Source organism: Gordonia oryzae (genome assembly GCF_003797185.1).
Classification (GTDB): Bacteria; Actinomycetota; Actinomycetes; order Mycobacteriales; family Mycobacteriaceae; genus Gordonia; species Gordonia oryzae.
In genome coordinates this window covers 115,344-277,461 of sequence record NZ_RKMH01000008.1, presented here as the reverse complement: position 1 = coordinate 277,461, position 162,118 = coordinate 115,344, and the positions used below count along the sequence as shown (strand labels likewise).

At 66.6% G+C, this 162,118-nt stretch carries 151 protein-coding genes and 3 pseudogenes (1 of these 154 running past the window's edge); 87 read left to right on the top strand and 67 right to left on the bottom strand.

Annotation, left to right across the window (positions count from 1 at the left end):
• Positions 1-105 precede the first annotated feature (105 nt).
• A complete protein-coding gene (disA, locus tag EF294_RS12570; RefSeq protein WP_123930382.1) occupies positions 106-1,221 on the bottom strand; it encodes a DNA integrity scanning diadenylate cyclase DisA in 1,116 nt (371 codons plus the stop codon).
• A 74-nt stretch (positions 1,222-1,295) separates the two neighbouring features.
• Between disA and EF294_RS12565 the strand changes: the two genes are divergently transcribed.
• Positions 1,296-1,868, top strand: a complete 573-nt coding sequence (locus tag EF294_RS12565) for a PaaI family thioesterase (RefSeq protein ID WP_123930319.1) — start codon at positions 1,296-1,298, stop codon at positions 1,866-1,868.
• A 527-nt stretch (positions 1,869-2,395) separates the two neighbouring features.
• Here EF294_RS12565 and radA read toward each other — a convergent pair.
• Entirely contained in the window at positions 2,396-3,781 is a 1,386-nt protein-coding gene (gene radA, locus EF294_RS12560; RefSeq protein ID WP_123930316.1) for a DNA repair protein RadA, read from the bottom strand.
• Between the two features lie 167 nt (positions 3,782-3,948).
• On the opposite strand from radA, the gene EF294_RS12555 reads away from it, so the two are divergent.
• The 5 genes and pseudogenes from EF294_RS12555 (at position 3,949) to EF294_RS12535 (ending at position 8,941) form a co-directional block, all read left to right on the top strand.
• A complete protein-coding gene (locus EF294_RS12555; RefSeq protein ID WP_123930313.1) occupies positions 3,949-4,347 on the top strand; it encodes a RidA family protein in 399 nt (132 codons plus the stop codon).
• Between the two features lie 8 nt (positions 4,348-4,355).
• A complete protein-coding gene (locus tag EF294_RS12550; protein WP_123930310.1) occupies positions 4,356-5,564 on the top strand; it encodes a winged helix DNA-binding domain-containing protein in 1,209 nt (402 codons plus the stop codon).
• Positions 5,565-5,684: 120 nt separating this feature from the next.
• Positions 5,685-6,348 (top strand): annotated as a pseudogene (locus EF294_RS12545) (DUF899 family protein).
• A 324-nt stretch (positions 6,349-6,672) separates the two neighbouring features.
• Complete coding sequence (locus EF294_RS12540; RefSeq protein WP_425459424.1) at positions 6,673-7,377, top strand: response regulator transcription factor; 705 nt, start codon at positions 6,673-6,675, stop codon at positions 7,375-7,377.
• Between the two features lie 64 nt (positions 7,378-7,441).
• Positions 7,442-8,941, top strand: a complete 1,500-nt coding sequence (locus EF294_RS12535; protein WP_123930304.1) for a HAMP domain-containing sensor histidine kinase — start codon at positions 7,442-7,444, stop codon at positions 8,939-8,941.
• A gap of 344 nt (positions 8,942-9,285) precedes the next feature.
• Here EF294_RS12535 and EF294_RS12530 read toward each other — a convergent pair whose 3' ends face one another.
• Positions 9,286-10,125 carry a hypothetical protein gene (locus tag EF294_RS12530; protein ID WP_123930301.1) on the bottom strand — a complete coding sequence of 280 codons (840 nt, stop codon included), beginning with the start codon at positions 10,123-10,125 and terminating at the stop codon, positions 9,286-9,288.
• A 16-nt stretch (positions 10,126-10,141) separates the two neighbouring features.
• Entirely contained in the window at positions 10,142-11,239 is a 1,098-nt protein-coding gene (locus EF294_RS12525; protein ID WP_425459427.1) for a DNA adenine methylase, read from the bottom strand.
• 123 nt (positions 11,240-11,362) lie between these two features.
• On the opposite strand from EF294_RS12525, the gene EF294_RS12520 reads away from it, so the two are divergent.
• On the top strand, positions 11,363-11,788 hold the full coding sequence (locus EF294_RS12520; RefSeq protein ID WP_123930299.1) for an HIT family protein: 426 nt from the start codon (positions 11,363-11,365) through the stop codon (positions 11,786-11,788).
• 25 nt (positions 11,789-11,813) lie between these two features.
• Here the strand turns inward: EF294_RS12520 and EF294_RS12515 are convergent, their stop codons facing one another.
• On the bottom strand, positions 11,814-11,999 hold the full coding sequence (locus EF294_RS12515; RefSeq protein WP_123930296.1) for a hypothetical protein: 186 nt from the start codon (positions 11,997-11,999) through the stop codon (positions 11,814-11,816).
• A 159-nt stretch (positions 12,000-12,158) separates the two neighbouring features.
• Positions 12,159-14,273: a RecQ family ATP-dependent DNA helicase gene (locus tag EF294_RS12510; protein ID WP_123930293.1), complete on the bottom strand. Its 2,115-nt coding sequence runs from the start codon at positions 14,271-14,273 to the stop codon at positions 12,159-12,161.
• A 146-nt stretch (positions 14,274-14,419) separates the two neighbouring features.
• Between EF294_RS12510 and EF294_RS12505 the strand changes: the two genes are divergently transcribed.
• The 4 genes from EF294_RS12505 to purD all read left to right on the top strand — a co-directional run bounded on the left by EF294_RS12505 (position 14,420) and on the right by purD (position 20,522).
• On the top strand, positions 14,420-15,694 hold the full coding sequence (locus EF294_RS12505; protein ID WP_185091053.1) for a bifunctional glycosyltransferase family 2/GtrA family protein: 1,275 nt from the start codon (positions 14,420-14,422) through the stop codon (positions 15,692-15,694).
• Between the two features lie 67 nt (positions 15,695-15,761).
• On the top strand, positions 15,762-17,909 hold the full coding sequence (locus EF294_RS12500; protein WP_246007818.1) for an ArnT family glycosyltransferase: 2,148 nt from the start codon (positions 15,762-15,764) through the stop codon (positions 17,907-17,909).
• Positions 17,910-17,926: 17 nt separating this feature from the next.
• On the top strand, positions 17,927-19,207 hold the full coding sequence (locus EF294_RS12495) for a low temperature requirement protein A (RefSeq protein ID WP_123930284.1): 1,281 nt from the start codon (positions 17,927-17,929) through the stop codon (positions 19,205-19,207).
• A 61-nt stretch (positions 19,208-19,268) separates the two neighbouring features.
• Positions 19,269-20,522, top strand: coding sequence for a phosphoribosylamine--glycine ligase (gene purD, locus EF294_RS12490; protein ID WP_185091052.1), 1,254 nt, complete (start codon positions 19,269-19,271; stop codon positions 20,520-20,522).
• A 416-nt stretch (positions 20,523-20,938) separates the two neighbouring features.
• On the opposite strand, the gene EF294_RS12485 is transcribed toward purD, so the two are convergent.
• From EF294_RS12485 to EF294_RS12465, 5 genes are all read right to left on the bottom strand, one after another.
• Positions 20,939-21,577 carry a mycothiol-dependent nitroreductase Rv2466c family protein gene (locus EF294_RS12485; RefSeq protein WP_123930277.1) on the bottom strand — a complete coding sequence of 213 codons (639 nt, stop codon included), beginning with the start codon at positions 21,575-21,577 and terminating at the stop codon, positions 20,939-20,941.
• Positions 21,574-21,987, bottom strand: coding sequence for a DUF302 domain-containing protein (locus EF294_RS12480; RefSeq protein WP_123930274.1), 414 nt, complete (start codon positions 21,985-21,987; stop codon positions 21,574-21,576). The genes EF294_RS12485 and EF294_RS12480 overlap by 4 nt, the downstream gene beginning before the upstream one ends.
• Positions 21,988-22,035: 48 nt before the next feature.
• Positions 22,036-22,302 (bottom strand): metal-sensitive transcriptional regulator, encoded by a 267-nt coding sequence (locus EF294_RS12475; protein ID WP_123930271.1) that lies wholly within the window; start codon positions 22,300-22,302, stop codon positions 22,036-22,038.
• A 68-nt stretch (positions 22,303-22,370) separates the two neighbouring features.
• Positions 22,371-24,461 (bottom strand): MMPL family transporter, encoded by a 2,091-nt coding sequence (locus EF294_RS12470; RefSeq protein ID WP_246007823.1) that lies wholly within the window; start codon positions 24,459-24,461, stop codon positions 22,371-22,373.
• Between the two features lie 170 nt (positions 24,462-24,631).
• Positions 24,632-25,393 (bottom strand): DUF6882 domain-containing protein, encoded by a 762-nt coding sequence (locus EF294_RS12465; RefSeq protein ID WP_123930265.1) that lies wholly within the window; start codon positions 25,391-25,393, stop codon positions 24,632-24,634.
• Positions 25,394-25,513: 120 nt separating this feature from the next.
• On the opposite strand from EF294_RS12465, the gene EF294_RS12460 reads away from it, so the two are divergent.
• From EF294_RS12460 to EF294_RS12445, 4 genes are read left to right on the top strand one after another with little or no spacing between them, the layout of a single operon-like run.
• Positions 25,514-26,116: a TetR/AcrR family transcriptional regulator gene (locus tag EF294_RS12460; protein WP_123930262.1), complete on the top strand. Its 603-nt coding sequence runs from the start codon at positions 25,514-25,516 to the stop codon at positions 26,114-26,116.
• Between the two features lie 44 nt (positions 26,117-26,160).
• Positions 26,161-26,571: a hypothetical protein gene (locus tag EF294_RS12455; protein ID WP_185091051.1), complete on the top strand. Its 411-nt coding sequence runs from the start codon at positions 26,161-26,163 to the stop codon at positions 26,569-26,571.
• Between the two features lie 33 nt (positions 26,572-26,604).
• Positions 26,605-28,032 (top strand): adenylosuccinate lyase, encoded by a 1,428-nt coding sequence (purB, locus tag EF294_RS12450; protein ID WP_123930259.1) that lies wholly within the window; start codon positions 26,605-26,607, stop codon positions 28,030-28,032.
• 41 nt (positions 28,033-28,073) lie between these two features.
• Entirely contained in the window at positions 28,074-28,511 is a 438-nt protein-coding gene (locus tag EF294_RS12445) for a VOC family protein (protein ID WP_123930256.1), read from the top strand.
• A 28-nt stretch (positions 28,512-28,539) separates the two neighbouring features.
• On the opposite strand, the gene EF294_RS12440 is transcribed toward EF294_RS12445, so the two are convergent.
• Positions 28,540-28,839 carry an Rdx family protein gene (locus EF294_RS12440; protein ID WP_123930253.1) on the bottom strand — a complete coding sequence of 100 codons (300 nt, stop codon included), beginning with the start codon at positions 28,837-28,839 and terminating at the stop codon, positions 28,540-28,542.
• 98 nt (positions 28,840-28,937) lie between these two features.
• On the opposite strand from EF294_RS12440, the gene EF294_RS12435 reads away from it, so the two are divergent.
• Together EF294_RS12435 and EF294_RS12430 are read left to right on the top strand one after the other, a co-directional pair.
• Positions 28,938-29,825, top strand: a complete 888-nt coding sequence (locus EF294_RS12435) for a phosphoribosylaminoimidazolesuccinocarboxamide synthase (protein ID WP_123930250.1) — start codon at positions 28,938-28,940, stop codon at positions 29,823-29,825.
• Positions 29,826-29,892: 67 nt separating this feature from the next.
• Positions 29,893-32,037 (top strand): S9 family peptidase, encoded by a 2,145-nt coding sequence (locus EF294_RS12430; RefSeq protein WP_185091058.1) that lies wholly within the window; start codon positions 29,893-29,895, stop codon positions 32,035-32,037.
• Positions 32,038-32,139: 102 nt separating this feature from the next.
• Here EF294_RS12430 and EF294_RS12425 read toward each other — a convergent pair whose 3' ends face one another.
• The gene (locus tag EF294_RS12425; RefSeq protein ID WP_123930244.1) at positions 32,140-33,723 is read right to left on the bottom strand and encodes a DHA2 family efflux MFS transporter permease subunit; all 1,584 of its coding nucleotides are present in this window, start codon (positions 33,721-33,723) and stop codon (positions 32,140-32,142) included.
• Positions 33,720-34,223, bottom strand: coding sequence for a MarR family winged helix-turn-helix transcriptional regulator (locus EF294_RS12420; RefSeq protein ID WP_123930241.1), 504 nt, complete (start codon positions 34,221-34,223; stop codon positions 33,720-33,722). The genes EF294_RS12425 and EF294_RS12420 overlap by 4 nt, the downstream gene beginning before the upstream one ends.
• Positions 34,224-34,341: 118 nt before the next feature.
• On the opposite strand from EF294_RS12420, the gene EF294_RS12415 reads away from it, so the two are divergent.
• The 4 genes from EF294_RS12415 to EF294_RS12400 all read left to right on the top strand — a co-directional run bounded on the left by EF294_RS12415 (position 34,342) and on the right by EF294_RS12400 (position 37,138).
• Positions 34,342-34,833, top strand: a complete 492-nt coding sequence (locus tag EF294_RS12415; protein ID WP_123930238.1) for a glutathione peroxidase — start codon at positions 34,342-34,344, stop codon at positions 34,831-34,833.
• A 70-nt stretch (positions 34,834-34,903) separates the two neighbouring features.
• On the top strand, positions 34,904-35,143 hold the full coding sequence (gene purS / locus EF294_RS12410; protein WP_123930235.1) for a phosphoribosylformylglycinamidine synthase subunit PurS: 240 nt from the start codon (positions 34,904-34,906) through the stop codon (positions 35,141-35,143).
• Positions 35,144-35,158: 15 nt separating this feature from the next.
• Entirely contained in the window at positions 35,159-35,842 is a 684-nt protein-coding gene (gene purQ, locus EF294_RS12405; protein WP_123930231.1) for a phosphoribosylformylglycinamidine synthase subunit PurQ, read from the top strand.
• 18 nt (positions 35,843-35,860) lie between these two features.
• The gene (locus EF294_RS12400; protein WP_123930228.1) at positions 35,861-37,138 is read left to right on the top strand and encodes a M18 family aminopeptidase; all 1,278 of its coding nucleotides are present in this window, start codon (positions 35,861-35,863) and stop codon (positions 37,136-37,138) included.
• A gap of 319 nt (positions 37,139-37,457) precedes the next feature.
• Here EF294_RS12400 and EF294_RS12390 read toward each other — a convergent pair whose 3' ends face one another.
• Both EF294_RS12390 and EF294_RS12385 read right to left on the bottom strand, forming a co-directional pair.
• Positions 37,458-38,765, bottom strand: coding sequence for a hypothetical protein (locus EF294_RS12390; RefSeq protein WP_123930225.1), 1,308 nt, complete (start codon positions 38,763-38,765; stop codon positions 37,458-37,460).
• Between the two features lie 49 nt (positions 38,766-38,814).
• The gene (locus tag EF294_RS12385; protein WP_123930222.1) at positions 38,815-39,684 is read right to left on the bottom strand and encodes an NmrA family NAD(P)-binding protein; all 870 of its coding nucleotides are present in this window, start codon (positions 39,682-39,684) and stop codon (positions 38,815-38,817) included.
• 137 nt (positions 39,685-39,821) lie between these two features.
• On the opposite strand from EF294_RS12385, the gene EF294_RS12380 reads away from it, so the two are divergent.
• Positions 39,822-40,244 (top strand): winged helix-turn-helix transcriptional regulator, encoded by a 423-nt coding sequence (locus EF294_RS12380; RefSeq protein WP_123930219.1) that lies wholly within the window; start codon positions 39,822-39,824, stop codon positions 40,242-40,244.
• On the opposite strand, the gene EF294_RS12375 is transcribed toward EF294_RS12380, so the two are convergent.
• The 3 genes from EF294_RS12375 to EF294_RS12365 all read right to left on the bottom strand — a co-directional run bounded on the left by EF294_RS12375 (position 40,232) and on the right by EF294_RS12365 (position 42,791).
• Positions 40,232-41,599: a VOC family protein gene (locus EF294_RS12375; protein WP_123930216.1), complete on the bottom strand. Its 1,368-nt coding sequence runs from the start codon at positions 41,597-41,599 to the stop codon at positions 40,232-40,234. The two genes, EF294_RS12380 and EF294_RS12375, sit on opposite strands and share 13 nt — an antisense overlap.
• Positions 41,596-42,123, bottom strand: a complete 528-nt coding sequence (locus tag EF294_RS12370; protein ID WP_123930213.1) for an RNA polymerase sigma factor — start codon at positions 42,121-42,123, stop codon at positions 41,596-41,598. Before EF294_RS12370 ends, EF294_RS12375 begins: the two co-directional genes overlap by 4 nt.
• 107 nt (positions 42,124-42,230) lie before the next feature.
• Positions 42,231-42,791 carry an LppP/LprE family lipoprotein gene (locus EF294_RS12365; RefSeq protein ID WP_123930211.1) on the bottom strand — a complete coding sequence of 187 codons (561 nt, stop codon included), beginning with the start codon at positions 42,789-42,791 and terminating at the stop codon, positions 42,231-42,233.
• Between the two features lie 453 nt (positions 42,792-43,244).
• On the opposite strand from EF294_RS12365, the gene EF294_RS12360 reads away from it, so the two are divergent.
• The 3 genes from EF294_RS12360 to EF294_RS12350 all read left to right on the top strand — a co-directional run bounded on the left by EF294_RS12360 (position 43,245) and on the right by EF294_RS12350 (position 47,895).
• Entirely contained in the window at positions 43,245-45,788 is a 2,544-nt protein-coding gene (locus EF294_RS12360; RefSeq protein WP_123930208.1) for an ATP-dependent Clp protease ATP-binding subunit, read from the top strand.
• A 191-nt stretch (positions 45,789-45,979) separates the two neighbouring features.
• The gene (locus EF294_RS12355) at positions 45,980-46,846 is read left to right on the top strand and encodes an enoyl-CoA hydratase-related protein (protein ID WP_123930204.1); all 867 of its coding nucleotides are present in this window, start codon (positions 45,980-45,982) and stop codon (positions 46,844-46,846) included.
• A gap of 95 nt (positions 46,847-46,941) precedes the next feature.
• The gene (locus EF294_RS12350) at positions 46,942-47,895 is read left to right on the top strand and encodes an SGNH/GDSL hydrolase family protein (protein ID WP_123930201.1); all 954 of its coding nucleotides are present in this window, start codon (positions 46,942-46,944) and stop codon (positions 47,893-47,895) included.
• Positions 47,896-47,962: 67 nt separating this feature from the next.
• On the opposite strand, the gene EF294_RS12345 is transcribed toward EF294_RS12350, so the two are convergent.
• On the bottom strand, positions 47,963-49,354 hold the full coding sequence (locus EF294_RS12345) for an acyltransferase (protein WP_123930198.1): 1,392 nt from the start codon (positions 49,352-49,354) through the stop codon (positions 47,963-47,965).
• Positions 49,355-49,676: 322 nt separating this feature from the next.
• On the opposite strand from EF294_RS12345, the gene EF294_RS12340 reads away from it, so the two are divergent.
• Positions 49,677-50,639, top strand: coding sequence for a hypothetical protein (locus tag EF294_RS12340; RefSeq protein ID WP_123930195.1), 963 nt, complete (start codon positions 49,677-49,679; stop codon positions 50,637-50,639).
• On the opposite strand, the gene EF294_RS12335 is transcribed toward EF294_RS12340, so the two are convergent.
• Positions 50,613-51,863: an MFS transporter gene (locus tag EF294_RS12335; RefSeq protein WP_123930192.1), complete on the bottom strand. Its 1,251-nt coding sequence runs from the start codon at positions 51,861-51,863 to the stop codon at positions 50,613-50,615. The two genes, EF294_RS12340 and EF294_RS12335, sit on opposite strands and share 27 nt — an antisense overlap.
• A gap of 93 nt (positions 51,864-51,956) precedes the next feature.
• Here EF294_RS12335 and EF294_RS12330 point away from each other — a divergent pair, with 93 nt between their 5' ends.
• The gene (locus EF294_RS12330; protein ID WP_123930189.1) at positions 51,957-52,637 is read left to right on the top strand and encodes a GntR family transcriptional regulator; all 681 of its coding nucleotides are present in this window, start codon (positions 51,957-51,959) and stop codon (positions 52,635-52,637) included.
• On the opposite strand, the gene EF294_RS12325 is transcribed toward EF294_RS12330, so the two are convergent.
• The 6 genes and pseudogenes from EF294_RS12325 to EF294_RS12300 all read right to left on the bottom strand — a co-directional run bounded on the left by EF294_RS12325 (position 52,629) and on the right by EF294_RS12300 (position 57,997).
• Positions 52,629-53,492, bottom strand: coding sequence for an HpcH/HpaI aldolase/citrate lyase family protein (locus tag EF294_RS12325; RefSeq protein WP_123930186.1), 864 nt, complete (start codon positions 53,490-53,492; stop codon positions 52,629-52,631). The genes EF294_RS12330 and EF294_RS12325 overlap by 9 nt on opposite strands.
• Complete coding sequence (locus EF294_RS12320; protein WP_123930184.1) at positions 53,489-54,355, bottom strand: HTD2 family dehydratase; 867 nt, start codon at positions 54,353-54,355, stop codon at positions 53,489-53,491. The genes EF294_RS12325 and EF294_RS12320 overlap by 4 nt, the downstream gene beginning before the upstream one ends.
• A 242-nt stretch (positions 54,356-54,597) precedes the next feature.
• Positions 54,598-54,898 (bottom strand): annotated as a pseudogene (locus tag EF294_RS12315) (hotdog fold thioesterase).
• A gap of 44 nt (positions 54,899-54,942) precedes the next feature.
• On the bottom strand, positions 54,943-55,257 hold the full coding sequence (locus EF294_RS12310; protein WP_123930180.1) for an EthD family reductase: 315 nt from the start codon (positions 55,255-55,257) through the stop codon (positions 54,943-54,945).
• A 5-nt stretch (positions 55,258-55,262) separates the two neighbouring features.
• The gene (paaZ, locus tag EF294_RS12305; protein ID WP_123930178.1) at positions 55,263-57,302 is read right to left on the bottom strand and encodes a phenylacetic acid degradation bifunctional protein PaaZ; all 2,040 of its coding nucleotides are present in this window, start codon (positions 57,300-57,302) and stop codon (positions 55,263-55,265) included.
• Positions 57,303-57,382: 80 nt separating this feature from the next.
• Positions 57,383-57,997 carry a TetR/AcrR family transcriptional regulator gene (locus tag EF294_RS12300; RefSeq protein WP_123930176.1) on the bottom strand — a complete coding sequence of 205 codons (615 nt, stop codon included), beginning with the start codon at positions 57,995-57,997 and terminating at the stop codon, positions 57,383-57,385.
• Positions 57,998-58,112: 115 nt separating this feature from the next.
• On the opposite strand from EF294_RS12300, the gene EF294_RS12295 reads away from it, so the two are divergent.
• The 12 genes and pseudogenes from EF294_RS12295 to EF294_RS12235 all read left to right on the top strand — a co-directional run bounded on the left by EF294_RS12295 (position 58,113) and on the right by EF294_RS12235 (position 68,673).
• A complete protein-coding gene (locus EF294_RS12295) occupies positions 58,113-58,874 on the top strand; it encodes an enoyl-CoA hydratase/isomerase family protein (protein WP_123930173.1) in 762 nt (253 codons plus the stop codon).
• On the top strand, positions 58,871-59,743 hold the full coding sequence (locus tag EF294_RS12290; RefSeq protein WP_123930170.1) for a 3-hydroxyacyl-CoA dehydrogenase family protein: 873 nt from the start codon (positions 58,871-58,873) through the stop codon (positions 59,741-59,743). Before EF294_RS12295 ends, EF294_RS12290 begins: the two co-directional genes overlap by 4 nt.
• Before the next feature lie 3 nt (positions 59,744-59,746).
• A complete protein-coding gene (locus EF294_RS12285; protein WP_123930167.1) occupies positions 59,747-60,526 on the top strand; it encodes an enoyl-CoA hydratase/isomerase family protein in 780 nt (259 codons plus the stop codon).
• Positions 60,527-60,539: 13 nt separating this feature from the next.
• On the top strand, positions 60,540-61,493 hold the full coding sequence (gene paaA, locus EF294_RS12280) for a 1,2-phenylacetyl-CoA epoxidase subunit PaaA (protein ID WP_123930164.1): 954 nt from the start codon (positions 60,540-60,542) through the stop codon (positions 61,491-61,493).
• A complete protein-coding gene (paaB, locus tag EF294_RS12275; RefSeq protein ID WP_006369755.1) occupies positions 61,490-61,783 on the top strand; it encodes a 1,2-phenylacetyl-CoA epoxidase subunit PaaB in 294 nt (97 codons plus the stop codon). The genes paaA and paaB overlap by 4 nt, the downstream gene beginning before the upstream one ends.
• A 12-nt stretch (positions 61,784-61,795) precedes the next feature.
• Positions 61,796-62,713 (top strand): 1,2-phenylacetyl-CoA epoxidase subunit PaaC, encoded by a 918-nt coding sequence (paaC, locus tag EF294_RS12270; protein ID WP_123930161.1) that lies wholly within the window; start codon positions 61,796-61,798, stop codon positions 62,711-62,713.
• Between the two features lies 1 nt (position 62,714).
• Positions 62,715-63,224 carry a 1,2-phenylacetyl-CoA epoxidase subunit PaaD gene (paaD, locus tag EF294_RS12265; RefSeq protein WP_123930158.1) on the top strand — a complete coding sequence of 170 codons (510 nt, stop codon included), beginning with the start codon at positions 62,715-62,717 and terminating at the stop codon, positions 63,222-63,224.
• A gap of 2 nt (positions 63,225-63,226) precedes the next feature.
• Positions 63,227-64,333: a 1,2-phenylacetyl-CoA epoxidase subunit PaaE gene (gene paaE / locus EF294_RS12260; protein ID WP_123930155.1), complete on the top strand. Its 1,107-nt coding sequence runs from the start codon at positions 63,227-63,229 to the stop codon at positions 64,331-64,333.
• Between the two features lie 32 nt (positions 64,334-64,365).
• A complete protein-coding gene (paaK, locus tag EF294_RS12255) occupies positions 64,366-65,682 on the top strand; it encodes a phenylacetate--CoA ligase PaaK (protein ID WP_123930153.1) in 1,317 nt (438 codons plus the stop codon).
• Between the two features lie 4 nt (positions 65,683-65,686).
• Positions 65,687-66,649 carry an AraC-like ligand-binding domain-containing protein gene (locus EF294_RS12250; protein ID WP_123930150.1) on the top strand — a complete coding sequence of 321 codons (963 nt, stop codon included), beginning with the start codon at positions 65,687-65,689 and terminating at the stop codon, positions 66,647-66,649.
• Between the two features lie 291 nt (positions 66,650-66,940).
• Positions 66,941-67,915: pseudogene (locus tag EF294_RS12245) on the top strand (DUF222 domain-containing protein); the annotation flags it as partial.
• 137 nt (positions 67,916-68,052) lie between these two features.
• Positions 68,053-68,673: a hypothetical protein gene (locus tag EF294_RS12235; protein WP_246007824.1), complete on the top strand. Its 621-nt coding sequence runs from the start codon at positions 68,053-68,055 to the stop codon at positions 68,671-68,673.
• A gap of 85 nt (positions 68,674-68,758) precedes the next feature.
• Here EF294_RS12235 and EF294_RS12230 read toward each other — a convergent pair whose 3' ends face one another.
• Together EF294_RS12230 and styD are read right to left on the bottom strand one after the other, a co-directional pair.
• On the bottom strand, positions 68,759-69,871 hold the full coding sequence (locus tag EF294_RS12230; RefSeq protein ID WP_123930138.1) for an NDMA-dependent alcohol dehydrogenase: 1,113 nt from the start codon (positions 69,869-69,871) through the stop codon (positions 68,759-68,761).
• A gap of 71 nt (positions 69,872-69,942) precedes the next feature.
• Positions 69,943-71,430 (bottom strand): phenylacetaldehyde dehydrogenase StyD, encoded by a 1,488-nt coding sequence (gene styD / locus EF294_RS12225; RefSeq protein WP_123930135.1) that lies wholly within the window; start codon positions 71,428-71,430, stop codon positions 69,943-69,945.
• Between the two features lie 200 nt (positions 71,431-71,630).
• Here styD and EF294_RS12220 point away from each other — a divergent pair, with 200 nt between their 5' ends.
• Positions 71,631-72,746 carry an alpha/beta hydrolase gene (locus EF294_RS12220; RefSeq protein ID WP_123930132.1) on the top strand — a complete coding sequence of 372 codons (1,116 nt, stop codon included), beginning with the start codon at positions 71,631-71,633 and terminating at the stop codon, positions 72,744-72,746.
• Positions 72,747-72,758: 12 nt separating this feature from the next.
• Here EF294_RS12220 and EF294_RS12215 read toward each other — a convergent pair whose 3' ends face one another.
• Positions 72,759-72,905, bottom strand: a complete 147-nt coding sequence (locus EF294_RS12215) for a YuzB family protein (RefSeq protein ID WP_006369769.1) — start codon at positions 72,903-72,905, stop codon at positions 72,759-72,761.
• Positions 72,902-73,540, bottom strand: a complete 639-nt coding sequence (kstR, locus tag EF294_RS12210; RefSeq protein ID WP_123930129.1) for a cholesterol catabolism transcriptional regulator KstR — start codon at positions 73,538-73,540, stop codon at positions 72,902-72,904. The genes EF294_RS12215 and kstR overlap by 4 nt, the downstream gene beginning before the upstream one ends.
• A gap of 136 nt (positions 73,541-73,676) precedes the next feature.
• On the opposite strand from kstR, the gene EF294_RS12205 reads away from it, so the two are divergent.
• The 7 genes from EF294_RS12205 to EF294_RS12175 are packed head-to-tail and all read left to right on the top strand — an operon-like array spanning position 73,677 to position 82,419.
• Entirely contained in the window at positions 73,677-75,830 is a 2,154-nt protein-coding gene (locus EF294_RS12205; protein ID WP_123930123.1) for an acyl-CoA dehydrogenase family protein, read from the top strand.
• Positions 75,831-75,878: 48 nt separating this feature from the next.
• Positions 75,879-76,949 carry an acyl-CoA dehydrogenase family protein gene (locus tag EF294_RS12200; protein ID WP_123930119.1) on the top strand — a complete coding sequence of 357 codons (1,071 nt, stop codon included), beginning with the start codon at positions 75,879-75,881 and terminating at the stop codon, positions 76,947-76,949.
• Positions 76,939-78,102, top strand: a complete 1,164-nt coding sequence (locus EF294_RS12195; protein ID WP_123930116.1) for an acyl-CoA dehydrogenase family protein — start codon at positions 76,939-76,941, stop codon at positions 78,100-78,102. The genes EF294_RS12200 and EF294_RS12195 overlap by 11 nt, the downstream gene beginning before the upstream one ends.
• Complete coding sequence (locus EF294_RS12190) at positions 78,099-79,109, top strand: bifunctional MaoC family dehydratase N-terminal/OB-fold nucleic acid binding domain-containing protein (protein WP_123930113.1); 1,011 nt, start codon at positions 78,099-78,101, stop codon at positions 79,107-79,109. Before EF294_RS12195 ends, EF294_RS12190 begins: the two co-directional genes overlap by 4 nt.
• Entirely contained in the window at positions 79,106-79,522 is a 417-nt protein-coding gene (locus tag EF294_RS12185) for a MaoC family dehydratase (protein ID WP_123930110.1), read from the top strand. The genes EF294_RS12190 and EF294_RS12185 overlap by 4 nt, the downstream gene beginning before the upstream one ends.
• Positions 79,523-79,535: 13 nt before the next feature.
• Positions 79,536-80,711, top strand: a complete 1,176-nt coding sequence (locus EF294_RS12180; protein WP_123930107.1) for a lipid-transfer protein — start codon at positions 79,536-79,538, stop codon at positions 80,709-80,711.
• A 28-nt stretch (positions 80,712-80,739) separates the two neighbouring features.
• Positions 80,740-82,419, top strand: coding sequence for an AMP-binding protein (locus tag EF294_RS12175; protein ID WP_123930104.1), 1,680 nt, complete (start codon positions 80,740-80,742; stop codon positions 82,417-82,419).
• 7 nt (positions 82,420-82,426) lie between these two features.
• Here the strand turns inward: EF294_RS12175 and EF294_RS12170 are convergent, their stop codons facing one another.
• The gene (locus EF294_RS12170; protein WP_123930101.1) at positions 82,427-83,698 is read right to left on the bottom strand and encodes an SLC13 family permease; all 1,272 of its coding nucleotides are present in this window, start codon (positions 83,696-83,698) and stop codon (positions 82,427-82,429) included.
• Complete coding sequence (locus EF294_RS12165; protein ID WP_123930098.1) at positions 83,699-85,210, bottom strand: MFS transporter; 1,512 nt, start codon at positions 85,208-85,210, stop codon at positions 83,699-83,701.
• Between the two features lie 102 nt (positions 85,211-85,312).
• Between EF294_RS12165 and EF294_RS12160 the strand changes: the two genes are divergently transcribed.
• Positions 85,313-85,528: a hypothetical protein gene (locus EF294_RS12160; protein WP_123930095.1), complete on the top strand. Its 216-nt coding sequence runs from the start codon at positions 85,313-85,315 to the stop codon at positions 85,526-85,528.
• A 52-nt stretch (positions 85,529-85,580) separates the two neighbouring features.
• On the opposite strand, the gene EF294_RS12155 is transcribed toward EF294_RS12160, so the two are convergent.
• From EF294_RS12155 to EF294_RS12135, 5 genes are all read right to left on the bottom strand, one after another.
• On the bottom strand, positions 85,581-86,009 hold the full coding sequence (locus tag EF294_RS12155) for a DUF6918 family protein (RefSeq protein WP_123930092.1): 429 nt from the start codon (positions 86,007-86,009) through the stop codon (positions 85,581-85,583).
• A gap of 78 nt (positions 86,010-86,087) precedes the next feature.
• Complete coding sequence (locus EF294_RS12150) at positions 86,088-87,056, bottom strand: vWA domain-containing protein (RefSeq protein WP_123930089.1); 969 nt, start codon at positions 87,054-87,056, stop codon at positions 86,088-86,090.
• 24 nt (positions 87,057-87,080) lie between these two features.
• A complete protein-coding gene (locus EF294_RS12145; RefSeq protein ID WP_123930087.1) occupies positions 87,081-88,049 on the bottom strand; it encodes an AAA family ATPase in 969 nt (322 codons plus the stop codon).
• Positions 88,046-88,903 carry a mycofactocin-coupled SDR family oxidoreductase gene (locus EF294_RS12140; RefSeq protein WP_123930084.1) on the bottom strand — a complete coding sequence of 286 codons (858 nt, stop codon included), beginning with the start codon at positions 88,901-88,903 and terminating at the stop codon, positions 88,046-88,048. Before EF294_RS12140 ends, EF294_RS12145 begins: the two co-directional genes overlap by 4 nt.
• 67 nt (positions 88,904-88,970) lie before the next feature.
• Positions 88,971-89,798: a mycofactocin-coupled SDR family oxidoreductase gene (locus EF294_RS12135; protein ID WP_123930081.1), complete on the bottom strand. Its 828-nt coding sequence runs from the start codon at positions 89,796-89,798 to the stop codon at positions 88,971-88,973.
• A 128-nt stretch (positions 89,799-89,926) separates the two neighbouring features.
• On the opposite strand from EF294_RS12135, the gene EF294_RS12130 reads away from it, so the two are divergent.
• Positions 89,927-90,547 carry an acyl-CoA-like ligand-binding transcription factor gene (locus EF294_RS12130; RefSeq protein ID WP_123930078.1) on the top strand — a complete coding sequence of 207 codons (621 nt, stop codon included), beginning with the start codon at positions 89,927-89,929 and terminating at the stop codon, positions 90,545-90,547.
• Between the two features lie 24 nt (positions 90,548-90,571).
• On the opposite strand, the gene EF294_RS12125 is transcribed toward EF294_RS12130, so the two are convergent.
• From EF294_RS12125 to EF294_RS12110, 4 genes are read right to left on the bottom strand one after another with little or no spacing between them, the layout of a single operon-like run.
• Positions 90,572-91,432, bottom strand: coding sequence for a MaoC/PaaZ C-terminal domain-containing protein (locus EF294_RS12125; protein ID WP_123930075.1), 861 nt, complete (start codon positions 91,430-91,432; stop codon positions 90,572-90,574).
• A gap of 2 nt (positions 91,433-91,434) precedes the next feature.
• Positions 91,435-93,216, bottom strand: coding sequence for a 3-oxosteroid 1-dehydrogenase (gene kstD / locus EF294_RS12120; protein ID WP_123930072.1), 1,782 nt, complete (start codon positions 93,214-93,216; stop codon positions 91,435-91,437).
• A gap of 59 nt (positions 93,217-93,275) precedes the next feature.
• On the bottom strand, positions 93,276-94,346 hold the full coding sequence (locus EF294_RS12115; protein WP_123930069.1) for an acyl-CoA dehydrogenase family protein: 1,071 nt from the start codon (positions 94,344-94,346) through the stop codon (positions 93,276-93,278).
• Complete coding sequence (locus EF294_RS12110) at positions 94,343-95,479, bottom strand: acyl-CoA dehydrogenase family protein (protein WP_123930066.1); 1,137 nt, start codon at positions 95,477-95,479, stop codon at positions 94,343-94,345. Before EF294_RS12110 ends, EF294_RS12115 begins: the two co-directional genes overlap by 4 nt.
• 98 nt (positions 95,480-95,577) lie before the next feature.
• Here EF294_RS12110 and EF294_RS12105 point away from each other — a divergent pair, with 98 nt between their 5' ends.
• From EF294_RS12105 to EF294_RS21435, 4 genes are all read left to right on the top strand, one after another.
• Positions 95,578-96,366: a 2-keto-4-pentenoate hydratase gene (locus EF294_RS12105; protein WP_123930062.1), complete on the top strand. Its 789-nt coding sequence runs from the start codon at positions 95,578-95,580 to the stop codon at positions 96,364-96,366.
• A 40-nt stretch (positions 96,367-96,406) separates the two neighbouring features.
• Positions 96,407-97,312, top strand: coding sequence for an acetaldehyde dehydrogenase (acetylating) (locus tag EF294_RS12100; protein ID WP_123930058.1), 906 nt, complete (start codon positions 96,407-96,409; stop codon positions 97,310-97,312).
• Positions 97,309-98,376: a 4-hydroxy-2-oxovalerate aldolase gene (gene dmpG / locus EF294_RS12095; protein WP_123930055.1), complete on the top strand. Its 1,068-nt coding sequence runs from the start codon at positions 97,309-97,311 to the stop codon at positions 98,374-98,376. The genes EF294_RS12100 and dmpG overlap by 4 nt, the downstream gene beginning before the upstream one ends.
• An 84-nt stretch (positions 98,377-98,460) precedes the next feature.
• Positions 98,461-98,757, top strand: coding sequence for a hypothetical protein (locus tag EF294_RS21435; protein ID WP_185091050.1), 297 nt, complete (start codon positions 98,461-98,463; stop codon positions 98,755-98,757).
• 140 nt (positions 98,758-98,897) lie between these two features.
• Here the strand turns inward: EF294_RS21435 and EF294_RS12090 are convergent, their stop codons facing one another.
• Positions 98,898-99,701, bottom strand: a complete 804-nt coding sequence (locus tag EF294_RS12090) for a VOC family protein (RefSeq protein ID WP_123930052.1) — start codon at positions 99,699-99,701, stop codon at positions 98,898-98,900.
• 78 nt (positions 99,702-99,779) lie between these two features.
• Complete coding sequence (locus tag EF294_RS12085) at positions 99,780-100,700, bottom strand: LysR family transcriptional regulator (RefSeq protein ID WP_123930373.1); 921 nt, start codon at positions 100,698-100,700, stop codon at positions 99,780-99,782.
• 99 nt (positions 100,701-100,799) lie between these two features.
• On the opposite strand from EF294_RS12085, the gene EF294_RS12080 reads away from it, so the two are divergent.
• Positions 100,800-101,939: an SLAC1 family transporter gene (locus EF294_RS12080; RefSeq protein WP_123930049.1), complete on the top strand. Its 1,140-nt coding sequence runs from the start codon at positions 100,800-100,802 to the stop codon at positions 101,937-101,939.
• Entirely contained in the window at positions 101,936-102,472 is a 537-nt protein-coding gene (locus tag EF294_RS12075) for a hypothetical protein (RefSeq protein WP_123930046.1), read from the top strand. The genes EF294_RS12080 and EF294_RS12075 overlap by 4 nt, the downstream gene beginning before the upstream one ends.
• On the opposite strand, the gene EF294_RS12070 is transcribed toward EF294_RS12075, so the two are convergent.
• Positions 102,426-102,788, bottom strand: coding sequence for a hypothetical protein (locus tag EF294_RS12070; protein ID WP_123930043.1), 363 nt, complete (start codon positions 102,786-102,788; stop codon positions 102,426-102,428). The genes EF294_RS12075 and EF294_RS12070 overlap by 47 nt on opposite strands.
• A 4-nt stretch (positions 102,789-102,792) precedes the next feature.
• On the bottom strand, positions 102,793-104,007 hold the full coding sequence (locus tag EF294_RS12065; RefSeq protein ID WP_123930040.1) for a 3-ketosteroid-9-alpha-monooxygenase, oxygenase component: 1,215 nt from the start codon (positions 104,005-104,007) through the stop codon (positions 102,793-102,795).
• Positions 104,008-104,244: 237 nt separating this feature from the next.
• On the opposite strand from EF294_RS12065, the gene hsaA reads away from it, so the two are divergent.
• From hsaA to EF294_RS21430, 7 genes are all read left to right on the top strand, one after another.
• Positions 104,245-105,456: a 3-hydroxy-9,10-secoandrosta-1,3,5(10)-triene-9,17-dione monooxygenase oxygenase subunit gene (hsaA, locus tag EF294_RS12060; protein WP_123930037.1), complete on the top strand. Its 1,212-nt coding sequence runs from the start codon at positions 104,245-104,247 to the stop codon at positions 105,454-105,456.
• Positions 105,457-105,506: 50 nt separating this feature from the next.
• Positions 105,507-106,415 carry an iron-dependent extradiol dioxygenase HsaC gene (gene hsaC / locus EF294_RS12055; RefSeq protein WP_123930034.1) on the top strand — a complete coding sequence of 303 codons (909 nt, stop codon included), beginning with the start codon at positions 105,507-105,509 and terminating at the stop codon, positions 106,413-106,415.
• 17 nt (positions 106,416-106,432) lie between these two features.
• On the top strand, positions 106,433-107,008 hold the full coding sequence (hsaB, locus tag EF294_RS12050; RefSeq protein ID WP_123930031.1) for a 3-hydroxy-9,10-secoandrosta-1,3,5(10)-triene-9,17-dione monooxygenase reductase subunit: 576 nt from the start codon (positions 106,433-106,435) through the stop codon (positions 107,006-107,008).
• Complete coding sequence (locus EF294_RS12045) at positions 107,005-108,204, top strand: hypothetical protein (RefSeq protein ID WP_123930028.1); 1,200 nt, start codon at positions 107,005-107,007, stop codon at positions 108,202-108,204. Before hsaB ends, EF294_RS12045 begins: the two co-directional genes overlap by 4 nt.
• Positions 108,201-108,977, top strand: a complete 777-nt coding sequence (locus EF294_RS12040) for an SDR family oxidoreductase (protein WP_123930025.1) — start codon at positions 108,201-108,203, stop codon at positions 108,975-108,977. Before EF294_RS12045 ends, EF294_RS12040 begins: the two co-directional genes overlap by 4 nt.
• Entirely contained in the window at positions 108,970-110,112 is a 1,143-nt protein-coding gene (locus tag EF294_RS12035) for a sulfotransferase family protein (RefSeq protein WP_123930022.1), read from the top strand. The genes EF294_RS12040 and EF294_RS12035 overlap by 8 nt, the downstream gene beginning before the upstream one ends.
• 512 nt (positions 110,113-110,624) lie before the next feature.
• On the top strand, positions 110,625-110,780 hold the full coding sequence (locus tag EF294_RS21430; protein ID WP_185091049.1) for a hypothetical protein: 156 nt from the start codon (positions 110,625-110,627) through the stop codon (positions 110,778-110,780).
• A 16-nt stretch (positions 110,781-110,796) separates the two neighbouring features.
• Here the strand turns inward: EF294_RS21430 and EF294_RS12030 are convergent, their stop codons facing one another.
• The 5 genes from EF294_RS12030 to EF294_RS12010 form a co-directional block, all read right to left on the bottom strand.
• Entirely contained in the window at positions 110,797-111,930 is a 1,134-nt protein-coding gene (locus EF294_RS12030) for an acyl-CoA dehydrogenase family protein (RefSeq protein WP_123930019.1), read from the bottom strand.
• A complete protein-coding gene (locus tag EF294_RS12025) occupies positions 111,927-112,898 on the bottom strand; it encodes an acyl-CoA dehydrogenase family protein (protein WP_123930016.1) in 972 nt (323 codons plus the stop codon). The genes EF294_RS12030 and EF294_RS12025 overlap by 4 nt, the downstream gene beginning before the upstream one ends.
• Position 112,899: 1 nt before the next feature.
• Positions 112,900-114,066, bottom strand: coding sequence for an acyl-CoA dehydrogenase family protein (locus tag EF294_RS12020; protein WP_123930013.1), 1,167 nt, complete (start codon positions 114,064-114,066; stop codon positions 112,900-112,902).
• A gap of 1 nt (position 114,067) precedes the next feature.
• A complete protein-coding gene (locus tag EF294_RS12015) occupies positions 114,068-114,979 on the bottom strand; it encodes an enoyl-CoA hydratase (RefSeq protein ID WP_123930009.1) in 912 nt (303 codons plus the stop codon).
• Positions 114,980-115,055: 76 nt separating this feature from the next.
• Complete coding sequence (locus EF294_RS12010; RefSeq protein WP_246007817.1) at positions 115,056-115,925, bottom strand: IclR family transcriptional regulator; 870 nt, start codon at positions 115,923-115,925, stop codon at positions 115,056-115,058.
• A gap of 87 nt (positions 115,926-116,012) precedes the next feature.
• On the opposite strand from EF294_RS12010, the gene cysD reads away from it, so the two are divergent.
• The 3 genes from cysD (at position 116,013) to EF294_RS11995 (ending at position 119,702) form a co-directional block, all read left to right on the top strand.
• Positions 116,013-116,969 (top strand): sulfate adenylyltransferase subunit CysD, encoded by a 957-nt coding sequence (gene cysD / locus EF294_RS12005; RefSeq protein ID WP_185091048.1) that lies wholly within the window; start codon positions 116,013-116,015, stop codon positions 116,967-116,969.
• Positions 116,970-117,028: 59 nt separating this feature from the next.
• A complete protein-coding gene (gene cysC / locus EF294_RS12000) occupies positions 117,029-118,876 on the top strand; it encodes an adenylyl-sulfate kinase (protein ID WP_123930003.1) in 1,848 nt (615 codons plus the stop codon).
• A 64-nt stretch (positions 118,877-118,940) separates the two neighbouring features.
• Complete coding sequence (locus tag EF294_RS11995) at positions 118,941-119,702, top strand: 3'(2'),5'-bisphosphate nucleotidase CysQ (RefSeq protein ID WP_123930000.1); 762 nt, start codon at positions 118,941-118,943, stop codon at positions 119,700-119,702.
• Between the two features lie 27 nt (positions 119,703-119,729).
• Here the strand turns inward: EF294_RS11995 and EF294_RS11990 are convergent, their stop codons facing one another.
• Positions 119,730-120,179 carry a hypothetical protein gene (locus tag EF294_RS11990; RefSeq protein ID WP_123929997.1) on the bottom strand — a complete coding sequence of 150 codons (450 nt, stop codon included), beginning with the start codon at positions 120,177-120,179 and terminating at the stop codon, positions 119,730-119,732.
• A 31-nt stretch (positions 120,180-120,210) separates the two neighbouring features.
• Entirely contained in the window at positions 120,211-122,004 is a 1,794-nt protein-coding gene (gene eccA / locus EF294_RS11985) for a type VII secretion AAA-ATPase EccA (protein WP_123929994.1), read from the bottom strand.
• 141 nt (positions 122,005-122,145) lie between these two features.
• Between eccA and purL the strand changes: the two genes are divergently transcribed.
• Positions 122,146-124,437 (top strand): phosphoribosylformylglycinamidine synthase subunit PurL, encoded by a 2,292-nt coding sequence (gene purL, locus EF294_RS11980; RefSeq protein ID WP_246007816.1) that lies wholly within the window; start codon positions 122,146-122,148, stop codon positions 124,435-124,437.
• A gap of 99 nt (positions 124,438-124,536) precedes the next feature.
• The gene (locus EF294_RS22460; RefSeq protein WP_281276001.1) at positions 124,537-125,385 is read left to right on the top strand and encodes a DUF7937 domain-containing protein; all 849 of its coding nucleotides are present in this window, start codon (positions 124,537-124,539) and stop codon (positions 125,383-125,385) included.
• Here EF294_RS22460 and EF294_RS11970 read toward each other — a convergent pair.
• Positions 125,372-126,244 carry a glycerophosphodiester phosphodiesterase gene (locus tag EF294_RS11970; protein WP_123929990.1) on the bottom strand — a complete coding sequence of 291 codons (873 nt, stop codon included), beginning with the start codon at positions 126,242-126,244 and terminating at the stop codon, positions 125,372-125,374. The two genes, EF294_RS22460 and EF294_RS11970, sit on opposite strands and share 14 nt — an antisense overlap.
• 73 nt (positions 126,245-126,317) lie before the next feature.
• On the opposite strand from EF294_RS11970, the gene EF294_RS11965 reads away from it, so the two are divergent.
• From EF294_RS11965 to EF294_RS11955, 3 genes are all read left to right on the top strand, one after another.
• Positions 126,318-127,415, top strand: coding sequence for an NAD(P)H-dependent amine dehydrogenase family protein (locus EF294_RS11965; RefSeq protein ID WP_123929987.1), 1,098 nt, complete (start codon positions 126,318-126,320; stop codon positions 127,413-127,415).
• Between the two features lie 99 nt (positions 127,416-127,514).
• Positions 127,515-128,855, top strand: coding sequence for a PepSY-associated TM helix domain-containing protein (locus tag EF294_RS11960; protein WP_246007815.1), 1,341 nt, complete (start codon positions 127,515-127,517; stop codon positions 128,853-128,855).
• The gene (locus EF294_RS11955) at positions 128,852-129,229 is read left to right on the top strand and encodes a hypothetical protein (protein ID WP_123929985.1); all 378 of its coding nucleotides are present in this window, start codon (positions 128,852-128,854) and stop codon (positions 129,227-129,229) included. The genes EF294_RS11960 and EF294_RS11955 overlap by 4 nt, the downstream gene beginning before the upstream one ends.
• A gap of 373 nt (positions 129,230-129,602) precedes the next feature.
• Here the strand turns inward: EF294_RS11955 and EF294_RS11950 are convergent, their stop codons facing one another.
• Together EF294_RS11950 and EF294_RS11945 are read right to left on the bottom strand one after the other, a co-directional pair.
• Complete coding sequence (locus EF294_RS11950) at positions 129,603-131,111, bottom strand: glutamate-cysteine ligase family protein (RefSeq protein WP_123929982.1); 1,509 nt, start codon at positions 131,109-131,111, stop codon at positions 129,603-129,605.
• A gap of 44 nt (positions 131,112-131,155) precedes the next feature.
• A complete protein-coding gene (locus EF294_RS11945; protein WP_123930358.1) occupies positions 131,156-132,058 on the bottom strand; it encodes an SGNH/GDSL hydrolase family protein in 903 nt (300 codons plus the stop codon).
• 169 nt (positions 132,059-132,227) lie between these two features.
• On the opposite strand from EF294_RS11945, the gene EF294_RS11940 reads away from it, so the two are divergent.
• The 3 genes from EF294_RS11940 (at position 132,228) to purM (ending at position 135,594) form a co-directional block, all read left to right on the top strand.
• Positions 132,228-132,638: a sterol carrier family protein gene (locus tag EF294_RS11940; RefSeq protein WP_123929978.1), complete on the top strand. Its 411-nt coding sequence runs from the start codon at positions 132,228-132,230 to the stop codon at positions 132,636-132,638.
• A 227-nt stretch (positions 132,639-132,865) separates the two neighbouring features.
• Positions 132,866-134,449 carry an amidophosphoribosyltransferase gene (gene purF / locus EF294_RS11935; RefSeq protein WP_123929975.1) on the top strand — a complete coding sequence of 528 codons (1,584 nt, stop codon included), beginning with the start codon at positions 132,866-132,868 and terminating at the stop codon, positions 134,447-134,449.
• A 23-nt stretch (positions 134,450-134,472) separates the two neighbouring features.
• Complete coding sequence (purM, locus tag EF294_RS11930; RefSeq protein WP_123929972.1) at positions 134,473-135,594, top strand: phosphoribosylformylglycinamidine cyclo-ligase; 1,122 nt, start codon at positions 134,473-134,475, stop codon at positions 135,592-135,594.
• A gap of 179 nt (positions 135,595-135,773) precedes the next feature.
• Here the strand turns inward: purM and EF294_RS11925 are convergent, their stop codons facing one another.
• From EF294_RS11925 to ygfZ, 3 genes are all read right to left on the bottom strand, one after another.
• Positions 135,774-135,950: a DUF3073 domain-containing protein gene (locus EF294_RS11925; RefSeq protein ID WP_123929970.1), complete on the bottom strand. Its 177-nt coding sequence runs from the start codon at positions 135,948-135,950 to the stop codon at positions 135,774-135,776.
• A 190-nt stretch (positions 135,951-136,140) separates the two neighbouring features.
• Positions 136,141-136,839 (bottom strand): MOSC domain-containing protein, encoded by a 699-nt coding sequence (locus EF294_RS11920; RefSeq protein ID WP_425459423.1) that lies wholly within the window; start codon positions 136,837-136,839, stop codon positions 136,141-136,143.
• On the bottom strand, positions 136,836-138,047 hold the full coding sequence (gene ygfZ / locus EF294_RS11915; RefSeq protein WP_123929967.1) for a CAF17-like 4Fe-4S cluster assembly/insertion protein YgfZ: 1,212 nt from the start codon (positions 138,045-138,047) through the stop codon (positions 136,836-136,838). Before ygfZ ends, EF294_RS11920 begins: the two co-directional genes overlap by 4 nt.
• Positions 138,048-138,144: 97 nt before the next feature.
• Here ygfZ and EF294_RS11910 point away from each other — a divergent pair, with 97 nt between their 5' ends.
• The 5 genes from EF294_RS11910 (at position 138,145) to cydC (ending at position 145,354) form a co-directional block, all read left to right on the top strand.
• Positions 138,145-139,035, top strand: coding sequence for an aminodeoxychorismate lyase (locus EF294_RS11910; RefSeq protein WP_123930352.1), 891 nt, complete (start codon positions 138,145-138,147; stop codon positions 139,033-139,035).
• 198 nt (positions 139,036-139,233) lie between these two features.
• Complete coding sequence (locus tag EF294_RS11905; protein WP_123929964.1) at positions 139,234-140,799, top strand: cytochrome ubiquinol oxidase subunit I; 1,566 nt, start codon at positions 139,234-139,236, stop codon at positions 140,797-140,799.
• A gap of 13 nt (positions 140,800-140,812) precedes the next feature.
• The gene (cydB, locus tag EF294_RS11900; protein WP_123929962.1) at positions 140,813-141,889 is read left to right on the top strand and encodes a cytochrome d ubiquinol oxidase subunit II; all 1,077 of its coding nucleotides are present in this window, start codon (positions 140,813-140,815) and stop codon (positions 141,887-141,889) included.
• Positions 141,880-143,592, top strand: a complete 1,713-nt coding sequence (cydD, locus tag EF294_RS11895; RefSeq protein WP_185091047.1) for a thiol reductant ABC exporter subunit CydD — start codon at positions 141,880-141,882, stop codon at positions 143,590-143,592. Before cydB ends, cydD begins: the two co-directional genes overlap by 10 nt.
• Positions 143,593-143,644: 52 nt before the next feature.
• Positions 143,645-145,354 (top strand): thiol reductant ABC exporter subunit CydC, encoded by a 1,710-nt coding sequence (cydC, locus tag EF294_RS11890; RefSeq protein ID WP_123930346.1) that lies wholly within the window; start codon positions 143,645-143,647, stop codon positions 145,352-145,354.
• Here cydC and EF294_RS11885 read toward each other — a convergent pair.
• On the bottom strand, positions 145,335-145,802 hold the full coding sequence (locus EF294_RS11885; protein WP_123929959.1) for a MarR family winged helix-turn-helix transcriptional regulator: 468 nt from the start codon (positions 145,800-145,802) through the stop codon (positions 145,335-145,337). The genes cydC and EF294_RS11885 overlap by 20 nt on opposite strands.
• Before the next feature lie 97 nt (positions 145,803-145,899).
• Between EF294_RS11885 and EF294_RS11880 the strand changes: the two genes are divergently transcribed.
• The 3 genes from EF294_RS11880 to EF294_RS11870 all read left to right on the top strand — a co-directional run bounded on the left by EF294_RS11880 (position 145,900) and on the right by EF294_RS11870 (position 148,499).
• Positions 145,900-146,826, top strand: coding sequence for an extracellular catalytic domain type 1 short-chain-length polyhydroxyalkanoate depolymerase (locus tag EF294_RS11880; protein WP_123929956.1), 927 nt, complete (start codon positions 145,900-145,902; stop codon positions 146,824-146,826).
• A gap of 368 nt (positions 146,827-147,194) precedes the next feature.
• On the top strand, positions 147,195-147,398 hold the full coding sequence (locus EF294_RS22085; RefSeq protein WP_246007814.1) for a hypothetical protein: 204 nt from the start codon (positions 147,195-147,197) through the stop codon (positions 147,396-147,398).
• A 381-nt stretch (positions 147,399-147,779) separates the two neighbouring features.
• Positions 147,780-148,499 (top strand): hypothetical protein, encoded by a 720-nt coding sequence (locus EF294_RS11870; protein ID WP_123929953.1) that lies wholly within the window; start codon positions 147,780-147,782, stop codon positions 148,497-148,499.
• A 57-nt stretch (positions 148,500-148,556) separates the two neighbouring features.
• Here EF294_RS11870 and EF294_RS11865 read toward each other — a convergent pair whose 3' ends face one another.
• From EF294_RS11865 to EF294_RS11850, 4 genes are all read right to left on the bottom strand, one after another.
• On the bottom strand, positions 148,557-149,228 hold the full coding sequence (locus tag EF294_RS11865) for a heme-binding beta-barrel domain-containing protein (RefSeq protein WP_123929950.1): 672 nt from the start codon (positions 149,226-149,228) through the stop codon (positions 148,557-148,559).
• Positions 149,229-149,473: 245 nt separating this feature from the next.
• Entirely contained in the window at positions 149,474-149,779 is a 306-nt protein-coding gene (locus EF294_RS11860) for a DUF1416 domain-containing protein (protein ID WP_123929947.1), read from the bottom strand.
• 2 nt (positions 149,780-149,781) lie between these two features.
• Positions 149,782-150,621: a sulfurtransferase gene (locus EF294_RS11855; protein WP_123929944.1), complete on the bottom strand. Its 840-nt coding sequence runs from the start codon at positions 150,619-150,621 to the stop codon at positions 149,782-149,784.
• 396 nt (positions 150,622-151,017) lie between these two features.
• Positions 151,018-151,986 carry an LmeA family phospholipid-binding protein gene (locus tag EF294_RS11850; protein ID WP_185091046.1) on the bottom strand — a complete coding sequence of 323 codons (969 nt, stop codon included), beginning with the start codon at positions 151,984-151,986 and terminating at the stop codon, positions 151,018-151,020.
• Positions 151,987-152,169: 183 nt separating this feature from the next.
• Here EF294_RS11850 and EF294_RS11845 point away from each other — a divergent pair, with 183 nt between their 5' ends.
• From EF294_RS11845 to pstB, 6 genes are all read left to right on the top strand, one after another.
• Positions 152,170-152,970: a winged helix-turn-helix transcriptional regulator gene (locus EF294_RS11845; protein WP_123929939.1), complete on the top strand. Its 801-nt coding sequence runs from the start codon at positions 152,170-152,172 to the stop codon at positions 152,968-152,970.
• Entirely contained in the window at positions 152,960-153,892 is a 933-nt protein-coding gene (gene mshD / locus EF294_RS11840; protein WP_123929936.1) for a mycothiol synthase, read from the top strand. The genes EF294_RS11845 and mshD overlap by 11 nt, the downstream gene beginning before the upstream one ends.
• Positions 153,893-154,923: 1,031 nt before the next feature.
• A complete protein-coding gene (gene pstS / locus EF294_RS11835) occupies positions 154,924-156,048 on the top strand; it encodes a phosphate ABC transporter substrate-binding protein PstS (protein ID WP_185091045.1) in 1,125 nt (374 codons plus the stop codon).
• Positions 156,049-156,107: 59 nt separating this feature from the next.
• The gene (pstC, locus tag EF294_RS11830) at positions 156,108-157,196 is read left to right on the top strand and encodes a phosphate ABC transporter permease subunit PstC (protein ID WP_123929930.1); all 1,089 of its coding nucleotides are present in this window, start codon (positions 156,108-156,110) and stop codon (positions 157,194-157,196) included.
• Complete coding sequence (gene pstA / locus EF294_RS11825; RefSeq protein WP_123929926.1) at positions 157,193-158,122, top strand: phosphate ABC transporter permease PstA; 930 nt, start codon at positions 157,193-157,195, stop codon at positions 158,120-158,122. The genes pstC and pstA overlap by 4 nt, the downstream gene beginning before the upstream one ends.
• A gap of 70 nt (positions 158,123-158,192) precedes the next feature.
• Complete coding sequence (pstB, locus tag EF294_RS11820; RefSeq protein ID WP_123929923.1) at positions 158,193-158,969, top strand: phosphate ABC transporter ATP-binding protein PstB; 777 nt, start codon at positions 158,193-158,195, stop codon at positions 158,967-158,969.
• 108 nt (positions 158,970-159,077) lie between these two features.
• On the opposite strand, the gene EF294_RS21425 is transcribed toward pstB, so the two are convergent.
• From EF294_RS21425 to EF294_RS11810, 3 genes are all read right to left on the bottom strand, one after another.
• A complete protein-coding gene (locus EF294_RS21425; protein WP_185091044.1) occupies positions 159,078-159,230 on the bottom strand; it encodes a hypothetical protein in 153 nt (50 codons plus the stop codon).
• A 133-nt stretch (positions 159,231-159,363) separates the two neighbouring features.
• A complete protein-coding gene (phoU, locus tag EF294_RS11815) occupies positions 159,364-160,020 on the bottom strand; it encodes a phosphate signaling complex protein PhoU (RefSeq protein WP_123929919.1) in 657 nt (218 codons plus the stop codon).
• Positions 160,021-160,137: 117 nt separating this feature from the next.
• Positions 160,138-162,118, bottom strand: the 3' portion of a protein-coding gene (locus EF294_RS11810) for an LCP family protein (protein WP_123929916.1). The gene runs 344 nt beyond the window's last position; the window shows 1,981 of its 2,325 coding nt (coding positions 345-2,325); its start codon lies off the right edge, out of view; the stop codon is at positions 160,138-160,140.

Sequence of the window (162,118 nt, the reverse complement as noted above, 5' to 3'; positions counted from 1 at the left end):
CCGCCATCCGCACCAAATCCGCACGCTGAGAATCACTCACCGGCAAAGCCGCCGCTGTCATAACAGGCATACTACAAAATACCAGACTATTTCACAGACAGACCACTAGTCGTAGCGTTCGATGCTCGACTCGGCCAGTCGCGATAGCCCCTCGCGGATGTGGCGGGCCCAGATGCTGCCGATGCCCTCGACGGCCTGTAGGTCGGCGGCCGAGGAGGCCAGCAACGATTGCAGGGTGCCGAAGCTGCGAACCAGCCGATCGACGTGGGCGAACTGCAGCCGTGAGATCCGGGCCAGCATGCGGTAACCGCGTGGGCTCATCGCGGTGTCCTGGGCCTCGATGGTGGTCGGGTAGCCGAAGGCGCCGGCCAGCAGTGTGAGATCCAGGAGGTCGGCGTCGGAGAGCGCCTCGACCGTCTCCAGCGTGTGGTGCACCTCGTCGGTGGTCGCCGGCTCGGGGCTGGCGTAGTAGTCGCGGACCAGCAACTCGCGGACGGTGTCGTTCTCGGAGGTCAACTCCTCGAGTTGCAGACTTACCTGTCGTCCGTTGGTGCCCAGCTCCGAGACGTACTCATCGATCTCGACACCCACGCGGCGGACCATCTCCATACGCTGCGCCGTCGACATCGCATCGCGCAGCAGGACGTAGTCTTCGATCTCGGCGCGGCCGAGCGCTGAGATCACCTCGTCGAGGCGAGCCTTGTAGCGCTCGAGTGTCGACAGCGCCACGTTGGCGCGCGAGAGGATCGGGTCGGGGCTCTCGACGACGCGTCGCACCCCTTCGGCGTAGACGCTGACGATCGACATCGATGCGCTCACCGATATCACCGGGTATCCGGTCTGGATGGCGGTCCGCTCGGCGGCGCGGTGACGTGTTCCGGACTCCTCGGTCGGAATCGACGGATCGGGTACCAGCTGTACGTTCGCGCGGACGATGCGTTTGCCGTCGGTGGAGAGCACCACCGCGCCGTCCATCTTGGCGAGTTCTCGCAGACGCGTCGGCGCGAACTCGACGTCGAGATGGAAGCCGCCGTCACAGATCTTTTCGACGTCGGAATCGTGGCCGAGCACGATCAACGCACCGGTACCGCCGCGCAGGATGCGTTCGAGACCGTCGCGCAGGCCGGTGCCGGGTGCCACGCGGGCCAGCGTTTCCTTGATCAGCTCCGAGCGGCCGGCGTCGGTGCGCCCGTACTGGTCGGTTCTGGCTCCCTCGACCATCATTGTCCCTTCCTGCGTCATCGCGTCCGGTCACCTGACACGTGCGGGAATCGGCATGACTAGGGTAACGGGACGTGAGTACCCCTTCTCGTCCCGATCGGCCCGGTGGCTTCGCGGTGCCCGCCGACATCGAGGCCATGACGCGTCATCCGAAGGCCGCCGGACCGGGTGAGCCCATCCGCATGCACAACCCGATGTGCCTGGGATGCGGCGAGGATGCGCCCCGCGGGCTTCATCTGGTGGTCCGGGCGGGCGAAGGTTTCACCGTGGAGACCGAGATGGACGTCGAACCGTGGATGGAAGGTGGTCCCGGCGTGATCCACGGCGGTGTGCTCTCGACCGCCTTTGACGAGGTGATGGGCACCGCACCGCTGCTCGTCGGACCGTCGTCGGTGACCGTGCACCTCGAGGTGGACTTCCTCGCGCCTGTCCCGATCGGCTCGCGGCTGCAGCTCAGTGCCCGGTTGCTCGGCCGTCAACGCCGCAAGATCTACGTCGAGGCCCTCGGTCATGTCGGCGATCCGGACCAGCCGGTCGCCGTTGGCCGTTCGATCTTTGTCACGATCAACGCGCGCGAGCACTTCGCCGACCACGTCGAGCACAGTCAGATGGCCGACGAACACAAACAGCGGCTCTCGAGGCCGTGACGGGGCCTCGCCCGGGCGTTCTCGAAACCAGCCCGCGTTGTTGATGTTCCACATTGCCTGCTGCCACTAGGGTGTGTCTCCCAATTCTTCTACGTGGGACTGGCGCAATCGGGCCGCCAAGACCCGCAAAGGGAATTGGGAGACACACCCTGGCCGGATGATCCAAGTTGCAGTCAGTGATCGCCGCGTTGATGAAACCGCGGACCCGCGAGCCGGGCGGTCGCGACGCCGATGCGGGGACGTGCCCGCGAGCAGGGCGCAGACGGTGAGCAGGGTGCAGACGGTGAGTGGGGCGGTCAGCAGAACCGATGCGATTTGTCCCTTGAGGACATCGACCACTCACGCCGACGACGAAGGACGATGGAGCGACACGGAATCACCGGTGTGACGATTCGGCAGGCGACCTGCGCGGTAATGATCTTGTCAGCCGTCCATGCCCGGAAAAGTGCCCACGCACACAATCTGGCGGTCAGGCATTGCCAGCGTCAATTCTCACCCAACCGGCACCGTGCATTTCGATGCATGTGTCAAAAAGGCGCGTCGACGGCCCGCAGCGTTGCCGTGAATGCCGCCGCCGACGCCTCGGCGAGTGTGGCAACGCGGGTGACCTTGATTCCGCCGGGGATCTTCTCCGTGGTACCCCTGGGGATCAGCACGTGCGTGAATCCCAGTCTCTTGGCCTCCCCAACGCGGCGCGCCACCGCCGAGACGCGTCGCACCTCACCGGCCAGCCCGACCTCGCCGATGACGGCGGTGGTCCGGGGGATCGGTCGCTTGGTCATCGATGAGAACACCGCCAGAGCGATCGCGAGGTCGGCGGCGGGTTCGGTCACGCGCATGCCGCCGACGGTCGCCGCGTACACCTCGCGCTCGTGGACGGGCACCTCGAGTGTGCTCTGCAGGACGGCGAGGATCATCGCCACGCGTGCAGAGTCGAGCCCGGACACCGCGCGGCGTGGGGTGGCCATGTTCGTCGTCGTGGTCAGCGCCTGGATCTCGCCCGCGAGCGCTCGCTTGCCGTCCATGGTGACCAGGGTCGCCGACCCGTTGACATCCGAATCATGGTGGTGGACAAAGATTCCTGAGGGGTCACTGACCTGATGGATGCCGTCGTCGCGTTGTTCGAAGCATCCGACCTCGTCGGCGGCGCCGAAGCGGTTCTTGATGCCTCGCACCATCCGTAGCGACGAGTGGCGGTCGCCCTCGAATGCCAGGACCACGTCGACGAGGTGCTCGAGTGACCGAGGGCCCGCGACGGCGCCGTCCTTGGTGACGTGTCCGACCAGGATGATCGCCACACCGCGATTCTTGGCCAGTGACACCAGGGCCGTGGTGACCGCGCGGATCTGGGTGACACCGCCGGTGACGCCGTCGGTGCCGGTGGCCACCACGGTCTGCACCGAGTCGACGATGACCAGGGACGGGGCAACATCGTCGACGTGGCCGAGGATGGTGGCGAGGTCGGATTCGGCGGCAAGGTAGATGTTCTCGTGCACCGCGTCGGTCCGCTCGGCGCGCATGCGCACCTGCCCGGCGGATTCCTCGCCGGTGATGTAGAGCGCGCGCCGGCCACTGGCCGCCCAGTGTTTGACGGTCTCGAGCAGCAGCGTGGATTTGCCGACACCCGGCTCACCGGCGAGCAGGATCACCGAGCCGGGCACCACCCCGCGCCCGAGGACGCGATCGAACTCATCGATTCCGGTGGGGATCGCCGTTGACGTGGCGGCATCGACTGCGGTGATGGGGACGGCCGGGCTGGTCGGGGTCACCGTCGTGGTGGCCCCACCGGGTGCACTGATGGTGGTGACCTCGTCGAAGGTGCCCCAGGCGTTGCATTCGGCGCAGCGTCCGACCCATTTGGGGACCTGATGACCGCACTCGCTGCAGCGGAAGCTCGACTTCGGTTTTGCCACGGAGGTCAGCCTACGGCCGGGATCCGACAGAACCAGCGTCTGACCGAATCGGCGTGCCTCGCGGTCGCGACGGACCTGTTGCGCGGGATGCGTAGTCCACCACGATCGGGTGGGTGGCGTGCGGCGAACATGCGAGACGCCGGCTTCTGCGACGGTACGATCTGCGCATGTCGAGAGTGCGCCTCCATGGTTCTACGGCCCTGCACGACGGTGGATTTCCGTACAGTTCGACGGTGTCGCCGGGCCCGTTGCTCTTCACGGCCGGGATCAGCCCGCTGGATGAGAACGGTGTGGTGATCGCGCCCGGTGATGTTCTCACGCAGGCGCGCGCGTGCCTGGGGAACCTGGCAGCGGTGCTGGGTGAGCAGGGGGCCGCGCTCAGTGACGTGGCCAAGCTGACAGTCTATGTGGCAGAACACCTTCAGTCGGATCTGTATGTCGCGTGGGAAGCGGTGAGCGCCGAGTTCGATGCGGTACCGCCGACGATGATGATGGGTGTGTCGGTCCTGCCGTATGACGGGCAGGTCGTCGAGGTCGACGCGGTGGCCGCACCGCCGCAGTTGTGAACCGGCAGATGGCCACGAGTGTTGCGCGGCCAACGATTACCGATGTCCAGCGCCGAAACCGGTTGCTGCGCAGACACTGTCTCGCAGAAGGGCACCACGCTGCGTCGGTGGTCGACGCTGCCGCGGCCGTCGTCGGACTGCACGCGACGACGCCGTCGACGGTGTATCTCTCGGCGTGGGCCCGGATTGACGGATTCCCCACTGACAGCATGGACGCGGCGCTCTATGGTGACCGCACGCTGATCAAGCAACTGGCCATGCGCCGAACGCTTTTCGTGTTTCCCGATCGTATACTTGCCGACGCGGTCGGAGCGATCGGTGGGCGGGTCGCGGCCTCCGAGCGAACCAACATGCTGCGTGATCTTCGCCGCGCCGAGGACGTCGCCGATCCCGAAGGGTGGATCGATGACGCACGTGCAGCGGTGCTTTCCGCGCTCGCCGACGGCACTACGATGACGTCGGCGGAACTACGTGCTCGCGTGCCGGAGTTCGATCGGCAGGTCATCGTCAGCCCAGGCAAGTCATACGGTGGTCCGAGTCCGTTGATTCCTCGAGTGCTCAACATGTGCAGTGCTGCAGGAGAAGTCGTACGCGGTCCCAACAACGGGGGCTGGCACGTGTCGAGACCGTCGTGGTCGGCGATGGACCGCTGGCTCGGCCGGCCGCTCGACGTCCCCGATCCTGCCACCGCACACGCCGCACTCATCCGGCGGTGGCTCGCGCGATTCGGTCCGGGTACCGAGACTGACCTCGTCTGGTGGCTGGGATCGACCAAACGCGATGTGCGACAAGCGCTGGCATCGCTCGACGTCGTCGAGGTCGATCTCGACGACGGCTCCGTCGGCTACGTCCTCGCCGACGACCTTCCTGGCGGCCCCGACGACGATCCGCTGCCGCCCGAAGCCCTCCTGTTGCCCGAGCTCGACCCGACGACCATGGGTCACAAGATGCGCGAGTTCTACCTCGGCCCGCACGTCGACGCCATCTTCGATCGCAACGGGAACGGCGGTCAGACGGTGTGGTGGGACGGGCGGATCGTCGGCGGTTGGTATCGAGAGGCCGGCACGCGGGTAGAGGTCCACCTCTTCGAGAAGTTGCCCGCGGCCGCACGTCGAGCCGTCGTCGCCCGCGCCGACGCCCTGTCCGAGTGGCTCGGTGAGGTATCCTTCCGGCCCGGCTACCCACCGCCCTACCTGCGCGAACTGCGGGCGCGATGAGTTCGGGGCCGTCGCCGGTCAGTCTCTGCGGGTCCGCGCACAACCACAGTGCGCGCACCCCACCCCGGAGGCTCCGATGATCGCACCCCCCAACCCGCCGCTGACCGAGGTCTAGCGCCCATCACCGATAAGGCGACGTGGCGGGCCGCTCTTGCCGACCTGCGCCGCCGCGAGAAGGCTCACGACCCGTGAGCTCGACGCCATCGCCGCGCAACGTCGCCGACTTCCGATGGTCGAGGTCGCCGACCACACGCTCACCGGCGCCGATGGCCCGACATCACTGTCGGAGATCTTCGCCGGCCGGTCTCAATTGATCACCTACCACCACATGTGGAACGACGGTGGGGAGTACCAATGTCCCGGATGCACCGGATTCACCGCGCAATTCACCCGACTGGGATTCCTCGAGAACTCGGACGCGCGCTTCGTGATCGCACCAATGGTCCGATCGACGAGGCGTTGGCCTACAAGTGGCGAGTCGGCAACGAGATGGAGTGGCTCTCCGCCGCGGGCACCGACTTCGGTGCCGAGATGGACGCCGCACTCGGAGCCGCCTTCGCGGTCAACGTGTTCCTGCGTGACGGGGCCGTGTCTACTGCACCTGGCACACCAACGGCCGGGGCACCGAGCAGCTGAGCCACACTGTCGCAGTGATCGAGCTGCTCCCTTGGGGACGACAGGAGGTGTGGCAGGACTGCCCAGAGGGCTGGCCGCAACGCCCACCTACTCCGGATGGGCAGACAGTGAGCAGATCGCTCACAGTTATGGCGAGGGCTCGCGATGAGCCCCAACCGCACCCGGCCCGACACCAGGAGACCGAACCGACGGACTGGGTGTGCGACGGCTGCCGGGCTGCGCAACGACTCCGGCGACCACGAACCCGGCGGCTGATCCCGGTGCAGCTCACCAATAGGTGGACGAACACGCCGGCGGCCTGCCGCCCTTGGGCCGCGGCCTTCTCGAGCAGTCCCTGGCCAGTCTCGATGCCGCGCTCTGCCGGACCCGAGCGGTCGCCCGCAGTGTGCCCCGTCGCCGCTGGTCAGTCCTCACAGAAACCTCCCAGCCGGATGTCAGTCGCATGGCAGACTGGGGGCGGAAGGTGATACACGTGAGCGAAACGGGTCAGGGAGCGAAGGTCCTCGTCGTCGACGACGAGGCGAATATTCGTGAATTGCTATCGGTGTCATTAAAGTTCCAGGGCTACGAGGTCCAGGCCGCCGCGGGCGGTCCCGAGGCCATCGACCGATGCCGCAACGTCAAACCCGACGTCCTCATCCTCGATGTGATGATGCCGGGGATGGACGGCTTCGGCCTGTTGCGGCGCTTACGCGCCGACGGGATCTCGGCGCCCGCGCTGTTCCTGTCGGCCAAGGATTCGGTCGAGGACAAGGTCAATGGACTCACCGTCGGCGGCGACGACTACGTGACCAAACCGTTCAGCCTCGAAGAGGTGGTGGCGCGGCTGCAGGTCCTGCTGCGGCGCAGCGGTTTCGACGAACAGGCCAAGGGGGTCTCGCGGGTCACCTTCGCCGACCTCGAACTCGATGACGAGACCCACGAGGTGTGGAAGGCGGGCAAGCTGATCTCGTTGTCGCCGACCGAGTTCACCCTCCTGCGCTACTTCATGGTCAACGCGGGCACCGTACTGTCCAAGCCGCGCATCCTCGACCACGTCTGGAACTACGACTTCGGGGGCGAGGTCAACGTCGTCGAATCCTATGTCTCCTACCTGCGCCGCAAACTCGATGACGGTGTCACACCGCTGATCCACACCTTGCGTGGCGTCGGATACGTCATGCGGGAGCCGCGGTGAGCCCGAACCCAGATGACCCGAACCCGCATGAGGCTGAGAGGACCGATTGCGGCACGGTATCCGCATGAGCGTTCGCACCCGATCGGCGCCGCCGGCCGACTCACCGGCAGGTGCCCCGGCAGCCCCGCCCGCGACCAAGGCGGCACAGACCCGCACACGTGGTGTTCCACTGCGTATTTCGCTGGTCGTGCTCACCATGGTGCTGGTGGCGTTCGGGTTGCTGGTGTCAGGAATCGCGGTGACCTCGGCGATGCGCTCGGATTTGCTCTCGCGCACCGATCAGGGTCTGGTGTCGGCGGTCGGGACCTGGGCCAAACCTCGCGACCCGGACCTGGATCAGACGCAAGGGCCGCCCATCGGACCGCGCCGGCCACCGTCCTCGTACTTTGTGATGACCACCCTCAACTCCGGACTGGTCATCTCCAACGCAAACGATTTCACCCACATCCCTGACCTCAGCGGGCTGCCCGATGGCGACGTCTCGCCGACGACGGTCGGGTCGCGCGACGGTGATGGCCCGCAGTGGCGTGTCATCAAACACAGTGACTCCGAGGGTGTTTCCGTGGTGGCCGTGCCGCTTTCCGATGTGGACAAGACCCTGTCACGACTGATGTGGCTGCAGTTCGGCATCGGCGCGGCCGTGGTCGTGGTCCTCGGCGTGCTCAGCTATTTGGTGGTCCGGTCGAGCCTGCGGCCACTGCGCCGAGTCGAGGAGACCGCCCACGCGATCGCCGCGGGCAACCTCAACATGCGGGTGGCGCCGGGCCCGCCCAACACCGAGGTCGGTAGCCTCTCTGCCTCGCTCAACACGATGCTCGGCCAGATTCAGCATGCCTTCGCCACGACGGCCGCCTCCGAACAGCAGGCTCGGCACTCCGAAGAGAAGATGCGGCGCTTTGTCGCCGACGCCAGCCACGAACTCCGCACCCCGCTGACCTCGATCAAGGGGTTCGCCGAGCTCTATCGGCAGGGCGCGGTCGCCGACCCAGGCGATGCGATGCGCCGGATCGACGACGAGGCCGCCCGCATGAAACTCCTCGTCGAGGATCTGCTGATGCTCGCGCGGCTCGACGCCCACCGACCCCTCAATTCCGAGCCCGTCGACATGTTGATGCTGGCCGCCGACACCGTGCAGGCCTCGCGTGCCGCTGCCCCCGACCGGGAGATCCGGCTGCAGGTGTCCCCGTCGGACGAACCGCCCGTCGTGCGCGGCGACGCGGCGCGGTTGGTGCAGGTCATCCGTAACCTCGTCAACAATGCCGTCGTTCACACCCCGCCGGAGGCGACGATCACCGTCGGCGTCGGCGTGCTCGATGGTGTCGGCGACGTGCTGGTTACCGTCACCGACACCGGTCAGGGTCTTACCCCCGACGAGCGCTCCCACGTCTTCGAACGCTTCTATCGCGGCGACAGTTCGCGATCGCGGGGCGAGGGCGGCGGCAGCGGACTGGGCTTGTCGATCGTGGCCGCACTGGTCGACGCGCAAGGTGGCCGCGTCGGAGTCGACTCGACGCTGGGCGAGGGCGCCTGCTTCTGGGTGCGGCTGCCGCGACTCGCGGACTGACTGGCACCCCAGGATCTGTTGAACCGTCTGCGGCGTATCGATCTGCCGGCACCTCCCCTCGTCTGAGTTGATGCGCGCCGGCCATCGGTGCTTTCACGGGAGCGCTGCTCACCCCGCTGATCTGCGGCAACCGGTCGGGTACGGGTCGCCGGACCTCCCCCCAGGACAGCCAGCTCACCACCGAGTGCACCTCGATGGACTCACCGGTGCGGGTCGACGGCCGGTCACCGGCATGGTCCGTACCGCCCGGTCGCCGCCGCTGTTGGCGACTGTCCGCGGCCGGGCGTTGGACACCCAGGAGTTGACGCGCTGACCGGATGCGCCGACGAGCCGGTCAGGTGCGCTCAGATCAGTCGTCGCAACCGCGCGAACTCGGTGACGTCGGCGCGGAAACGGTCGAGGGTGACCAAGGTGTACATGCCGTCGATCTGCCGGTCCACCCACAGCTGGTGGATGCGCCGCAGATCGGCCTGGCGGGACTTCCAGCCGATCCCGTCGATCACCGCGAGAACCAGCTGCCGGGGTAGCCGCACCTCGGCCATCTCCTCGATCTCCCGGACCGCGTCGGTGAGTTTGGAGCCGGTCGAGTCGAAACCCTTTGCCGCGACCACGATGTCGGGTGCGTTCGGATCACCGACGATCAGATCGGCCGGCGCGGTGCGTCCGTTGCGGCCGGAGAACCGGGAGCGGGTCACGTAGTCGAGGCCCAGATCGCGCGCGATGTCCTCGATGTGGTCCTCGATGCGGCGGCCCGACGCACCCGCGCGTGTTGCGGTCAGTCGGGTGCCGGCGCGGGCGACGAGGATGTCGGCGAAGGTGTAGGTGCGGTCCATCTGGGCGGTGAGCATGCGCACCAGGTCGAACTCCTCGTCGAGCCACGTGATCAACTCGACGGGCCGCTGCCGCGCCAGACCGTGCCACCCGGAGGTGTCGAACCGATCGCGAAGAACGTTTTTCAGCTTCTCCTGCGACAGCCCGATGGCCAGACCCAACACCGGGACATCACCGGGATTCTCCCGTACCCAAGCCGCGAGACCGGCGACGTCGGTGGCCATCAGCTCACCGAGCCCGGCGGTGGCGGCCGCAATGTGCTCGGCCTCGGGTGTCGCCGCAGTTGGGTCGACGTGAGAGGTCAAGCGTCCCAGCGCCTTCAGGTACTCGTCGAAGTCGGGCGCGTCGGCCATCGGCTCGGGGTTCCGCTCAGTCCCGACCGATGAACAAGAACTCGCTGACGTCACGCCGCGCCGCCGCGGCATGGGTGCCGAAGCTGTACTTGTGGTCGATCGCGATGACCTCGACATGTGGCTTGACCTTGCCGAGCAGATCGACGATGCGATCGGGGCCGGGTAGCGCGTTGGACGAATACGACAGCACAATCGCGCCGGCGTCGGTGAAGTGGTCGAAGGTCCGCACCAACGCGTCGTCGATGGAGTGTTTGTAGGCGAACGGGGTGTACCGCTTGGGGAGTTTCTTGGTCTTGGTGTTCTCCATGATGGTCATGCCCTGCCAGTAGGCCGACAGCCCCTCGAGGAAGTGGTAGCGCTTGATGTAGTCGTTGTCGTCGGACGGCGGGGCGTACGGCGGATCGAGGTATACCAGGTCCGGCGCACCCCCGAGTACTCCGGTGGCGTCGAGATCGAAGACGTCGCCGCAGGAACTGTGATGCCGTGAGCCGTTGCTGAACACGGTCGCGTTGTAGTCGGCCGCGGCCCGCAGCCGGAAGTGGTCGCGCAACGACATCTGTAGATCACGGCGTCCGTCGGCATATCGGCTGGAATCGGTGAAGGTGAACACTCCGCGCGGTTGCTTGCGCGCCGCGGACAACACCAGCGCAGAGATCGCCAGATCCCGCCGATAACCGCGTAGCCGGTCGATGTGCGACCACGCCGAATCCAGGAACGCGCGATCGGCCGCGTCGAAGTACAGCCCGTCGAAGGTCGAGGAGATGAAATCACGGTCGTCGGCGGGCGGACCGCAGATCTCCTCGATGAGGTCGGCCTCGAGCCGCACCGACGAATTGACCACGGTGGCGCGGCTGATGAGGTGCGGGAAGTTGAGGAAATCGTTGGCGGCCACCGTGAATCCCTGCGCCTTGAGCAGGTAGGACACGACGCCCGACCCGGAGAACGCGTCGACGGCGGTGCTGCCGCCGATGTCGGCGAAGGTGCGCTCGAGATGTGGCAGCAGACGGTACTTGGAGCCCATGTATCGCAACCGCGGGAAGCGCTGCGCGGCGGCGACGATGTCGGTGGAGGCGACACGTCGAGACGATGCGGTGGGGAACTCGGCGCGACTCACAGCAGCAAGGATGTCATGGGCCCCCGACAGTGTGTCGCCAACACGGCGGGCGGCCGACACGGCGGTGAACATCGTGGCTGCGCCCGGGCCCCCGCGACCGGGCCGCACCCTAGACTGAGGTGCATGTCGTCGGTTTTCACGAAGATCATCAACGGAGAGCTACCCGGTCGATTCGTCTGGCAGGACGGACAAGCCGTGGCGTTCCTGACCATCGAGCCGGTCACCCCCGGACACGTGCTGGTGGTACCCCGCAAAGAGGTCGATCACTGGGAGCAGGTGGACACCGCCACCTTCACCCATCTCACCGACGTCGCACAGAAGGTCGGCCGCGCGGTCAAGGAGGCGTTCGACGCTCCGCGGATGGGGTTGCTGATCGCCGGACTCGAGGTGCCGCATGTGCACATCCACGTCTTCCCGGCGCTGAGCATGCAGACCTTCGACCTGACCAACGCCCGTAAGGACATCACCTCCGCAGAACTCGACGCCGATGCCGAGAAGATCCGGGACGCGCTGCGTTCGACGGGCTACAGCGAGTACGTCGACGACTGAGGTGCGTGCCCGGACCTGTCCGGGGTTACCGGGTCCCGGCATCGGCGCCGGATTCGGCGGTCGAACTCTGTTGGGTGGCCATCTTGTAGATCATGTACGCCGCGCCTGCCAACCACGCGCCGATGATGAGAACTGCTGCTGCTCCGATGGTGTTCTCCTTGTCGGTCGGCCCACCTCCGGTGGGCCGATGGATGTCCTGGAGTGGACACACTCACCATCGCCGGACGGCGCCCGCGGCGAACGCGTAGCGCACTACCCGACTTGCCGGACTCCATCGATCAGTTGACAGGTAATCGGCTACCCCGGCGTCGATCAGTATGACGTTTCGCCCGGATTCCGGAGGAAACGTCATACTGATCGCGTCGCCCCCTCACACCGTCCGATGGATCAGCAGAGGTAGCACCGCGGTCGCGCCCGCACCGCGTAAAGCGCTCGCGGCCAATGTGATCGGCCAGCCCGACCGGGATTCGTCGACGACCAGCAACACCGCCCGGCCCGCCACCTCGGCGGGTGGCTCGCCGAGCCGGGCCTGCCAGAACGCGGCCTCGGCGGCACCGGGAGCGTCCCGGGGTGGCCCGTCTCCCATCTGCACCGGCATCGCAACGCCCGCACGCTTCCCGACCGCACGCAGGTGCGCGGCGAGATCGGTGGCCAGGGTGGTGCCGGTCAGGCGCAGCGTACAGATGAGATCCGGCCGGATACCGGACTCACGGCCCCACGCCGTGAGCGTCGCCACCGCCGCATCACCGAGGTCGGCGAGCGCCTGAGTATCGTGATCGCGTGCGGCGGCAAGCAACTCCGACCATTCCGGGGCGTCGGCGTGCGCGAGTACCCGACCCGGCTCGGCCAGACGTGCGGCGGGAATCCGACCACGCCCGACCTCACCGCCCGGCCACATCTTGCGGGGCTCGAGGACCTGCGCGGCCCGCCGCAACCACATCGTCACCGAGCGCACCACCGCCGGGTCGACGGAGTCGTCGAGTGGCTCGGTGAGATGGCGCAGGCACACCGAACACCGACCGCACGTCCCGGCATCCGGGTCGTCGAGCGACTCGGTGAGCAGTTGCATCAGGCAGCGGCGCGAGGAGATGTAGTCGCGCATGATGTCGGCCTCGCGGCGGCGCACCGCGAGCACACCGTCGTAATGTGCGGCGTCGAAGGACCACGGTCGGCCGGTCGCCGACCAGCCGTCGGAGCCCCGTTCGGTGGCGCCGTCGACGGCGAGTTGCTTGAGTATCAACTCGATTCGACCCCGCCGCACGCCGGTCTGCGCCTCGAGTGCGACAACGCTCATCGGCTCGTCGGCCTCGCCGAGCGCCTCGAGGACCACCTGCATGCGTGTGGGGTCGGGGATGGTCGCGGTGGCGAAATGCTCCCAGATCGCGTCGTCGGTGGCCGAGGCGAGCAGCATCACCACGGCCTCGTCAAGCGCACGACCGGCGCGACCGACCTGTTGGTAGTAGGAAACCGGCGACGGCGGTGACCCGACGTGCACCACAAAACCGAGGTCGGGTTTGTCATACCCCATGCCCAGCGCCGAGGTGGCCACCAGTGCCTTGACGTCGTTGCGCAGCAACGCATCCTCGAGCTGGTGGCGTCGATCGGCATCGAGCTGCCCGGTATAGGCGGCGACCGGGTAGCCCTCACCGTGGACCGCTCGGATCGCGCCGACAAGCCGGTCTGCGTCGGCGACGGTGAGGACATAGATGATCCCCGACCCCGGCAACTCCGGGAGATGTTGCGCCACCCACGCGTACCGCTGGATGGGGGAGAGGCCGTCGATCACATTCAGGTGCAGCGACTTTCGAGCCAGCGATCCGCGCAACACCAGGGTCTGTGTGCCGGCGCCACCACCCGTGCTCAACTGTGCCGCGACGTCGGCGGTGACCCGTTCGTTGGCGGTGGCGGTGGTGGCCAGCACGGGCGTGTCCGGATTGAGTGTGCGCAGGACATCGGCGACGCGCCGATAGTCCGGCCGGAAATCGTGCCCCCAGTCAGAGATGGCATGCGCCTCGTCGATGACCAGCAGACCGAGCCGCCCGGCCATCGCGTCGAGCACGCGACGTCCGAACCCCGGATTTGCCAGCCGCTCCGGCGACACCAGCAGCACATCGAGATCGCCGGCTCTCAATGACGACTCGATCTCGCTCCACTCGGAGACATTCGACGAGTTCAGCGTCGCTGCGCGCAGGCCGGCCCGCTCGGCCGCCGACACCTGGTCGCGCATCAACGACAACAGCGGCGAGATGATCAGCGTCGCGCCGTGCCGACGGTGTCGCAGGATGGCCGTCGCGGCCCAATACACCGCGGACTTTCCCCATCCGGTGGCCTGCACGACCAGCACGCGCGCCGCGGCCACCGTGGTCAGCCCCGCGATCGCCTCGAGCTGATCATCGCGTAGTGCGGCGCCCGGTCCGGCGAGGCTGGTGATCACCGCTTGCGCGGCCGCGAGATCCGGCGGTGTCAGCGTCTGGGTACCCGACATGAGCCCAATCTATCGTCCTGCGCCGACAACGCCCTGACCTGTGCAGATCTGGCATCGCGGGCGCAGTGCGCATAGGGTGTCGGCTCACAGGTAACTGGCAGGTCGGGTGCAGAGTGGGGTCAGCCGGAGCCGCGAAGCTAATGGGCATGACGACAGAAGCGATCCCGCAGGCCGCTGCCCCGATCATGGTGGTCGCCGACAGCTCCGCCGCTGCCCCCGTCCTCGACATCGTCGTTCCCGTGTACAACGAGGAGAACGACATCGCCCAATGCCTGCAGCGGCTGCACGAACACCTCCGTACGAACGTCCCGTTCTCGGCGCGAATCACCGTTGCCGACAACGCGAGCACTGACTCCACGGTCGCCATCGCCACGGGAATCGCCGACGAGCTCGACGGCATCCGCGTCGCCCATCTCGATGAGAAGGGACGCGGCCGCGCGCTCAAGGCCGTGTGGTCCCGCAGCGATGCCCAGATCGTCGCCTACTGCGACGTCGATCTGTCCACCGATCTCAACGCGCTGATGCCGCTGATCGCCCCGCTGATCTCGGGCCACTCCGACCTCGCCATCGGCACCCGCCTGGCGAAGGACTCGAGGGTGGTGCGTGGGCCGAAGCGCGAGTTCATCTCCCGCTCGTACAACCTGATCCTGCGAACCACGATGCGCGCCAAGTTCTCCGACGCCCAGTGCGGATTCAAGGCGATGCGCACCGATATCGGCCGCCAGCTGCTGCCCTACATCGAGGACACCGGCTGGTTCTTCGACACCGAGCTGCTCGTCATCGCCGAACGCATCGGGTTGCGGATCGCCGAGGTACCGGTCGACTGGGTCGACGACCCCAACAGCACCGTCGACATCGTCTCCACCGCCGTCGAGGACCTCAAGGGCTGCGCGCGGGTCGGCTATGCGCTCACCTCCGGCAAGCTGCCGATCGCCGACCTGCGCACCACCGTTGGCCGCGAACGCGCGCCCGGCCCGGCGATCGCGGGTGTGCCGCACGGCATGGTCGGCCAACTGGTGCGGTTCTGCGTCGTCGGCGTCATCTGCACGATCGCCTACGCCGTCCTGTACCTGGTGTTGCACTCCTTCCTGGGTGCGCAGGTGTCCAACTTCGTGGCGCTGGCGGTGACCGCCGTCCTCAACACCGCGGCCAACCGCCGTTTCAGCTTCGGTGTGCAGGGGCGCGAGGACGCGGTCAAGCATCAGTTCTTCGGGTTCGGGGTGTTCCTGTTCGGCTGGGCGGTGACCGCGCTGTCGCTGTTCGGTCTCGATCACTTCGCCCCCGGCGCCGGTAAGCACGTCGAGTTGCTGGTGCTCGTGATCGCCAACCTGGTCGCCACCGCCACCCGATTCGTCGGACTACGGTGGGTATTCCGCTCGCATCTGCAGCGTCGCCCGGCCACCGGAACCGCGCAGCCCTGACTCCGGCGAGCAACCGACAGAACCGCACATCACAACTCCCCCGCGCAGCGGGCCGGTGAAAGAGACCATGAGCGAACCCGACAATTCCTCGATCCCCGAGAATTCGCCCCCGACCAGCACCACCCCAGTTACGGCCCCGGATGAGAACTCCCGGGGCCGTAGCCCTGTCTCGGTACCCGCCGATCCGCCGGCAGTGTGGAAATGGTCGACGCTGGCCGCGCTGATCGTGGTGACCGCGATCATCGACCTCTGGCACCTGTCGCTCAACGGGTGGGCCAACTCCTTCTACTCGGCGGCCATCCAGGCCGGTTCGCAATCGTGGAAGGCATGGTTCTTCGGTTCGTCGGACATGGCGAACTCCATCACCGTCGACAAACCGCCTGCCTCGCTGTGGATTCCGGCGATCTCGGTGCGTATCTTCGGGCTCAATTCGTGGGCGATCCTGGTGCCCAACGCGTTGATGGGTGTGGCGTCGGTGGCGCTGCTGTACTGGATCACCCGTCGATATCTCGGGCACTGGGCGGGCATCCTCGCCGGCGGCGTGCTGGCGTTGACGCCGGTCGCGGCGATGATGTTCCGCTTCAACAATCCCGAGGCGCTGCTCATCCTGCTGATGATCGCGGCGGTCTGGGCATGTTTGCGGGCGGTCGAGGATGGTCGGCTGCGGTGGATGATCCTGGTCGGGGTCTTCGTCGGATTCGGCTTTCTCACCAAGCAACTCCAGGTGATGCTGATCGTGCCGCCGCTGGCCCTGACCTACTTGGCATTCGGGCCTGACGGATGGGTCAAACGCCTCGTCCATTTGGTGGCTGCGCTGGGGGCACTCGTGGTCAGCGCGGGCTGGTGGATTCTTACCGTCGAGCTGTGGCCGGCGTCCTCGCGTCCCTGGATCGGCGGTTCGCAGAACAATTCGATCCTCGAACTCACGCTGGGCTACAACGGTTTCGGACGGCTCTCCGGCGATGAGGCCGGCAGCGTCATGCCCGGCGGTGGAGGTGGCAGCGAGCGCGGCGCCTTTGCTGGCATGGGCTTTCCCGGCGACTTCGGCGGACCTGGCGGACCGGGTGGTCGCGGCGGCATGTGGGGGGAAACCGGGATCTGGCGGATGTTCCAACCCGCCCAGGGCGGCCAGATCGCCTGGCTCATCCCGAGCGCGCTGATCCTGGGTGTCGGTGCGCTGGTGATCCTCGGCCGCTACCGCAGCGCCGCGCGCACCGACCTGCGTCGCGCCTACCTCTCGGTATGGGGGCTGTGGCTGGTCATCACGATGGCCGTCTTCAGCTTCATGGCGGGCATCTTCCACAGTTACTACACCGCAGCGCTCGCACCCGCGGTGGCGGCGGTTCTCGCCGGCGGTGCGGCCGTGGCCTGGCGGGCGCGCGAGCGGCTGTGGGTGCGCATGCTGCTCGCCGTCACGGTGTGGTCCGGCGCGATCTGGGCGTTCGTGTTACTGGGGCGCTCAACGGATTTCGTGCCGTGGCTGCGCTGGATCGTTGTGTTCCTCGGAGTGGTCGGCGGTGCGATGATGGTCCTCGCGCACCGTGTCTACCTGTCGGCGCTGGCCCTGGTGTTGTCCCTCGTCGCGGGCCTGGCCGGTCCGCTGGCGTACACGATCGACACCATCACCACCGCCAAGCAGGGATCGATCATCAGCGCCGGACCGCGCGTCGAGGGTGACGGACCCGGCGGATTCGGCGGTCCCGGACGCGGCAACCGGCGCCCGCAGATGCCCGGCGGTATGGGTCAGATGCCCGGCGGCATGGGACGGTTCCCCGGCATGGGTCCTATGCCCGGCGGATTCGGCGGGCGTACCGGCGCCTACATCGGTATGGGTGGCATGGGCTCTCCGGCCGGCGGGTTGCTGATGGGCTCGACGCCCAGTGCCGAAATGGTTGCGACGCTGCGCCGCAACGCCGACGACTTCACCTGGGTCGCCGCATCCATCGGGTCCAACACGGCGTCGGGATACCAACTCGAATCGGGCTACTCGGTGATGCCTATCGGCGGCTTCAACGGCACCGACCCGTCGCCGACGCTCGCGCAGTTCCAGAAACTGGTGGAGCAGAAGAAGATCCACTACTTCATCGGTGGCGGCATGATGATGGGCGGGCGGTCGGACGGCCCGTCGGCACAGATTGTCGAGTGGGTGGAAGACCACTTCACCACGTTGACGATCGACAATGTCACCTTGTATGACCTGACGTCACCGACCTGATCCGTTAGGGTGCCCTGGTGACTTTACGGATCGGCCATCGGCTCGCACGGATGACCGGCCGCGATCCGCACCAACAGGGGCGGGTCGCGACCAGTCTGGAATTGTTCTACGACCTCGTCTTCGTGGTGGTGTTTTCTGTCGCGGGCACTCAGATGGCGCATTATCTGGCCGAAGGTCATTACCGGACAGCGGTGTTCGGCTACGTGCTGTGCACCTTCGCCGCGATCTGGGCGTGGATCAACTTCAGCTGGTTTGCCTCTGCCTTCGATACCGACGATTGGTTCTTCCGTGGTGTCGTGCTGGTCCAGATGATCGGTGTGGCCATCCTGGCGCTAGGTGTTGCACCGGTGTTCAGCTCGATCGAACACCACGAACACGTCGATATCCGGGTCCTCGTCACCGGCTTCGTGGTGATGCGCGTCGGGCTGCTGACGCAATGGATCCGGGCGGGTCTGCAGAGTGCGGAGTACCGCAAGACCTGCTTCACCTACGCCGCAGTGATCCCCGTGGCGCAGGTGGCGTGGGTGATCGTCGCGATCATCGACCTCGCCCTGTGGCCCACCATCATCGCGATCGCGGTCTGCTCATTCATCGAACTCCTCGGTCCGATCGTGGCTGAGAACTTCGTCAAACCCACTCCCTGGCATCCGCACCACATCGCCGAGCGGTACTCGCTGTTGACCATCATCACCCTCGGTGAGGGCGTGGTCGGCACCGTTGCGGTGATGCAGGCGGCCGTGCAAGCACAAGGGTGGTCGGTCCAGACCGCGGTCTTCGGGATCGCCGCGATCGTCGTCACCTTCGCGATGTGGTGGATCTACTTCGTCATCCCCGTTGGCGACCGACTGCATGTGCGCCCCGACAAGTGCTTCCCGTGGGGCTACGGGCACATCGTCATCTTCATGGCTGCCGCGGCCACCGGCGCGGGCCTGGAGGTCGCCGCGCTGTGGACCGAACACGAGGCCACGGTCGGCCCGGGCGTTGTCGTCGCGAGCGTGGCAGTGCCACTGGGTCTCTACTGTCTGGCCATGCTGACCATGTACGACTACCTGTTGCCGTTCGATCCGGTGACATTGCTCTGCGGAGCCGGCACGATCGCCTTCCTCGGCGGCGGGGTCTGGGCCGCCCAAGCTGGGCTGCCACTGTCGGCGGCAGTGGTCTTGGTGGCGTGCGCGCCGCTGTTCATCGTGGTGGTCGACGAGATTTTCGGGACGACGCGGCGCGCCAACACCCTCGGCATCCCCGAGGCGGCACCGACGCGGCGTTCAGACCGCCCGGTCGATCCCGCCGACCGGTGACGGCCCCTCGCCGAGAATCCCGCGCGGACCGGCCGGGTGTCGACGAATTAGAGTCATGCACGTGCGCGTACTCGTGATCGGCTCGGGCGGCCGCGAACATGCCCTGCTCCTCGGACTCGCCGGCGACCCGTCGGTCACCGAACTCCACGTCGCGCCCGGCAACGCCGGTACCGAGGCGATCGCCACCAACCACGGCGTCGACGTCGTCTCGGCCGACGAGGTGGTCGCCCTGGCGCGGACCGTCGCCGCCGACCTGGTCGTCATCGGCCCGGAGGTGCCGCTGGTGCTCGGGGTGGCGGACGCTTTGCGCGCGGCCGGTTTTGCCACATTCGGCCCCAGTGCCGACGCCGCCCGCATCGAGGGGTCCAAGGCATTCGCCAAGGACGTGATGGCCTCGGCCGGGGTGCGCACTGCGCACGCCGAAGTCGTCGACAACCCGGCGAACCTCGACGCCGCGCTCGATCGCTTCGGGCCGACCTGGGTGGTCAAGGACGACGGACTGGCTGCCGGCAAGGGTGTCGTGGTGACCTCCGACCGGGCCACGGCGCGCGACCACGCCGCCGAATGCCTGGAGAGCGGTCACCCGGTGCTGCTGGAGAGTTTCCTGGACGGCCCCGAGGTTTCGCTGTTCTGCCTGGTCGACGGTGAGACCGTGGTTCCACTGATCCCCGCCCAGGACCACAAGCGCGTCGGCGACGGCGACGCCGGGCCCAACACCGGCGGCATGGGCGCCTATACGCCGTTGCCGTGGTTACCCGACGAGGTCACCGCCCGGATCGTCACCGAGGTCGTCGAGCCCGTCGCCGCCGAGATGGTGCGGCGGGGTTGCCCGTTCAGCGGGCTGCTGTACGCGGGGCTCGCGATCGGCGAGCAGGGGCCCGCGGTGGTCGAATTCAACTGCCGCTTCGGTGACCCGGAGACCCAGGCCGTGCTCGCCCTGCTGAAATCCCCTCTGGGACAAGCGCTCAACGCGACAGCGACTGGTGCTCTGGCCGACCTACCGCCGCTCGAATGGGCCGACGGTGCCGCCGTGGTGGTGGTGATCGCCGCCGAGAACTATCCGGCGAGCCCGCGAACCGGTGACGTGATCACCGGCGCTGAGGGACCCGGTGTGCTACACGCGGGGACCACACGCGACGCCGACGGCGACATCGTCTCCGCGGGTGGACGAGTCCTCGGAATCGTCGGCGTGGGTGAGGATCTCGAGGCGGCACGCGCGCAGGCCTATGAGCGGGTCGCCAGTGTCACACTCCCCGGTTCGCATCATCGCGCCGACATCGGCCTGGCAGCGCTGGAAGGCCGGATCTCGGTGTAGTCGTCAGGCCGCGGGGGATGGCGGGGGTCACTTTGCTGAGACACGTTTACTCCTTTCGCCACGGTCGTTCCGGCGTGATCACGCGATCATCAGCTGGTGGCGTGGATTGCTGAAGGTCAGTTCCTCGCCTCAAGCGATGGACCACACATCGTGGTGGAAGCGAGCCGCAATGCGGACGGCGTTACCCGGTGAGCGCACCGAGGGCGACCCGCGGTCCGTCGCTGTTGCCGGAACGGGGCCGTGGGCGTGTGCGCCGGTCCGGGATCAGCGTCGGCCGAACAACTTCCGGCGTGGGGCGTCGGGATGACCGGGGCACCATTGCGCCGCGGGCACCGAGGCCTTCACCTGCGCGACATGCCGGCCGCATCCCGACCAGGTGGTCTTGCCGCAGTCGCGGCATCGGACGGCGTGACACATCAGGCGACCTCCGCCAGATTGGGTGGTCCGGACCGCGGGCGCTCGACCTGCGCAAACGCCTCCGTTCCGGCGAGGGTGGTGAGCGCCTCGAACAGCCGGTCGGCCTCGTCGCGGCCGGGAATCCCGGTGAGCACCGGACCGAAGTAGGCGCGTCCGTCGAAGACGGTGATCGGACTGCCGCCGGTGCCGCCGAGCGCCTCCTGACTGACCCGGTGAGCGCGGCGCACCACATCGTCCAAGGAGGAATCATCCATCGCGGCAACGAGATCGGCGGGCAGTGCGCACTCCTGGAGTGCCTCGCCCACCAGGCTCGCCGACAGTGCGCGTCCTTCGCTGTGGAGTCGACGACCGAGCGCGAAGTACAACTCGCGCATCGCCTCGTCTCCGGCGGCGGCGAGCAGCCGACCCGTCCGGCGCGAGACGGTCATCCGCTCGGCGTGGGCGTCGCCGACCTCGCTGTCCTCGTTGAGGACGGCCAGACTCATCGGACGCCAGGTGGCGGGTACGACCCGACGCTCGGCCGCGCCGGCCAACCACCGGGACGCGGCCCAGGCGAACGGGCATGCGGGATCGACGTAGATCTCGACGACACCGATACCGGCATCGGGAACGGGAATGGTTGTGGGCGAGGGGGTCACGAGCGCACCGTGTTGCTCAGTGCGTCGATGGCCGCGCGGAGTTTCGTGGTGGCGGTCGCGGCGACGTCGGGGAGCCCGGGGGCGTCCGCGACGGCGACCATCAGGTCGGGATTCATCGCCTCGACGATGATCGAACCCGTGCGCGAGGTGTCCTCGCGGACCACCACATTGCACGGCAGCAGCAGACCGATTTGCCGGTCGACGCCGAGTGCGGCGTGCGCGAGCGGCGGATTGCAGGCGCCGAGAATCAGGTAACGTTCCATGTCCTCTCCGAGTTTGGCCTTCAATGTCGCGGTCACGTCGATCTCGGTGAGCACACCGAATCCTTGTTCCGACAGTGCTTCTCGGGTGCGCGTCACCGCCTCGTCGAAGCTCGTGTCGGGCAGTGTGGTGGCGATGGCCAGATCCATCGGGATTCCTTTCTCTCGTCCTCGTGACTCGTGTGATCCGACTCGTGGTCAGGCGAGTGCGAGGAACAGCTTTTCCAGTTGATCGGTGGTCATGGGTTCGCCGGTGGGTTCGTCGCCGGCGATGCATTCACGCAGACCGGTAGCGACGATCTTGAAACCCGCCCGGTCGAGTGCCTTGGACACCGCGGCCAGCTGTGTGACCACGTCCTTGCAGTCGCGGCCCGCTTCGATCATCGCGATGACACCGGCGAGTTGGCCGTGCGCCCTGCGGAGTCGGTTGAGTACGACCGCGATTGCTTCTTCGTCGCCGACCATGTGAGTTCCCTTCGCTGTCGATGTGCCGACCCCCATGATACCCCTCGGGGTATACCTCGGAGGAGGTGTCAATGGCCGAACGAGATCGCCGGCAGCAGCCGATCGAGCCATCGGGGCGTCCACCAGGCCACGTGGCCGGTAATCCGCAGGAGCACCGGAAGCAGCACGAGGCGGATCAGTGTGGCATCGAGCAGGACGGCGACGCCCAGGATGATGCCCATCTCCTTGGGCGGAAGTGGTTGGGCCAGCGCAAAGGTGAAGAATACCGCCACCATCACCGCGGCGGCCGCGAAGATGATGCGACCGGAGTAGGCCAGTCCGTCGACCTGTGCGGTCCGCGGATCACCCGTGCGCTCGTAGTGCTCCTTGGCGGTTGCCAGCAGGAAGACGGTGTAGTCCATGGCGATTGCGAAGATCATCGCGAAGAAGAACACCGGACCCCAGCCGTCGAGGAAGCCCTGCGGGGTGAAGCCGAGCAGACCCGAACCGTGCCCGTCCTGGAAGATCAGCGTGGCGACACCGAAGGCCGCGCCCGTCGACAGCAAGCTGACCAGGGTTCCCAGCAACGCGATCACCGGGGCTCGCAATGCGACCAGCAGAAGCAGGAAGCCCAGCGACAGGATGACGGCGACGATCACCGGGAACCACGTGTTCAGCGCGTCCTGTAGATCGAGGTTCTCCGCCGCGGCGCCACCGACGAGGGCGCCCGCAGGAACCCGGTCACGTAGATCGGTGAGTATGCCGTCCATTTCCGGCGCGGACGGATCGACCGACGGAATCGCCTGCAGTATGGAGTATCCCGAGTTGTCCGGTGCGGCCTGGGCCGGCGTGACCATGGCGATGCCGGGAGTCTGTGTGGCCGCGGTGGCCGTTGCCGGAGCGTCCAGGGTGGCAACGATGATCTGCAGTGCTCCGGGGGCGCCGGGACCCATGTCGTCGGCGACGATCTGATAGCCCTGGCGGACCGGCGCGTCGTCGGGAACGACCGTGATCGACGGCATCGCGACCTTCAATCCCAGCACCGGCAGCGCCAACAAGACCAGGATGGCGAGCGAGACGACGGCGAACGGCCACGGGTGACGATGCAGCAGCTCTCCCCAGCGCCCGAAACGGTGCGATCGGTGTTCCTGCTTCTTCGCCCACGGCAGCGAGCCGGCATTGACCTTGGTGCCGAGGGCTGACAACACCGACGGCAGCAGGGTCATGGTGGCCGCGAGGACGAAGACGACGGCAAGCATGATCCCGACGGCCATCGTTCGCACCGCGGGCGCCGGAACCATCAGCACCGCGGACAAACTCACCAGCACCGTCAGACCCGAGAGCAGCACTGCCTTGCCCGCGGTCTCCATGGTCTCGGCGACCGCGTGTTCGGGTGTCTCGCGTCGCGCGATCGCCGCACGAAAGCGCGACACCATGAACAGGGCGTAGTCGATACCGAGCGCGAGGGCGAACATCATCGCGAAGTTCATGGCCCACACCGAGATCGGGGTGAGGGTGTTCAGCAGCACCAGCCCACCGGCCGAGGCGACGAGTCCGGCGATGGTCAGCAGCAAGGGGAGTCCTGCGGCCACGAGAGAGCCGAAGGCGATCACCATGATCGCCAGCGTGATCGGCCAGGAGAACATCTCGGCCTTGATCATCGCCTCGTGATTGGCCTTGTTGAAATCGCTCCACAGCGCCGAGGCCCCCGTCGGATACACCTGAATCCCGTTGCCGGACAAGCTGGTCAACACGGCCTTGTGATCATCGACCGCCTTGACCATCGCGTCGGTGTCGGCAGCGGCGCCGATGATGACGATCGCGGTGTGGCCGTCGCGGCTGACGGTCATTCCCGGTGTCGGGGCAATGACCGGACCGAAGCGCGGGTCGCTGCGCGCGATCCCGGTGATCTCGGCGATCACGTGCCCGACCGCCGGGTCGGTGATCTGTTTGTCGTCGGAGTGGATCACCACCTGGACCGCAGCCGACGAGTTGCCGCCGAAGTGTTGTTGTGCGAGCTCGCGGACCTGGACCGACTCCGATCCGTTGGCCTGCCATCCGGCGCCGGCCAGGGAACCGAACACACTCGGCGCCGCGGCACCGAGGCCGATGACGAGCAGGAACCAGATGCCGAACACCCACCGGCGGTGCGTGGCGGTCCAGACCCCTAGGCGTCCCATCGGGCCGGGCCGGGTGTCGTCTGCCGCCGCGGGCGCGGGGTCGTCGGCAACGGTGGTGGAGTGGTCGGTCGAGTCCACGGAGAGTTCTCCCTCGCATCGTCAGATACCCCAGGGGGTATTGGTCGGTGACGACGAATATACCCATGGGGGTATCTGGCCGCAAGGGAGGTTCAGGCGGGTAGGGCGCGCTGACGCGGGCGGCCGTTCACGTCGAACGACAACGCCAGGCTAGATCTCTGGTCGGTGAGCACGCACTGCGAGATGTCGGAGGCCGCATTGGCCGGGGTCGCGATCTCGCTGGGGCGTTGCCACATCACGTGCCAACCGAGCCGGACCGCCAAGCCGTGCAGGGCCACGCGATGATCACCGACGGCCACCTCGCCGAGAAGTGTGGGCAGCGTCGCGACGAGGTCGGTGAAGGTCGGTTCGGCAAGCGGCAGGCCGGTCACCTGGACGATCTCGAAGCCGCCGTCGGCGTCGTCGATACGCACGACCGGTCCGGCGCCGCTCAGTTGAGCGGCAACGGCACCGAGGGTCGCGGCGATCCAATCCGCGCGCTCCGAATCCGGGCAGCTGGTGTCGGGCACGCCCAGTTCCGGAGAGATCAGCGCGGCAACGCCGAGGCATTCGCCCGAGCGGCGCAGCTCGGCGAGACGGAGATCGGTCGGCAGGTCAGGGGAGGTGCCGGCCCAGGCCCACCGGATCACCCAACCCGACGCTCCGGCGCGGCGTACGGAGGCCACCGGTGATCGGTGGGCGCAGATCCGCCGGCGCGGATCGGTGGTCGCAGCGAAGACCACCGCCGTGGTGCCCTCGGCGGCAGATGTGTAGTTGCCGAGGTGCTGGGTGAGGTATTGATCCAGCGCGACGCGACGCAGTCCGGCATACCAGGCGCCGCAATTGGCGACAGCGCGCAAACCGTCGAGATCCATGCGAGTCACGCTAGTGCCGGAATCGGCGCTGTTGCCCCATCTGTCAGGTGATCGAACGACCGGTCCGCTCGGTGGCTGATCCGCCGAAAAAGGGTCGGCGAACCAGGTCACCCTGGCAGCATGGTCGCCATGACATCGGCCGCCACCCCGAAGGGAACGAGGCGGCGGACTCGACTCATCGAGGCCGCCGGTGCGCTCCTGCTCGAGGGGGGTTTCGACGCCGTCCGGCATCGTGCGGTCGCCGACCGGGCCAACCTGCCACTTGCCTCGACGACCTATTACTTCGCCTCGCTGGAAGACCTGATGGCCGAGGCCGCCATGTATGTCACCCGTAGTGCCGACGAGGCGATCGCGGCCCGAGGAGCTGCGTTGACCCGGCGACGGCGCGGTGTCGGGGCGACCGCGGAAGCGCTGTCGGAGGTCTTCGTCGGGGCGCAGACACCCATCGAGGATCTCGCCGCGCGCTACGAACTGATCGCGCTCGCGCCCCGGTATCCGCTACTGCGCGACGTCGTCGAGGAGCGCAGACACCACGTCTCGGCGATGCACGCAGAGGTTCTCGAGAAATCCGGCCGTCGCTCCGACCCGCATCACGTCGGCTGGTTGATCGCGGTCGAGGATGGTGCCATCGTCGGCACCCTGGGCTGTGCTGAGACCTCGCCGTTCGAAGCCACGCGCGCGGCGCTGAACGGTGTCGTCGATATCCTGGCGCCGCAAATGTGAAGACCTGCAACCACAATCAGGGGTCGGGGAGAGAAAGGGGAGTCATGGGGGAGCGTAGGGGTGCGATACACCGGTGGGCTGCATCGCTGGTGACGGGTGCGGCGGTGGTCGCCGGGCTAGTGGGCGGTTCCGGGCTGGCGTCGGCGGCGCCGGCCGGACCGGTCGACCCGGGGGTGCCGTTCTCGTCGGTGGTGTACGGCACCGGCTGCACCTACAACCTGACGGTGCCGGTCAACTCGGTGGGCATGGTCTCCTTCTACGAGCAGCGCAAGGGATTCGCCCCGATCTTCATCGGCAGGGCGCCCGCGTATCAACTGATCGCGACGGTCAACTGGACGCCGCGCCGACTCGGCGACCGGATGCTCTATGCGGTGCAGAACGGCGTCACGTCGCCGATCACCATCGCCCGGGTGCACCAGGGGTATGGCTCCGGGGGCCTGTGCTTCGCCCTGTAAAGACGCCCGCGACACGCAAACTACACTGTTGACGTGTCGAAACCTGCCATCAGCAACGTCCTCGCGAGCCGCTATGCGTCGACCGATCTGGTCGAGATCTGGTCGGCGACCAACAAGATCGCCGCCGAACGCCGACTCTGGATCGCGGTCCTGCGGGTCCAACGCGACCTCGGGATCGACGTGCCCGACAACGCGATCGACGACTATGAGCGGGTCGTCGACGACATCGATCTCGGGTCCATCGCCGAGCGTGAACGCATCACCCGTCACGACGTCAAGGCGCGAATCGAGGAGTTCAACGCGCTCGCCGGTCACGAGCAGATCCACAAGGGGATGACCAGCCGCGACCTCACCGAGAATGTCGAGCAGCTGCAGATCCTGCAGTCGCTTCGCCACGTCCACGCCCATGGCGTCGCTGTGCTCGCGCGGCTCGTCGAACGCGCCGCGCAGTATTCGTCGCTGGTGATGGCCGGACGCAGCCACAACGTGGCCGCGCAGGCGACGACGCTGGGCAAGCGATTCGCGTCGGCCGCCGACGAGTTGATGATCGCGCTGACCCGACTCACCGAACTCCTCGACCGCTATCCGCTGCGCGGCATCAAGGGGCCGATGGGTACCAGCCAGGACATGCTCGACCTGCTCGGCGGTGACGCCGGCAAGCTCGCCGACCTCGAGTCGCGGGTCGCCGGGCATCTCGGCTTCTCCCGGTCGTTCACCTCGGTCGGGCAGATCTACCCGCGCTCCCTCGACCACGACGTCGTCTCCGCACTCGTCCAGGTGGCCGCGGCACCGTCGTCGCTGGCCCACACGATCCGGCTGATGGCCGGACATGAGCTGGTCACCGAGGGTTTCCAGCCCGGCCAGGTCGGGTCGTCGGCGATGCCGCACAAGATGAACACCCGCTCCTGCGAGCGGGTCAACGGCCTGGCGGTGGTGCTGCGCGGCTACGCGTCGATGACCGCCGAGCTCGCCGGCGCGCAGTGGAACGAGGGCGACGTCTTCTGCTCGGTGGTCCGTCGCGTGGCGCTGCCCGACGCCTTCTTCGCCATCGACGGCCTGATGGAGACGTTCTTGACCGTGCTCGCCGAATTCGGCGCCTATCCGGCCGTGATCGCCAACGAGCTCGACCGCTACCTGCCGTTCCTGGCCACCACCAAGGTGTTGATGGCGTCGGTGCGCGCGGGCGTCGGGCGTGAGACCGCGCACGAGGCGATCAAGGAGAACGCCGTCGCCGTGGCACTGGCCATGCGCGAGGAGGGGCGCGAACCCGATTTGCTCGACCGGCTCGCCGCCGACGACCGCATCCCGCTCGACCGGGCACAGCTCGATGCATTGCTCGACGACAAGGAAGCCTTCGTCGGCGCGGCGGGTCGCCAGGTCGCCGACGTCATTGCCGCCGCCGAGAAGATCATCGCCGAGAACCCTCAGGCAGCGGCCTATATCCCGGCGCCGATTCTGTAACGAGGACGCTGGCTGTCCGTAATGTGGGGAACCATGTCGGCATGAGTATCGACTTCCAGGTGACCTTCGACTGTGCGGACCCGGCAGCGCTGTCCGCGTTCTGGGCCGAGGTCCTCGGCTATCGGATCGCGCCCCCGCCGCCGGGTTTCGACACGTGGGACGACGCGCTCTCGGCGATGGGTATCGCCGAGGATCGGCGCAATGACGCCTCGGCGCTGGTCGATCCGGCAGGTGCGGGGCCGCGGGTCTTCTTCCAGCGGGTGCCCGAGGGTAAGACCGTCAAGAATCGCGTTCACCTGTGTGTTCGGGCCGCCCCCGGTTTGTCGGGTGAGGAGCGGATGGCGGCGCTGGAGCGTCGTGGTGCCGAACTGATCGGCCTGGGTGCCCGGCGGCTCGCCCGGCACGAACCGGCGCCTCCGCTGGCGGGCGGTCACCTCGTCATGGCCGATCCGGAGGGCAACGAGTTCTGTCTCGACTGACTCGCCGGTCCGGGTGAGCAGCCCGTGGCTAGCCCGCGTCGGGATCGGCGGGCGTACGGTCGGCGTGTCCCAACGACCAATCGGGCAGCACCGAATCGCGGACGCGGCGTTTGAGTTCGGCGGCGTCGGGAAAACCGCCGTCGCGCGTGCGTTCCCAGATCTGCTCGCCGTCGGCCTCGATGACGAAGATGCCGCCGGTGCCCGGGCGCAGGATGACCGAGCCGAGGTCGGTGCCGAAGGTCGACAGCAGTTCCGCCGCCATCCAGTTGGCCCGCAGCAGCCAATTGCATTGCGTGCAGTAGGTGATGGTGATCTGCGGTGCGCCCATGACGACCCAGACTGCCAGATCGCCCCGATCCGGAACCCCCCGAGCCGCCGGCCACCCAGACTGCCCCCCGCCGACCTGCGCACACTATGGTCGAGGGCATGCGTCCGGCTCTCGACTCGTACACTTTTCTCGCCTCCGGCAAGGTCCGCGAGATCTATCAGATCGACGACGACACCCTGCTGATGGTGGCCAGCGATCGCATCTCGGCCTACGACCACATCCTGAGCCCGGCGATACCGGACAAGGGGGCCATCCTGACCGCCATGAGCTTCTACTGGTTCGATGCGCTGGGCGTGCCGAACCACCTGGCGGGCGGACCGACCGACGAGCGCATCCCCGACGGGTGTGTGGGCCGATCGATGGTGGTGCGCAAGCTGCCGATGGTGCCGGTGGAATGCGTGGCTCGTGGCTACCTCACCGGCTCCGGGCTGATCGACTATCGAGCCACCGGCGTGGTGTGCGGGGTGGTGTTGCCCGACGGCCTCGATGAAGCCGACCGGCTGCCCGAGCCGATCTTCACCCCGGCCACCAAGGCCGAACAAGGTGACCACGACGAGAACATCAGCGTCGAGGCGGTGGCCGCGCAGGTCGGGGCCGAGTTGGCCGACGATCTTCGCCGCACGACCCTCGACATCTACCGGCGCGGCGCCGAACTCGCCGCACAACGCGGAATCATCTTGGCCGACACCAAGTTCGAGTTCGGGCGCGACTCCGACGGATCACTTGTCCTCGCCGACGAGGTGCTCACGCCGGACTCCTCGCGCTACTGGGAGGCCGCCGGCTATACCCCGGGTCGGGTGCAGCCGAGCTTCGACAAGCAGATCGTCCGCAACTGGCTGACCTCATCGGAATCCGGCTGGGATCGCGCCTCCGATGCGACCCCACCCGCCCTGCCCGCCGACGTGGTGACACGCACCCGGCAACGATACATCGAGGCCTACGAATGGATTTCGCAGAAATCCTTCGCCGACTGGCCGCAAGGATAGGAGTCACGTGACCGACGCAGCAGACACCGACACCGATGCCGCAGGTACCGCCGACGCGGTGGCCGCCATGATCGCCGCGCCGGTGGCGAAGAAGGTTCCCCTCGAGCGAAACCATCACGGCGACACCGTCATCGACAACTACGAGTGGCTGCGCGACAAGGACGACCCCGAGGTGATCGCCTACCTCGAGGCGCAGAACGACTACACCGAGGCCCACACCGCCGCGCTGACGGATCTGCGGGCGACGATCTTCGACGAAATCCGCTCGCGCACCAAGGAAACCGACATGTCGGTGCCGTCGCGGCGCGGTGCGTACTGGTACTACGCGCGCACCCTTGAGGGCAAACAGTATGCGATGCAATGCCGTTGCCCCATCGTCGATCCCGACGACTGGACACCGCCGACGGTGTCCGAGGACGCGCCTCTGCCGGGTGAGGAAGTGCTCTTCGACGCCAACGACGAGGCCGAGGGTCACGACTTCTTCAGCGTCGGTGCGCTCACGGTCAGTCACGACGGCAACTGGCTGGCCTACAGCACCGACGTGGTCGGCGACGAGCGGTACACGTTGCGATTCAAGGATCTTCGAACCGGAGAGCTGTTGCCCGACGTCATCGCCGACACCGCCGGCGGGGCCGTGTGGTCGACCGACACCAGACACGTCTTCTATCAAACCGTCGACGCCGCGTGGCGCCCGGATACGGTGTGGCGCCACGATATCGGTGCCGACACTCCTGACGTCAAGGTCTTCTACGAGCCCGACGAACGTTACTGGGTCGGTATGGGGTCGACCCGCAGTGACAAGTACCTGGTGATCGCCGTCGGCTCCAAGATCACCTCCGAGTGCTTCGTCCTGTCCGCCGATGACCCCACTGGTGAGTTCCGCAGCGTCGCACCCCGGGTCGACGGAGTGGAATACAACGTCGAACACGCCGAGATCGCCGGTACCGACTATTTCCTGATCGTGCACAACGATGTTCGTGACGGTGAAAAGGCCGAGGACTTCGCTGTCGACATCGTCCCCGTCGACGATCCGGCCGCCCGAACCGAGTTCATCGGGCATCGGCGCGGCTTCCGCATCGAGGACGTCGATGCCTTCCGCGACTATCTCGTGCTCAGCTACCGCGCCGATGCCCTGCCGCGGGTGGCCATCGCCGACCTCCGGCGGATCGACGGCATCCCGGTCGCCGAAGACTTCATCGAGGTCGCCGTCGCGCAGGAGCTGTTCTCCCTGGGCCTTGGTGGCAATCGTGAATGGGCCACGCCACGACTACGATTCGGGTACGGCAGTTTCATCGAACCGTCGGAACTCTTCGAGCTTGACGTGGCGACCGGCGAGCGTGTCCTGCTCAAACGTCAGCCCGTCCTCGGCGACTTCCGTCCCGAGGACTACCTACAGTCGCGCGAATGGGCCACCGCCGCCGACGGTACCGTGATCCCGTTGTCGATCGTTCGCCACAAGTCGGTGGCGGCACCCGGCGACGAGGGTGCGGCGCCGGCCCCGTTGCTGCTCTACGGATACGGCTCCTACGAGGCGAGTTTCGACCCGTCGTTCTCGGTGTCACGACTGTCGATGCTCGATCGCGGTGTGGTCTTCGTCCTCGCCCATGTGCGCGGCGGCGGCGAGATGGGCCGGCACTGGTACGAGACCGGCAAGACGCTGACCAAGAAGAACACTTTCACCGACTTCGTGGACTCGGGTCGCCATCTCGTCGAACGCGGTTGGACGACGTCGGAACAGATGGTCGCCGAGGGTGGTTCGGCCGGTGGACTGCTCATGGGTGCGGTGGCCAACATGGCGCCGGAGCTCTTCCACGGAATCCTGGCCTCGGTGCCGTTCGTCGACGCCCTCAACTCGATCCTTGACCCGTCGCTGCCGTTGACGGTCATCGAATGGGACGAATGGGGTGACCCGCTGCACGATCCGGCGGTCTACGAGTACATGAAGTCATACTCGCCTTACGAGAACGTCGAGGCGCTCCCGTATCCCGCGATACTCGCCCAGACCTCGCTCAACGACACCCGTGTGCTGTTCACCGAGGCGGCGAAATGGGTTGCTCGCCTGCAGGAGTTGAGTACCTCGGATAATCCGATCCTGCTGAAGACCGAGATGTCGGCGGGCCACGGCGGTGTCTCCGGGCGCTACAAGCAGTGGGAAGAGGTCGCCTTCGAGATCGCGTGGATTCTCCAGCAGACCGGAGCCGTCACCCCCTGATCGTCTCCCGCATAACGAATTCGCTCCCGCGTAACGAACCTGTTGCGCGGGAGCGAAATCGACTGGCGAGAGCGTGAACGCTCAATAGTGGAGCGCGGACGCTCAGTGCATCAGCGTCGGTGTGCGATCCATGTCTTCCTCGACGAGCGGGGAGGCGATCTTTGTGCGGGGCAGGAAGAACGCGGGGATCACGGTCACCGCGACCAATACCGTCGCCACGATGAACGTGGTACCGAAGGCCTCGGCCGCCCAGGAGAACCACTGATCGGGCGGGTTGGCCGGAAGTGCGGCGGGGGTGTTGGCGCTTGACTGCACGGCCTGTGCGTACTTCTCCGGTGCAGCGTTCGAGCTGATCGCCAGCAGCGACTCCGGATGCGACTTGAACATGTTGGCCAGGACCACCGAGATCACGGCGGTACCGATTGATGATGCGGTCTGCTGCACCACGTTCATCAACGTCGAACCGTCCGGGACCTGCTTGTTGTTCAGGGTCGCCAGCGCCGCGGACATGATCGGCATCATCGTCATACCCATGCCCAGACCCTGGACGAACAACGCCAGGCACACCGCCCAGTAGGGGGTGTTGGCGCCGAGGAAGACGAAGTAACCCATGCCGCAGAAGATCAGCACGATACCGCCCAGGACGAACTTGCCCGGACCCATCTTGTCGGTCAGGCGCCCGGCGATGGGCATGGTGAGCATCGCGCCGATTCCCTGCGGGGCGAGCAGCAGACCGGCCATCAAGGTGGACTCGCCGCGAACTCCGATGAAGTACTGCGGATAGAGCAGTGCCGCACCGAAGAACGCGATCATGAAGGTGGTCATCGTGACCACCGCGATGGCCAGCGTCTTGTTCTTGAACAGGCGCAGATCCAGCAGCGGATTCTTCGCTCGCAGCGCATGGATGATGAACGCGATGATCAGCACGGCGCCGATGATCGTGGTGACGAGCACTTTCGTGTCCATGAAGGTGCCCGCGTCGGTGGACGAGGAGACGCCGTAGAGGAACAGCGCCAGGCCCGTTGAGAGCATCAGTAGACCGACGAAATCGATTGTCGGGCGCTGTTTCTCTTCGTCGTCACGCAGCACGAGCCAGGCGTAGACCAGGGCGACGAGACCGATCGGGACGTTGATCAGGAACACCCAATGCCAGCTGGCCTTCTCGATGAGCAGACCGCCGAGGATGGGTCCGGCGATGGGGCCCAACAGCATCGGGATACCGAGGACGGCCATCACCGAACCGACGCGTTCAGGACCGGCGGCCTTGGTGAGAATCATCATGCCGATCGGCATCAGCAGACCACCGCCGAGTCCCTGGACGACGCGGAAGGCCACCAGCGAACCGATGTTCCAGGCGACCGCGCACAGCGCGGAACCGACGAGGAACAGCACCAGTGAGGTCATGTAGACCTTCTTGGTGCCGAATCGTGCCGCGGCCCAGCTCGAGAGCGGGATGACCGCGGCCAGCGCCAGCGTGTAGCCGGTCATCGTCCACGCGGCGCCCGCGGCATTGGTGTTGAAGGTTTCCTGGAATGTGTTCTGTGCCACCGACACTACGGTCACGTCGAGGATCGACATGATGGCGCCGAGCACGACGACGCCGGCAACCTTCAGCACATGCCGGTCGAGTGTGGTGTCCGGTGGGCCGGCGTGGGCCGTTCCGCCGGTGGAGGTGGAACTCGTCATGAGTGCACTTTCTGGTCGTGGGTCGGATGGGTGTGGTCAGTGGGGTGAGTCAACTCGAAGTAGTCGGTGTCGGCGTCGACGATGGGTCGCAGCGCGTCGGTTAACGCGTCACGGTGTTCGGTGGGTAGGCCGGCGACGAAGTCGCTGATGATCTCCTCGCGCACACTCAGCTGTCCGTCAACGAGGTGCCGACCCTCCGCAGTGAGGCTGACGCGTTTGACGCGCCGGTCGGCGGGATCCTCGCGGCGATCGACGAATCCGAGCCGCATGAGACGGTCGACGGTCCGGCCGGTTGCGGCCAGCGACAAGCCGATGGCATCGGCGATCTCGTGGACCGACATCGGTGCCTGAGCCTCGCCGGCGACGAACAACACCCGGATTTGGGAGAAGGTGAGGTCGGTGGTGGCGAGGTCGTCGACGGCGGCGGCCTTGCTCAGGCAGATCAGTCGATCGAGAAACTCGTGCAATGCGCGGCACGCGGAATCGATCGAAGTGGGCACCCGAAAATGCTAACGGGTACGCAACTATCGTGCGAACACAATTATCGGTGATATGCGTCATAGCGCACAAAAATCGGTGATCTGCACCATCGCGCCGGTGCGATTAGGGTCGGGGGTTATGAGCAATGTCAAGGACATCCCTGTGGCCGCACTCGACGGATCGGCGCTGTCGCTGTCCGACTTCACCGGACCGTTGCTGGTCGTCAACGTCGCCAGCAAATGCGGCCTCACGCCCCAATACACCGGACTGGAAGAACTTGCCAAGACCTACGGCGAGCGAGGACTGACCGTCGTAGGTGTGCCGTGCAACCAGTTCATGGGCCAGGAGCCGGGCAGCGCAGAGGAGATCGCGACCTTCTGTTCCACCAATTACGGCGTCACGTTCCCGCTGCTGGAGAAGACCGATGTCAACGGTGACCGACGGCATCCCCTCTATGCCGAGCTGACGAAGCTCGCCGACGCCGACGGCGAGGCCGGTGACATCCAGTGGAACTTCGAGAAGTTCCTCGTCGGCGCCGACGGCGAGCCCGTCGCCCGCTTCCGTCCGCGTACCGAGCCGACCGCACCCGAGGTCGTCGCGGCGATCGAGGCGGCGCTGCCGGTAAGGTAACCGGTGTTCAACCAACCTCCTCCGGTCGTCTTCCGAAGGCCAGGAGATATTCGATAGGGAGCTATTGCCGATGGCACGAGTGGTGGTCGACGTGATGCCCAAGGCCGAGATCCTCGATCCGCAGGGTCAGGCGATCGTCGGCGCACTGGGCCGTCTGGGATTCTCCGGCATCGCCGATGTCCGCCAGGGCAAGCGTTTCGAACTCGAGGTCGACGACTCCGTCGACGACGTCACGTTGGAGCGGATCGCCGAAGAGTTGTTGACCAACACGGTGATCGAGAATTTCACCGTCTCCCGGGTTGCCGAGTAGGCAGCGGAGACGACTGTGAGCAACGCACGCATCGGGGTCATCACCTTTCCCGGCACCCTCGACGACGTCGACGCCGCCCGCGCGGTCCGTCTCGCCGGGGCCGAGGCCGTCGAGTTGTGGCACGGCGACGCCGATCTCCGGGGCGTCGACGCCATCGTCGTGCCCGGCGGGTTCTCCTACGGCGACTATCTGCGTGCCGGGGCGATCGCCAAGTTCGCCCCCGTCATGGGTTCGGTCATCGAGGCCGCGGGCAAGGGTATGCCGATTCTGGGTATCTGCAACGGTTTTCAGGTCCTGTGTGAGGCCGGACTGCTGCCCGGCGCGCTGACCCGCAACGAGGGCCTGCACTTCATCTGCCGCGATCAGTGGCTGCGGGTCGAGTCGACAACGACGGCCTGGACCACCCGGTTCGAGCGGGGTGCGGAGATCCTCATCCCCCTCAAGTCGGGGGAGGGTCGCTACGTCGCCCCGCAACGCAAACTCGAGGAACTCGAGGGCGAGGGGCTGATCGTGTTCACCTATGCCGGCGGCAATCCCAACGGTTCGGCGCTCGACATCGCCGGTATCAGCAGTCCTGACGGCCGGATCGTCGGACTGATGCCGCATCCCGAACACGCCACCGAGGCCCTGACCGGTCCGAGTGACGACGGCCTCGGCCTGTTCTACTCGGCGATCGACGCCGTCCTGGCCAACGCGTGACGATGTGGCGGTGACGGCATGAGTGCTCCTCGTCTGACCACCACGGCCACCGCGAGCGGGCTCGGTGCCTTCATCGACGACTCACCCTCACCGTTCCACGTGTGCGCGACGGTGGCGGCGGAGTTGGAGGAGGCCGGATTCCGGCGCCTGTTCGAGGAGCGCGAGTGGTCACTGGATGCGCGCCGCTTCTACGTCATCCGCGGCGGTTCGATCATCGCGTGGGATCTCGGTGACGGCCATGCCTTTCGGATCGTCGGCGGCCACACCGACAGTCCCAACCTGCGTCTCAAGCAACGCCCGGATCGCGTCAGTGCCGGTATCCGCACGATAGCGCTCGAACCCTACGGTGGCGCCTGGCTGAATTCCTGGCTCGACCGCGATCTCGGGTTGTCCGGCCGACTCGCCTATCGCTCCGGCAACGCCGTCGATCACGTGCTGGTGCATGTGACCGAGCCGGTGGTTCGGGTGCCGCAGTTGGCGATTCACCTCTCCGCCGACCGCAAGGGCGTCACCCTGGACCCGCAACGACACCTCGACGGGGTGTGGGGGATCGGTGCTGGCGTGCCCGACGTTCTGGACTGGGTCGCCGAATATGCCGGTATTGCACCAGATTCGGTGCTTGGCTGGGAGTTGATGACCCACGACGTGGCACCGTCGCGGCTGATCGGAACCGACGAAAGCCTGCTTAGCGCGCCACGACTGGACAACCAGGGCACCTGTTATGCCGGGCTGCGGGCATTGCTCGACGGCTCACCCGCGATCGCGACCCGGGTACTTGCGCTGTTCGATCACGAAGAGGTCGGCAGCGGTTCCGAGCGGGGCGCGGCGTCGGACTTCCTGTCCACCGTCCTCGAACGAATCGTGTTGTCCCGCGGGGGAAGCCGGGCCGACTACCTGCAGGCGATGGCGTCGAGCATGTGCGCATCGGGGGACATGGCCCACGCCACCCACCCGAACTACCCCGAGCGGCACGAACCTACCCACCAGATCGCCATCGACGGTGGCCCGGTACTCAAGGTTAATCAGAATCTCCGTTACGCCTCGGATGCGATCGGGGAGGCCGTCTTCGCGTTGGCCTGCGATACCGCGGGGGTTCCGATGCAGCGCTACATCCACCGAGCTGATCTGCCCTGCGGGTCGACGATCGGGCCGATCACCGCCGCGCGTACCGGTCTGCTGACCATCGACGTCGGCGCACCCCAGCTCGCGATGCACAGTGCCCGCGAGCTGATGGGTACCGCCGACGTACCGATGTATTCTGCTGCGCTACAGGCGTTCCTGAGTAGTGAAGCCTGAGTTTTCCGGCGCGATCGTGCCCGAGAGCGGTCATCGTGCAGCCGATGCGGTCGTCGATCACGATGGCAGGACGACCGCCGCCGTCGGTGGCTCGCGGTGCAGCCTGCGCTGCATTGGCAGGGCGAGCGCAAGCAGGAGCCCGAGGAGGACGATCAGGATGCGCAGGCTCAGCCCGGCGTCGCACAGTGAGCGTTCGGTGGCCAGCGCGGCGTCGTAGATGTTCTGCGGGTTGGCGATGCGGTCGCCGGTGCCGGGTGACTCGCTGTGGCCGGTTCGGGTGTGGCCGCGGAGAGTTCGCCGAGTGTGTCTGGCCGGCGGATCAGCGTGGCGCGAACACCCGGATACTGCTGCCCTCGAAGGCGACGAGGAACCCGTCGACGTCCTTCACCTGGCCGTTCACGTCGACCGTCCACGCAAAACCGCCGGCTGACGGGTCGAGGGCACTGATCCTGCTGGTACTGGCGAGTATCAGGAGATCTCCACTCGACCCGATGCAGGTGAGGTTGTCGAGGTTCGCATCGGGGTCGTCGAAGCCCGGCGCGGGCAACGAGCCGAGGTGCTTGGCGTCGGTGAGGGAGTAGATCGACCGCGACCGGTTCTTCAATGCGAACGCCACCGCGGTACCGCACGGTCGGGTGTTCGCCTTGGACAGCTCGACGTCGGAGATCTGCCACAGCGCTCCCGGCTTGGCAGGGTCGACGACGACGTAGGTGCCCTGCATGGCCTCCATTTGTGCGGTCCCGGTCTGGGTCAGCACCGGTAAGGTGGACGGGCCGGGCAGCACCCGCATCCGGGCGGCATGCGCGATGCGACGGGGATCGAGTACGCCATCGGTCACGGCGTAGGTCTCGAGCAGGCGGTGGTCGGGGTCGGTGTACTCGACGGTGATGCCGGTCGGGAAAGCGGTGATCGTGCAGTCGGTGCAATGAAGGCGGTCGGCGCCGGTGCGCGGATCGACGATGAACCGGCCCGCATCGCTGGTGGTGATCTGCAGCAGCCCGTCGGTGAGCACCTCGGCGCTCGCAGCGCGGGCGAAGGTGCGCGACCACAGTTCGTGGCCGTCGGGGGTGGCCATCGACACCCGGTAGCCGGAGGTGGAGATACGGACGAAGTCCGATCCGGCGCCGAGAACCGATGCCGTGTCATCGAGGGCGGTCGGGCCGGACGGGGTGCCGTCCTCGTCGACGAGGTAGAAGCCTTGTGTGAGATCGCTGCTGGCGTTGACCGCGCAGCCGACCACGCCGTCGTCGGTCATCCCGCAGCTCCCGGTGCCCGCGCGCAGCGGATGTTTCCACAACAGATGTCCGTCGCTGCGATCGACCATCACATAGGCGCGACCGATACCCGACGGGTAGCTCAGCAGCCAGCGGTCGGCGCGGGTGGCGACCACCTTGATCTGGTCGCGGGAGCTGTAATCGGGCAGGGTCTGGCTCGATGCCGTCCACGCGAGGGCGGGCTGGTCGGGGTAAGTACGGAGCTGGCCGTAGGTGTAGCCGGTCGCCGGGCGATCGGGTGTGCCGATGGCCAGCACTGCCCCCACACACACGACCATCGCGGCGGCGAGTACGACCACGACGGTGCCGATACCGAACGGAAGTCGACGGCCCGCCTTGCTCCCCACACGCATGGCGACAGTCAATCACTCCTGCCGTGCGTGGGGGAGACCGACATGCAGATCAGGCGGTTACCGACCCCAAGCCCGCACGTAACACCTCGGCCAGAGGTGTGGACGACCGGCCGGTGAGCGTCGCGAGGTCGGTCGAGTCGGAGTCGAGCGCACCCTGGGCGACTCCGGCGTCCGAGTCGGCGAGGATCGCAGCCATCGGTGCCGGAATACCGGCCTCGGTGAGTGCCGCCGCGTAGTCGGACTCGGGGATATCGGTGTAGTGCACCGGTTTTCCGCTGACCTCGGCAAGTGTTGCGGCGATCTGTGCGTAGGTCGGGTGCTCGTCGCCGGCGAGCTCGTAGACCTCACCACCTGAGGCCTCGACGAGGGCGGTTGCCGCCGCGGCGGCGTAGTCCCGGCGCGACGCCGCCGCGACGGACCCGTTCCCGGCGCTCCCGTACAGGACTCCGGTCTCGATGGCCTGCGGTGCCGCGGCCAGGTAGTTCTCCCAGTACCAGCCGTTGCGCAGCAGCACCGTGGGGATGCCGGACTCGGCGAGTACGCGCTCGGTGGCGACGTGTTCGGTCGCCAGAGCCAGTGGCGAGGTGTCGGCGCGCAGGATGCTGGTGTAGGCGATCAGGGTGACACCGACTTCTGCTGCGGCATCGATCACGTTGCGGTGCTGCGAGACTCGCTGCCCGACCTCGGAGCCCGAGACCAGCAGCACACGGTCGACGCCGGTCAGGGCGGCGCGCAACGCGGTCGGGTCGCCGTAGTCGGCGACCCGGACGTCGACGCCTGCAGACCGCAGTGCGTCGGCCTTCTCCGGGTTGCGGACGACGGCGACCACGTCGCCTGCCGCGACGCCCCGGTCGAGCAACGCCTCGACGGCGGCACTACCGAGTCCTCCGGTTGCTCCGGTGACGGCGTAGGTGGTCATGGTTCCTCCTGGGTAGGTGACGGGAAGTGCAAGCTTCCCACTCATGATGCACTTACTATTATTACTGTGCAATATCTGTCACCGTGCACATGTGTGACGATTAGCACCATCGTCCCGATGCGCCTAGAATGGCTCCCATGACCCCCGCCGCCCCCGGCTCCGCAGCCTCCGACCCGGTCGCTGTCGATCCGACTCTGGAGGCCGACGTCTTCGCCCGCGATTGCAGTTCGCGTGATGTGCTGCAGAACGTGACCAGTCGATGGGGTGTGCTGGCGCTCGCGGCGCTGGCCGAGGGGGACCTGCGGTTCAGCGCGTTACGGCGCCGCGTCGACGGGGTCAGCGAGCGGATGCTCTCGCAGACGCTGCACAACCTCGAACGCGATGGTTTCGTCACACGTACTGTGCTGCAATCGATCCCACCGAAGGTCGAGTACTCGCTCACTGACCTGGGTGGCGACGCCGCGACCCAATTGCGCGCCCTGATCCACCTCGTCCAAGGCAATCTCGCAGCGGTCGAGCGGGCACGCGAGGCCTACGACGCCACCCGTCAGAACAACTGACCGAGGTAGAACCGCGCGCCCTGGTCGTCGGTGCATCGCGCCACCGCGCCGTAGGCCTGACGGTTGGGCTCCTCGATCACGGCTCCGCCGGCAGCGCGCACCCTATCGACGGCCTCGTCGATATCGGCCACGTTCCACATCGGTTCGGCCAGGGACCGATCCGCGCCCCCGGAGATCCCGATCTGCGGATGCACCCCGTCGACCTCCCAGCCGTCGTCGATACGACCGGGTGTGAACCGCCAATTCATCACGGCGCCATAGAAATCGCGGTACCGGGCCGAGTCCGGGGTGTGCACGGTGAGATACGACATCGCGCCGAGGGTGCGAGGGTGCTGTTCCCCGCGGGTCTCGCCGGGGTCGGGTACGTGGACCGAGAAGGCGACACCCTGATCGTCCACGGCGTCCATCACGAGGTATCCGTCGCGCGCGACGGTGCTGATCTCGCCGGCTCGACCGCCGGCGGCGAGGATGGCTGCGCGCGCCCGATCGAAGTCCTCCACGGCGTACACGCAGTAGAGGGTCCCGGCCGTTCCGTCGCCGTCGCCGTCGCCGTCGCCGTTGCCGTCGAAGATCCCGAGACGATGGCCGATGTTGGTGACCTGCCGGGTTTCCGGGTTGAACTCCCAGCCGAGAACCGCGCCGTAGAAGCGGGCGGCCCGCTCACGGTCGGGCGTCTGCAGCGACAGGTAGACGATGTCGCCGACCCGGACATGTTCGGCAGTCAGTGCGGTCCGTGCGGGGCCGGTCAGCATCCACCGATGTCCGAAGGGATCGATGATGGTCGCCGAGCGCGTGCCGTGGGCGTCGTAGGGTTCGCGGGTGACGGCGGCGCCACCGCGCTGTGCGTGGGCCAGGGCCTCGTCGGTGTCGGCGACGGGCAGCATGAGGCTCACCGAGACGTGCCCGGGTTGCGGAGCGCGCAGACCCATGTCGGCGAACTCGTCGGCGAGGTAGAGCACGCCGTCGCCGATCTCGAGTTCGGCGTGCCCGATTCGGTTGTCGTCCATGACAATCGGTTCACCCCGTAGACGCGCGCCCAGGTTGTCGCGGTACCAGTCGATCGCTTGCCGCGCTCCGCGGACCGTGAGATAAGGCAGGGCGCCGGGGCGTTCGACGGCAGACGCGGCGGGTGCCGAGATGGCAGCTTCGCTCTCGGTGATGGCGGTGTTGGACATGAGGATTCCCTTCGGAAGGGTGACGCCGCGCTCGAGTCGGTCACGGAGACGGGCGGCGAAGGCGGGATCGGGTGCCACCGGTGCGTCCCACCCGGGGGTGTCCGAGGCGCGCAACACGGCGAACGGGTCGCCGATGGACGAGTTTGGGGCCGAATGGAATTCGGCGTCGTCGTGGTTCATGCGCGTCCTCCTTTCCGGGTGGATCGGGCCGGTTGGCCGGGGTAGGCCGCGCGGAAGGCGCGCTTGGCCCGGGTCAACAGCGCCTCGGTGGCACCGACGGTGCGGCCCATGATCTCGGCGCATTCGGCGACCGGAAGGTCGTCGACGTAGCGCAGCGTGAGCACCGAGCGGTGGATGGGCGTGAGCTGCGCCAGGGTGTGGTGGGCGATCATCCGGTCCAGATGGACCTCGGCGAGATCCTCGCCCGGCGGATCGGGCACGTCCGGCATGGGCTCGGGCGTCCGTTGCGCCCGTCGCCAGTGGTCGGCGAGCTTGTGCCGGGCGACCCCGAGCAGCCAGGGCACCGTCGGGGTCAGGTCGGCGTCGCGACGAACCGAATCCATCGCGGCGAGAAAGGTCTCCGATGTGACGTCCTCGGCGACCCGTCGGTCCGGGCACCGTCGCACGACGAACCCGTATACCGCAGGTAGAGCCGTGCCGTAGACCTCGAGGAGGGCCTCGGGGCCGGTGTCTTCACCACTCACACCCTCATCGTCGTCGCCCGGACCGCAAACCCGACGCCGGTTGGGCAGAAAAGGTGTGTCGCCGGCCGTGCCCGTACGGCACGACCGGCGACACTCGCGCCCACCGATCAGGCCGGCGGGAAGAATCCCAGACGAATCACCCTGCCGCCCAACTGGAATGCGGTGACGTAGGTGGGTCCGCCACTCGCGCAGCAGAACGGGTCGTCGGCGCGCAGCCAGCGATACTTCACGGTGACGTGGTCACGCGTCCAATCGGCGATGGAGGTGTAGGAGTACGGCCTCGGATCGACGGTGCCGAGGAAACGGCCGTGGTGGAAGAGCAGGACGCGCGACTGGTAGGTGGCGTCGCCGACCCCATTGCCGTTGACCAGCATCCAGTCGAGGTTGCAGCCGCGGGAGAGGGGATTGGTGCTCGCGCTGTGAGGTTCCCAACTCCCGCCGTTGACGTCTCGGCCGATCTTGGTGAGCGAGTCACGGGCGAGGGCCGAGTTGAGGTCGAAACACAGCCCGTGCCCACTGCCGGGCGGGGCGGCCGCGGCGTCGCCGGCCCCGAGGGCGGTGGCCGAGAGTGAGCCGGCGAGCACGCCGGCCACCGCGAGGCACAGGACGAGGAGTCGCCGGAGTCCGGTCGGCGGTCGGGTGGACGGAGAGCGTCGAGCAGAGGTCATGATGTGGCCTTCCTGGTGGTGGTGTCAGGTCCCGACCTCGAGAGCGATGTCCCGTAGTGGCCTGTTCGCGAATTTCGCCGGTCTCGTTAGCCAGGCGTAGCCGTTGTCATTCGGGTGCGGTACCCCGGCGGCTCGCCGCGCGCTCGACCGAACACCGACAGGGGCGGCCCCCGGCGTCGTTCGCTCTCGGCGTAGCGCGGCGCCGCGCATCGTGGAACATGCTGATGTGCAGGGCAGTTGTACCGCGCAGACCCCCGTCGACGTGTGCATGACGTTGACTTCTGGTGGGCGTTAACTGCAGGTGCACACCGCACGACCTCTAGAGTGGAAGCAAGCTGGTCGTCGTGTACCCCGACACCATCGCAGTTGTCGCCTCGCATCGGTCACCGCCCGCGGTTTCCGATCACCGGGACAACCACGACGGCCGGGGCGAAAGCGAAATGAGGGAGAACAATGTTCGAACGGTTCACCGACCGCGCTCGGCGGGTTGTCGTGCTCGCCCAAGAAGAGGCGCGGATGCTCAACCACAACTACATCGGCACCGAGCACATTCTGCTCGGCCTGATCCACGAGGGCGAAGGCGTCGCCGCCAAGGCCCTCGAATCGCTCGGCATCTCCCTGGAAGGTGTCCGTAGTCAGGTCGAGGAGATCATCGGTCAGGGCCAGCAGGCGCCGTCGGGGCACATCCCGTTCACCCCGCGCGCCAAGAAGGTCCTCGAGCTCTCGCTACGTGAGGCGCTGCAGCTCGGCCACAATTACATCGGCACCGAGCACATCCTCCTCGGCCTCATCCGCGAGGGTGAGGGCGTCGCCGCACAGGTGCTCGTCAAGCTGGGCGCCGACCTCAACCGGGTGCGCCAGCAGGTCATCCAGCTGCTGTCTGGTTACCAGGGCAAGGAGCCGCAGGAGGCCGGCACGGGTGGCCGGTCAAGCGAGTCCGGCACCCCGTCGACGTCGCTGGTTCTCGACCAGTTCGGCAGGAATCTGACCGCCGCTGCCAGCGAGGGCAAACTCGACCCCGTCATCGGCCGCGAAAAGGAGATCGAGCGGGTCATGCAGGTGCTGTCCCGCCGCACTAAGAACAACCCGGTGCTGATCGGCGAGCCCGGCGTCGGCAAGACCGCGGTCGTGGAGGGCCTCGCGCAGGCGATCGTCAACGGCAAGGTGCCCGAGACGCTCAAGGACAAGCAGCTCTACACCCTCGACCTCGGATCCTTGGTGGCGGGCAGCCGCTATCGCGGCGACTTCGAGGAACGACTCAAGAAGGTCCTCAAGGAGATCAACACCCGCGGCGACATCATCCTGTTCATCGACGAGCTGCATACGCTCGTCGGTGCCGGTGCGGCCGAGGGTGCGATCGACGCCGCCAGCATCCTCAAGCCGAAGCTGGCTCGCGGCGAGCTGCAGACCATCGGCGCCACGACCCTCGACGAGTACCGCAAGTACATCGAGAAGGACGCCGCCCTCGAGCGCCGGTTCCAGCCGGTGCAGGTCGGTGAGCCGTCGGTGGAGCACACCATCGAGATCCTCAAGGGTCTGCGTGACCGCTACGAGAGCCACCACCGCGTGTCCATCACCGACGGTGCGCTCGTCGCCGCGGCCACTTTGGCCGACCGCTACATCAACGACCGGTTCCTGCCGGACAAGGCGATCGACCTGATCGACGAGGCCGGCGCGCGGATGCGCATCCGCCGGATGACCGCACCGCCGGACCTGCGCGAGTTCGACGAGCGCATCGCCGACGCCCGCAAGGAGAAGGAAAGTGCGATCGACGCGCAGGACTTCGAGAAGGCCGCCGGCCTGCGCGACAAGGAGAAGCAACTCGTCGCCGAGCGCGCCGAACGTGAAAAGCAGTGGCGTAGTGGTGATCTGGATGTCGTGGCGGAGGTTGACGACGAGCAGATCGCCGAGGTGCTGGGCAACTGGACCGGTATCCCGGTGTTCAAGCTCACCGAGGAGGAGACCACGCGTCTGCTCCGCATGGAGGACGAGCTGCACAAGCGGATCATCGGCCAGGAGGATGCGGTCAAGGCCGTCTCCAAGGCGATCCGTCGTACCCGCGCGGGTCTGAAGGACCCCAAGCGCCCGTCCGGTTCGTTCATCTTCGCCGGCCCGTCCGGTGTGGGTAAGACCGAGCTGTCCAAGGCGCTCGCGAACTTCCTGTTCGGCGAGGACGACGCCCTGATTCAGATCGACATGGGCGAATTCCACGACCGCTTCACCGCGTCGCGCCTGTTCGGTGCCCCTCCCGGCTACGTCGGCTACGAAGAGGGCGGCCAGCTCACCGAGAAGGTGCGCCGCAAGCCGTTCTCGGTGGTCCTGTTCGACGAGATCGAGAAGGCTCACTCGGAGATCTACAACACCCTGTTGCAGGTTCTCGAGGACGGTCGACTGACCGATGGTCAGGGTCGCACGGTCGACTTCAAAAATACGGTGCTGATCTTCACCTCGAACCTCGGCACCTCCGACATCTCGAAGGCCGTGGGACTGGGCTTCAGCAAGGGTGCCGACTCGAAGTCGAACTACGAGCGGATGAAGCTCAAGGTCAACGACGAGCTGAAGAAGCACTTCCGCCCGGAGTTCCTGAACCGTATCGACGACGTCATCGTCTTCCACCAGCTGACGAAGGACGAGATCATCGAGATGGTCGATCTGATGATCAACCGCGTCGAGACGCAGCTCAAGAACAAGGACATGGCGATCGAGCTCACCGATCGGGCCAAGTCGTTGCTGGCCAAGCGCGGCTTCGACCCGGTGCTCGGCGCCCGTCCCCTGCGCCGCACGATCCAGCGCGAGATCGAGGATCAATTGAGCGAGAAGATCCTGTTCAACGAACTGGCGCCGGGACAGATCGTGCTGGTCGACGTCGACAACTGGGACGGCGAAGGCGAGGGCGAGGATGCCACCTTCACCTTCACCGGCTCGCAGAAGCCGCGCGAGGTGCCCGACGCCCCGGTCGAGCTGAGCAAGGCAGGTGACGCCGGCAGCGAGAGTTGATCGGCCCGCCTGCCAACACCTACGACGCCCGTCGACTCCTTCTGTGGAGCGGCGGGCGTCGGCATCACCGCCGAGGGCTGTGGGTGCGGGGGCCGAACCCGGAGTGTGGTCATCATGAGGACACCGCCACAATGGTGATCGGCGCAACATCAGGTGCGTCGTCGTATATCACCGAGCGGAGGCGTCACACCGTGAGCACCGAAACAGCAACGCAGGGTCACACCGAAGCGGCCCCCGAACCGGTCATCACGGTCACCCGGCACGACGAGATCGCCGTCATCACCCTGAACCGCCCGGATCGGCTCAATGCGTTCACCTTCGAGATGGGTGAGCAGATCCAGGCGGCCTTCGACGAGACCGACGCCGACGACTCGGTGCGTGCGGTGGTCATCACCGGCGCCGGCCGGGCGTTCTGTGCCGGCGCCGACCTCGCCGCTGGCGCAACCACATTCGTGCTCGAGGAGAAGGACCCCGGTGAGGTACCGCCGGATTCTGGGGGCCGCCTGACGCTGCGGATCTTCGCCTCGCTCAAGCCTGTGGTGATGGCGATCAATGGCCCGTCCGCGGGCGTCGGCGTCACCATGACCCTGCCCGCCGACGCCCGCATCGCCTCGGAGAACGCCCGCTTCGGATTCGTGTTCACCAAGCGTGGACTGGTGCCGGAGGCGGCGTCCACTTGGTTCCTACCGCGCCTGGTAGGACTGCCGACCGCGCTGCGCTGGACGTTGGGGGCGCAGATGGTCGGCGCCGGCGAGGCGCTTGAGGCCGGTCTGGTGCAGCAGGTTGTTGCTCCCGATGAGGTTCTCGACGCGGCGATCGCCGCCGCCAGGGAGATGACGGCGGGCACCGCACCGGTATCGGTCGCGCTGACCCGGCAGTTGCTGTGGCGCATGGCGGGGGCGCCGAGCCCGCTCGACGCCCATCACGCGGACTCCGCGGCGATCTACGCGCGGGGTCGGATGCCCGACGTCGCCGAGGGGGTGACGTCGTTTCTGGAGAAGCGTGATCCGACCTTCATCGATTCGGTGGCGACCGAGCTGCCGGAGATATTCTCCTGAAATCGCCCGAACGCGGCTTTTGTCCACGCCACGTGGGCAATTCAACACGGGGCGTTGACGCTTCCTGTCATCGCGGTGTGTGAAAATGTTCCTTGATGTCTCGAGCACGTTTCGGCCGTGTCGCCACGGCGGTTGCCGCATTGGTCGCCGCCGCCGTCGTCGTACTCTCCGGGAGTGCGAGCGTGCCGTCGGCGGCTGAGTCGACGATGGTGCAGACCGCCGCGCAGCGCCAGCCCGAGACCGCCGCGCAGCGCCAGCCCGAGACCGCCGTCTCGCCTGCCGCCGCACCGCAGAAGTATGTGGCGTTGGGGAGTTCCTATGCCGCAGGCCCGGGCGGGCTGGACTCGGTCGGCAACCGGTGCCTGCGCACCGTGGACAACTATCCGCACCAGGTTGCTCAAGCGCTGAACATGAGCCTGGTCGACGCGACGTGTTCGGGGGCGACGACCGAGAACATCCTGGACCGTCGACAGCGGTTCGTGTCGCAACCCCAGATCGACGCCGTCACCCCCGGTACGGCGTTGGTGACGATCACCACCGGCGGCAACGACATCGGTTACGTGCAGCGCCTGATTGCCATGGGCTGCAAGAACTCTGTCGCCGACCCGGTGAAGGAGATCGCCGAGCGGGTGTGCGGACATGGCCGCCCCATCTCTCCCGAACCCGGATTCGAACAGTATGCCGCCGTCGAGCAGAAGATGATCGAGACGGTGTTCGCCGTTCGGATGCGCGCCCCCGCGGCGCGGATAGTCCTCGTCGACTATCCACCGGTGGTGGTTGCCGGTGGCCCGATCTGTCCCAAACTCGCACTCACGCCGGAGGAGATCGAGTCGACCATCCGGGTGTACGACGCGCTCGCCCAGGTGACCGCCGAAGCCGCGCAGATCTCCGGTGCCGAGCTCGTCACCACCGGTCCGCTCGGCGCCGAGCACACCGTGTGCTCACCCGACCCGTGGCTGCGCGGATTCGAGCTGCCCGTGCCGTACCACCCGGACGCCTCCGGCAAGGCCGGCGTCGCCCGCCTCATCGTCGACGCGTTGCGTCGGTGATGGGCTGACGCGTTGCGTCGGTGATGGGCTGGCGCGTTGCGTCGGTGATGGGCTGACGCGCGCTGCGTCACACCGCTTCTTCGACGTACTCCGCGTCGCGGTGGCGGACCTGGTGCCAATAGACGATCGCCATCGAGAACACCAGAAAGGCGCCGGTTGCGGCGATCAGATTGCCCGCCCACCAGCCGAAGCCGAGGCGGACGATCAGGCCGACGACGATGCCGGCGAGTCCGACGAGCGCGGACCGTCCGGCGTTCTGGTAGCGCCAGTCGATGCGATTGCGTCCGGTGGTGATGAGACTGATCGGGCTGCGTCGCAACGTCTCCACCACGAATACCGTCAACACGACCGTGGCGAGGTACGCCAGGATGACGCGCGGCAGGGCGGGGATGGCTTCGTCGGCGATCTGTGGGAGCAGGGCATAGATCGCCAGGACGTGTGCGAGATAGATGGCGAAGGAGCGATCGGCGGCGGTCTTCATGAACCGGTCGGGGATTGAGCCGGGGTGACGGCGTTCCTGCCAGAGCGTGCCGAGGCCGTACAGGATCACGATGATCGCGATGAACGCCCACATGTTGTGGAGCATGAAGACGTTGGTCGCCCGGAACAGGTCCTCGCCACGGTCGACGATGTAGAGGTAGTAGAGCCAGGTCGCGACGATCACCACGATGCCGACACCGATGAGCTGCCAACGCCACCGTGTGATGAAGGCACCGAAGGCCTCATAGTGCATGGCCGACACGCAGCCCGCGAGGATGAAGAATTGGTAGGGGAAGATCGTCACCACCAGGTGGCTCCAGACCTCGCCCTGGATACCCCACGTGAAGAAGGAGAGGGGTGAGCGCACCATCGCGTACATCATCACCATCTGGAAGATGAAGCTCGCGGCGAGTAGGTAGCGGTGAAAACCCCAGGTGCGCCGAAGAATCCACAGCATCAGCGGGAACACCAGATAGATCTGCATGCTCACCGACAGGAAGTACAGGTGGTAGGCGGCGTTTCCGGTGATGAGGTCGTAGACGATCGATTTCACCGAACGCTCTGCGGCGTCGAGACTGTTCCACGCGTTGACGATCGCGTTGACGCCACCGAAGTGATAGCGGATGTAGAACCAGTAGAACAGGCTCCACATGAGAAAGGGCAGGCCGATCAGCTTGTAACGTCGTTTCCAGAACGGAATCGCCTTGAGCTCGCGGTTGCGGTACTGGTATCCGAGGACGAAGCCGGTCAGGGCGAAGAAGCTGTAGCGGGTGTAGCGGAGGAAGACCTCGACGGCGCCTGCGGCGACACTGGTCGGGGCGGTGACGCTGAGCATCACGTGGTCGAGGATCACCGCACCGAAGGTCACCAGTCGGACGAAGTCGATCTGGTAGAGGTGCTTGTCGCGTGTGGCGGGTTTGGCAGCCGGCTCGGTGCCGGAATCCGTCGGGGAGACGTCGCTTGCGACGGGGACGGTCACCGGATCGGCGTCCGAACGTTTCGCAGACGCCGGGGAACCGGTCGATGGCTGTTCGGTAACGATCGGAAAAACCTCCGTCCAATTCTTCGCACGTCGCAGTGGGTGAGGCTACTCCTGTTGCTGAAAGTTCCGAAGTCGGCCCCGTGCGGCCGTCGGAGCCGTTCACACCGACCGCTCGGAGCGCTGCGGATGCCGCGTGGTGGCCGATGTCACGTGCTTGGATGTCATCGTGACACCAAAACCGCAGGAAGGCGGGGACCTTCACGCGGGAGTTCCCTCCGGAAGTGAGGCCGCGGGTCGAGCGCCGTCACCCTCCGGCAGCATGACATATCCCACTGTCGCCGCGGGACGCAGTCGCAACCGGTCGGTCGGTGCGGCGCTGTTGACCGTGGTGTCGGTGGTGATGGTGTTGTCGACGCTGCTTGCCGGATATCTGCGGTCCGAGTTGCTCGACGCCGACGGCTACGTGGCAATGGTGGCGCCACTGGCATCCGACCCGGTGATCCGGACCGAGGTCACTGATGCTCTCGTGGCGGTTATCGACGATCACGTCGATATCGCGGCACTGAGCACCGAGGCGCTCTCGGCGTTGGCGCCCGGCAGCGGTACTCGACCGGCGCAGGTGCTCTCACCGCTGATCGCGGCGCAACTCGAGTCCTACCTTCACGACACGGTCGAGCGCTTCGTGTCCTCGTCGGCGTTCGCCACCGCGTGGACGACCGCCAATCGTGCCGCGCACACCACCCTCGATCGGCTTCTCGCCGGCGACACCGGAATCGTTGCAATCGATCTGGCTCCGATGGTTGCCCGGATTCGACAGCGATTGATCGACGACGGATTCACCGCCGCCGAGCAGATTCCGGCGATTCATCATCAGCTCGTCCTGTGGCAGTCGGACGCACTGCGCCGCGCTCAACGTGCGGTGTCCGCAGTGGACGCCGCGGCGCTGGTCCTGCCCTGGCTGACCGCGCTGGCGATCGTCGCGACGATCGGTGTCGCTGCTCCGACCCGCCGGTGGCGAGCGGTGATGGGGCTGGGCCTGGGCGTCACCACGGTGATGCTGCTGCTCGCCGTCGCAGTGGTGGTGGCCCGCGGCCGGTATCTCGATGCCGTTCCCGCCGACGTCATCACGCCGGACGTGGCCCGCGCGGTATTCGACACCGTGGTGGCACCACTGCGTACGCGCATCTGGGTGGTCGCCGTCGTCGGTGCCGCGCCCGCGGTGCTCGCCTTCGTCGCCGAGCGTCGCGGGTGGCCGTCAGGTCGTCGATTCCATCCGCGGTAGGTGCGGCGCACGACGGCGATGGATGGCCAGGCCGATGGCCGCGGCGACGAAACACGAGGCAGCGCCGACTGCGAGGCCGGCCCGCGGCCCGGACGCCTCGCTGATCCACCCGATCAGCGGTCCGCCGATCGGCGTCGACCCCAGGAACGCCACCGACCACAACGACATCACCCGGCCACGCATCTGGGGATCCGAATTCAGTTGCAGCGTCGCGTTTCCGGTTGACATGAACGACACGCTGAGCCAGCCGACGAAGAACAGGGCGACGATCGCCATCCACAGGTGCGGGACCGCAGCGGTTACCGCGATGGTGATGCCAAACCCGATGGCGGCCAGGATCAACGTGCGCAAACCGGTGGTGCCGCGCGCGGCCACCAGCAGACCGCCGACGACCGCGCCCACCCCCATCGCCGCCGTCATGAAGCCGAAGGCCTGGGGGCCGCCGTGAAAGGCGTCCTTGGCGGCGGCAGGCAGCGACACCCCGAACTCGTAGGCGAGGGTGCCGACCAATGCCATCATCGTCAGCGGAACCCACAGCACGGGGCGTCCGGCGACGTAGCGGAGCCCTTCGCGCAGTTGGCCTTTGCCGCGTTTGACCGGTGTCTCCTCGGCGATCTCGGCGGTTCGCATCATCAGCAGTGACACCACCACCGCGACGAAGCTGGCCGCGTTGATCGCGAAACACCACCCCGCGCCGACCGTGGCGAGGACCAACCCGGCCACGGCCGGGCCGACCGCCCGCGCCGCGTTGACCATCACCGAGTTCAAGGTGACCGCATTGCGGATCCGGGATTCGCCGACGATCTGGTGGATGAACGCCTGGCGGGAGGGGTTCTCGAACGCGTTGTTCAGTCCGAGCAGCACGGCGAGGACCCCGACCTGCCACACCTGCACCCAACCGCCGAAGGTGAGGATCGCCAGGGCCGCCGCCAGCAGCCCCATCACCGACTGCAGGATGATCATCACCTTGCGACGATCCACGCGATCGGCGATCACCCCCGCGTACGGGCCGAGGACCAGGATCGGTACGGCCTGCAGCGCGACGATCACGCCGAGCACGGTCGGCGAATCGCTGAGGGTCAGGACCACCCAGGCTTGAGCGGTGGCCTGCATCCAGGTGCCGACCAGCGAGAGCGCCTGCCCGCCGAAGAACAGGCGATAGTTACGGATGTGCAGCGAGGCGAACATGCCCTCGCGCTCCCGCGCGGTGCCACCCGCAGTCATTTCATCCACTGTAGGACCCGGCGCCGGCCGCTTCCTGGGAGGGCAATCCGGGAGATCGGCACAGGACCAGGTCGTGACTGTATTCTATATTCTATGGTTGATTCTGCGGCTCCCGCTCCGGCGGCGCGACGCCGACGTCGTCCCCGGTTGTCCGACGAGGTCTCGGAGTACGTCCGTGAGCTCATCGTCTCCGGAGCGCTGCAACCCGGCGAGTTCATCCGCCCGGAGACCGTTGCCGATGAACTGGGGGTCTCGGCCACGCCGGCACGGGAGGGACTACTGTCCTTGCAGAGCGAGGGACTACTGCGGGTCGAACCGCGGCGCGGATTCGTCGTCGCACCCTTGAGTAGCACCGACATCGAGGACGTCTTTGCCGGACAGGCGCTGTTGGCCGGCGAACTCGCCGCCCGCGCCGCCGCTCGTCTCGACGATGCGGACCTGGCCACCCTCGACCGTCTGCAGGCCGCACTCGAGGTGGCCGCCAACGCGAAGGACAACGACGAGGTCGAGCGGCTCAATCACGAATTCCACCGACTGATCTATTCCGCGGCGGGATCGCCCAAGCTGTTGTGGATGATCAAGTCGTCGCTCAATTATGCTCCCCGACGGTTCTTTTCGTCGGTCGACGGCTGGCCGCAAGCATCGGCCGACGATCATCGCGACATCATCGACGCCCTGCGCCGACGCAATGCGGCCGGCGCACGGGCCGCGATGTCGGCGCACATTGGCAAGGCCGGGCGTCTGCTCGCCGAGCATCGGCACGAGTCACGCTGAGTTCTGGCGCCCTGGGGTGCCCGTCCCTTCGGGGTCGAGTGCTGACGCTAGAATCCGTTGTGCGCGTGCGACAACCGGCGGGTCCACCATGTGTCCGCCGACCGCTACCGCCGAGGATTTGGTACCGGCCACCGACACAATCGAACGGGCCCAAGCGATCTCGGCGTCCGACGGTGCCAGGCACGCGTGGACCGTAGCCACCTGGGCGGGATGGATGCAGAGCTTGCCGGTCATGCCGATCCGCGCGGCGTAACTGACGTCGGCGACGAGCTTTTCGGCGTCGCGCAGCGCCGTGGTCACTCCGTCGATGGGGGCGGCGATACCCGCCGCGGCCGACGCCGTGACGAGCATCGAACGCGCATACAGCAGTGCCTCGTGGTCATCGGGGTCGGCACCGATCTCGACGGCGAAGTCGATGGCACCAAAGCCCACTCGGGCGACACCAGGTACCTGCGCGATGGCCGGCGCCGCAAGAATGCCCCGCGCGGTCTCGATGAGCGGCAGGACCGGCGCCGCGGTCGCCTGCGTCACGTGTACCACCTCGTCGGCGCTGCTCGCCTTGGCGGGCATCACCGGTGCGCCGTGCCGGGCCGCGAGTTCCACATCGTCAGCATGCCAGGGTGTTCCGGAGGCATTGATGCGCAGGACGGCGTGCTTACCTGCCGCAAGCCAGCCGGCGATGTGCTCGCGGGCCGCACCCTTGTCCTCCGGGGCGACAGCGTCCTCGAGGTCGATGATCACCACATCGGCACCGGCCGCGGCGGCCTTGTCGAAACGCTCGGGCCGATTACCCGGGACGAACAGGAAGCTGCGCGCGACGCGCAGCGATGCGATGGGATCGGTGGCGTCGATCATGCGAATTCTCCCTTGCCCGAGACGTGAACGGTGCCCTGTCCGGTGACGACGGCGAGCTCTACCGCGCCACCGTCATCGTCCGGGGTGGCCTCGACGCGGAAGCGGTCACCGAGGAACAGCGGACTGCGCAGCCGGAAGCTGAAGGTGCGCAGCGACTTACCATGCGCGTTGGCTAGCTCGGCCATGTAGGTGGCCAGCAACGGTCCGTGGACGACGAGATCAGGGTAGCCTTCGACGCCGGTCGCGTACGGACGGTCGTAGTGGATGCGATGCGCGTTGGAGGTCAGTGCCGAGTACCGGAAGAGCAGCGGCGTGTCGGGTGTCGGCTCCGCGGTCCATGGTGCGGTCGCGTCGGCGAGGTCGGGACTCGGCCGATCGAAGGGCCGCGCGTCGCCGGAATCGCTGCGATACACCAGATCCTGGTCCTCGGTGAGCACAACGGCTCCGCCCTGGCGGTACTCACTGCGGACCGTGACGAAGAGCATGTCGCCGGTGCGCCCGTTCTTCTCGGTCATCGAGGCCACTGACGACACCTTCTCGGTGCGCTCGCCGAGGATCAGTGCCGCCGTGGAGGTGATCCGTGCACCGGCGAACATCCGACGGCGATCCGGGATCGGTGGCAGGAAATGACCGTGGGCGGGGTGACCGTCGGCGCCCAGTTCGGCAGTCGGCGGCCACTCGGAAAAGAAGATCCAGTGCCAGGGCAATCGCAGTGGATCGCCGTCGGCGAGGGTCTCCGATAGTCCGAGCGTGGCGGCCAACCGCGTCGCCTGCGCCGCGTCGAGGGTGTCGACCTGGGTAATCGGACCGGGACGCCAACCGTCGACGTGATCGCTCAGACTCGATCCGGTGGTCCCGGCCATATGCGTTCCTCCGCTGCTCCGACTGCCCCTGTGACACCTCGCACTATGAAACATAGTCTATAGAGTTGGTGCAAGCCGGGACGCTGCCCCTGCCTCGGAAGGTGTCGACCGCTGTCGTGGCGCAGATCATTCACACATGACCGGCGCCACCGCAACCGACAGCCGCGACGACCAACACCGAAGTATTACCGCGTCGCGCGAAATCACATGGTCCGCCTCATCGGCGACCACGAGACCGCGGCTCAGGGGCGGCCCACGGTGCGGCTGTCACCGCGTGACCTGCGGCAACCACTTGCTCGCCAAAGGGGACGCTGACGTCGTCGATCCCGGTGCGCCCGACGCTCACGACCTCACGGGCGTCGTCCCCGTGCTTGAGGCGACCGCGAACGCGGTGTCGGCGAGGAGAAACACATAGCCGCCGTGGGTGATGCCGTGGCCGTTGACCATCTGTGCTCCGATGCGCATCGACATCCGCGCCCGCCCGGCACCGAGCTCGAGGAGCTCGATGCCGAGCGCGCGAGACGCGTTGTCCTCGGCGAACATCCGCCGCGCGATCGCGTGGTCGGTGACCTCGTCGGGAACCGACGTCACGGACGCACCGAGGTCTCGGCGTGGGTGAACATGGTGACCCCACCGGTGGCGAAGTTGGGCACATCACCTGCGGCGGCGGCCATCTCGGGAGACCCCAGGCCGGCCTTCAACGAGTCGTCGTCGGCGAAGTACAGGCTCGCGACCGAGTAGTACGGCGGCTCGGAGCCGTCGAGCGTCGACACCTTGGCGTAGGTGTAGTCGGTCAGGCCCGGGATCGCATTCGCGAGCGGGATGTGTACCCGCTCGTAGTGGTCGTCGAACGCGGCGGGGTCGGTGGGTTGTCCGTAGCAGACGGCAACGCGAACGGTCATGTCGATTACTCCTTTTCGGCTTTGGCGACGAGCGTGAGCACGTCGTAGGTCGCCACCGGGTCGTCGTTCTGGTTGGTGACGACGGCATCCCAGCGCACCTCACCGTAATCGGCGCTCTGGCGTGGCGTGATCTGTTTGGCCGTCAACGTGACGGTGAGGCTGTCCTCGGCTTTGACCGGCGTGAGGAATCGCAATCCGTCGACGCCGAAGTTGGCCAGCACCGGGCCCGGTGCCGGATCGACGAACAGGCCCGCGGCCAGCGACACCACCAGGTATCCGTGGGCGACGATGCCGCCGAAGAGGGGGTTGGCCGCGGCAGCTTCCGGGTCGGTGTGCGCGTAGAAGGTGTCGCCGGTGAATTCGGCGAAGTGGTCGATGTCGGCACGCGTCACCTGACGCGGCCCACCCACGATGGTGTCGCCGATCTGCAACTGCGACAGATTCTTCCGGAACGGATGCACATCGGTCTGCACGCGGTCGGCGCCGCCGACCCAACGCCGTCCGACCGCGGTGAGGATGTTCGGTGTGCCCTGCACCGCGGTGCGCTGCATGTGGTGGAGCACGCCGCGGATGCCGCCGAGTTCCTCCCCGCCGCCCGCGCGGCCGGGGCCGCCGTGCACCAGGACCGGCAGCGGGGAGCCGTGGCCGGTGGATTCGGCGGCATCCTCGGCGTTGAGCACCAGAATCCGACCGTGGTAGGCGGCGATGCCGCGCACGACGGTCGCCGCGACGTCGGTGTCGGCGGTCACCAGCGAGGCCACCAGCGATCCGCGGCCGCGGGCGGCAAGGGCGATGGCGTCGTCGGCGTCGCGGTAGCCGATGACCGTCGACACCGGACCGAAGGCCTCGATGTCGTGGATCTCCGGCGCCCAGCTGTCGGTGGCGCGCAACAGGATCGGCGAGAGAAATGCGCCTGATGAGCGCTCGGCGTCGACGAGCTCGACGTGGTCGGGGTCGCCGAAGACGATGTCTGCCGATTTGGTCAGTCCCCGAAGTGCTTTCAGGACCTCGTCACGCTGCTCGATGCTCGCGAGGGCGCCCATCCGCACGTCGGGGGCGGCGGGATTGCCGACGCGGATCGTGGCCAGTCTCGCCGACGCGGCCTCGACGACGGCATCGACGAGGGGTTCGGGGACCAGGGCGCGGCGAATCGCGGTGCACTTCTGCCCGGCCTTGACGGTCATCTCGGTGACGAGCTGCCGCACGTACAGGTCGAATTCGGGGTCGTCGACGCCCACGTCGGCACCGAGGATCGATGCGTTGAGTGAGTCCGCCTCGGCGGTGAAGTGCAGCCCGGACGCCACCACCGTCGGATGGGCGCGCAGCACGGCTGCGGTGTCGGCCGAGCCGGTGAAGGCCACCGAATCCTGTCCGTCGAGATGGTCGAGCAGATCGCCCGCGCTGCCGCACAGTAGTTGCACCGAGCCCTCGGGTAGGATGCCGCTCTCGACGATGCGGCGGACCACGAGCTCGGTGAGATAGGCAGTGGCACTGGCGGGTTTGACGATCGTGGGCACACCGGCGATGAACGCCGGGGCCAGCTTCTCCAGGAAACCCCACACCGGGAAGTTGAACGCGTTGATCTGCACCGCAACCCCGCGTCGGGAGGTGTAGAGGTGTTGGCCGAGGAAGGTGCCCTTCTTGCCGAGCTGCTCGACCGGTCCGTCGAGATAGACGGTGTCGTCGGGCAATTCCCGTCGGGCCTTGCTCGCATAACTCAGGACGGTCCCGAATCCACCGTCGATGTCGACGGCGGAGTCGCGGTCGGTGGCGCCGGTCGTGCGGGAGAGTTCGTAGAACTCGTCCTTGCCCGCCATCAGGGTGAGGCCGAGTTGTTTGAGCAACCCGGCCCGCTCGTGGAAGGTCAGCGAGGCCAGCGCCTCTCCGCCGACGGTGCGTGCGTACTCGACCATCGCGGCGCGATCGACACCGGTCGCCGAGATCCGCGCCACCTCCGATCCGTCGACCGCGCTGAGCAACGGCGTGCCCTCGTCGGACGCGGCGTACCAGCGTCCTTGTGTCCAGCTTTCCAACAATCGGCTCACAGCCCAGCTCCCTCTACCGTCCATTCGGTCGGTAATTACCTTCGCCGGGACGTTGGTCCCGTGTCAAGGGGTGGCGGTGGTCAGCGCCGGCGGCGCAGTCCGTCGAAGGTCATCGCGACCACGGCGTCGGCGAGTTCGTCGACACCGACCCCGACACGTGGTCGGTACCACTCGATGAGCGAGTTGACCGTGCCGAACAGCAGCCGTGCCACCAGTGCCGGGTCGACCTCCGGGGAGACGTCGCCCTCCTCGGCGGCGCCGATGACGAGGTTGCCGACGAACTCGTCGAACTCACGTCGACGGGCCAGCGCCCGGCGTTCAACGACCGAGTTGCCGCGTACTCGCAGTAGCAGTGTGACGTAGGGGAGTTCGGCGGCCAGGATTTCCACACTGCGTCTGACCAGGTACTCCAGCCGATCGATGTGTCGGCCCTCGGTGGTGCCGGCCTCCGTGGTGGCGGCGAAGAGGGCTCCGAGTGCGCGCCCGAGAGCCAGCTCGAGGAGTTCCTGCTTGCCCGAGACGTGGTGATAGATCGACGACTTGCTGATCCCGAGCCGGTCGGCGAGCACATCCATGCTCGTGCCGTCGTAGCCCTTCTCGTTGAAGACCTTCACCGCGACCGCGAGCAGCGAGTCGAGGTCGTAGCCGGGGCGCCCCGGGCGGCCCGTGCGCTTGGCCGGTTTCGCAGTGGTCATGGATCTCATGATGGCAAAAGGCCCGCGGGACGGTGACCGGGGACGACACGGGGGTTGCAACCGACCAAAAGGTCGGTTATTAATGGAGGGGTCCACAGTGTGAGGAGGGCCAATCATGGCCGGTGCGGTGACCACCGACACACCACCCGTCGATCTCGAGCACGTGGTGATCTCCGACGACGGCGATCGCTACCGCGTCACGCTGAACCGTCCGGAGCGACGCAACGCCATCACCGGCGAGATGATCGCCGAACTGCACCGGGTGTGTGCGATCGTCGAGCGGGCGCCCAAGCCGGTGCTGCTGTGCGGGGCCGGACACAACTTCGCGGGCGGCGCCGACATCGCCCAGCTCGCCCGACGTACCCGCGACGATGCCCTGGCCGGGATCAATCGCACCCTGTTCGACCGGATCGCGGCGCTCGCGCTTCCCACCGTCGCCGTCGTCGAGGGTTACGCGCTCGGTGGCGGTGCCGAACTCGCCTATGCCTGCGATATCCGCATCGCCGCACCGGATGCGGTGTTCGGCAACCCCGAGCCCGCGCTGGGCATCCTCGCCGCGGCAGGCGCGAGCTATCGCCTCCCGCAGCTCGTCGGCACCTCGGTCGCCAAGCAGATCCTGCTTGCCAGCGCGCGACTCGACGCCGAGCAGGCATTGCGGCACGGCCTGGTCATGGAGGTCGCCGACGACCCGTTCGCCGTGGCCGAGACCGTCATCGATCGCATAGTCGCGCAGTCGGCGCTGGCGCTGCGCCTGTCGAAGACCGTCATCGACGCCCCCGGACATCACCCATGGGCCGACGACATCGCACAGGCCGTGCTCTTCGACGGACCCGACAAGACCGAACGCATGTCCGCATTCCTGGAGAAGAAGTCATGAACAGCAGCACTTCTGGCGGCGATCTCCCGGCAACCGTCGGCGTGGTCGGTGGCGGACGGATGGGCGCGGGCATCGCGCAGGTCTTCGCCGAGCGCGGTGTCACGGTGACCATCGCGGACTCGCTCGACCAGGAGGGAGCCCGCAGTCGTGTCGCGACCGGTCTGCAACGCGCCGCGGATCGCGACCTGCTGGGTGGTCGGACACCCGACGAGGTTCTGACACGGGTGCACACCGTCGGTGAACCCCGTGCGCTGCCGACAGATCTCGGCCTTGTCGTGGAGGCGGTTCCCGAGAACGTCGCGCTCAAACTCGACGTTCTCGCGCAGGTCGCCGAGACGGTGGCCGCCACCACCGTCATCGCCTCCAATACGAGTTCCCTGTCGATCTCCGAACTCGGTGCGGCACTGCCCGACCCGTCACGATTCGTCGGCATGCACTTCTTCAATCCGGTGCCGGTCTCCGAACTCGTCGAGATCGTGCGCGCCGGCACCACGGCCCAGAGCACCGTCGATGCGGTCCGCGGATGGGTCGACGCCCTCGGTAAGACGGCGATCGTCGTCAACGACTCCCCGGGATTCGCCACCAGCCGGCTCGGGGTCCACCTGGGCCTCGAGGCCATCCGGATGGTCGAAGAGGGCCTCGCCGACGCCGAATCCATCGACCGCGCCATGGAATTGGGCTATCGGCACCCGATGGGTCCGCTCCGGTCGACCGATCTCGTCGGACTCGACGTGCGGTTGGCCGTCGCCGACCACCTTGCCGCGACCCTCGGGGCGAGGTTCGAACCACCACAACTGCTGCGCGACAAGGTTGCCCGCGGTGAACTCGGTCGCAAGTCCGGCCGTGGCTTCTACGATTGGGAAGGCTGACAGATGACAGTGACACTGGAGATCACCGACGGACTCGCCACCATCACCCTGGCGCGCCCGCGTGCCCACAACGCGCTCGACGTCGAGACCAAGACGGCACTGCGCCAGGCGATCGAGAAGGTCGCGGGTGATCGCACGGTACGTGCGGTCCTGCTGGCGGCCGAGGGCAAGAACTTCTGCGTCGGACAGGATCTCGGCGATCACGTCGCCGAACTGAGGAAGTCGCCCGAGCATGCGATGGACACCGTCGCCGACCACTACAATCCGGTCATCCGGGCGCTCGCGGGCATCGAGGTGCCGGTGATCGCGGCCGTCCGCGGTGCCTGCGTCGGTGCGGGACTCGGGATCGCGCTGACCGCCGACATTCGGATCGCCTCGCAGAATGCCACGTTCGCCACCGCCTTCGCGGGCATCGGCCTGGCGAGCGACTCCGGTCTGTCGCATCATCTGGTCTCCATGCTCGGCAGTAGCCGCGCCACCGGACTGCTGATGCTCGGCGATCGCATCGACGCCGCGCAGGCCCTCGACTGGGGCCTGGTGCATCGTGTCGCCGAGGATGCCGACTTCGATTCCACTGCAGTGGATCTGGCTCGGCGCCTCGCCGACGGTCCCACCGAGGCGTTCCGCCGGATCAAGGACCTCGTCGGGGCCGGCGCCGACGGCCTGAGCGACGCACTGGACCGTGAGTACGACGCACAACGTCACCTCGGGGCGACTGCCGACCACGCCGCGGCCGTCGAGGCATTCCTCGACAAGCGCACGCCCGAGTTCAGCGGTCGCTGAGAAAGCAGGAAAGATGACCGACACCGAGCTACAGCAGCACGTCGAACTTCAGCAGTCGTTCGACGCGACCATCGCCGACGAGGCGCGTATCGAACCCCGTGACTGGATGCCGGAGGGCTATCGCAAGACGCTGATCCGGCAGATCGCCCAGCACGCGCATTCGGAGATCATCGGTATGCAGCCCGAGGGAAACTGGCTGACCAGGGCTCCGTCGTTGCGGCGCAAGGCGATACTGATGGCCAAGGTGCAGGACGAGGCCGGCCACGGCCTCTACCTGTACTCGGCGGCCGAGACACTGGGCGCCGATCGAGCCGACCTCACCGACAAACTCATCTCCGGGCGGCAGAAGTACTCCTCGATCTTCAACTACCCGACGCTGACCTACGCCGACGTCGGGACGATCGGGTGGCTCGTCGACGGCGCGGCCATCTGCAACCAGGTACCGTTGTGCCGCAGCTCCTTCGGGCCGTACGCCCGGGCGATGATCCGTGTGTGCAAGGAGGAGTCCTTCCACCAGCGCCAGGGTTATGAGCTGCTCACCACGATGATGGGTGGCACCGACGAGCAGCGGGCGATGGTGCAGGAATCCGTCGACCGGTTCTGGTGGCCGGCGCTGATGATGTTCGGCCCACCCGATGACCGTTCGCCCAACAGCGAACAGTCGATGGCGTGGGGAATCAAGCGGCACAGCAACGACGAGTTGCGCCAGAAGTTCGTCGACATGAGCGTCCCGCAGGCCGAGGCCCTCGGCGTGAGCTTCCCCGACCCGGATCTGGCGTGGAATGCCGAACGCGGACACTACGACTTCGGCGAACCCGACTGGAGTGAATTCACCGAGGTCGTCAGGGGCAACGGTGCGATGAACGTCGAACGGATCGCAGTCCGCCGCGCCGCGCACGAGGACGGAGCCTGGGTGCGGGATGCGGCAACGGCTTTCGCCGCACGGGAACAGGAGAACCACCGATGAGTGACATCAAAGCAGAATGGCCGCTGTACGAGGTGTTCGTGCGCGGCAAGCGTGGGCTGAACCACGTGCACGTCGGCTCGCTGCACGCCGCCGACGACCAGATGGCCCTGCGGCATGCGCGCGACGTGTACACCCGCCGCAACGAGGGTGTCAGTATCTGGGTGGTGCGCTCGGCCGACATCGTCGCCACCAGTCCGTCGGAGAAGGACCCCTTCTTCGCCCCGAGCGGCGACAAGGTGTACCGGCATCCCACGTTCTACGACATCCCCGACAACGTCCCCCACATGTGAGAGGACGACGACATGACCGATCATGAGAACGCCTACGAGGGCCTCGTCGACGAGGATTCGCACGGCCAGTGGGCCTTCGGCACCAGCTTCGACGATCCGCTCGCCGGCGTCGACACCACCGTCCCCGACGACGTCGACCACGCCGCGCTGGCCGCCTACTGCCTGATGCTCGGCGACGATGCGCTGATCAGTGCCCAGAGACTCGCCCAATGGTGTACCCACGCACCCGAACTTGAGGAAGAGGTGGCGTTGGCGAACATCGGACTCGACCTGCTGGGCGCGGCGCGGCTCCTGCTCGCCCGCGCCGCGGCCGCCGATCCGACTGTGGTACCCCACGTCTCCGAGACCAGGCCGGTGCCCGCCGAAGACGCGCTGGCCTTCTTCCGGGTCGAGTCGTCGTTCCGCAACGTGCATCTCGTCGAGATCGACAACGGCGACTTCGCGGTCTCGCTCGTCCGGCTGCTGGTGTTCTCGACATGGCGACTGGCCGTGTTCGACAGACTGCGCACCTCACGGGACCCGGTACTGGCCGCGGTCGCCGACAAGGGCGTCAAAGAGCTGACCTATCACCGTGATTACGCGGCTCGCTGGGTGGTCACCCTCGGGTGCGGCACGGCGGAGTCACGTCGTCGCCTGCTCGACGCGCTGTCGCGGGTGTGGCCCTACGTCGACGAGCTGTTCGTCCCGACATCCGAGGAAATCGCACTCGCCGCCGTCGGGGTGGCGGTCGATACCGCCCGCGTGCGAGGTGAATTCGATGACATCGTGGGCCAGGTCTGTCACGCTGCCGAGGTCGAGATTCCCGACGGACCGCACATCGGACGGGTCGGCGGCCGTGCCGGACGTGACGGTCTGCACACCGAGCACATGGGATTGCTGCTCGCCGAGATGCAGAGCGTGGCCCGTCGCCATCCCGAAGGGGTGTGGTGAGATGCAGACACTCGCAACCCGATCCGCGCGGGAGATCGTGGAATCGATTCTTGACCCGGAGATGCCGATGGTCACCCTCGCCGACCTCGGGATCATCCGCGAGGTCCGGCTCGACGATCCCGGCGCGGTAACCGTCACGATCACCCCGACCTACTCGGGCTGCCCGGCGATGGCCACGATCCGTGACGACATCACCGCCGCGTTGCAGCGTCACGGATTCGCCGACGTCACGATCCGAACCAGCCTCACCCCGGCGTGGAGCACCGACTGGATCACCGACGAAGGGCGCGCCAAGCTCGTCGAGGCCGGATACTCGCCGCCGGGCGCTGCCCCGCGGCGGCGGTCGGGGCCGATCCCGCTGACGTTGACCGCGCGCCCGCGCGAGGTGGCGTGTCCGCAATGTGGTTCGACTCGCACGCAACTGATCTCGGAGTTCGGCGCCTCCCTGTGCAAGGCGCACTACCAGTGTCTGGCCTGTGCCGAGCCGTTCGATCACGTCAAGGAGATCTGACCGTGACCTCAACCGTCGAGACCACCGCCGTTCCGGTCACCGGTCCGTCGCACAACCGCGACTTCCACAGCCTGACCGTCGCCGACGTCGAATCCCTGTGTGACGACGCCGTCGCCGTCCGGTTCGACGTTCCGCCGGATCTACGGGACACCTTCACCTTTCGGCCCGGACAGTCCCTCACATTGCGGCGCACGGTCGACGGGACCGAACACCGGCGCACCTACTCGATCTGCGCGCCCGCGGGCACTGCTCCGCGCGTGGGTGTTCGCGAGGTGAACGGGGGACTGTTCTCGAGCTGGCTCGTCCATCAGGTGCGGCCCGGCGACCGCATCGAGGTGCAGCCGCCATCGGGATCGTTTCAGGCGAACCCGGATTCGGGTGGGCGGCACCTGTTGATCGCGGCCGGCTCGGGCATCACCCCGATGCTGTCGATCGCTGCGTCGATGCTGGCGACTCCCGACGCCGAGGTGACGCTGATCTACGCCAACCGCAAGACCCGGTCGGTGATGTTCGCCGAGGACATCGCCGATCTCAAGGACGCCCACGGCCCGAGGTTCGACGTGATCCACGTGCTCTCCCGTGAGCCGCGCGAGGCCGAATTGTTCAGCGGGCGACTCGATCGTGATCGTCTTGAGGAGATCCTCACCACCGTCGTACCGACTGGCGACATGGACCACTTCTGGTTGTGTGGCCCGCTCGGAATGGTCGAGGCGGCCGAGGAGGTGCTCCTGGCCCGTGACATCGGCAGGGACCGTATCCACCACGAACTCTTCTACGTCGAGGCCACCCCGCCACCACCGGATCGGCATCGGGAGCCGGGGATCTCGGGACCCACGAGCGAGGTGACCATCGTCCTCGACGGACGTTCGGTTGCCGGATCGCTCTCGCGGGACGAGAGCATCCTCGACGCTGGGGAGAACCTGCGCTCGGACCTGCCGTTCGCCTGCAAGGGCGGGGTGTGTGGAACCTGCCGCGCCAAGATCACCTGTGGGGAGGTCGACATGCGACGCAACTATGCCCTCGAGGAGTCCGAGGTGGCCGCCGGATTCGTCCTCACCTGCCAGTCCTATCCCGTAACCGAGTCCGTGACCGTCGATTTCGACGCCTGACACCGTCCTCCCTCTCACGCCTGGAGTCCACCATGACCAGCACCCTCCCCAGCGCCGCCGGCAGTCCGGAGACCGTCGACATCGAACACGCGAGTCGCGACCGGATCGCCGATCTGCAGCTCTCGCGTCTCAAGTGGTCCTTGCATCACGCCTACGACAACGTCGCGCATTACCGGAACGCCTTCGACGAGAGGGGGGTTCATCCGAGCGATCTGAAGGAACTCTCGGATCTGTCGTTGTTCCCGTTCACGGCGAAAGCCGATCTGCGCGACAACTATCCGTTCGGGATGTTCGCGGTACCGCAGGAGCAGGTGTCGCGGATTCACGCCTCGTCGGGAACGACGGGTCGTCCCACCGTCGTCGGTTATACCGCGAACGATCTGAACAACTGGGCCGATCTGGTGGCCCGCAGCCTGCGGGCGGCTGGGGTTCGGCCGTCGGACAAGGTCCACGTCGCCTACGGCTACGGTCTGTTCACCGGTGGGCTGGGCGCACACTACGGCGCAGAGCGTCTGGGCTGCACGGTGATCCCGATGTCCGGCGGCATGACCGATCGCCAGATCCAGCTGATCGAGGACTTCGCCCCCGATGCCATCATGGTCACGCCGTCGTACATGCTGACCATCGTCGACGCGATGATCGCCAAGGGCATCGATCCGTCGTCGACCTCGTTGCGCGTCGGCGTGTTCGGTGCCGAGCCGTGGACCGAGCAGATGCGGCGTGAACTCGAGACCCAGGTGGGGATGGACGCCGTCGACATCTATGGACTGTCGGAGGTGATGGGGCCCGGTGTCGCGCAGGAATGCGTGGAAACCAAAGACGGACTGCACATCTGGGAGGACCACTTCTATCCCGAGATCGTCGACCCGATGACCGGTGAGGTGCTGCCGGACGGGGAGGAGGGGGAACTCGTCTTCACCTCTCTGACCAAGGAGGCGATGCCGATCATCCGATACCGCACCCGCGATCTGACGCGACTGCTGCCGGGCACCGCGCGTTCGGTGCGACGGATGCAGAAGGTGACCGGACGATGCGACGACATGATCATCCTGCGCGGGGTCAATCTGTTCCCGACGCAGATCGAGGAACTGATCCTCACCGTGCCGGCACTCGCGCCCCAATTCCAGTGCGTCCTCGAACGTCCCGGCCGCATGGACAATCTGACCGTGCGTGTCGAATACCGTCTCGACGCACCGGGTTCGGACTGGCAGACTGCTGCCGATTCGTTGAGAAGGGCCATCAAGAATCGGATCGGGGTTACCGTGGACGTCGAGATCGCCGAGCCCGGGACCCTGCAACGATCGACCGGCAAGGCGAAACGATTGGTCGACAACCGCCCCAAGGATTGATGTCATGAGCACCGCCGCCTCACAGGATCTGGAGTTCGACGTGTGGCGGGAGGCGATCTCGAGTGCCTTCGTGCCGTTGGACGCCGCGCCGCTCGTCGGCGCGCCCACGGCATTCAGCGGCGGCCTCGCCAGCCGGGAACTCGGGGACCTCCAGCTGTCGGAGGTGCTCGGAGAGTCGGCGTGGGTGCGCCGGACCGCATCGACGATCCGCCGGGCCGACCCCGGCGTGATCAAGGTGGCGCTGCAGTTGTCGGGGCATTCGACGGTGTCACAGGCCGGGCGGGAGGCCGAACTCGGACCCGGGGACCTGGCCGTCTACGACACGAGCCGACGTTACGAGCTGGCCCTGGCCGACTCATTCGACATCCTGGTCGCCGTCATCCCGCGGGAGACGTTGCGTATCAATGACTCCGAACTCGACGACGGCGTGGCGCGCACCATCACCTCATGCACCGGTGTGGGCGCTCTGCTGCGCCCGATGCTCTGCGCGCTGCGGGAACAATCGCTGGGCGAGGAGCCGATGGCGCCGCAGGGAATGAGCGCGCAGTCCCTCGTGACCGATGCCGTGGCCGACCTCGTCAGCGCCTGCCTGCGTGCCGCGGTGCCCGACACCGGCATCGGCGCCGGGGAGACGGTACTGATGTCGGCGCGGACGTACATCGAAGGGCACCTCGGTGACCCGTTCCTGACACCGGCAGCCGTTGCGGCTCATCATCATGTGTCGCTGCGCTATCTGCAGAAGCTGTTCGCGCAGGACAGCGACACCGTCGCCGGGTTCATCCGGCGGCTGCGGCTGGAGCGATGCCGCCGCGACCTGGCCGACCCGCTGCAGATCCACCGCAGCGTCGGGGCGATCTGTGCCGCCAACGGTCTCGTCGAGGCCGCCCACTTCTCCCGAATCTTCAGGAGCGCTTACGGCATGAGCCCGCGTCAATACCGCGACTCCCACCTGCCCGCCGCAAGCTGACCCCGTACCCCGCCGGCGTCCCCCTCACCCCGCTGGTCGCGGTGACGATAGGAACTCGGCGACCCTGATCCCGCTGGTCGAGGTGTGACGAGCGCAGCGAGGAGCCTCGAGGCTGCTTGTGCTGCTGATGGTTCCGGTGTGCGGAGGTCCTTTTGCCGGTTGGTGCGGCGGCGGGTTGTGCACACCGATTGTCGGGTTGAGCGGCTTTGTCGGTGGTCATCGTTAGGGTGTGGGTAGTGGTGGTGGTCGGCGAGTTCGTGTTCATGGCATCGTGCGGCGGGAGGGGTGGTGATGACCGGAGAGCGTGTGTCGACGGCGGGGTTATGGTCGTCGCCGTCGGTGTGGCCGGTGTTGTTGGAGCCGATCCTCGCCGGCATCCCTGACAGTTCCGATATACCCAACAGTTCCGATACCCCTGCCACGGCCGACGTACCCCTTGCCGATGGTGCCCGCGACGAAGCGGTCAACGAGTCGTTGTGCGCGATGATCGATTTGGAGCGCGGCAAGTCGTATCTGGCGTATGAGATGTATGGGCAGGCGTGGCGGGTTGCGCAGAGTGTGCGGCGTGTTGAGTCGTCGGGCACCGATCATTCGTGGTTGTTGTGTGACGAGCATGCGCAGGTCGCTGCGCGGTTTGCGCATTGTTTGTCGTTGTCGCAGCGGGCTGCCGAGGAGTTGTTGTCGCACGCGATCGCGTTGCATACCCGGTTGCCGAGGGTGTTGTTGGCGTTGCGTGACGGGCAGATCTCGGCGGATCTGGTGAAGGTGGTCATCTCGCATACCGAGTTGGTGGATGGCCGCGAGATCGCTGCTGATGTCGATGCGGAGATCGCCGTCGAACTCGGGTTGCATCGTGGTGCGTGGTTGTGGTGGTCGGTGGCGACGATGGTGGATCGGATTGTGTTCCGTCACGATCGGGATGCGGTGCGGGAGCGTCGGCGTCGGGCCACTGATGGTCGGGAGATGACGGCTCGTCCGACGCGTGACGAGATGGGCCGGTTGTCGGTGACGATGTCGGCCGAGGACATGGCGGTCGCGGTGGCGGGGGTGCGGCGGCTGGCGTAGGCGGTGTGCTCGGGGGATGGGCGGACGGTCGCGCAGCGGTGTCCGGATGCGTGTTTCGCGTTGTTGTCGGGGACGGTGTTCGAATGTCGTTGTGGAAGTGCGGAGTGCACGGCGGTGATCCCGGAGCCGGGTACGGTGCCGCCGATGACCGGTGCGGCGATCGTGCATGTGATCGCGGACGCTTCGACGGTCGCCGCGGCGACGGCCACGCCTGCTGATGAGGTCGCGACCCCTGACGAAGGACGCGTGTCGGCAGGGTTCCTGATCGGGCATGAACTGATTGCCGATACCCAGGTTGCCGAGATCGTGACCCGGCCCGGACGGTGGTGCGGCCGGTCGTGCCCGCGGGGACCGTGGAGAACGGGGATGGCTCGTTCACCGTGCCCGCGTATCAGCCGTCTGATCCGCATCGTCCGTCGTCGGCGTTGGACACGTTTGTGCGGGTGCGTGATGGAGTCGGGGTGAATCTGGGGGATGCGACGCCGTCGTTTGCTGCTGACGTCGAGCATGTCGAGGAGTTCGATCACGACAATCCTGCGGCTGATGGGCAGACCAGCCCGGACAATCTGAACATCAAGTCGCGGTTCTTCCATCTACTCAAGACGTTTGGTACTGGATGGCTCGATATGCAGTATCGCGATGGTGCGGGCCGGTTGCGGACCGAGTTCGTGACCCCGGAGGGTTTGGTGGTGCCGGGGAAACCGGAGAATCTGGAAGTCCTGTTTCCCGGGTTGCGGCGGGTGCGGTTCACACCGCCGCGGACGCGGCAGACGCCGGCCGGTGGTGAGGATGAGGGTGATCCGGAGAAACCGGGCCCGCGGATACTGCACGCACCCCGTCGTTCGATGACGCGGGTGGCGGCCAAACATGCCCGTCGCCGTGCCGAGCGGGAGCGCAACCGTCGCCGCGGCGAGAACGGCACCTCCGACATCCACGCACGCATCCGCGGACTGGACTGAGCGACTGACTGAAAACCGCTGCCCGAGTTGGCAAACGCGGGTGGTACACCCACCGCGTTTGCCAACTCGGGCAGCGTTCCGAACGTCAGTACATGATCACCCCGCGCACGTTCTCGGCGTGGCGCATCGCGGCGTATCCGTCGTTGACCTGGTCGAGAGTGTATGTGCGCGTGATCATCTCGTCGAGCTTGAGACGCCCCTCCATGTACAGGCGTAGCAGGTGGGGGATGTCGAAGCGGATGTTGGCGTTGCCGAACCATGCGCCCTTGAACGTCTTGCGCATCGCGGTGAGGTCGAACAGGCTCATCGTGACGTCTGTGGCGGTGAGGTCACCTACCGAGACCTGCACGCACACACCACCCTTGGCGACCAGGCTCATCGCAGGTGCCACCAGGGCACCCTGTGCGACGTCGACGGTGATGAGCACCTTGTCGGCCAGCTGACCCCAGGTGATCTCCTGCAGGAGTTCCTGTGCTTCCTCGATGCTCGCGACCGCGTGCGTGGCGCCGAAGATCTTGGCCTGATCCCGCTTGAACGGCGACGGATCGACGAGCACGACGTGCCGAGCACCCGCCAGCGCGGCACCCTGCACCGCGCCGCAGCCGACACCGCCCATGCCCAATACGACGACGGTCTCACCGGCAGAGACGCCCGCGGCGTAGACCGACGAGCCCCAACCGGTGGTCACACCGCACCCGACTAGCGCGGCCTTGTCGAGCGGGATGTCCTTGGTGAGTTTGACGCATGACGCCTCGTTGACCACGGTCACCGGTGCGAAGGTGCCGAGCAGGCACATCAGACCCGCATCCTGGCCGTTGACGTGATGACGGGATGTGCCGTCGGAGAGCTGCACGCCGGCAAGCAGATTGGCGCCGAGATCACAGATGCTCGACATCCCCTTGGCGCACGACGGGCACCGCCCGCACGCCGGGATGAAGCCGAGGGCTACGTGGTCGCCGACCTCGACGGACTTCACCCCCGGGCCGATCTCGGTCACCACACCGGCGCCCTCGTGGCCGCCGATGTACGGATACATCCCCACGGGCACGCTGCCATCGCGGACGTGCTCGTCGGAATGGCACATCCCCGACGCTGCCAGCTCGACCTTCACCTCGCCGTACTTCGGGGCGTCGAGCTCGAGCTCTTCGATCTGCCAATCCTGGCCGGGCTCCCACAGAACTGCTGCTTGTGTCTTCATGATCGATCCTTGTCTTCGGTGAAACTACTTCGGTGGTCCGATGTTCGGGCGGTCGTCACAGGTCTGTCGGTTCAGAGAACGACGGTGACGACCTTCTCCTCGGTGTTCGCGACGATGCCCGCCCACCCGAGCTCACGGCCGATACCGCTGGTCTTCATGCCGCCCCAGGGCAACGCCGGGTCGATCGCCGCCCACCCGTTGACCCAGACCGCTCCGGCCCGTACCCGCGCCGCCAGCGAATGTGCCTGAGCCACATCCGATGTCCAGATACTGGCGGCGAGGCCGTAATCGGTGTCGTTGGCCAGTGCGATCGCCTCGTCCGGTTCGTCGAAGGCGATCACCGTGCCGACCGGCCCGAAGATCTCCTCGCGGGCGATCCGCATGTCGTTGGTGGCGTCGGCAAAGATGGTGGGCTGCACGAAGAATCCGGACTCCCCGCCACGGTCGCCGCCGGCGACGAGGCGAGCCCCCTCGGACCGGCCGGACGCGATGTAGTCCAGCACGGTGGCCTGCTGTTTCGCGTTGACCAACGCACCCATGGTGGTGGCCGGATCCAACGGGTCGCCGAGGACCTGCGCGGCCGCGGCGCCGGCGAGTCCCTCGACCACCGCGTCGTAGTACGAACGATGCACCAGCACACGGGTTCCGGCGGCGCACACCTCGCCCTGATTGAAGAACAGCCCCATCGCGGTGCCGTTGATCGCGGCCTCGACGTCGGCGTCGGCGAGGATGATCTGCGGTGACTTGCCGCCGAGTTCGAGCGTGGTGCGCTTGAAGGTGTCGGCGGCCACCTTAAGGATGTGGCGACCCACCCGTGGGCTTCCGGTGAAGCTGATCTTGTCGACGTCGGGATGCGCGGTCAACGCCTCACCCGCCACCTCGCCGAGTCCGGGGACGACGCCGACGACGCCGTCGGGCAGTCCGGCCTCGGCGAGTAGCGATGCCAGATGCAGGATCGACAGCGGTGCATCCTCCGGGGGCTTCACCACGACGGTGTTCCCGGCTGCCAGGGCTGGTGCGAGCTTCCATGCGGCGATCATCAGCGGGGTGTTCCACGGGATGATCGCGCCGATCACACCGACCGGCTCGCGCACGGTGTAGGAGTGTGTCGGCCGCCCGAAGTAGCCGGCGGTGGGGATCGACTGCCCGGTGATCTTGTCGGCCCAGCCCGCGAAGTGACGGAACGTGGCCGCCGCGTTGGGGACATCGAGCATCGCGGGCTGGCGGATCGGCTTGCCGATGTCGAGCGACTCGAGGCGGGCCAGGATGTCGGCATCACGCTCGATGAGGTCGGCCACCCGGTTGAGCAGTGCGCCGCGAGCCGCGCCGGGGGTGGCGGCCCAACTGCCCGACAGTGCGGCACGGGCCGCCCGGACCGCGTCATCGATGTCGGTGGCCGAGCCCGCGGCGACGTCGACCAGGGGCCGACCGGTCGCCGGGTTCAGGTCGGTGAAGGTCTCACCGTCGGCGGCCGCGCGCCAGGCACCTCCGATGAAAAGCCTCGTCTCGGTGCCCGCGGGTAGGTGGGTGGCCGCGCCGCCGATGTCCACTGCCGTCATTGCGTCTCCGCTCTCTCGGTCGTTGTGACTGCTGCCACAATTCTCGAAATCGGCGGCCGGCATTACTTGCACGTGCGCGCATGGATTGTTGACCGAACGCGAACCATCACAACTGGCTAACGACCGCTCCCGCGATTTCCGAGTCGCTGATACGGGGCGTTAAGCTGAGAAAAATGTGACTGCTGTGATTGAAGGGGCTAATGGTGCACAAGAGCTTAGTGCGGGTTTTGGCGGCGATGTCGACCGCCGTGGCCGTCGGCGCGCTCACCGGCACAGGCGTCGGTGTCGCCGACACCGACCCGGCGCCGCCCAATTCCTCGGCCAACACGTCGACGACGTCGACCACCTCGACCGCCGACCGGCCGGCCAACCCCGCCAATCCGGCACAGATGAACGCCTCGAAAATCCAGACCCTCGTTCATGACTCGCCCCAGCAGGTCACCGCGATCGTGTACTCGGCGTCGATGGACAAGCTGATCCCGGTGACTGTCCTGCTGCCCAAGGACAAGAGCAAGCCCGCCCCGACGCTGTACCTGCTCAATGGCGCGGGCGGCGGCGAAGACTCGGCCACCTGGGCTGCCAAGACCAGCTACACGCAGTACTTCGCCGACAAGAACGTCTATGTGGTGACGCCGATCGGGGGTGCCTACTCCTATTACACCGACTGGCAGAAGGACGATCCGGTACTCGGGCGCAACAAGTGGACGACTTTCCTCACCAAAGAGCTTCCGCCGCTGATCAACAAGGAGTTCGACACGACGGGCGACAACGCCGTCGCCGGTATCTCGATGGCCGGCACGTCGGTGCTCAATCTCGCGATCGCGGCCCCGGGACTATACAAGTCGGTCGCCGCTTACAGCGGTTGCGCCCGCACCAGTGACCCGTTGGGGCTGGCCTACATCCGAATGGTCGTCGGCGATCGCGGACACGGCGACATCGACAACATGTGGGGCGTGCCGGGCGGCCCCGGGTGGGTGGCCAATGACCCGTACGTCAACGCCGGAAAACTCAAGGGCACCAAGGTGTACATGACCAGCGGCAGCGGTCTGCCGGGTCCCAACGATCAGCTCAATGCGCCACTCATCAACGGCGATCCGGTCACCCTCGGCAACCAGATCCTCCTCGGCGGTGTGATCGAGGCCGCGGTGAACCAGTGCACCGAGCAGATGGCCCAGCGGATGAATGAGCTCGGCGTCGAGAACAACGTGATGCTGCGCCCCACCGGAACTCATTCCTGGGCCTATTGGGAACAGGACCTGCACGACACCTGGCCCATGATCGCTGCCGACCTCGCGAAGCGGCCGGCCGGCAACTAGGCCGATAGACGCCTAGTAGGCCATGAACAGGATCTCGTTGCGCGAGTACTCGTGGTCGGGGTGATTCTCGGCCAGGTGCTTGCGAACGTTGTCGACGAGTTCGTCTTCGGTGGTGCCGCGCAGCATCTCGCCGCACGGGCAGGTCAGTCGGGTCTTCATGAGTGGGGCACCCGATCCTTCAGGAGTAGTCGGACGGTCAGTTCGAGGCGATTGGTGACGTCGGTCGCCGACGCGCGGCGCGTGAGCCACTGCACCAGGTTCGACATCCACACGTCGGCGAGCACGCGGGCGATCGCGAGATCCTCCTCACTTGGCTCTCCCGCGTCGACAATCGCACCGGCGAGGAGTCGGTCGATGATGCCGGCGACCTGATCGACCTCAGCGGTCGCCGACGCGTCGGCGAACATGAACGCCCGGGTCATCGCCTCGGTGAGAAGCGGGTCGCGCTGCATCGCGAAGGTGATCATGTCCAAAACGTGCCGAAGACGTTCGATCGCGTTGTCGCCGCGCAGTTGTGACCGGTCGGCCCGAGACTCCACGCGGGCGAGTTCGCGTGCCAGTGAGGTCACCAACAGATGCACCTTGGACGGGAAGTACCGGTAGAGCGTGCCCACCGCGACGTCGGCTTTTTCGGCGACGGTCCGCATCTGGACGGCGTCGTAGCCGCCCTTGGACGCCAACGTGAGGGTGGCGTCGAGGATGCGACGCCGTCGGTCGCGCTGAGCCGCTGACCCGTATTCGCTTGTGCCTGTCTCGGCGACTGCTTCGGTCGCGGTGTTCTCAGATGCAGCCATGTGCTCTCGGACATCCTCACGTCGTCGGGTCGCGGTGGTCCGTGCGGTCGCGTCGGTGGGTAGGCGAACGCGCGTCCTCATGGCATATTAGAACAGGTTCTATTTCTTGGTCACCTTTCGACACCGAAGGAATCCCGTGACTCTCGCCACGTCTTCCGAACAGCTCGCGGTCTGCGAGGCCATCAAGGCATGGTCGGCGCGGGTCGGTACCACCGACATCGCCCGCGCCCAGATCGACACACCGGGGGAGGGCTGGTTGGAATTGTTCCACCAACTCGCCGAGTTCGGGCTGTTCGCCGCCGTATTACCCGAATCGCAAGGTGGTCTGGGCGCGGGCTTCACCGACCTCGCCGCCATGCTCGAGCAATGCGGTCGCGACCTTGTGCCCGGCCCGATCGGCGAGACCGTGGCGACCGCACTCGCGCTCACCATGTCCGACGATCCGCGGACCGGGGACCTGTTGGCCGCAGTGGTCGCAGGCGAGGCGCCTGGAGTCGTCGGGGTCTGCGACGGTCCGCTGCCATCCCTCGGGGATCGGATCGAGGTGGTGGTGCCCGGATACGTCGACGCAGCGGTTCTGCTCCTGCCCACCGTCGACGGATGGCGGGTTCTCGGGCCCGGCTACGGGACGCGCGAGCGGACCGTCGAGACCCCGGTCGACGGTGCCACGCCCCTCGCCCGCGTCACGATCGAGGGGCTCAAGTCGGATGCGCCGATCGTGTGCGCCGATTCGCCGCTCGTTGCCGGTGTACTGGCGTTGGCGCGCAACGCTTTCGCGAGTGGGGTGTGCCGCTGGGCGCTCGACACCGCCGTCGGCTACGCCAAGGTTCGCACCCAGTTCGGAGTCGCGATCGGCTCCTTCCAGGCGATCAAACACATCTGTGCCGACATGCTCTGCCGCACCGAGCAGGTCGAGGCCGCGGCCTGGGATCTCGCGAACGCCCTCGACTCCGCCGCTGCCGACGCCGGCGCCGGCGCGGACGAACAATTGTCGCTGAGCGTCGATGTCGCAGACATCCTGGTCGCCGATCTACCCGTCGCCGTCACCAAGGACTGCGTGCAGGTCCTCGGCGGCATCGGCTTCACGTTCGAACACGATGCGCATCTGTATCTGCGGTCGGCGATGACCGCGCGCGCCCGTCTCGCCGCCGGTGTTCCCGCGCGGATATCGCTGTCGCAGCGTGGACTCGGCGGGCAGCGGCGCGAGTTCGAGATCGACCTGTCGGCGGTCGAGGGCGATCGTGCGGAGGTTCGCGCGATGACCGAAAAGGTACTCGCCGCACCGGAATCGGAGCAACGTCGGCTGCTCGCCGAGAGCGGCTATCTGGCACCGCACTGGCCGCCGCCGCACGGGCTCGGTGCCGATCCCGCGCTCCAACTGCTCATCGACGCCGAGTTCGACCGCGCAGGTGTCCTCCGGCCCGACCTCGTCATCGGGGCCTGGGCCATCCCGACGATTCTCGAGCACGGTACCGACGCCCAACGCGACCGCTTCGTGGCGCCCACGCTGGCCGGCGACATCATCTGGTGTCAGCTGTTCAGCGAACCGGAGGCCGGCTCGGATCTGGCCTCGCTGCGCACCCGCGCCACCCGGACCGATGGTGGCTGGATGCTGACCGGACAGAAGATCTGGACCTCACAGGCACACAATGCGCAGTGGGGAATCTGCCTGGCGCGCACCGGCGATGGTGAGACACCTAAGCACAAGGGCATCACCTACCTCCTGGTCGACATGGCCTCGCCGGGCATCGACATCCGGCCGCTGCGCGAACTGACCGGTCGCGCGAACTTCAACGAGGTCTTCCTCGACGAGGTGTTCGTCCCCGACGACTGTGTGGTCGGTGAGGTCGGGGGCGGGTGGCGACTGGCACGCACGACCCTGGCCAACGAGCGGGTGGCCATGGGCGGTTCCGGTCTCGGCAAGGAGATGGAGTCGCTGCTACACCAGATCTCCGGGATGTCCCGGCCGCTCGAACTCGCCGAGCACGCACGTCTGGGCCGACTGGTCGCCGACGCCCACATCGGTCGGGTCCTCGACGCACGTGCGGTCACCAGGCGTCTGGCCGGCCATGATCCCGGTGCGCTGTCGAATGTGCGCAAACTGATCGGCGTCGCCCACCGGCAGTCGGTCCCCGACGCCGCGCTGGATTTCCTGGGATTCGATGCGGTGGTGGCCGGTGGCGCTTCGGATCTCGCGTTGCAGAATCGGTGCCTGTCGATCGCAGGCGGCACCACCCAGATTCTCAAGACGGCCGCGGCGGAACGGATCCTCGGACTCCCGCGCGCCTGATCTGATACAACTAGAACAGGTTCTAATTCTTGCGATAGGAGGTGCCGGGTGGACTTTGCTGTCGATACCGAGGCGATTGCCGTCGGAGATGTCGCCGCCGAGGTGCTCGCACGACACAACACGGCCTGGGAGTCAAAGTTCGCCGACATCGTCGGCGGCTTCGACACGGCGCTGTGGAACGAGATGACCGCTGCCGGACTCGGGCATCTGGCGCTGCCGGAGTCGCTGGGTGGTGACGCTCTGGGCATCCTCGCGTTGACGCCGCTGTTGCGGCGCCTGGGGGAGTCGGCGGCTGTGGTGCCCGCGATCGGATCACTGACGTCGGCGCTCGTGCTGCGTACCCTCGACCCGCAGCAGCAATGGGCGGACACGCTCGCCAAGGGCGCCTGGCACGCCGTCGCACTCGGCGAGCTCGGCGGTGCGCTCACCGACGACCCGGCGACGTCGCTGCGCGATGGCAGGCTGAACGGGGTCAAGACCGGGGTCCTGCACGCGGAGGGTTCGGCGGTGTTGCTCGTCGGCGCCGACGCCGGAGTCGTCGCGGTACGCACGGAGGCGCCCGGCGTTGCGCTGGTGCGCACCCCCACCTCAAGCGGCTGGGGTGAGTACACGGTGCGTTTCGACGACGTCTGCGTCGACCCCGCCGACCTGCTTACCGCCGACCGCGCGGTGTTGCGCGACGCCTACCGGACCGCGTTGTGCGCCTACGCCGACGGCCTGATCGCCGGCGCCACCCGACTCACTGCCGACCACGTCACCAACCGTCACCAATTCGATAAGCCGATCGCACTGTTCCAGGCCGTCAGCCAGCAACTCGCCGACGTCTACGTCGTCGGCCGCTCGATGAGCCTCGCGACCACCGCCGCAGCGTGGAGGATGTCAGAAAATCTTGATGCGCAACAAGATCTGGCTATCGGCACCTATTGGATGGCCGACGAGCTGCCCCCGACCCTGCGCACGATGATCCACCTGCACGGCGGACTCGGCGTCGACGTCACCTATCCGTTGCACCGGTACTTCTCGATCGCCAAGGATCTCGCCAGATTGGTCGGTGGGCCGTCGGCGCGGATCGACGAGCTCGCGGGCCTGCATACCGAGGAGACCGCCGATGTTCATTGACCTGACGCCCGATCAGTGGGCGCTCAAAATGCAACTGCGCGAATACTTCACAGACCTGATCGGTCCCGCTGACGCGCGCACCATGCTCACCGAGCGGCACGGCAAGACCTACCGCAAGGTGATCAAGCAGATGGGAACCGACGGGTGGCTCGGCGTCGGATGGTCCAAAGAGTACGGCGGCAAGGGTTTCGGTGAGATCGAACAACAGATCTTCACCAACGAGGCGGTCCGGGCCGACGTCCCGTTGCCCGCGGTGACCCTGCAAACCGTCGGCCCGACCCTGCAGGAACACGGCACCGAGGAGCAGAAGAGCCTGTTCTTGCCCAAGATCCTCTCCGGTGACGTGCATTTCGCGATCGGCTACACCGAGCCTGAGGCCGGCACCGACCTGGCGTCGTTGACCACCACCGCGGTCCTCGACGGCGACCACTACGTCGTCAACGGACAGAAGATCTTCACCACCGGCGGCCACGATGCCGACTACATCTGGCTTGCGGTGCGCACCGACAAGAACGCCCCGAAGCACAAGGGCATCTCAATTCTGATCGTCGACACCACCGATCCCGGCTTCTCGTGGACCCCGATCATCACCGCCGACGGCGCGCATCACGTCAATGCCACGTACTACAACGACGTGCGGGTGCCGGTGTCGATGCGCGTCGGCGAGGAAGGCGACGGCTGGCGGCTGATCACCACCCAGCTCAACCACGAGCGGGTGATGCTCGGCCCCGCCGGCCGCATCGAGGGACTGGCCGCCCGCGTCCGGCGCTGGGCGCAGCGTGCGAGCGTCGACGGCGTACCGATCGCCGAGCAACCCGACGTACGACGCACACTCGCCCGGATCGACGCCTACGCGCGGATCAACGAATTGCTCAACTGGCAGGTGGCCTCTACCGGTGAGGTCATCTCGATGGCCGATGCCGCGGCCACCAAGGTCTTCGCAACCGAACGACTACAGGGCATCCACCGAATGATCGACGAGATCCTCACCCGTCATGGTGATCTCACCGACCCCGACACCGCTGAGCTCGTGCGATGGCTCGACGTGCAGGTCAAACGCAACGTGGTCATCACCTTCGGTGGCGGCGTCAACGAGGTGATGCGCGACATGATCGCCACCGCTGGACTCGGATTGCCGAGGGCCAAGCGATGACCGCCCAGACGAGTGAGGCCATCCTCGAGGCCGCCGAACAGATCAAGGCGGCCGGACCGAGTGCACCGGTCGCCGGCCGGGATCCGGTGAACCTGCCCATGATCGGCAACTGGGTGGAGGCAATGGGTGACGACAACCCCATCTACGTCGACGCCGACGCGGCTCGTGCCGTAGGCCACCAGGGGATCGTCGCACCACCGGCGATGACGCAGGTGTGGACGATGCGCGGGTTGCGCGGGGTGCGCAGCGCCGACGATCCGCTCGGGCGTGCCAGCGAACTGTTCGACGAAGCCGGCTACACCTCGGTCGTCGCCACCAACTGCGACACCGTCTATCACCGCTACGTGCAGGTCGGTGAGGAGGTGAGCCTGTCGGCCGAACTCGTCGATGTCGTGGGACCCAAGACCACCGCGCTCGGCGAGGGCTGGTTCTTCACCACCCGCAACACCTGGTCGGTCGGCGACGAGGTGGTCGCCGAGATGGACTTCCGCATCCTCAAATTCCGTCCGTCCGCCGGATCATCGGTTTCGGAGACGGCGATGGTCCCGGAGGACCTTGACCCCACGAAAATGTTGCGGCCCAGTGTGTCCCGGGACACCGCATTCTTCTGGGACGGCGTGGCGTTACACGAACTGCGCATCCAGCAGGTCGCCGACGGCTCGTTGCGGCATCCGCCGATCCCGGCGATCTGGAAGCCCCGTGCAGCCGACGGTACCGTGCCGGACACCGACTACGTGGTCTCCACCGGGCAGGGCACCGTGTACAGCTACGTGGTGCACCGCGCACCGAAGGTACCCGGTCGTGAGCTGCCCTTCGTCGTCGCGCTCGTCGAACTCGATGAGGGGGTGCGTATGCTTGGCGAGCTGCGCGACGTGGACCCCGATGCTGTGCAGGTTGGGATGCCGGTCACCACAACTTTTCTCGACTTCCCCGCCGACCCCGACACCGGCGCCCCGGCATGGACGCTTTACGCCTTCACGCCGCGTGCGAACGGAGAGCAGTCATGACCATCGACGCGGCACCGGCAGTGGAGGTGGGAACGAGGTTGCCGGAGTTGATGATCGAGGCGACCCCGACCTTCGTCGTGGCCACCGCGCTGGCCACCCGCGACTTCCAGGACGTGCACCACGACCGGGATCTCGCGCACGCCAAGGGCTCCAAGGACATCTTCGTCAACATCCTCACCGACACCGGACTGGTCGAGAGGTTCGTTACCGATTGGGCGGGCCCGTCGGCCCGCATCACCAAGATCACTCTCAAGTTGGGAGTGCCCTGGTATGCCTACGATTCGGTGAGGTTTACCGGTGAGGTGATCGCCCGCGATCAGGATACGGTCACCGTGTCGGTGGTGGGTACCAACTCCCTTGGCAAACATGTCATCTCGACGGTTTCACTGACGTTGCACGCAGGAGCGAAGTGATGGGAACAGCCAAGTGACAGCCACACTGGGCGGACAGGCTGCCATTGTCGGTATCGGAGCGACCGAGTTCTCCAAGGACTCCGGGCGCAGTGAGCTCCGGCTGGCCGCGGAGGCGGTGGGTGCGGCGATCGCCGACGCCGGACTGACCCCGGCCGATGTCGACGGCCTGGTGACCTTCACCATGGACACCAACGCCGAGATCGCCGTCGCCAGAGCGGTCGGCATCGACGAGATGACGTACTTCTCGCGCATCCATTACGGCGGCGGGGCGGCGTGTGCGACCGTGCAGCAGGCCGCGATGGCGGTCGCGACCGGGGTCGCTGAGGTCGTCGTGGCCTACCGGGCCTTTAACGAGCGATCGGGATTGCGCTTCGGGCAGGTGAATTCGGCCGTCGCCAATCAGGAGAACTCGTCGGGAACCGACAATGCGTTCGCTTACCCGCACGGTTTGTCGACCCCGGCGGCGTTCGTCGCGATGGTTGCGCAGCGCTACATGCACGACTACGGCGCCACCAGTGCCGACTTCGGTCGGATCGCGGTCGTCGACCGCAAGCACGCGGCGGTGAACCCGAATGCGTTCTTCTACGGCAAACCCATCACCCTCGACGACCATCAGGCCTCGCGCTACATCGCCGAACCCTTGCATCTGCTGGATTGCTGCCAGGAGTCCGATGGTGGTGTGGCGCTGGTGATCACGTCGGTCGATCGTGCCAAGGACCTGCCGCACCCGCCCGCGGTGATCGCCGCTGCTGCCGCGGGAAGTGCGGCCAACCAGTTCATCATGACCAGCTACTACCGCGACGAGTTGGCGGCGTTACCCGAGATGGGCCTCGTCGGCCGCCAGCTCTGGGAGCAGTCCGGGTTGGGCCCCGACGAGATGGATCTGGCGATTCTGTACGACCACTTCACCCCGTACACGCTGCTCCAGCTCGAAGAGCTGGGCTTCTGCGGCCGCGGCGAGGCAAAGGATTTCCTCGCCGAGCCCGGCGCCCTGGAAGTGGGTGGGCGGTTGCCGCTCAACACCCACGGCGGCCAGCTCGGTGAGGCCTACATTCACGGCATGAACGGCATTGCCGAAGGCGTACGGCAACTGCGCGGCACCTCGGTTAACCAGGTCGACGGTGCGACGCGGGTCGTCGTGACCGCGGGCACCGGCGTTCCCACCAGCGGTCTGGTCCTGACCGCATGACCCCACCCCCCAAAGGAGTTCGTCAATCATGAGCCCAGACGCCCAGACCCCTGCTTCGCAGACCCCCGTCAAGTTCAACCTGGCCGACGTGTTCGAGACCGTCGCGGACTCGGTGCCCGAGCGGATCGCCCTGAGCTACCAGGGCCGCCAAATCAGTTACGCCGAACTCGACAGACTCGCCAACCGTGTGGCACACCTGTTGCGCGACAACGGTGTCGGTACGGCCGATCATGTCTCACTCTTTCTGAAGAACAGCGTCGAGCACGTCACCAGCCTGCTTGGGCTGCTGAAGATTCGCGCGGTCCCGGTCAACGTCAATTATCGGTACACCAACTCTGAGCTGCTCTACATCTTCGACAACTCCGACTCGCGGGGCATCATCGTCGAACTCCCCGAGCATCAACGCAGTGTTGCCGCTCTGCTTCCCGAGTTGCCGCTGGTTCGCACGGTGTTCGTCATCGGTGGCATCATCGACGAATTGACCACGGCCGCAGCGTCATTACCCGACGGTCGTACGGTCTCGATCGTGTCTTTCGCCGGCGAGGCTGCGGCGTCGGAAGATCGAGACTTCCAGGCCCGCACCGGTGACGAGCTCTACCTGCTCTACACCGGCGGCACCACCGGATACCCCAAGGGCGTGATGTGGCGGCACGACGACTTTTTCCGCAAGCCCATCTCCGGCGGCAATCCGTACGGCGATGCCCGCAAGGATCTCACCGAGTTGGCCAGTGCGGTCAAGGACTTCGGCTCCATCGCCTTCAACATCGCAGCGCCACTCATGCACGGTGCGGCGTCGTACTCGTTGTTCACCTTCCTCACATTGGGTGGCCGGCTGGTGCTGATGCGCGACTTCGACCCGGCTTCAATCGTGGCGGGCATCGAGGACGAGAAGATCCAGATCATCCTCATCGTCGGTGATGCGATGGGTATGCCGCTCGTCGAGGAGATGGAACGCCGCAAGGACGACGTCGACCTGTCGTCGCTGTTCTCGGTGACCTCCGGCGGCGCGATCTGGTCGCAACACAACCGCGACCGATTCGCGGCGATCAAACCTGAACTCATCTTGCGCGACAACTTCGGGGCGTCGGAGTCGGGCAACGACGGCGTGATCATGATGGACGACAACGGCAATCTGCGAGTACCGCCGACCGACAAGATGATGGTCGTCGACGAGCGGCTCAGCCAGATCGAGCCCGGCTCGGGCGACGTCGGATACATCGCCCGCATCGGCAACGTGCCGCTCGGGTACTACAAGGACGAGGACAAGAGTGCCCGGACCTTTCCGACCCTGCCCGACGGTCGTCGCATCTCGATCCTCGGCGACATGGGAACCGTGGAGGCGGACGGGTCGATTGTCTTTCTCGGCCGGGGTTCGCAATGCATCAATACCGGTGGGGAGAAGGTGTATGCCGAAGAGGTCGAGGCAGTGCTGCACGCCCATCCCGCGATCGGTGATGCACTCGTGGTCCCGGTGCCCGACGAACGCTATGGTCAGCGGGTGGCCGCGGTCGCACGCGTCGCCGACGGTGAGGTAGAGCCCACCCTCGCCGAGATCCAGGAGTATTGCCGGGAATTGCTGGCCGGATACAAGGTGCCACGCGCCATCGTGTTCGTCGACGAGGTCAAGCGCACTCCGGCGGGCAAGGCGGACTATCGCTGGGCCAAGGACACCGCGGTGGCCTCCGAACAGCGGGCTGTGACAGCCTGAACGTGGATCACACCACCTGCAGGCCGACCCACAGCGCGACGACCGCGGCGATGAGAGTCGGCGGGACGGTGAGCGTGCCCAGCAACACATAGCGTCGCGTCGGCGGCGCGATGGTGTGGCGGCGCATGACGTCGCGCCACAACAGGTTTGCCAGCGAACCAAAGTAGGCGAGGTTGGGGCCGATGTTGACGCCGAGCAGCATGGCCAGCGCCAAGCCGGGATCGTGGGCGACCATCGGGAGCAGGAGCAATGTCGCCGGGAGGTTGTTGAGTACGTTGGCCGCGACCGCTGCGAGTGTGGCGACCGCCAAGAGCGCCCATAGCGAGTTGCCATCCGGGATGAGATGGGTGATCGCCCCGCCGATCGGGCCGAGGCGGATGGGCAGGACGATGATGCCCAGCGCAGCGACGAACGCGAGGAATCCGAGGTTGACCGCGCGCAGCGCACGAACCGCGGTGACCGCGGGTGCCTTGCGCATCGGAACGATGAGCATCACCGCCGCCCCGACGCCGGCGATCGCGGCCAAGGAAAGTCCTAACGGCTCGGCGATGACGAAGCCGCACAGCAGCAGACCCAGCAGGATCAGGGTGCCGACCGGCGCCGGGCGCCGGGGGGTGTCCGCGGGCGTGTGCGCCGTGTCGGGGGCTCTGGCGGTCGGCAAATCGCCGGCGAAGAAGACCCGGAAGATGACGTATTCGACGACGATCGCGACCACCCAGGGAGCCGCCATCAGTCCGGCGAAGGAGAGAAAGCCGAGCCCGGTCGCCGAAAAGGCCAGCAGATTGGTCAGATTCGACACCGGCAAGAGTGTGGAGGCACTGTTGGCCAGGTGTGCGGTTGCCGTGCCGACCGGGGTCGCCCGGGCGCCGATCCGCCGTGCGGTGGCCACCGCTACCGGGGTCAATAGCACGATCGTGGTGTCGATCGACAGCACGGCCGTGGTGAGCGCCGCGGCTACGAACACCAGGCGCAGTAGCTGCCTGGGCGATCCGCGACTCCAGTCCGCGAGCAACTGGCCCACCCAGGCGAAGACCCCGGTGCGTGCGCACACCTCGGCGACGACCAGCATGGCGGCAAGGAAACCGATGGTCGGTGCGATGAACTCGAGTTCATCGCGCACCTGCGACCATGACACGACCCCGAGAAGGGGCAGTAGCACCGCGGCCGGAACCGCAATGATCGCCGGCGAAAGGCGTTGCGCGGAGACCGCGATCCCGATGACGGCGACCAGGGCGAGCACGGCCACGGCGGTGCCCAGTGGACTGTGGACGTCGAGCACCTAGGCGACCACCCGTCGCGGCGCGAGGATAGTGGTGACCGCCGACCCGACGACGAGCACGATGCCCAGCATCAGACACCCCTGGTTCATCGGGACGACGAAGGCGTCCTGCGCGCCGTGTAAGACGCGGGCGCCGAGGTCATCGGGCAGCCGCGCTGCGACCTCCCGTGCCTGCGCCAACGAACTGGTGATGTGCTCGGCGGCAGCGGGCTCGGCGCGGACGAGGTCGGCGGTCGGGCCGATTCGGTGTGCGTATCCGGCGGCGAGCAGACTGCCGGCCAGTGCGATGCCGATGGCGGCGCCGATCTCGCGGGCCGTGTCGTTGACCGCGGAGCCGACCCCCTGATTCTCCAGAGGCGTATTGGACATGATTGCTGTCGTCGACGGGGCCGTGGCCAGACCGATGCCGATCGCACAGATCGCTAGCATCCACGCCATCATCCAGTAGGAGTCGTAGTCGATGACGCCCAATAGGATCAGTCCGATGCCGGCGATGAGCAGCCCACTGCCCAGCACGAAGCGTAGGGAGTGAAAGCGCACCGCGAGCCAATTGCCCAGCAGTGCAAAGGTGCTCACTCCCAGAACCATGGGCATGAGGGCGAAGGCCGAGCGCAGCGGCGAGAAGTCGAACACCAGCTGCAGGCGCTGCAGCAGTAGGTAGAAGGCGCCGAAGGAGGCGAAGAACTGCAGCGCCACCGACAATGCACCGGAGCCGAATGCGCGGTTGGTGAACAGGCGGACGTCGAGGAGCTGCCGGGTGCCGCGCAGTTCGATCAGGCAGAACACGGCGACGAGGAGTACGCCGCCGATCAGGGTGAGAAGGACCAAAGCATCATCCCAGCCGCGGTGTGGGGCCTCGAGGAGCCCGAACACGATGCCGGTGACCGCGAGGATCGACACAGCCGATCCGGCGTAGTCGAAGGGTTGCGGATCGGAGTCCTTGGAGGTGCCGATCGTCAGGCACAACAGTGCCGTCAGCACCGCCGACGCGGCGAAGGTGAGGAAAATCGAATGCCACGAGAAGAATTCCAGCAGTAGGCCGGAGACGAAGAATCCGGCGATCGCGCCCGCGCCGGCGACCGCGGCCCAGATACTGATGCCGATGCTGCGCTTGTCGGCGGGTACGCCGGAGGTGATAAGCGACAGCGTCGTCGGCATGATGAATGCCGCGCCCACGCCGGCGACGCAACGAGTGATGATCAGCTGCGTCGGATCGCTGGCCCAGGTCGCGGTCAGCGACCCGACCGCAAAGATGGCCAGACCGATGATCAACATCTCGCGACGGCCGAATCGGTCGCCGATCGCACCGGCGGGCAGCAGCAGTGCGGCGAGGGCGAGGGTGTAGCCGTCGGCGATCCAGGTCATCTGGCCGGTGTCGGCGCCGAGGTCGATGGCGATGTCGGCGAGCGCGGTGTTCAGAGCGGCCATCGCGGCGACCACCATGCTGACCGCCGCGCAGGCGATCGCGATCAGCCACACTGAGCGCAGGTCGAGCGCCCTGAGCCGATTCATCCGGCTTTCCCTCCCCGCAGTGCTGACGAAAACCAATCCCGGAGTGTGATCCAGGCGACACGCGGGACGCACATCGAGACACCACAGGCAACCTGTGACACATTGATCACTGTAGTAACAAACCCGGGGTGGCTGATCGCCACGGTGGTCGTGGCCTCGGACAACCGAAAGTGGGAGATCATGGCCGCACCGGTCGCCTCTTCGCGGTCCACCGACGCACCGACCGAACGCCTGCGCGTCTGGCGGGTACTGGTGATGCTGGCGGCGCTCATCGCCGTCGTGTGCGCGCTGATACTCGTCGTCACCAGCGCCGCCTGAGCGCCGCGACATACACCCGTTTGCGACCAGGTGATCGAGTCGCGGCCGCGGGTCACGCGTGCTTCTCGATTACGTCGCCGACGGCGGGAAGTGCCTCGGACACATAGCCTTTGGCCTTGCCTCGCAGCGTGCCGTAGGCCTTGGCCAGCGGCGCCTTGGCCGACTCCACCTGGGCGTCGGTCACCGCGAGCAAGGCCTCCGATGCTGCGTCGGGGTCACTGGCCAGATGAACACCGAACGATGCGCCCGCGGGCCTGGAGTCCCAGAACGGCTGCAGGGCGGCGACGAAATCGGGGAGCATCAGGTTGGTTGCCTTCGTCACGATATCGGGTTTGACCTTGCCGACGGCACTGTATGCAGCCTTGACGGCTGCACCGCTGAGCCCCTTCTGAGCTGCGACCTGCGAGTCGATCACCCCCACCAGATCGTCGACGACAGCCGGACGGTTTGGACCGAGCAGGGACTGCAGCGAATCGCTCATCAAGATCTCCTCAAGGAAACGGGTGTCGACGAAGGACGGGCGCGGCCGGCGCCCTCCTGAGCAGAATAGACGGACCACTCAGTTCTCGAAGATGGTGCGCAGCGCAGGCGCCACGCCGCGATGATCCCGGATCGGCAGGCAGCGGCCGTGGCCGAGGAGCGCCAGGTCGGCGGCCAACTCGAGGTCGTGCTCGCCGGAGACGTCGACGAGGACGTCGAGCCGGTTCAGGGTTCCCGGGATCTCTCGCGGGTCGGCGCCGGCGTTGTGCACGCAGTCGCTGAGCAGCAGCACGCGGGAGTCCGCTGCGGGTACCCCACGGAGTTGGTCGGCCGCGGTTCTCAAAGCGAAGCTCAGATTGGTCAGCCCCCGGGTGGGCAGCGTGAGCAGTGCGTCGATGACCCGGTCGGGGTCGACCGGATCGCCGAGCCGAGAGATGATGGCGGCGTCGGACCAGAAGGCGATGACCGACACGGCATCTCGGGAGAGTTCACCGGTCAGCGCGCCCACGGTGGCCGCCGCGGTGCGGACCTGTTCTCCGCGGGCCGATCCGGAGATGTCGACGACGATCACCACCGACCGCCTGCGCCGGATGCGCCGGCGCACCGCGATGTCGTCGTCGGTCGGCAGCGGATTCGCCGCGATCGCCTCGAGTGTCACATCGAGATCGATCTCGTCGGAATCACCACGCCACCGACCGGTGCGCAGGGTTCCCGTGGCCGACCGTGGGGCACGCGGGGATCGGACGACCTCGGTCAGTGCGAGTTTCCGGGCGATTTGGCGGGCCCTCCTGCGGGCTTCGTCGTCATGTATGGATGGGTGGTGGGGAGTGTCGAGTTCGCCTGTCTCCGAGGTCATTCCCGGCTGGGTCGAGCCCGGCGTGCCTGGTGCCCCGGGCGGGCGGCGATCATTTCGGCCGAGGAGAACCCAGCCCGCGCCGCCGGCGCCCGGCACGAGGAGATCGGGCTCGGTGTCGAGGTGCTTCGGTTTACGTAGCAGCGGTGCGAGTGTGCGCGGGTGGGTGTGCCGGGCACCGCGGCGGCGGGTCAACGGCGACTCGGCGGCGATCGCTCTTCAACCGGGCTCGGCCGCCGCGGGGTCGAGGACGAAATGGTCCTGCCAGATCTCGGTCAGGACGACCTCCGGAGTGGTGAAGGCGGTGTCGTCGAGATGGATTCGACCCGACAGTGCCACCATCATCGCATCGAGGACGGTGGCGGTGTAGTCGGTCGGGAGGTCGCGCGGCGGCGGCATGGCGCCGTCGGCGGGCATCGGCACCCCGCGCATCGCGCACAACTGTGCGGTGATGAGCGCAAGGTCGATCGCTCCGCGCACGCTGCTGCCCTGACGGATGTCGTCACGGATCCGGGTGGCCCGGGTCAGTGCCACCGAGTCGTTGACGATCCGATCCGACCCCGATCCGGTTCGGCGCCGGACAATCTCGCGTTCGGCTGCGTCGTCCTGATAGTCCACCACGAGTCGGCACATCCGATCGTGCACCGAGGTCGACAGGCGTGTGGTGCCCACGTTGTCGTACGGATTCATCGACGCGACAATCCGGAAGCTGTCGGCGGCGACGATGGTTCCCACCCGTGGCACGGTGATGACCCGTTCGGCCATCGCGGTCAGCAGTGTGTCGACGGTATCCTCGGGCGCGCGGTTGAATTCCTCGACGTACAGGAACCCGCCGCTGCGCATCGCCTGCAGCAGGGGCCCGTCGACGAAATTGTCAGGGCGGTAGTCCTCCTTGAGGACCCGAGCAGGATTATGGTGGCCGACAAGGCGACTGGGCGTGAGATCGGCATTGCCCTCGACCAGGATCAGGGGAATGCCCCAGTGCGCGGTGATCGCCCGCAGCAGGGTGCTCTTGGAGGTACCCGGTGGACCCTCGAGGATCATGTCGCGTCCGGCGGCGACCGCGGCGACGACGAGATCCAATTCGCGGTCGCGCCCGACGATTTCGGTCGCGACGGCCGAACGGACCGCAGCGACATCGCTGCGGTCCGTCGTCGGGGTGGATCCCGTCGGAGTGGTTCCAGTCACTTCACCGGATCCGTGTTCACGCCGGTCAGCAGCATGTGCCCGGCGTCGACCGGAATGGTGACGCCGGTGACGGTGGCCGCCAGATCGGAATTCAGGTACAGCGCCGTGTTCGCGATGACCTCCGGTGGCATGAACGAGGTGCCCTTGAGTGCGTGGAAGCTGTAGCCACCCGCGATGAGGTCGTCGGGACTGCCGCCCTCGTGCCCGGCGAACATGTCCCATGCGCCTTGCTGGTTGGTCATGGGTGTCAGAATCGCACCGGGATTGATGGAATTGCAGCGGATACCGTACGGGGCGAGTTCGAGTGCGATGTTCTTCATCAGCCCGATCACGCCGTGTTTGGTCGAGACATAGTGCGCGTAATTCATGCCCGGCTCGAGACCGTTCACCGAGGAGGTGATGACGATCGACCCGGACTGTCGCTCGATCATGTGTGGTGCCACGGCTTTTGCCGATTTCCACACCCCGGTCAGGTTGACGTCCATCATGTCCGACCACATCTGTTCGGTCATCTCCCAGAACGGTGACCTGGTCCAGATGCCGGCGTTGGCGATGAGGATGTCGATCTTGCCGAACTCCGCAATGCCCGCGGCGACTGCGGCGTCGAGCTGGCCCTGATCACGAACGTCGGCGTCAAAGGTCAACGCGCGGCGGTCGAGTGCCTCGACCTGACTCACCGTCTCGGCCATGTCGTCGGCGGTCGCGAGCGGGTAGTCGACCGATTCGAGGGCCTTCGAGGTGATGTCGAGAAGGATCACGTCGGCGCCCTCGCGTGCCGAGGTCACCGCGTGGGCGCGGCCCTGTCCGCGGGCGCCGCCGGTGATGAGTGCGGTCTTACCGTCCAAGAGTCCCATGTCAACTCCTTTGTCGTTGGGTCTTTGTCGTGGGGAATTGGGTCTTTGGCGTGGGGGAATGGGGAGGTTACAGCGCTCCGCCGGCGTCGATGGCCTGTGTGGTCCCGGTAACGTAGCGTCCGGCGTCGGAGACGAGATAGAGGATTGCGTTGGAGATGTCGATGGGTTCGATCATCGACACCGGTAGCCGGTTCATCTGCGAGGCCGCCTCCTCGAAGTCAGCGCGGGTCGGTTCCTCGAGGTCCGGTCGGAACAGTTTGTAGGTGGGCTCGTTGAGGATCATGTCGGTCGCGACCGTGGTGGGATGCACGGTGTTCACCCGAATGCTCTGCGGCCCGAGCTCTTTTGCCAGTACGCGCATCAGTCCGATCAGACCGTACTTGGCTGCGGTGTAATGGGCGATGTTCTCATTGGTGGTGATGGCCGCGAGTGAACTGGTCAAGACCACTGCACCGCCGCGCCCGCCGGCGACGATGTGCGGTACCGCCGCGCGCACGGTCTTCCACACGCCGGTCAGGTTGATGTCGATCATGGTCTGCCACATCTGCTCCTCCATCTCAAGGGCGGGGGCCATGGTGGAGATCCCGGCGTTGGCGAGGACGATGTCGAGCCGGCCGAGGGCGGCCACACCGTCCTGCGCGGCTTTGGTCAGCCCGGCCAGATCGCGCACGTCCACCTCGGAGGCGATGATGCGACGGTCGAGCGCCTCGACCGCACGCACCGTCTCCTCGAGATCGCCGGGACGTGCCGTCGCGTAGGGGACGGTATCGACCTGTTCGGTGATGTCGACGGCGATGATGTCGGCGCCCTCTTGAGCCAGACGCAGTGCGTGGCTGCGCCCTTGGCCGCGTGCCGCTCCGGTAATGAAGGCGACCTTGCCTTCGAGTGTGCCCATGATGCTGCCTACTTCCCTCGACGAACCCGTGTGATCCATGTCGCACCCCGAGGATATGTCACAGGGTGTCACAACGCCAGGGGTTCGAGGGTCCCCACTCTGAGATCGGTCGGTGGGACGATGGGCGGATGGCATTCAGCGCAGAGCGGAGCGTCGCGGCCACCTCGGTCGAGGTCGATCGCGGGGGACGGCCGGCCAGCACGAGCGCCCACGAACTCGCGGCGGCCGCACAACGCTTGTTCCTTCGCGACGGATTCGACGAGACGAGCGTCGAGGACATCGCCGCCGCGGTCGGCGTCAGCCGACGCACCTTCTTCCGGTACTTCCCGACCAAGGCCGACGTGGTGTGGGTCGAATCCGACAAGGAACTCGACGAGTTCCGTCGTTTGCTCGCGGCGTCGATTTCGGAGACCGACCCGATCGAGATCCTGGTCGAGGCGTTTATCTCGGTCGTCGATCACGGGCGTCATGAGGACGAATGGGCCTGCGGGCGAGCACAATTGATCCTCGAGGTGCCCGCCGTGCAGGCTCGCGCCAGCGAGGTCTATCGCCAGTGGCGCGCGGTGATCGCCGAGTTCGTCGGCGACCGGAGCGACATGCCGGCGACCGCGATCTATCCGACCGCGGTCGCGCACGCCATGATGGCCGCGTCGGCGGCCGGGCACGAGCAGTGGATCGCGAATCCGGGTCGTGGTCTGCGGGCGAGCCTGGCCCCGATGTTCGCGCTGATGGTGCCTCGACGGGTCTGACCGGACGCCGTCGAGGCAGTGCTCTCAGCGCTTCGCGATGACCACGTTCTTCAGCGCGGGTGCGCCGTCGCGGTCGGCGACGCTCGCGGCTATCAGCAGTGACCGGGGTTCGTCCCATACGTCGATATCGACGGTTTCACCGGGGAACACCACGCCGGCGAAAGTGGCCGAGTAGTCGGCGACGGCGGTCACGTCGCCGTCGAGGAGTGCGTCGACCACGGCTCGGCACACTGTCCCGTATGTGCAGAGTCCGTGCAGGATCGGGCGGGGAAATCCTGCGCGAGAGGCAAATTCGGGGTCGGAGTGCAATGGGTTGCGGTCACCGCAGAGCCGGTAGAGCAGAGCCTGGTTGGGCAGCGTCGGTACCGACAGTCGGTGGTCGGGTGCCCGATCGGGGTAGTCGAGCGTGGCGGAGTTGCCGCGCTCGCCGCCGAAACCGCCCTCGCCCTTGGCGAAGATGGACGAGCGCGCTGTCCACAGCGGGGTGCCGGCGTCGTCGACGGTGACCGATTCCTGGATGATCACCGCAGCCGATCCTTTGTCCTGGATCTCGGCGATCGTGGTCCGGGTGGTGGCCTTGCCCGACGCGGGGATCGGGCGGTGTGCGGTGACCCGCTGGCTGCCGTGGACCACCTTGGCCAGGTCGATGTCGACACCTGGGAAGGAAACCTTCGGTGCCTCGGTGACATGGAAAGATGCCGCCACGGTCGCGAAGGAGGGCAACACCTTGGGGGCGACATCGTCGACGTAGGCGAGACTCGCGCGGTCCATCGGGTCGGCGGCCGCACCGACGGCCAGGTGATAGAGCGCGACGTCGGAGGCCGACCACTCGAAGCAGACCTCGGGTAGCTCGGCGCCCAGTGCCACGGACAGGTCGATCGGCATGATCAGTTCTCCTCGAAGGCGGACGCCGATGTCGTTGCGGTATCCGGGATTCGGGACCCGCGGTGTTGGGCGCAGTCGAGTGCGGCGAGGTAACCGAAGACCATTGCGGGTCCGATGGTGGCCCCTGGGCCGGCGTAGGTGTGGCCCATCACCGGCGCCGAGGTGTTGCCGGCCGCGTAGAGTCCCTCGATGACCGAACCGTCGGCGCGTAGCGCTCGGGCGTGTGCGTCGGTGTCGATGCCGCCTTTGGTGCCGAGGTCTCCGGGCACCATTTTTACCGCGTAGAACGGCGCCTTGTCGACCACTCCGAGGCTCGGATTGGGCTTGTTGGTGATGTCGCCGTAGTAGTGGTCGTAGCCGCTGCGTCCGCGCCCGAAGTCTTCATCAGTGCCGCTTCGGGCAAAGCCGTTGAAACGATCGGTGGTGGCGCGCAACGCTTCGGTGGGGACACCGATCTTCTCGGCCAGGGCTTCGATGGAGGCGGCCTTGACGACCACTCCGGACTCGAGCCACTTCTTTGGAAGCGGTTGGCGCGCATTGATGCCGGCGAACAGGTAGCGGTTGCGGCAGCGTTGGTCGAAGATGAGCCACGATGGGATGTTCTCACCCGGGCCCTCGCCTTGTCCGAAGTCGCCGCCATACATCTGATGCACCGCTTCGACATACGGCAGCGACTCGTTCATGAAGCGTTCTCCGCGCGCGTTGATCATGAAGGTGCCGGGGACGGCGCGCTCGGACAGCGCGAACCACGGCCCGCGCGGCAACGGGATGGTCGGGCCCCACCACGAGTCGTCCATCAGCGACACCGCGGCACCGATCTTGAGGCCCGCGTTGATGCCGTCGCCGGTGTTGGTCGGTGCACCGGTGGTCCACTCCGATCCGATGGGCTCGCGCTGATACTTCTTGCGCATCTCGGCGTTGTGCTCGAAGCCGCCACACGCGAGGATGACACCGCGCTGCGCGTGCAGCCGGATACGCGTGCCCTCATGCTCGGCGATCACCCCGACCACCCGGTCGTTCTCGGTGATCAGGTCGACCAGACCCGTCGACAGCCGCAGTGGTACGCCGGCTTTGCGGACCCCGAGCAGCAGCTCGGCGGCCAGTGCGGCGCCCATCGCGATGAGCTTCTTGCCGCGGCTGCGTGCCCAGAAGAACCGGGCACCGACCTTGCCGATCCGCACCGGTCCGCGCCAGTGCCGTAGGCCGGTGTTGAGCCAGCGGTAATCCGATTGCAGCACAACCATGTTGAGCGGCGCCTTGGTGTACTGCGGATGCAGGGTCGCCAGGTCGTCGCCGAGTGCCCGGGCGTCGAACGGCCGCGGTTCGACGCTGCGTCCGGCGAGGCGTCCGCCGGGGGCCTCGGGGTAGTAGTCGGAGTAGTTCTTCACCCATTCGAGGTCGAGGGGAGCATGGGCCATCAGAAATTCCAGCGCCTCGGGGCCGCGATCGATGTACGCGTCGATTTTCTCCGCAGGCGCGTGTTCACCGATGATTGCGTGGACGTACTGCCGCGCCGTCTCCTGGTTGTCGCGCACTCCGTCGCGCTTGAGCACCGGGTTGCCCGGAATCCAGACGCCACCACCGGAGCGCGACGTGGAGCCGCCCCAGTAGGCGGACTTCTCGATGATCACCGTCCGCAAGCCCTGTGTGGCCGCGGTGATGGCGGCGCTCAGGCCCGCGGCACCGGCACCGACGACGATGACGTCGTAGGTCTCCTCGGTCTCCGGAAGCCCTGCCGGGGGGGTGTGGTCCTGCTGTCCTGCTGGTTCGGTCGCGCCGGCCATGAATCGGGTCCCTTCGTGCGCCGCGGGTGGAACGTGTTCTCACCTAAAAGTAGAACACGTTACAGATTCGCGGCGCCAGGGGTCGCCCTCGACGGGGTGTGATCGGCGTCGACGACGAGATCCCACGGGTCGATCCCGTCCTCCAACTCACGACCGGCAAGTACCTGTGACCAGTACTTCTCGTCGCCGTGTCGGTCCCGCCATGCCAGCAGCGCCATGGTGAATCGGCCGAGATGATGCTCGGAGGTGAATCCGATCGCGCCGTGGATCTGATGCGCTGCGGCGGCCACCTCCCTCGCGGTCGATGAGACGACGATCTTGGCCGCGGCGATCGTGCCGGCGTGATCAGGGTTCCCGGCCATCTCGACGGCGTGCTCCACCGCGGCACGGCTGTGGGCTGCCGACGCCGCCATGGACGCCAGACGTTGCTGGATGGCCTGGAACCCGGACAGCGGTCGACCGAACTGTGTGCGTTGCGACGCGTGGCGCACCGTGGTCTCGATGATGGTGTCCGCGCAGGCGGACATGGCCACCGCGTAGGCCACCGCGCCACGCAGGCGCAGCTCCTCAGAGTCGATTGGAGAGTCCGTGAGGTGTTCGACGACGACGGTGTCGAGGGCGACGTCATCGACCGATGCCCCGAGCAGATCGGTGCCGTGGTACAGAGTCAGGCCCGGTGTGGTGCGGGAGACCAGTGCCACCGACGAGGCGAAATGAACCACGAGGACGTCGGCCTCGCAGGCGTGTACGACGCCCGGCAGCAACCCGTCGAGCGTCCATCCCTGCGCGGTGGCGCGTGCGGTGATTCCCTCGCCGCCCAGCGCGAGTGTCGCGGTGCGCCCGCCGAGGTCGAGTCCCGAACGTGCGGCCAACCAAGCGGCCAGGACGGTGTGCTCGATGAATGGGGTGAGTGCGCCACTTCCCGCTGCCGCCGACACCACGGTCAGTGCATCGGTGAACTGGCCACCGGCACCCCCGAGATCCTCGCCGATGCCGACGCCGGTGAACCCCGCATCGGTCAGCGCCGTCCAGACCCCGGTGTCGATCGTGGTGGCCGGCGTCGTGGTGTCGACGCCGACGCGCTCGATCACGGCGGTCACTGCCGCATGCAGCTCGGCGTCCCCGGTCACCGCAATCCCATCCCTCTGGCGACGATTGCGCGCAGGATCTCGTTGGTGCCGCCGCGAAGTGTGAAGGCGGGTGTATGCAGTATCGCCGTCGCCAGCAGGGTGGCGAAGGGGTTCGTATCGCCGATCCGCACCACGGTGTCCGAGGAGGATCGGATGGCTTCGATGACGTCACCCTCGAACTGCGAGCCGATGTCCTTGACCATCGCGGCGAGCACATCGGGTGCGCCGCCGTCGGCGAGTTCGGCAGCCACTTGCAACGACATCCGGCGCAACGCCCACGCACGGGCGGTCAGCGTTCCCAGGGTGATCCGCTGCTCGGCGGACGCTCCGATTCTGCGCAACTCGGCGGCCCACGCCCGCAGCAGCGGCATCGTCGAGAGGAATCGCTCCGGTCCGGAGCGTTCATAAGCCAACTCGCTCATCACTTGTTTCCACCCGGCGCCGCGTTCACCCAACAGTGCCTCGGTGCCCACGTTCGCGTCGTGGAAGATCACCTCGTTGAAGTGGGCGCCGCCGTCGATGCTGCGCAGCGGGCGGATCTCGATGTCGGGGTGGGGGAGATCGACGATCAGCTGGGACAGTCCGGTCTGGCGGTCGGCGGGTGTGCCATCGGTGCGGGCCAACAGCACCATCGCGTGCGCGACGTGGGCGCCAGTGGTCCACACCTTGGTACCGCTGATCCGCCACGACCCGTCGTCGGCGCACACCGCGCGTGTGCGTACCGAGGCGAGGTCGGAGCCGGCGTCGGGCTCACTCATTCCGATCGCGAAAAACATTGTACCCGAGCATATTCCGGGGATATAGCGCTGCCGCTGGCGTTCTGAGCCGTGGGCGAGGATGCCCGGCGCCATCTGCCGGTCGGCTATCCAATGCGCCGCGACCGGTGCCCCACAGGCCAGGAGTTCTTCGGTGATGACGAATCGTTCGACTGCGCTGCGACCACGGCCGCCGTACTTCTTGGGCATCGTCATCCCCAGCCAGCCGTGCTGTCCGAGGCGGGCGCTGAACGCCGGATCGAATCCGCTCATCCAGCTGTCGCATGCCGGGACGAACGTCCCGGCATCGAGTTCGGCGGCCAGGAACTCACGCATCTCCTGGCGCAGTGTGTCGGTACTCGCCTGGTCGGTGCCCACGGTCGAACGGTAGCACCGTGTCGGACAGAGGAGTCCTCCCGGAAATCTGGAACATGTTCTAAACTAGAACACGTTCATTCCACGGAAGTGAGGCACTCATGGCGGTTGACCAGGCAATCCGCGAGCGGATCGCCGCTGATCTGTGGACCGCGGAGCGGACCGCGACGGCGATCGACCGACCCACCGATGCCCACCCGGAACTCGATGTCGTTGACGCTTACGAAATCGCGCTGATCAACATCGGTAAGCGCCTCGACGCCGGTGCGAAGGTCGCCGGGCACAAGGTGGGGCTGGCGTCGGAGGCCATGCAGAAGATGATGAACGTCGACGAGCCCGACTATGGGCATCTGCTCGACGAGATGCAGTACCACGAAGCCACCCCGATCGACACCGCGACGCTGTGTTTCCCGCGGGTGGAGGTGGAGGTGGGGTTCATCCTGGGCAAGGATCTGCCGGGCGCGGGGTGCACCAACGACGACGTGATCGATGCCGTCGAGTGGGTGGTGCCCTCGATCGAGCTGATCGATTCGCGGATCACCGATTGGCAGATCACGTTGTGCGACACCATCGCCGACAACGCATCGTCGTGTGGATGGATTCTCGGCACTGAGCGTGTGGCGATCACCGACATCGACTCCGGTGACATCGACGCAGTGTTGCACCGCAACGGCGAGATCGTCGCGAAGGGCAATTCTTCTGCGGTGCTGGGCCATCCGTTGAATGCGGTGAGCTGGTTGGCGCGCAAGGTGGAGTCCTTCGGGGTGCGACTACGCAAGGGTGATGTGATCCTGCCGGGCACCGCGATACGGGCATTCGACGTCGGGCCGGGTGATCACGTCGTCGCCGAGTTTGCCGGACTTGGCAGCGTCACCCTCGATTTCACCTGACCAACACCAATTTTCGATAACACTCTCAGAGGAGGCGCAGGTGGCAGCCAAGCTGACCGCGGCGATCATCGGCTCGGGCAACATCGGTACCGATTTGATGTACAAGCTGGAACGATCCGAGGTGATCGCTCCCCGATGGATGGTCGGGATCGATGCCGATTCGGAGGGCATGAAGCGGGCCGCCGACCACGGGCTCATCACGATGAGCGGCGGCGCCGACGAGTTGCTCGCGTCGTCGGAGATGCCGGATCTGATCTTCGAGGCGACGTCGGCCTATGTGCACCGCGAGTATGCGCCGAGATATGAGCAGGCGGGTATCACCGCGGTCGACCTGACGCCGGCCGCCGTGGGCCCGGCAGTGGTGCCACCGGCCAATCTGCGCGAGCATCTCGACGCACCGAACACCAACATGATCACCTGCGGTGGGCAGGCCACGATCCCGATGGTCCACGCGGTGTCCTCGGTGGTGCCGGTTCCTTACGCCGAGATCGTCGCATCGGTCGCATCGGTGTCGGCCGGTCCGGGGACGCGTGCCAACATCGACGAGTTCACCCGGACCACGTCGAAGGGAGTCGAGACGATCGGCGGCGCCGCGCGCGGCAAGGCGATCATCGTCCTCAATCCGGCCGATCCGCCGATGATCATGCGCGACACCATCTTCTGCGCGATCCCCGCAGACGCCGACACCGATGCCATCGCCGAGTCGATCCACAAGCGGGAAAAAGAGATCCAGGCATACGTGCCCGGTTATCGACTGCTACAGGACCCGCAGTTCGATCCGCCGAGCGTGCTCAACGGTGGCCACGCCCGCGTCTCGATCTTCGTCGAGGTCGAGGGGGCCGGGGACTTCTTGCCGCCGTACGCCGGAAACCTCGACATCATGACCGCCGCCGCTACGAAGGTCGGCGAAGAGATCGCCAAACAGAAGTTGGGAGTGTCGGCATGAGCAACGACCTGATGGCCACTGCACGAAAGTATTCCGAGAGCCTCGACCTCCGGATCACCGACTCGTCATTGCGCGATGGAAGTCACCACAAGCGTCACCAGTTCACCACCGACGAGGTGCGGGCGATTGTCGGCGCCCTCGACGAGGCGGGTGTGCCGGTCATCGAGGTCACCCACGGTGACGGTCTCGGCGGATCGTCGTTCAACTACGGATTCTCCGCAACGCCGGAACAGCAGTTGATTGCCGCGGCCGCCGAGACGGCAAAGCGCGCGAAGATCGCGTTCCTGATGTTGCCGGGTCTCGGTACCAAGGACGACATCCGGGCCGCACAGGACAACGGCGGCCAGATCTGCCGCATCGCCACGCACTGCACCGAGGCCGATGTGTCGATCCAGCACTTCGGACTGGCGCGGGAACTCGGGCTGGAGACCGTCGGCTTCCTGATGATGAGTCACAGTCAGCCACCGGAAGTGCTTGCCGCCCAAGCGCGGATCATGGCGGATGCGGGCTGTCAGTGCGTTTATGTCGTCGACTCGGCGGGCGCTTTGGTGCTCGAGGACGTCACCGTCCGGGTGCAGGCGCTCGTCGCCGAACTCGGCGACGACGCGCAGGTCGGTTTCCACGGGCACGAGAATCTTGATATTGCCGTGGCCAATTCGATCAACGCGGTGCGCGCCGGGGCCCAGCAGATCGACGGTTCCATCCGGCGCTTTGGAGCCGGCGCCGGGAACACGCCTACCGAGGCGTTCGTCGGGGTGTGCGACAAGCTCGGCATCACCACGGGCGTGGACTTCATGAAGATCGCCGACGCGGCGCAGGACGTGGTGCGCCCTGTGATGCCCTCGGAGTGCCTGGTCGACCGATCGGCGATGATGATGGGCTACGCGGGCTGTTACAGCTCATTCCTCAAACATGCCGAGGGTCACGCCGAACGCTACGGCGTCTCCGCCGCGGAGATCCTCATCGAGGCCGGCAACCGCAAGCTCGTCGGCGGCCAGGAAGATCAGCTCATCGACATCGCGCTCGAACTCCGGAAGAAGGCCGACGCCAACGCCGGTGTGTAGCGGGCCCGGCGAAGGCTACATCGACACGCTGACCACACTCGTAGATGCGGTCTGCGCAGACCGCATCTACGAACCCTGCGCGTTGTGGAAGCGGTGCTGAAGCCGTGCCGGGGCAAAGCCGGCTTCGATCATCTGGGCTCGGCTCCACGATTCGCCGTGGCTTTCAGTGGTGCCGTCGGCGTGGTGCAGAGCGCCGTCGCGCGACGCCGATTCCACGGTGCACCGCGCGCGGGCGCGACGCCATCGGCGCCGGTATTCAGCGCCGCGTCGAAGGTGGTACGTGCCTCGGCCAACTCCATTACCTGCAACGATGACGCCGTCGATCTCGATGAGGTGGTCGGGAGCAACGATGCCGACGCGATGGTGTCGCGTCGCGGTTAGCGCATCGTGCAGGTCGGGACCTAGGAGGGGACGGATCGGCCCCTCGACACCACGACGCGGCCTGAACCCCCGAGGCGCGGTGATTGCTCGCGCGTTCACCAGTTCAGGCCGCACCGGGGAGGTGCCGCCCGATCCGCCGCCTACATCCCGGCCGGCGGATGGCCCAGGCAGATCATCGCGCCAAACGGGTCCTTGATGACGGCGAGGGTGCCGTACGGGGTGTCCTCACCGGGCATGACGATCTCGCCGCCGAGACCTTCGGCCTGTGCGGCGGTCGCGGCGACGTCGTCGACACAGATGTAGATCTGCCAGAACGACGGGGCGTCACCGAACAGGCCGGTGGAGTCCATGACGCCGGCATAAGCGCTCTCCCCGAAGAACAGCTGCGAGTAGCGCAGAGGCCTGCCGGGGGCAACCTCCTGACCGGTGTTGTCGATGACGGCGTCGGCGCGGGCGCCGACGGTTTCGGTGTAGAACGCCAGTGATGCCGGGTAGTCGCGGGTGGCGAGTTCGAACCAGTAAGGCGCTCCGTGCACACCCCACTCGGTGAAACCGTGATGCTGGTTGGGCTTCCAGAACCCGATGACGGCTCCGGCGTTGTCTACGGTGACCACCATTGTGCCCTCCTCGCCGACTGCCATGGGCGGCACCATGATCTCGCCTCCCGCGGCTACGACCTTCTCGACGGTGGATTCCGGGTCATCGGTACGCAGGTAGAGCGACCAGATGTCAGACGGGCCACCGCCTTCGGCCATGTACGGACTGAGCCCGGCGACGCGTTTGCCGTGCAGGGTGAAGTTCTGATAGCCGCCGAACTCCTCGCGCGGTGGGCCTTCGACCTCCCAACCGAAGAGGGCCTGGTAGAAGTCGGCGGCCTTCGCCGGCTCGCTGCTCATCAGGTCGAACCAGATTGGTGCGCCCGCGGGGGCGGAATATGCGGTCATGGTGAACTCCTGCTTCCGATGACGATTGGTGACAGACGGTTGGCGTCACAAAGGTGAGACCTCCATCCTCGTCGAAACTCATCGGTGTCGCGGCCGACCTGCCGATCTCGTGACGTGCGTGAGGAAGTCGCGTGCCGCACCGGCCCGCGGTTCGTCGCCACCGATCCACACCGCCCGCAGGGCGCGGCGCAGATCGAGCCCGGACACCGGCACGGCGATCAGCCGGCGACCCAGGTCGTCGCGTACCGACAGATCGGATACAACTGCCGGTCCAGCGCCGGCGACGACCGCCGAGCGGATCGCCGCCGTCGTCGACAGCTCGAGCACCGGTTGCGCGCGGGAGGCGGCGGGTCCGAGGGCTTCGGCCAGCATGGTGTCCAGAAAGAGTTTTGTCCCGGAACCGGATTCGCGGGTCACCAGCGGGGTGTGGGCCAACTCGTCGGCACTCACCGCCGTCCGTCGACGAGCCCACGGGTGTTCGGGCGGAACGACGAGCACCAGGGTGTCGTAGGCGACGACGCTACTTCGTACCCCGGGTGCGACCTGTGGGCCCTCGACGAAGCCGAGTTCGACGTCGCCGGACCGAACCAATGCGCAGGCGTGCTCGGAGTTCGTTGCCGTGAATGACACCGTGGGTGCGTGCTCGACGCTCTGCCCGAACGACACCAACCATTGCGGAAGGAGATGTTCGGCGACCGTCAGACTGGCGGCCAGACGCAGCTCGTCGCGTCGTTCGTTACGCAGTGCGGCGAGCCCGGTGTCGAATTCGGAGGCCAGGCCGAGAAGCCGATCGGCCCACTCCGACACCAGGATTCCGGCCTCGGTGGGAGCGGTGCCGGTGGGGGAGCGGGTCAGTAGCGAGATCCCGAGCGTGGCCTCCAATGCCCGCATCCGCGCCGACACGGCCTGCTGGCTGATCCCCAACTCGCCCGCGGCGGCGTTGAGGCTGCCGCTGGTGACCACTGCGAGAAGTGTCTCCAGCGAGGGCAGGTCGGGCATGCGCGGGCTCAACACTCTCCCAGGTTACAACCATTAGTTGTAACTCTTGCAGGTAATCGCCGTCTACCGGCCGCGACGTCGATCGGCGACCGTAGGTGCATGACGTTGCGCGAACCACCGGTCCGGACCCACTTCGCCCACGTGCCGCCGAACTGGTTCGCGACGGTGATGGGCACAGGCATTCTGGCCGTAGCCGCGCACGGGCTTGGGTCCGGCGCGGCGCTGACCGTGCTGTCGGTCGTGTTCTGGTTACTCGCGTGCCTCGTCTACATCGGGGTGATCGCCGCGACCGTCATGCACTGGCGTCGCCACCGCGATGCCGCGCGTGCTCATCTGCGGCATCCGATGATCGCGCACTTCTACGGTGCTGTGCCGATGGCGACGCTGACCGTCGGCACGTCGACCCTGGTGGCCGGCGTCCATGTGATCGGGTCGACCGCCGCGCTCGCCGTCGACATCGTGTGCTTCACCCTCGGCACGCTCGGCGGAGTCGCGACGGCACTGCTGATCCCCGCCCGCCACCTCCTCGGCCGAGCGGGCGACCCCGCAGTACCCGACGGGCCGAAACAGAACCGGCCGGAACCGTTCGGGGGTTGGCTGATGTCGGTGGTCCCGCCGATGGTGTCGGCATCGGCGGCCGCGGTACTCGCCGAGGCATTCGACGAGCCCGGTGCCCGCCGCGCACTGCTGGTCATCGGGCTCGCGGCCTTCGTGTTCTCGTTGGTTCTCGCCGTGCCGATCGTGGTCTCGGTGGTCGGTTCCCTGGTGACGCGGGGGCCGGGGCCCACCGGTCTGGCGCCGACGTGGTGGATCGTTCTCGGCCCGCTTGGACAATCGGTGACCGCGGCGTGTCTGCTCACGCACGTCGCGACCGGGGTGACCGGAGCAGTCACCGCCGGAGTCCTCGGCGCCCTCGCCTACGGCTACGCGCTGACGGTATGGGCCGCGGCGGTGATCTGGATCGTCGTCGCCACCCTCATCACCGTGTGGTCGGTGCGCCGCGGCCTGCCGTTCGGTCTGACCTGGTGGTCGTTCACCTTCCCGTTGGGTACCTTCGTGACCGGGTCGTCGGCAGTGGCGGCGACCACCGGGCACACGGAATTCGCAGTGGTCGCAGGTATCGGATTCGCCGCCCTGCTCCTGGCCTGGGGGATCGTTGCGGCCGGTACCGTCGCCGGGATCGTCGACGGATCCTTGCTCATCGCCCCCGCAAAGGTGCGTGGCACGCTGGGACGGTGAGCGTTGAGAGGATTCGGCCGTTGCTGTGGCCGGCGTTGGTGGTCGTGGGTCTGGCGATTGTGGGCTGTGCGCAGGCCAGCTGGGGTGCTTCCGATCAGGGGGCACAACTTCAGGTGAGCGGGCTCGGGGGGGTCAGCGCCCGAGCAGCCGCGACCGCCGACGTTGAGGTGGCCTTCTCCGCCCACACCGAACGCCCGGCGTTGCTCACTCTTGTATTCGGCATCATCATCGCCCTGGCGGCGTTGCTGGGTTGGTGGAAACCGTTTCGCCGCAACCCCATCGGTGTGCTCGTCGTGTCGGCGGTGATCACGGCGGCGGGGGTGGCGACGATCGTCGTGGCCGCGATGGTGATCGCCGACCCGGCGGGACACCTGTTCGATGCCGCCGTCAATGACGCCATCCAGACGCCGGGCCCGCTGTTGTCGCCGGCGTGGGGTCTGATCGCCACCGCGATCCTCGCGGTGGCGAGCGTGGTGCTCGCACCGCTCACCAGTATCCGTCGGGGTCGGCCTCGGGAGACTGCGCCGGGATGATCCCTTCGGCGACACCGTGATCGATACTCGCCGAGAGCCGCGGACAGGTCCGCATCATCGCCGGGTTGCCGCCGATTCGCCGGATCTCCTCCAGTTCGTCGCAGCGCGCCCGGGCGCTGGGGTTCCATTGCACGCTGGTGTGGTGCGGACTGGTCTTCTTGACCATCACGCAGGCGTGGCAGGAGCGGCATTCGATCTCCGTCATACCGCCGCGCAGGTAGTGGTCGCGGTCGCGGGCGGTGGCCTGGTGAACCCGGGCGAGGAGCTGCGGGTCGTCGGTGTGGTCGGGCGCCTTTGCCCAGCCCGCGCGGGTCACCGGTTCAGACCCGCGACTCGGTCGTCTCGGCGGACGAGTCGGCCTGTTGCGCCTCGAGTTCCTCGCGGCGACGAATGTTCTCCTGCACCTCGATGTTCCAGTTCTCGACGGCCTTGGTGGTGTCGATCTCGTACTCGAAGCGTTGGGTCATCTCTTCGGTGACATCGGCCTTGTCGACGTAGAACTGCTCGTACCAGCGACGCAGCTGATAGACCGGTCCGTCCTCCTCGACGAGGAGTGGATTATCGATGCGCGTCTTGTGCTTCCAGATCTCGACGTCCTGCAGGAATCCGACCTCGATGCCCGCGGTGATCTTCTGGGCCATCTTCTCGGCCTGTTCGGGTGAGAGGCCCTCGGGGATCTTGGCCATCACGCCGTACATGAGGACGAACGAATCGGCGTCGATGGGGTAGTGGCAGTTGGTGAGGATCGTCTCGACGGCGTAGCCGCCGTAGTACTGCACCATCGGATTCAGCATGTACGAGGGTCCGTAATATGCCGCGATCGACTCCAGGCGGGTGTCGCCGTAAGCGGTTCCCAACGAGATATCAGGGCGCCCATGGGAATTCATGTACTGCGCGGCGGTCTCGCCCTCGAAGACGTTCTTGAAGTAGTCGGGGAGTGCGAAGTGCACGTAGAAGAAGTGCGCCATGTCGACGACGTTGTCGATGATCTCGCGGCAGTGGGAACCCTCGATCACGATCCGATTCCACGTCCACGCGGTCCACTGGTCACTGTCGACCTCCGACAGCTCCGGGATGATGATGTCCTCGGGGGGAGGATTGCCTTCCGGGTCGTTGTAGACGAACACCTGCCCGTTGCGAACCATGCTCGGCCACGTCCGGGTCTTGGCAAGCTTCGGGTTGCGCTTGGCGTAGGGAACACCGGCACAGCGTCCGTTGCCCTTCCACAGCCAGCCATGGAAGGGGCAGGCCACGTTGTCGCCCTTGACGCTGCCCTGTGACAGGTCGCCACCCATGTGTCGGCAGTAGGCGTCGAGCACCTGAATCTGTCCCGACGTGTCGGTCCAGACGACGAGCTTGGTGCCGAAGATCTGCACCGAGTGCGGGGTGCCGTCGGCGAACTCGCCCACCAGGCCCAGGCAGTGCCATCCGCGGGCGAAGCGGGTCGGTGGGGTGCCGGTGTCGATCTCCCGCACGCCCGAATCGGCCGCATCGGCGGGCGAGGTTGCGGTCGGGGTGCCTGTGCTCACAGCCATTCGGATCTCTCCCATCGTGGCGCTTCATGCGAATCGCATACGGACAATACTAGAACATGTTACAAAAACTAGTAGCGGGTCGCGGCCGGCGGAACCGGATACGGGCAGGAAATGGGCACAAAGCCCCAGTACTCGACATAAATGAGAACGTGTTCTAGTCTTGGAAGTGGTTACACGTGATGCCGGTGCTGGTTGGGGAACGAGCACACCACAAGACACACAGTGAAGAAAACAGGGATGGGTGAGATGCCAGCACGAGAGAGCGATCCGAGCCACCGCAGCGAGGCCGGCGCGCAGGTCCTGGACAAGATCAATGCACTGCTGCCCGAACTCGAGCAGCGTGCGCAGCAGACCGAGGATCTGCGTCGGATTCCCGACGAGACGGTTTCCAGCCTCGAGGACGCGGGCTTCTTCCGGCTCATGCAGCCGGAGCAATGGGGCGGCTATCAGGTCGATCCGGTGACCTTCTACGAGGCGGTTCGGCGTCTGTCGACGGCGTGCGGGTCTACCGGCTGGGTGTCGGGGATCATCGGTATCCACAACTGGCATCTCGCGCTTTTCGACCAGCAGGCGCAAGAGGACGTGTGGGGCAACGACACCACGGTTCGAATCTCCTCGTCGTACGCCCCGATGGGGATGGGCGAGGTTGTTGACGGCGGATACAAGGTGAACGGCAACTGGGCGTTCTCATCGGGATGTGATATCGCCGACTGGACCTTCGTCGGCGGTCCGGTCATCAAGCGAGGCAAGCCCGTCGACTTCGTCAGCTTTTTGCTGCCGCGCTCGGACTACACGATCAAGGATGTGTGGAATGTGGTCGGGCTCAAGGGCACCGGCTCCAACACTCTCGAGGTCAAGGACGCCTTCGTCCCGACCCATCGCGTGCTCTCGATGCGCGCCATGGCCGAATACCGTAGCCCCGGCCTCGAGCGGAACACCGCACCGGTCTACAAGATGCCCTGGGGCACCATCCATCCCAGCGTGATCTCGACGCCGATCATCGGAATGGCCTACGGCGCCTACCATTCGCACGTCGAACATCAGGGCAAGCGCGTTCGTGCTGCCTATGCGGGCGAGAAGTCCAAGGACGATCCGTTCGCCAAGGTCCGGATCGCCGGCGCCGCCAGCGATATCGACGCAGCCTGGCGTCAGGTGTCGGGCAACCTGCAGGCCGAATACGACCTCATCCTGGCCGGCGAGGAGATCCCGATGGAGTTGCGGCTGGCCGCCCGGCGCGATCAGGTGCGCGCCACCGGCCGCGCGATCGAGTCGATCGACAATCTCTTCGAGAACTCGGGTGCCGGTGCGCTGAACGTGGATTCGCCGATCCAGCGGTTTTGGCGTGACGCACACGCCGGACGCGTCCACGCCGCCAATGACCCCGAGCGGGCCTACGTTGCATTCGGCAACGGGGAGTTCGGGATTCCCGTCGGCGACACCATGGTGTGATCCACGCCGATTCGGTGGACAGTACACGCGAGGACAGGAGCACCCAGCATATGACCGACAGTCCGATCCGTTCCCTGGGGTACATGCGCATCGAGGCGACCGACGTCGACGCCTGGCGCGAATATGGCCTGAAGGTTCTCGGCATGGTGGAGGGCACCGGAACCGTCGACGGCGCGCTCTACCTGCGGATGGACGACTTCCCGGCGCGCTTGGTGATTGTGCCGGGCGAACACGATCGGCTGGCGTCGTCCGGCTGGGAATGCGCCAATGCCGCAGCGCTGACCGACGTCCGACATCGTTTGTCGGCGGCCGGCGTCGCCTATCGCGAGGCCACCGACGCCGAACTGCTCGAGCGTCAGGTCGTCGAGATGATCGTGTTCACCGACCCGGACGACAACACCATCGAGGCATTTCACGGTGTGGCACTGCAGCATCGACGAATCGTCTCTCCGTACGGTCACCGCTTCGTCACCGGTGAGCAGGGCCTCGGGCATGTGGTGCTGACCTGCTCCGACGACAAGGCTGCGCTGGAGTTCTACCGTGACGTCCTCGGCTTCTCGCTGCGCGATTCGATGCGACTGCCACCGCAGGTCGTCGGCCGGGAAGAGGGCGGCGAGGTGCCGTGGCTGCGCTTCCTCGGCTGTAATCCGCGACATCACTCGCTGGCGTTCCTGCCGATCCCCAATTCGACGGGCATCGTGCATCTCATGGTCGAGGTCGAGAACTCCGACGACGTGGGTCTGTGCCTCGACCGGGCGCTGCGCCGCAAGGTGAAGATGTCGGCAACCATCGGTCGGCACGTCAACGACCTCATGCTCTCCTTCTACATGAAGACTCCCGGCGGATTCGACGTCGAATTCGGTTGTGAGGGAAGAACCGTCGCTGACGACGACTGGATCGCCCGGGAGAGCACCGCGGTCAGCCTCTGGGGCCATGACTTCACCGTCGGATTCTCCTGAGTAGCGGTGAGTCTGCCATGAGCGCCCACACCCCCTATGGCTCCGCCGATTTCGACTCCCGGCAATTCCGGACCGCGATGGGGCAGTTCTGCACCGGCGTCACCGTGATCACTACGCTCAACGCCGACGACCAGCCGGTCGGGTTTGCCTGTCAGTCGTTCGCCGCGCTGTCCCTCGACCCGCCACTGGTGCTGTTCTGTCCGCAGAAGACCTCACGAACGTGGTCGGTGATCGAGCAGCGCGGTGCCTTTTGCGTCAATGTGCTCTCGAATCGTCAGCAGGACGTGAGCGCGAACTTCGGTGCGCCGCGCGAGGACAAGTTTTCCGGCGTCGTCTGGGATCCCTCGCCTGCGGGGCTGCCGGTTATCCGGCACTGCCTGACCTGGGTGGAGTGCACCATCGAGCAGGTTGCCGACGGAGGGGATCACCACATCGTGATCGGCCGCGCTCAAACGCTGGGAGAAGTGCTGCAGGACAAGCCTTTACTGTTCTACCGCGGTGGGTATCTGTCCACCGAGCACCCGCGCGTGACTCCGGTGCAGGCCGAACTAGAGCACTTCCTGACCTGGACCGGAGGAGACACGTGGCTATGAGCGCACCGAGTATCAACATCACCCAACAGGCCACCAAGCCGTTCACTGATGCCATCGCCGAGGCCGAGAAGCTGATCCGCTCAGCGGAATTCGTGAGCAGCGAACAGGATTTGGCCGAGGGGCTCGACTATCTCGCCGGCAGTATCTCGGCGATCGGTCACCTGGTTCGTACTCGCAACCTCACCCACCCGGTGTTCGTCGCCTCGACCGGACCATACACCAAGATGGGCCTGGACAACCCCGACACCCTCTACTACCACGCCGACATCGACCCCACCGGCACCTACCGGGTGTGGGGTCGGCGAGGTACCACCGCTGACCTGAGTTTCCAAGTGCTGCGCGGGGATTACACTCCCGATGCGGTACCGGGCGGCGACGACGCCTTCGACGACAGGCGTATTACCATCGCCGACGACGGCGCCTTCGAGATCGTCTTCCGCCCCGCGGGCAGCGCCCCGGGCGGCGCGGACGAGTTCGTCCTCCCCGACGGCGCCACCACTCTATCGGTGCGTGAGGTCTACACCGACTGGGCCCAGCGCAAGGGCACCATCGCCATCGAACGCGTTGACACCAGCGGAACCGCGCCCACCGAACCGGATCTCGAACGGGTCATCCGTCGCTACCGGACTGCGGCCAAGATGTTGACCGCGCGCATCAACACCTGGTTCAACTTTCCTCGGTGGTTCTACCTCGACGAACCGGTGAACACCTTTACCCCGCCGCGGCTGACCCCCGGTGGGCTGGCGACCCAGTTCTCGTCGGTTGGCCACTATCGTCTCGCCCCCGACGAGGCGATCCTCGTCACCGTCCCGAAGTCCGAGGCGCCCTATCAGGGATTCCAGCTCGGCAGCCTCTGGTACATCTCACTGGACTACGTCCATCATCAGACGAGCCTGAATTCTGCTCAGGCGCAGGTCGATCCCGATGGCATGATCCGCATGGTGATCTCCCATACCGATCCGCACATCACCAACTGGATCGAGACCACCGGGCGCGAACGCGGGATCATGCAGTTCCGCTGGCAGCGGACCGAACGTCCGATCACCGGAGAACAGGGCCCGACGGCACAGGTCATCGACGTCGGCGACGTGATGGCGCATCTACCGTATCCCGACCACAACCGGGTCGATGCAGACGCCTGGGCCCAGCGAATAGCGCAGCGGCAGCGAGGCTTTGCCGGAAGGATGCTCGCATGAGTGACGGGCTACTCGCCGGCAAGGTTGTCGTCGTGTCGGGTGTCGGGCCAGGGCTCGGACGGTCGATCTGTCTTCGGGCCGCGGCCGCCGGTGCGAGTGTGGTCCTCGCCGCTCGGACTGAATCCCGGCTCAAGGAGGTGGCCGCTGAACTCGACGCGCCCACGCTCGTCGTGCCGACCGACATCACCGACGACGACGACGTCGACGCACTGGTGAGCGCCGCGGTCGGTGAGTTCGGTGGTGTCGACGTACTGGTGAATAACGCTTTCGCGTTGCCATCGATGAAACCACTGGCCCGCACCGACTTCGACCAGATCACCGCGAGCCTGAACCTGACCGTTCTCGGGACTCTGCGCGTGGTCAAGGCATTCACCGATTCACTCGCCGAGAGGGGTGGGTCGATCGTCAACATCAACTCGATGGTGATCCGTCATTCCGAGCCCCGGTACGGCAGTTACAAGCTGGCGAAGTCGGCGATGCTCGCTATGTCGCAGACACTGGCCACCGAGTTGGGGGACAAGGGTATTCGGATCAACTCGGTGGCACCCGGCTACATTTGGGACGACCAGCTCAAGTGGTACTTCGGGGAGGTGGCCAAGAAGTACGGCATCACTGCCGAACAGGTATACGAGCAGACGGCGGCCCACTCTGATCTACATCGGCTACCCGAGCCGGATGAGATCGCCGACGCCGTGGTCTTCCTCGCCTCGCCGATGGCACGCGCCATCACCGGTCACACCCTCGATGTGAATTGCGGTGAATACCATGACTAAATCGACGTTGACGACGGTGGGCACCGTCGACGACCTCCACGAATCAGCGATGCGGGCGACTGGTCTGGACGATTTCGGTGACGACGGGTACCGGGAGGCGCTGGCGATCCTGCTCGGCTCCTACGCCGAAGAGGCCGGGCTCACCGAACTCGGCAGCAAGATGTTCCGCTACTTCCTCAAAGGGGCGCTGGTGGCACGTCTGCGCAGCGAGGCGTCGTGGAAGGCCAACCCCGGCTATGTCGACGTGCCGATCACCCGGCCGATTTTCGTCACCGGATTGCCGCGCACCGGGACCACCGCACTGCATCGGCTGCTCACCGCAGATCCTGCCCATCAGGGCCTGGAGATGTGGTTGTGCGAGGTCCCCCAGCCACGCCCGCCGCGTGAGACATGGTCGGACAATCCGGTGTTCACGCGGATCGATGCGGGCTTCGCGCAACACCATGTGGAGAACCCGGAGTTCCTGGGACTGCACTACATGGATGCGGCCGAGGTCGAGGAATGCTGGCAGTTGTTGCGGCAGAGCATGATGTCGATCTCCTACGAGTCACTGGCGTACCTGCCCACCTACTCGCGCTGGCTCGCCGGCCAGGACTGGACGCCGGCGTACGCGCGACACAAACGCAACTTGGCGCTCATCGGCTCCAACGACCCCGAGAAACGCTGGGTACTGAAGAATCCCAGCCACCTGTTTGCCTTGGATGCGCTGATGTCCACCTATCCCGATGCGCTGGTGATTCAGACGCATCGTGCGCCGGAAACGATCATCGCCTCCATGTGCAGCCTCGCCGAACATGCCACCCCGGGGTGGTCGACGACCTTCGTCGGCGAGCGGATCGGTGCCGCACAGCTCGAACTGTGGTCGCGTGGCCTGCGTGAATTCTCTAGTGCCCGAGAGCGATACGATTCCGCACAGTTTGTCGATGTCGAGTTCGACGAATTGCGGGCAGACCCGTTCGGCGTCGTCGACCGCGTGTATGCGGCATTGGGGACTTCGGTGTCCGACGCGGCGCGAGCGGCGATGCGGGTGCTCGACGAGGAAAGCCGTTCGGGGGCGCGAGCACCCCGTCACACCTACCGGTTATCCGATTACGGCCTCGATGAGGAGACGGTGGCTCAGGCTTTCACGGCCTGACATCTCCGGCGCCCTCTGAGGAGGGGATCATCGCCGGTCTGATCGGTTGGTGTACACCACCGGCCACCCGTCGAGTAGGCAAAGAGTCGGAGCCGACAGGCTCACCATGATGGATGACCACGAGCCCAAGCGGTCGCTGCACAGCAACGTGGGTCGTCGATGTCGGGCGAGGTGTCGGTATCGGCTGTCGTGGTCATATCGAGGTTCTCTCCACTGTTCGCTGGGTGAGGTGGTCAATGACCTTGATATGGTTGCCGCCACCGGGCAGGTACGGACGAGCGGATCGGGCTTCGCCGGAAAGATGCTGCGGGCTCGGCGGGTTCGCGCGCGTTGCACACAGCGCGGTCTCTCCTGTCGCACCGAATCAGTGCTCGGCATCCGCATGCCGTCGAGACCGCCCCGGTGGGTATCCGGCACCGAGCTGACCGTTCATCGCGGAGAGCATCCGGACACCGAGGGACCATCGAGGGACGCGGTGGTCATCGACAGCGTGACGACCTACAGCGACGCCGATGGCATTTCCGCCCGATAGCGCGACGAACCGGTACTCGCGCCGACGCCAGACAACTGGTATCCCGCAGAATTCGGACCCGCTGGCCGTCGCCGGCTCGGGAATCCGGTTGTCACTGACGATGGGCGGCATGTCACCGCCGACGTCGACGCGCTAGGTGTGCTCCCCCGGTGTCATGGGCCGGTAGGGAGTACCGTCGGCACGTGGCCGCGCAGCCGCGCCACCATGTCGGCGACGACCTCGTGCGGTTGGCCGAACAGCTGGGAACTCGATTGCGCGCGTTTGAAGTACAGATGGATGTCGTGTTCCCAGGTGATGCCGATGCCGCCGTGGATCTGGATGGCGTCTCCGACGACGCTAGAGTAGGCCTCCGAGCAGTGGACGCGGGCGGCCGCTGCGAGGTGCGCGGCGTCGGCCGAACCGGAGGCGAGTGCGTAGACTGCGGCCCGGGATATCGCACGCGACGTCGCCACGTGCGCGTACATCTCGGCCATCCGGTGTTTGAGTGCCTGGAACGATCCGATGGCGCGGCCGAACTGCTCGCGCTCCTTGCTGTACCCGACGGTCAGGTCGAGAGCACGGGCGGCGCCACCGACCTGCTCCGCCGACATCAGAGCCCAGGCCGCGGTCCGGATCGCGTCGATGGTCCCGGCACGGGCGGTGATCGTCTCGGCAGGCACGTCGTCGAAAGTCACCGACGCGAGCGGACGCGTCGGGTCGAGTAGTGGTTGTGCTGTGATCGTCACACCTTCGGCGTGCGCATCGACGTCGTGGACGGTGAGACCGGCGTCGGTGCCGGCGACGACGAGCAGACGATCGGCGGATTCCGCGTCGAGAACATAATGGGCTGTGCCCGAGAGCAGTCCGGCCTCCGCGCGGACACCGGACGACGACCATCCCGACGGTGCCGCCCAACACAGCGCGACGATCGACGTCCCCGCGGCAATCGCGGGCAGCAACCGCGCGGAAGCCGCATCATCTCCAGCGGTCAGCAGCGCGGCGCTCGCGAGCGCCGCCGAGTACACCGGTACTACAGATAGCGAGCCCCCGAGTTCCTCGAGTACCACTGCGGTCTCGACGAAGCTCGCCCCGGCACCACCGAACTCCTCGGGGATGGGCAGTGCAGTGACCCCGATCTCGGCCGACAGCGTCTGCCACAACCCTCGGTCGATTCGCGGTGTGCGCGACAGCGACGTACGCAGCGCGGCGGAACCACCCCGCTGTTTGAGCAACGCGCCGATCGACTCTCTGAGGGCGTCGCGCTCCTCGGTGGAGATGGATTCGCGCACAGCGGGTTCGGTGGTCACAGCGTCTCCAGGATTCGCGCCCGATGCGCGGCGGGGGTACCCCACGCGCCGATCAGGGCGCGGGTCTTGGTCAGATACAGAGAGAGATCGTGTTCGGCGGTGTAACCGATGGCCCCGAGCACCTGCAGAGCCTGACGCGACGCCAGGTACGCCGCATCGGCGGCGGCCACTTTCGCCGCGGAGATGTCGCGACCCACGTCGGTGCCCTCCGGGGCTCCGCCGTCGACGCCGACGGCCGCACCGTGAATCAGCGGCCGTGCCATCTCCAACGCGATGGCGACATCGGCCAGATGGTGCTTGACGGCCTGGAAGGAGCCGATGGCGCGGCCGAACTGCTTGCGTGCCACTGCGTACTCCGATGCGATCGACAGCATCCGATCACCCAGACCGAGCAACTGAGCTGCGATGGCCAGCGCACCGAGATCGGCTGCGACGGTGCCGTGTATCTCGGTGGCGACCGGTTCGGACGCGCTCACCTCGGAGACCGTGCGGGCCGGATCCACTGTGCGGTGGGTGGCGGTGATCTGCGCCGTGGACAAAACGTCATCGGTAAGGAGGTACACCTGTGACGCGGCGTCGGCATCGGCGGCGCGCGGCGCCCACGGTGCCGCCGCCACCGACACCAGCCGACCCTCGGCGATGGCGCCGAGGTCGTCGGCGGCATCGGTGCCGGCGAGCAGAGTCGGTGCGACAGCCACTGTTTCGGCCAGCGGACCAGGGACGCCGTGACGGCCGAGGACCTCGGCGACCACGACCATCTCCACCGCCCCCGCGCCTGCACCGCCGTGGTCGTCGTCGATGAGCAGCCCGAAGACGCCGGTGTCGGCGAGTTGGCCGAAGACCCTGGCGCCCGGCGCACGGTCCCCGGCTGCCCATGCGCGGGCGACGGCGGGACTGTCGGCCTTGGTCAGCAGCGCATCGACGCTGTCGGCGAGGTCGTTGTGGAAGTCGGCGAGCTGGAAGTCCATGTCAGCGATCCCCCCGCGGTAGGCCGAGGAGTCGCTCGGCGATCACATTGCGTTGAATCTCGTTGGTGCCGGCATAGATCGGTCCCGACAGCGAGAACAGGTAACCGTCGAGCCACGCATCGTCGAGTTCGGCGTCGGAGCCCTGAAGGTCCAGGGCGGTCTGGTGTGCTGCGATGTCCCACTGACTCCAGAACACCTTGTTGATCGACGACTCCAGGCCGAGCTGTCCGCCGGCGGCGAGTCGGCTCACCGTCTGATACGTCGACAATTCGTATGCGCGAGAGCCGATCCACGCGTCCGCGACGCTCCTATCGGTCGCCGCGGTCGGTGGAACACTCTCGCCGCGTGCCTTCCACAGTTCGACGAGCCGGTCGGTGGTCGCGAGGAACCGGCCGGGGGAACGCAGTGACAGTCCGCGCTCGTTGGCGGCGGTACTCATCGCCACCCGCCACCCGTCGTCGACCTCTCCGATCACCCCCGATGCTGCGGGATCAGCCGGGTCATCGGGGACGAATACGTCTTCGAGGAACAGTTCGGCGAAACCGGGTTCGCCGTCGAGCTGGGCGATCGGACGCACCGTCACCCCGTCGACATGCAGGTCGAACATGAAGTAGGTCAAGCCCTTATGTCGTTGCTCGGACTTGTCGGTCCGGAACAAGCCGAATGCGCGATCGGCGAAGGACGACCGCGAACTCCAGGTCTTCTGGCCATTGAGCAGCCATCCGCCGTCGGTGCGGGTGGCACTCGAGCGCAGCGACGCCAGGTCGCTACCGGCTTCCGGTTCGCTCCACGCCTGACCCCAGATGTCGTCGGCGCGTGCCATCCGCGGCATGATCCGGGACAGTTGCTCGGTGCTCGCGTGCTCGAACAGGGTGGGCGCCAACAGGAAGACGCCATTCTGGCTGACCCTGCCGGGTGCGCCGGATCGGTAATACTCTTCCTCGAAGATCAGCCAGTGCAGCAGGGGCTCGTCACGACCGCCGTACTCCTCGGGCCAGCTGACCACCGACATCGCGTCGGCTGCCATCGTTCGCTCCCACGAGCGATGTGCCTCGAAGCCCTCGGCGGTGTCCATCGACGGCAGTGGCTCTGAGGGAACATGCTCGGCGAGCCAGCTGCGGATCTCCGCGCGAAATGCTTGTGCCGCATCATCCAACAGATAGTCCACGTCAGGACCCCGACCCGGCGGCAGCACTCTTCATCGACTTCGTATCCATCCCTCCCAACGAATCCCCGCCGGAGGATTCGGCGTTGGCCGAGTGTGCGAAGTGGTGCCAACCGAAGACCGAGTCCATCGCGTTGCGCATGCCCATCTGGTCCTCGCAGATGTTGACCGCCTTCTTCGACAAGAACAGGCCCTGCATCGGCATCTCGACGATCTTCTCCGCGATGCTGTTCACTTTGCCCGCGAGTCCATCTCGTTCGACGACATGATTGACCATGCCCCACTCGGCGGCCTGGGTCGCGGTGAAACGTTCGCCGGTGAACAAGATCTCCTTGGCCCGGCGGGGGCCGAGGACATACGCATGGGCGAAGTACTCGACGCCGGGAATTCCCATGCGGGCGACCGGGTCGGAGAAGAATGCGTCGTCGGAGGCGACGATGAAGTCGCAGACCCACGCCAGCATGAGCCCGCCGGCGATACATGCCCCGTGTACCGCCGCGATCATCGGCTTGGGGATGTCGCGCCACCGGCGGCACATTCCCAGGTAGACCTCCGTCTCGCGGGCCAGTCGCTGATCGGCACCAGACTTGCCGGTGTGATCCCAGTGCAGGACAGCAGCATTCTCGTAGTAGGTCTCGACATCGCGCTCGGGAGTACCGATGTCGTGGCCGGCTGAGAAGTGCTTGCCGTTGGCCCGCAACACGATGACCTTCACCGACTTGTCGTCGACGGCCTTGCGAAACGCGGCGTCGAGCGAATAGGTCATCACCGAGTTCTGCGCGTTGCGGTACTCGGGTCGGTTGAGGGTCACATACGCGACCGCGTCGGCCGGACCGCCGACCTCATAGGCGACCGGGGAGGTGTCGGGTCCGAGATCGTCGGGACCCAGGGGTGGTGGGATGACGGCGTCGCTCATGCCACCGAGCGTAACCTAGCAAGTGCTTGGTTGGTAGTGCGGGCGTGGCAGGCCGTGACTGCCCGGATCGTCAGCTCTAGGGCGAGACGGCGCGACAGTGCTCGGAGAGTCCCGCGGCGCACCCACGTGCCGCGTCGACGAGGCGATCGAGCTCGGTGCGATCGACGTGGCCGCGCGGGCAGACGACGACCGAGGCGTGGACGGCACCGGCGGCGTCGAACACCGGTGCGCCGATGGTGACCGCGGCGATCGTATTGTCGCCGAGTTCGTCGGGTAGGTAGTCGATGGTGCTGATTTGCTCGAGGAGTTCGTCGACACGCAGTCGAACACCCGCGGGCACCTTCAATGAGTCCAGCGTGGCCATCAGAGCCACGTGGTCGTCGGTCATCCGCTCGATCGAGGCGCCGCGGTCGCGGATAGCGTCGAGGACGAGTGCCAGACGGGTGCGCAGCGGTGCCGGAGCCGTGGCGATCCACGACGCGCGCTCGGCCGGTGGCGCCCAGGCGAGAAACTCGCGGCAGGCCGGCGGACGTAACGGCATCCTGGCATTGGCTGTCAGCAACTCCGCCGAGCCCGGGGCTCGGCCCGGTGGTGCCGACCCCACCACGATGGTGATCTCGTCACCGACCCGTCGTGCCAGGAAACAGTGCAGGCCCACCTGTTCGGCGAGTGCGTCGAGGACAGGGCCGGCTCGACGGGTGAGGTGATCGGCCCGCGAGATCGCGACGGCGAGGCCGACGAGACGACCACCCAGCGAATAGCTTCCATCGGGAAGGCGCGTGGTCCATCCGCGGGCTGTCAATTCGCCGAGGATCGCGTGTGCCGTGGCGCGCGAGTGCCCCGTGCGGCGGACAATGTCGGCGAGGGACAACGGGCCGTCGGCAATCCCGAGGATCTCGATGATCTCCACGACGCGTGCAGTCGGCGGCGAAGGCGACCGTGTCACCGACGAGTGGGGTGGATGTTGACCCGTCTGGCCTGTAGCGCCTAGCGTATCCGTCACATAGTCAATACTGAATGTCGAATATTCGACATGTCAAGGGAGCGAAGAGTGACAGCGTCATCCGCGAGCACGCCCGTACGCGGGCACTACGAGCTGAGCCATCTCGACGCGCTCGAGGCCGAGTCGGTCCACATCTTCCGTGAGGTCGCGGCGACCTTCGAACGGCCGGTCTTGCTGTTCTCCGGCGGCAAGGACTCGGTGGTGATGTTCCACCTCGCTCGCCGGGCGTTCTGGCCTGCCCCGATCCCTTTCCCGCTCATGCACGTCGACACCGGCCACAACTTCGACGAGGTCATCGACTACCGTGACCGGGTCGTGGCCGTGACCGGCGTGCGGCTTGTGGTCAGTTCGGTGCAGGACGACATCGACGCCGGTCGCGTCGTCGAGCAGACCGGCCCAGGCGCGAGCCGCAATCGGCTCCAGACCACCGCCTTGCTGCGCGGCATCACCGAGAACGGATTCGATGCGGTGTTCGGTGGGGCGCGCCGCGACGAGGAGAAGGCTCGGGCAAAGGAACGCGTCTTCAGTTTCCGGGACGAATTCGGCACGTGGGACCCCCGCGCCCAGCGGCCCGAGCTGTGGCACCTCTACAACGGCCGCCACCACAAGGGCGAGCACATCCGGGTGTTCCCGCTGAGCAACTGGACCGAACTCGACATCTGGCAGTACATCGCCGAACAGCACATCGAGTTGCCGTCCATCTACTACGCCCACGAGCGTCAGGTGATACCGCGCGACGGAATGCTGTTGGCCGACACGCGGTTCCTCGAGCGACTGCCGGGGGAGCAACCCCACACCGAGCGCGTGCGATTCCGGACGGTGGGCGACGCGACCTGCACGGGCTGCGTCCTCAGCGACGCCGACACCGTCGAGGAGGTCATCGCGGAGGTGGCGGCGACGCGGATCACCGAACGAGGCGCCACCCGCGCCGACGACCGCATCTCCGAAGCGGGTATGGAAGATCGCAAGAAGGAAGGCTACTTCTGATGTCGCAGATTCCGATGCCCCAGAGTCCGATGCCCCAGAGTCCGGGGTCTCAGGCCGAGATGCCAGGCGCCACCGGAGAACTCCTCCGTATCGCGACAGCGGGATCGGTCGATGACGGGAAATCGACGCTGATCGGGCGCCTGCTCTTCGATGCGAAGTCGATCTTCGCCGATCAGCTCGAGTCGATTGAACGGACCAGCGCCGAGCGCGGCGACGAGTACGCGAATCTGGCGTTGCTTACCGACGGATTGCGCGCCGAACGTGAACAAGGCATCACTATCGACGTCGCCTACCGCTACTTCTCCACGCCGAGAAGAAAATTCATCATCGCCGATACCCCGGGGCACGTGCAGTACACCCGCAACATGGTCACCGGCGCGTCGACCGCGAATCTCGCGATCATTCTCATCGATGCGCGCAAAGGGGTTCTCGAACAGACCCGGCGGCACGCCTTCCTGTCGTCGCTGCTCGGCATCCCGCACTTGACGGTGTGCGTCAACAAGATGGACCTCGTCGAGTGGTCCCGGGCGCGTTTTGACGAGATATGTTCGGAATTCGTCGATTTTGCGGCCAAACTCAACGTCGGTGAGATCACCTTCATTCCGATCTCGGCACTGCGTGGTGACAACGTCGTCGACTCCTCGGTGGCGATGGACTGGTATCAGGGCCGAACATTGTTGAGCCATCTGGAGAACGTGCACATCGCCTCCGACCGCAACCTCATCGACGCGCGGATGCCGGTGCAGTACGTGATCCGGCCGCAGCGCAGCGACGGCGCTGATCACCGCGCCTACGCCGGCACGGTGGCCGGCGGGGTCTTCGCCCGCGGTGACGAGATCGTGGTGCTACCCAGTGGTTTTACCACCACCATCACCGAGATCTGGGGCCCCGGTGGGACGAAGGTTGACGAGGCGTTCGCCTCGATGGCGTGCTCGATCGAACTCGCCGACGAGATCGACATCGTCCGTGGTGACATGCTCGCCCGACCGAACAACCGGCCCTACGTGGGTCGCGACGTCGATGCGATGGTGTGCTGGTTCTCGGAGGACTCGAGGCTGACCGAGCACAGCAGGTTCGCGCTGATGGCGGGTACACGTACCACCCGCGCCGAGATCACCGGTCTCACCTATCGTCTCGACGTGAACACACTGCACCGTGACGAGGCGGCGACGGCGTTGCACCTCAACGAGATCGCGCGCGTGACGCTGCGCACGCAGCAGCCCGTCATGTTCGATTCGTATCGGCGCAACCGGGAAACCGGGAGCTTCATCCTCATCGACGAGGCCACCAACAAGACGGTCGGTGCCGGCATGATCACCGCCCCGGTCAGCCACGATAGCCATATCGTCTGGCAGACCACCAAGGTCGGTCGAGAGCACCGGCCGTACGTCGGCGCGACGGTCTGGCTGACCGGACTGTCGGGGTCCGGTAAGTCCTCGCTGGCAATGGAACTCGAGAGGCGATTCGTCGCCGAGGGTCGACCCGCCTACTTGATGGACGGCGACAACCTGCGGCACGGACTGAACTCCGACCTCGGATTCGGCGACGACGATCGCCGCGAGAACATCCGGCGCACCGCCGAGGTCGCGGCACTGTTCGCCGACTCCGGAGCCATCGCGATCGTCTCTCTCATCTCGCCGTTCGGTGACGAGCGCACCCGGGCGCGAGAGATCCATGCCGAACGCGGGCTGCCGTTCTTCGAGATCTTCGTCGATACCCCCCTCGACGAATGCGAGCGGCGTGATCCGAAAGGGCTGTACGCCAGGGCCCGACGTGGTGAGATCAGCCAATTCACCGGCATCGACTCGCCGTACGAGCGCCCCGAGCACGCCGACCTCGTCGTGACCCCCGCAGACGGTTCCCCGTCGGCAGCTGCCGACGCGGTCCTGCGTAATCTGGGCCTGTAATGCTCAGGTCGTGGCCAGCGGGGACGTCGCGGGCCGATCGAGGAATCGAACATGGGAGACGAGGATGGACGATCGAGCACTCGCAGGTGAGTTGGCAACGGCCGCAGGGCATCTGCTGCTTGAGCTTCGCGCAACGAGTGGCTTGACGGGCAAAGACCTCGGCAAGGCGGGGGACCTGCGCTCCAACGACCTGCTGATGCGCCGTCTGGCCGAGGAACGGCCAGATGATGCGGTGCTCTCGGAGGAGTCCGCCGACGACAAGTCGCGATTGGGTGCGCAGCGCGTGTGGATCGTCGACCCGGTCGACGGCACCCGCGAATACGGCATGCACGGACACGCCGACTGGGCTGTCCATGTGGCGCTGTGGTCGGCCGATGGTGGCGGCACACTGATCGCGGGGGCCGTGGCCCTGCCTGCGTTGGCGGTCACCTATGTCGACGACGACCTCCCGATCACGCCCACCGACGGGCTGGCGAGTACCCCGAAGGGCGAGCTGCCGCGGGTGGTGGTGAGTGGCTCACGGCCCCCGGCGTTCTCGCAGCCGGTGGCCGACGCGATCGGCGGCGAGGTGTTGTCGATGGGATCGGCAGGCGCCAAGGCGATGGCCGTGGTGCGCGGTGAGGCCGATGCCTACGTGCACGCCGGTGGCCAGTACGAGTGGGATTCGGCGGCGCCGGTCGCCGTGGCACAGGCAAAAGGCTTGTGGTGCGGCCGGATCGACGGCTCGTCGCTGGCCTACAACCGCGACGACACCTACTTGCCCGACTTGGTGATCTGCCGACCAGAGCTCACCGAACGGATCATCGCGGTGACGTCTGCGAGCTGAGAACCCCCGGCGGGTCGCGCCCCAGGGTCAGTTCGGTAGGCGTCCGGCGACGAGGTCGGCGATCAGCGCATCGGGGTAGCCGGGACACACGGCGGTGTAAATGTCGATGACCACCCCGAGTCGGGTGTCGTCGGCGGTGGCGCCGTTGGCGCGCAACACCGCCGCCTGCGTCGACCGATCCAGCGTCACGAACTGGCGGCACGTCATCGTCGTCGAGTTCGGTGGCGCGGGCACGTCGCTGATCGGCGCTTCGGTGCTCGAATCGGGCTGGGTGGCATCCGGTTCTGTCGCATCGGGAGCCGTGGAGTCGTCGGGATCGGGGGAGTCGGTGGTGGCGTCGGGGTCGGTGGTCGTCGTGGAGATCGACGCGGCGGCCGGGTCGGCCACCGGGTCGCCGCTGACGGTGCACGCGGGGACCGCCGCGAACACCACCGCGGCCAGCGAGATGGTGACCACTCGGATTCGGCGTGTACTCATAGTGACTCGGTACTCATGGGTGACTCGGGGTTCATCGGAGAGTTTTTGCCGATGCCAGCCCCGACAGCACCGAGTTCAGCGCGGCACGCAGGTCGGCGATCTCAATCCGCATCAGTTCGTCGTGGGTGAGGTTCTCCAGATCGCCGCCCGCCGACAGGCGCACCTCACGTTCTTCCTCTGCGGCCTCGATGATGTTGCGGATGAACCGGCCGTTGCCGGCGAGGTCGGTGGCCCGCTGTGTTCCGCCGGGGCCCTGGCGCACATCGTGATATAGCGGTGTGCAGCCCTGCTCGAGCTCGGCCATCGCTTCCGGCGTGAGGATCGAATCCCGTTGCGCGGCCAGGAACTCGCCGATGCGGGCCAGCTCGCTCGGAGTGTAGGACTCGAACCGGACGCGACGGGCGAAGCGCGAGCCCAACCCCTCGTTGGCGGCGAGGAAGCGGTCGATCTCGGCATCGTAGCCGGCGATGATGACCACCAGCCGGTCGCGGTCGTCTTCCATTCGCGCGAGCAGGGTGTCCACGGCCTCCCGACCGAAGGCGTCACCACCGGAAAGGCCTTGTTGGATCAGCGTGTACGCCTCGTCGATGAATAGCACACCGTCCATCGCGGAGTCGATCAGCGTTGACGTCTTGATCGCGGTGGAGCCGAGGTGCTCACCGACCAGGTCACGCCGGGTCGCCTCGACCACCTTGTCGGACTTGATGAATCCGAGCCCGCAGTAGAGCGTGGCGATCACCCGGGCGATCGTTGTCTTACCGGTTCCCGGTGGCCCGGTAAAGGCGAGATGCAGGCTGCGTGCCGACGTCGACAGCCCGCGATCGGCCCGGATCCGGGCCAGTGTCGCCGCCGACTTCAGTTTGGCCACTTGTTCTTTGACCGAATCCAGACCGATCTGCGCGTCGAGTTCCCGTTGCGCACGGGCGACGAGTTCGTCGCTGTCGGCCGCGGCCGGGGCGTCGGTGCGGAGTATCGACGCCGGGTCCCACATGTTGGCCCGCGCCGCGATCTCCTCGGTGCTCGTTACGGTCAGCCGCAGAGTTTGGCTGCGCATCGCGTCGGCGGCCGCGGTGAACGTCGGATCCCGGGAGAATGCCTGCTCGAATGCCGCGCGGGCCTGATCCTCCTGTCCGGTCTCCCGCCGGGCGAGCCCGAGAGCGAACAGCGCCCGGGTCGCGCAGGAGGGGATCGGGCCGTCGATGGCCCGCTGCAGTCGGCGCAGCCCCTCGGTGAACATGCCCAGCTGCACGCACGCGCTGCCGCACATGTAGTCGGCGGCGCTGCCCAGATACTCGTCGGCCCAGGAGTCGGTTCGCCCCAGTGCGGTCAGGACATCGGGCCAGCGCTGCGCCGAGAAGTGCAGCACGCCTGTCATGAACTCGGCGATCGGTGCGTCGCCGGTGATCTGTGACAGGACCTCGGCGGCCCCGGCGAGATCGTGTCCGCGGATGAGGGTGGCGGCGTACGCGGCGACGGCGTGGTCGGCGTCGACGAGTGGATAGTCGATGAACATCCCGGTGTACCAGCGGCCGACGAGAAGTCCCGGCGGCAGCCCGAGACGGCGCTGTTCGCGACCGATCGCATCGCGGTGGCGATACACCGCGAGCAGCGCCTCGTTGACCGCATCGCCCGTACCGATGGCCGCCGGTCCGCACGCGAGACGGCCGATCCAGGCGTCGGCCATGCCCGGGTCCCACTCGCTCGCACGAGTGAAGGCGAGTGCCGCCTGCTGCGGGTTGTCCACCGGATCGGTGCCCTCGACCGCAATACCCATCGACAGCACGCCGAGTTCGAACAGTTGTCGTGCCCTGCCGACGTCGACCATCGAGAACTCCCCCCGCTTCGGACCCTGTGGGGAGCCTAATCGGTGGCGTGCGTCACGGGGAGATGACGTACACCAATACCCTCGCTGCCTGTGGATTGTGTGGACTCACGAGGCTGCGTTGTCCACGTCTATCATGGCCGGGTGAGCGATCAGACTCATGTGGACACCGTCTCCGCAGCCGCCCAGTCCCCCGATCATCCCCAGCCCTACCGTGAACTCGGTCTCAAGGACGACGAGTACGACCGCATCCGCGAGATCCTCGGACGCCGACCCACCGATGCTGAGCTGGCGATGTACTCGGTGATGTGGTCCGAGCATTGCTCGTACAAGTCCTCGAAGGTGCATCTGCGGTACTTCGGGGAGACCACCACCGACGAGATGCGGGCCGGGATGCTCGCCGGGATCGGTGAGAACGCCGGCGTCGTCGACGTGGGCGACGGCTGGGCGGTGACCTTCAAGGTCGAATCGCATAATCACCCGAGTTACGTCGAGCCCTACCAGGGTGCGGCGACCGGCGTCGGCGGCATCGTGCGCGACATCATGGCAATGGGTGCGCGTCCGATCGCGGTGATGGACCAACTGCGCTTTGGCCCTGCCGACGCCCCCGATACCCGGCGGGTCGTCGATGGCGTGGTGCGTGGGGTCGGTGGCTACGGTAATTCGCTGGGCCTGCCGAACGTCGGCGGCGAGACTGTCTTCGACGCCAGCTACGCAGGCAACCCGCTCGTCAACGCGCTGTGTGCAGGTGTGCTGCGCACCGAGGATCTGCACCTGGCGTTCGCCAGCGGCGCGGGCAACAAGATCATCCTGTTCGGTGCGCGTACCGGGCTCGACGGCATCGGCGGTGTGTCGGTGCTGGCGTCGGAGACCTTCGACGATTCGGGGGAGGCCGGGCCGAATCGCAAGAAACTCCCGAGCGTGCAGGTCGGGGACCCGTTCACCGAGAAGGTGCTCATCGAATGCTGCCTGGAGCTCTACCACGCGGGGCTGGTGGTGGGTATCCAAGATCTCGGCGGCGCCGGATTGTCTTGTGCCACCTCAGAATTGGCTGCTGCCGGCGACGGCGGTATGCGGATCGAGCTGGAGAAGGTGCCCATGCGTGCGGTCGGCATGACGCCGGCAGAGGTGCTCTCGAGCGAATCCCAGGAACGCATGTGCGCGGTGGTCACGCCGGAGAATGTGGATGCCTTCCTGGCGGTGTGCCGCAAGTGGGACGTGCTGGCGACGGTCATCGGGGAGGTCACCGACGGCGATCACCTGGAGATCACCTGGAACGGTGAGACCGTCGTCGACGTGCCGCCGCGCACCGTCGCCCACGACGGGCCGGTCTATGAGCGGCCCCTCGCCCGACCGGAGTGGCAGGACGAGGTCATCGCCGACGGCGCCGCGTCACTGGCTCGGCCGTCGACACCGGACGAACTGCGCGGGACCCTGTTGACGATGTTGGCCTCGCCCGCGCTGTGCAGCCGCAAGTTCATCACCGAGCAGTACGACCGGTACGTGCGTGGCAATACCGTGCTCGCCGAGAATGCCGACTCCGGAATGATCCGGATCGACGAGCGCACCGGCCGTGGGATCGCGCTGGCCACCGACGCGTCGGGCCGTTACACCTATCTCGACCCCTATCGCGGCGCGCAACTCGCGCTCGCCGAGGCCTATCGCAACGTCGCCACATCCGGTGCGACGCCGAAGGCCGTCACCAACTGCCTCAACTTCGGGTCACCCGAAGACCCTGCGGTGATGTGGCAGTTCCAGCAAGCGGTTCGCGGTCTGGCCGACGGATGCGCGCAGCTCGGTATCCCCGTGACCGGTGGCAACGTCAGCTTTTACAACCAGACCGGCGCCACGGCGATCCTGCCGACACCGGTGGTCGGCGTGCTAGGCGTGATCGACGACGTCCGGCGCCGCATCCCCACCGGATTCGGCACCGAGCCCGGCGAGACACTCATCCTGCTCGGACGGACCCGGGACGAGTTCGACGGCTCGATCTGGGCGCAGGTCGCCCATGATCACCTCGGGGGAGTGGCGCCGGAGGTCGACCTCGACCACGAGAAGCTGCTCGGCGACATCCTCACCGCCGCGTCCCGCGACGGCCTGGTCTCTGCTGCCCATGACCTCTCCGAGGGTGGGCTGATCCAGACCGTCGTCGAGTCGGCGCTCGCCGGCGAGACCGGCTGCCGGGTGTTGCTGCCCGAGGGTGCCGATCCGTTCGTCTGGCTGTTCTCCGAGTCGACCGGTCGGGTGTTGGTGGCGGTGCCGCGCACCGAGGAGTCGCGTTTCGTTGCGATGCTCGACGCCCGGGGCATGCCGTGGACCCGCATCGGCGTCGTCGATCAGGGCAGCGATTCGGTGAGTGTGCAGGACCAGTTCGAGGTCACCCTCGAGGAACTGCGCACCGCTTACGAGGGAACACTGCCTGCGTTGTTCGGCTGAGTGAGCTGGCCGAGACATACCCGTATGCTCGGGTGATCACTCGTTACGCGGTGTCTGGACGTGAGATCTGGGGCATCGAGGAGAAAGGGCGGCACCTTCATGACCACTCCGCAGGACGACTCGGGATCACAGCCGTATGGCCAACAGTCGCAGCCGTATGGCCAACAGTCACAGCCGTATGGCCAACAGTCGCAGCCGTATGACCAACAGTTGTACGGTCAACAGCCCAACCCGGGTGCGACGTCAGGATCGTCTCCGTGGGACCAGAAGACGGTGTACGGCGGCGTCGGGCAGTCTCCTGCGGCCGGATCATCCGAGTACGGTCAGCCTGGCGGCCCGTATGGCCAGCCTGCATACGGGCAGCAGCCGACCTATGGGCAGCAGCCTGCGTATGGGCAGCAACCCGCATATGGGCAGCAACCGGTGTGGGGGCAACCCGCAGGAGCCGGCGTTCCCTATCCCCAGAACCCGTACGGCGATCCGTACACGCCCAAGCCCTCGGGTGGCACCGCGATCGCTGCGGCCGTCCTGAGCTTCCTCGGAGGTGTCTCGGCGATTGTCGGGATCATCGCTGCGATCGCCGTCATCGCCGCCATCTCAGCGCTGACGACCGAGGTGGATCAGATCCCCGGGTGGTACACCGGCATCCTTGTGATGCAGCTGATCGTCGATGTGGTGCTCGCCGTGCTGTTGATCTGGGGTGGCGTCGCGGTGTTGCGGCACAAGATGATCGGCCGGATTCTGATCGCCGCGGGGTGTGGCGTGACGATCGTGTTCGGCATCATCGGGGCGATAGCGGGCCTGGCTGTCGAGTCTGCGTTGAGTCAGAACGGCGTCAGCGGTGGCTTCGGAGGCGGCGTTCTCAGCTTCGTCGGTCTGATCTTCCCGATCGGCACGGCGATCCTCGTGATGCTGCCGTCCACCGCAGAGTGGATCAAGGCCGGCTGACGCCCGAACCCCCTGTCGCCGAACCGAACCGCTGGGCCACGCCGTGGGGGTCGTCGGTAGTGATCGCATCGGCGCGCAACTCAAGAGCGCGGTCGATGGCGGGGTCGTCGGCCCGGCCGAAGGTGTAGATGTCGATCTCGCGTCCGGCGGCGTGGAACGCTGCGACGAGGTCGGTGCCCCGATCGGCGACGGTCAGCACGAGCCGTCGGTCGAGGTAGATCACCTCGGCCCGAGGGGAAGCGGCGACCGCATGGTCGACGAAACGCCGATAGGTGCGCCACCTGCGTACCCGGTCGACCGCGCCGTGATGACAGGGGTCGAACCCTACACGCAGGCGCGGTACCGCATCGGTGAGGATGCGTACCGCATCGGCATCGCCGCACGAGAGAATCGCGTGTTCGGCGAACGGTGTAACCGCCCCGACGAAGGCCCGCACGATCGACTCGTCGAGGTCGCGCGCGGACTGCTTGAGATCCAACTGCAGCAGCGCCTTCGGGTGAATGTCGGTGAGCAGACCGCCCAGTTCGTCGAGCAGCGTCACCGGTTCGTCGATCCGATGACCGTCGTTGTCGCGCAGGGACAATGATCGCAGGTAATCGGCAGGGGCTTCGGCGACGTCGCCGAAGCCCGTCGTCGTGCCGGCCAGATCGCGGTCGTGCAGGATCGCGAAGCCGCGCGCCGCGGATGAGCCGGACCCGTGGATCACCAGGTCGACCTCTACGCTCGCGCCGACGGCCATCCCCTCCACGATTCTGCTGCGCGTGAAGGGCGGGTCGTCGGCGCGTTTGCGTGCGCGATGCCATTTCAGTCGGGTTCGGTGGCCGTTGGATGTCACGGCGATCGGTTCAGCGGTACTCATCGTCGGCGCACTCTACCGTTGACAGTCGGCCAAAACGTGTCCGACAAAGTGAAACGTGTTCTAGGTTTGGCTCGTGACGTTACGAGTGGTGGAGTGGTCGACCGGGGCCGTCGGTCGACGTGCGATTGCCGGGATCGACGCCCATCCCGACCTCGAACTGGCCGGGGTGTGGGTCTCGGACCCGGCGAAGGTGGGTAAGGATGCGGGCGAACTCGCGGGTCTCGGCCGGGACCTCGGTGTACTCGCGACCGACGACCGGGCCGCACTGCTCGCGCTGGCGCCCGATGCCATTGTGCACACCGCGATGACCGACGACCGTATCTTCGAGGCGATCGACGATCTCATCTCCTTCGTCGAGGCGGGGGTCAACGTGGTCTCGAGCGGGCCGGTGGTGCTGCAGTTCCCCCAGGGCATTCTCGATCAGAAGCTCCTCGATCGCATCGCTGCCGCGGGCGCAGCGGGTGGGGCCAGCCTGCACGTCAATGGCATCGACCCGGGATTCGCGAATGATGTGCTGGCGCTGTCGATGACGAGCCTGTCGCAACGGATCGACGAGGTGCGATGCCTCGAGATCGCCGACTACTCGACGTACTACCAACCGGTGGTCATGCGTGACATCTTCGGTTTCGGGCAGCCGATGGACGCCACTCCGCTGCTCCTGTTGCCGGGTGTGCTCGCGATGGGGTGGGGCAGTGTCGTCCGCCAGCTCGCCGCCGGACTCGGACTCACGCTCGACGAGCCGCTCATCGAACGACATGAGCGCATCGTGGCCGGTCGCGACTACTCGACCGTGTCGGTGGAGATTCCCGCGGGAACCATGGCCGCACTGCATTTCGAGGTCGTCGGCCAGGTCGCCGGAGTTGACCGCATTGTGCTCGAGCATTACACCCGCACTCACCCCGAGCAGTGTCCGCAGTGGCCGAGTCCCGTCGACGGTGATGGCTGCTACCGCGTCACCATCTCCGGTGAGCCACAGATGTCGGTGGAGTTGGCCCACCACGGTGAGAACGGCGATCACAACGTGTCGGGGATGATCGTGACCGCAATGAGATTGGTGAATTCGGTTGCCGCGGTCGTTGATGCGCAACCGGGCCTGGTGACGGCACTCGATCTGCCGCTCATTACCGGAGCCGGACTGGTGTCGCGCTGGGATGCGGGTTTCGCCCGTTGACTGCGCATGGAGGTATTGCTGCACGACAGCGCAGTGGGTGATGCATCGGAGAAGACGGACTGCTCCATTTCAGGTTTGGTTATGCTAACCTTCCCTACCGTGATTACGGAACAGGTTGCCGGCTCATCGGCCGAACGTGTCAGGGCATCGGCGAACCGTCGGCGAACCTCGAAGAAGCCGGTGCGACGTGCGCTGATCGTGACGCACAGGTGGAGTTCGATCGCTCTGGGTCTGTTTCTGGTGATCGTCTGCACCAGCGGCGCGATCCTGGTGTACGAGCCAGAACTGGTGCGCGTCACCAACTCCTCGCTGTTCACCACCACTGACACCGGGCGCCAGGTGAGTTTTGCCGATGCGGTGTCGGCCGTCCACGCAGCCGACTCGGATTTCGATGCCCGGTACCTGTCACTCAAGGACGGTGTGTACTTCATCAGTTCCGCCGAAACGGCCGCGGGCACCTGGGCCGTGGATGCCGGTACCGGAAAGGTCAACGGCCACGGCGATATTGACGGAGGATTTCTGGGTTTCCTCGTCAACTTGCATGACTGTGGCCTGACCTGTGAGGGCTATCCTGGGTATGTCTCATGGTTGGCCAAGCCCTCGGTGGTCGCCGGGTGGGGGTGGTTCACCGCCGATATGAATTGGGGTGCACTACTTCTCGGCCTCGGTGGACTACTGCTGGTCTTTCTCGCCATCTCCGGCATCGTCATCTGGTACCCAGGGCTGCGCCGCTGGCGCAACGGCTTACGGGTGCGCGTCGGCAAGGGGCGGTTCGCGAGGGACGCCGACCTGCACAACGTGATCGGTGTCGTGGCTGCGATCCCGCTGCTCATCTGGGGGCTGACCGGGATGAACTTCGAGATCCCAGGCGTCGCCAAGGTGTGGTACGCCGCCACCGGAGGTGTCGCGCCGGCCGCCGACGCGTATACGATGCCGACCTCGGAGGCGACCGGACCTCTGATCTCCCTCGACCAGGCAATTGCCGCCGCGCAGGGCCATTACCCGGGCTCGCGCGCCACCTGGGTGGGAATGCCGTCGGAGGGTTCGGAATACTACTCGGTGGATCTGCTTGTCGGAGGGCCTGATCTGTGGTCGGGGAGCGCGACCTACCACGGCAACCGAGAGCTGGGGATCGATGGCCACGACCCGTCGGTGATCAAGGAGTTCTCCGGGCCGCCGGCGACGGTGTCCAACACGATCGCCGACGACTGGGCGCAGCCGACCCTGCACTACGGGGTGTCGGTCAACGGCTGGTGGCGGGCGCTGTGGTTCATCTTCGGGATGACGCCGCTGCTGCTGATGATCACCGGACTCAGTACCTGGCAGATCCGGAACCGCAACGCGCGGCGCAGGCGTCGTCGCGCCCGCGACCGAGCGGCCGCTGCACCCGAGACCTCCGCCGGCTCGACGAGCGTCGCAGCCGCAACCGTCGCCGAATGAATCCCTCGGTGGCATTGCTGCTCTGCGCCGTCTGCGTAGGGACGGCGCTGTGGTCGCTCCTGGGCGTGACCGCCGTGCCGTCACTGGCGTGGCCGACGCGAGTCACCGTGATTGTCGCAGTCGCTGTGATCGCTTGGACCGCAGGCGGTCTCGTGGCGTGGATGATCGGCGTCGACGCCCCGGCGCGACCCGGCGTGTTCCTCGGTTACGCGGCTACGGCTGTCGGTCTCGCGGTAGTCGGCCTACCAGCTGCGACGACCCTCGGTCGCCCTGGCGCCGCCGTCGTCCGGGCGGTTGTCCTCGTGCTGTTGGCTTTCGTGTGTTGGCGAGCCGAATCCGTCTGGCTGATCGGGAGGCCCGGGATACCTGGCTGACCCCAACGGATTCCATATGACAACCTTCGAACACCGCGTGCCATCCCGATAACCCGGGTGCCGGCCCCGGGAACCACACCACCGGGATTCACTCGGACGGACCGCGGGCCCGACGATGCTGGTGGCGCACAACCGCCACCGGACTCGCCGATCAACACCCGCGGCGACCGCGGACTTCAGGCCCATCGGGAGTGCTCGGTCGATGTTCGGAAACCGGCAGCTGCACAACAGGTCTCGAGGACAGTCGCTGACGCGCCTCGGCACCGCGACCGCCCGGAGCAGGGGCGCCGCCGGTTGTTCGACCATCGCGATATGAACGGCTCGTTGCTCTCTAGCGCCGGCGACGAGGCCCGAGACCCCCGACAGCCGCTGCTCACAGGGTCCAGGAGTGCACCGGCTCGCCCTCGTGCATACGGGTGACGTAGTCGGCCAGCATGCCGCGCAGGGCGGTGGTGCGGTCCTCACCGGCCGCCTCACGTGTGGCGACCGCCCGACGCTGCCAGACCGAGCCGGTTTGTCTGGTGACGCAGCGGCCTTCGATGACCGACAGGTAGCGGGCGCGCGCCTTGGGCGAGACGCCGAATGCGCGGAGGCCGTCGTCGGCAAGGGGGAGTAGTCGGCGTAGCGTGAGCTCGTCAGGGTGCACCCATCCGATGTCGGGCCAATACAGTTGGGAATCAAGGCCTCTGCGGGCACCCGCATGTAGATTCTCGGCGGCGGCATTGAACGACATCTGCGACCACAGCGGCCGGTCGGCCTCCACGAGACCGCGGACCACCCCGTAATAGAACGCGGCATTGGCCATGGTGTCGACGACGGTCGGCCCGGCGGGCAGCACACGGTTCTCCACCCGCACATGGGCCTGACCGTCGACGACGTCGTAGACCGGCCGATTCCACCGGTACACGGTGCCGTTGTGCAGACGCAGTTCCTCGAGCGCGGGGATGCGCCCGGCGTCGAGTTCGGCGAGCGGATCGACCTCCGTCGACACTGGCAACAGTGCCGGAAAATAGCGGGTGTTTTCTTCGAACAGATCGAAGATCGTGTTGATCCATCGCTCCCCGAACCACACTCGAGGTCGCACGCCCTGGTTCTTCAGTTCCAGCGGTCGGGTGTCGGTCGCCTGCTCGAAGACCGGGATGCGACTCTCGTGCCACAGCGCGGTCTCCGCGAGGAACGGTGCGTTGCCGGCCAGCGCGACCTGCACCCCGGCGATCGCCTGCGCGGCATTCCAATGTGCGGCAAAATCTTCGGGCGCCACCCGCAGATGGAGTTGCAGCGACGTGCATGCCGCCTCGGGTAGGATGGAATCGGTTGCGGTGTGCAGTCTTTCGCTGACGTGATACTCGCCGAGCGGGACGCCGGCAATGTCGATCTCGATGTCCTCGCCGCGGGCGGCGAAAATCTGCTGATTCAGCAGGTCGTAACGCGGATTCGCCGAGATCCATTGATGTGCAAAGTGCTCGGTTCGCAGGGTGGGCAGCGTTCCGATCATGACGAGGTGCGTACCGACGCGGGTCGCCTGTTGCTCGGCGCGATTGAGCGAGGTGCGCAGCCGTTGTTCGAGAGACATCGTGTCGTTGTCGACAAAAGGCCGAGGGGAGACGTTGATCTCGATGTTGAACTGGCCGAGTTCGGTTTGATAGTCGGGGTCGGCGATGGCGTCGAGTACCTCGGCGTTGGCCATGGCCGGGTTCATCTCGTCGTCGACGAGATTGAGCTCGACCTCCATGCCGAGCAACGGCTCGGGCGGAGCGCCGTGGTCGGTGAACAAGCCGTCGGCGAGCATTCGGGCGATCGCCTCGGTGCCCCGGCTGACCTGCTTGCGAAAACGCACCCGGTCGGCGCCGGAGAACTGCTGGGTGCTGACATCGGTGCCCATGGTCCAATCCTGCCCGGTCTGTCCAGGTTAGGGGCGCGATCAGCTCAGGGCGCTCCAGGAAGGGCTGCCATGACCTGATCGGCCATCGCGTGTTGGCCGCGTGTGTTGGCGTGCATCGCCGGGAAGTTGGTCGCACCCAGCGGCGGCTCGACCCATCGCCGATCACCCGCACAGGCGTCGTGTCCTGCGGACGCCTTTGTCATGTCGACGAAGGTCGCATGCGTCGTCGCCGCGGCACGGCGCAGGGCGTCGTTGAGGGCGGCGAAGGCCCGGTGCAGGTACTCGGTGTCGGCGGGCGTGGTGAGCAGCGCTGCCGAGCAGACCGGGGAGCCCACGGCCGGGAAGATCTGCGGATATCCGACGAGCACGACGCGGGCATTCGGGGCGGCGCGTTCGATGCGGCGCAACGCGTTCACGAGGTCGGGGTAGGTCGATGTGGTGATCTTGTCGACCAACGAGGTGCCGAAAGCATCGCGGCACGGGGCGGCCGACAACGGCGAGGACAGCCAGGCCTGCTGGCATGCCGACGTCGAGTCGCTGAACAGCCCGTTGTTGTTCGCGCCGATCGTCAGGGTGATCAATTGGGTCGCCGGTCCCACCGCGTTGATCTGCGGTCCCTGCCACCGGTACTGCGACTGGGTCAGGTCGGCGGTCGTCGCGCCGGCGCAGCTGACGTCGGCGACGTTCATCCCACGTCGCTTGGCGACGAGGTGGGAGTAGTTGACGCTCGAGTTCGAGCAGAAGATGGCCGCACTGGTGGCCTGGGGAAACACCGAAGCGCCTGCGCTGTAGCTGTCACCTAGATTCACGTACGGGTATCCGTCGGCCGCCTGCGCCCCGCCGGCCTGGGTGAGTCCGCCGAGGAGTGCGACGGCAGTGGCCGCCGCGGTCAGCATGGTTCGGATGCCGAGGCGTCGGCGGTGGCTGCGGCCGTACGTCAATGGCATTCGGTCACTCCAGATCGTGGTGCTCATGTTACTGACGTTGCTAGTGTGACAAATAGTACTGATGATGTCGCTGGGTTTGTGCGGAGCGTTACCGGAATGGGTCCTGATTGCCCGCCGCGTGCCCGAACGATCCCGCCGCGAGGCGGCGTGAATCGACTCCCGAGGCATCATGGGCGGCGTGCCCGCTCGAAAACCCATCGATCCTACCGACACTCGCGCAGCGGTTCTCGCTGTTGTCGAGTGGTTGCGTGATGAGCAACTGCCCGCGCCTGCACGGCCCACGCTCGCGGCCGCGGTCCGGCTGACCGCGCGCACGCTCGAGGACATCGCACCGGGGAACTCCGTCGAGGTCCGAGTGCCACCGTACGTGGCCGTCCAATGCATCGAGGGTCCGCGGCATACGCGGGGGACTCCGCCGAACGTCGTGGAGACCGACGCGCGCACCTGGTTGAGCCTGGTGGTGGGGGATGCGCGATTCGCCGACGCCGTCGAGTCCGGTGTGGTCGCGGCGTCGGGCTCCCGCGCGGGCGAGGTTGCGCAATGGCTGCCCCTGGTGCCGGTGCCCCGCTCCGTCCTATGACCCTGCTCACCCCGACGGAATATCGTCGCGCGCGTCGTCGCTGCACGGTTGGCATCGGGGCAGTACCGATCGGTAGACTCGGTAGGGTCTCCAGCCCATTGCCGCGTTGGCTTCCGCACGGCCGGTCTCGCCCGTGATCGGATCACCATCGTGACCCGACATCTCATCCGGCCGTGGTGTCCGCGTCCGAATGTGCAGACCAGAGCCCAGCCCCAGGGAGATCGTCGATGACCGAAGAGTCGATAGCCGGCCACAACCTCCTGGCCCCCATGCCGCGGGAATGTTCCCCGAGCCGACCGATCGACGAACCTGAGAACGAGCCGCGCGAGGAGTGCGGCGTTTTTGGTGTCTGGGCCCCTGGTGAGGACGTTGCGAAGCTCTCGTACTACGGCCTCTACGCCCTGCAACACCGTGGTCAGGAGGCCGCCGGGATCGCCGTCGGCGACGGCTCGCAGGTACTGGTCTTCAAAGATCTCGGCCTCGTCAGCCAGGTGTTCGACGAGCAGACGCTGGCGTCGATGGTCGGCCACGTCGCGATCGGCCATTGCCGCTACTCGACGACCGGATCGACCACCTGGGAGAATTCCCAGCCCATCTTCCGCACCACCGACGCCGGGACGGGGGTTGCGCTGGGCCACAACGGCAATCTGGTCAACACCGCGGAGCTCGCGGCGCGCGCGCGTGAGGTCGGTATCAAGAGCACCGCGGCGACCTCGGATTCCGATGTCGTCGGGGCGCTGCTGGCCCATGGAGCGGCCGACAGCAGCATCGAGCAGGCGGCCATGGAGTTGCTCCCCACCTTGCGCGGTGCGTTCTGCCTGACTTTCATGGACGAGCACACCCTGTACGCGGCGCGCGACCCGCACGGCGTCCGCCCGCTGTGCCTGGGCCGCCTCGATCGAGGGTGGGTCGTCGCCTCGGAGACCGCGGCCCTCGACATCGTCGGTGCGTCGTTCGTGCGTGACATCGAACCCGGTGAGCTGCTCGCCATCGATGCCGACGGCGTGCGCAGTTCCCGTTTCGTCGAGCCGACGCCCCGCGGCTGCGTCTTCGAATACGTCTATCTGGCCCGCCCGGACAGCGTCATCCACGGCCGGTCGGTGCATTCGACGCGTGTCGACATCGGGCGGCGGCTGGCCCGCGAGTTCCCGGCGGTCGGCGACCTGGTGATCCCGGTGCCCGAGTCGGGCACGCCTGCGGCCGTCGGGTTCGCCCAGGAGTCGGGGATTCCCTACGGTCAGGGACTGATGAAGAACGCCTACGTCGGCCGTACCTTCATTCAGCCGTCGCAAACCATTCGTCAGCTCGGTATCCGTCTCAAGCTGAACCCGCTCAAAGAGGTCATCCGTGGCAAACGTCTTGTTGTCGTTGATGATTCGATCGTGCGTGGTAACACCCAACGCGCATTGATCCGGATGCTACGGGAGGCGGGCGCGGCCGAGGTGCACGTCCGTATCGCGTCGAGTCCGGTGCGCTGGCCCTGCTTCTACGGCATCGATTTCGCCTCGCCCGCGGAATTGATCGCCAACGGCATGGAGTCCGAGGAGCACATGGTCGAGGGCGTCCGGCAGGCGATCGGTGCAGATTCGCTCGGCTACATCAGTACCGAGGAGATGATCGCGGCGACGCATCAGGAGCCGTCGGCGCTGTGTGCGGCATGCTTCGACGGGAACTATCCGATCGAACTGCCCAAGGAGTCGTCGCTGGGCAAGGCGGTGCTCGAGCAGATGCTCGCCAACGCCGCCGACGACGCCCGGATCGACCCATTGACCGCTCCCAATGACAACGTCAGCGCCGTGATGCGGCCCTGAAGCACTCGGGTAGCGTGTCTCCCGTGAGCGAACAGGATGCGGCTGACGAGAAGTCCACTTCCCCTTCTGCGGATTTTCCTTCTGGCGGCCTGTCGTACGCGGAGGCCGGGGTCGATATCGACGCCGGTGATCGCGCTGTCGAGCTGATCGGTCCGCACGCCAAACGCGCTACCCGTCCGGAGGTTCTCGGCGGCCTCGGCGGATTCTCCGGATTGTTCGCCCTCAAGGGCAACTACCGCGAGCCGGTACTCGCCGCGGCGAGCGACGGCGTCGGCACCAAACTCGCGGTCGCGCAAGCGATCGGCAAACACGACACCGTCGGCCAGGACCTGGTGGCCATGTGCGTCGACGACCTCGTGGTGTGCGGCGCCGAACCGCTGTTCCTGCAGGACTACATCGCCATCGGCAAGGTGGTCCCGGAGACTGTCGCCGAGATCGTCGCCGGCATCGCCGACGGTTGCGTGATCGCCGGCTGCGCACTGCTCGGTGGCGAGACCGCAGAACATCCCGGTCTCATGCGCGACGACCACTACGACCTCTCGGCGACCGCGGTCGGTGTGGTCGAGGCCGACCAGGTGCTCTCGCCGGATCGGGTCCGCGCCGGCGACTCGGTGATCGCACTGGGTTCATCGGGCCTGCACTCCAACGGATATTCACTGGCGCGCAAGGTCCTTCTCGACTGGGGCCACATGGATCTCGGCGGCGATGTCGAGGAATTCGGCCGCACCCTTGGTGAGGAACTCCTCGAACCGACACGCATCTACGCACGCGATTGCCTCGCGCTGGCGGCCGAGGCCGACGTTCGGACGTTCGCCCACATCACCGGTGGCGGGCTCGCTGAAAACCTGGCTCGGGTCATCCCGTCGGGGCTTGTGGCCGAACTCGAACGCAATACCTGGACTCCCGCACCGATTTTCGCGATGATCGCCCAGCGTGGTCGCGTCGAGCAGGCCGAGATGGAACGTACCTTCAACATGGGTGTCGGCATGGTGGCCGTGGTGGCGCCCGAGGACACCGATCGCGCCCAGGCGGTACTGACCGCGCGCCACGTCGACAATTGGGTGCTCGGCACCATCAAGCGCAATCCCGAGGCCAAGGGTGGATTGGGGCGCGTGAACCTCGTCGGCGATCACCCACGCTTCTGACCAGCTACTGACCCGACCGGGGACACGCCGAGAAACCAACGATCACCGGTTCGCTCGCCGAACGCATTATGAAAGATGCGTTCGATGAATGAACCGGTGATCACCTGTGGTGGCGCTACCGTGACGACGACGCCGGGGCGGTCGGCGTCAAGGGGCGAGCGAAATGAGGGCGTTCGCGATCAGGCGCGACGCCACTCGTCCTCTTCACGCCACTCGTCCACCGGATCCGGGCGGTCTGCCGAATCCGCCGAACCCGACAACTCGCGCTGCAAGCTGTCGAAATCGGTGTGGGGAGTGGAGTACTTCAGCTGACGAGCAACCTTCGTCTGCTTTGCTTTAGCCCGGCCGCGGCCCATATGGGACCCCCTCGCACAATGACGGGGCGGCCAAACTGGTGGCGGCCCCGTTCTCTCGGTAGTTGAGTATCTCGTGGGCACCAGTTTAGCGCGCGTTTCGCGATTACGCGGATTGCCCCGGCAATGGCACGCCGACCAGGTGTGATGGGGTGTTGCCCGGGGTCTTCCCGTGTGATCGAGTCGGTGGCCGTCAAGCCTTCGCAACCCGGGCGAGATGACGACTCGCCTCGCGACGAACCTTCGCGGGCAGGTTGTCGGCGGCCAGCAGGGCTTGTAGGGGCTCGGCGTCGGTGCCGGTCAGCAGATCGCGGACGGTGACTCCGTGGTCCGGGCGCGCCACAACACGGATCTCGTCGCCGGCGCCAATACTCCCGGCCGTGAGAACCCGCAGGTAGGTGCCCACGTCGCCCTGCTGCATGAACCGTTTGACCCACTGGGGCTCGCCCGCCCACGCTGCGAAGGTCCGGCATGGGGTCCGGGGGATGGTGGTCTCCAGCAGGACGCCGGTCGACGGGTCGTCCCGTGGCCCCACCCACCAGTGTTCGCCGACGAGTGCATCGGTGACGGGCAGACCGTCGACGCGCAGATTCTCCCCGAACCAGCCGTAGGGCAGGTCGCGGCCGAGTTCGTCGGCCCAGCGGCTCGCCTCGCGGTCGTCGTAGGCGTAGACGGCCTGGTCGTGGCCCCCGTGGTGTTTCGTGTCACGGACGTGGTCGGTCAGCAGGCCGAGCTCGCCGACCTGCGCCCGACCGTCCAGCGGACGCTTGTCGATGGCGCTGATGCCCGCCCGGCCGAGGTCGACGTCGGCGTGGACTGCGCAGACCGCCAGAACTCGTCCGGGGTGTGCGTGACCGGTGTGTCCCGACTCCGGCGGTGTCACCGTCGTCACGCCCGTCCGCGGAGGCGTTCGACGGCCGCCCGGCCCGCCTGCACCCGATCGTCGGCATCCACGGAGTCGGGATCGACCCGGGCGGCCATCGGAGGTTCGTCGGCGTCTCCACTCACGAGCAACTCGACGTCGGGGCCGATACCGCGCTTGAGTAGCCCGAGGGCGATGGGGCCGAGGTCGAAGTGATCGACGGCGGTGCCGAGGCGGCCAACAGTGCGCCCACCGGCGGTGATCGGTGTACCGGGCGGCGGACGGTAATCGGAGCTGCCGTCGAGGTGAAGCAGCACGAGTTGCCGTGGTGGCTTGCCGAGATTGTGCACGCGAGCGACGGTCTCCTGACCGCGGTAACAGCCTTTGTCGAGGTGGACGGCGCCGAAACGCTCCGGGCCGCCGATCCATCCCGCCTCGTGGGGGATGGTGCGTTCGTCGGTGTCGACGCCGAGGCGAGGACGCAGGGCGGCGACGCGCAGCGCGTCGAAGGCCCAACTGCCTGCCATCCGTGCGCCGGCTTCGGTGAGCCGTTCGGTCCAGCGCAGCAGTAGGGGCTCCGGTATGAGGAGGTCGACCATCGGCAGCGAGGTGTCGGCGTGCGGTCCCTCCGACAGCGGTGGCATCATCCGCCAGAAGCCGAGCGGCTCGTCCTCGTGATGGGATTCGGGTAGGTCGCCCGCCTGATAGGGGGCGGCGTCCGGATTGATCTCGAGGAGGTCGGCGATCGGTCCGCGCACCGCGTCGGGGCCGATGAGGGTGACGACCTTGACGTCGGTGCGTGCCGCGGGCTGCACCTTGGCCCAGAAGACCATCCTGGTGAGAAACGTCAGCAGGGCGTCGCCGCGTGCGGCCTCGGTGTCGATCCAGGTGACCTCGTCGACGTCGGTGAGCACGAAGTGGTCCTCGACCCGCCCGTTGGCATCGAGCGACAGCGCCTCGGCGCTCGACCGGTCACCGAGGTCGCTCACCTGCTGCGAGCAGATCGTGTTCAGCCAGGTGAGGCGTTCGGGGCCGGGGAGTTCGAGAACCGCGCGGTCGGTGCGGTCGATGATTGCCGCGCCGCGGACCGCCGCCCGCTGCTCGCCGAGAGGATCGCCGTAATGCCAGGCGACCTCGGTGCTGTGCGGATCTGCTGCGGTGTGTGGGGTGGTGAGAGTCTCGGGAGCGGCGACCGCGCCCTGGCTGGAATACCTGGTCAGGATGGGTGAGCGGCTCACGGGTCGAGTCTACGCGGCGGGTCGATAGGGTGGCGGCATGTCCCAGCCCGTCAAGTCCCAGCCCGTCAAGTCCGAGCCCGTCAAGTCCCAGCCTGACATTTCGCAGTCCGTCCTGGTGTCCCTCGACGGCACCGTCCTCGATCCCGAGGTCCCGTTTCTGCATGCCGACGATCTGGCCGCGGTGCGGGGTGACGGGATCTTCGAGACGCTGCTGATCCGCGACGGGCGGGCGCGGTGCGTCACCTTGCATCTGCAACGACTGGCCCGCTCCGCGGAGATGCTCGATCTGCCCGAGCCTGATGCCCAGGCATGGCGTTCGGCGATCGAGGTCGCGACGCGCACCTGGGTCGACCGTAACGGTGAGTATGCCGAGGGTCTTCTACGCCTTGTCTATTCGCGTGGGCGGGAAGCTCGTCCGGCAGGCGCAGGTGCCGAGTCCGGCGCGCCGACGGCGTATCTCACGGTGGGTCCGGTCGCCGAGCGGGTTGTCGAGGTCAGGGCGAACGGGGTCTCGGTGATCACCCTGGACCGCGGCTATTCGATCGATGTCGCCGACGCCGCCCCATGGCAGTTGCTCGGTGCCAAGACGCTCAGCTATGCGACCAACATGGCCGCGCTGCGTCATGCCGCCGACAACGGTTACGACGACGTGATCTACGTCAGCAGCGAGGGTGCGATTCTGGAGGGTCCGCGCTCGACGGTCGTCGCTGTGATGGGAAAGACACTCGTCACGCCGCCGGCCGAAACCGGCATCCTGCCCGGCACCACCCAGGTGGCGACGTTCGCGTTGGCGGCGCACGAAGGCTGGCAGACCGAGACCAGGGTGCTGCGACCGGCAGACCTTCTCGAGGCCGATTCGGTATGGCTGATCAGCAGCGTCACCCTCGCCGCGCGGGTGACTGCGCTCAACGGACACCCCCTGCCTGCGACGGAAACGTGCCAGGACTTTATCGATGTGGTCGACCGCGCTATTTCCGCTGACGAATAGTCGCCGGTGTCTGCGGGCTCTCGCGGCGGCCTCAGCGAGATGCAGCCCACAAGCGAGCGCGGGTGGATAGGACCTTTGGCGCTTGTTCGCGTGACTGGCCAGGCGTAGCGTCACCGGTGTGGTTACTACGTTGTGTAGTAGCCAGCTTTCGTACCGCGTCTCGAAGCCCGAGATGCGACCACGTGATTCGAGGCGACGTTGAACGCTCTGGATTTGTCCCGATGGCAATTCGGTATCACGACCGTGTACCACTTCCTGTTCGTCCCGTTGACCATCGGCCTCGCGCCGATGGTGGCGGTCATGCAGACGGTCTGGCACACGACCGGAAACGAGCAGTGGTTACGGGCCACGAAATTCTTCGGGAAACTGTTCCTGATCAATTTCGCCCTCGGCGTGGCCACCGGCATCGTGCAGGAGTTCCAATTCGGAATGAACTGGAGCGAGTACAGCCGGTACGTCGCCGATGTGTTCGGAGCGCCGCTGGCCCTCGAGGGATTGATCGCCTTCTTCCTCGAATCGACCTTCCTGGGACTGTGGATCTTCGGCTGGTCGCGTTTGCCGCGTCGAGTGCATCTGGCCACCATCTGGCTGGTCGCGATCGGCGTGACCGCATCGGCATACTTCATCATCGCCGCGAACTCGTGGATGCAGCACCCGGTGGGCGTGACCTGGGATGAAGCCCGTAACCGCCCGGTCATGAACAACTTCTGGGCGGTCATCACCAACAACACGACCCTCGCGGCGTTCCCGCACGTGATCGCCGGTGCGTGGCTGACCGCGGCCACCTTCGTCGGCGGCATCGGTATCTGGTGGATGTCACGAAACACGTGGCGTGCCAAGAGGTTGCGCGTGGCCATCGACACCGGCGACACGAGTGGGATGCCCAAGACCACCTCGCCGAGCCACATCGATGCCACCCCTGAGGATCTCGAGCGCGACGCCCATCGCCTGTGGCGTCCGGTGACCCGGTTCGCGTGCTGGGCGGCCATCGTCGCCGGTGTGCTGTTGTTCCTCACTGGCGATTTCCAGGCGCAAATCATGTTCAAGCAGCAGCCGACGAAGATGGCGTCGGCGGAATCACTGTGCAACACCCAGGAGAATGCCGGTTTCTCGGTGCTCTCGATCGGGCGGCAGAACAATTGCGCCGACATCGACCACGTCATCGAGATCCCGGGCATGCTGTCTTTCCTGGCCACGCATCGCTTCGGTGAAACATTGCAGGGCGTGAATCAGTTGCAGGCGCAATATCAGGAAGCGCTGAACATGCCGGGCCAGAACTTCGCCCCCAATCTGTTCGTCACCTACTGGGGTTTCCGCGCGATGATCACCTGGGCGCTCGGATCGGTCGTGGTGGCCTTCGGTGGACTGTGGTTCACCCGACGAAAGAAGGTGGTCGAATCCAGACGCCTGGGCCTGTTGGCCCTCTGGATGATCCCGACCCCGTTCCTGGCCAACGCATCCGGCTGGATCTTCACCGAGATGGGCCGCCAGCCGTGGGTGGTGGCACCCAACTGGGAGAACAACCTCGACCCGCTGCGCATACACATGCTCGTGTCCGATGGCGTCTCCAACCACACGCCACCGATCCTGTGGGTCACCATGATCGGTTTCACGCTGCTCTACGGCGGACTGGGTGTGGTGTGGTTCCTCCTGCAGCGGCGCTACGCCATCGAAGGGCCCGCAGCGTATGACCACATCGCTCCGGAGGTGGAGTCCGACGACTCCGATTCCGAGGAGCCCACACAGCTTTCGTTCGCGTACTGAGGAGCGGGACAAGATGTCACTCGAAAACTTCTGGTTCATCGTCGTCGCGGTCCTGTTCATCGGCTATTTCGTACTCGAGGGCTTCGACTTCGGCGTCGGCATGCTGATGCCGTTCCTCGGCGCGAGCCACACCGGTGGCGATGAGAAGGTCTCAGACGGCGACGACGCCGCAGACCCGGACAAACGCAGGCGAGCACTGCTCAACACCATCGGCCCGGTGTGGGACGGCAACGAGGTGTGGCTGCTGACCGCCGGCGGCGCACTGTTCGCGGCGTTCGGTGGTTGGTACGCAACGATGTTCACCGCGTTCTACCTGCCGCTGTTCCTCATCCTGATCGGACTGATCACCCGGGTCGTGGCCATCGAGTGGCGGGGCAAGATCAACGACCCGCGCTGGCGGATGTGGTGCGACGTCGGCATCGGCCTGGGTTCGTGGATTCCCGCACTGCTGTGGGGCGTGGCCTTCGCCAACGTCGTCCGCGGTCTGCCGATCGACGCCGCGCACCAGTACACCGGCGGATTCTTCAACCTGCTCAATCCCTATGCGCTACTCGGTGGTGTCACCACGCTGCTTGCGTTCCTGACCCACGGTGCGGTGTTCCTCGGACTCAAGACCAGCGGCGTGCTGGCGCAGGACGCGATGAGGTACGCCAAGCTGCTGGCCATTCCGACGCTGGTCGTGGCCGCGGCGTTTCTGCTGTGGACGCAGTTCGCCTACGGCAACGGCTGGACGTGGATCCCGGTGCTCATCGCCGCCGTCGCCGCGCTGGTCATGGTGGCGGCGACCCAGGTGCAGCGCGAGGGTATAGCCTTCCTGGCGACCTCGATCGCCATCGCCGGGACCGTGGCGACGTTGTTCTCGGTGCTGTTCCCGAATGTGCTTCCGTCGAACACTGATTCGGCCTACAACATGACCGTTGCCAACACCGCGTCGAGTCATTACACGCTGACCGTGATGACCATTGCCGCGCTGATCATGACTCCCGTCGTCATCGCCTATCAGGGGTGGACCTACTGGGTCTTCCGCAAGCGCATCAGTGTCGGCCAGATCCCGGCACCGACCGGCTTGTCGTTGAAGGCATGGCACTAGCGGAGGAGGACGGGGTTTCACGGCGCACACGGCGGGCCCGCCCGCCGCTCGATCCCCGCCTGCTCCGGTATTCGCCCGCCACCCGGCGCTATGTGCTGGTGACCGCCCTGCTGGCGGCGGTCACCACGGTCGCGGTGATCGTCACCGCGGTGATGACGGCGTCGATCCTCGCGGAGTTGGTGACCGAGCCGGCACGCCGTTGCCTCGCCGCGCAGTCGGTGCATCTGTGGGTGCTGGCGGCGGCGGTCGTCGTCCGCGTGCTCACCTCGTTCGGCCACGATCGGTACGCGCACCGGGCCTCGGCGACCGCGATCGCCGAGCTGCGCGCCCGCGCCCTGGATGTATTGACCGACCCGGACCGCACGCCGCCGCGCGAGCTGGTGGCGCGCCGCGAACACGCGACAACGGTGCTGCTACGGGGCCTCGGCGCGCTGGGCCCGTATCTGTCGGGATATGTGCCCGCCTTGATCGTGACGGTCCTGGTCACGCCGACGGTGCTGGCCGTCATCGCCGTCGCCGACTGGCCGTCTGCGGTGATCATCGTGATCACGCTGCCGCTGATCCCGCTGTTCATGATCCTCATCGGACTGATGACACGTGATCGCACCGAGCGCAAGCTCGCGACGATGAGCCGACTCAGCGCTCAACTGCTCGACCTAGTCACCGGTTTGCCCACGCTGCGCGCACTCAATCGCGCCCGCGCGCCCGCCCGGCAGGTCGCCGATCTGGGGCAGGCGCACCGGCGCAACTCGATGTCGTCGTTGCGGGTGGCGTTCCTCTCCGGCGGGGTCCTGGAGTTCCTCGCGACCATCAGCGTGGCGTTGGTCGCCGTCGGTATCGGCCTGCGTCTGGTGTCGGGCGAGATGACCTTGTACGCCGGTATTCTCGCACTCATTCTGGCGCCCGAGGCATACCTGCCGATGCGTCAGGTCGGCGCGCAGTTCCACAACTCGGTCGACGGGGTGACCGCCGCCGGCGAGGTGCTCGACCTCATCGACGCCGGTTCCACGGGCGCGGGTGTCGGCCGGACGCGCTCGTGCACCGTTGCCGGAGAACCGATCCGGCTGCTCGATGTCGGTGTGCACGGCCGGGACGGCTGGGCGCCGTGCGAACTCACGGCAACCGCGCATCCCGGTGAGCTGACGGTGTTCACCGGACCCAACGGATCGGGCAAGTCGACGATGTTCGCCGCTGTCCTCGGACTGCTCGCGCCCGACGAGGGGTCGGTGCTCGTCGGGTCGATCCCGGTGGCCGAACTCGAACCCGATGCCTATCACGAGCAGGTCGCGTGGCTGCCCCAACAGCCGGTCGTGGTGCCCGGCACCGTCGCCGACAATCTCGCGCTCTTCGGCGCCCTCGACCCGGTGCGGCTCCGTCGCGCCTGCACCGCAACGGGTTTCGACGAGGTCTTGACCTCGTTGCCGGACGGCGCCGACACCGTGCTCGGTACCGGTGGCGTCGGGCTCTCCGCGGGGCAGCGGCAGCGGCTCGCGCTGACGCGGGTGCTGGCATCGCCGTCGCCGCTGTTGCTGCTCGACGAGCCCACCGCACACCTCGACGCCGCGAGCGAGGAGTCGGTGCTCGCCGCGCTGGCCGCGCGGGCGCGCGCCGGTGACACCGTGCTCGTCGTCGCCCATCGCGATGTGGCCCGCGCACACGCCGACCACGTGGTCGAACTCCCGGAGGTACTCGGTGTCCGCTGATCTCGCTGAGACCTCTGAAGCCGCAGAAAGCACTGGGCGGCATCGTGATCCGTTGATCCGCGCGCTGGGATTCCTCGGTCTGCGCACCCGGCCGGTGCTGTGGTCGCTGATGCTCGGCGTGGCCGGTGCCCTCTCGGCGCTGGGGCTTGCTGCGCTCTCGGCGTGGCTGATCACCCGGGCCTGGCAGATGCCGCCGGTGCTGTACCTGTCGGTCGCGATCACCGCCGTTCGCGCACTGGGCATCTCGCGGGGACTGTTCCGGTACCTGGAGCGCCTCGCCACCCACGACCTCGCACTCGGCGCGATGGCGACCGCGCGCGAACGCCTGTATGTGGCGCTGGCGTCGGGATCGCCCGCCTACTCGGTCACTCTGCGTCGCGGAGATCTGTTGACCCGCACCGGAGACGACGTCGACGAGATCGGCAATGCGCTCATCCGGGCGCTCATCCCGATCGGCGTCGGAATGACGACCTCGGTGGCCGCCGTGGCGATCATGGCGCTGGTCTCCGGGTGGGCCGCCCTCGTCCTCGCGATCGCCCTGATCGTGTCCGGGGTGATCGCGCCCTGGCTGGCGGCCCGCGGCTCCGATCGCGCGCTCGGTGACGCCGCCCGCGCGAACACCGCGGCCGCCGAGGCGACCACCACCGCCCTGTGGCATGCGCCCGAGCTGGCCGTCTCGCGGCGGCGGCGCAGTGTGCTGGCCAGCGCGCGGCAAGCCGATGCCGAGGCGATCCGGGCCGCTGACCGCGGTGAACGGATCGAAGCGCTGGCCGCCGCGGCGACCCCACTCTCGTTGGGGGCGTCGCTGATCGCGGCCTGCGTTATCGCGATTGGCCTCGCCTCGGGGGTTTCCGGCTCGCTGGCCGGCGTCTCGAGTACCACCGGCCTGCTGACGCCGATGGTGCTCGGCGTGGTGATCCTGTTGCCGCTGTCCTCCTTCGAGTCCACGGCGTTGCTGACCGAGGCGGGAATCCAACTCGAGCGCAGCCGCCAGAGCGCCGCACGGGTGATGGCACTGGTCGACGGGGCACGCCAGATCGGCGAGGACTCGGCGGTGGGGGATGCGGCCATCGACGACGTCGCCGTGCACGTCGAGCCCACGACCCTGCGCCTCGACGCTGCGCGCTGGGGATGGTCGGATGCGACAGTGCTCGGCCCCGACGCGGGCGTGACCGTCACGCTGAGGCCGGGCGCACGCATGGCCGTCGTCGGACCCAGTGGTATCGGCAAGTCGACGCTGCTGTTGACGATGGCCGGTCTGCTCGATGCCCGCGGTGGGTCGGTGACGGCCATCGACGACGCCGGGAATCTGCTGGTAATCCGGTCGGCGACATGTTATTTCGCCGAGGAGGGGCACATCTTTTCCACGTCGCTCGAGGAGAACCTCCGCGTCGCTCGTGGGGATGTGACCGTCGAGGAGATACACGCGGCGCTCGCCGAGGTGGGACTGGCCGACTGGGTGGCCGAACTGCCCGACGGGCTGGGCACCGAATTGACTGGCGGCGCCGAATCGCTCAGCGGTGGGCAGCGCCGGCGACTGCTGCTCGCCCGGGCGTTGCTGCATCGCGCGCCGATCGTGCTGCTCGACGAGCCGACCGAACACCTCGACGCGGCCGACGCCGAGCGCCTGCTGGGGCGCATCCTCGACCCGTCGTCGAGCATGTTCGCCCCGGATCGGACCGTGGTGGTGGTGACGCACCAGCTCTCGGCGGTGGACCGGGCGGCGGTCCACGTGGTCGATCTCAGTCCGGCGGTGCGCTGAGCCGTGAGTGGCGCGCGTTCTGTAGCAGAACGTCGAGTGTGTCGCCGAAGCCGGCGAGGCGCTGCTCACCGAGCACCTCGCGCCATTCGTCTTCTATGGCGAGCGCGTTGGCGCGCATGACCCGAAGCGCGCTGCGTCCGCGGCCGGTGAGGTGAATTCGTTTGGCGCGCGCGTCGTCGGGGTCGGGTTCGCGGGAGACGTACTCGTGGCGTTCCAGGGCGGTTACGGCCTGCGCGACCGCTTGCCGACTCACGCCGAGCCGGGTCGCGAGGTCTGAGGCGTGGCAGCCGCCATCGATGAGGCCCATCAACACCAGGGACTGCGCCGGACGGATTCCGTCGAGTCCGGCGTCGGCGAAGGCGAGCGCCAGCCGCGGCCCGGCACTTGCCGAGAGCATCTGGAGCAGGGCGGGCACCGTGGGACGCCGTCCGGGTAGACGCGAGGCCATGGTGGAAAGTCTGCCAAACCCGCGATCGCGAGTACGGAGCCCGCCAGTAATGACAAGTAGCTTGTCAAATTGGGTCGATCGGGTGAGACTTGTCCGCATGCGCGCAAGACACTGGTCCGTCGCCATCGCCATCGCCGTGATCGTTACCGCATCTGGCTGCGGCCAGGGCGATGCGGTGGGCGCCCCGCCGGGCGGCATCCCTGTCGGCTCTTCGCATGCGGCCATTGAGTTCGGCGGCCAGCAGCGCAGCTACGAGATCTACCGACCCGCTCGGTTGCCGTCGTCGGCGCCACTGGTGGTGATGCTGCACGGCGGTTACGGCGATGCGCGGCAGGCGGAGCGGGCGTACGGGTGGGATGCGGTGGCCGACCGTGGTGGAGTTCTCGTCGCGTACCCGCAGGGCGTCGGACGCTCGTGGAACGCCGGAAGTTGCTGCGGCCCGGCCCAGCGCCGCAACGTCGACGATGTCGGGTTTGTGCTCGCCATGGTGCATGACATCGAACGTCGCACCTCGATCGACATCCGACGCGTGTTCGCGACCGGTATGTCGAACGGTGCGATGATGGCACTGCGCTTACCCTGTGAGACATCGGAATTCGCGGCGATCGCGCCGGTGGCGGGAACGATCGTCACCGACTGCGTCGGGGCTCACCCAACCTCGGTGCTGCAGATCCACGGAACGTCCGACGACCGCGTCCCGTATGGCGGAGGTCCGGGTGAGGCGTTCAACGCCGGCGGGACCGCCCGGGTCGAGGGCATGTCCATCCCGCAGGTGAATGCGCTGTGGAGGGCGACCGACCGCTGCGGCCCACCCGTTACCGTGACGGCGGGATCGGTGACTCGGTCGTCGGCGACATGCGCGCAGTCCAGGGCCGTCGAACTCATCTCCGTGACCGGTGCCGGACATCAGTGGCCCGGGAGCAATACCGCATCTGTAGGCGCGGCGCGCGGCGCGCCGGTGCCGTCGACCGTCCTGGATGCGACATCGGTGATCTGGCAGTTCTTCACGGCGCATCCGGCGTGACGCCTCGGCGCGAAAAAGCATTGCCGGGCTTGCGATTGCGGCGTACTTTCGTCGGTACACATGGAAGGAGGTGGTCCGAAGTTGATTGGCACACGGACAAGTGAGGTGACCATCCGCTGACGCGGAGATCCATCTGATATCCCTCGATCGATCCCTCGCATCGGCGAATACCAGGTGGTCACCCGACCCCCGCACCCGACCTGGTCCGGTCGCTCGGCCCGAATCCCCGGGCGGTGCGGGGGTCGTTCCATGTGCGGGCTCGGATCTTTCTCGTGTGCCCGGGTTTTCGGGTAGCGCACTACTCGTGTTCGGGCGGTCCGGCGGGTGTGGACTGACGTGCAGATCAGCCCACCAACGCGGGAAACGTCATGAACACCGGCATCCTGAATTCGTCCGACACTGCTTCATCTCCGGCTGTGGGTGTCGCGACCGCATCGACGCCGGAGTTCTCGGTACCCACCAGCGGGTTGTCGCGCTTTCTCACCCGGGGCGAACACGGGTGGAAACGTGGAAACGACGACGGCGCGGTACCTGGATCGCGGGTTACCTCGGCGGGCTCACTGGCCGTCTGACCCTGCCAACCGCCGCCGCGCCGATCTTTTCGTACTCTCGACTCCCGGCTTCCTCGCGATGTCGGGTGCGCCGCGACGAATCGCGGTGCTGATGACCGGGCTCGGTGGGGGCCTTCGGCGTCGTCGTCGCGCTCGCCGGGCAATCCGGTCCCGATCCCTCCCGGCCCCGGCATCCACTATGTGCAGGCGGCTCGGGAAAGCGGGCAGCCCGTCGTCGTCGACGTCATCCGCGTGCGGCCCTGATGTCTATGACGCCTGATGTGTATGAAGCCCGATGTGTATGACGGTGATGTCTATGACGTTCCCGGCGGAAGCCGGGCACATCGTCATATCGATCAACCTCCCTGGGCGACATGGGGGATTGGCGGTAGCGTATGCGAGGTGAACGAACCGGGGAGCCCCTATTCGAATCCGCACGCCCAGCAGCAGTACGCCCAGCAGCAGTATCCCCAGCAGCAGTACGCCCAGCAGCAGTGGGGTGGCGCCCAGTACCCGGGCGGTGTCGTGGTGCCGGGTGCGTATGGGGCCGCACCGTACGCACCCACCCCGAAGCCGCCGCTGCGCCACGTCGGGCTGACGCGGACGTTTGCCGCGTGCACGATGCTCGCGTGGCTGCTCATCGGTGTTTTCGGGTTTCTCACCTTCGCGACGGTGACCGCAAACGACGGCGGCGACTCGACATTCAACGGATGGGCTCACTGGACCTCGCAGGGTGAGGGACTGCCGCTGGTGGGCGGATCGCATGCCGTCGTCTTCCCGGGGGTGCTCCTGCCGCTACTCATCCTCTTTCCCACCCTGCTGTCGTCGATCCTTATCCTGTGCAACGTCGCCCGGCGCGGATTCTCTGCGGTGAACGTGGTGTTCGGGGTCATCGGTGCGGGCGTGGCGACGGTGGCCGTCGTCGATCCCTCGGTAGTGGTCGGCACCTTCGACAACGACTCATCGCAGTACATCGACGCCCACTACACCTTCTCGGCCGGACCGTCAGCGATCCTGAACGTGATACTCGGCGTTGTGGTGGTGCTTCTGGGAATCGGCGGAATCATCTGGGGTGGCAAGGCGCCCGCGCCGGCGCCGGTCCATGCACCGCCGTCGGTGTGACGGCGCAGCAGTGAGCCGACGCAGCAGTGAGCCGGCAGCAGTTGGCCGACGCAGCAGTTAGCCGACGTGACGCCGCAGCTTGGCCGACAGGCGCGGGGTGAGGTCGCCCTCGGCGTCGACGCGTTCCTCGACGTAGGCGAGATCGCCGTCGGGCACGATGCCATAGAGACGCTTGGCGCCTCCGGTGTGCTTGCCCGACTCGGAGCGGATGATGACGTCGGTGGTCAGATTCCACGACGTCTGAGTGAGCGGGCGGCCGTAGTAGAGCTCGATGGAGCCCTCGGCGTGGGTGAGGAGGAGTTCGATGCTGTCGTCCTCGCCGATCCGCCAGAAGCCCGCCTCACGCAGATCGGGTCGGACGAAGTTGCCGTCGTCATCGATCACCCATGAACGGGCTTCCCAGTTGAGAAAGTTCTGTCCGTCGTGGCTCACCACGATCTGTTGGGCGAAGTGGTAGTCGGTACCGCTGACCGGGTCGTGGCCCTCGCCCTCGCCACGCCAGACTCCGACCATCGGCAGGAGGGCGAGCAGGCCAGGATGCAGGTCGGCGCCGATCCGCAGATTGGCGGTGTCGGCGGGCAACGGCAGATCGTCCCACGCGGGGGCGTTGCGTTCGCGGCTACCGGATTCGGCGGCGCGGACTTCGGCCTGGTTGATCGCCTCGTCGCCCGACCGACGTGGGATATCGGCCCCGTCGGGGTCGGGCTGTCCGTCGGACGGCAGGGTCACGATTCGTCGTTGACCAGGCGGTAGATCACGTACAGCGTGAACCAGATGATCAGCAGCGTTGCCAGACCCAGCAGGATTTCGAAGAAGAGGACCACGGGTGGGAGTTTACCTCTCGGGGTGTGCGCGGACGTCGTCGGACCGGCCGAGTGAAAGATGAATCACGCGCGCCCGGCGAAGAACCGGTGAGGATGCCAACGGCCCGGCCACCGCGAGGGTGACCGGGCCGTCGGGGAGACCGCGTGGACTTACTTGCTGACGGTGATGTCGTGCGTATGCACGCCGGGTCCGTCCGGGTTGACGGTGACGTCACCGTTGCCGACCGAGCTCAGCGCACGCAGCGTCCACTGGCCGGGCGCGGCGAAGAAGCGGAAGTCGCCGGTGGGGCTGGCGACAACCTCGGCGGTGAACTCACCGGTCTCGTCGAGCAGCCGCACGAACGCACCCGCGACCGGGCTCCCGGAGTTGTCGGTGACCTGTCCGGTCAGGACGGTCTCCTTCTCGACATCGACGCCCGCGGGCAGCTTCTGTCCCTGCTTGGGTGCAGCACACATGATTACTTACCTTCTCCCAGTTCAACCGGAACACCAACGAGCGAGCCGTATTCGGTCCAGCTGCCGTCGTAGTTCTTGACGTTCTTGTGGCCCAACAGTTCCTGCAAAACGAACCAGGTGTGGCTGGAACGCTCGCCGATGCGGCAGTAGGCGATGGTTTCCTTCTCGCCGTCGAGGCCGGCGTCGGAGTACAGCTCGGCGAGTTCGTCGTCGCTGCGGAAGGTGCCGTCCTCGTTGGCGGCCTTGCTCCACGGCACGTTGATGGCACCGGGAATGTGGCCGGGACGCTGGCTCTGCTCCTGCGGCAGGTGGGCAGGGGCGAGGATCTTGCCGGAGAACTCGTCGGGGCTACGCACGTCGACGAGGTTCTTGGCGCCGATGGCCTCGACGACCTCGTCGCGGAAGGCGCGGATCGAGTTGTCCGGATCGGCGGCCTTGTACTCGGTGGCCGGACGGCTCACGGCGTCGGTGGATAGCGGACGGCCGTCGAGCTCCCACTTCTTGCGGCCGCCGTCGAGCAGCTTCACGTCCTGGTGGCCGTAGAGCTTGAAGTACCAGTAGGCGTACGCCGCGAACCAGTTGTTGTTGCCGCCGTAGAGCACGACGGTGTCGTCATTGGCGATGCCGCGCTCGGAGAGCAGCGCGGAGAACTGCTCGCGGTCGACGAAGTCGCGACGAACCGGATCCTGCAGGTCGGTCTTCCAGTCGAGCTTGACCGCGCCCTCGATGTGGCCGCCGTCGTAGGCGCTGGTGTCCTCGTCGACCTCGACGAACACGACCTTGTCGGTGTGCAGGTTCTGCTCAGCCCAATCGGCGCTGACCAGGACGTCGGAACGTGCCATGGGTGTTTCCTCCGTTAGATGTGGGTATCGGGTGTGGTGGAGTTGATCGTGAAACAGCGATGAAGGCGACCGGCCTCAGACGCCGGCGGACTTCGGCGGATGATGACGGCATGATCGGGGCGAGAACCCAGGATCTCGGTTGGATGGCGTCGTCATGGAACGCGCGCCCGACCGGCCGACATCGAGTGATCCCCGACTCGGGCGCGATGGGGCGGGCACGAGCCAGACGATCACATCGTGATGCGACAGCAACAGTCGGCGACCCGACAGAAGTCGATCGCCCGGCGGCGGGTGAGCATGAACTCACGGCGCTGTTGCATGTCCACGAGGGTACAACAGCGATCGGCGCCCGCCGCAAGCCTGTCCCCGCCCCGGCCCTGGTTGCGATCGTCGCGGTCAGAAGAGTCCGGGCAGCAGGTCGCGTGGCCCGGACCCGGCGGTGAGCAGGATGTCGCTGCCTGAGCTGTGCGCCCCGGTCGCCGGCAGGTCCCACGGCATGGGCAGCAACGGCAGCGTGGCGGTGAAACGCGCGAGAACGGCCGCGCGTAGGGAGGACTTGTCGGCGCCGACGAGTTCCGGTGCCTCGACGTGCTTTTCGGGCCCGGTGTAGAAGCCGGTCGCCTGCACATGCAGCCGGCCGTCGCGCACTGATACCTCGACGGTGACGCTGACCCTGGTCCGCGGGCCCGGGTACTCCGAGGCCGACGGCGCGCGCTGTGGACTCGGCGTCGCACCGGTCGGGGGTGCCGAGTCCGGTGGCAGCGCCACCGATCCGGTCAGCACGATCCCCGAGGTGCGCTCGAGATTGCCGAATTGGGGTCCGCCGCCGCCGACGCGGTCGGGGCCGGCGGGGGTGTTGACGGTGAGATCCAGGACTCCCAGCATACGGCCCAAATTCACCGAGTCGAGTCGCGAGTAGGCGATGACCGAAGCAGCGTGCATGGTGTCGGTGGACCCGATATTGAAGCCGTTGGGGACCCGCAACGTACCGAGTGTCGCCCCGAGTTCGGCGAAGCAGGGGCCGGCCGCCGGATACGAGCATCCCTGCGCGATCGGCACCCCGCGGGCGGTGATCGTGGCACCGGTGAACTCGCCGGAGGAGGCATGGGTCAGGAACGGCAAGCCGCCGAGTGTCACCTCGGGCGGGTAGGCGATACCCGCGGCACTCGCGAGGGACGTCGAGAGGCGATGTTCGCCGCGACTTGCCGCGACGGTGTCGGCGATCGCCGCGATGGCACCCACGACGACGACGAGCGCAAGCGCCACCAGAAGCGCGCGTCGCAGCCGATGACGCCAGGGGGCTGGGGTCGCTGCGTCAGAGGTCACGGCCTCCGAGCCTGCCTTGTTAACAGCCGAACGTGACATTGCGGCTATTCTGTCATCTGTCGCGCACACGTTGGTAAGGCAGAGTAAACATGGCCTTTTGGGCGCGATCGGTGGATCGCCTCAACGTCGAGGTGGCCGGGAGACGGGGTACGACCATCCCCGAGGCCCCTGCCTCGGGACGTCAGGTGCGCGAGGCGCGACGAGGAAGATCGGAGCAAGGACGTGGATCTCCTGTTGTTGACCGCCGATCCCAACCCGGAGTCGGTATTGCCGTCCCTGTCGCTGCTCGCGCACACCGTGCGGGTGGCGCCGACGGAGGTGTCGTCGCTGATGGAGGCGGGTAATTCCGACGTCGCGATCGTCGACGCCCGCACCGACCTGGCCGCGGCCCGCGGACTGTGCCGGCTGCTCGGCAGCACCGGATCGGCGGTGCCGGTGGCCGCGGTGCTCACCGAGGGTGGATTGGTCGCGGTGAATGCTGACTGGGGGCTCGACGAGTTCCTGCTACCCGGGACGGGCCCCGCGGAACTCGACGCCCGCCTGCGCCTGCTCGTCGTGCGCACCCGCGGCATCAGCGCCGAGGAGGCCTCCGGCAAGGTCACGCTCGGTGAGTTGGTCATCGACGAAGGTACCTATACCGCCCGTCTGCGCGGGCGCCCGTTGGATCTGACCTACAAGGAGTTCGAGCTCCTGAAGTATCTGGCGCAGAACGCCGGCCGTGTCTTCACCCGGGCGCAGCTGTTGCAGGAGGTCTGGGGATATGACTTCTTCGGTGGCACCCGCACCGTCGACGTCCACGTGCGGCGCCTGCGCGCGAAACTCGGTAGCGACCACGAGTCGCTGATCGGCACAGTCCGTAACGTGGGCTACAAGGCCGTGCGCCCGACGCGCGGCCGCTCCGCCTCGGCGGAGACCGCCGACGACGAGGCTGAGGATGCGGGAGGCGAACGCCCCGGCGAGGGCTTCGGCGACATCGGCGATACCCGGACCGATCCCTTCGACAAGGAGTTCAGTGCCCCCTGAGGTCGAGTTCCCCGAGGTTCACGTCATCGAGTCCCTGGCGCCGGATATGGCCGCCCACGCGCACCGTCTCGTCGCGGCAGCGGCCACGGCCGACGGGGTGGCGCCACTGTCGGAACAGGCCGTCCTCGCCATCGACGGCGCCGGCGTAGATGTCCGACACGTCGTCAGCGCGGTCGGCTACGCCAATATTGTTGCCGGCCGGGACGACGAGCCGGCGATGATCGAGGCCGTCGTCGATCCCGAACAGCGTCGTCGGGGGCACGGTCGGGCGCTGCTCGAGACCGCATTCACAGCGGCGCGCGAGCGTGCCGGCGCCTCCGCCTCGGACGCCGTGCGGGCCTGGGCACACGGCGATCTGCCGGCCGCGCGGTCGTTGGCCGCATCGCTCGGGCTGCGGCGTCGGCGAGAGCTGTTGCAGTTGAGGCGAACCGGCGGAGCCGATGGCCTGCCCTCCCTCGACGTCCCCGCCGACATCGAAGTGCGCACCTACGCAGGGCCTTCGGACGACGCGGAGATCCTCCGCGTCAACAACGCCGCCTTCGCCTGGCACCCCGAGCAGGGTGGCTGGGCCCCTGAGCAGATCACCGAGCGCGTGGCATCGGACTGGTTCGACCCGGCCGGTTTATTCCTGGCATTCGATGCCGCGGCCGGCGCCGGAGAGTCAGATCGTCGACCACTCTTGGGTTTTCACTGGACCAAGACGCAGGGGCCGGGCCTCGGCGAGGTCTACGTCGTCGGTATCGATCCGGCAGCGCAGGGTCGAGGTCTCGGGCGGCTACTGACGCTGGCGGGTCTGCACTACTTCGCCGAGCGTGGCGTCGACGAGGTGATGTTGTACGTAGAAGGTGATAACACCGCGGCGCTGCACACCTATGCGCGGTTGGGCTTTACCCGCTACGCCATCGACGCCGCCTATGGGTGAGTAGGCCTCGGTCACAGGTGATCGTCGTTCGCGCTCCTATCGGGGTGCCCCGCTACGGTGTGATCCGATGCAGTGTGATCTGTTGGGTGGCAACGATTATCGGTGTGGTGCTGGCCGCGCCGCTCGCCGCGGGCGCCCGCTCGCAGACGTGCTGGTGGTGGTCGGCGTAGCGAGGCGGTGCCGCTCTACGGCGGGTTGGTGTCCCGCGTTCACGCCACTCGACTCTGGTTGCGACGCTGGGATATTCGTTCATCCACGCTCTCTCCGACGGCCGGGGATCGGCGTCTTTTCCCGGTTTCCCCTCGTCGAGGGTACGGGGCAGGAGTGCTTCCGCCGGCCAACATTCGCGCGGTGGCCGACACCGACGGCCCTCGCCGCCAGAGCATCGACACAATGCCTCCGTCGCCGCCGTGGCCGGAGCCGACCCGGCGTTGGGTGGCCGAACTCGCTGCGCACGGTGGACCGGCCGGGGTCTGATCACCGCATCGTGCAGCGGCTTGAGCACCGGCAGCCGGAGATCGGCGGCGATCTCGGCCTCCGCGGCCAGCCGCCGTACGTATTCGCCCGCGCGCCCGTGCCACGGACAAAACCGCCACTGGTCCCGACGACCAACGCCGAGCGTCGACGACTGTGGTGGCGGTCGAGGGCCGCGCTGCGAGTGGATTGCCGAGGGACGGGCCACGCCGGGAGGGGCTTTGCGCCGGCGCGCACCCGACGGCAACCCGGCATTCACCGTGCGCTCACCTCAGCGCCGAGCGCGGGCCGCAGGCCATGTGGCGCGCGGTGTCGGCGTGTGGGGGGCCGCGCAGCGTTCCGAAATGGGACGTATCGGTCCAGCTCCGAGGGGTGATTGTCCGATCTGGGTAGCCGGTCGGGAGAAGAGATGGCCGGAATCGACATGTCCGAGTCGTCCAATTCATCTTCCGTTCACCTTTCGTCGGGGGGCCGTCCATCACTGCCCCATAAGGTCAGCTCGACCGGGCAGGGTGGCAACGCCGGACTGCCGTGTTTTGATGCTGGAGGAACCAGAAGTGAAATTGAGTCGTACAGGTGCCGTTGTCGCCGCCATGGCAGCCAGCTCGGCGCTCATTCTTGGCGCGTGTAGCAGTAACGCGGACAAGGGGACCAGCAGCGCGGCACCCGCGTCGGCAGTCGCCAATGTCAAATGCGAGGGCAAGCAGTCCCTCAAGGCCAGCGGCTCGACCGCCCAGGCCAACGCGATGAAAATCTTCTCCACGTCGTTCGCCAAGACCTGCCCGGGCTACGAGCTCGCCTACGGCGGCGGCGGCTCCGGCCAGGGTGTCTCTGACTTCACCCAGGGCCTCACCGACTTCGGCGGCTCCGACTCCCCGCTCAAGGGTGACGAGATCAGCAAGGCCGCCGCGCGTTGCAGCGGTTCCGAAGCCTGGCAGCTGCCGCTGGTCTTCGGTCCGATCGCGGTCGCCTACAACGTCGACGGGGTCAGCGACCTCGCACTGTCCGGCCCGACGCTGGCCAAGATCTTCAGCGGCGAGGTCAAGACCTGGAACGATCCGGTGATCACCGCCGACAACCCGGGCAAGACCCTTCCGGCGACCCCGATCAGCGTCATCTACCGTGCCGATCAGTCGGGTACCACCGATAATTTCCAGAAGTACCTGACCGCCGCCGGCGGGTGGACCAAGGGTGCGGGCAAGACCTTCAACGGCGGTGTCGGCGAGGGTAAGCAGGGCAACCCAGGTGTGGGTTCGGCCGTAAAGCCGACCCCGGGTTCGATCGCTTACGTCGAGTGGGCCTACGCGCAGTCCAACAACCTGTCGATGGCCAAGATCATCACCGATCAGGATCGCAGCGGTGTGGCGTTGACGGCGGAGTCGGGTGGCAAGACCATCGAGTCGGCCACTCTCAAGAACGGCCCGGACAACCACAATATGGTGATCGACACCTCGTCGTTCTACAAGCCCACCTCGGCCGGTGCTTACCCGATCGTTCTGGCAACATATTCGATTGTCTGCTCGAAGTACTCCGATACCTCGGTCGGGCAGGGCGTCAAGTCCTTCCTCTCGGTCTCCTCGGCGCCGCAGAATCAGGGACAGGACCTGATCAATGCGGGCTACATCCCGCTCCCGAGCGACTTCCAGCAGAAGCTGCAGGCCTCGATCAACGCCATTCAGTAGTCGGCGCGGACGTCAACGAAACACCTCGAAGTACCCGAAACCCCTAGGCGATAAGAGTTATGTCAGTGGATGACACCACCGGTACGGGCCGGGGTCATACGGGCAATCCGTACGACCCCGGCGCGCAGCCGCCCGAAACGCCCAACCAGTTACCGCCCGAAGAGGAGCGAGAACTCGACGAGCAACTCCACCCGGGTCTGCGTAGCCACCGAGGTGCCACCGGTGACCGCGTCTTCTCCTATCTCGCCCGGGGTACCGGGTTCTTCGTCATCGCCCTGATCGCCGGTATCGGTATCTCACTGATCGTCGATGCCATACCGGCGATCGCGGCGAACAACGCGAACTTCCTGTTCTCCTCGGAGTGGCAGGTCAGCCAGTCGAATTTCGACGGCAACTCCGTGCGCTTCGGTGTGTGGGAGTTGTTCCGGGCCACCGCGTTGTCGTCGGTCTTCGCCCTGGCGCTGGCCACGCCGATCGCCATCGGCATCGCGGTCTTCCTCGTCGAATACGCACCGCGGCAGATCTCCCGGCCGCTTGGTGCGGTCATCGACCTGCTCGCCGCGGTGCCCTCGATCATCTTCGGCCTCTGGGGCATCTTCATCCTCGCGCCGTTCATCGCGCCGTTCGCGGAATGGTTGAACAGCTCGCTGGGCTGGTTCTTCCTGTTCTCCTCGGGCAGCACGTCGGTCGGCGGCGGCGGCACCCTGTTCACCGCGGGCATCGTGCTCGCGATCATGATGCTGCCGATCATCACCTCCATCACCCGCGAGGTGCTGCGCCAGACGCCGAGCGGTCAGAAGGAGGCCGCGCTCGCGCTCGGCGCCACCAAGTGGGAGGTCATCCGGATGACCTCCTTCCCCTACGGACGCTCGGGCATGATCGCCGCGTCGATGCTCGCTCTCGGACGCGCACTGGGCGAGACCATCGCAGTGATGATCATCCTGAGTTCGGCTGTCGGCCGCCTCAAGTGGTCGCTGTTCGAGGGTGGTGACACCTTCGCCTCCAAGATCGCCCGCGACGTCGGCGAGTTCGTCGGCAGCCACGACACCCAGAGTGCGTATATCGCAGCCGGTCTGATGCTGTTCATCCTCACATTCGTGGTCAATGCGATCGCCCGTTCGATCGCCGGTGGAAAGGTGAACGGATGACCGTCACGATGGAAAAGACTCCCGGGGGTGGCCCGATCAAGGCCTCCGGCACGGCCTTTCGCGAGGTCTCGCTGAGCCGGAAACTGCGCAACAATTCGGCGAAGGGCATCTTTATCGGATGCTTCGTCATCGGCGTCATCCCGTTGGTGTGGCTGCTGTGGACGGTCATCTCCAAGGGCGTCGGTGCCATCACCGACCCGAACTGGTGGTTCGGCGACGCCTACGCCATCGACACCACCACCCAGTTCGGTGCGGGCGTCGCGCCGGCCATCATCGGTTCGATCATCCAAGCGCTCGTCGCCGCGATCATCTCGGTACCGATCGCTGTGCTGACCGCGGTCATGCTTGTGGAGTATCCGACGTCGCGGCTGGTCAAGCCGGTCAGCTTCATGGTCGATATCCTCGCCGGGGTGCCGTCGATCGTGGCCACGCTGTTCATCTTCACCGTCTTCGTCATCGGGTTGTCGTTGGGGCAGAGCGGCTTCATGGTGAGCCTCGCATTGATCCTGCTGATGATCCCGATCGTCGTGCGCTCCACCGAGGAGATGCTCAAACTCGTTCCCGACGAGCTCCGCGAAGCCTCCTATGCGCTGGGCATCCCCAAATGGAAGACCATCATGCGCATCGTCATCCCGACTGCGCTGTCGGGCATGCTGTCGGGCATCTTCCTGGCCATCGCCCGCATCATGGGCGAGACCGCGCCGGTGCTGATCCTCGCCGGACCGGCGATGGCCAAGGTCACGACCAACCCGTTCGAGGGCGGCATGAACTCGTTGCCGCTGTTCATCAAGGACATGTGGATGGCGAGTCAGCCCGCGTCGTCGTTCTACTACTGGGGCGCCGCGCTCACCCTGATCATCATCGTCGCCGTGCTCAACCTGTTCGCCGCCGTACTCTCAAAGTTGCTGGCCCCCAAGACCAAGTAAGTCCGAGTTGCGCCGCAGTCGAAAGGGGCTGTGTGCCAGGCTCATCCAACGCCGTAAAGAAAGTAGTTCCATGGCCAAGCGCCTCGACATCAAAGACCTGAACATCTACTACGGCAAGTTCCACGCCGTGAAGGACGTGACGCTCTCGGTACCGCCGCGCAGCATCACCGCGTTCATCGGCCCGTCGGGCTGCGGTAAGTCGACCGTGCTGCGCACCCTCAACCGGATGCACGAGGAGATCCCGGGCGCCTACGCGGTGGGCAGCGTGCTACTCGACGGTGAGGACATCTACGGCAAGGGCGTGAACCCCACCAGCGTCCGCACGACCATCGGCATGGTGTTCCAGCGCCCCAACCCGTTCCCGACGATGTCGATCCGCGACAACGTGGTCGCCGGGCTCAAACTGCAGGGTGTGCGGGGCAAATCACAGCTCAACGAGGTGTGCGAACGCAGCCTGCGCGGCGCGAACCTCTGGGAAGAGGTCAAGGACCGTCTCGACAAGCCCGGGGGCGGTCTCTCCGGCGGTCAGCAGCAGCGTCTGTGCATCGCCCGCGCGATCGCGGTTTCTCCGGATGTGTTGCTGATGGACGAGCCGTGTTCGGCGCTCGACCCCATCTCGACCCTGGCCATCGAGGACCTGATGGGGGAGCTCAAGAAGGACTACACGATCGTCATCGTCACCCACAACATGCAGCAGGCTGCGCGGGTGAGCGATCAGACGGCGTTCTTCAACCTCGAAGGGGTCGGCCAGCCCGGCCAGCTCGTCGAGATCAACTACACCGAGACGATCTTCTCCAACCCCGCCAAGCGCGAGACCGAGGACTACATCTCGGGACGGTTCGGCTGAGGCCGGCATCACGCAAAGACCGAAGTCCCCGGACCGTCTGGCAGTGTCACGAAGCCGGCGGCCGGGGACTGGTCGTATGTCGCGGTCCTGTCACATGCGGACGTCCTGTCACATGTTGAGATAGAGAATCAGCAGCAGCGCCAGCAGCGACGCGATCACCGCGGCGTAGGTGAGCAGCTGCCGGGCACACACCACGGCTCCGACGTCGCCCTGATCCCCGGCGGCGTTGACATCCTGGTCGGCGGGAGAGTGCAGGCTCATGACGAGCTACGCTAGCCGGTCGCCGGGCCCCGACGCACACCGATCGGTGACCTCGGATCGGGTATCACACGCACACACCACGCGTGGTGCGGCACACAGGAGCGAACTGCACCACGCGCGCGGGTCGGTACGACTAGACGTCGAGGTCGGCGAGGGTCTTGCCGGTCGCCTGGAACACCACTCGGCGTCCGATCATGACGGCGTGATCGGCGAAGCGCTCGTAATAGCGGCCGAGCAGGGTGATGTCGATCGCGGAGGCCACCCCGTGCTCCCATTCCCGGTCCATCAGCACGGTGAACAGGTGACGGTGCAGGTCGTCCATGGCGTCGTCGTCCTCCTCGAGGCGGATGGCAGCCTGAGGATCCTGCGAATCGAGGGCCTCACGGGCGTTACGCGCGAGATGCACGGCCAACCGGCCCATCTCCGCGAAGTAGCCTGCGACCTCCTCGGGTAGCGTCTTGGCGGGGTGGCGACGGCGTGCGACCTTGGCGACGTGCAGTGCGAGCGCACCCATGCGGTCGGCGTCCGAGACGATCTGCAGCGCGCTGACGATGCCGCGCAGATCACCGGCCACCGGGGCCTGCAGGGCCAGCAGCCCGAAGGCCTGCTCCTCGGCACGGGTGGCGAGATCGTTCATCCGGTCGTTCTCACTGATGACCTCTTCGGCGATCGCGAGATCGGCTTGGAGTAGCGAGCGAGTCCCGCGCTCCATCGCCGAGCCCGCGAGGTCGCACATCTCACCCAGAATAGTGTTGAGTGAGTGGAGTTGTTCCTGGTAGGCGGTCCGCATGCGTCAAGGCTACTGCCTGTCTCGCGCGCTCACCGTCACCCGCCGGGTGAACACACCGTGAACGGTGATCGGCGGTTCGACGAGCGCCGGGATGCCCGCCCAACGCAGTGATGCAGGTCACGAACAGGTGGTGTCACCGGCGTTGGTGATGGCCAGGTCGTTGGGCAGATTCGAGGTGTTGGCGGCCGGTGGCAACGACGACGTCGAGAGCGTCGTGCCGACCGCGGGGGCCGTACCGACCGACCCGTCGAAGGTCGACCCCAGAATGACCTCGACTCCGTCGCGGACCGTGCGGTCGAGCTGGATCAACGCGCCCGGGAACATCTCGGCCACCGTGGCCGCCGAGTCCTCCGAACCTATGCCATACCGGATGACGGTGTCGGTGCGATTCTCCGAGGCATCGGCGACGCCCTGGACGTCGAATCCCTGCGCCGACATCTGATCGGAGACCTCGCTGGCGATACCGCTGCGCCCACTGCCATTGAGGACGCGCAGCGAGACGTTGCCGGGGTTCTGAGCGGTCGCCGCTACCTTGGTGGGGGCGGCCGGGGTGGTCGTCGACGGTCGGCCACTCGAGCTGGTGCGGGTCTTCTCGGCCTGCTCGCCGGGCAGCGGCCGATCATCGATGATGGCGTTGAAGATCCTGTTGATCGCGTCGGTGTTGGGCAACTCGTTGTTGCTGCCGTCGGTGGCGGTACCGCTGGTGGGCAGGGTGATGAAGGTGACCCGGCCGGCCTCGATGCCCTGCATCGATTCGGCGAGCTTCAACAAGGAGTCGGTGTTGACGTTGTCGACGACGCTGTAGTTGATGAAGGTATTGACGATCGAATTGAGCTTCGTCGGATTGGTCAGCACGTTGCTCGAGAGACTGGAGCGCAGCAGCGACGACATGAACAGCTGCTGGCGCTTGATGCGGCCGTAGTCGCCGTTGCCCTCGGTGGAAACCATGCGGGCGCGCACGTAGTTGAGTGCTCGTCGGCCGGTCAGCTTCTGCTTGCCCGGTTTCCGCAGGATCTGACCGAGTTCGTAGTCGTAGATCGGCTGTGTCGAACACACCTCCACGCCACCGACCGCGTTGACGACCTTCTCGAAGCCCTCGAAGTCCATCGCGATGAAGTGGTTGATGTTGAGTCCGCTCATCTCGGTGATGACTCGCACCAGACATTGCGGTCCGCCGAGGGCGTAGACGCTGTTGAGTTTCACCTGCGTCTCGGCGTCGAGAGCGGCGCCGTAGGAGTCCTTGTCGTTGTCCCATTGCCGGCACTCCGGCCGGTCGACCTGGAGATCACGGGGGAAGGAGACGGCCACGACGCGGCTGCGGTCGGCGGGGATGTTGACGAGTATGACGGTGTCCGACCGGGCGCCTTCGACGTCGGCCGAGGTACCCGCGCCGACATCGCCGTTCTGCCCATTGCGGGTGTCGGTGCCGACGATGAGGTAGTTCTCGTCGCCATACTGGGCGTTCTTGTTGCGGATGTTGGTGTCGTCGGGGTTGACGGCGATGATATTGCGCCAATTGCCGTTCTTGGAGTTTAGGTAACCCCAGACGAAGCCGGTACCGACCAGCGCCATCACGCAGGCCACCGACACCAGGATCCGTCCGGTGACCGTGGCGTTGCGACGCACCGCCTGCTGGCGTGTGCGAGCCCTCACCCGACGGGGACGCGAGCGGGCCATTGCCGCCAGGTCCGGGGTGCGCTGCAGTGGTGGTCCGGCCGTCTCCGTGGCTTCGGCCGAGCGTGTATGCACGGTCGCGGCGGCGGCGGCGGCGGTGTCGGTGCCGGCGGCGGCGGTGTCGGTGCCGGGGGTGGGTAGGTCCTCGGCGTCGCCGCCCGGCGCGAACTCCTCGGGTGCGACCGGAGCGGCGTGGGAACCCTGTGCGCGCGACTCTTCGCTGGCGCGGCGCGCGGTCGCCTGGTCGGAGAGGTCCACCCCGGTCGGTGTGTCGGCGACCGGGGGGAGCTTCTGGGTGACGTCGGCCGGGGCATAGTGAGTGGCAGGGGGGCTGGACACCGGGGGAACCGACGTCGGGGGAATCGACACAGGGGGAATCGACACAGGGGGAATCGACGCAGGGGGAATCGACGCAGGGGGAATC

Excerpts from the sequence above, each read along its gene's own strand:
- kstR (WP_123930129.1), bottom strand. The coding sequence starts at position 73,540 with ATGGCTGCATCTGAGAACACCGCGACCGAAGCAGTCGCCGAGACAGGC.
- EF294_RS12475 (WP_123930271.1), bottom strand. The coding sequence starts at position 22,302 with ATGGTCGGCGACGAAGAAGCAATCGCGGTCGTACTCAACCGACTCCGC.
- EF294_RS12505 (WP_185091053.1), top strand. The coding sequence starts at position 14,420 with ATGACGACAGAAGCGATCCCGCAGGCCGCTGCCCCGATCATGGTGGTC.
- EF294_RS12520 (WP_123930299.1), top strand. The coding sequence starts at position 11,363 with ATGTCGTCGGTTTTCACGAAGATCATCAACGGAGAGCTACCCGGTCGA.
- cydD (WP_185091047.1), top strand. The coding sequence starts at position 141,880 with ATGGCACTAGCGGAGGAGGACGGGGTTTCACGGCGCACACGGCGGGCC.
- EF294_RS12065 (WP_123930040.1), bottom strand. The coding sequence starts at position 104,007 with ATGGCTGTGAGCACAGGCACCCCGACCGCAACCTCGCCCGCCGATGCG.
- EF294_RS12445 (WP_123930256.1), top strand. The coding sequence starts at position 28,074 with ATGAGTATCGACTTCCAGGTGACCTTCGACTGTGCGGACCCGGCAGCG.
- EF294_RS11990 (WP_123929997.1), bottom strand. The coding sequence starts at position 120,179 with ATGAGTACACGCCGAATCCGAGTGGTCACCATCTCGCTGGCCGCGGTG.
- EF294_RS12325 (WP_123930186.1), bottom strand. The coding sequence starts at position 53,492 with ATGATCGACGCCACCGATCCCATCGCATCGCTGCGCGTCGCGCGCAGC.
- EF294_RS12340 (WP_123930195.1), top strand. The coding sequence starts at position 49,677 with ATGACATATCCCACTGTCGCCGCGGGACGCAGTCGCAACCGGTCGGTC.
- EF294_RS12435 (WP_123930250.1), top strand. The coding sequence starts at position 28,938 with ATGCGTCCGGCTCTCGACTCGTACACTTTTCTCGCCTCCGGCAAGGTC.
- EF294_RS12125 (WP_123930075.1), bottom strand. The coding sequence starts at position 91,432 with ATGCCGATCGACCTGTCCGTGGCACTGGGCGCCGAGCTACCCGAGGTC.
- EF294_RS11955 (WP_123929985.1), top strand. The coding sequence starts at position 128,852 with ATGAATCCCTCGGTGGCATTGCTGCTCTGCGCCGTCTGCGTAGGGACG.
- EF294_RS12465 (WP_123930265.1), bottom strand. The coding sequence starts at position 25,393 with ATGGATCTCGACGGTTTGCGCGCTGTCGCCAATTGCGGCGCCTGGTAT.
- EF294_RS12080 (WP_123930049.1), top strand. The coding sequence starts at position 100,800 with ATGACGTTGCGCGAACCACCGGTCCGGACCCACTTCGCCCACGTGCCG.
- EF294_RS12300 (WP_123930176.1), bottom strand. The coding sequence starts at position 57,997 with ATGACCACTGCGAAACCGGCCAAGCGCACGGGCCGCCCGGGGCGCCCC.
- pstB (WP_123929923.1), top strand. The coding sequence starts at position 158,193 with ATGGCCAAGCGCCTCGACATCAAAGACCTGAACATCTACTACGGCAAG.
- EF294_RS12555 (WP_123930313.1), top strand. The coding sequence starts at position 3,949 with ATGTCGAGAGTGCGCCTCCATGGTTCTACGGCCCTGCACGACGGTGGA.
- EF294_RS11880 (WP_123929956.1), top strand. The coding sequence starts at position 145,900 with ATGCGCGCAAGACACTGGTCCGTCGCCATCGCCATCGCCGTGATCGTT.
- pstA (WP_123929926.1), top strand. The coding sequence starts at position 157,193 with ATGACCGTCACGATGGAAAAGACTCCCGGGGGTGGCCCGATCAAGGCC.
- cysC (WP_123930003.1), top strand. The coding sequence starts at position 117,029 with ATGCCAGGCGCCACCGGAGAACTCCTCCGTATCGCGACAGCGGGATCG.
- EF294_RS12250 (WP_123930150.1), top strand. The coding sequence starts at position 65,687 with ATGAGCACCGCCGCCTCACAGGATCTGGAGTTCGACGTGTGGCGGGAG.
- EF294_RS11850 (WP_185091046.1), bottom strand. The coding sequence starts at position 151,986 with ATGTCACGTTCGGCTGTTAACAAGGCAGGCTCGGAGGCCGTGACCTCT.
- EF294_RS12360 (WP_123930208.1), top strand. The coding sequence starts at position 43,245 with ATGTTCGAACGGTTCACCGACCGCGCTCGGCGGGTTGTCGTGCTCGCC.
- paaA (WP_123930164.1), top strand. The coding sequence starts at position 60,540 with ATGACCGACACCGAGCTACAGCAGCACGTCGAACTTCAGCAGTCGTTC.
- EF294_RS11885 (WP_123929959.1), bottom strand. The coding sequence starts at position 145,802 with ATGGCCTCGCGTCTACCCGGACGGCGTCCCACGGTGCCCGCCCTGCTC.
- EF294_RS12500 (WP_246007818.1), top strand. The coding sequence starts at position 15,762 with ATGAGCGAACCCGACAATTCCTCGATCCCCGAGAATTCGCCCCCGACC.
- EF294_RS12195 (WP_123930116.1), top strand. The coding sequence starts at position 76,939 with ATGTTCATTGACCTGACGCCCGATCAGTGGGCGCTCAAAATGCAACTG.
- EF294_RS11925 (WP_123929970.1), bottom strand. The coding sequence starts at position 135,950 with ATGGGCCGCGGCCGGGCTAAAGCAAAGCAGACGAAGGTTGCTCGTCAG.
- EF294_RS21430 (WP_185091049.1), top strand. The coding sequence starts at position 110,625 with ATGGCATTTCCGCCCGATAGCGCGACGAACCGGTACTCGCGCCGACGC.
- EF294_RS12130 (WP_123930078.1), top strand. The coding sequence starts at position 89,927 with ATGGCATTCAGCGCAGAGCGGAGCGTCGCGGCCACCTCGGTCGAGGTC.
- cysD (WP_185091048.1), top strand. The coding sequence starts at position 116,013 with ATGTCAAGGGAGCGAAGAGTGACAGCGTCATCCGCGAGCACGCCCGTA.
- EF294_RS12470 (WP_246007823.1), bottom strand. The coding sequence starts at position 24,461 with ATGGGACGCCTAGGGGTCTGGACCGCCACGCACCGCCGGTGGGTGTTC.
- EF294_RS12290 (WP_123930170.1), top strand. The coding sequence starts at position 58,871 with ATGAACAGCAGCACTTCTGGCGGCGATCTCCCGGCAACCGTCGGCGTG.
- EF294_RS12385 (WP_123930222.1), bottom strand. The coding sequence starts at position 39,684 with ATGACCACCTACGCCGTCACCGGAGCAACCGGAGGACTCGGTAGTGCC.
- EF294_RS12375 (WP_123930216.1), bottom strand. The coding sequence starts at position 41,599 with ATGAACCACGACGACGCCGAATTCCATTCGGCCCCAAACTCGTCCATC.
- EF294_RS12045 (WP_123930028.1), top strand. The coding sequence starts at position 107,005 with ATGAGCGCACCGAGTATCAACATCACCCAACAGGCCACCAAGCCGTTC.
- phoU (WP_123929919.1), bottom strand. The coding sequence starts at position 160,020 with ATGCGGACCGCCTACCAGGAACAACTCCACTCACTCAACACTATTCTG.
- EF294_RS12535 (WP_123930304.1), top strand. The coding sequence starts at position 7,442 with ATGAGCGTTCGCACCCGATCGGCGCCGCCGGCCGACTCACCGGCAGGT.
- EF294_RS12460 (WP_123930262.1), top strand. The coding sequence starts at position 25,514 with ATGGTCGCCATGACATCGGCCGCCACCCCGAAGGGAACGAGGCGGCGG.
- EF294_RS12190 (WP_123930113.1), top strand. The coding sequence starts at position 78,099 with ATGACCGCCCAGACGAGTGAGGCCATCCTCGAGGCCGCCGAACAGATC.
- EF294_RS12510 (WP_123930293.1), bottom strand. The coding sequence starts at position 14,273 with ATGTCGGGTACCCAGACGCTGACACCGCCGGATCTCGCGGCCGCGCAA.
- EF294_RS11855 (WP_123929944.1), bottom strand. The coding sequence starts at position 150,621 with ATGGCACGTTCCGACGTCCTGGTCAGCGCCGATTGGGCTGAGCAGAAC.
- cydB (WP_123929962.1), top strand. The coding sequence starts at position 140,813 with ATGTCACTCGAAAACTTCTGGTTCATCGTCGTCGCGGTCCTGTTCATC.
- EF294_RS12320 (WP_123930184.1), bottom strand. The coding sequence starts at position 54,355 with ATGGCCGGGACCACCGGATCGAGTCTGAGCGATCACGTCGACGGTTGG.
- hsaC (WP_123930034.1), top strand. The coding sequence starts at position 105,507 with ATGACCGACAGTCCGATCCGTTCCCTGGGGTACATGCGCATCGAGGCG.
- EF294_RS12425 (WP_123930244.1), bottom strand. The coding sequence starts at position 33,723 with ATGACGAGTTCCACCTCCACCGGCGGAACGGCCCACGCCGGCCCACCG.
- EF294_RS12530 (WP_123930301.1), bottom strand. The coding sequence starts at position 10,125 with ATGGCCGACGCGCCCGACTTCGACGAGTACCTGAAGGCGCTGGGACGC.
- EF294_RS12400 (WP_123930228.1), top strand. The coding sequence starts at position 35,861 with ATGAGTGCTCCTCGTCTGACCACCACGGCCACCGCGAGCGGGCTCGGT.
- styD (WP_123930135.1), bottom strand. The coding sequence starts at position 71,430 with ATGACGGCAGTGGACATCGGCGGCGCGGCCACCCACCTACCCGCGGGC.
- EF294_RS12415 (WP_123930238.1), top strand. The coding sequence starts at position 34,342 with ATGAGCAATGTCAAGGACATCCCTGTGGCCGCACTCGACGGATCGGCG.
- EF294_RS11940 (WP_123929978.1), top strand. The coding sequence starts at position 132,228 with ATGGGCGGCGTGCCCGCTCGAAAACCCATCGATCCTACCGACACTCGC.
- EF294_RS12185 (WP_123930110.1), top strand. The coding sequence starts at position 79,106 with ATGACCATCGACGCGGCACCGGCAGTGGAGGTGGGAACGAGGTTGCCG.
- EF294_RS12220 (WP_123930132.1), top strand. The coding sequence starts at position 71,631 with ATGGTGCACAAGAGCTTAGTGCGGGTTTTGGCGGCGATGTCGACCGCC.
- pstC (WP_123929930.1), top strand. The coding sequence starts at position 156,108 with ATGTCAGTGGATGACACCACCGGTACGGGCCGGGGTCATACGGGCAAT.
- EF294_RS12380 (WP_123930219.1), top strand. The coding sequence starts at position 39,822 with ATGACCCCCGCCGCCCCCGGCTCCGCAGCCTCCGACCCGGTCGCTGTC.
- EF294_RS12085 (WP_123930373.1), bottom strand. The coding sequence starts at position 100,700 with ATGCCCGACCTGCCCTCGCTGGAGACACTTCTCGCAGTGGTCACCAGC.
- EF294_RS12285 (WP_123930167.1), top strand. The coding sequence starts at position 59,747 with ATGACAGTGACACTGGAGATCACCGACGGACTCGCCACCATCACCCTG.
- paaB (WP_006369755.1), top strand. The coding sequence starts at position 61,490 with ATGAGTGACATCAAAGCAGAATGGCCGCTGTACGAGGTGTTCGTGCGC.
- EF294_RS12440 (WP_123930253.1), bottom strand. The coding sequence starts at position 28,839 with ATGGGCGCACCGCAGATCACCATCACCTACTGCACGCAATGCAATTGG.
- EF294_RS11970 (WP_123929990.1), bottom strand. The coding sequence starts at position 126,244 with ATGAGTACCGCTGAACCGATCGCCGTGACATCCAACGGCCACCGAACC.
- hsaB (WP_123930031.1), top strand. The coding sequence starts at position 106,433 with ATGAGCGCCCACACCCCCTATGGCTCCGCCGATTTCGACTCCCGGCAA.
- dmpG (WP_123930055.1), top strand. The coding sequence starts at position 97,309 with ATGAGCAACGACCTGATGGCCACTGCACGAAAGTATTCCGAGAGCCTC.
- paaK (WP_123930153.1), top strand. The coding sequence starts at position 64,366 with ATGACCAGCACCCTCCCCAGCGCCGCCGGCAGTCCGGAGACCGTCGAC.
- EF294_RS12015 (WP_123930009.1), bottom strand. The coding sequence starts at position 114,979 with ATGAGCGACGCCGTCATCCCACCACCCCTGGGTCCCGACGATCTCGGA.
- EF294_RS12155 (WP_123930092.1), bottom strand. The coding sequence starts at position 86,009 with ATGAGCGATTCGCTGCAGTCCCTGCTCGGTCCAAACCGTCCGGCTGTC.
- kstD (WP_123930072.1), bottom strand. The coding sequence starts at position 93,216 with ATGGCCGGCGCGACCGAACCAGCAGGACAGCAGGACCACACCCCCCCG.
- EF294_RS12335 (WP_123930192.1), bottom strand. The coding sequence starts at position 51,863 with ATGACTGCGGGTGGCACCGCGCGGGAGCGCGAGGGCATGTTCGCCTCG.
- eccA (WP_123929994.1), bottom strand. The coding sequence starts at position 122,004 with ATGGTCGACGTCGGCAGGGCACGACAACTGTTCGAACTCGGCGTGCTG.
- purF (WP_123929975.1), top strand. The coding sequence starts at position 132,866 with ATGACCGAAGAGTCGATAGCCGGCCACAACCTCCTGGCCCCCATGCCG.
- EF294_RS12090 (WP_123930052.1), bottom strand. The coding sequence starts at position 99,701 with ATGACCGCATATTCCGCCCCCGCGGGCGCACCAATCTGGTTCGACCTG.
- paaC (WP_123930161.1), top strand. The coding sequence starts at position 61,796 with ATGACCGATCATGAGAACGCCTACGAGGGCCTCGTCGACGAGGATTCG.
- EF294_RS12135 (WP_123930081.1), bottom strand. The coding sequence starts at position 89,798 with ATGGGCACACTCGAAGGCAAGGTCGCCTTCATTACCGGAGCGGCACGC.
- EF294_RS12035 (WP_123930022.1), top strand. The coding sequence starts at position 108,970 with ATGACTAAATCGACGTTGACGACGGTGGGCACCGTCGACGACCTCCAC.
- EF294_RS22085 (WP_246007814.1), top strand. The coding sequence starts at position 147,195 with ATGAACACCGGCATCCTGAATTCGTCCGACACTGCTTCATCTCCGGCT.
- EF294_RS12025 (WP_123930016.1), bottom strand. The coding sequence starts at position 112,898 with ATGGACTTCCAGCTCGCCGACTTCCACAACGACCTCGCCGACAGCGTC.
- EF294_RS12230 (WP_123930138.1), bottom strand. The coding sequence starts at position 69,871 with ATGAAGACACAAGCAGCAGTTCTGTGGGAGCCCGGCCAGGATTGGCAG.
- EF294_RS12215 (WP_006369769.1), bottom strand. The coding sequence starts at position 72,905 with ATGAAGACCCGACTGACCTGCCCGTGCGGCGAGATGCTGCGCGGCACC.
- EF294_RS11860 (WP_123929947.1), bottom strand. The coding sequence starts at position 149,779 with ATGTGTGCTGCACCCAAGCAGGGACAGAAGCTGCCCGCGGGCGTCGAT.
- EF294_RS12430 (WP_185091058.1), top strand. The coding sequence starts at position 29,893 with ATGATCGCCGCGCCGGTGGCGAAGAAGGTTCCCCTCGAGCGAAACCAT.
- EF294_RS12455 (WP_185091051.1), top strand. The coding sequence starts at position 26,161 with ATGGGGGAGCGTAGGGGTGCGATACACCGGTGGGCTGCATCGCTGGTG.
- EF294_RS12480 (WP_123930274.1), bottom strand. The coding sequence starts at position 21,987 with ATGGATCTGGCCATCGCCACCACACTGCCCGACACGAGCTTCGACGAG.
- EF294_RS12390 (WP_123930225.1), bottom strand. The coding sequence starts at position 38,765 with ATGCGTGTGGGGAGCAAGGCGGGCCGTCGACTTCCGTTCGGTATCGGC.
- hsaA (WP_123930037.1), top strand. The coding sequence starts at position 104,245 with ATGGGTGAGATGCCAGCACGAGAGAGCGATCCGAGCCACCGCAGCGAG.
- EF294_RS12295 (WP_123930173.1), top strand. The coding sequence starts at position 58,113 with ATGGCCGGTGCGGTGACCACCGACACACCACCCGTCGATCTCGAGCAC.
- EF294_RS11945 (WP_123930358.1), bottom strand. The coding sequence starts at position 132,058 with ATGCCATTGACGTACGGCCGCAGCCACCGCCGACGCCTCGGCATCCGA.
- purS (WP_123930235.1), top strand. The coding sequence starts at position 34,904 with ATGGCACGAGTGGTGGTCGACGTGATGCCCAAGGCCGAGATCCTCGAT.
- paaD (WP_123930158.1), top strand. The coding sequence starts at position 62,715 with ATGCAGACACTCGCAACCCGATCCGCGCGGGAGATCGTGGAATCGATT.
- EF294_RS11995 (WP_123930000.1), top strand. The coding sequence starts at position 118,941 with ATGGACGATCGAGCACTCGCAGGTGAGTTGGCAACGGCCGCAGGGCAT.
- EF294_RS12165 (WP_123930098.1), bottom strand. The coding sequence starts at position 85,210 with ATGAATCGGCTCAGGGCGCTCGACCTGCGCTCAGTGTGGCTGATCGCG.
- EF294_RS22460 (WP_281276001.1), top strand. The coding sequence starts at position 124,537 with ATGACCACTCCGCAGGACGACTCGGGATCACAGCCGTATGGCCAACAG.
- EF294_RS12350 (WP_123930201.1), top strand. The coding sequence starts at position 46,942 with ATGTCTCGAGCACGTTTCGGCCGTGTCGCCACGGCGGTTGCCGCATTG.
- EF294_RS12310 (WP_123930180.1), bottom strand. The coding sequence starts at position 55,257 with ATGACCGTTCGCGTTGCCGTCTGCTACGGACAACCCACCGACCCCGCC.
- EF294_RS12105 (WP_123930062.1), top strand. The coding sequence starts at position 95,578 with ATGGCGGTTGACCAGGCAATCCGCGAGCGGATCGCCGCTGATCTGTGG.
- EF294_RS12365 (WP_123930211.1), bottom strand. The coding sequence starts at position 42,791 with ATGACCTCTGCTCGACGCTCTCCGTCCACCCGACCGCCGACCGGACTC.
- disA (WP_123930382.1), bottom strand. The coding sequence starts at position 1,221 with ATGGTCGAGGGAGCCAGAACCGACCAGTACGGGCGCACCGACGCCGGC.
- EF294_RS11950 (WP_123929982.1), bottom strand. The coding sequence starts at position 131,111 with ATGGGCACCGATGTCAGCACCCAGCAGTTCTCCGGCGCCGACCGGGTG.
- EF294_RS12175 (WP_123930104.1), top strand. The coding sequence starts at position 80,740 with ATGAGCCCAGACGCCCAGACCCCTGCTTCGCAGACCCCCGTCAAGTTC.
- EF294_RS12330 (WP_123930189.1), top strand. The coding sequence starts at position 51,957 with ATGGTTGATTCTGCGGCTCCCGCTCCGGCGGCGCGACGCCGACGTCGT.
- EF294_RS21425 (WP_185091044.1), bottom strand. The coding sequence starts at position 159,230 with ATGAGCCTGCACTCTCCCGCCGACCAGGATGTCAACGCCGCCGGGGAT.
- EF294_RS12140 (WP_123930084.1), bottom strand. The coding sequence starts at position 88,903 with ATGGGACTCTTGGACGGTAAGACCGCACTCATCACCGGCGGCGCCCGC.
- EF294_RS12550 (WP_123930310.1), top strand. The coding sequence starts at position 4,356 with ATGGCCACGAGTGTTGCGCGGCCAACGATTACCGATGTCCAGCGCCGA.
- EF294_RS12040 (WP_123930025.1), top strand. The coding sequence starts at position 108,201 with ATGAGTGACGGGCTACTCGCCGGCAAGGTTGTCGTCGTGTCGGGTGTC.